This window comes from Brachybacterium subflavum (genome assembly GCF_009299795.1).
Classification (GTDB): domain Bacteria; phylum Actinomycetota; class Actinomycetes; order Actinomycetales; family Dermabacteraceae; genus Brachybacterium; species Brachybacterium subflavum.
Genome location: NZ_VIGP01000002.1, coordinates 1 through 225417 on the forward strand (window position 1 = coordinate 1; position 225417 = coordinate 225417).

At 71.6% G+C, this 225417-nt stretch carries 208 protein-coding genes, 9 tRNA genes, 1 pseudogene and 1 riboswitch (1 of these 219 only partly in view); of the genes and pseudogenes, 90 read left to right on the plus strand and 128 right to left on the minus strand.

Annotation, left to right across the window (positions count from 1 at the left end; all coding sequences use genetic code 11):
• Positions 1-52: 52 nt before the first annotated feature.
• The gene (locus FHG10_RS03800; protein ID WP_152352031.1) at positions 53-1276 is read left to right on the plus strand and encodes an HNH endonuclease signature motif containing protein; all 1224 of its coding nucleotides are present in this window, start codon (positions 53-55) and stop codon (positions 1274-1276) included.
• Between the two features lie 174 nt (positions 1277-1450).
• Here FHG10_RS03800 and FHG10_RS03805 read toward each other — a convergent pair whose 3' ends face one another.
• Both FHG10_RS03805 and FHG10_RS03810 read right to left on the minus strand, forming a co-directional pair.
• A complete protein-coding gene (locus tag FHG10_RS03805) occupies positions 1451-3115 on the minus strand; it encodes a sensor histidine kinase (RefSeq protein ID WP_152352032.1) in 1665 nt (554 codons plus the stop codon).
• On the minus strand, positions 3112-3849 hold the full coding sequence (locus FHG10_RS03810; protein ID WP_152352033.1) for a response regulator transcription factor: 738 nt from the start codon (positions 3847-3849) through the stop codon (positions 3112-3114). Before FHG10_RS03810 ends, FHG10_RS03805 begins: the two co-directional genes overlap by 4 nt.
• Positions 3850-4123: 274 nt before the next feature.
• Between FHG10_RS03810 and FHG10_RS03815 the strand changes: the two genes are divergently transcribed.
• Positions 4124-4396, plus strand: coding sequence for a 2Fe-2S iron-sulfur cluster-binding protein (locus tag FHG10_RS03815; RefSeq protein ID WP_152352034.1), 273 nt, complete (start codon positions 4124-4126; stop codon positions 4394-4396).
• An 11-nt stretch (positions 4397-4407) separates the two neighbouring features.
• Here the strand turns inward: FHG10_RS03815 and FHG10_RS03820 are convergent, their stop codons facing one another.
• From FHG10_RS03820 to FHG10_RS03830, 3 genes are all read right to left on the minus strand, one after another.
• Positions 4408-4650, minus strand: coding sequence for a hypothetical protein (locus FHG10_RS03820; protein WP_152352035.1), 243 nt, complete (start codon positions 4648-4650; stop codon positions 4408-4410).
• Positions 4651-4831: 181 nt separating this feature from the next.
• Positions 4832-6682, minus strand: a complete 1851-nt coding sequence (locus tag FHG10_RS03825; RefSeq protein WP_319803197.1) for an ABC transporter ATP-binding protein — start codon at positions 6680-6682, stop codon at positions 4832-4834.
• Between the two features lie 72 nt (positions 6683-6754).
• On the minus strand, positions 6755-7546 hold the full coding sequence (locus tag FHG10_RS03830; protein WP_152352036.1) for an SDR family oxidoreductase: 792 nt from the start codon (positions 7544-7546) through the stop codon (positions 6755-6757).
• Positions 7547-7608: 62 nt separating this feature from the next.
• On the opposite strand from FHG10_RS03830, the gene FHG10_RS03835 reads away from it, so the two are divergent.
• Positions 7609-8283, plus strand: coding sequence for an HAD-IA family hydrolase (locus FHG10_RS03835; RefSeq protein ID WP_193636189.1), 675 nt, complete (start codon positions 7609-7611; stop codon positions 8281-8283).
• Positions 8284-8301: 18 nt separating this feature from the next.
• On the opposite strand, the gene FHG10_RS03840 is transcribed toward FHG10_RS03835, so the two are convergent.
• The 3 genes from FHG10_RS03840 to FHG10_RS03850 are packed head-to-tail and all read right to left on the minus strand — an operon-like array spanning position 8302 to position 11012.
• On the minus strand, positions 8302-9255 hold the full coding sequence (locus FHG10_RS03840; RefSeq protein WP_152352038.1) for a cation diffusion facilitator family transporter: 954 nt from the start codon (positions 9253-9255) through the stop codon (positions 8302-8304).
• A complete protein-coding gene (locus tag FHG10_RS03845; RefSeq protein WP_152352039.1) occupies positions 9255-9701 on the minus strand; it encodes an ArsR/SmtB family transcription factor in 447 nt (148 codons plus the stop codon). The genes FHG10_RS03840 and FHG10_RS03845 overlap by 1 nt, the downstream gene beginning before the upstream one ends.
• Positions 9702-9761: 60 nt before the next feature.
• Positions 9762-11012 carry a dicarboxylate/amino acid:cation symporter gene (locus tag FHG10_RS03850; RefSeq protein ID WP_152352040.1) on the minus strand — a complete coding sequence of 417 codons (1251 nt, stop codon included), beginning with the start codon at positions 11010-11012 and terminating at the stop codon, positions 9762-9764.
• 107 nt (positions 11013-11119) lie between these two features.
• Between FHG10_RS03850 and FHG10_RS03855 the strand changes: the two genes are divergently transcribed.
• The 6 genes from FHG10_RS03855 (at position 11120) to valS (ending at position 19080) form a co-directional block, all read left to right on the plus strand.
• Positions 11120-11914 (plus strand): ABC transporter permease, encoded by a 795-nt coding sequence (locus tag FHG10_RS03855; RefSeq protein ID WP_152352041.1) that lies wholly within the window; start codon positions 11120-11122, stop codon positions 11912-11914.
• The gene (locus tag FHG10_RS03860; RefSeq protein ID WP_227488019.1) at positions 11907-12752 is read left to right on the plus strand and encodes an ABC transporter permease; all 846 of its coding nucleotides are present in this window, start codon (positions 11907-11909) and stop codon (positions 12750-12752) included. The genes FHG10_RS03855 and FHG10_RS03860 overlap by 8 nt, the downstream gene beginning before the upstream one ends.
• Positions 12749-13732: an ABC transporter ATP-binding protein gene (locus tag FHG10_RS03865; protein WP_406565149.1), complete on the plus strand. Its 984-nt coding sequence runs from the start codon at positions 12749-12751 to the stop codon at positions 13730-13732. The genes FHG10_RS03860 and FHG10_RS03865 overlap by 4 nt, the downstream gene beginning before the upstream one ends.
• Positions 13733-13850: 118 nt before the next feature.
• Complete coding sequence (locus tag FHG10_RS03870) at positions 13851-15119, plus strand: hypothetical protein (protein WP_152352042.1); 1269 nt, start codon at positions 13851-13853, stop codon at positions 15117-15119.
• A gap of 128 nt (positions 15120-15247) precedes the next feature.
• Positions 15248-16306, plus strand: coding sequence for a lipoyl protein ligase domain-containing protein (locus FHG10_RS03875; RefSeq protein WP_152352043.1), 1059 nt, complete (start codon positions 15248-15250; stop codon positions 16304-16306).
• 101 nt (positions 16307-16407) lie between these two features.
• A complete protein-coding gene (valS, locus tag FHG10_RS03880) occupies positions 16408-19080 on the plus strand; it encodes a valine--tRNA ligase (RefSeq protein WP_152352044.1) in 2673 nt (890 codons plus the stop codon).
• Positions 19081-19090: 10 nt separating this feature from the next.
• Here the strand turns inward: valS and selB are convergent, their stop codons facing one another.
• The 3 genes from selB to FHG10_RS03895 all read right to left on the minus strand — a co-directional run bounded on the left by selB (position 19091) and on the right by FHG10_RS03895 (position 22396).
• Complete coding sequence (gene selB, locus FHG10_RS03885; protein ID WP_152352045.1) at positions 19091-20917, minus strand: selenocysteine-specific translation elongation factor; 1827 nt, start codon at positions 20915-20917, stop codon at positions 19091-19093.
• Positions 20914-22275 carry an L-seryl-tRNA(Sec) selenium transferase gene (gene selA / locus FHG10_RS03890; RefSeq protein WP_152352046.1) on the minus strand — a complete coding sequence of 454 codons (1362 nt, stop codon included), beginning with the start codon at positions 22273-22275 and terminating at the stop codon, positions 20914-20916. Before selA ends, selB begins: the two co-directional genes overlap by 4 nt.
• Positions 22276-22301: 26 nt before the next feature.
• Positions 22302-22396 (minus strand) — tRNA-Sec (locus FHG10_RS03895).
• 107 nt (positions 22397-22503) lie between these two features.
• Here FHG10_RS03895 and selD point away from each other — a divergent pair.
• The gene (selD, locus tag FHG10_RS03900) at positions 22504-23559 is read left to right on the plus strand and encodes a selenide, water dikinase SelD (protein ID WP_152352047.1); all 1056 of its coding nucleotides are present in this window, start codon (positions 22504-22506) and stop codon (positions 23557-23559) included.
• 33 nt (positions 23560-23592) lie between these two features.
• On the opposite strand, the gene nrfD is transcribed toward selD, so the two are convergent.
• The 7 genes from nrfD to FHG10_RS03940 all read right to left on the minus strand — a co-directional run bounded on the left by nrfD (position 23593) and on the right by FHG10_RS03940 (position 32635).
• Positions 23593-24714, minus strand: coding sequence for an NrfD/PsrC family molybdoenzyme membrane anchor subunit (gene nrfD / locus FHG10_RS03905; RefSeq protein WP_152352048.1), 1122 nt, complete (start codon positions 24712-24714; stop codon positions 23593-23595).
• Positions 24711-25727 (minus strand): 4Fe-4S dicluster domain-containing protein, encoded by a 1017-nt coding sequence (locus FHG10_RS03910; RefSeq protein WP_152352049.1) that lies wholly within the window; start codon positions 25725-25727, stop codon positions 24711-24713. Before FHG10_RS03910 ends, nrfD begins: the two co-directional genes overlap by 4 nt.
• The gene (gene fdh / locus FHG10_RS03915) at positions 25727-29146 is read right to left on the minus strand and encodes a formate dehydrogenase (protein WP_193636190.1); all 3420 of its coding nucleotides are present in this window, start codon (positions 29144-29146) and stop codon (positions 25727-25729) included. The genes FHG10_RS03910 and fdh overlap by 1 nt, the downstream gene beginning before the upstream one ends.
• A 125-nt stretch (positions 29147-29271) precedes the next feature.
• A complete protein-coding gene (locus FHG10_RS03925; protein WP_152352052.1) occupies positions 29272-29649 on the minus strand; it encodes a chorismate mutase in 378 nt (125 codons plus the stop codon).
• A gap of 24 nt (positions 29650-29673) precedes the next feature.
• Positions 29674-31071: an ATP-dependent Clp protease ATP-binding subunit ClpX gene (gene clpX, locus FHG10_RS03930; protein WP_152352053.1), complete on the minus strand. Its 1398-nt coding sequence runs from the start codon at positions 31069-31071 to the stop codon at positions 29674-29676.
• Between the two features lie 192 nt (positions 31072-31263).
• Entirely contained in the window at positions 31264-31914 is a 651-nt protein-coding gene (locus FHG10_RS03935) for an ATP-dependent Clp protease proteolytic subunit (protein WP_152352586.1), read from the minus strand.
• 106 nt (positions 31915-32020) lie between these two features.
• Positions 32021-32635, minus strand: a complete 615-nt coding sequence (locus FHG10_RS03940) for an ATP-dependent Clp protease proteolytic subunit (RefSeq protein ID WP_152352054.1) — start codon at positions 32633-32635, stop codon at positions 32021-32023.
• A gap of 494 nt (positions 32636-33129) precedes the next feature.
• Between FHG10_RS03940 and FHG10_RS03945 the strand changes: the two genes are divergently transcribed.
• A complete protein-coding gene (locus tag FHG10_RS03945) occupies positions 33130-33948 on the plus strand; it encodes a C40 family peptidase (protein WP_152352055.1) in 819 nt (272 codons plus the stop codon).
• A 505-nt stretch (positions 33949-34453) separates the two neighbouring features.
• On the opposite strand, the gene tig is transcribed toward FHG10_RS03945, so the two are convergent.
• The gene (gene tig / locus FHG10_RS03950) at positions 34454-36157 is read right to left on the minus strand and encodes a trigger factor (RefSeq protein WP_152352056.1); all 1704 of its coding nucleotides are present in this window, start codon (positions 36155-36157) and stop codon (positions 34454-34456) included.
• Positions 36158-36246: 89 nt separating this feature from the next.
• Positions 36247-36320 (minus strand) — tRNA-Pro (locus tag FHG10_RS03955).
• A 240-nt stretch (positions 36321-36560) separates the two neighbouring features.
• Between FHG10_RS03955 and FHG10_RS03960 the strand changes: the two genes are divergently transcribed.
• A tRNA-Gly gene (locus FHG10_RS03960) sits at positions 36561-36634 on the plus strand.
• 185 nt (positions 36635-36819) lie between these two features.
• Here FHG10_RS03960 and FHG10_RS03965 read toward each other — a convergent pair.
• Both FHG10_RS03965 and FHG10_RS03970 read right to left on the minus strand, forming a co-directional pair.
• Positions 36820-37623, minus strand: coding sequence for a family 1 encapsulin nanocompartment shell protein (locus FHG10_RS03965; protein ID WP_152352057.1), 804 nt, complete (start codon positions 37621-37623; stop codon positions 36820-36822).
• The gene (locus FHG10_RS03970) at positions 37620-38852 is read right to left on the minus strand and encodes a Dyp-type peroxidase (RefSeq protein WP_227488020.1); all 1233 of its coding nucleotides are present in this window, start codon (positions 38850-38852) and stop codon (positions 37620-37622) included. Before FHG10_RS03970 ends, FHG10_RS03965 begins: the two co-directional genes overlap by 4 nt.
• A gap of 241 nt (positions 38853-39093) precedes the next feature.
• Between FHG10_RS03970 and FHG10_RS03975 the strand changes: the two genes are divergently transcribed.
• From FHG10_RS03975 to FHG10_RS03985, 3 genes are read left to right on the plus strand one after another with little or no spacing between them, the layout of a single operon-like run.
• On the plus strand, positions 39094-40752 hold the full coding sequence (locus FHG10_RS03975; protein WP_152352059.1) for a DNA-3-methyladenine glycosylase 2: 1659 nt from the start codon (positions 39094-39096) through the stop codon (positions 40750-40752).
• A complete protein-coding gene (locus FHG10_RS03980; protein WP_152352060.1) occupies positions 40749-41288 on the plus strand; it encodes a methylated-DNA--[protein]-cysteine S-methyltransferase in 540 nt (179 codons plus the stop codon). The genes FHG10_RS03975 and FHG10_RS03980 overlap by 4 nt, the downstream gene beginning before the upstream one ends.
• A 56-nt stretch (positions 41289-41344) precedes the next feature.
• A complete protein-coding gene (locus tag FHG10_RS03985; protein WP_227488021.1) occupies positions 41345-42559 on the plus strand; it encodes an aminotransferase-like domain-containing protein in 1215 nt (404 codons plus the stop codon).
• Here the strand turns inward: FHG10_RS03985 and FHG10_RS03990 are convergent.
• Genes FHG10_RS03990 through FHG10_RS04000 form a run of 3 tightly spaced genes read right to left on the minus strand, consistent with a single transcriptional unit; the run spans position 42540 to position 46314 of the window.
• On the minus strand, positions 42540-44186 hold the full coding sequence (locus tag FHG10_RS03990) for a hypothetical protein (RefSeq protein WP_152352061.1): 1647 nt from the start codon (positions 44184-44186) through the stop codon (positions 42540-42542). The genes FHG10_RS03985 and FHG10_RS03990 overlap by 20 nt on opposite strands.
• Entirely contained in the window at positions 44186-44944 is a 759-nt protein-coding gene (locus FHG10_RS03995; protein WP_406565150.1) for an ABC transporter ATP-binding protein, read from the minus strand. The genes FHG10_RS03990 and FHG10_RS03995 overlap by 1 nt, the downstream gene beginning before the upstream one ends.
• Positions 44945-44964: 20 nt before the next feature.
• Positions 44965-46314, minus strand: a complete 1350-nt coding sequence (locus FHG10_RS04000) for an MFS transporter (RefSeq protein ID WP_227488022.1) — start codon at positions 46312-46314, stop codon at positions 44965-44967.
• 125 nt (positions 46315-46439) lie between these two features.
• On the opposite strand from FHG10_RS04000, the gene FHG10_RS04005 reads away from it, so the two are divergent.
• Positions 46440-47183, plus strand: a complete 744-nt coding sequence (locus FHG10_RS04005; protein WP_193636191.1) for an NAD(P)-dependent oxidoreductase — start codon at positions 46440-46442, stop codon at positions 47181-47183.
• A gap of 15 nt (positions 47184-47198) precedes the next feature.
• Here the strand turns inward: FHG10_RS04005 and FHG10_RS04010 are convergent, their stop codons facing one another.
• Positions 47199-47858 (minus strand): SRPBCC domain-containing protein, encoded by a 660-nt coding sequence (locus FHG10_RS04010; RefSeq protein WP_152352064.1) that lies wholly within the window; start codon positions 47856-47858, stop codon positions 47199-47201.
• A 283-nt stretch (positions 47859-48141) separates the two neighbouring features.
• Here FHG10_RS04010 and FHG10_RS04015 point away from each other — a divergent pair, with 283 nt between their 5' ends.
• The 8 genes from FHG10_RS04015 to FHG10_RS04050 all read left to right on the plus strand — a co-directional run bounded on the left by FHG10_RS04015 (position 48142) and on the right by FHG10_RS04050 (position 56282).
• Positions 48142-48858, plus strand: coding sequence for an HAD family hydrolase (locus FHG10_RS04015; RefSeq protein WP_264674028.1), 717 nt, complete (start codon positions 48142-48144; stop codon positions 48856-48858).
• A complete protein-coding gene (locus FHG10_RS04020) occupies positions 48855-51407 on the plus strand; it encodes a glycoside hydrolase family 65 protein (protein WP_152352066.1) in 2553 nt (850 codons plus the stop codon). The genes FHG10_RS04015 and FHG10_RS04020 overlap by 4 nt, the downstream gene beginning before the upstream one ends.
• Before the next feature lie 106 nt (positions 51408-51513).
• Positions 51514-52749 carry a YihY/virulence factor BrkB family protein gene (locus FHG10_RS04025; RefSeq protein WP_227488024.1) on the plus strand — a complete coding sequence of 412 codons (1236 nt, stop codon included), beginning with the start codon at positions 51514-51516 and terminating at the stop codon, positions 52747-52749.
• Positions 52746-53312 (plus strand): peptide deformylase, encoded by a 567-nt coding sequence (gene def / locus FHG10_RS04030; protein ID WP_152352068.1) that lies wholly within the window; start codon positions 52746-52748, stop codon positions 53310-53312. Before FHG10_RS04025 ends, def begins: the two co-directional genes overlap by 4 nt.
• A 39-nt stretch (positions 53313-53351) precedes the next feature.
• Positions 53352-53789, plus strand: a complete 438-nt coding sequence (locus tag FHG10_RS04035; RefSeq protein WP_152352069.1) for a QcrA and Rieske domain-containing protein — start codon at positions 53352-53354, stop codon at positions 53787-53789.
• 5 nt (positions 53790-53794) lie between these two features.
• Entirely contained in the window at positions 53795-54649 is an 855-nt protein-coding gene (trmB, locus tag FHG10_RS04040) for a tRNA (guanosine(46)-N7)-methyltransferase TrmB (protein WP_152352070.1), read from the plus strand.
• A 123-nt stretch (positions 54650-54772) separates the two neighbouring features.
• Positions 54773-55813, plus strand: coding sequence for an LCP family protein (locus tag FHG10_RS04045; protein ID WP_152352071.1), 1041 nt, complete (start codon positions 54773-54775; stop codon positions 55811-55813).
• A gap of 103 nt (positions 55814-55916) precedes the next feature.
• Positions 55917-56282, plus strand: coding sequence for a DUF4235 domain-containing protein (locus FHG10_RS04050; RefSeq protein WP_152352072.1), 366 nt, complete (start codon positions 55917-55919; stop codon positions 56280-56282).
• Positions 56283-56414: 132 nt separating this feature from the next.
• On the opposite strand, the gene phoU is transcribed toward FHG10_RS04050, so the two are convergent.
• Positions 56415-57089, minus strand: a complete 675-nt coding sequence (phoU, locus tag FHG10_RS04055; protein WP_152352073.1) for a phosphate signaling complex protein PhoU — start codon at positions 57087-57089, stop codon at positions 56415-56417.
• Between the two features lie 226 nt (positions 57090-57315).
• Here phoU and FHG10_RS04060 point away from each other — a divergent pair, with 226 nt between their 5' ends.
• Both FHG10_RS04060 and FHG10_RS04065 read left to right on the plus strand, forming a co-directional pair.
• Positions 57316-58506, plus strand: a complete 1191-nt coding sequence (locus tag FHG10_RS04060) for a sensor histidine kinase (RefSeq protein ID WP_152352074.1) — start codon at positions 57316-57318, stop codon at positions 58504-58506.
• A 97-nt stretch (positions 58507-58603) separates the two neighbouring features.
• Entirely contained in the window at positions 58604-59296 is a 693-nt protein-coding gene (locus FHG10_RS04065; protein WP_152352075.1) for a response regulator transcription factor, read from the plus strand.
• A gap of 118 nt (positions 59297-59414) precedes the next feature.
• Here the strand turns inward: FHG10_RS04065 and FHG10_RS04070 are convergent, their stop codons facing one another.
• The gene (locus FHG10_RS04070) at positions 59415-60008 is read right to left on the minus strand and encodes a hypothetical protein (RefSeq protein ID WP_193636192.1); all 594 of its coding nucleotides are present in this window, start codon (positions 60006-60008) and stop codon (positions 59415-59417) included.
• 297 nt (positions 60009-60305) lie between these two features.
• Here FHG10_RS04070 and FHG10_RS04075 point away from each other — a divergent pair, with 297 nt between their 5' ends.
• The 3 genes from FHG10_RS04075 to FHG10_RS04085 all read left to right on the plus strand — a co-directional run bounded on the left by FHG10_RS04075 (position 60306) and on the right by FHG10_RS04085 (position 63028).
• Positions 60306-60788: a CarD family transcriptional regulator gene (locus tag FHG10_RS04075; protein ID WP_152352076.1), complete on the plus strand. Its 483-nt coding sequence runs from the start codon at positions 60306-60308 to the stop codon at positions 60786-60788.
• Positions 60789-61070: 282 nt separating this feature from the next.
• On the plus strand, positions 61071-61433 hold the full coding sequence (locus FHG10_RS04080; protein ID WP_193636193.1) for a PTS sugar transporter subunit IIB: 363 nt from the start codon (positions 61071-61073) through the stop codon (positions 61431-61433).
• 182 nt (positions 61434-61615) lie between these two features.
• Positions 61616-63028 carry a pyridoxal-phosphate dependent enzyme gene (locus FHG10_RS04085; protein WP_152352077.1) on the plus strand — a complete coding sequence of 471 codons (1413 nt, stop codon included), beginning with the start codon at positions 61616-61618 and terminating at the stop codon, positions 63026-63028.
• 136 nt (positions 63029-63164) lie between these two features.
• On the opposite strand, the gene galE is transcribed toward FHG10_RS04085, so the two are convergent.
• The 3 genes from galE to FHG10_RS04100 all read right to left on the minus strand — a co-directional run bounded on the left by galE (position 63165) and on the right by FHG10_RS04100 (position 66492).
• Positions 63165-64166, minus strand: a complete 1002-nt coding sequence (gene galE, locus FHG10_RS04090) for a UDP-glucose 4-epimerase GalE (RefSeq protein ID WP_152352078.1) — start codon at positions 64164-64166, stop codon at positions 63165-63167.
• An 85-nt stretch (positions 64167-64251) separates the two neighbouring features.
• On the minus strand, positions 64252-65712 hold the full coding sequence (locus FHG10_RS04095) for a GuaB1 family IMP dehydrogenase-related protein (protein WP_152352079.1): 1461 nt from the start codon (positions 65710-65712) through the stop codon (positions 64252-64254).
• 315 nt (positions 65713-66027) lie between these two features.
• On the minus strand, positions 66028-66492 hold the full coding sequence (locus FHG10_RS04100; protein WP_152352080.1) for a hypothetical protein: 465 nt from the start codon (positions 66490-66492) through the stop codon (positions 66028-66030).
• Between the two features lie 178 nt (positions 66493-66670).
• Between FHG10_RS04100 and FHG10_RS04105 the strand changes: the two genes are divergently transcribed.
• The gene (locus FHG10_RS04105) at positions 66671-68758 is read left to right on the plus strand and encodes an LCP family protein (RefSeq protein WP_152352081.1); all 2088 of its coding nucleotides are present in this window, start codon (positions 66671-66673) and stop codon (positions 68756-68758) included.
• A 140-nt stretch (positions 68759-68898) separates the two neighbouring features.
• On the opposite strand, the gene FHG10_RS04110 is transcribed toward FHG10_RS04105, so the two are convergent.
• The gene (locus tag FHG10_RS04110; RefSeq protein WP_152352082.1) at positions 68899-70335 is read right to left on the minus strand and encodes a mycothione reductase; all 1437 of its coding nucleotides are present in this window, start codon (positions 70333-70335) and stop codon (positions 68899-68901) included.
• Between the two features lie 77 nt (positions 70336-70412).
• Here FHG10_RS04110 and FHG10_RS04115 point away from each other — a divergent pair, with 77 nt between their 5' ends.
• Complete coding sequence (locus tag FHG10_RS04115) at positions 70413-72833, plus strand: ATP-binding cassette domain-containing protein (RefSeq protein WP_152352083.1); 2421 nt, start codon at positions 70413-70415, stop codon at positions 72831-72833.
• Positions 72834-72835: 2 nt separating this feature from the next.
• Positions 72836-73942 carry a PLP-dependent cysteine synthase family protein gene (locus FHG10_RS04120; RefSeq protein ID WP_152352084.1) on the plus strand — a complete coding sequence of 369 codons (1107 nt, stop codon included), beginning with the start codon at positions 72836-72838 and terminating at the stop codon, positions 73940-73942.
• A gap of 59 nt (positions 73943-74001) precedes the next feature.
• Here FHG10_RS04120 and FHG10_RS04125 read toward each other — a convergent pair whose 3' ends face one another.
• The gene (locus FHG10_RS04125; protein WP_152352085.1) at positions 74002-74541 is read right to left on the minus strand and encodes a MarR family winged helix-turn-helix transcriptional regulator; all 540 of its coding nucleotides are present in this window, start codon (positions 74539-74541) and stop codon (positions 74002-74004) included.
• Positions 74542-74573: 32 nt separating this feature from the next.
• Positions 74574-75665: a GNAT family N-acetyltransferase gene (locus FHG10_RS18440; RefSeq protein WP_319803198.1), complete on the minus strand. Its 1092-nt coding sequence runs from the start codon at positions 75663-75665 to the stop codon at positions 74574-74576.
• Between the two features lie 238 nt (positions 75666-75903).
• On the opposite strand from FHG10_RS18440, the gene efeU reads away from it, so the two are divergent.
• The 4 genes from efeU to FHG10_RS04155 all read left to right on the plus strand — a co-directional run bounded on the left by efeU (position 75904) and on the right by FHG10_RS04155 (position 80633).
• A complete protein-coding gene (gene efeU / locus FHG10_RS04140; protein WP_152352086.1) occupies positions 75904-76770 on the plus strand; it encodes an iron uptake transporter permease EfeU in 867 nt (288 codons plus the stop codon).
• A gap of 123 nt (positions 76771-76893) precedes the next feature.
• Positions 76894-78246: an iron uptake system protein EfeO gene (gene efeO / locus FHG10_RS04145; RefSeq protein WP_152352087.1), complete on the plus strand. Its 1353-nt coding sequence runs from the start codon at positions 76894-76896 to the stop codon at positions 78244-78246.
• A gap of 46 nt (positions 78247-78292) precedes the next feature.
• A complete protein-coding gene (locus FHG10_RS04150) occupies positions 78293-79816 on the plus strand; it encodes a Dyp-type peroxidase (RefSeq protein WP_152352088.1) in 1524 nt (507 codons plus the stop codon).
• Between the two features lie 301 nt (positions 79817-80117).
• Complete coding sequence (locus FHG10_RS04155) at positions 80118-80633, plus strand: ferritin (RefSeq protein WP_152352089.1); 516 nt, start codon at positions 80118-80120, stop codon at positions 80631-80633.
• Between the two features lie 140 nt (positions 80634-80773).
• Here FHG10_RS04155 and FHG10_RS04160 read toward each other — a convergent pair whose 3' ends face one another.
• Both FHG10_RS04160 and FHG10_RS04165 read right to left on the minus strand, forming a co-directional pair.
• Positions 80774-81223 (minus strand): hypothetical protein, encoded by a 450-nt coding sequence (locus tag FHG10_RS04160; protein WP_152352090.1) that lies wholly within the window; start codon positions 81221-81223, stop codon positions 80774-80776.
• Positions 81220-81669, minus strand: coding sequence for a cupin domain-containing protein (locus FHG10_RS04165; RefSeq protein WP_227488025.1), 450 nt, complete (start codon positions 81667-81669; stop codon positions 81220-81222). Before FHG10_RS04165 ends, FHG10_RS04160 begins: the two co-directional genes overlap by 4 nt.
• A gap of 199 nt (positions 81670-81868) precedes the next feature.
• Here FHG10_RS04165 and FHG10_RS04170 point away from each other — a divergent pair, with 199 nt between their 5' ends.
• Positions 81869-82375, plus strand: coding sequence for a hypothetical protein (locus tag FHG10_RS04170; RefSeq protein ID WP_152352091.1), 507 nt, complete (start codon positions 81869-81871; stop codon positions 82373-82375).
• Between the two features lie 39 nt (positions 82376-82414).
• Here the strand turns inward: FHG10_RS04170 and FHG10_RS04175 are convergent, their stop codons facing one another.
• On the minus strand, positions 82415-83197 hold the full coding sequence (locus FHG10_RS04175; protein ID WP_152352092.1) for a patatin-like phospholipase family protein: 783 nt from the start codon (positions 83195-83197) through the stop codon (positions 82415-82417).
• Positions 83198-83316: 119 nt separating this feature from the next.
• Here FHG10_RS04175 and FHG10_RS04180 point away from each other — a divergent pair, with 119 nt between their 5' ends.
• Positions 83317-85011 (plus strand): MFS transporter, encoded by a 1695-nt coding sequence (locus tag FHG10_RS04180; RefSeq protein ID WP_152352093.1) that lies wholly within the window; start codon positions 83317-83319, stop codon positions 85009-85011.
• A 69-nt stretch (positions 85012-85080) separates the two neighbouring features.
• Here the strand turns inward: FHG10_RS04180 and FHG10_RS04185 are convergent, their stop codons facing one another.
• The 4 genes from FHG10_RS04185 to FHG10_RS04200 form a co-directional block, all read right to left on the minus strand.
• Entirely contained in the window at positions 85081-86421 is a 1341-nt protein-coding gene (locus FHG10_RS04185) for a glycoside hydrolase family 32 protein (RefSeq protein ID WP_152352094.1), read from the minus strand.
• Between the two features lie 94 nt (positions 86422-86515).
• Positions 86516-87457 (minus strand): glycine betaine ABC transporter substrate-binding protein, encoded by a 942-nt coding sequence (locus FHG10_RS04190; RefSeq protein WP_152352095.1) that lies wholly within the window; start codon positions 87455-87457, stop codon positions 86516-86518.
• A 43-nt stretch (positions 87458-87500) separates the two neighbouring features.
• Complete coding sequence (locus tag FHG10_RS04195; RefSeq protein WP_152352096.1) at positions 87501-88496, minus strand: ABC transporter permease; 996 nt, start codon at positions 88494-88496, stop codon at positions 87501-87503.
• On the minus strand, positions 88493-89767 hold the full coding sequence (locus FHG10_RS04200; protein WP_152352097.1) for a quaternary amine ABC transporter ATP-binding protein: 1275 nt from the start codon (positions 89765-89767) through the stop codon (positions 88493-88495). Before FHG10_RS04200 ends, FHG10_RS04195 begins: the two co-directional genes overlap by 4 nt.
• 469 nt (positions 89768-90236) lie before the next feature.
• On the opposite strand from FHG10_RS04200, the gene FHG10_RS04205 reads away from it, so the two are divergent.
• On the plus strand, positions 90237-90635 hold the full coding sequence (locus FHG10_RS04205) for a VOC family protein (RefSeq protein WP_152352098.1): 399 nt from the start codon (positions 90237-90239) through the stop codon (positions 90633-90635).
• A gap of 63 nt (positions 90636-90698) precedes the next feature.
• Here FHG10_RS04205 and FHG10_RS04210 read toward each other — a convergent pair whose 3' ends face one another.
• Positions 90699-91532, minus strand: a complete 834-nt coding sequence (locus FHG10_RS04210) for a phosphosulfolactate synthase (RefSeq protein WP_152352099.1) — start codon at positions 91530-91532, stop codon at positions 90699-90701.
• Between the two features lie 94 nt (positions 91533-91626).
• The gene (locus tag FHG10_RS04215; RefSeq protein WP_152352100.1) at positions 91627-93018 is read right to left on the minus strand and encodes an MmgE/PrpD family protein; all 1392 of its coding nucleotides are present in this window, start codon (positions 93016-93018) and stop codon (positions 91627-91629) included.
• Positions 93019-93419: 401 nt separating this feature from the next.
• Here FHG10_RS04215 and FHG10_RS04220 point away from each other — a divergent pair, with 401 nt between their 5' ends.
• Positions 93420-94103 (plus strand): YceI family protein, encoded by a 684-nt coding sequence (locus tag FHG10_RS04220; protein WP_152352101.1) that lies wholly within the window; start codon positions 93420-93422, stop codon positions 94101-94103.
• Positions 94104-94198: 95 nt separating this feature from the next.
• On the opposite strand, the gene FHG10_RS04225 is transcribed toward FHG10_RS04220, so the two are convergent.
• Entirely contained in the window at positions 94199-95053 is an 855-nt protein-coding gene (locus FHG10_RS04225; RefSeq protein ID WP_152352102.1) for a DsbA family oxidoreductase, read from the minus strand.
• A gap of 168 nt (positions 95054-95221) precedes the next feature.
• Between FHG10_RS04225 and FHG10_RS04230 the strand changes: the two genes are divergently transcribed.
• The gene (locus tag FHG10_RS04230; RefSeq protein WP_193636194.1) at positions 95222-97072 is read left to right on the plus strand and encodes a cation:proton antiporter; all 1851 of its coding nucleotides are present in this window, start codon (positions 95222-95224) and stop codon (positions 97070-97072) included.
• Between the two features lie 19 nt (positions 97073-97091).
• Here the strand turns inward: FHG10_RS04230 and FHG10_RS04235 are convergent, their stop codons facing one another.
• Positions 97092-97703: a LysE/ArgO family amino acid transporter gene (locus tag FHG10_RS04235; RefSeq protein ID WP_152352104.1), complete on the minus strand. Its 612-nt coding sequence runs from the start codon at positions 97701-97703 to the stop codon at positions 97092-97094.
• A gap of 69 nt (positions 97704-97772) precedes the next feature.
• On the opposite strand from FHG10_RS04235, the gene FHG10_RS04240 reads away from it, so the two are divergent.
• A complete protein-coding gene (locus FHG10_RS04240) occupies positions 97773-98744 on the plus strand; it encodes an ArgP/LysG family DNA-binding transcriptional regulator (protein WP_152352105.1) in 972 nt (323 codons plus the stop codon).
• A gap of 39 nt (positions 98745-98783) precedes the next feature.
• The gene (locus FHG10_RS04245) at positions 98784-100130 is read left to right on the plus strand and encodes a M20/M25/M40 family metallo-hydrolase (RefSeq protein ID WP_152352106.1); all 1347 of its coding nucleotides are present in this window, start codon (positions 98784-98786) and stop codon (positions 100128-100130) included.
• A gap of 13 nt (positions 100131-100143) precedes the next feature.
• Here FHG10_RS04245 and crcB read toward each other — a convergent pair whose 3' ends face one another.
• The 4 genes from crcB to FHG10_RS04265 form a co-directional block, all read right to left on the minus strand.
• Positions 100144-100521, minus strand: coding sequence for a fluoride efflux transporter CrcB (gene crcB / locus FHG10_RS04250; protein WP_152352107.1), 378 nt, complete (start codon positions 100519-100521; stop codon positions 100144-100146).
• On the minus strand, positions 100518-101105 hold the full coding sequence (locus tag FHG10_RS04255; RefSeq protein ID WP_227488026.1) for a fluoride efflux transporter FluC: 588 nt from the start codon (positions 101103-101105) through the stop codon (positions 100518-100520). The genes crcB and FHG10_RS04255 overlap by 4 nt, the downstream gene beginning before the upstream one ends.
• Before the next feature lie 280 nt (positions 101106-101385).
• Positions 101386-102108: a TetR/AcrR family transcriptional regulator gene (locus FHG10_RS04260; RefSeq protein ID WP_152352108.1), complete on the minus strand. Its 723-nt coding sequence runs from the start codon at positions 102106-102108 to the stop codon at positions 101386-101388.
• A gap of 94 nt (positions 102109-102202) precedes the next feature.
• Positions 102203-103537, minus strand: coding sequence for an MFS transporter (locus tag FHG10_RS04265; RefSeq protein WP_193636195.1), 1335 nt, complete (start codon positions 103535-103537; stop codon positions 102203-102205).
• A gap of 305 nt (positions 103538-103842) precedes the next feature.
• Positions 103843-103938: riboswitch (TPP riboswitch) on the plus strand.
• 66 nt (positions 103939-104004) lie between these two features.
• Between FHG10_RS04265 and thiM the strand changes: the two genes are divergently transcribed.
• Entirely contained in the window at positions 104005-104958 is a 954-nt protein-coding gene (gene thiM, locus FHG10_RS04270) for a hydroxyethylthiazole kinase (RefSeq protein ID WP_152352110.1), read from the plus strand.
• Positions 104955-105623 (plus strand): thiamine phosphate synthase, encoded by a 669-nt coding sequence (gene thiE / locus FHG10_RS04275; RefSeq protein ID WP_152352111.1) that lies wholly within the window; start codon positions 104955-104957, stop codon positions 105621-105623. The genes thiM and thiE overlap by 4 nt, the downstream gene beginning before the upstream one ends.
• Here the strand turns inward: thiE and thiD are convergent.
• Both thiD and FHG10_RS04285 read right to left on the minus strand, forming a co-directional pair.
• The gene (thiD, locus tag FHG10_RS04280; protein ID WP_319803199.1) at positions 105617-106525 is read right to left on the minus strand and encodes a bifunctional hydroxymethylpyrimidine kinase/phosphomethylpyrimidine kinase; all 909 of its coding nucleotides are present in this window, start codon (positions 106523-106525) and stop codon (positions 105617-105619) included. The genes thiE and thiD overlap by 7 nt on opposite strands.
• 169 nt (positions 106526-106694) lie before the next feature.
• Positions 106695-107828, minus strand: coding sequence for an NAD(P)/FAD-dependent oxidoreductase (locus FHG10_RS04285; RefSeq protein WP_152352112.1), 1134 nt, complete (start codon positions 107826-107828; stop codon positions 106695-106697).
• Between the two features lie 94 nt (positions 107829-107922).
• Here FHG10_RS04285 and FHG10_RS04290 point away from each other — a divergent pair, with 94 nt between their 5' ends.
• On the plus strand, positions 107923-108501 hold the full coding sequence (locus FHG10_RS04290) for a helix-turn-helix transcriptional regulator (RefSeq protein WP_152352113.1): 579 nt from the start codon (positions 107923-107925) through the stop codon (positions 108499-108501).
• A gap of 138 nt (positions 108502-108639) precedes the next feature.
• Here the strand turns inward: FHG10_RS04290 and FHG10_RS04295 are convergent, their stop codons facing one another.
• From FHG10_RS04295 to FHG10_RS04320, 6 genes are all read right to left on the minus strand, one after another.
• Positions 108640-108849, minus strand: coding sequence for a CsbD family protein (locus FHG10_RS04295; protein ID WP_152352114.1), 210 nt, complete (start codon positions 108847-108849; stop codon positions 108640-108642).
• 214 nt (positions 108850-109063) lie between these two features.
• Positions 109064-109267, minus strand: coding sequence for a cold-shock protein (locus FHG10_RS04300; RefSeq protein WP_152352115.1), 204 nt, complete (start codon positions 109265-109267; stop codon positions 109064-109066).
• 669 nt (positions 109268-109936) lie between these two features.
• Positions 109937-110347 carry a hypothetical protein gene (locus FHG10_RS04305; RefSeq protein WP_152352116.1) on the minus strand — a complete coding sequence of 137 codons (411 nt, stop codon included), beginning with the start codon at positions 110345-110347 and terminating at the stop codon, positions 109937-109939.
• A 217-nt stretch (positions 110348-110564) separates the two neighbouring features.
• Positions 110565-111956, minus strand: a complete 1392-nt coding sequence (locus FHG10_RS04310; protein WP_152352117.1) for an NAD-dependent succinate-semialdehyde dehydrogenase — start codon at positions 111954-111956, stop codon at positions 110565-110567.
• A gap of 12 nt (positions 111957-111968) precedes the next feature.
• Positions 111969-113132 (minus strand): ectoine hydrolase, encoded by a 1164-nt coding sequence (gene doeA, locus FHG10_RS04315; RefSeq protein ID WP_152352118.1) that lies wholly within the window; start codon positions 113130-113132, stop codon positions 111969-111971.
• Complete coding sequence (locus FHG10_RS04320; protein WP_152352119.1) at positions 113132-114427, minus strand: aspartate aminotransferase family protein; 1296 nt, start codon at positions 114425-114427, stop codon at positions 113132-113134. Before FHG10_RS04320 ends, doeA begins: the two co-directional genes overlap by 1 nt.
• A gap of 391 nt (positions 114428-114818) precedes the next feature.
• On the opposite strand from FHG10_RS04320, the gene FHG10_RS04325 reads away from it, so the two are divergent.
• Entirely contained in the window at positions 114819-115229 is a 411-nt protein-coding gene (locus FHG10_RS04325; protein ID WP_152352120.1) for a hypothetical protein, read from the plus strand.
• A 61-nt stretch (positions 115230-115290) separates the two neighbouring features.
• Here FHG10_RS04325 and FHG10_RS04330 read toward each other — a convergent pair whose 3' ends face one another.
• From FHG10_RS04330 to FHG10_RS04380, 12 genes and pseudogenes are all read right to left on the minus strand, one after another.
• Positions 115291-115668, minus strand: coding sequence for a GNAT family N-acetyltransferase (locus FHG10_RS04330; RefSeq protein WP_227488027.1), 378 nt, complete (start codon positions 115666-115668; stop codon positions 115291-115293).
• A 168-nt stretch (positions 115669-115836) separates the two neighbouring features.
• A complete protein-coding gene (locus FHG10_RS04335) occupies positions 115837-116016 on the minus strand; it encodes a hypothetical protein (protein ID WP_152352122.1) in 180 nt (59 codons plus the stop codon).
• 131 nt (positions 116017-116147) lie between these two features.
• A complete protein-coding gene (locus tag FHG10_RS04340; RefSeq protein WP_152352123.1) occupies positions 116148-116897 on the minus strand; it encodes an MBL fold metallo-hydrolase in 750 nt (249 codons plus the stop codon).
• 86 nt (positions 116898-116983) lie between these two features.
• Positions 116984-118759: a dihydroxy-acid dehydratase gene (gene ilvD / locus FHG10_RS04345; protein ID WP_152352124.1), complete on the minus strand. Its 1776-nt coding sequence runs from the start codon at positions 118757-118759 to the stop codon at positions 116984-116986.
• Between the two features lie 64 nt (positions 118760-118823).
• The gene (locus FHG10_RS04350; protein ID WP_152352125.1) at positions 118824-119126 is read right to left on the minus strand and encodes a hypothetical protein; all 303 of its coding nucleotides are present in this window, start codon (positions 119124-119126) and stop codon (positions 118824-118826) included.
• 407 nt (positions 119127-119533) lie between these two features.
• Positions 119534-119818 (minus strand): GlsB/YeaQ/YmgE family stress response membrane protein, encoded by a 285-nt coding sequence (locus FHG10_RS04355; protein ID WP_152352126.1) that lies wholly within the window; start codon positions 119816-119818, stop codon positions 119534-119536.
• Positions 119819-120038: 220 nt separating this feature from the next.
• The gene (locus FHG10_RS04360; RefSeq protein WP_152352127.1) at positions 120039-120470 is read right to left on the minus strand and encodes an Hsp20/alpha crystallin family protein; all 432 of its coding nucleotides are present in this window, start codon (positions 120468-120470) and stop codon (positions 120039-120041) included.
• Between the two features lie 101 nt (positions 120471-120571).
• Positions 120572-120751 carry a hypothetical protein gene (locus FHG10_RS04365; RefSeq protein ID WP_152352128.1) on the minus strand — a complete coding sequence of 60 codons (180 nt, stop codon included), beginning with the start codon at positions 120749-120751 and terminating at the stop codon, positions 120572-120574.
• A 136-nt stretch (positions 120752-120887) separates the two neighbouring features.
• The gene (locus tag FHG10_RS04370) at positions 120888-122003 is read right to left on the minus strand and encodes a hypothetical protein (RefSeq protein WP_152352129.1); all 1116 of its coding nucleotides are present in this window, start codon (positions 122001-122003) and stop codon (positions 120888-120890) included.
• 40 nt (positions 122004-122043) lie between these two features.
• Entirely contained in the window at positions 122044-122214 is a 171-nt protein-coding gene (locus FHG10_RS17900; RefSeq protein WP_193636196.1) for a hypothetical protein, read from the minus strand.
• Positions 122215-122620: 406 nt separating this feature from the next.
• Positions 122621-122803: pseudogene (locus FHG10_RS04375) on the minus strand (arsenate reductase/protein-tyrosine-phosphatase family protein); the annotation flags it as partial.
• A 26-nt stretch (positions 122804-122829) separates the two neighbouring features.
• On the minus strand, positions 122830-123195 hold the full coding sequence (locus FHG10_RS04380) for an ArsR/SmtB family transcription factor (RefSeq protein ID WP_152352130.1): 366 nt from the start codon (positions 123193-123195) through the stop codon (positions 122830-122832).
• Positions 123196-123276: 81 nt separating this feature from the next.
• On the opposite strand from FHG10_RS04380, the gene arsB reads away from it, so the two are divergent.
• The gene (gene arsB / locus FHG10_RS04385; RefSeq protein ID WP_152352131.1) at positions 123277-124368 is read left to right on the plus strand and encodes an ACR3 family arsenite efflux transporter; all 1092 of its coding nucleotides are present in this window, start codon (positions 123277-123279) and stop codon (positions 124366-124368) included.
• A 23-nt stretch (positions 124369-124391) separates the two neighbouring features.
• Positions 124392-124820 (plus strand): arsenate-mycothiol transferase ArsC, encoded by a 429-nt coding sequence (locus FHG10_RS04390; RefSeq protein ID WP_152352132.1) that lies wholly within the window; start codon positions 124392-124394, stop codon positions 124818-124820.
• Positions 124821-125231: 411 nt separating this feature from the next.
• On the opposite strand, the gene FHG10_RS04395 is transcribed toward FHG10_RS04390, so the two are convergent.
• A complete protein-coding gene (locus FHG10_RS04395) occupies positions 125232-125642 on the minus strand; it encodes a four-helix bundle copper-binding protein (RefSeq protein WP_152352133.1) in 411 nt (136 codons plus the stop codon).
• A gap of 220 nt (positions 125643-125862) precedes the next feature.
• On the opposite strand from FHG10_RS04395, the gene FHG10_RS04400 reads away from it, so the two are divergent.
• From FHG10_RS04400 to FHG10_RS04415, 5 genes are all read left to right on the plus strand, one after another.
• On the plus strand, positions 125863-126447 hold the full coding sequence (locus tag FHG10_RS04400) for a YdhK family protein (RefSeq protein ID WP_122942833.1): 585 nt from the start codon (positions 125863-125865) through the stop codon (positions 126445-126447).
• A gap of 104 nt (positions 126448-126551) precedes the next feature.
• Positions 126552-127100 (plus strand): CueP family metal-binding protein, encoded by a 549-nt coding sequence (locus tag FHG10_RS04405; RefSeq protein WP_227488028.1) that lies wholly within the window; start codon positions 126552-126554, stop codon positions 127098-127100.
• 155 nt (positions 127101-127255) lie between these two features.
• The gene (locus FHG10_RS18445) at positions 127256-127513 is read left to right on the plus strand and encodes a TlpA family protein disulfide reductase (RefSeq protein ID WP_319803200.1); all 258 of its coding nucleotides are present in this window, start codon (positions 127256-127258) and stop codon (positions 127511-127513) included.
• Positions 127510-127755, plus strand: a complete 246-nt coding sequence (locus FHG10_RS18450; protein ID WP_319803201.1) for a TlpA family protein disulfide reductase — start codon at positions 127510-127512, stop codon at positions 127753-127755. The genes FHG10_RS18445 and FHG10_RS18450 overlap by 4 nt, the downstream gene beginning before the upstream one ends.
• Positions 127755-128522, plus strand: coding sequence for a cytochrome c biogenesis CcdA family protein (locus FHG10_RS04415; protein ID WP_152352134.1), 768 nt, complete (start codon positions 127755-127757; stop codon positions 128520-128522). Before FHG10_RS18450 ends, FHG10_RS04415 begins: the two co-directional genes overlap by 1 nt.
• Positions 128523-128549: 27 nt before the next feature.
• On the opposite strand, the gene FHG10_RS04420 is transcribed toward FHG10_RS04415, so the two are convergent.
• Together FHG10_RS04420 and FHG10_RS04425 are read right to left on the minus strand one after the other, a co-directional pair.
• Positions 128550-129626 (minus strand): sensor histidine kinase, encoded by a 1077-nt coding sequence (locus tag FHG10_RS04420; RefSeq protein ID WP_122942837.1) that lies wholly within the window; start codon positions 129624-129626, stop codon positions 128550-128552.
• Positions 129627-129693: 67 nt separating this feature from the next.
• Positions 129694-130407 (minus strand): response regulator transcription factor, encoded by a 714-nt coding sequence (locus FHG10_RS04425; RefSeq protein ID WP_227488029.1) that lies wholly within the window; start codon positions 130405-130407, stop codon positions 129694-129696.
• 161 nt (positions 130408-130568) lie between these two features.
• Here FHG10_RS04425 and FHG10_RS04430 point away from each other — a divergent pair, with 161 nt between their 5' ends.
• From FHG10_RS04430 to FHG10_RS04440, 3 genes are all read left to right on the plus strand, one after another.
• Complete coding sequence (locus FHG10_RS04430) at positions 130569-130805, plus strand: SHOCT domain-containing protein (RefSeq protein WP_152352135.1); 237 nt, start codon at positions 130569-130571, stop codon at positions 130803-130805.
• Between the two features lie 32 nt (positions 130806-130837).
• Positions 130838-132340, plus strand: a complete 1503-nt coding sequence (locus FHG10_RS04435) for a multicopper oxidase family protein (RefSeq protein WP_152352136.1) — start codon at positions 130838-130840, stop codon at positions 132338-132340.
• Between the two features lie 222 nt (positions 132341-132562).
• Positions 132563-134743 (plus strand): heavy metal translocating P-type ATPase, encoded by a 2181-nt coding sequence (locus FHG10_RS04440; RefSeq protein WP_228359032.1) that lies wholly within the window; start codon positions 132563-132565, stop codon positions 134741-134743.
• Between the two features lie 152 nt (positions 134744-134895).
• On the opposite strand, the gene FHG10_RS04445 is transcribed toward FHG10_RS04440, so the two are convergent.
• From FHG10_RS04445 to FHG10_RS04460, 4 genes are all read right to left on the minus strand, one after another.
• Complete coding sequence (locus tag FHG10_RS04445; protein ID WP_122943351.1) at positions 134896-135210, minus strand: hypothetical protein; 315 nt, start codon at positions 135208-135210, stop codon at positions 134896-134898.
• 240 nt (positions 135211-135450) lie between these two features.
• Positions 135451-135523 (minus strand) — tRNA-Lys (locus FHG10_RS04450).
• 123 nt (positions 135524-135646) lie between these two features.
• The gene (locus tag FHG10_RS04455; protein ID WP_152352137.1) at positions 135647-136279 is read right to left on the minus strand and encodes a hypothetical protein; all 633 of its coding nucleotides are present in this window, start codon (positions 136277-136279) and stop codon (positions 135647-135649) included.
• Between the two features lie 82 nt (positions 136280-136361).
• Complete coding sequence (locus FHG10_RS04460; protein ID WP_193636197.1) at positions 136362-136904, minus strand: universal stress protein; 543 nt, start codon at positions 136902-136904, stop codon at positions 136362-136364.
• Between the two features lie 148 nt (positions 136905-137052).
• Here FHG10_RS04460 and FHG10_RS04465 point away from each other — a divergent pair, with 148 nt between their 5' ends.
• From FHG10_RS04465 to FHG10_RS18170, 4 genes are all read left to right on the plus strand, one after another.
• Positions 137053-137802, plus strand: coding sequence for an IMPACT family protein (locus FHG10_RS04465; protein ID WP_152352139.1), 750 nt, complete (start codon positions 137053-137055; stop codon positions 137800-137802).
• 276 nt (positions 137803-138078) lie between these two features.
• Complete coding sequence (locus FHG10_RS04470) at positions 138079-139419, plus strand: inorganic phosphate transporter (RefSeq protein WP_193636198.1); 1341 nt, start codon at positions 138079-138081, stop codon at positions 139417-139419.
• 1 nt (position 139420) lies between these two features.
• On the plus strand, positions 139421-139705 hold the full coding sequence (locus tag FHG10_RS04475; RefSeq protein WP_227488030.1) for a hypothetical protein: 285 nt from the start codon (positions 139421-139423) through the stop codon (positions 139703-139705).
• Positions 139706-139735: 30 nt separating this feature from the next.
• Positions 139736-140809 carry a DUF3349 domain-containing protein gene (locus FHG10_RS18170; protein WP_227488031.1) on the plus strand — a complete coding sequence of 358 codons (1074 nt, stop codon included), beginning with the start codon at positions 139736-139738 and terminating at the stop codon, positions 140807-140809.
• Positions 140810-140998: 189 nt separating this feature from the next.
• On the opposite strand, the gene FHG10_RS04490 is transcribed toward FHG10_RS18170, so the two are convergent.
• Complete coding sequence (locus FHG10_RS04490) at positions 140999-141283, minus strand: GlsB/YeaQ/YmgE family stress response membrane protein (RefSeq protein ID WP_152352140.1); 285 nt, start codon at positions 141281-141283, stop codon at positions 140999-141001.
• A 192-nt stretch (positions 141284-141475) separates the two neighbouring features.
• Here FHG10_RS04490 and FHG10_RS04495 point away from each other — a divergent pair, with 192 nt between their 5' ends.
• Positions 141476-145345: a Pls/PosA family non-ribosomal peptide synthetase gene (locus FHG10_RS04495; RefSeq protein ID WP_227488032.1), complete on the plus strand. Its 3870-nt coding sequence runs from the start codon at positions 141476-141478 to the stop codon at positions 145343-145345.
• Entirely contained in the window at positions 145342-146673 is a 1332-nt protein-coding gene (locus FHG10_RS04500) for a M1 family metallopeptidase (RefSeq protein WP_152352142.1), read from the plus strand. Before FHG10_RS04495 ends, FHG10_RS04500 begins: the two co-directional genes overlap by 4 nt.
• Positions 146674-146728: 55 nt before the next feature.
• On the opposite strand, the gene FHG10_RS04505 is transcribed toward FHG10_RS04500, so the two are convergent.
• Complete coding sequence (locus FHG10_RS04505) at positions 146729-147253, minus strand: 4'-phosphopantetheinyl transferase family protein (protein ID WP_152352143.1); 525 nt, start codon at positions 147251-147253, stop codon at positions 146729-146731.
• 23 nt (positions 147254-147276) lie between these two features.
• The gene (locus FHG10_RS04510; protein ID WP_152352144.1) at positions 147277-147633 is read right to left on the minus strand and encodes a hypothetical protein; all 357 of its coding nucleotides are present in this window, start codon (positions 147631-147633) and stop codon (positions 147277-147279) included.
• Between the two features lie 559 nt (positions 147634-148192).
• Here FHG10_RS04510 and FHG10_RS04515 point away from each other — a divergent pair.
• From FHG10_RS04515 to FHG10_RS04525, 3 genes are read left to right on the plus strand one after another with little or no spacing between them, the layout of a single operon-like run.
• Positions 148193-149404: an MFS transporter gene (locus tag FHG10_RS04515; protein WP_152352145.1), complete on the plus strand. Its 1212-nt coding sequence runs from the start codon at positions 148193-148195 to the stop codon at positions 149402-149404.
• Complete coding sequence (locus FHG10_RS04520) at positions 149404-150111, plus strand: helix-turn-helix domain-containing protein (protein ID WP_152352146.1); 708 nt, start codon at positions 149404-149406, stop codon at positions 150109-150111. The genes FHG10_RS04515 and FHG10_RS04520 overlap by 1 nt, the downstream gene beginning before the upstream one ends.
• A gap of 2 nt (positions 150112-150113) precedes the next feature.
• The gene (locus FHG10_RS04525) at positions 150114-150728 is read left to right on the plus strand and encodes a hypothetical protein (RefSeq protein WP_152352147.1); all 615 of its coding nucleotides are present in this window, start codon (positions 150114-150116) and stop codon (positions 150726-150728) included.
• Between the two features lie 40 nt (positions 150729-150768).
• On the opposite strand, the gene FHG10_RS04530 is transcribed toward FHG10_RS04525, so the two are convergent.
• The gene (locus FHG10_RS04530; protein WP_152352148.1) at positions 150769-151689 is read right to left on the minus strand and encodes a CPBP family intramembrane glutamic endopeptidase; all 921 of its coding nucleotides are present in this window, start codon (positions 151687-151689) and stop codon (positions 150769-150771) included.
• Complete coding sequence (locus FHG10_RS04535) at positions 151673-152035, minus strand: hypothetical protein (protein WP_152352149.1); 363 nt, start codon at positions 152033-152035, stop codon at positions 151673-151675. Before FHG10_RS04535 ends, FHG10_RS04530 begins: the two co-directional genes overlap by 17 nt.
• A gap of 475 nt (positions 152036-152510) precedes the next feature.
• Between FHG10_RS04535 and FHG10_RS04540 the strand changes: the two genes are divergently transcribed.
• Positions 152511-153248, plus strand: a complete 738-nt coding sequence (locus FHG10_RS04540; RefSeq protein WP_152352150.1) for a MerR family transcriptional regulator — start codon at positions 152511-152513, stop codon at positions 153246-153248.
• A gap of 144 nt (positions 153249-153392) precedes the next feature.
• On the opposite strand, the gene nrdF is transcribed toward FHG10_RS04540, so the two are convergent.
• The gene (gene nrdF / locus FHG10_RS04545; protein ID WP_152352151.1) at positions 153393-154364 is read right to left on the minus strand and encodes a class 1b ribonucleoside-diphosphate reductase subunit beta; all 972 of its coding nucleotides are present in this window, start codon (positions 154362-154364) and stop codon (positions 153393-153395) included.
• Between the two features lie 257 nt (positions 154365-154621).
• Here nrdF and FHG10_RS04550 point away from each other — a divergent pair, with 257 nt between their 5' ends.
• Together FHG10_RS04550 and FHG10_RS04555 are read left to right on the plus strand one after the other, a co-directional pair.
• Positions 154622-155992: a sensor histidine kinase gene (locus tag FHG10_RS04550; protein ID WP_152352152.1), complete on the plus strand. Its 1371-nt coding sequence runs from the start codon at positions 154622-154624 to the stop codon at positions 155990-155992.
• Positions 155980-156621 carry a response regulator gene (locus FHG10_RS04555; RefSeq protein ID WP_152352153.1) on the plus strand — a complete coding sequence of 214 codons (642 nt, stop codon included), beginning with the start codon at positions 155980-155982 and terminating at the stop codon, positions 156619-156621. Before FHG10_RS04550 ends, FHG10_RS04555 begins: the two co-directional genes overlap by 13 nt.
• Positions 156622-156860: 239 nt before the next feature.
• Here FHG10_RS04555 and FHG10_RS04560 read toward each other — a convergent pair whose 3' ends face one another.
• The 5 genes from FHG10_RS04560 to FHG10_RS04580 all read right to left on the minus strand — a co-directional run bounded on the left by FHG10_RS04560 (position 156861) and on the right by FHG10_RS04580 (position 162524).
• Positions 156861-158447 (minus strand): solute symporter family protein, encoded by a 1587-nt coding sequence (locus FHG10_RS04560; RefSeq protein ID WP_152352154.1) that lies wholly within the window; start codon positions 158445-158447, stop codon positions 156861-156863.
• Complete coding sequence (locus FHG10_RS04565; RefSeq protein WP_152352155.1) at positions 158444-158872, minus strand: DUF485 domain-containing protein; 429 nt, start codon at positions 158870-158872, stop codon at positions 158444-158446. Before FHG10_RS04565 ends, FHG10_RS04560 begins: the two co-directional genes overlap by 4 nt.
• A gap of 153 nt (positions 158873-159025) precedes the next feature.
• Positions 159026-160429 (minus strand): MFS transporter, encoded by a 1404-nt coding sequence (locus FHG10_RS04570; protein ID WP_152352156.1) that lies wholly within the window; start codon positions 160427-160429, stop codon positions 159026-159028.
• A 124-nt stretch (positions 160430-160553) separates the two neighbouring features.
• A complete protein-coding gene (locus tag FHG10_RS04575; RefSeq protein WP_152352157.1) occupies positions 160554-161360 on the minus strand; it encodes an IclR family transcriptional regulator in 807 nt (268 codons plus the stop codon).
• Between the two features lie 81 nt (positions 161361-161441).
• Positions 161442-162524, minus strand: a complete 1083-nt coding sequence (locus tag FHG10_RS04580; protein ID WP_152352158.1) for a D-2-hydroxyacid dehydrogenase — start codon at positions 162522-162524, stop codon at positions 161442-161444.
• A gap of 99 nt (positions 162525-162623) precedes the next feature.
• Here FHG10_RS04580 and FHG10_RS04585 point away from each other — a divergent pair, with 99 nt between their 5' ends.
• A complete protein-coding gene (locus FHG10_RS04585) occupies positions 162624-163556 on the plus strand; it encodes an NAD(P)-dependent oxidoreductase (protein WP_152352159.1) in 933 nt (310 codons plus the stop codon).
• A 71-nt stretch (positions 163557-163627) separates the two neighbouring features.
• On the opposite strand, the gene FHG10_RS04590 is transcribed toward FHG10_RS04585, so the two are convergent.
• The 5 genes from FHG10_RS04590 to FHG10_RS04610 all read right to left on the minus strand — a co-directional run bounded on the left by FHG10_RS04590 (position 163628) and on the right by FHG10_RS04610 (position 169726).
• Positions 163628-164320, minus strand: coding sequence for a hypothetical protein (locus FHG10_RS04590; protein ID WP_152352160.1), 693 nt, complete (start codon positions 164318-164320; stop codon positions 163628-163630).
• A 159-nt stretch (positions 164321-164479) separates the two neighbouring features.
• On the minus strand, positions 164480-166612 hold the full coding sequence (nrdE, locus tag FHG10_RS04595) for a class 1b ribonucleoside-diphosphate reductase subunit alpha (protein WP_152352161.1): 2133 nt from the start codon (positions 166610-166612) through the stop codon (positions 164480-164482).
• A 5-nt stretch (positions 166613-166617) separates the two neighbouring features.
• Positions 166618-167016: a class Ib ribonucleoside-diphosphate reductase assembly flavoprotein NrdI gene (nrdI, locus tag FHG10_RS04600; RefSeq protein ID WP_152352162.1), complete on the minus strand. Its 399-nt coding sequence runs from the start codon at positions 167014-167016 to the stop codon at positions 166618-166620.
• Positions 167017-167045: 29 nt separating this feature from the next.
• The gene (gene nrdH / locus FHG10_RS04605) at positions 167046-167303 is read right to left on the minus strand and encodes a glutaredoxin-like protein NrdH (protein WP_152352163.1); all 258 of its coding nucleotides are present in this window, start codon (positions 167301-167303) and stop codon (positions 167046-167048) included.
• A gap of 851 nt (positions 167304-168154) precedes the next feature.
• Positions 168155-169726: a Gfo/Idh/MocA family oxidoreductase gene (locus FHG10_RS04610; RefSeq protein ID WP_152352164.1), complete on the minus strand. Its 1572-nt coding sequence runs from the start codon at positions 169724-169726 to the stop codon at positions 168155-168157.
• A 21-nt stretch (positions 169727-169747) separates the two neighbouring features.
• Here FHG10_RS04610 and FHG10_RS04615 point away from each other — a divergent pair, with 21 nt between their 5' ends.
• Both FHG10_RS04615 and FHG10_RS04620 read left to right on the plus strand, forming a co-directional pair.
• On the plus strand, positions 169748-170659 hold the full coding sequence (locus FHG10_RS04615) for a lysophospholipid acyltransferase family protein (RefSeq protein ID WP_227488033.1): 912 nt from the start codon (positions 169748-169750) through the stop codon (positions 170657-170659).
• A 33-nt stretch (positions 170660-170692) separates the two neighbouring features.
• Positions 170693-171076, plus strand: a complete 384-nt coding sequence (locus tag FHG10_RS04620; RefSeq protein ID WP_152352165.1) for a universal stress protein — start codon at positions 170693-170695, stop codon at positions 171074-171076.
• A gap of 155 nt (positions 171077-171231) precedes the next feature.
• On the opposite strand, the gene FHG10_RS04625 is transcribed toward FHG10_RS04620, so the two are convergent.
• The 3 genes from FHG10_RS04625 to FHG10_RS04635 all read right to left on the minus strand — a co-directional run bounded on the left by FHG10_RS04625 (position 171232) and on the right by FHG10_RS04635 (position 173787).
• Positions 171232-172743: a catalase gene (locus tag FHG10_RS04625; RefSeq protein WP_152352166.1), complete on the minus strand. Its 1512-nt coding sequence runs from the start codon at positions 172741-172743 to the stop codon at positions 171232-171234.
• Positions 172744-172892: 149 nt separating this feature from the next.
• Positions 172893-173357 (minus strand): Fur family transcriptional regulator, encoded by a 465-nt coding sequence (locus FHG10_RS04630; protein ID WP_152352167.1) that lies wholly within the window; start codon positions 173355-173357, stop codon positions 172893-172895.
• 163 nt (positions 173358-173520) lie between these two features.
• Complete coding sequence (locus FHG10_RS04635) at positions 173521-173787, minus strand: hypothetical protein (RefSeq protein WP_152352168.1); 267 nt, start codon at positions 173785-173787, stop codon at positions 173521-173523.
• A gap of 141 nt (positions 173788-173928) precedes the next feature.
• Here FHG10_RS04635 and FHG10_RS04640 point away from each other — a divergent pair, with 141 nt between their 5' ends.
• A complete protein-coding gene (locus FHG10_RS04640; RefSeq protein WP_193636199.1) occupies positions 173929-175167 on the plus strand; it encodes a sensor histidine kinase in 1239 nt (412 codons plus the stop codon).
• A 49-nt stretch (positions 175168-175216) separates the two neighbouring features.
• On the plus strand, positions 175217-176029 hold the full coding sequence (locus FHG10_RS18175) for a response regulator transcription factor (RefSeq protein ID WP_227488034.1): 813 nt from the start codon (positions 175217-175219) through the stop codon (positions 176027-176029).
• A 165-nt stretch (positions 176030-176194) separates the two neighbouring features.
• Here FHG10_RS18175 and FHG10_RS04655 read toward each other — a convergent pair whose 3' ends face one another.
• The 7 genes from FHG10_RS04655 to FHG10_RS04680 all read right to left on the minus strand — a co-directional run bounded on the left by FHG10_RS04655 (position 176195) and on the right by FHG10_RS04680 (position 181894).
• Positions 176195-176866, minus strand: a complete 672-nt coding sequence (locus tag FHG10_RS04655; RefSeq protein ID WP_152352170.1) for an Ltp family lipoprotein — start codon at positions 176864-176866, stop codon at positions 176195-176197.
• Between the two features lie 434 nt (positions 176867-177300).
• Complete coding sequence (locus tag FHG10_RS18180; protein ID WP_227488098.1) at positions 177301-177471, minus strand: hypothetical protein; 171 nt, start codon at positions 177469-177471, stop codon at positions 177301-177303.
• Positions 177402-177752 carry a GNAT family N-acetyltransferase gene (locus FHG10_RS04660; protein ID WP_227488035.1) on the minus strand — a complete coding sequence of 117 codons (351 nt, stop codon included), beginning with the start codon at positions 177750-177752 and terminating at the stop codon, positions 177402-177404. The genes FHG10_RS18180 and FHG10_RS04660 overlap by 70 nt, the downstream gene beginning before the upstream one ends.
• A gap of 308 nt (positions 177753-178060) precedes the next feature.
• A tRNA-Thr gene (locus tag FHG10_RS04665) sits at positions 178061-178133 on the minus strand.
• Between the two features lie 144 nt (positions 178134-178277).
• On the minus strand, positions 178278-179951 hold the full coding sequence (locus FHG10_RS04670; protein WP_152352171.1) for an alpha/beta hydrolase: 1674 nt from the start codon (positions 179949-179951) through the stop codon (positions 178278-178280).
• Between the two features lie 129 nt (positions 179952-180080).
• Positions 180081-180878 (minus strand): hypothetical protein, encoded by a 798-nt coding sequence (locus FHG10_RS04675; RefSeq protein ID WP_152352172.1) that lies wholly within the window; start codon positions 180876-180878, stop codon positions 180081-180083.
• Between the two features lie 2 nt (positions 180879-180880).
• Entirely contained in the window at positions 180881-181894 is a 1014-nt protein-coding gene (locus FHG10_RS04680; protein WP_152352173.1) for an ABC transporter ATP-binding protein, read from the minus strand.
• 177 nt (positions 181895-182071) lie between these two features.
• Between FHG10_RS04680 and FHG10_RS04685 the strand changes: the two genes are divergently transcribed.
• Both FHG10_RS04685 and FHG10_RS04690 read left to right on the plus strand, forming a co-directional pair.
• Positions 182072-183268 (plus strand): sensor histidine kinase, encoded by a 1197-nt coding sequence (locus FHG10_RS04685; RefSeq protein ID WP_152352174.1) that lies wholly within the window; start codon positions 182072-182074, stop codon positions 183266-183268.
• Positions 183247-183957, plus strand: coding sequence for a response regulator (locus FHG10_RS04690; protein ID WP_264674025.1), 711 nt, complete (start codon positions 183247-183249; stop codon positions 183955-183957). Before FHG10_RS04685 ends, FHG10_RS04690 begins: the two co-directional genes overlap by 22 nt.
• An 87-nt stretch (positions 183958-184044) precedes the next feature.
• On the opposite strand, the gene FHG10_RS04695 is transcribed toward FHG10_RS04690, so the two are convergent.
• Genes FHG10_RS04695 through FHG10_RS04705 form a run of 3 tightly spaced genes read right to left on the minus strand, consistent with a single transcriptional unit; the run spans position 184045 to position 186292 of the window.
• A complete protein-coding gene (locus tag FHG10_RS04695) occupies positions 184045-184416 on the minus strand; it encodes a metallopeptidase family protein (protein WP_152352175.1) in 372 nt (123 codons plus the stop codon).
• Positions 184413-185174: an NADPH-dependent F420 reductase gene (locus FHG10_RS04700; protein ID WP_152352176.1), complete on the minus strand. Its 762-nt coding sequence runs from the start codon at positions 185172-185174 to the stop codon at positions 184413-184415. Before FHG10_RS04700 ends, FHG10_RS04695 begins: the two co-directional genes overlap by 4 nt.
• Positions 185171-186292, minus strand: coding sequence for an LLM class flavin-dependent oxidoreductase (locus FHG10_RS04705; protein ID WP_152352177.1), 1122 nt, complete (start codon positions 186290-186292; stop codon positions 185171-185173). The genes FHG10_RS04700 and FHG10_RS04705 overlap by 4 nt, the downstream gene beginning before the upstream one ends.
• Positions 186293-186499: 207 nt before the next feature.
• Here FHG10_RS04705 and FHG10_RS04710 point away from each other — a divergent pair.
• The 4 genes from FHG10_RS04710 (at position 186500) to FHG10_RS18485 (ending at position 188239) form a co-directional block, all read left to right on the plus strand.
• A tRNA-Glu gene (locus tag FHG10_RS04710) sits at positions 186500-186572 on the plus strand.
• 154 nt (positions 186573-186726) lie between these two features.
• A tRNA-Asp gene (locus tag FHG10_RS04715) sits at positions 186727-186800 on the plus strand.
• Positions 186801-186904: 104 nt separating this feature from the next.
• A complete protein-coding gene (locus FHG10_RS04720) occupies positions 186905-187927 on the plus strand; it encodes an NADP-dependent oxidoreductase (protein WP_152352178.1) in 1023 nt (340 codons plus the stop codon).
• A gap of 12 nt (positions 187928-187939) precedes the next feature.
• Complete coding sequence (locus FHG10_RS18485) at positions 187940-188239, plus strand: hypothetical protein (protein WP_406565152.1); 300 nt, start codon at positions 187940-187942, stop codon at positions 188237-188239.
• Here FHG10_RS18485 and FHG10_RS04730 read toward each other — a convergent pair.
• Together FHG10_RS04730 and FHG10_RS04735 are read right to left on the minus strand one after the other, a co-directional pair.
• Positions 188128-189132 carry an NEW3 domain-containing protein gene (locus tag FHG10_RS04730; RefSeq protein WP_152352179.1) on the minus strand — a complete coding sequence of 335 codons (1005 nt, stop codon included), beginning with the start codon at positions 189130-189132 and terminating at the stop codon, positions 188128-188130. The genes FHG10_RS18485 and FHG10_RS04730 overlap by 112 nt on opposite strands.
• Positions 189129-190562 (minus strand): Gfo/Idh/MocA family protein, encoded by a 1434-nt coding sequence (locus FHG10_RS04735; RefSeq protein ID WP_152352180.1) that lies wholly within the window; start codon positions 190560-190562, stop codon positions 189129-189131. Before FHG10_RS04735 ends, FHG10_RS04730 begins: the two co-directional genes overlap by 4 nt.
• A gap of 321 nt (positions 190563-190883) precedes the next feature.
• Here FHG10_RS04735 and FHG10_RS04740 point away from each other — a divergent pair.
• Both FHG10_RS04740 and FHG10_RS04745 read left to right on the plus strand, forming a co-directional pair.
• Positions 190884-190959, plus strand: a tRNA-Phe gene (locus FHG10_RS04740).
• A 93-nt stretch (positions 190960-191052) separates the two neighbouring features.
• On the plus strand, positions 191053-191658 hold the full coding sequence (locus FHG10_RS04745; RefSeq protein ID WP_152352181.1) for a flavin reductase family protein: 606 nt from the start codon (positions 191053-191055) through the stop codon (positions 191656-191658).
• Between the two features lie 80 nt (positions 191659-191738).
• Here the strand turns inward: FHG10_RS04745 and mnhG are convergent, their stop codons facing one another.
• The 6 genes from mnhG to FHG10_RS04775 are packed head-to-tail and all read right to left on the minus strand — an operon-like array spanning position 191739 to position 198729.
• Complete coding sequence (mnhG, locus tag FHG10_RS04750; RefSeq protein WP_152352182.1) at positions 191739-192341, minus strand: monovalent cation/H(+) antiporter subunit G; 603 nt, start codon at positions 192339-192341, stop codon at positions 191739-191741.
• Positions 192338-193102 carry a monovalent cation/H+ antiporter complex subunit F gene (locus FHG10_RS04755; RefSeq protein WP_152352183.1) on the minus strand — a complete coding sequence of 255 codons (765 nt, stop codon included), beginning with the start codon at positions 193100-193102 and terminating at the stop codon, positions 192338-192340. The genes mnhG and FHG10_RS04755 overlap by 4 nt, the downstream gene beginning before the upstream one ends.
• Positions 193099-193635: a Na+/H+ antiporter subunit E gene (locus tag FHG10_RS04760; RefSeq protein ID WP_152352184.1), complete on the minus strand. Its 537-nt coding sequence runs from the start codon at positions 193633-193635 to the stop codon at positions 193099-193101. The genes FHG10_RS04755 and FHG10_RS04760 overlap by 4 nt, the downstream gene beginning before the upstream one ends.
• Complete coding sequence (locus FHG10_RS04765) at positions 193632-195200, minus strand: Na+/H+ antiporter subunit D (protein WP_152352185.1); 1569 nt, start codon at positions 195198-195200, stop codon at positions 193632-193634. The genes FHG10_RS04760 and FHG10_RS04765 overlap by 4 nt, the downstream gene beginning before the upstream one ends.
• Complete coding sequence (locus FHG10_RS04770; protein ID WP_152352186.1) at positions 195197-195793, minus strand: Na(+)/H(+) antiporter subunit C; 597 nt, start codon at positions 195791-195793, stop codon at positions 195197-195199. Before FHG10_RS04770 ends, FHG10_RS04765 begins: the two co-directional genes overlap by 4 nt.
• A complete protein-coding gene (locus FHG10_RS04775; RefSeq protein WP_152352187.1) occupies positions 195790-198729 on the minus strand; it encodes a Na+/H+ antiporter subunit A in 2940 nt (979 codons plus the stop codon). Before FHG10_RS04775 ends, FHG10_RS04770 begins: the two co-directional genes overlap by 4 nt.
• A 148-nt stretch (positions 198730-198877) precedes the next feature.
• Between FHG10_RS04775 and FHG10_RS04780 the strand changes: the two genes are divergently transcribed.
• Positions 198878-200338 carry an MFS transporter gene (locus FHG10_RS04780; protein ID WP_152352188.1) on the plus strand — a complete coding sequence of 487 codons (1461 nt, stop codon included), beginning with the start codon at positions 198878-198880 and terminating at the stop codon, positions 200336-200338.
• Between the two features lie 26 nt (positions 200339-200364).
• On the opposite strand, the gene FHG10_RS04785 is transcribed toward FHG10_RS04780, so the two are convergent.
• From FHG10_RS04785 to FHG10_RS04825, 9 genes are all read right to left on the minus strand, one after another.
• Complete coding sequence (locus FHG10_RS04785; protein ID WP_152352189.1) at positions 200365-201120, minus strand: GntR family transcriptional regulator; 756 nt, start codon at positions 201118-201120, stop codon at positions 200365-200367.
• 130 nt (positions 201121-201250) lie between these two features.
• Positions 201251-202864, minus strand: a complete 1614-nt coding sequence (locus FHG10_RS04790) for an MFS transporter (protein WP_152352190.1) — start codon at positions 202862-202864, stop codon at positions 201251-201253.
• 103 nt (positions 202865-202967) lie between these two features.
• Positions 202968-204014 (minus strand): Gfo/Idh/MocA family protein, encoded by a 1047-nt coding sequence (locus FHG10_RS04795; protein WP_152352191.1) that lies wholly within the window; start codon positions 204012-204014, stop codon positions 202968-202970.
• A 105-nt stretch (positions 204015-204119) separates the two neighbouring features.
• Entirely contained in the window at positions 204120-205025 is a 906-nt protein-coding gene (gene iolB, locus FHG10_RS04800) for a 5-deoxy-glucuronate isomerase (protein WP_152352192.1), read from the minus strand.
• A gap of 55 nt (positions 205026-205080) precedes the next feature.
• On the minus strand, positions 205081-205983 hold the full coding sequence (locus FHG10_RS04805) for a Cgl0159 family (beta/alpha)8-fold protein (RefSeq protein WP_152352193.1): 903 nt from the start codon (positions 205981-205983) through the stop codon (positions 205081-205083).
• Positions 205980-207005: a 5-dehydro-2-deoxygluconokinase gene (iolC, locus tag FHG10_RS04810; protein WP_152352194.1), complete on the minus strand. Its 1026-nt coding sequence runs from the start codon at positions 207003-207005 to the stop codon at positions 205980-205982. The genes FHG10_RS04805 and iolC overlap by 4 nt, the downstream gene beginning before the upstream one ends.
• Before the next feature lie 108 nt (positions 207006-207113).
• Positions 207114-207503, minus strand: coding sequence for a tautomerase family protein (locus FHG10_RS04815; RefSeq protein WP_152352195.1), 390 nt, complete (start codon positions 207501-207503; stop codon positions 207114-207116).
• A gap of 60 nt (positions 207504-207563) precedes the next feature.
• Complete coding sequence (locus FHG10_RS04820) at positions 207564-208568, minus strand: sugar phosphate isomerase/epimerase family protein (RefSeq protein WP_152352196.1); 1005 nt, start codon at positions 208566-208568, stop codon at positions 207564-207566.
• A 43-nt stretch (positions 208569-208611) separates the two neighbouring features.
• Entirely contained in the window at positions 208612-209805 is a 1194-nt protein-coding gene (locus tag FHG10_RS04825; protein ID WP_152352197.1) for a Gfo/Idh/MocA family protein, read from the minus strand.
• A gap of 422 nt (positions 209806-210227) precedes the next feature.
• Between FHG10_RS04825 and iolD the strand changes: the two genes are divergently transcribed.
• The 5 genes from iolD (at position 210228) to FHG10_RS04850 (ending at position 216908) form a co-directional block, all read left to right on the plus strand.
• Entirely contained in the window at positions 210228-212177 is a 1950-nt protein-coding gene (gene iolD, locus FHG10_RS04830; protein WP_152352198.1) for a 3D-(3,5/4)-trihydroxycyclohexane-1,2-dione acylhydrolase (decyclizing), read from the plus strand.
• Between the two features lie 93 nt (positions 212178-212270).
• Entirely contained in the window at positions 212271-213764 is a 1494-nt protein-coding gene (locus FHG10_RS04835) for a CoA-acylating methylmalonate-semialdehyde dehydrogenase (RefSeq protein ID WP_152352199.1), read from the plus strand.
• Positions 213765-213801: 37 nt separating this feature from the next.
• Complete coding sequence (locus FHG10_RS04840; protein WP_152352200.1) at positions 213802-214761, plus strand: TIM barrel protein; 960 nt, start codon at positions 213802-213804, stop codon at positions 214759-214761.
• Between the two features lie 24 nt (positions 214762-214785).
• The gene (locus tag FHG10_RS04845; RefSeq protein ID WP_152352201.1) at positions 214786-215670 is read left to right on the plus strand and encodes a sugar phosphate isomerase/epimerase family protein; all 885 of its coding nucleotides are present in this window, start codon (positions 214786-214788) and stop codon (positions 215668-215670) included.
• Positions 215671-215675: 5 nt separating this feature from the next.
• A complete protein-coding gene (locus tag FHG10_RS04850) occupies positions 215676-216908 on the plus strand; it encodes a Gfo/Idh/MocA family protein (RefSeq protein ID WP_227488036.1) in 1233 nt (410 codons plus the stop codon).
• A 64-nt stretch (positions 216909-216972) separates the two neighbouring features.
• Here the strand turns inward: FHG10_RS04850 and FHG10_RS04855 are convergent, their stop codons facing one another.
• The 3 genes from FHG10_RS04855 to dcd all read right to left on the minus strand — a co-directional run bounded on the left by FHG10_RS04855 (position 216973) and on the right by dcd (position 220952).
• A complete protein-coding gene (locus FHG10_RS04855) occupies positions 216973-219216 on the minus strand; it encodes an HNH endonuclease (protein ID WP_152352202.1) in 2244 nt (747 codons plus the stop codon).
• Positions 219217-219454: 238 nt separating this feature from the next.
• Positions 219455-220351, minus strand: a complete 897-nt coding sequence (locus FHG10_RS04860; protein ID WP_152352203.1) for a hypothetical protein — start codon at positions 220349-220351, stop codon at positions 219455-219457.
• Positions 220341-220952 (minus strand): dCTP deaminase, encoded by a 612-nt coding sequence (dcd, locus tag FHG10_RS04865; RefSeq protein WP_152352204.1) that lies wholly within the window; start codon positions 220950-220952, stop codon positions 220341-220343. Before dcd ends, FHG10_RS04860 begins: the two co-directional genes overlap by 11 nt.
• 134 nt (positions 220953-221086) lie before the next feature.
• Here dcd and FHG10_RS04870 point away from each other — a divergent pair.
• Positions 221087-221160, plus strand: a tRNA-Gly gene (locus FHG10_RS04870).
• 120 nt (positions 221161-221280) lie between these two features.
• Here FHG10_RS04870 and FHG10_RS04875 read toward each other — a convergent pair.
• Both FHG10_RS04875 and FHG10_RS04880 read right to left on the minus strand, forming a co-directional pair.
• Positions 221281-222714, minus strand: a complete 1434-nt coding sequence (locus tag FHG10_RS04875; protein WP_152352205.1) for a sugar porter family MFS transporter — start codon at positions 222712-222714, stop codon at positions 221281-221283.
• 68 nt (positions 222715-222782) lie between these two features.
• Entirely contained in the window at positions 222783-223217 is a 435-nt protein-coding gene (locus FHG10_RS04880) for a hypothetical protein (protein ID WP_152352206.1), read from the minus strand.
• A 100-nt stretch (positions 223218-223317) separates the two neighbouring features.
• On the opposite strand from FHG10_RS04880, the gene FHG10_RS04885 reads away from it, so the two are divergent.
• Positions 223318-223896 (plus strand): TetR/AcrR family transcriptional regulator, encoded by a 579-nt coding sequence (locus FHG10_RS04885; protein WP_152352207.1) that lies wholly within the window; start codon positions 223318-223320, stop codon positions 223894-223896.
• 40 nt (positions 223897-223936) lie between these two features.
• On the opposite strand, the gene FHG10_RS04890 is transcribed toward FHG10_RS04885, so the two are convergent.
• Positions 223937-225417, minus strand: partial view of a pyrophosphatase gene (locus FHG10_RS04890; RefSeq protein ID WP_152352208.1) — the 3' portion only. It continues 1219 nt past the right edge of the window; 1481 of the gene's 2700 nt are visible here — the last part of the coding sequence; its start codon lies off the right edge, out of view; its stop codon occupies positions 223937-223939.

The following is a 225417-nucleotide window of genomic DNA, read 5'->3' on the forward strand; positions in this document are numbered from 1 at the left end:
AACACCACCACTTACACAGACAGATTGACAGGCTCGCCTCGACCTGCTGATCATGAAGATTCAGCAGCGGCATCCGAAAGAACCCGAAGAGGTCTCCGCGACCCGTCGGCGCATGGTCCTGGATCCCGGAACCCTCGGCGGCGTCGCCTCGCTGCGGATCATCGGCCCGGCACCCGAGATCAAAGCATTGGCCGGGAAGTTCGACCAGGCCGCCCGGGCGATCCAGAACGCCCAGCGCCACGCCCTCATCGAGGGCACGCAGATTCCCTTGGATCCGGACCAGCAGGTCGAGAACGAGGGCATGCCCCTGTCGTTGAACCTGATCCGCTACCACCTCGCCCACGCGGCGCAGATCGACACCGGTGGCATCACCGTCCCGGAGGCGAGGTTCCGGTTGAACGTCCTCGTTCCCTTCCTGACCCTGGTCGGTGGGGACGACGCCCCCGGTGTCCTGGAGGACGGCACCCCGATTCCCGCGCAGATGGCCCGTGAGATCGCCGGGAAGAGTGAGGAATGGTTCCGGGTCCTCACGGACCCGTCCTCGGGTGAGTTTCTGCCGCGGCCGGCGGAGAAGTACCGGCCCACCGGGGCGATGCTCGAACACCTGAGACTGCGCGGCCAGTCCTGCGGCGTTCCCGGCTGCGAACGCGCAGCGTCGGTCGCCTCCGAAGCCGACCACATCGTCGAGTACAACCATGCGGACCCTGTGTGTGGTGGTCGGACGGCGGTGGAGAACCTGCACTTCCTGTGCTGGTTCCACCACGCGATGAAAACCGCCGGACGGCTCGACCCGATCCGTGTGGAAGCGGACGAGTCACCCGCGGGGATCGCGGGCACCGTGTGGGAGATGCGCGAACGTCTCCGCGTGTTCCGCGAGGACGACACCGACCTCCTCACCCCACAGGCCGTCGCCCAGCTCGACACCATCTGGGATTCGATGCAACGCAGGCAGGACGAGTTCATGCAGCGGGGCGCGGGCGAGCACGACAGCGAAACCCCCAGCAGTGGGGTGACTGGTTCCCCTGAGCCGTCAGTTCTGGACTCGCCGTGGCCGCTCCGGCCTGGTGTCCCGGACCCGTGGCCCCGAGTGGACATGGACCAGGCCGGCGCACCCGACCTCGAAGAAATCCCCGTCGAGAAACCCGTCCGCCACCGGTACCAACCACCACCGACGTTCCACTACGACGGCGACCTCCCCATCAGCGCCACCACACGCCGACCACGCACGCAGCAGGGCCCGCCACCGAGGTTCGACCCCGGACCACCACCCTTCTGACCCACCCGCCCCACCCGCCATCGCAGGCCATCGAGGTCAGAAGCCGGCCAGCAGCAACACCACCCGTAGAGAGGCACACCACCGTGCCCCTCTACACGCACGCCCGAAATCAATCCGCGCCTCCGGGAGCGGTCCCGCCCGTCGCCTGCCCGCGACACCCGACGAGAACGTCGCTCAGCGGGCGACCAGCGGCAGCCGCAGGATGAAGGCGGTCTGTCCCGGCTCCGATTCCAGGGTGATCGAGCCGCCGTGAGCCTCGGCGATCGCCTTGACGATCGGCAACCCCAGCCCCGTCGTCCCGTCCCCGCCCGAGCGGGCGGCGTCGGCGCGGGTGAAGCGCTCGAAGACTCGGCCCGCGATCTCCGGCTCGATCCCAGGACCATCGTCGATCACCTCGAGGATGCCGACTCGACCCGCTGCGCCCGAGAGAGCCGCCGATTCGGAGCCGCCCGGCCCCGACCGCAACCGCACAGTCACGGTCGTGCCCGCGGGCGTGTGCTTGCGGGCGTTCGACAGCAGGTTCACGACCACCTGCGACAGCTGACGCGCATTGCCGAGCACCGTCACCGGCTCCTCGGGGACCTCGAGCACCCAGCGGTGCTCCGACGCCGTGACCCGCGCGTCCATCGCCGCATCCAGCACGAGCTCGCCCAGGTCGGTCTCGGTGCGCTCGTCCCGCGCGCCCTCGTCGAGGCGGGCCAGCAGCAGCAGGTCCTCCACGAGCGACGTCATGCGCCGGGACTGCGCGTCCATGCGGTCCACCGACTGCTCCCCGCGCTCGCTGAGATCCTCCGTCATCCGCAGCATCTCGCTGTAGCCGCGGATCGCCGTGAGCGGGGTGCGCAGCTCATGGGACGCATCGGCGATGAAGCGTCGCATCGACTCCTCGCTGTGCTGGCGCGTCTCGAGCGCTCCCTCCACGTTGTCCAGCAGCAGGTTCAGGGCCCTCCCCACCTCGCCGGCCTCGGTCCCCGAGTGGGAGATGCGCTCATCGACCCGGTCCCCCAGGGCCACGTCGCCATGGGACAGCGGCATGTCGGCCACGCGTCCGGCGACGGCGGAGACCTCCTCGAGGGGACGCAGCGTGCGCCGCACGATCAGCGATCCCGCCACCCCGCAGAGCGCTGTCGCAAGCAGCCCCGCCGTCACCAGCGTGAGGTCGAGTCGCGCCAGCGTGCTGTGGACCTGGGTGAGCGGAAGGCCGGTGACGATCACGGCGCCCGAGGCGTCGGTCGCGGTCATCACCCGGTACTGGCCGATGGAGAGCTTCACGTCCGCGTGCTCGTCGCTGTCCAGCCCCTTCGCGACGTCGGCGACCTCGGTTCTGTCCGAGGCGCCGAGCTTCTCGACCTGACCGTCGGTGTCGCGCCACGCGGCGCTCACGACCCGGCCGTCCACGAGGATCGCGGCGAGCTCGAACTCGCCGCCGCCCGGGCCCGTGGCCTCGGCGTCCCCGCCATCGGCCTCGTCGGCCCCGGCCCCGCTCGTGCCGCTGGTGCTGCCCGTGCCGTTGGACCCGTCCTCGCCGTTCGTCGGCCCGTCGGGCGCGCCCGGACCGCCCGTGTCGCCGGCACGGTGGGCGGCACGGGTGAGCTGCGCGTCCAGCTGGCCCTCGAGCTGCCCGCGCACCGACACGTGCGTGACCGCCCCGACCAGCAGGCACAGCACCGCCACGGTGCTCACCAGCAGGATCACGAGGGTCGCGCGCAGGGAGAGGCGCCGGCGGCGTCGGGCCGAGGCGGTGCCCGCTGCGGCACCGGGACCGCTCGGCGAGGACGCGGAGGCCGACGACGGCCCGGCGATCCGCGTCGGATGGGGCGGACGGGAGGCGCGGGTCATGCGGGCTTGAGCATGTAGCCGGCGCCGCGGACCGTGCGGATCATCGGCTCGCGGCCCACGTCGATCTTCTTGCGCAGGTAGGAGACGTAGAGCTCGACGATGTTCGCCTGCCCGCCGAAGTCGTAGTTCCAGACCGCATCGAGGATCTGCGCCTTGGACAGCACGCGCTGCGGGTTCTCCATCAGGTACTGCAGCAGCTGGTACTGGGTCGCGGTCAGCGCGATCTCCTCGCCGCCGCGCGTGACCTCGTGGGTGTCCAGGTTCATCACCAGGTCGCCGACGACCAGCTCGCTGCTCTGCGGGGACGTCGCCCCTGCGCGCTGCACCAGACGGTGCAGCCGCAGCAGCACCTCCTCCATCGTGAACGGCTTGGTCACGTAGTCGTCGGCCCCGGAGGCGAGGCCCTGGACGCGATCGGCCGGGGCGTCCATCGCGGTGAGCATGAGCGAGGGGACGTCGGGCTGCAGGGCGCGGATGCGGCGCAGCACCTCGAGGCCCTCGATGCCGGGGAGCATGCGGTCCAGCACGAGCACGTCGGGCCGGATCTCGCGCGCCACCCGCACGGCCTCGAGGCCGTCGCCCACGACGGTCGCCTCCCAGCCGATCATCTGCAGCGGGAAGCGCAGGAGGTCGGCGATGGTCGGCTCGTCCTCGACGACGAGCGCGCGGATCGGGGATCCGTCCGGGTGCGCCAGCGGCGGCAGCGCGGACAGCGCGGCGGGGGTGTTGGACATGTTGGGCTCCCGTTCGAGGTGGTGGCACCGAGATTAGTCGCCGACGATCCGTCCGCACAGGCTCCGCGCCCCCGCCACAGCACACCGATCCGTCCCGCACAGCCCGCGCACAGCACCGCGCGCAGCACTGCCCCGACGGGCCACGCCCGGTGAGAGCACGCTCACCACGCCTCGTGCGCGCGGGCGTGGGATGCTGGAGGGCAGGCCGCGCGCAGCCGCCGGCCGCGCGCACCGACCACCCGATCCACCCCACTCGATCCTTGGAGGAGCACCCATGGGCACGCTGGGCGAACCGTTCATCGCGAAGTGCCGGAAGTCCGGCACGACCGTGGAGGTCGACGGCGAGCACACGCTGCTGCAGGCGCTCCTGGACGCCGGCATCGACGTCGACTACTCGTGCGAGGGCGGAGTGTGCGGCACCTGCGTGCTGCCGCTGCTGGCCGGGGACGTCATCCACGAGGACGAGTTCCTCATGGAGGACGAGCGCGAGGAGCGGATGACCGTGTGCGTCTCCCGCGGAGTCGGCGAGATCGAGCTCGACGTCTGAGCGTCGACGGGTCAGGGCCGACGCGGTCCCGCCACCAGCCAGCCGATCGCGACGAGCAGCACGGACACTCCCGCCATCGCGATCGAGGTCGCGAGAGGCATCGTCGGGCCGCCGAGCAGGACCGTCATCAGCACCGCGAGCGCGACCATCACGATCGCCGTGAACACCGCCGGACGCCCGGCTCCGCGCGAGGCCGGCGCATCGCTCGAGGACAGCGTGTGCGAAGGGATCGTGCGCATCCTGCCCTGGTCCATGACCGTCTCCTGACGAGTGGTGTGCCGCCGTGCGGGGATCGCGCCGGTGCTGCGCGAACACCCCCACCCTCCCCCGACGCCCGCCGCCCGCGCATCCTTCGGACGGATGAACCCGGGCCATACCCGGGTCGTATCCGGGATGCCCCCGAGATGCCGACGGGCCCTCCCCGGGACGACGGGATCAGAACGGCAGGCTCGCGTCGCGGCGGGCGAGCTCGGCGAAGGGACCGTCCTGCGCGAGCAGCTCCTCGAAGGTGCCGCGCTCGACGATGCGCCCCTTCTCGAGGACCACGATCTGGTCGGCGTCGCGGATCGTGGAGAGGCGGTGCGCGATCGAGATCGTGGTGCGGCCGCGGCTGAGAGCGGCGAGCGCGCCGCTCATCGCCTGCTCGGTGCGCACGTCCAGGGCGCTCGTGGCCTCGTCGAGCAGGAGCACGGGCGGGTCGCGCAGGATCGTGCGAGCGAGCGCGAGCCGCTGCTTCTCCCCGCCGGAGAACCGGTAGCCGCGCTCCCCCACCGTGGTGCCGTAGCCCTCGGGGAGGCTCGCGATGTGGTCGTGGATCTGGGCGATCCGGCATGCCCGCTCGAGCTCCGCGTCGCTCGCGCCCGGCGCGGCGAAGCGCAGGTTGTCGGCGATGGACGCGTGCAGCAGGTAGGTCTCCTGGGTGACCACGCCGATGCAGTCGGAGACCGACCGCAGCGTGATCTCGCGCAGGTCGTGGCCGTCCAGGGTGACCGCACCCAGCGTCGGGTCGTACAGGCGCGCCATGAGGTAGCCGGTGGTGGTCTTGCCCGAGCCGGTCGCGCCGACGAGCGCCGTGTGCGTGCCGGCGGGGACGATGAGGTCGATGCCGTGGAGGGTGAACGAGGGATCCTCGGGGTCGAGGGCGGTGCGGGCCGTTTCGTCAGGTCCCCTGTCCGCGTCCTCGCCCGGGTAGCGGAAGGCCACGTGCTCGAGACGGACCTCGCCGCGCACCTCGGCGGGATCCAGCGCGGTCGCGTCCTCGCGCTGGGTGATGGTCACGGGAGCATCGAGGTACTCGAAGACGCGGGTGAACAGCGCGAAGGAGGAGTTCACCTGCGTGGCCACGCGCAGCAGCGAGTTGATCTGCGGGAACAGCCCGGACTGCAGGGCGATGAAGGCGACCAGGGTGCCGATGGTGACGCCGGGGACGTGGCCGAACAGCAGGTAGCCGCCCAGCAGGTAGGTGAGCGAGGGGATCACCGACATGAGCGTCGAGTAGAGGGCCATCTGCCAGCGACCGGCCGTCGTCGAGGACAGGCCCAGCTCGGCGAGACGCCCCGAGAGGCCCGTGAAGTGGGCGGTGAGGGCGTCGGTGCGGCCCATCGTGGTGCCCAGCAGGATGCCGGAGACCGAGAGCGACTCCTGGATCGAGGCCGAGAGGTCGGCCGCGGTCTCCTGCTGGATGCGGGTGATCGCGCGGCGCCGCAGCCCCACCCTCCGGTTCATCCACACGGCCAGCGGGACGGTGATCACGGAGAACAGGGTGAGGCGCCAGTCCATCGCCAGCATCGCGACGACGGCCATGACGATCCCGGCGCTCGCCGAGACGATCTGGGTGACCACGCTCGTGACCACGGCCTGCATCGAGCCGATGTCGTTGAAGATGCGCGACTGCACCTCGCCGGTGCGGGTGCGGGTGAAGAAGCCCAGGCCCATCTGCTGCAGATGCGAGAAGACGGAGACCCGGAGGTCGTGCATGATCGCCTGGCCCACGCGCGTGGACAGCAGCGACTGCAGCACGCCCAGCACCGAGGAGACCGCGGTGACCGCGATCATCCCGGCCACGCACCAGGCCAGCAGGTCCAGCCGCTGATCGGGCAGCGCGACGTCCACGACCTCGCGCACCAGGAACGGGGAGACCACCCCCGTCGCGGCGGCGAGCGCGATGAGCACGAGCACGACCAGCAGGGTGCCGCGGTACGGGGTGAACAGGCGCAGGATCCGGCCGACGTCGGCCCGCTGCCCCGGTGCCAGGCGGCGCTCGTCGGCCCCGGGCATGGAGGCCATGCCGCGGACACCGCTGCCGGGACCGCCACGGCCGCCGGGGCCGCCCGCCATGCTCATCGGGCGCCCGCGCCCTCAGAGACCCGCATGGCGGGCCACCTTGTGCTGCGCCGCCTGGGCGAGCGGGCGGACGGTGACGAGATCGAGGTTCACGTGGTGCGGGGCGTTCAGGGCGTAGGAGATGACGTCGGCGCAGTCCTCGGCGGTGAGCGGCTGCTCGACGCCGTCGTAGACCTTCTCGGCCCGCGAGGCGTCGCCGAGGCGCACCAGGGAGAACTCCTCTGTGCGGACCATGCCGGGAGCGACCTCGATGACGCGGATCGGTGCGCCGTTCAGCTCGAGGCGCAGGGCGGAGGCGAGCATGTGCTCGCCCGCCTTGGCGGCGTTGTAGCCGGCGCCTCCCTCGTAGGCGCCCTGGGCGGCCGTCGAGGAGAGCACGAGCACGTCGCCGCGGCCGCTCGCGTGCAGGGCGGGCAGCAGCTCGCGGGTGACCCGCGCGGCGCCGAGCACGTTGACCTCGTACATCCGCTGCCAGGCGTCGAGATCCGCCTCCGCCACGGGCTCCTGCCCGAAGGCGCCGCCCGCGACGTTCACGACCGCGTTCAGGCGCCCGTCGAACAGCTCGTCGACGCGGGCCACGAGAGCGGCCACCGAGTCCTCGTCCGTGACGTCGGCGGCGAGGGTCTCGCAGCCGGACTCCTCGGCGAGGGATGCCAGCCGGTCCTCGCGGCGGGCGACGGCGAGCACCCGCCAGCCGTCGGCGGCGAGGCGCACGGCGCTCGCGCGGCCGATGCCCGAGGAGGCGCCGGTGACCACGGCGGTGAGAGGGGCGGCGGAGGATGCAGAGGAGGAAGCTGTGGAGGTCATGGCCCCGAGGATACGGGCCGGACGGATGCGCGCAGGGCCGTGTTCCGCGAGAGGATGGGGCCATGACCTCGCCCGCCCGCACCCGCTCCCCCGCGCTGCTCCGCCCCGTCGTCCTCTTCGACCTGGACGGGACGCTCGTGGACACCGTGGGCCTCATCGTCGACTCCTACGCGCACGTGTTCGAGCGCTTCGGGATCGCGGGCATCGAGGAGGCGGAGGTGCGCAGCTGGATCGGGCTCGCCCTCGAGGAGACCTTCGAGGCGCTGGATCCGCAGCGCGCGCCGGCGATGGCCGAGGCGTACCGCGAGTTCAACGTGGGCCACCACGACGAGCGGATCGCTCCGTACCCCGGGGCGGGCGCCCATGTGGATGCGCTCCTCGACGCGGGGGCCGACGTGGGCGTGGTGACCTCGAAGGGCTCCGAGCTCGCCCGGCGCGGCCTCGCCGCGACCGCGATGCCCGCGATCGATGTGGTGATCGGCAAGGAGCACACGCTCGCCCACAAGCCCGACCCCGCCCCGCTGCGGCACGCGCTCGAGGTCCTGGGCGCGCGCGCCCAGGACGCCGTCTACGTGGGCGACGCGGCGACCGATCTGCAGGCGGCGCATGCGGCGGGGATGTCGGCCGTGGGCGTCACCTGGGGCGCGGGCACGCGGCCGGCGCTCGAGGCGCAGGGCCCGTTCGCCGTCGTCGATTCCTTCGCGGAGCTCACCCGGCTGCTCGCGCCCGGGCGCTGAGGTCGGGGACCTCCGAGGTCACCAGGTGGTCTCCTGGTCGGTGCGGTGGTCCTCGGGCTCGATCTGCAGCGTGCAGTGGTCCAGGCCGTGGCGCTCGCGGAGCATCGACTCGGCCGCATCGAGCACGGCGTGGCCGTCGATCCCCTCGCGCATCCGCAGGTGCACGGTGAGCACGTCCATCCCGGAGGTGACCGTCCACAGGTGCAGATCGTGCACGTCGGTCACGCCCGGGACGGCGCGCAGGTCCTCCCCCACGGACCCCGGATCCAGGTGCCGCGGGGTCTCCTGGCCCAGCACCGAGAGGACCTCACGGCCCAGGATCAGCGCGCGCAGCGCGACGAACACGCCGATCGCGAGGGCGATGGCGGTGTCCCAGAGCGTGCTCCCGGTCGCGCCCACGAGGATCGCGGCGGCGACCACGCCGAGGGAGCCGATGGTGTCGGCGAGGACCTCGAGATAGGCGCCCTTGACGTTGAGGCTCTCCTGCGCGCCCGCCCGCAGCAGCCGCATCACCGCGAGGTTCACGACCAGTCCGAGCGCGCCCACCACGAGCATGGGCACCGAGTCGACGTGCGCGCCGTCCGCTCCCGCGCCGATCCGGCCGATCGCCTCGAGGACCACGAAGACCGAGACGCCCAGCATCACGAGCACGGCGAGCAGGGAGGCGAACACCTCGAGGCGGTAGCTGCCGAAGCTGCGCCTGCCCGTGCGGTCGGGACGGGCGGCGAGCACCGTCGCCCCGAGCGCGGCGGCGAGGGTGAGGACGTCGGCCGCCATGTGCCCCGCGTCCGAGAGCAGCGCGAGGGACCCCGTGAGCAGCGCAGTGACCAGTTCGACGACGAAGAAGCCGCCGATCAGCACGAGCGCCCACGCCAGGCGGCGCCGGTGCTTCCCGCCCGCGCTCAGCGCCTGCGCGGCCGAGGCGTGGGAATGGGCGGCCCCGTGCGACCCGCCGTGCTCGCCCGCCCCCATCAGGCTCCGCCCCCTCCGGCCCCGGTGATCTCGGGATGCGTCTGCTCGGTGTGCGCGGTGTGGGCGACCGCGAGGTCGAGGAGCATCCGCACGTGCGGATCGTCCAGCCGGTAGAACATGCGCCGCCCGTCGCGGCGGGTCGCGACCACGCGATGGGCGCGCAGCAGCTTGAGCGCGTGCGAGGTTGAGGAGTCCGACTGCCCCGTGAGCGCAGCAAGGTCGTGCACGCACAGCTCACCCTCGAGCAGGGCGAGCAGGAGGGTGAGGCGGTTGGGGTCCCCGAGCAGGGAGAACACATCGGCCGTGTCGGCCACGTCGCGGGGGCGCGGCAGGTGCTCGGCGGCGAGCGCGACGCGACCGGCGTCCACGACGTTGCTCGCGCAGCCCTCGGCGCCGTCCGCAGGCTCTGCGCTCTCCGCAGCCTGCACATGTGACGATGTGTTCATACGTTCACGGTAGGCCCGCGGCGGAGAAGCGGTCAAGGGCCCGGGTGCCTGGGGTCCCGCTCAGACCAACGTGAGCTCGACCCCGTCGTCGGCCTCCAGATCCCCCGAGACCCGCCCGCGGGCGAGGCGGGACACGAGCGCGGCGATCGCGCCGTCGCCGGTGACGTTCGTGGCGGTCCCGAAGGAGTCGATCGCGATGTAGGAGGCGATCATGAGGCCGACGGCGGCCTCGCCGAAGCCGAGCATCGAGGAGAGGATCCCGGCGGCGGCCATGATCGCTCCCCCGGGCACGCCCGGCGCGGCGATCATGACGATCCCGAGCATGAGCACGAAGCCCACGAGCTTCGCAGGGTCCAGCGGCATCCCGGTGACCACCATGATCGCGACGGCGAAGGAGGTGATCTTGAGCGTCGAGCCGGCGAGGTGGATCGTCGCGCACAGCGGGACCACGAAGTCGGCGACCGGAGCCGCCACCCCGTTGCGCTTGGTGCACTGGAGGGTCACGGGGATCGTCGCGGCCGACGAGCTGGTGCCGAGCGCCGTCGCGTAGGCGGGGAGCATCGTCCACAGCATCTTCAGGGGATGGCGGCGCATCGCCCAGCCGGCCACGCAGTACTGGGCGAGCAGCACGATCACCGTGAGGGCGAAGACCATGAGCACGACCGCGAGGAAGGTGCCGATGACGGTCCAGATCTGCCCGTTCATGGTCAGCCCCAGGAACATCCCGAAGATGAAGATCGGCAGCAGCGGGATGATGATCGCCTCGATCGTGCGCACCACGATCGTGCGCAGCTGCTCGAAGGACTCCTGCAGCGCCCCGCGGCGCACCAGCGTCAGCCCGATCCCGAGGCAGAAGGCGAGGATGAGCGCCGTCATCACCTCGAAGACGGGCGGCATCTCGATCGTGAAGTACGGGGCGATCGCCGAGTCCTCGGGATTCTCCAGCGTCCCCACGCTCGCGCCGGCGAGCATGCGCGGGAGCAGCAGCGCGGAGACGCCGAGCGCGAGGAGCCCGCACAGGATCGTCGAGACGTAGGCGATGCCCGCGGTGAGGGCGAGCATCTTCCCCGCACCGCGGCCCAGCTCGCCGATGGCCGGGGTCACGAGCCCCACGATGATCAGCGGGATGAGGAACTCCAGGAAGGCGGAGAACAGCCCGTTGAAGGTGGTGAACACGCGCGCGAGCGCCTCGGGCATCACCAGGCCCAGCAGGATGCCCAGCACGATCGCGACCACGATCCGCGGCAGCAGGCCGAAGCGGGGCCGACGGCGGGAGGGAGCGGCGGGCGGGGTGTCGGCAGCAGGAGTCATCGATCATCCGGTTCGTCGGGGGAAGAGGGATCGGCACAGGGTACCGATCCGCACCGCTTTCCCCGAACCTCTCGCGCGGGCGTCGGCCGCACCCTAGACTCGCGCGGGTGCTCGCCTTCTGGAGGATCCTCGCCGCCTCCTTCCGGCAGTACTCCACCTACCGCGTCGCCACCGTCGCCGGAGTGTTCACGAACTCCGTGTTCGGCCTGATCCGCGCCTCGATCCTGCTGGCGGCGGTCTCCACCGCCGGGGGCGAGCTGCGCGGCTACGATGCCCTGCAGGCCGCGACCTACGTGTGGCTGGGCCAGGCGCTGCTGGCCCCCGTCGAGGCCTTCGGCACCCGGGAGGTCGCCGAGCGCGTCCACCAGGGCGACGTGGCCGTCGACCTGCTGCGGCCCCTGGGGTTCCTCAGGCTCCAGTACGCGCAGAAGCTGGGCCGCTCCGGCTTCCTGCTGCTCGCCCGCGGGATCCCGCCGATGCTCGTGGGGGCGGCGCTCACGGGCATCTCCCTGCCCACGGACCCGGTGGCCTGGCTGCTGGGCGTGCTCGCGATCCTGCTCGCGATCACCGTCGCCTTCCTCGCGGACATGCTGGTGAACCTCGCGGCGTTCTGGATCGTGCAGACCCGCGGGCTCACCGTCGTCTACACGGCCGTGATGAATCTGCTCTCGGGATTCCTCATCCCGATCGCCTGGTTCCCGGACTGGCTGATCGCCCTCACCCGCGCGACCCCGTTCCCCGCCATGGTGCAGACCCCGATCGACGTGCTCTCGGCGCGGGTGAGCACCGCGGAGGCCCTGCCGGAGATCGGCGTGCAGGCGCTGTGGGCGGGCGTCCTCGCCCTCGCCGCCTGGGCGATGCTGCAGCGCGGGATCCGTTCGCTGGAGGTGCAGGGTGGCTGAGAGGACCCCGTCGGGCCGGTCCCGCGCGACCCGGCCGGTCTCCGCGCTGCGGATGGTCGCGACGCTCTACGGCTCGCGGATCCGCTCGCAGGCCGCGTTCCGCACGAGCTTCGTCATGGACCTGCTGGGCCAGGTCCTCATCGTGGGCACCGAGTTCCTCGAGCTGTGGGTGATCCTCTCCCAGGTCGACGTGCTGGGCGGGATGACGCTGCCGCAGGTCGCCGTGGTCTACGGCCTCGGTGCCCTCGCCTTCGGGATCGCCGACATGCTGTTCGGGGAGATCGACGGGCTCTCCACGGCGATCCGCTCGGGCACGCTCGAGACCCTCATGATCCGCCCGGTGCCGATGCTGCTGCAGATCTCGAGCCTGGACCTCTCCCTGCGGCGGCTGGGACGGATCGGCGTCGGCATCGCGATGACCGTGACCGCGCTCGCGATCGCGGGCTTCTCCCCCACCCCGGCGACGCTCGCACTGCTGGTGCTCGCGCCGCTCGCGGGCGCCGCGATCATGGGCGCCCTGTTCACGATGGCCGGGGCCATGCAGTTCTGGCTCGTGGACGGCCGCGAGTTCGCGAACGCGTTCACCTACGGCGGCAACTACGTGGCCACGAACCCCGGCGCGGTGTTCCCGCTGCCGCTGCGGGCGTTCTTCACCTTCGTGATCCCGACGACGCTCGTCGCCTACACCCCGACCCTGGCCCTGCTGGACCTGCCCGGTCCGCCGCTGCTGCCGCAGTGGACGGGCTGGCTGGGCCTGCCGGTCGCGGTCCTCGCCTGGATCCTCGCCGCGCTGCTGTGGCGCGCGGGGGTCCGTCGCTACACAGGAGCCGGCGGATGATGAACCATGACACGACCCAGCCCGCGATCGACCTGCGCTCCCTGCGCCGGGACTACGTGGTGCGCTCGGGGCCGATCGGCCGCCGCGCGCGCAGGGTGGTGCGCGCGGTCGACGACGTGACCCTGCAGGTGCGCGCCGGGGAGGCGGTCGGCTTCGTGGGCGCGAACGGCGCCGGGAAGTCCACGACCATCAAGATGATGACCGGCATCCTCCAGCCCACCTCCGGCGACGTGCGGGTGCTGGGTCGCCGCCCCGTCGCCGAGCGCCGGCGCCTGGCCCGGGAGATCGGCGTGGTCTTCGGCCAGCGCTCCCAGCTGTGGTGGGACCTCCCCCTGCGCGACTCCTTCCGGATCCTGGGGGCGATGCACCGCATGAGCGAGTCCGCGCGCGAGGAGCGCCTGGGCCGCCTGGTCGAGGGGCTCGACCTCGAGGGATTCCTCGACCGGCCGGTGCGCCAGCTCTCGCTCGGGCAGCGGATGCGCGGCGAGGTCGCGGCCTCGCTGCTGCACTCCCCGCGCCTGGTGATCCTCGACGAACCCACGATCGGCCTGGACATGATCTCGAAGGAGGGGCTGCGCCGCTTCCTGCGCGAGGACCGCGACGAGCGCGGCACGACGCTGTTCCTCACCACGCACGACATGGGGGACGTCGAGCGGCTGTGCGAGCGGATCGTCGTGGTCAACTCCGGCACGGTCGCCTTCGACGGCCCCCTCGCCGGCTTCCGCGAGTCCCTCGGCGCGCCCCGCGAGCTCGTCGTCGACCTCGCTGCGCCGCGGGAGGCGCTCGCCCTCCCGCGCGAGGCCGAGGTGCTCGCCGTGGAGGCCGACGGGATCCGCCATCGCATCGCCTTCCGCGGCAGCGAGATGACGGTGCCCGCGCTGCTCTCCGCGATCGGCGCGCAGGCCGAGATCGCCGATCTCTCCCTCGCCGAGCCCGCGATCGAGGACCTCGTGCGGGAGATCTACGCCCGGGGCCGGTGAGAGCGGCGGGCGTCGGGCCGCTGCCGCCACGTATCCTCGCTGCGGGCCCGCCCGTCGGCCCGGTCGCACCCCGCAGCACCGACCCGCAGCACCGCCCCGCAGCGAGCGAGGAGAGCACATGAGCCCCGCCACCCCGTCCGTCGGCCGGATGATCTCGAGCGGTCTGGACGCCGTGCCGAAGATGCTCCGCCACGATGCCCCGCGCACCCGCCACGAGGCGATGGCGCGAGGGATGCTCGACCACGTGCTGCGCGATCGTCGTGCGCGACGCCAGTTCGCGCGGCGGATCGCCGAGGTCTCCGGGTCGGTGCCCGCCTTCCGCACCACCACCCGCAGCGCGGCCGACGCCTTCGACCTGGTGGGCCAATCCCCCTCGACCGGCTCCTCCGAGATCCTCGCGGTCAAGCTGGTGATCGACGGGGACCTCTCCGCGCAGCGTCTGCGCTCCCTGCTCGGCTCCCTCGAGAGGACCCCGGGCAGCCGCCTGCTGCTCATCGTGCCGCGCTCGCGGCGCTCGGCCGTGCGCGAGGTCGACGACCCCACGGGCCGCATCCGCATGGTGACCTGGGCGCAGGTCGCCAAGAGGCTCGTGCCGCACGACCCCGAGAGCGCCGAGCTGTGGACCGCCCTCGCCGAGTTCGGCGAGAACCGGGCCGTCGAGGACGCCCAGCAGCCCGTCGCGCCGAAGGTCCTGCTCGACGAGGAGGTCACGAACGAACTGCGCGACCACCTGCGCTCGATGCTCCTGGTCAGCGACGAGCTCATCCATCGCGCGCCGCGCTTCTCCTCCTCGCGCAGCCACCCGCGGGCCTGGCTGCACGCGGGTGCGAGCGGCAACGACCTCGGCGTCGAGTTCGATGCCGTCGAGGACGGCTCCGCGATCTGGCTCGTCGGCTCCCGCCCCCAGCGGTCCTTCCCGCTGGAGATCGGGGCGCTCGGCTCCGACGAGGAGCGCGAGGCCGCGATCGCCCGCCTGCGCGCGATCGCCTCCCGCCCCGACTGGCGCTACGACGCGGACCTCACCTTCGAGCCCGACTCCTACATCGGCACCCCGGCCTCCCGGAAGCTCGAGGACGCCCGCGCCCTGCTCTGGGAGGTCCTCGACCCGGGCCGCCTCGAGGCGAGCGGCTTCCCGCTGGTCCCCCGCCAGCAGCCCGACATGACCGCCGACCGCCTGTCCGTGCGCGTGCACGCTCCGTCGATCCCCCGCTCGGGCACCTTCCTGGTCTCCATCGGCGGCTCGAGCACCTGGCGCACGCTGCTGCCGCGCGTCACCCGCGAGCACGACCACCGCACCTACGTCGTGCAGGCCAAGAAGTCCGACTCCGTCCAGGATCTCGTCACCAGCGTCCACGAGGCGCTGCACTCGCTCGCGACCAAGCCCTGAGCACCCGGCGGGCCGGATCCCTGGAACGATGCGCGGCTCACATCCCGCGGGCGCGCGGCGGCTGGGACAATGACGGCTGAGGGCGCCCTCACCGGGGCGCCGCAACCATGTCGCAGGAGGCAGCGAGGGTGAACGGCTCGTTCAAGGTCCGCGGAGGCAAGCTCGTCTCGGTCGAGGTGGAGGCCTCGGACGGGGTGATCACCTCCGCCCACGTGTTCGGCGACTTCTTCCTCGAGCCCGACGAGGCCCTCGAGGACATCGACGCCGCGATCGTCGGCCTGCCGGTGAAGGCGAGCGCCGCCACGATCACCGAGGCGATCTCCGCGCGCCTCGCCGCCCGGCACGGCGACGTCCAGATGATCGGCTTCGACGCGGACGCCGTCGCGATCGCGGTGCGCCGCGCGCTGGGCAACGCGACCAGCTGGGACGACCACGAGTTCGACGTCATCGGGCCGGTCACCATGGCGCCGATCATGCACGTCGCGCTCGACGAGGTGATCCCCCACGAGGTCGCCGCGGGACGGCGCAGGCCGCTGCTGCGGATCTGGGACTGGGACTCCCCGCTCGTGGTGATCGGCTCCTACCAGAGCGTGAAGAACGAGATCGATCCCGAGGGCGCCGCGAAGCACGGCATCGGCGTGGTGCGCCGCATCACCGGCGGCGGCGCCATGTTCATGGAGGCCGGCAACTGCCTCACCTATTCCCTCGTGGTGCCGTCCTCCCTCGTCGAGGGCCTGAGCTTCGAGCAGTCCTACGCCTACCTCGACGACTGGGTGATGGGCGCGCTCGCGGAGATCGGGGTGCGCGCCCGGTACGTGCCGCTGAACGACATCGCCTCGGACAAGGGCAAGATCGGCGGCGCCGCCCAGCGCCGCTTCGCGGGGGGCGTGGTCCTGCACCACGTCACCATGAGCTACGACATCGACGCCGACAAGATGGGCGAGGTGCTGCGCGTGGGCCGCGAGAAGCTCTCGGACAAGGGCACCCGCAGCGCGAACAAGCGCGTGGACCCGATGCGCTCGCAGACCGGCATGGCCCGGGAGGCGATCATCGACAGCTTCCTGGACTACTTCCGCGGGAAGTACGCCACCCACGAGTCGGCGTACACCGAGGCCGAGCTCGCCGCGGCGCGGGACCTCGTGGACACGAAGTTCGCCACCGAGGAGTGGACCCAGCGCGTGCCGTGAGCGGCGTGCCCGCGTCGGAGCCCGCGCCGTCGCGCCCCGTGCGCCCCTGATCACGTCCCAGGATTGCGCCCACAGGCACGATGCCTGGAACAATGGGCGCCATGACCGACACCGCCCCGCGCCCGAACGCCGCGTCCGCTCTCCCCGACAAGCCCAGCCTCGAGGGCCTCGAGGACAAGTGGGACCGCGTATGGGACGCCGCGCAGGTCTATGCCTTCGACGCCGACACCACCCGTGACCAGGTGTTCAGCGTCGACACCCCGCCGCCCACGGCCTCGGGGTCCCTGCACATCGGCCACGTGTTCGGCTACTCCCAGGCCGACATGATCGTGCGCTACCAGCGCATGCGCGGCAAGAACGTGTTCTACCCGCTGGGCTGGGACGACAACGGCCTGCCCACCGAGCGCCGCGTGCAGAACTACTTCGGGGTGCGCTGCGACCCCTCGCTGCCCTACGAGGAGGACTTCACGCCCCCGCAGGAGGGCGGCGACAACAAGTCCGCGAAGGCCGCGAACCAGAAGCCGATCTCCCGTCGGAACTTCATCGAGCTGTGCGAGCGGCTCACGAAGATCGACGAGGCGTCCTTCGAGGAGGTCTTCCGGACCCTCGGCCTCTCGGTCGACTGGAACCACAGCTACCAGACCATCGACGCGCGCTCGCGCGCGACCAGCCAGCGCGCCTTCCTCGAGAACCTCGCCGCCGGTCAGGCCTACCAGTCCGAGGCCCCCACGATGTGGGACGTCACCTACCGCACCGCGGTCGCCCAGGCCGAGCAGGAGGACCGCGAGCGGGACGGCGCCTACCACCGCATCGGCTTCACGAAGGCCGATGGGAGCGGCGAGAAGGTCTTCATCGAGACCACGCGCCCCGAGCTGCTGCCCGCGTGCGTGGCCCTCGTCGCCCACCCGGACGACGAGCGCTACCAGGGCCTGTTCGGCACCACAGTCACCTCCCCGCTGTTCGGCGTCGAGGTGCCGGTGCTGGCCCACCCGCTCGCCCAGGCCGACAAGGGCGCGGGCATCGCCATGATCTGCACCTTCGGCGATGCCAACGACGTCACCTGGTGGCGCGAGCTCGAGCTGCCCACCCGCAGCGTCGTGGGCCGAGACGGCCGCTTCCTGCCCGAGGCCCCCTGGATCACCTCGGCCGAGGGCCGCGAGCGCTTTGCCGAGCTCGCCGGGCTCACCGTGTTCAGCGCGCAGAAGCGCGTGGTCGAGATGGTCACCGAGACCGGCGACCTGGTCGGAGAACCCAAGAAGATCACCCACCCGGTGAAGTTCTACGAGAACGGCGACAAGGCCCTCGAGTACGTCACCAGCCGCCAGTGGTACCTCACCAACGGCGGCCGCGACACCAGCGAGGGCGGTCTGCGCGACGCCCTCATCGCCCGCGGCGCCGAGATCACCTGGCACCCCGCCTACATGGAATCCCGGTACCGCAACTGGGTCGAGGGCCTCGCCGGCGACTGGCTGGTCTCCCGCCAGCGCTTCTACGGCGTCCCGATCCCCGTCTGGTACGCGCTGGACGCCGTCGGCGAGATCGACTACGACACCGTGCTCACCCCCGAGCTCGAGCGCCTGCCGATCGACCCGACGACCGACGTGCCCGCCGGCTACGAGGAGTCCCAGCGCGAGCAGCCGGGCGGCTTCACCGCCGACCCCGACATCCTCGACACCTGGGCCACGAGCTCGCTGACCCCGCAGCTCGCGGGCGGCTGGGACGCGGACCCGGAGCTGTTCGCGAAGGTCTACCCGATGGACCTGCGCCCCCAGGGCCACGACATCATCCGCACCTGGCTGTTCTCCACGATCGTGCGCTCGCACCTCCAGCAGGACTCCCTGCCCTGGTACAACACGTCGATCAACGGCTGGATCCTGGATCCGGACCGCAAGAAGATGAGCAAGTCCAAGGGCAACGTCGTCACCCCGATCGGCCTGCTGCGCGACCACGGCTCGGACGGCGTGCGCTACTGGGCCGGCCGCGCCCGCCAGGGCGTGGACACCGCCTTCGACGAGGGCCAGATGAAGATCGGCCGACGCCTGGCGATCAAGATCCTCAACGCCTCGAAGTTCGCGCTCGGCTTCGGGACCGCCCCGGCCGACCCGTCGGGCCGCCTCGCCGCGGACCCGTCGGCCGTGACGGACCCGCTGGACCGGGCGATGCTCGCGCGCCTCGCGGAGGTCGTCGACGCCGCGACCACGGCCTTCGAGGAGATGGACTACGCGCGCGCCCTCGAGGTCGTCGAGCCCTTCTTCTGGACGTTCTGCGACGACTTCATCGAGCTCATCAAGGACCGCGCCCACGGCGCCTCGGCGAGCGGCGAGGAGGGTGCTGCCTCGGCCCGCGCCGCTCTCGCGATCGCGCTCGAGGTGCTGCTGCGCCTGTTCGCCCCGGTGATCGTGTTCGCGACCGAGGAGGTCTGGTCGTGGTGGCGCGAGGGCAGCGTCCACACGCAGCCCTGGCCGACCTCCGAGGCGCTGCGCGAGGCCGCGGCCGGTCAGGACGCCGCCCTGCTGGGCGTCGTCGAGCAGGCCGCGATCGTGCTGCGCCGCATCAAGTCCGACGCGAAGGTCTCCCAGAAGACCCCGATCCTGCAGGTCACCGTGACCGCCCCCGAGTCCGCGATCGCCCACCTCGAGGCGGCCCGCGGGGACCTCACGGCCCTGGGCCGGATCGAGGCGCTCACGATCACCGGCGGCGACGTTGAGGGCATCGCGACCAGCGACGTCGAGCTCGGCGACCCCCCGGTCAAGAAGCCGCGCAACCAGGGCTGAGCGCGAGCGCTCAGCGCACCACCTCACGGCTGGATCCGTCGACGCGACGGGTCCAGCCGCGCGCGTCGAGGTGCTCGAGCAGGGGGATCGCGACGCGGCGCGTGGTGCCCAGCGCCTGACGGGCCGCGCTCGTGGTGAACGGTTGCTCGAGCCCGGCGAGCTCGCGCATCGCGAGCGCCGGGGCCGTGGGCAGCAGCACCACGCCGCCCGGAAGGCGCAGCAGGCGCCCCTGCTTCTCGGCGGCGGCGAGCTCTCGCGCGCCCAGGTGCAGGGCGGCGAGGTCGTCCGCCTCCGGTGCCTGGAAGGGCTGTGCGCGCAGGCGCTCCTCGAGCGCGGCGACCTGCGTCTCCGCGGCGCCGAGGCCGGCGGTGCGCTGCGGGTCGATGATCCGGCCGTCCTGCGCGGCGAGGCCCGCGGCCGGGAGCACGAGGGCGAGCAGGGAGGCATCGGGCAGCGGCTGCGCGCCCCGCGCGAGCAGGTCGAGCGCGGCGCCGCGCGTGATCCCGGCCGAGAGCTCGTCGCGGTCGTGCTCGGCCGCGACCGCGGCCCGCAGCGCGTCGGCCCAGCCCGCGATCGCCCGCTCGGCGACGATCCACTCCCCTGCGCGCCGGAGTCCCGGCGGCAGCGGATCGGGCACCGCGATCCCCCGCCGCGCGAGCACGTCGGTGCGGACGGCGCCGCGGCGCGCGGTCTCGTGGGCGGCATCCCCGCGGGGGCTCATGGTCCCGAGCTCGGCGGCGCGCCGCCTCCCGGCGCCGCGGCGGGTGAGCGCGGGCGGGTCGACGTCGAGGATCTGCACGCCGCCCAGCACCGCGTGCTCCCCGCTGCCGCGCAGCAGCATCCGGTCGCCGACGCGCAGCGGCAGCGGCCGCTCGAGGGCGAAGCGGGCGTGCTGCGGGCCGAGGTCGCGCACGTGCGCGGGGACGGCGGCGGTGCCCGCATGGACCATGAGCTCGCGGGGCACCGCGTCGAGCGCCTCGCCCGTCGACCGGCGCACGTCGACGAGACGCACCGCCTCGAAGGCACCGGGGGTGATGAGCGCGTCGCCGCGCCCGATCTCCTCGAGGTCCGCGCCGCGCAGGTTCACGGCGGCGCGGCAGACGGGCCCCAGCTCGCGGGCCGGATCCTCCCGGCTCTGCAGCCCGCGCACGGTCACCTCGGCGCCGCCCTCCCGGGCCGCGGCCCCGCGGGCGCCGCACAGGGTGAGGCGGTCGCCCGGGCGCAGGGTCCCGCTCGCGAGGGTGCCCGTGACCACGGTGCCGGCGCCGGAGATGCTGAAGGCCCGGTCGATCCACAGCCGCACGGGGGCATCGGCGCTCGGCTCGGGGGCGCCGGCGAGCACGTCGTCGAGCACACCGCGCAGCGCGTCGACGTCCTGGCCGGTGCGCGCGGAGACGATGACCGCGGGGGCGCCGGCGAGGCCGGTGCCGGCGAGCTCGGTGCGGGCGCGGGCGAGGGCGGCGCACCCGCCGTCCTCGGCGAGGTCGGCGCGGGTGATGACGAGGACGCCGGTCGCGATGCCGAGCGCCGCGAGCGCGTCGCGGTGGTCGTCGGACTGTGCCTGCCAGCCCTCGTCGGCCGCGACGACGAAGCAGACGACGGGCGCAGGGCCGAGCCCGGCGAGCATGTTCCCCAGGAAGCGCTCGTGGCCGGGGACGTCGACGAAGGAGACCTCGCGGCCGCTCGGCAGACGGGTCCAGGCGAAGCCGAGGTCGATCGTCAGGCCCCGCCGCTTCTCCTCCGCCCAGCGGTCGGTCTCGATGCCGGTGAGCGCCCGCACCAGGGTCGACTTGCCGTGGTCGACGTGCCCGGCGGTGGCGACGACCCTCTCGATCATGCGCGCTCCGTCTCCGCCCGCGTGTCCTGAGCGGCCCGCACCGCGCGCACCAGGTCCGCATCGCGCTCGGCGGGGATGCAGCGCAGGTCCAGCAGGCAGGCGCCGTCGCGCACGGTGGCGACGATCGCCGGGTCGCCGCGGCGCAGCGGCTCGGCGAGCTCCTCGGGCAGGGCGATCGCGACGCCGGGCAGCGGCACCTCGGCGCCTCCCCCGCCGCCGACGCGCCCGTCGTGCGCGACGATGCTCCCGCCGATCTGCGCGGCCACGGCCTCGGTGCGCGTCCGCAGCCGAACCGGGTCGGTGTGGAGGGCCGAGGCGACGGGCGGCTCGGGACCGCGCAGGGTCGCCTCGAGCGCGGCGAGGGCGAGCTTGTCCGCGCGCATCGCACGGGCCATCGGGTGGCGGGCGAGGCGGGCGATGACCTCGGCCCGGCCCAGCAGGATCCCGGCCTGGGGGCCGCCGAGCAGCTTGTCGCCCGAGGCGATGACGACGTCGGCACCGTCGCGCAGGGCCGTGGAGAGCGCGGGCTCCTCGGGCAGGGCGGGGTCGGGATCGATGAGGCCGCTGCCGAGGTCGACCACGAGAGGGACCCCCGCCTCGCGGCAGATGCCGGCGAGCTCGGCGACGGGGACGGCGGAGGTGAATCCGCTGATGCGGTAGTTGCTCGCGTGGATGCGCAGCACGCAGGCGGTCGAGGGGCCGAGGGCGCCGGCGTAGTCCTCGGCGTGGGTGCGGTTGGTGGTGCCGACCTCGCGGATCGCGGTGCCGGTCGAGGCGATGAGGTCCGGCAGGCGGAAGCCGGCGCCGATCTCGATCATCTCCCCGCGCGAGAGCAAGACCTCGCGCGGGCCGACCTCCGTCGCGCCCGACGACCGACCTGCCGATGGCCCGCCGAGCGCCGTCGTCGCGAGCAGCAGCGCGGCGGCGCCGTTGTTCACGACCAGGGCGTCCTCGGCGGCGGGGCAGGCCGCGAGCAGGGCGGCGCGGGCTCCGGCTCCGCGGCGCGAGCGCTGCCCCGAGGCCAGGTCGAACTCGACGTCGGTGTACCCGGCGGCGTCCAGGAGGGCGGCGCGCGCGGCGTCGGAGAGCGGCGCGCGCCCGAGGTTCGTGTGGACGATGACGCCGGTCGCGTTGAGCACCGGGCGCAGGGAGTGGGCGCCCGCGCCGCCGAGCCCTGCGAGCAGCTCGGGCTCCACCTGCTCGGGGGCGATCTGCCCGCTGCGGGCGCGGTCCTGGACGGCGCGGACCAGCTCGCGCACGACCCGCTCCCCCATGCTCGCGCGCGCGGCCGCGACCTCCGGCAGCTCCAGCAGGCGGTCGGTTCGCGGGATGCGGCGGCGGGGATCGGACTCGGTCACGCGCGCAGCTCCTCCTGGGTGGGATGTGGCGGAGGCGGACGGGAATCGAACCCGCCAGACCGAGATGCTCGGTCTCACCAGTTTTGAAGACTGGGGCGCCCACCAGGACACGAACGCCTCCACGCGCGATCCTATCGCCGACCTGGGCTCCTCGGTCCCGACCCGTCGGCCCCGGCCAGGGTGGCAACGGTCCGCCCCCACCAGCCCGCACTGCCTACACTCGGCCCCATGAGCTCCGACGACGCCCAGGCCCCCTCCGGATCGATCCCCGCCGCCCTGCCGCCGATCTCGGTGCGGCTGACGACCATGGCCCACGGCGGCGGCTGCGCGAGCAAGATCCCGCCGGGCGAGCTCGAGGAGGCGGTCTCGGCACTGGCCGACCAGAGTGCGGGCGATGTGATCGTGGGACTCGACGACGGCGACGACGCCGCGGCCGTGCGGGTGCGCGAGGACCTCGCCGTGCTCTCGACCGCGGACTTCTTCACCCCCGTGGTCGACGACGCCTTCGACTGGGGCCGCATCGCCGCCGCGAACGCGCTCTCCGACATCTATGCGATGGGCGGCGATCCGGTCGTCGCGATCAACCTCGTGGGCTGGCCGCGCGAGACGCTGCCCTACGACCTGCTGCGCGAGGTCCTGCGCGGCGGCCTCGAGGTCGCCGCGCTGGCCGGCGTGCCCGTGATCGGCGGGCACAGCGTGGACGATCCGGAGCCGAAGTACGGCATGGCCGTCACCGGCACGGGGCACCCGGATCGCCTGCTGCGCAACGACGCCGCCGAGGCCGGTCTGCCGCTCACGCTCACCAAGCCGCTCGGCGTGGGACTGCTGAACAACCGGCACAAGGCGACGGCCGAGGTGTTCCCCGCGGCGATCGAGACGATGACGACGCTGAACCGCGACGCCTCGCGGGCGGCGCTGGCCGCGGGGGTGCGCGCGGCGACCGATGTCACCGGCTTCGGCCTGCTCGGGCATCTGTTCAAGATGCTGCGCGCCTCGGGCGTGGCCGCCCAGATCGACCGCGGCGCGGTGCCGCTGGTCGACGGGGCGGCGGAGGCGCTGCGCGACGGCTTCGTCTCCGGCGGCACCCGCAGGAACCTGGACTGGGTGCGCGAGCACGTGCAGGCCGGTTCGGGAGTCTCCGAGGACGATCTGCTGCTCCTCGCCGACGCGCAGACCTCCGGCGGTCTGCTCGTGGTCGGCGAGGTCCCCGGGTATCCGATCATCGGCCGGACGGCGCCCGCCTCGGCCGACGCTCCCGCGGGGACGATAGGCATCCGCTCCTGACCCGCGGGCCGACGGCCGATGCCGGGCGCCGGATCACCACCCGGTGGTGATCGAGTCGTCGGTGATGCCGGCGGCGCGGCGCTTCTCGAGGCGGTCCTTCTGCGGGATCATCACGCGCCGCGGGTCCTTCACCGACTCGTGGCCGGCCTTCAGCACGCCGAAGCGCGTGAGGGCGGAGGCGCCCGCGAGGGCCAGGCCGCTCGCGACGGCGACCGAGCGGCTGCGCCGCGCGAACAGGGTGCCGATGCCGCCGGCGACCGCGAGGCGCTCGGCCCAGGTGAGAAGCTTCCCGGGCGTGCCCTCCTCGAGGGGCTCGGACTCCAGCGGGTGCATCGTCGACTTCGTGAAGTGCATGCCCACGAGGTCGCCGACGACGCCCGCCGCGGCCAGCAGCCGCGCCGGGCCCGCCTTCTTCCGCGAGGTCAGCGCCATCGCCATGCCCCCGGCGGCGAGGCTCGCCGAGGAGACGAACACGAAGGGCAGGCCGTGGCGGGCCGCGTTCCAGGTCGGCACGGCGGTGTCGCCCAGCAGCACGGCGGTGTACGCGGCAAGCGGGGCGCCCATCGCGCCCTGGAGGACGGCCGACGGGCCCTCGGCCAGGCGCAGCAGCGGGCGCAGCGGACCGAGCGGCAGGCGCTCGCCCGTCATCCGGTCCACCTCGGCCGCCGCGGTCATCGCGGCGCCGCTCGCATAGGAGCTGAGGATCCAGGTGCCCAGGCTCATCGGGGAGCTCACCTTGATCACGCGCATCATGTGCAGGAAGCGCTCGGGGCGCCCCAGGTCGATGATGAGCGAAGGGGTTCCCACGCCCACCGCGGCGATCGCGACCAGGCGGGCGCTGCGGCGCAGCTCGGCGTTCCCGGTGAGCGCGGCCCCGGCCTGCAGCAGGCCCGAGGCGCCCGCGAGACCGCCCACGAACAGGTAGATCCCGATGGGGGTCTCCCACGGCGGCGCCTTGACGACGGGACGGCCGTAGTAGGACTCGAACTCGACGTCCTCGACCATCGCGATCTCGCGCGAGCCGTCGCCGCCCCCGCTCTCGGTCATGTCGCGGCGGCGCCGCCCCCCGCCGCCGGCGCCGCCCTTCCCACCTCCGCGCCGGCGTCGGCGCGGGGGCTCTGGCGGGCGGTACTCGTCGTACTCGGAATGGGTCACCGACGTCCTCCCAGGAACGCGAGAGCGGTCGCGACCAGCATGCCGCCCATGGCGACGGCCGCGGTGCGGTACATGTGCGGTAGCTCGGCCGTGGGCACCTGCGGATCCGGGGGCAGGCCGTAGACCTCGGGCTCGTCCAGCAGCAGGAACACCGAGCCGGTGCCGCCCACGCCGTCCTGCGGGTTCGCCCCGTACAGACGCGCCTCAGTCATGCCCTGGGCGTGGAGCTGGGCGACGCGCTCATGGGCCTGCTCGACCATGTCGGAGCGGTCCCCGAACTTGATCGACGTGGTGGGGCAGGTCTTCGCGCACGCGGGCTCCTCGCCCTCGACCAGCCGGTCGTAGCACAGGGTGCACTTGTTCGCGGTGCCCTTGTTCGGCACCTCCTGCTGCACGCGGCCGCGATCCTCCTTCGGGGAGACCGTGCCGTCGTCGCGGCGCTCGATGACGCCGAAGGGGCAGCCGCCCACGCAGGTGCCGCAGCCGTTGCAGATGTCGGACTGGACCACCACCGTGCCGAACTCGGTGCGGAACAGGGCCCCCGTCGGGCACACGTCCAGGCAGCCGGCGTGCGTGCAGTGCTTGCAGACGTCCGAGGACATCAGCCAGCGGAACTCCGGCGTGTCCGGGGGCGTGGTGTCCACGCCGGCGAGGTCCTCGCCGGGGCGCCCGCCGGGCGCGGTGGCGCCGCTGCGGGGCCCGATCGTGGGCATGCCGAGGGAGACGAGCTTGCGCCCCGACTCGCGCGCCTCCTCGATGCGGTCCTTCGTCTGCTCGACGAAGGCCACATGGCGCCAGGTGTTCGCGCCGAGCGAGCCGGTGTTGTCGTAGGACGAGCCCAGGATCTTCAGGTCGCCGTCCTGGGGATTGCGGTTCCACTCCTTGCACGCGACCTCGCACGCCTTGCAGCCGATGCAGATCGAGGTGTCGGTGAAGAACCCGTTGCGCGCGTGGTCGTGGCCCCATCCGGAGTCGGCGGCGGGGTTCTCCTCGGGTCCGGACAGCAGTCCCATCAGTCCTCCTCCGTTCCGGCGGTGCGGTGGTCCTCGTCGGCGCGCTCGTGGGGCGGCAGGTCGAAGGTCTCCTCGATCGACTCCCCGCTCTGCAGGTCGATGTCCTGCCTCTCGGTGCCCTCGGGGAAGTCGGGCGCCGTGAGCAGCTGGTCGCCGGTGTCGAGCTGGAGCCCGGCGCGGCGCTGGAGCTCCTCGACCAGCTCCTGGCGCGCCGCCCCTCGGGGCCGACGGCCGGGCCGGATCGCGCAGGCCGTGACCTTCGAGTTCTGGATCTGCGTGTTCGCATCCAGGTTCATCGCGATGAGGTCGTTGACGCTGTCGCCCTCGACCACCGCGTGCGTCCCCTGCGCCCAGTGGTAGGGCAGACCGATCTGGTGCACGGTGCGCCCCGAGATCGTCAGCGGCCTCATGCGCTCCGTGACCAGGGCGATCGCCTCGATCGCGGCGCGCGGGGTGATGATCGTCGCCCAGCCGTACGGCTCGATCCCGACCTCCGCGGCGAGCTCCGGGGAGATCTCGCAGAACAGCTGAGGCTGGAGCTCGGCGAGATAGGGCAGCCAGCGGCTCATGCCGCCCGCCGTGTGGTGCTCGGTGACGCGGTACGTCGAGAAGTAGTACGGGTACACGTCCTCGCGGGCGTCGCCCGTCTTCCCCGGGGCGTTGAGGTTGTCCCGGTCCTGGATGAACTCGCGCGTCGGGTTCGCCTGCTGCGGGTAGAGCGGGTTCGGGATCGAGGAGTCCACGGGCTCGTAGTGGGTCGGGAGCGGACCGTCGACCAGTCCCGTCGGCGCGAACAGCCAGCCGCGCCCGTCGGACTGCATGACGAAGGCGTCGTTCCCGGCCAGGCCCTTCGCCCCGCCCGCCTCCACGTCACCCGGATCGTGCGGAGCCTTGTCGGCGGGGAAGTCCGGGACGTCGGAGCCGGCCCACTTCTCCGCCTTCTCGTCCCACCACAGGAGCTTCTTGCGCTCGCTCCAGGGCTTGCCGTCGGGGTCGGCCGAGGCGCGGTTGTAGAGGATGCGCCGGTTCATGGGCCACGCCCATCCCCACTCGTGGGCGAACTCGTCCTGCTCGTAGCCGGGCTTCTTGCGGGCGGCCTGGTTGATGCCGTCGGCGTAGACACCGGTGTAGATCCAGCAGCCGCCGGAGGTCGAGCCGTCGTCTGCCATCTCCGTGTAGCCGCTCAGCGGACGCCCGGCCTTCGGGCCGGTCTCGTAGCGGCCGTTGATCTCGGCGATCACGGCCTCCGGGTCGACCTCGCCCTCCTCGTCCACGGGATAGTCCCAGGTGAGGTCGAGCAGCGGCCGGTCGCGGGGATCGGTCGAGCCCCGGAGCTTCTCGCGGATGCGATGGCCCAGCTCATAGAGGAACTCGAGCTCGCTCTGCGCGTCGCCGGGCGGATCCACGGCCTTCTCGCGCCACTGCACGAGGCGCTGGGTCTGGGTGAAGGAGCCGGCCTTCTCGGTGTGGTTCGCCGCGGGCAGGAAGAACATCTCGGTGCCGATGTCCTCCGTGCGCAGCTCGCCCGAGTCGATCTCCGGTCCCTCCTTCCACCAGGTCGCGGACTCGATCATGGAGAAGTCCCGCACGACCATCCACTTCAGGTGGGACATGCCCAGGCGCTGCATGCGGCCGTTCGCCGATCCCACCGCCGGGTTCTGCCCCAGCAGGAAGTAGCCGTCCACGCCGTCGTCGAGCATCCGCATCAGCGTCTGGTAGGTGCCCGCCGGGCCGTCGAGCCGCGGCAGGTAGTCGAAGGCGAAGTCGTTCTCCGCGGTGGCGTGCTCGCCCCACCATGCCTTGAGGAGGTTCACGGCGTAGGTGCGCGATTCGGCCCAGAAGCCCTTCTGCTCCTTGCGGCCGATGGAGTCGGCGTAGGTCCCGAAGTCGTCGTGCGATCCCGCCTTGGGCATGGGCAGGTAGCCCGGCAGCAGGTTGAACAGAGTCGGGATGTCCGTCGACCCCTGGATGGTGGCGTGCCCGCGCAGCGCCATGATGCCGCTGCCCGGTCGGCCGACGTTCCCCATCAGCAGCTGCAGCATCGCCGCGGTGCGGATGAACTGGGCGCCGCCCACGTGCTGGGTCCAGCCCACCGCGTAGGCGAAGCACGTGGTGCGCTCGCGGCCGGAGTTCTCCACGAGCTTGCGAGCGAGGTAGTCGAAGTCCTCGCGCGAGATGCCGCAGGCCTCGGTGACCATCTCCGGGGTGTACCGGGAGTAGTGGCGCTTGAGGATCTGCAGGACCGTGTGCGGGTCCTGCAGGGTCTCGTCCCGTGCGGGGACTCCGTGCTCGAGCGGCGGGCCGCCCGATCCGAACGCCTCGCCGGCGCCGGCGCGGCCGGCGGTCCAGTGGGAGCCCTCCCGGCCCTCGTAGGCGCTCGCGTCGGAGACCTTCCCGCCCTCGCCCGGGGCCGAGTACGCCCAGGACGCGGGATCGTAGGTGCCGGTCTCCGGGTCGTAGCCGGAGAACAGCCCCTCGAGGTCCTCGGTGTCCAGGTACTCCTCGGAGATGATCGTGGAGGCGTTGGTGTACGCCAGCACGTAATCCTTGAAGTACAGGTCGTTGCTCAGCACATGGTTGATGAGCGCGCCCAGCAGCACGACGTCACTCCCGGCGCGCGTGGGGATGTGCTTGTGCGCGTTGGCCGAGGTGCGCGTGAAGCGCGGGTCCACGTGGATGATCGTGGCTCCGCGGGACTTCGCCTCCATCACCCACTGGAAGCCCACGGGATGGGCCTCGGCCATATTCGAGCCCTGGATGATGATGCAATCCGCGTTGGCCATGTCCTGGAGGGACTGGGTGGCGCCTCCGCGTCCGAACGAGGCTCCCAGACTGGGAACCGTGGCGGAGTGTCATATGCGCGCCTGGTTCTCCATCTGGATCGCGCCCGCCGCGGTGAACAGCTTCTTGGCGAGGTAGTTCTCCTCGTTGTCGATGGTCGCGCCGCCGAGGCTCGCGATGCCCATCGTCCGCCGCAGGGCGTGGCCCTTGGCGTCCACGTCCTCCCAGTGCTTGCGGCGCGCCTCGAGGAAGCGGTCGGCGATCATGTCGATCGCGGTGTCGCGGTCGAGGTCCTCCCACTCGGTCCCGTAGGGGCGGCGGTAGCGCACCTTCGTGATGCGGCGCGGGGAGTTCACGAGCTGCTCGCTCGCCGACCCCTTCGGGCACAGGCGCCCGCGCGAGATCGGCGAGGCGGGATCGCCCTCGATCTGCGTGACCTTCCCGTCCTTCGAGTAGACGAGCTGACCGCAGCCGACCGCGCAGTACGGGCACACGCTGTGCGCGACGTGGTCGGCCTCGGCCGTGCGGGGCGTGATGCTGCGGGTGCGCTGCGAGGTCACGGAGGTTCCGCGGCCGAGCACGTCGCCGTCTCGCAGCTGGCGCACGACCGGCCACTCGAGGAAACTGAAGCGGGGCATACGCCGATGCTACTCCGGCGAAACGCCTCTTCGCGGCCGCATCGGCCGAGATTCTGACGTCGTGTCAGGCCGGGTGGCGGGGGCCTTCGGCTGACGGCGGGGTGACGAGCGGATCGGCCGACGGATCAGGAGGCGTCCTCGCCCCGGATCTGCTCGTGGTGGCGGATGACCTCGGTGACGATGAACTTCAGGAAGGACTCGGCGAACACGGGGTCCAACCCGGATTCCTGCGCGAGCGCGCGCAGGCGGGCGACCTGCTGCTCCTCACGACGGGGGTCGGCGGGCGGCAGGCCGTGCTCGGCCTTCAGCCGGCCCACGCGCTGGGTGTGGCGGAAGCGCTCGGCGAGCAGGTTCACGAGCGCCGCATCGATGTTGTCGATGCTGGAGCGCTCCTCGGCGAGCAGGGCCCGGGCGCGCTCGACGTCCTCGGGCGAGCCCTCCCCGTCGGCACGGATCTCGCTCGCCCGGACGTCGGGCGGGGTGGTGTCCTCGTGGCGCGCCATGGTCGCGTCTCCCTCGTGCGCCGCTCAGGCGCTCTGCTCGTGGCGGTCCTCGGACTCGCGCTCGACCTCGGCGGTGGTCACCATCAGCGGGGCACGGCCGTCGGTCACCACGCCCTCGGTGATGACCACGCGGGCGATGTCGCGCCGCGAGGGCACCTCGAACATGACCGCCTGCAGGGTCTCCTCGAGGATCGCGCGCAGACCGCGCGCGCCGGTGCCGCGCTCGATCGCGCGCTCGGCGATGGCCTCGAGGGCGCTGCGCTCGAAGTCGAGCTCGACGCCGTCGAGCTCGAACATCTTCTGATACTGCTTGACCAGGGCGTTCTTGGGCTCCGTGAGGATCTGGATGAGCGCCTCGCGATCCAGGTTCGCCACGCTCGTGAGCACGGGCAGGCGGCCGATGAACTCCGGGATCAGGCCGAACTTCAGGAGGTCCTCGGGCAGCAGCTTGGAGTAGATCTCCGTCTGCTCCATGGGCGCGTGCAGCTCGGCGCCGAACCCGATGCCGCGCTTGCCGATGCGCGAGCCGATGATGTCCTCCATCCCGGCGAAGGCGCCGGCCACGATGAACAGCACGTTCGTCGTGTCGATCTGGATGAACTCCTGATGGGGGTGTTTGCGTCCGCCCTGCGGCGGCACCGCCGCCACAGTGCCCTCGAGGATCTTCAGCAGCGCCTGCTGCACGCCCTCCCCGGAGACGTCCCGCGTGATCGACGGGTTCTCGGCCTTGCGGCCGATCTTGTCGACCTCGTCGATGTAGATGATGCCGCGCTCGGCCTTGGCGACGTCGTAGTCGGCGGCCTGGAGCAGCTTGAGCAGGATGTTCTCGACGTCCTCGCCCACGTAGCCGGCCTCGGTGAGCGCCGTGGCGTCGGCCATCGCGAAGGGCACGTCGAGCAGGCGCGCGAGGGTCTGGGCGAGGTAGGTCTTGCCGCATCCGGTGGGGCCGACGATCAGCACATTGGACTTGGCGACCTCGACCTCCTCCTCGGTGCTCTCCTCGGCCTCATCGGCGCCGGGGGCGCCTGCACGGGCGGGCCCCTTCGCCCCCTTGGCGGGCGTCGCATCCTTCGCCGTGCCGGCGACGGCCGGCCCCTGGGTCGCCTCGGCGGCGGCCTCCTGGGCGCGCACGCGCTTGTAATGGTTGTAGACGGCGACCGAGAGCGCCTTCTTGGCGGGGTCCTGGCCGACGACGTACTGCTGCAGGAAGTCGAAGATCTCCCGCGGGCTGGGCAGGGGTGCGGGCTCCTCGGCGGCGGGCTTGGCGGCCTGGACCTCCTCGGCGATGATCTCGTTGCACAGCTCGATGCACTCCTCGCAGATGTACACCTGCGGGCCCGAGATCAGGCGCTCCACCTGCTTCTGCGACTTGCCGCAGAAGGAGCACTTGAACACGTCGGCTCCGTCGCTCATGCGCGCCATGTCCGTCCTCTTCCCTTTCCGGTCCGGCCGTTGCGGCTCGTGCCGCCGCGGTCGCTGCCGCCCGCGGACGGCGTCCGCGTGCATCAACGGTAGCCCAGCGCGCTCCCGCGTCGTGGGAGACGCGCGGCCCCGGGGTCAGGAACTCCGGGGCCGCGCGCGGCGCCCCATGGGGCGCGGCCCGGTGCTGCCGGCTCAGCGGGAGAGCTGGCCGGGGGCGTCCTTCCGCGAGGCGAGCACCTGGTCGACCAGGCCGTACTCGAGGGCGCCCTGCGCGGTGAGGATCTTGTCGCGCTCGATGTCGCGGTTGACGTCCTCGGGCGCGCGTCCCGTGTGGTGGGCGAGCGTGGTCTCGAGCCACTCGCGCATGCGCAGGATCTCGTTGGCCTGGATCTCGATGTCCGAGGCCTGGCCGCCGCCCTGGCCGCCCATCGCGGGCTGGTGGATGAGGATGCGGGCGTTGGGCAGCGCGAGGCGCTTGCCGGGAGCGCCCGCCGCCAGCAGCACGGCCGCCGCGGAGGCCGCCTGCCCGAGGCACACCGTGGTGATGTCGGGCTTGATGTACTGCATGGTGTCGTAGATCGCGGTGAGCGCGGTGAACGAGCCGCCGGGGCTGTTGATGTACAGCGTGATGTCACGGTCAGGGTCCTGCGACTCCAGCACGAGCAGCTGGGCCATGACGTCGTCGGCCGAGGCGTCGTCGACCTGGACGCCCAGGAAGATGATGCGGTCCTCGAACAGCTTGGTGTAGGGGTCCTGGCGCTTGAAGCCGTACGCCGTGCGCTCCTCGTACTGCGGCAGGACATAGCGGGAGGACGGCATCGGCCCGGCCTGCGCGATGGGCATGCCGGCGCCTGCCTGGGGGGCGAAGCGGGGATCGAAGGTCACGTGGTGCTCCTTGGGTGGTTCGTGAAGACGGTTCGGGTGCGACGGATGCGGGCCGACGGGCGGCTCAGTCGTCGGTCCCGCCCCCGCCGCTGACGTCGTCCGCACGGGTGACGATCCCGTCGATGAAGCCGTACTCGAGGGCTTCGGGAGCGGTGAACCAGTGGTCGCGGTCGCCGTCGGCGATGATCTGCTCGACGCTCTTGCCGGTCTGCTCGGCCGTCAGCTCCGCCATCTGCTTCTTCATGGACAGGATCAGGTCCGCCTGGATCTTGATCTCGCTCGCGGTGCCGCCGAGGCCGCCGAGCGGCTGGTGCATGAGCACGCGGGTGTTCGGGGTCGCGTAGCGCTTGCCGGACGCGCCGGAGGACAGCAGGAACTGGCCCATCGACGCCGCCATGCCCATGGCGATGGTGACGACGTCGGGCTGGATGTACTGCATGGTGTCGTAGATGGCCATGCCCGCGGTGATGGAGCCGCCGGGGCTGTTGATGTAGAGGTAGATGTCCTTCTCGGGGTCCTCCGCCGCGAGCAGCAGGAGCTTGGCGCAGATGGCGTTGGAGTTGTCGTCGCGCACGTCCTCCCCGAGCCAGACGATGCGCTCGCGCAGCAGGCGCTGATAGACGTTGTCGTCCAGTCCCATGGGGGTGTCGCCCGAGGCGTTGCGGGGCTGCGAGGTCATGGATTACTCCTTAGAGGGGCCGACTTCTCGATGGGGTCGACTCTATGTCGAGCGCCCGCTCCCCCGGCATGCTGTTCGCCGCAGGCGCACACCCGTGCCCCGTTCCGAGCGGCCCCGCCGGCGGACCGGGAGCGTCCCGGCGGACCCGCCGGCGCGGGACCGATCGGCCGGGCGACGAGGGACCCGGCCGGCCCACCGACGAAGGTGCCGCCCGCGGAGCGGGTCACGTCCTGCGCCCCCGCGCGGTAAAGGAGGCTCCCTGCCTGGCCATGAAGGTTCTGCGCTTTCCCAAGGAGTGGCAAAGGAGCTGGTCGGGGTGCACCAAACCGCTGGCCCCCACTATTCCGCGGAACTAGTCTCAAAGTGCCGGACGAAGCAGAGGCCTTCCCCGCCCGCAGCGCCGAGCACCCCGCACCGTTCATCCAGCACCGGATGAGGACCCTGCACGCCGTCATCCGACCCCCTGGATGAGACCCGGAAGGACCCCGCCTCACATGGCCCAGAAGAACACGCACCGCGCCGCCGGCCGCGCCGTCACCCCGATCAGCGCCTCCTCGGCCGCGGTCCGCACCGCGAGCGGCGCCGCCGTCCTCGGCACGGTCCTGGTCGGATCGGCCTTCACCATGCAGGGCGCGACCGCGCAGACCGCCCCCGCCGCCCCGGCGCAGAACACCACGAGCGCGAGCACCGCCAAGGCCGCCGTGACCACCACGGCCTCCGCCAAGAGCACGTCGCTCAGCGCCGGCGCGACCCTGTTCTCGGGCGTCCGCGGCGAGCGGGTCTCCGCCCTCCAGGCCTCCCTCAACGATCACGGCGCCCACCTCGCCGTGGACGGCGTGTTCGGCACCAAGACCAACGCCGCCGTGCGCGACTTCCAGTCGACCAACGGCCTGCGCGTCGACGGCCGCGTCGGCCCCGAGACCCGCGGCGCGCTGAACGGCGGCTCCTCCGCGAGCGCCTCCAGCTCCTCGTCGAGCACCTCCGGCTCCTCGATCGTCTCGGCCGCGCGCTCGCAGATCGGCGTCCACTACAGCTGGGGCTCCTCGAACCCGTCGAGCGGCCTCGACTGCTCGGGCCTGACCACCTACGCCTACTCGCAGGCCGGCAAGTCCCTGCCGCGCACCTCGAGCGGCCAGGCGGCCGGCGGCACCCGCATCTCCCAGTCGCAGGCCCAGCCCGGCGACATCGTCCACTGGCCCGGTCACGTCGGCATCTACGCCGGCAACAACAAGGTCATCGACGCGTCCGGCTCCCGCCAGCAGGTCGTCGAGCGCACCATCTGGGGCAGCCCGACCTTCATCTCCTACCGCTGATCGAGCGGGCCCTCCGCGGCCCCACGATCACCACGGCAGCCCGGAACGGGGCGGCACCGCACAGGTGCCGCCCCGTTCTGCGTGTGCGCGCCCGTGGTGCGGCGGACGCGTGGGCGTGAGGCCGGGGTGGGCGTGCGGGCCGGAGCACGGGCCCGCGTGCGGGTGGCGTGAGGCAGATCCAAGGATCCTGCCTCAGCGCCCCGGGCACGACTCGTCACCCGCCGCCTCACAGCGCGAGCTCACACGCCGCGCGGCAGGGACTGGAGCCGGAACCGATGCGGGATGCCCCCGGGGAGGCGACGGTGCGCGCGGCCGTCCTCATGACCGCTCCGACCGCCCTTGCCCTCTGGAGTACGACCTACCGACCCCGGCGCACCCGGGCACACCGCAGCACAGTCCACGGCGCACAGGGAACGGGCCGCCCACCGGATCTCTCCGGCGGGCGGCCCGTTCCTGTGTCCCGGCGCGTCTCAGCGGACGCGGCCCGGGTGGTGTCCTGCGAGGATCACTTGTCCTCGGCGGACTCCTCGGACTTCTTGGCTGCCGCGGACGTGGCCGACGTCGCCTTGGAGGCGGCGGGCTTCTTGGCGGCCGTCGACTTCGACGCGGTGGTCTTGGTCGAGGCGGACTTCGACGCGGTCGTCTTGGAGGCGGCCGTCTTCGAGGTCGTGGACTTCGCGGCGGTCGTCTTCTTGGCGGCGGTCGAGGTGGTCGACTTCGCGGCGGTGCTCTTCTTGGCCGGAGCCTTCTTCGCCGGGGTCTTCTCCTCGCCCTCGGCGTCCTCCGCCGCGGCGGAGGACTTCGAGGCGGTCGCCTTGGTGGCCGGAGCCTTCTTGGCCGGCGCCTTCTTCGCGGGGGCCTTCTTGGCCGGCGCCTTCTTCGCGGGAGCCTTCTCGGCCTCCTCGCCCTCGGCGTCGGCATCCGCCTCGACGGCGTCGGCCTTGGTCAGACCCAGGTCGAGCACGTCGCCGGCGGTGTTCTTCACCGTGATGTCGGCGAGGGCCACGTCGAGGGCCTTGGAGCGCTGGGCCTCGGCGAAGACCTGCTCGAGCTGGCCGGACTGGGCCAGCATCGAGATGAGCTGGTTGGGGTCGATGCCGTACTGGGCGCCGAGCTGGCTCAGGTAGGACATGAGGTCCTCCTGCTCCACCTGGACCTCGCGGGTCTCGTTGAGCGCGTCGAGCACGAACTGCGCACGGATGCCGGAGATCGTGTCCTCGCGGATCTCCTCGGCGTGCGGGTCGCCGGGCTCCTTGCCCTCGTTCTCGAGGTGCTGGGCGATCTCGTCCTCGACGAGCTGATCCGGCACAGGCAGGTCGAGGTCCGCGACGAGCTTGTCGAGGAAGGCGTTGCGGGCCAGGGCCACACGGTTGCCCTCGGCGTCCTTCGCGGCCTGCTCCTTGAGGTCGGCCTTGAGCTCGTCGATGGTGTCGAACTCGGAGGCCATCTCGGCGAACTCGTCGTCGGCCTCGGGCAGCTCGCGCACCTTCACGCTCTGGGCGGTGACGGTGATGTCCGCGTCCTCGCCGGCGCGGTCGCCGCCGGCGAGCTTCGAGGTGAAGGTCGTGGTCTCGCCGCCCGACAGGCCGATGAGCGCCTCGTCCAGGCCGTCGAGCATGTTGCCCTCGCCGATGTGGTACGACACGCCCTCGACGGACTCGACCTCCTCGTCACCGACCTTCGCGGTCATGTCGAGGGAGACGAAGTCGCCGTCCTGCGCGGGACGGTCGACGCCCACGAGGGTGCCGAAGCGCTCGCGCAGAGCGTCCAGGCGCACCTGGACGGCGTCGTCGTCGACCGTGGGCTCCTCGATCTCGACGACCACGTCGGAGAGCTCGGGGAGGGTGAACTCGGGGCGCACGTCCTGCGCGACCGTGAAGTTCAGGTCACCGGCGTCGGTGCCGTCCAGGCCCGGGATCTCGGTGACCTCGACCTCGGGACGCCCCAGCGGGCGGATCTCCGACTCGGTCGCGGCCTTCTGGTAGAACTCCGGGAGGGCGTCGTTGACGGCCTCCTGCATGATCGCCGGGCGACCGAAGCGCTGCTCCACCAGGCGCGTGGGGACCTTGCCCTTGCGGAAGCCCGGGATCTGCACCTGCTCGGCGATCTTCTTCGTTGCCGCCTCGACGGCCGGCTTCAGCTCGTCGAACGGCACAGCGACGGTGAGCTTCACCCGGGTCGGGCTGAGCTTCTCGACTTCGGTCTTCACGTGCAGGTCTCCCTGAGGTCTATCGGTGTTCTGGACTTGTCCGGTGGCGCCGCCCCGGCGACTCGGCACGGTGGCGACCCAGCCGCGGGTCGGGGTGACAGGATTTGAACCTGCGGCATCCCGCCCCCAAAGCGGGTGCTCTACCAAGCTGAGCTACACCCCGGAGGGCAACCCACCAGATCCTACCCGGTCGCCCCTGCACGCTCCCGGCCGCGTCCGGCACCTGTGATGGGAGACATGCCATCGGGGACCGGGCCGAGGTGCGCCCGAGCCCGCACCTCTGGTCTAATAGGGGCGGCCGCACACGATGCAGCGCACGTCCGACGAGCCTCTGGGCTCCCGAGGATCCGATGTTCGACAGCACCCGAAAAGGGTGCCGGGGAACAGCATCTGCGCTGGTCACGCGGGCGTAGCTTAATGGTAAAGCCTCAGTCTTCCAAACTGATGACGCGGGTTCGATTCCCGTCGCCCGCTCCAGAGGCCCCGCCTCCGCTGCGGGACGCCGAAGAGCCCCGGACCGTTCGGTCCGGGGCTCTTCGCATGTCGTCGCCTCGACGATCATCGGCTCGCTGCGGCCGTCGGCGCTCGCGAGGCCGTCGGGAGGATCCCGTGCCGGAATCACCAGGTTTTCGGCACGGAATCGTCCCGAATGTCGCTGCCGGTCACTCCGCCGCGAGCAGCGGGACCGCGGCTTCCGGCGTGTACGAGAGGAACGTGATCGACTCCTGGAAGTAGAGCGTCACGGTGTCCGCATCGTGCGAGTCGTAGCCGATGGAGACGTCCTGGCCGATGGTCAGCTCGAAGTCTCCGCCGCGGCGCGAGAGCAGCACGCCGCCCTCGATCGCGGGGGCCCACACGATCGGCCCGTCGAGCACGCGCCGGAGGTGCTCGATGATCGGGTATCCGTGATTGGTGGTCTCGTTGACCTCGCGGTAGGCGTCCGCGCTGAGGGCGAGAGCGTACGGGCCGTCGATCGATTCCAGGCGCAGCGCCGTCATCGCCTGCGAGACGGCGTCGGGATAGTCCCGCACGTCCTCGGGCAGCGTCCGGGCGAGGGACCGAGCGCCGGGCGTGATCCCCGTGACGCGCGCGGCCTCCAGACCGTTGAACACGGCGTGGTCCTCGGCGAGCGCGATCGTGCGGGCGGCGTCGACCACGGGATCCCAGTCGGGATCCTGGGCGCCGCGGTCGACGTCGTCGATCGCCTCCCGGCTGATGGTGAAGGGGACCGTGAGCTCGGTGAGCGGCTGGGACTCGCGCAGGCTGCCGCGCACGCCCTCGAGGCCGAGGTCGACGCGGCGGCGATGGCCGGTGGTGACCGAGGCCAGGTCGAGGCCGTGGGGGCCGCTCACGTCGACCAGGCGCCGCCCGGCGACATTGCGGCGGAACGAGCGCTTCGCCTCGTCCTCGATGTCCTCCCATGCCGCGGTGGAGATCGGCGCGAGCTCGCGATGCAGGTTGTTCATGGCGTCTCCTTCGTCCCGGTGGTGCCGGGGTTGTGCGGGGCGGAATCGTGCGGGGCGGGAACTCGCAGGTCTGGATCGTGCCGGGCAGGATCGTCGGGGCCCGGATCATTCGGGGCGGCGGGCGCGAGCGAACCGATGCGCAGGGACCCCTCGGCGGGGTCCAACGGGGACGGGTCCGACAAGGCCGGGTCCGACGGGGCCGGGTCCGACGGGGACGGGTCCGACGGGCCGGTATCGGGGGCGCCGGCAGCGGGCGTGGCGTCATCGTCGTCCCCCTCCCCCGGCGCCGACGGGATGTCGTCGAGGAAGTCGAGGGTGGGGACGAAGAAGTGGGTGCCGGTGAGCGCGCTCGAGAAGTCCAGGAGCCGGTCGTGGTTCGTGCCCTCGGGGTCGCCCAGGAACATGTTGCGCAGCATCTGTTCGGTGACGTCGAGATCGCGCGAGTAGCCGATGCAATACGTACCGAACTCGTCGGCCGCGGCGCTGCCGAAGGGCATGTTGTCGCGCACGATCTTCAGCTGCGTGCCGTCGACATCCTCGATGACGGTGAGAGCGGTGTGGGAGTCGGCGGGCTTGGTGTCGTCGTCCATCTCGACGTTGTCCCACTTGTGGCGGCCGATGGCATCGGCCTGGTGCTCGACGGTGAGCTGCTCCCAGCCCTCCATGTCGTGCACGTACTTCTGGACGGTGACGTAGCTGCCGCCGGCGAAGTCGGGATCGGCCTCCTCGTCCAGGAGCACGAATCCCTGCGCCTCGCGGCCCTCGGGGTTCTCGGTGCCGTCGACGAAGCCGATGACGTCGCGGGAGTCGAAGTAGCGGAACCCGTGGACCTCGTCCTGCACGGTCGTGTGCGGCCGCAGCCGGCGCATGAGCTGGCCGGCGAGCTCGAAGCACATGTCCATGCGGTGGGCGCGAATGTGGAAGAGCAGGTCGCCGGGGGTCGACGGGGCGTCGTGGACCGTCCCGGACAGGGCGGGGAAGGTGTGCAGCCCCTGGGGGACCGGCCCGGAGAACAGGCGGGACCAGGCGCGCGCGCCGATGCCGACGACGCACCCGAGGTCCGCCGCGACGATCCGCGAGCGCACGGTGCGCAGGGTCCCGGTATAGCCGTCGAGGACCTCGCGCACGCCGTCCTCGCCGCCCTCGTCGATGGTCAGGACCAGGAAGATCGCCGACTCGGTGAGCGGTCGCAGGATCCGCTGCGGGATCGGTGCGCTCGGATCGTCCACGTGCTGCGTCCCCCTGCTCGTCGACTGCGGGTCGGGGCCGGTCCAGCGGCTCCGCGGGAGCATCCGCGCCCGGGCGACCGCGGGTCCTGCCCCCGGCCGCGGAGCGGTGCTCCCCGTCCTGCTCTCAGGCTAGACCCTCGGGCGGCAGCCGCATGCAGGTTCGTCCGACGGCTGCCGATGCCCACGCCGCGATGACCGAATCCCGCTGGCGCCGCTGGTGCGCAGGGAGTTCACTGGGGGCATGCACGAGATGACGGACGACGAGCGCTTCGCCGCGATCCGGGCGCGCGATGCCCGCTTCGACGGCACGTTCTTCACCTGCGTCCGCTCGACGGGGATCTTCTGCCGCCCCTCCTGTCCGGCGCGCACCCCGGCGCGCGCGAACGTCGAGTTCGCGCCGTCTGCCGCGGCGGCCGTCGAGGCCGGCTTCCGCGCCTGCAAGCGCTGCGGGCCGTCGGCCCCGCCCGGTTCCCCGGACGAGGACCCCGCCGGCGATCTCGCGCGCCGCGCACTGCGGCTCATCGACGGCGGTGCCCTCGACGACGGCTCGGTGCCGCGGCTCGCCGCCCGTCTCGCGGTCTCCGAGCGCACGCTGCACCGGACGCTCATCGCGCGCACCGGCGCGAGCGCCCTCGCCCACGCGCGCATGCGCCGTGCCCGGCGCGCCCACGACCTCGTCGTCCAGACAGACCTGCCGCTCGGGCGGGTCGCCTTCGCGGCGGGATTCGGCAGCGAGCGGCAGCTGCACGACACCTTCACGCGGGTGTTCGGGCACGCGCCCTCCGTGGTCCGCGAGCGCGCCGGGGCGAAGGGACGCCCGGCCCTCCCGGCCGTCGCCGGCGCCCACGGGCCCGACCGCGACGCGGCCGCTGTCGACGACGACGCCGCGCATCTGCGGGCCCGCCTCGCCGTCCGCCTCCCCTTCGACGGCGACGGGCTCGCGCGCTGGTTCGCCGCGCGCGCCGTCGCGGGCGTCGACGAGATCGTCCGGGGGGACGACGGGCCGGACGCCGTATCGCATCACGCAGATCGTGCCCCCGCTCCCGAGGACGGCGCCGCGGGCACCGCGGGCATCGGGAACGCCTCCGGCGCCCTCTGGCGACGGGCCGTGCGCCTCCCCCACGGCCCCGGCGTGCTCGAGGTCGCGCTGCCCGCGCTCACCGGGCGCGGCACGGCGCAGCTGCCGGCCACGATGCATCTGGCCGACGTGCGCGACTACGGCGCGGCCGTCGGCCTCGCGCGCCGCATGCTCGATCTGGACGCGGACCCCGTCGGCATCGACGCGTCGCTCGCCCGTGCGCTGCCCGTGCTCGCCCCGCTCGTCGCTGCGCGGCCCGGGGTGCGTCTGCCCGGACTGCCCTCGCTCGCGGAGGCGCTGATGTGGGCGATCGTCGGCCAGCAGATCACGGCCGCCCAGGCGCGCGACCAGATCGCGCGGGCCACCGATCTCGCGGGCGAGGCTCTGCCCTCCGCCCTGCACGTGGGCGGCGTGCACCGCGTGGGCCCGGTGCCCGAGGACGCCGCCGCCCGGGCCGAGGAGTGGTACCGCGGCCCCGGCGCCCGCCGCCGCGCGCTCGTCGGGGCGCTCACCGCGACGCCCGACGCCGACGCCCTCGACCCCGCCGCGCTGCACGCTGCCGTCCTCGCCCTGCCCGGCGTCGGTCCCTGGACGGCCGGGTACGCGCTGCTGCGCGGCACCCGCGGGAGCGACCTCGCTCCCCCGCGGGACGTCGCCCTGCTCGCCGCCGCCCGCGACCTCGGCATCGCCGACGACCTCGACGACCTCCCCGTGTCCCTCGCACCCGCCGCCCCCTGGCGCTCGTACGCGAGCCTGCACCTGTGGCACCACGCCGCCTCCCTGCCGCCCGCCCACCGCACCCGAAGGACACGCACCTCATGAACAGCACCGCGCAGAACAGCACGACGCAGAACGACTCCTCGCGGCACCTCGCCGTCGAGACCCCCGTCGGCCGCTATCTCATCGCGGCCCGCCGCACGGCCGACGGCGACGCCGTCACCGGCGTCTGGCGCGAGGCCCAGGCGCACTTCCCGCGCGCCGAGCGCCTCGGCACCCACGTGACCGGGAAGGATCCGCTGCTCGAGGAGGCCTCCCGCCAGCTGCTCGACTTCCTCGCGGGCACTCGCACCGTGTTCGACGTGCCGCTGCGCCTCGAGGGCACGGCCTTCCAGTGCAGCGTGTGGGAGCAGCTGCGCCGGATCCCCTTCGGCGACACCACCACGTACGGGTCGCTCGCCCGGCAGATCGGCTCGCCGCGCGCCGCGCAGGCGGTCGGCGCGGCCGTCGGCGCGAACCCGATCTCGATCCTCGTGCCCTGCCACCGGGTGGTCGCGGCCGACGGCTCCCTCACCGGCTACGCGGGAGGCATCGGCACGAAGGAGGCTCTGCTGCGCATCGAGGGCGTGCTCGGCGCCTGAGAGCCTCACATCGCGCCCTGCGCGACGGGCCGGTGCCCGCGTGCGAGCATGTCCCCATGTCCACGCAGATGAGCTCGGCCAGCACCCCAGATTTCGCCTTCCCCGTCGCCGCCCGCTACGCCGGGATGGCCAGCTCGCCGCTCAAGGACATCTTCTCCCTCGCCGCGCGGCCCGACGTGGTCTCCTTCGCCGGGGGCATCCCCGACCCCTCCCTGTTCGCCCTCGCGGACATCGCCGAGTGCTACGACTGGGTGCTGCGCGAGCGGGGGACCCGCGCCCTCCAGTACGGGGTGAGCGAGGGCGAGGCGGAGCTGCGCGAGCAGGCCGCGCGCCGGCTCTCGCGCGAGCTGCCCACCGACGCCTCCCAGATCCGCGTCACCTCGGGGTCGCAGGAGGGGCTGTTCGTCGCCGCGGAGGCGCTCATCGAGCCGGGAGACGTGGTGCTCGTCGAGTCCCCCACCTACCTCGCCGCGGTGCAGGCCTTCGCGGTGCACGGGGCGCGCATGGTGGGTGTGGCCACGGACGACGGCGGCGTGCTGCCCGATGCGCTGGACGCCGCGATCCGCGCGCACCACCCGCGCCTGGTCTACCTGATCCCCACCTTCCAGAACCCCACCGGGCGCTCGATGTCCGCCGAGCGCCGGGCACAGGTCGCGGACGTGCTGCGTCGCCACGACGTCCCGCTCATCGAGGACGACCCCTACGGGGAGCTCTCCTTCGACGGGGAGCGCTTCGCGCCGATCGCCTCCGAGCCCGGCATGTCCTCGCGCACCCTGCTCATGAAGTCGATGTCGAAGCTCATGAGCCCGGGTGTGCGCATCGGCTGGATCCGGGCCGAGGGCCCGATCCTGGACACCCTGGCCGTCGCGAAGGCAGCGATCTCCATGCAGTCCTCCGTGGTCGACCAGCTCACCGTCGCCCGCTACCTGGAGACCAAGGACCTCGACGCGCACGTCGCGAAGGTCATCGAGGTCTACCGGGAGCGACGGGACGCGATGGCCCGCGCCCTCGCGGGCCGGCTCCCCGGGGGCGCGCACGTCACGCGGCCGCAGGGCGGCATGTTCCTGTGGGCTGCTCTCGGCGAGGGCTGGGACGCGCAGGACCTGCTGGCCGACGCGGTCTCCGCAGGCGTCGCCTACCTGCCCGGCTGGTCCTTCTTCGCCGAGGACGCGGACCGCTCGACGATGCGTCTGAGCTTCGTCACCCACTCCCCCGAGGTGATCGCGGACGGCGTGGGCCGTCTGGGAGAGGTCATCGCCCGCCGCGGCTGAGCGCCTGCACGCGTCGGCGCGCATCGCTCGCGAGCAGCGCCCCGGCGACCGCCCAGAGTCCGAACGCCCACGTCCAGGACACCCCGAGGGCGAGGAACAGCAGGCCCGCGGCGAGCAGCGCGCACAGGATCGCGTCGGCCTGCCAGGCGACGAGCGGGAGGATCGAGGCATCGCCCTGCGGCGTCGGGATCGGGGTGGCGAGCGCGAGGGGCATCGGCCCCTTGGCGGCGTCGCGCGCCCGTCCGACGATCATCAGCGGCACGAGCGCCGGGGCGAGCACGACGGCGAGCGCCCCGCCGGCGCCCGGGACCGGGTCCGGGCCCGTGTCCGGGAGCACGAGCACCCCGAGGCCGGAGCCGAGCACGCTGAGCAGGCCGATCACGAGCAGGGGCGCGAGGGAGTGCAGGAGGACCTGGGCACCCACGCCCTGCGCGAGCAGGCGCGGCGCGCCGAGGGACTCGATGCCCTGGCGCAGCCCGTCGACGAACACCCCGCTCGCGCTCCACAGCAGGAGCGCACCGAGCACGAGCGCCGTGAACCCGAGCGGCCCCATCAGCACCCGGGCGGCGACCAGGAGGATGCTCGCGGCGAGGACGCCGAGCACGCCGAGGACGAGCCGCTCCGGGGTGCGCACGAGCGCTACCAGATCACGCCGCAGGTAGAGGCCGACGAGTCCCGCGCTCCGCGTGCCCGTCCGCACGGCCGGCAGGCGTCGGCCGGCCGTGGGCCGCACCCGATAGGTGCCGGCGGCCGCCGCGAGGTCACCGCTGCGCGCGCTCGTGAGCGCCGACTCCCAGCGCGCGGCCTGCTCGAGCAGCACCGTGCCGCGCACGCGGTCGAGCGCGGGAACGCACAGGATCGACACGAGCAGCCCGAGGACGAGGACGGCCAGCGCCGCTACCCACGGGACGCCCATGTCCGCTCCCCCGACGGGATACGCGAGGGCGAGCAGGCGCCGGACCACTGCGCCGCCGCGCACCGTCCCGAGCACCGCGCCGACGGCCCCGAGGCCGAGCACGAGCGCGAGGATCCGGCGTCCTGCCCCGGGCAGGACCTGCCCGGCGAGCCACGCGCCTTCGAGGAGCGCCGTCGTGCCGAGGCCCGCGATCCCCAGGGCGACCGCCCCGGCCGGGCTCGTCGACCCTCCGAGCACGAGGACCCAGCCGATCACGCCTGCCAGCACGAGCAGTCCGATCGCGAGCGCCGCGCCCGTGCGGGCGAAGGGCCGCACAAGGGCGGTGCGCCGCGGACGGTGCGAGGAGGCGAGGGTGACCACGAAGAAGGGCGGCAGCACCGCCGGTCCTCGGCTCGCCCCCAGCAGGACGAGCAGTCCCGCCGCGAGGAGCAGCCCTGCGGTCACGAGGCCGCCCGCCGCGGGCGCGGAGATCACCGGGAGCACGTCGGGCCGGGCGAGCAGGAGGCCGAGCTCGCGCAGCAGCGGCACGGCGATCACGAGGATCGTGATCACGACCAGGTACAGGAGATAGGCGAGGTCGAGGGCGCCGCGGGCATTCGCGCGTGCGGCCCAGACCCGTGCGACGGCGTCCTTCGCGGCACGGTCCTGCGCGGCGAGGTCCTGCTCGACGGCGTTCTGCACGGCGGGATCCCGCGAGGCCGGGTCGGCCATCAGCGCGCCCCGTCCGCGTCGCCGTCGTGCGCGGTCCCACCGGCGTCCGGGCCGTCGTCCTCCGTGTCCCCCGCGAGCTCCACGGTCTTCGTGGCGAGGGCCTCCGCGAGGCGGGGGCTGTGGGTCGCGACGACGATCGCGGCGCCGCCCTCCGCGCGCCGGGCGAGGGCGTCGATCACGCGCTCCAGACGGTCGGGATCCAGACGCTGCTCGGGCTCGTCGAGGGCGAGCACCCGGGAGGGACGGGCGAGGGAGAGGGCGATCGCGACGAGCTGGGACTGGCCGCTCGAGAGCTCGTGCGGATACCGGCGGGCGAGCGCGGCGATGCCGAGCTCCTCGAGCAGCGAGTCGGAGACCTCGCCGGCGGCGCGCGGCCCGCTGCCCCAGGTGGCGGCGACGAAGCGCAGGTGCTCGGCGATGGTGAGGTCGCGCGCGGTCATGGGAGGGCCGATGAGGGCGGCGAGGGCGCGGCGGAACTCCCGGTCGCGGTCATCCGGCGACCTGCCCGCGATGCGCACCCTCCCCGTGGTCGGCGCGAGCAGGCCGGCGAGCACGCGCAGCAGCGTGGTCTTGCCCGCGCCGTTGGGGCCGCGCAGGGCGAGCACGCCGCCGGCGTCGACGGACCCGGTCGCGTCGTCGAGCATGAGCACGTCGTCCTGGAGGACGGCCACGTCCTCGAAGAGCACGAGCGGGGACGGCGAGGTGCTCGGGGTGCGCGGCATGCACCGATGGAACCTCATGGGGGCCGTCCCTCGCATCCGACGATCGTCGCCCGCGCTCACCCTCGCCGCGGTTCGGGGGCGGGCGTGTGCCGCGGCAGCACCCGGGCGAGCCAGGCCCCGCCGCCGAGGCAGAGCACGCCGCTCGCGATCGACGCGGCGGCCACCGGCGCCAGCAGGGTGATCACGGTGACCAGCAGCGGGGCGGTCAGCCGGCCCACGCCGATCATGGTGTTCCACCAGGCCAGGTACCTGGTGCGTCCGTGCACCGGGGAGACGTCGATGCCGAGCGTCATCACGATGCCCGAGCCCAGGCCGTTGCCCAGCGAGATGAGCAGGCTCGGGATCAGCAGGGCGAGCACGGCGACGGAGCCGCCGGTCGTGCCCGCGCGCAGGGCGAGCACCCCCATGAGCACGAAGCCGGCGCCCATGATGAGCGAGCACGGCACGGCGACGGCGGCGCGGCCGAAGCGGTCCATGAGCACGCCGGCCGGCACCACGAGCGCGATGTCGAGGACTGCGGAGACGCCGAAGATGACGGAGATGGTGGTGGCGTCGACCCCGAGGACGGCGCCGAGCAGCGGGACGATCGTCGGCCGGTTCACGCGCGCCATCATCAGCGGGGTGATGCCCAGGCCGACCACGAGCATGCGGGCGAGCACCCCGCGGGTCAGGCGCGAGCGGGCGGCGCTGCGTCGGGGAGCATCCGCCCGGGCGGGAGCGACGCGGGCGCGGCCGTCGGCCGCGCCCGCGCGCGGTGCCCGTCGGCCCTCGCCCGGCACCATGAACACCGCGACCATGATCGTCGCCGTCCCGCTGAGCACCGCGAACAGGGCGAAGACCCAGCTCTCGTGGCCCAGCGCCGTCACGCCCGCGCCGAGCAGCGGGCCGACGACCTGCCCGATGCGCACCATGCCGCCGAACAGGGTCATGCCCCGGGCGCGGATCGCCGCGGGCAGGGCCCCTCCGAGGTAGGACTGACGCCCGAGCGCCCACACCTGGGAGCTCGTGGCCATCACCACGAGCAGCACGACGAGCATGATGCGGTGGACGAGCGTCGGCCCCTCGGCGAGCCCGCGGCCGATGACCACGAGCGCGACGATGTTCGTGACCACGAGCAGCAGGCCCGTGCCCACGAGCGCCCTCTGCGCGCCCACCCGATCCATGAGACGGCCCGAGGGGATGGGGCCGAGGACCGCGGCGATGCCGAAGACGAGGGTGATCGCGGCGGTCATCGGCACCGAGAAGCCGAGCGCGAGCGCGAGCAGCGGGATCACGGGCAGCAGCGCGTTGCTGCCGGAGGCCTCGATCAGGGTGGGTGCGTACACCGGGCCGACGAGGGAGCGGACCACGCTGCGGGCGTCTCCTCCTCCGAGCCTCTCGGGGGCGGAGGAGGAGCGCGATGTCACGTCCCTACTCTCCCATCGGACCGTTCGCCAGGGCAAAGACCGTCCATCCGTGCGGGAGGGCGGGGAGGGCCGGGAGTGTCCGGTGGCGGGACATCCGCATGTCTCCCCCGGGATACCGTGGCTCCATGAGCAGCGCGCGCCCCGACCCCACCACCGGCCACCCTCGGATCGCGGTGTTCGGGGCCGACGGGCTTCTCGGCGAGGCCGTCGCGCGCGACGCACTGCTGCGCTCCCTCGAGGTGGTGAGCGCCGCCGAGGACCCCTCGCGACTCGCACGCATCTCCCCCGCCCAGATGCTCGTGCGCATCGACCCGGGCGACCCGGTCGGCCTGCTCGACGCGCTCGAGGGCGCGGACGCCGTCATCCTCGCCCTCGATCCCGACACCGCCGCGGCGGGCGGCTCCGGGACCGCGGGCCCCGGCGCGGACGATGTCGACCTGGTCATGAGCGTGATCCGCGGGATGCGCCGACGCCACGTCCCCCGACTCGTCGCCTCGTCCTCGCTCGCCCTGCACGGCGACCCCGCGGCACCGCGGGTGGACCGCTCGCTGCGCCGAGTGCTCGGGGAGCTCGGGCGCGAGCTGCGCGGAGCCGCGGACCCGGCTGCGCGCGCCCGCGATCTGCGCCGCTGCGAGATGCTCGTGGCGGGCAGCGGCCTGGACTGGACGCTGCTGCGCGCCGGCCGGCTCACCGACCTGCTCGGCACGCGCTCGCCCCGTCTGGTGCGGGCCGACGGCGCGGCGGCCGATCCGCAGGACCCGCGTACCCGCGCGATCCCGCGCGAGGACCTCGCCCGGGCGCTCGTGGACCAGGCGCTCGTCGCGGGTGATGCGCGCGCCCGGGTGCGGGCGGTCGCCGTCGACTCCTGAGCCGGGCGCGTCTGCTCAGACGGCGGCGGGGCTCGCCCCGCCGTAGGCGGCGGTGGTCGCGATCTCTCCCTGCCGGGCCTGGTCGGGGTCGGTGCCGGCCGCGGTCGAGGCGGCGGCCCAGCGGATCGACCAGGCGCGCACGAACCCGCGCCCCTCGTCGCTCGCGAGCCACTGCGGCGTGGGCAGCGGGACGGTGCGGCCGCACATGTCCTCCCAGCCGCGGCTGAAGGCCGCGAGGCCGAGGAGGGCGAGGTCCCAGCCGACCGCGAGCGCACCGGGCCCGAACTGCGCGAAGACGCCCGGGTCCATGGCGGTGGTGTGCACGAGCTCGAGGGACGTCGAGCCGTCGTCCACGGGGTCCAGCCGCAGCAGCAGATCGTCCTGTCGGCCCTCGTACTCCCAGGTGAGGTGGAGGGCATGGGGCGCCTCGACCTCGAGCACGCGGCCGCTCGCGGCGGGCGCCCGGAAGCTGCCTCCCTCGCGGAGGTCCCCGGTGACCGGCCCGTACCACTGCACGAGCTGCGCGGGATCGGCGAGCAGGGGCCAGAGCCGCACGGGCGCCGGTGCGAGATTCGTCGAGAGGGTGGAGGTGACGCCGAACGCGTCCTCGCCGGGGACGATGTCGAGGGTCCTTCGGACCGCGTCGACGAGAGGGGCTGCCGCGGAAGCGGTCATCCGTGCTCCTTGCAGGGGAGAGGCTCGAGGGGTGGGGCGCCGCCGTGACGCACGGCGACCAGATCGTACGCCGGACGCGAGGCGACCCGCCAGGGTCCGGCGTCCGGTGTGCACGACCCGCCGCGCGCACGTCACATCCTCGACATGCGGCGGTCCATCCGCGGTCGGCGGCGCGCGTGGATCTAGCATGGAGCGCGTGCATCCGAGCCCTACGCCCCAGAGCCCGCCGCCCGCCCCGCCCCGGGGCTCCTCCCCGCAGAGCCTCCCCGTCCACCTCTTCGATCTGGACGGCGTCATCACGCCCACGGCCGAGATCCACATGGCCGCGTGGGCGGAGATGTTCTCCGAGTTCCTCGCCTCGCGCGGGGTCGCCGAGCCGTACACCGACGCCGACTACTTCGCGCACGTCGACGGCCGCCCCCGCTACGACGGGGTGCGCGAGATGCTCGCCTCGCGGGGCATCACCCTGCCCGAGGGCGCGGCCGACGACCCCTCCGACCAGGCCGAGGGCGAGGAGACCATCCGGGGCCTGGGCAACCGCAAGAACGACCGGGTGCTCGAGCTGATCCGACGCGACGGCGTCGCCCCCTATGCCGGCACGGTCGCCTATCTCGACGCGCTGTCCCCTGCCGCGCGCCTCGCGGTGGTCTCGAGCTCGCGCAACGCCGAGGAGGTGCTCGTCGGCGCCGGCCTGCGCGAGCGCTTCGAGGTCGTCGTCGACGGGAACGTCGCCGAGCACGAGGGGCTGCCGGGCAAGCCCGCCCCCGACACCTTCGTCCACGCCGCGCGCCGCCTCGGGTTCGAGCCGACCGACGCGGTGGTCTACGAGGACGCCGTCTCGGGCGTGCGCGCGGGCGCTGCGGGCGGCTTCGGCGCGGTCGTGGGCGTGGACCGCGGCGCCGGCCGCGAGGCACTCGCCTCCGCCGGGGCCGACCTCGTGGTCGAGGACCTCGACCAGCTCATCCCGAACCCGCCCGTCCCCAGCGAGGAGCGCGCATGAACCCCCGCGACGTGATCACCGGCGACCCCGTGGACCGCCAGCACCTGCCCGTGGACGAGTGGCGGCTGGTGGAGTCCCGGCCCGGCGGAGACCTCGGCCAGCTCGAGACCCTGTTCACGGTCGCCAACGGATACCTGGGCATGCGCGGCACCTCCGAGGAGGGCCGGCCGGTCCACGCCCACGGCACCTTCATCAACGGCTTCCACGAGACCTGGCAGATCAACCACGCCGAGTCCGCCTTCGGCTTCGCCCGCACCGGCCAGACCATCGTCAACGTGCCGGACTCGACGGTCATGAAGCTCTACGTCGACGACGAGCCCCTGCTCGTGGACACCGCGGAGCTCGAGACCTACGAGCGCGCGATCGACTTCCGCGACGGCACCCTGCGCCGCGACCTGATCTGGCGCACGCCCGCGGGCAAGCGCATCCGCGTGCGCACGAGCCGGATGATCTCGTTCACCCACCGCCATCTCGCGCAGATGACGATGGAGCTCGAGATGCTCGACGGCAGCGCCCCGGTCGCCGTCTCCTCGCAGATCATCAACCGCCAGGACGGCAGCGACGACTTCGGGGTCCACGGCAAGGCCGCGCAGAAGGACGACCCGCGCCGCACCACGACGTTCGACCACCGCGTGCTGATCCCCCACCAGGACTGGCACAGCGAGCGCCGGATGCTGCTGGGCTACCGCACCGCGGACTCCGACATGTCGCTCGCGATCGGCGCGGACCACAGCGTGCACTCGGACCTCGAGGTCGAGCAGCTGGTCTCCACCGAGCCGGACCAGGGCAAGCACGTCTTCCGCACCCAGATGGTGCCGGGCTCCACCCTGCGCATCACCAAGGCCGTGTCCTACCACTCCTCGGCGTTCCTGCCGGTGCGCGAGCTCTTCGACCGCTGCCGCCGCACCCTGGACCGGGTCCGGCAGGACGGCCTCGCCCACTTCGAGGCCGAGCAGCGCTCGTTCCTCCAGGACTTCTGGGACCGCACCGACGTGCGCATCCCCGGCCATCCCGTCGAGCAGCAGGCCGTGCGCTGGTGCCTGTTCCAGCTCGCCCAGGCCACGGCCCGGGCCGACGGGCTGGGCGTGGGCGCGAAGGGCGTCACCGGGTCCGGCTACGAGGGCCACTACTTCTGGGACACCGACGTGTACGTCGTGCCGTTCCTGACCTTCACCTCGCCGCGATGGGCGCGCAACGCGCTGCGCTTCCGCGTGGACCTGCTGGACAAGGCCCGCGAGCGGGCGCGCGAGCTCAACCAGCGCGGCGCCCTCTTCCCCTGGCGCACGATCAACGGCGACGAGGCCTCCGCGTACTATGCGGCGGGCACCGCCCAGTACCACATCGACGCGGACGTCGCCCACTCCCTCGCCCAGTACGCGGACGTCACCGGGGACCTCGAGTTCTACGACCGCGAGGGCATCGAGGTGCTCGCCGAGACCGCGCGGATGTGGGCGGACCTGGGTTTCTGGCGCAGCCACGGCGACGACCGCCACGAGTTCCACATCCACGGGGTGACCGGCCCGGACGAGTACACGACCGTGGTGAACAACAACATGTTCACCAACGTGATGGCGCGCTTCAACCTGCGCCGTGCGGCCGAGGCCGTGCACTCGCTGCGCGAGCGCAACCCGGTCGAGTACGAGCACCTGGTCGCGAAGATCGATCTCGACGAGGCCGAGCCCGCGCAGTGGGAGGCGTGCGCGGAGGGCATGCACGTCGGCCGTGACGAGGCCTTCGGCATCCATCCGCAGGACGACTCCTTCCTCGACAAGGAGGTGTGGGACCTCCCGGCCACCCCGCCGGAGGCGCTGCCGCTGCTGCTGCACTTCCATCCGCTGGTGATCTACCGCTTCCAGGTGCTCAAGCAGGCCGACGTGGTGCTCGCGCTGTTCCTGCGCGGCAGCGAGTTCACGCTCGAGGAGAAGCGCGCGGACTTCGAGTACTACGACCCGATCACCACCGGCGACTCGAGCCTGTCCTCGGTCGTGCAGTCGATCGTCGCCTCGGAGGTGGGCCACCACCGCGCGGCCCTCGACTACTTCCACGCGGGACTGTTCGCGGATCTCGCGAACCTGCACGGCAACACGGCGGACGGCGTGCACATCGCCTCCGCGGGCGGGGTCTGGAACGCGCTCGTGCACGGCTTCGGGGGCATGCGCCAGGACGACGGCGCCATCAGCTTCGACCCGCGCCTGCCCGCCTCCTGGCCCGAGCTCGTCTTCCCGCTCACCGTGCGCGGATCGCGCGTCACCGCGCGCGTGACCCAGGAGCGCATCGAGTTCACCCTCGAGGACGGCCCCGAGATCGAGGTCTCCGTGCACGGGCAGGGCGTGCGGATCACGGCCGAGGGCGCGGGCGTCGACCTCGAGGACCAGGGGCCGCGGCTCGACGACACCGATCTCAGCGAGCCCGTGGGCCTCGGGGACCGCCGGGCCGACGGCTCGATCCTCACCTCCTCGGTCCCGGCGGACCCGGACTCCCCCTGGGAGTTCCCCGTGGTCACCGAGGATCCGGACGGCCGGCACGAGGAGCAGGAGGCGTCGGCATGAGCTCTGCCGCGCGGGCCCGGGGCGCGCGCCCCGTCGGCCCGCGGCGGTGAGGGGCAGGGCGCGCCGGGAGGTCACGGTCGACCGGCCGCGGCTGAGCATCTGGCACGTGCTCGACCGCGTGCGGATCCGCCTGATCGACATCCAGGTGTGGGACGTCGCCGGGACCATGACCTTCTACATGCTGCTCTCGGTGCTGCCGGCGGCGATCGCCATGATCTCGATGGTCTCCATGCTGGGCTTCCAGGAGCGCACCGTCGACACCCTCGGCGACCTGCTCACCGAGGTGTTCCCGAGCGTCGACCCCGATCCCTACGAGCGCGCTCTGCTGGCGCTGTCCACGACCCGCGGCGGCGTGGTGGGGCTGACGCTGGGCACCCTGGGCGCGCTGCTCTCGGCATCCAACGGGATGGCCGCCTTCCACCGCGCCCTGCACCACGTCTACGACACCCGCGAGGGCCGGCCGTTCCTGTGGTTCCGCACGATCGTGTTCGGCGAGACGGTGCTGGCCGTGGTGATGGTGCTGATGATCGCCGGCGTGGTGACCGTGGGCGGCGAGGCCACGCAGCGCGTCGGCGAGCTCGTGGGGATCCCGCGGATCGCCTTCGACGTGTGGAACGTCGTGAAGTGGCCGATCCTGCTGGCGATCCTCATCGTCCTGATCTCCCTGGCCTACTACCTGTTCCCCAACGTGAAGCTCCCGCGGTACCGGGTGATGACGGTCGGCTCGACCCTCTCGGTGCTGCTGCTGTTCGGCGCCGCCCAGCTGCTGGGCCGCCTGACCGGGGAGCTCACGCGGATCTCCGACCTGCTGCCCGCGCTGAACGGCGCGATCGGGATCCTGCTGCTGCTGTGGCTGGCGAACATCGTGATCGTCGCCGGCGCCGCCCTGGACGCCGAGCTGCTGCGCGCCCGCCAGATCGCCTCCGGGCTGCCGGCCTGGCACCACCTGGCCCTGGAGACCCACGCCTCCCACTCCCTCGAGTTCCTCGCCGGGGTCGCCGACCACAACGAGCAGGTGGGACGGCAGGTCAGCGAGGCCGCGAACAGCGGGGAGCCGCTGCGCGCGCCCCGCAGCGCCGCGATCGTGGACGCGCGCAGCCCCTTCGCGATCAACCCTCCCCGCCGCAGCGCCGTGCACACGGGGCCCGAGCAGCCCGTGCCCGTGATCGCGCGCCCGGCGGCACTCGCCCCGACGCCCGCCGAGCACACCCCGACGCGCCCGAGCGCGCCCTCCGCCTCAGGGGCCGCCTCAGGGTCCGCATCCGAGACTGCGCCCGCGGACGCATCCCAGCCCCCGTCCCCCGCCGATACCCCCGCAGACCCTTCAGGAGACCGTCCGTGACCGTCCGCCCCATCACGATCCTCGGCCATCGCGCCCTCGAACGACCCACCCGACGGGTCCGCGAGGTCACCGAGGACATCCGCACCCTGGTCGCCGACATGTTCGAGACCAACGACGCGGCCGACGGCGCGGGCCTCGCCGCGACCCAGGTCGGGGCGCGCTGGCGGATCTTCGTCTACGCGTGCGAGGACGCCGCGGGCGTCGAGCGCCGCGGCGTGGTCATCAATCCGCGCCTCGAGCGCTTCGGGAAGCTGGTGCTGGACGAGGAGTCGATCGAGGGCTGCCTGTCCGTGCCCGGACTGGGCTGGCCGACGGCCCGCTTCACGGGCGCCCGCGTCACCGGCATCGACCTGGAGGGGGAGCCTGTCGAGGTGAGCGACGAGGGCGGCGTCCTCGCGCGCTGCCTCCAGCACGAGACCGATCACCTCGAGGGCACGCTCTACCTCGACCGCCTCTCCCCCACTGCCCGCCGTGAGGCGCTCGACGCCGTCACCGCGCGCGGCTGGCGTGCCCGCGGCCTGCTGACGTGGGATCCGCGACAGCTCTCGGCCGACGAGGTCTGATCCCCGCCCCACACCGGCCCGCTGAGTATCCTGGCGGGCATGGATCGCCGCCCCTGCCTCTCCCGCCGCCGCGCCCTGGGCGCGCTCGCCCTCGGCTCCTCCGCCACGGCCGGCCTCGCCGCGTGCGGGCCGGATGACGAGGGCTTCGGCAATGCGGACCCCGTGCAGGCCTCCGACGATGCGGTCGCGCTCTCCGAGATCCCCGAGAACGCGACCACGCTCGTGAACTTCGGGGGCCAGGAGCCCTACGTCGCGATCGTGCGCGGCTCGGGCGGCGACGTCACGGCCCTGTCCGGCTACTGCACCCACCAGGGCTGCGCGCTGGCCGTCGGCCACGACGGCGCCGAGCTCGACTGCCCCTGCCACGGGTCGCGCTTCGACGCCTCCTCCGGCGACGTGCTGCGCGGACCCGCCGCCGATCCGCTGCCGGAGGTCACCGTGGAGGTCGACGGCGACAACCTCAAGCGCGTCCGCTGAGCGCGATGGTGCCCGAGACCGCCCCGTCCCACCGTCCCCGCCGCGACGTCGTCTCCTTCGTGCGCCGCGGGACGCGGCTCTCCCGCAGCCGCCAGGAGGCCTGGGACCGCCTCGCCGACGACTACGTCCTGGACATCGCCCGCGGCGAGCGCGACACGGTCCCCGCTCCCGGTGCGCGCCTCGACCCCCGCGGGGTCTTCGGCCGCGACCGGGCCGGGGCCGTCCCGCTCGTCGTCGAGATCGGCAGCGGCCAGGGCGAGAACATCGCCGCGGCGGCCGCCGCGCATCCCGAGCGCGACCATCTGGCCTTCGAGGTCTATCTTCCCGGCATCGCGCAGTCCCTGGACCGCATCGAGCGCGCGGGCTCGCCGGGCAACGTGCGCCTCGTCCCGCTGGACGCGCTGCACTCCCTGCCCACGCTGCTGCCCGCGGGTTCGATCCGGGAGCTCTGGATCTTCTTCCCCGATCCCTGGCACAAGTCCCGCCACCACAAGCGGCGCCTGGTGAACCCGCCCCTGCTGGACGCCGTGCTGCCCCTGATGTCCGAGGGCGGCGTGCTGCGCCTGGCGACGGACTGGGCCGAGTACGCCGTGCACATGCGCACGGTCCTGGACGCGGACCCGCGCCTGCGATCCCTGCACCCGGGCGGTCCGCGGCCCGCCGGGGAGCCCAGCGACACCGTGCCCGAGGAGACTCCGGAGCAGGGCTGGGCGCCCCGGTTCGAGGGCCGCGTGCTCACGAGCTTCGAGCGCAAGGCGCTCGACGCGGGCCGCCTGGTCTGGGATCTCGCGTACGAGATCCGCGGATCGCGCCCGGAGCCGGGCTACCCTGACCCGGAAGCGCCCGCGCCGGGCGCCTGATCCCGTCCCGCGGACGCACGACCGACCCCGTCGGCCCCTCCTCGCACCCTCGCCCCGCGCACGCAGCGCGGGCCCGATCCCGCTCCCCCGCCGCCCGTCGGCCCGACCCCGGAGGACCTCCCCATGAGCGAGCCCGACATCGACCTGCCCGGCGACTGGGAGCAGGACGGCGACACGCACCCGCCCCGCCGCCGCAGGCGACGCGCGCTGCTGATCATCCTGCTGATCCTGGTGGTGCTGATCGCCGTGGTCGGCATCATCGCCGGCCGCTACCTCGCCTCGCTCAACGGCTCCTACGAGAAGCGCACCACGGTGAGCATCGACCGCGGTGCCTCCGACGGCGACCGGCCCGAGGACGCCGGCGGGGAGAACATCCTGCTGCTGGGCTCCGACAAGCGCAATGCGGAGGACGCCGCCGCCGAGCACGTCTCGGGGCAGCGCTCGGACGTGATGATGCTCGTGCACATCCCCGAGGACCACAGCGGCGCCTACGTCATGTCGTTCCCGCGCGACCTGTACGTGGACATCCCCGGCCACGGCAAGGACCGCATCAACGCGGCGCTCGCCTTCGGCGGGGTGCCGCTCGCGGTGAGCACCGTCGAGGACTTCACGGGCACCCGCATCGACCATGCCGCCCTCATCGACTTCGAGGGCATCCAGGGTCTCGTCGATGCGCTCGGCGGCGTCGACGTGCAGGTCAGCCAGGACTTCGAGGCCGACGGCACCACCTTCACGAAGGGCTCGATGCACATGGACGGCGAGACCGCCCTGACCTTCGTGCGACAGCGCAAGGCGTTCTCCGACGGCGACTTCCAGCGCAACCGCAACCAGCAGGCGCTGCTGCAGGGGATCGTCTCCGAGCTGCTGAGCCGGGACACGCTGTCGAGCCCCTCGAAGATCTCCGAGACCGTCGACGTGATCTCCCCGTACCTCACCACGGACGACGACCTCACCGGCAGCGCCCTGGTGAGCCTGGGGCTCTCCATGCGCGGCATCCGGGGCGACGACATCCACTACCTGGGCGTGCCCCACGGCGATCCCTACACCACCTCGGGCGGCGCGAGCGTCGTGGCCACCGAGGACGAGGACACCAAGGCCCTGCGCACCGCCCTGAAGGACGACACCATGGACGAGTACTTCGCCGACCACGAGGGCGAGTACTAGGACCGGCGCGGGCGCTCGGGCGGGTGCCGGGGCGAGCACCGAGGTCGCGCAGGTACCATCGGACCGTCCCCGACATCGACCCCACACCGAGCAGGAGGCTCACGTGCCCAACCCATTGGTGAAGATCGCGATGACCGGTGCCTCGATCGCCGCCGGCATCGTCGGCCAGAAGGTGATCACCGCGGTGTGGAACGCCGTCGTCGACGACGACGCCCCCACGAACAAGAACATCAAGCGCTCCGCCAAGGAGACGAAGGCCGCCCGCAAGGAGGCCAAGAAGTCCGGCGCCTCCAAGCAGGAGGTCAAGGCGATCACGGACCCCGAGAACGAGCGTCCCGCCTGGCAGATCATCGTGTGGACCCTGCTCACGGGGGTGGTCCTGCAGGCGATCCGTCAGGCCGCCCGCAACGGCACCGAGGTGGGGGCGCGCAAGATCACCGAGCGCCGCCCGCGCGCGAACCGCGGCTGAGCGGGCGCGCGGCTGAGCGCCTCCGCGGCGCCTGCCACCGCGACCCGAGCCCCCGCGACATGCAGAACGGGGCCCCGACCAGTTCGGTCGGGGCCCCGTTCTGCATGCTGTGCGCCGCGTCGGCGCGCTCACTCACTCCTCGTCGGGATCCCCCAGCGCGCCGCGCGAGTCGAGGGTGTCGCCGGTGACCAGGAAGCCCACGCGGCGCACGAGCGAGACGGCATGGTCCCCGATGCGCTCGTAGTAGCGGGCGAGCAGGGTCAGGTTCATGACCTCGGCGCTCGAGTAGTCGTCGTTGCGGGCGATCGAGCGGTAGATCTCGGACTGCAGGGAGTCGAGCTCGTCGTCGTCCTTCTCGACCTGCGCGGCCAGCGCCAGATCGTTGTCGCTGATGACCTTCGCGCTCGAGGTCACGGCACCGAGGGCGAGCTCGCCCAGGCGCTGGAACTCCTCACGATGGCGCTCGGGCACGCCCAGCTGCGGGTGGCTGCGGCGGGCGACGATCGCGATGTGCGCGGAGAGATCGCCCATCCGCTCGATGGTCGAGCTCATCCGGAGTCCGGCGACCAGCAGGCGCAGGTCGCTCGCGACGGGCCCCTGCCGTGCGAGCAGCTCGATCATCTTCTCGTCGATCTGCATCTGATCGTCGTCGATGTGCGAATCGGCGGCGATCACCCTCTCCGCCAGGGCGAGATCCCCCTCGAGCAGCGCCGTCGAGGCGTCCGCGAGCCCCGACCGGACGAGCTCGAGCATCTCGACCAGATCCTCGACCAGGTGTCGCAGGTCGCTCCTGTAGGCCTCGCGCATGTGCCCCTCTTCTCCTCATGGCCGTGGTGGCCGTATGCCCGTCGTGGCCGTCCGGCCGTCGCGGCCGTCCCGGCGGTCGTGCCGACGGGACGCGTGCGTGCTGACGTCCGATGGTCGCAACCCTATGTGAACGCGAGGGCACGGCTTCGTGAACTCCTGCCCACCCACCCGCCCCGACTCCGCCGACGGTGATTCGACGCCGTTCACCTGCCTCTACGATGGGGACGTGCCTGCGTCCGTCCTCCTCGTCCTCGCCGGGGCCATCGGCCTCGTGATCGGCTGTGCGGCGACGCTGTCGCTCGTGCGCCAGGACCGGCCCTCGCAGACCCCCTCGCCCGCGGGGACGGCCGTCGTCCCCCAGTCCGCCTCCGAGGTCCTCGCGATCCTCTCCACGGCCTACGTGGTGCTCGATGCGGGCGGCGACGTGCTGCGGGTCTCGCCGCTGGCCTACTCGTACGGGATCGTGCGCGCGAGCAGCGGCGACTACCCGCGCCTGGCGAACCAGGAGCTCGTCGAGCTCGCGGCCGACGTGGCCCGCAACGGCGGCTACCGCGACGAGCGCCTGACCATCCGCCGCCAGGGCCCGGAGGACTCCGAGTCCGTGATCGACGTGCGGCTGGGGACCCTGGGCTCGCACGGCGTGCTGCTGCTCGCCGAGGACCGCACCCGCGCGGTGCGCGTCGAGGAGACGCGCCGCGATTTCGTCGCCAACGTCTCCCACGAGCTGAAGACGCCGGTGGGGGCTATCACGCTGCTGGCGGAGACGATGGAGGACGCGGCCGACGACCCCGAGGCCGTGCGCCGCTTCGCCCAGCGCATGCAGTCGGAGTCCCAGCGCCTCTCCCACCTCGTCCAGGAGATCATCGAGCTCTCGCGCGTCCAGGGCGCCTCCGCGCTGCCCGACGCGAGCGCCGTGGACGTGGACGACGTGGTCGCGGAGGCGCTCAGCGCCAACCGCAACCTCGCGCTGGGATCGGACATCACCCTGGCCGGTGGCTCGCCGACGGGCCTGCAGGTGTACGGCTCCTCGTCGATGCTGACCACGGCGCTGTCGAACCTGATCTCCAACGCGATCGCCTACTCGCCCGAGGGCACCCGCGTGGGAGTCTCGGTGCGCCGCGACAGCGGCATGGTCGAGATCGCCGTGAAGGACCAGGGCATCGGCATCTCCAAGGAGGACCTCGAGAGGGTCTTCGAGCGCTTCTTCCGCGTGGACCGCGCCCGCTCCCGCTCCACGGGCGGCACGGGCCTGGGCCTCGCGATCGTCAAGCACATCGCCACCGACCACGGGGGCGAGGTCACCGCCTGGTCGATGGAGGGCCAGGGGTCCACGTTCGTGCTGCGCATCCCCGAGATGGGGCGCATCGACGCGGTCACGGTGGGCCAGGGCGGAAGACCTGCGGCGGAGGAGTCCTGATCCTCCACGCCGCTCCGGACGCCGTTGGCCCCGCCGACGCGTCAGCCTCTGTATCATCCACCCAGCGCGGCGCCGCCGCACGAGAGAGAGGACGCCGATGACGCGGATCCTGATCGTCGAGGACGAGGAGTCGTTCTCCGACCCCCTCGCCTACTCCCTGCGCAAGGAGGGGTACGAGGTCGCCGTCGCCGGCACCGGCAACGAGGCGCTGCGGATCTTCTCGACCCACGGCGCGGACCTCGTCCTGCTGGACCTCATGCTCCCCGGCATCGGCGGCACCGAGGTGTGCCGCGAGATCCGCCGCACCTCGAGCGTCCCGGTCATCATGCTCACCGCCAAGGACGACGAGTTCGACAAGGTGCTCGGGCTCGAGCTCGGGGCCGACGACTACGTCACCAAGCCCTACTCCTCGCGCGAGCTGCTGGCCCGCATCAAGGCCGTGCTGCGCCGCGGCCAGGACACCGGCGAGGACGAGGAGGACGTGGCCCTGCGCGCGGGCGGCATCGAGATGGATGTCGAGCGCCATGTGGTGACGGTGCGCGGCGAGGACGTCTCGCTGCCCCTCAAGGAGTTCGAGCTGCTCGAGCTGCTGCTGCGCAACGTGGATCGTGTGCTCACCCGCGGGCAGCTCATCGACCGGGTGTGGGGCGCGAACTACGTGGGCGACACGAAGACCCTCGACGTCCACGTCAAGCGCCTGCGCGCGAAGATCGAACCCGACCCGAAGAACCCCGTGCACCTGGTGACGGTGCGGGGCCTGGGCTACAAGTTCGAGGCCCTCGAGCGCTGAGCCCCGGAGCGCTCGGCCCGGCTCTCCCCGCACATGGATCGGGGCGCCCACCAGGAGGTGGGCGCCCCGATTCCGTCTGTCGGCTCGGATGCGCGGGCGGCGCGGTGAGCGGGCCGGGTCAGCCCTCGCCGGAGCCCGAGCCGCCGTCGGACGAACCCCCGTCGGAGGCGCCGCCGTCGGACGCGGAGCTGCCGGAGCTCTTGTAGTACGCGAGGCTCGTGTCGGTGACCGGCATCGTCTCGGTGCGCTTCTGGCCGTCGACGCTCATCGTCAGCTCCATGGTCTTGCCCGCGGCGACGGGGAAGTCGTCCACGCCCACCTCTGCGGGCGAGGGCTCCTCGGGGTCCTGATCCTTCTGGAGGCTCTTGGGCTCGATCTGGACCGTGGTGCTCGCGGGGACCTTCACGCGCTGCGAGAAGACGACCGCGCCCTCGTAGGTGCCCTCGAGCGTCACGGTCGCGTCCTCGTCGGTGTAGTTGACGACCGAGGCGAGGAGCTCGCCGCGCTGGGAGTCGTCCACGATGACGATCGCGTTGCGCACGCCGAAGGTGAAGTTCTTCGAGGAGTCCTGGAGGCTGACGTTGGTGCCGTCGGCCGCCTGGTAGAAGTCGTGCGTCTGCACCGGGTTCATGTAGCTGCAGCCGGTCGCGCCGACGGACAGCGCCACGGCGGCGACGGTGAGGGCGAGGCGGGTGCGACGCAGGGACTTCACGGGGACTCCTGTTCATGTCCGTCCGGAGGGGCGACCGGACGGGAAAAGGGATCGGGGACGCCGCGCCGGAGGGCGACGCCGTACCGGTCCAGGGTAGCGCACCTCGGGCCTGTCACCGGGCACGACGAACCCCGGGGGCGCGTGATCCCGGGCATGCGGGAGGGCCCCGGCCCGTGTGCTCGGCCGACGCGTCGGCCTGCCTCCCGGACGCGCTCCGACCTGCGCTTCCACCGAGCGGCGGCGGATTGTATCAGACGCTCCCGTGATAGACTCATAGGCAGGAAAGGGGCCATACACATGAACTTTGCCGTCGGCGAGACCGTCGTCTACCCGCACCACGGAGCAGCGCTGATCGAGGAGGTCAAGAGCCGCACCATCAAGGGCGAGGAGCGCACCTATCTCAAGCTGAAGGTGGCCCAGGGGGATCTCACCATCGAGGTGCCGGCCGACAACGTCGACCTGGTCGGCGTCCGCGACGTGGTGGACAAGGAGGGGCTCGAGGAGGTCTTCGACGTGCTGCGCCAGCCGTACACGGAGGAGCCCACCAACTGGTCCCGCCGCTACAAGGCGAACGTCGAGAAGCTCGCCTCGGGGGATGTCAAGAAGGTCGCCGAGGTCGTGCGCGACCTCTGGCGCCGTGATCAGGACCGCGGCCTCTCGGCCGGGGAGAAGCGGATGCTCGCCAAGGCGCGGCAGATCCTGGTCTCCGAGCTCGCGCTCGCGGAGAAGACCGACGAGACCAAGGCCGAGTCGATCCTCGACGAGGTCCTCGCCTCCTGATCGATCGTCGACCGACTGTCCCGCCCCGCGGGGCGAGAGGTCATCGCCGCGGCCCCGGACGGATCACGTCCGGGGCCGCGGCGCGTCCTGCGCCCGCGAGGTCCGGGGCCGGCCCCGACCCGGGCCCGTTTCGCGACGGGGACGCGGGACCACGCGCGGGTCCACCCCTCGGACCCTCTGGTCGTCGAGCCTCACGCGTGCCAGGATGGTGACCTGCGCCACACGGCGCGGGGTCCGGTCTCGCCCGGACCGCGGCCCCGGGTCCGAAGGAAGGGAGCGTCCGTGCGCACCATCGCAGTCGTCAGCGGTTCCGGCGTCACCGCCTCCGCACATCTGGCCCGCCAGGTCCGCGAGCACCTCGCGCACCGGGGCATCCAGGCGCACGTCCTGCCCACCACGGTGATGGACATGCTCTCCCAGGACTTCCACGCCGACCTCATCATCGCGACCGTCGAGATCCCGCAGAGCCTGCGCGTCCCCGTGGTCTCCGGGATGCCGCTGCTGCTGGAGACGGACCCCCAGGTGGTCTTCGACGACGTCGAGCGCCTGCTCGCGCGCCCCTCCCCTGTGCGTCCGGCCCGCCATCGGCCGCCGGGACGGCCTGCGCCCGGCCGCCCCGGAGCCCCTGAGCGACGCACCCCGTGACCGCCTGACGACCGGGAGTGCACCCTCGCGCAGATCTGCGTACTGTCCGTGCAGGGGGCAAGGATCCTCGGCGTTCCGAGCCCGCCCCGCGGGCGCGCCGCACCCTGCGCGCCCCGTGCGGGCGGCGGCGCGACGACCCGGCCCCTCCCGCCCGTCCGTCGTCGACCCCTTCCGGAGACTCCATGTCCGCCACTGACACGCCCCAGCCCGTCCTCGCCGCCGAGGACGTCGAGTCCGCCGCCGCGCGCCTGGACGGCATCGTGCGCCGCACCCCCGTGCACCTGAGCGAGCGGCTGAGCGCGATCGCGGGCGTACCGGTCTGGCTCAAGCGGGAGGACCTCCAGGTGGTGCGCTCCTACAAGCTGCGCGGCGCCTTTCTGTTCATGGACTCCCTGGACGGCCCGTCCCGCACCGCGGGCGTGGTCGCCGCGAGCGCCGGCAACCACGCCCAGGGCGTCGCCTACGCGTGCCGGGCCCTCGGCATCGACGGCCGCATCTACGTCCCCGGCACCACGCCCCGTCAGAAGCGAGACCGCATCACGACGCTCGGAGGCGACCGGGTCGAGCTGATCCTCATCGGCGACACCTTCGACGACGCCGCCGAGGCCGCGGCCGACGACGCCCGGCGCACGGGCGCCACCATGGTCCCGCCCTTCGACCACCCCCAGATCATGGCGGGCCAGGGCACCGTCGCCCTCGAGGCGCTCACCGACATCCGCGAGGACCACGGCCAGGACATCTCCACGGTCGTGCTGCCCGTGGGCGGCGGCGGGCTGCTGGGCGGATGCGGCACCTGGCTGCGGGAGCGCGAGCCCTCGGTGCGCGTGGTCGCGGTCGAGCCCGCGGGCGCGGTCTCGATGGCCGCGGCCATGCGCCACGGCAGCCCCGTGACCCTCCACGATCTGGACCGCTTCGTCGACGGTGCGGCCGTGCGCCGCGTGGGCGCGGACACCCTGCGCGCGGCCCAGGCCATCGGGCCGGACCTCGTCGCGGTGGACGAGGGAGCCGTGTGCACCGAGATGCTCGCGCTCTACCAGACCGACGGGATCATCGCCGAGCCCGCGGGCGCCCTGGCCGCGGCGGCCGTGGCGACGGGACTCGTGCGGCCCGACGGCGCCGACGAGGCCGAGGCGATCGGCACCGAGGCGCAGCGGTCCGACACGCAGCGGTCCGACCTGCAGAGGACCGACGCGCACCGGAACGCTTCAGCGGCGCACGACGCCCCGAGCGCGCAGGGCGACTCGGGCGACGGCATCCTGGTCGTCGTCTCCGGAGGGAACAACGACGTCTCGCGCTACAACGAGGTCGTCGAGCGCTCCCTCGTCCACGAGGGCCTCAAGCACTACTTCCTGGTCACCTTCGCGCAGGAGCCGGGAGCGCTGCGGCGCTTCCTGGACCAGGTGCTCGGGCAGGACGACGACATCGTCCTGTTCGACTACATCAAGCGCAACAACCGGGAGGAGGGGCCCGCGCTCGTCGGGATCGAGCTCGGCGCGAAGGAGAACTTCGAGCCCCTGCTCTCGCGGATGGCCGCCTCGAACATGCAGATCGAGCGCATCGACCCCGACGACCCGATCTACCGCTATCTCACCTGAGACGCGGCGCCTCAGGCGCGGCACCTGAGGCGCGACCGGCCGCGCACGACGGAGGCCGCATCCCCGGAGCGGGGATGCGGCCTCGTTCGTCCGCGTGAGCGCCGACTCGGGCCTCCCGGGCCCAGCGCTCCCGGGCTCAGCCCTCCGAGGAGGACCCGGCGGCGTCCGAGCCGTTCGCGGCGTCGCGCGCCTCGACGGCCGAGCGCACGATGTCCTCGAGCGACTTCTCGCTCTTCCAGCTGAGCGTCTCGCGGATGCGGTCGGTCGAGCAGATGAGCCGCGCGGGATCGCCGGGGCGGCGTTCGCCGATGCGCGGCTCGATCTCGATGCCCTTGACCTTCGCGATCGCGTCGATCACCTCCAGGACGCTCGAGCCCGTGCCGGTGCCGACGTTGAACACGTGGTGCGGACGGTCGTCGCCGCGGAGGTAGTCGAGCGCGGCGACGTGCGCCTCGGCGAGGTCCAGGACGTGCACGTAGTCGCGGATGCAGGTGCCGTCGGGGGTGTCGTAGTCGTCGCCGAAGACCGTCGGCACGTCCCCGCGGTCCAGTGCGTCCAGGATGATCGGCACCAGGTTCATCACCAGGGTGTCGGCGAGCTCGGGCCAGCCGGCGCCCGCGACGTTGAAGTAGCGCAGGGCGACGGTGCGCATGTCGTGGGCGCGCTCGGCGTCGGCCAGCATCCACTCCCCCACGTACTTCGTGGCGCCGTAGGGATTGATGGGCCGCGGCTCGAGGTCCTCGGTCACGGAGTACACGTCGGGCATGCCGTAGACGGCCGCGGAGGAGGAGAACACGACGTCGCGCACCTTGGCCTTCGCGCAGGCGGCGAGCACGTTGGCGAGCCCGCCCACGTTGTCGTGCCAGTACATCTCCGGGTTCGCGACGGACTCGCCGACCTGCTTGTGGGCGGCGAAGTGGATCACGGAGTCCGCGCCGGAGCTGGTGAGGTGGAAGGCGAGGCGGTCCACGGCGTCCTTGCTCGTCACGTCGAGCTCGACGAGGTCGGCGCCCTCCGTGCGCGAGCGGAAGCCCGTGGAGAGGTCGTCGACCACGACCACCTGCTCGCCCTTCCCCAGCAGGAGTCGCACCACGTGCGACCCGATGTACCCGGCACCACCGATCACGAGAGTCGTCATGGCACGAGCGTAACCGGTGGTCCCGCGCCCGGACGACGACGGCGCGCGGCGCACCGCCGTCCGGGGCGGAGCACCGCCGCCCTGGTCAGCTCCAGGACTGGGCGAGCGGCTTGCCCTCGGCGTAGCCGCTCGCGCTCTGCAGGCCGACGACGGCCCGCTCGCGGAACGCCTCGAGGTCGCCCGCGCCCGCGTAGGTGCACGACGAGCGCACGCCCGCGGTGATCTCGTCGAGCAGGTCCTCGACGCTGCCCGCACCGTCGGCGAGATACATCCGGGAGGACGAGATGCCCTCCTCGAACAGCGACTTGCGCGCGCGGGCGAAGGCGTCCTCGGCCGCCGTGCGCGAGCTGACGGCTCGCTTGGAGGCCATGCCGAAGCTCTCCTTGTACGCGCGTCCGCGCTCGTCGACATGGAGATCGCCGGGCGATTCGAAGGTGCCGGCGAACCACGATCCGACCATCACGTTGGACGCGCCCGCGGCGAGCGCGAGGGCGACATCGCGGGGGTGGCGCACCCCGCCGTCGGCCCAGATCCGCGCTCCGAGCTCACGGGCCGCCGCGGCGCACTCGAGGACCGCGGAGAACTGCGGGCGTCCGACGCCCGTCATCATCCGGGTCGTGCACATGGCGCCCGGTCCGACGCCCACCTTGACGATGTCGGCGCCGGCCTCGATCAGGTCCCGCGTGGCCTCCGCGGTGACGACGTTGCCGGCGACGATGCGCACGCTCGTCGACTCGCGCGGGCCGACGGCCTCGCGGGCGGCGCGCAGCGCCTCGAGCATGCGGTCCTGGTGGCCGTGCGCCGTGTCCAGGACGAGCACGTCGGCCCCGGCGTCGACGAGCGCGCGGGCGCGGACGGCGACATCGGCGTTGATGCCGATCGCGACGGCGATGCGCAGGCGCCCCTCGGCGTCGAGGGCGGGCGTGTAGATGGTCGAGCGCAGTACGCCTCGCGCGGTGAGCACGCCGCGCAGGGAGCCGTCGTCCTCGAGCACGAGGGCGGCCTCGTGGTGGGTCGCGGCGATGCGCGCATGCAGGACTGCGGGCTCGCCCGCGGCCTCCTGGGCGCTCAGGCGCAGCACGTCGGTGCTCACCACGTCGCCCACGGCGGTGAAGGCGTCGCGGCCGGAGAGCTCCTCGGCGGACACGACGCCGAGCGGGAGGCCGTCGGCGCCCACGACCACGACGATGCCGTGGGCGCGCTTGGGCATGAGGGCGCGCGCCTGGCCGATGGTGCCGTGCGCCTCGAGGGTGAGCGCGTGGTCGACGAGGGGATCGCGGCGCTTCACGCTGCGCACGATGTCCTCCACGCGCTCGGCGGGCAGATCCTGCGGGAGCACGGCGAGCCCGCCGCGACGCGCCATCGTCTCGGCCATGCGACGCCCCGAGACGGCGGTCATGTTCGCAGCGACCAGAGGGATGGTCGTGCCCGTGCCGTCGTCCGAGCCCAGATCGACCTCGAACCGCGAACCGATCGACGAGAGGGAGGGCAGGAAGAAGCAGTCGTCGTAGGTGAGATCGGTCTGCGGGGTGTGGATGAGGCGCATGGGGCCAGGATACTGACAGTGCGCACGGCGGAGCGGCCGGCGGGGTGAGACCCGCCACGCCGACGCGCGCGCCCGCAGGCCCTCCCGGCGGGGGCGCACGAGGCCACTCGGACACCCCGAGCCGGCACCTCCGCACGGGTGTTTGGTCCGATTCCTCCCGCTTCACGGCGCGCTCGCGGGGGTCTCGAGGCCCCGCCGCAGCACCTGCGCCCTTTCTTCACACGCCCGGCACGGCCCGAGGGACATGCCCGGAGGGGACATCCGTAGGATGTGCGCCATGACGGACCAGACACCTGGTCGCCGTTCGCGTCGCCCTCATGTGGGTCGGCGCGCTGACGAGCAGACCGACAGCGGCCCCGCCCAGACCTCGGGCGCGGGCAGGGATCGTGAGCGCTCCGGCGGCTTCGACGCGAGCACAGCGCGCCGCTGGATCGGCCCCTCCTCCGCCGGATCGGCCGCCTCGGCGGGATCCGCGGGATCTGCTGCCTCTGCGGGATCCGCCGCACCTGCGGCGTCAGCGGCCTCGGCGAACACCGGCCCTGCCCCTGAGCCCTCCCCGTCGCGTGCATCCTCGCCCTCGACCCCTGCCCCGCCGCCCGGGGCCGCGCCCACCCCGGTCAGCGCCGCCTCGGCCGACGAGTCCGCGCCCCGTCCCCGCGGTCGCCGCGCCGGTCCCCCGCGGGACGAGAGCACCGAGATGGCGGCCGCCTCCTCCGCGCCGGTCGACGCCTCCACGCGTCCTCGCGCGCGCCGCGCCCGGCGCGAGTCGGACGAGGACATGGATGCATGGTCGGCGGCGGACAGCCATGTGGTCTCGCGCCGCGAGCATCCCGCGGTACCCGCGGAGTCGGCTCAGTCCCGAGATCGTTCGCGCGGAGGCTCCGAGGAGCCACCCACCACCGTCCTCGAGCCCATGGAGCCGCCGCGCACCTCGGTGCGACTGGGAGCGAGTTCGTCGGTGACCGCGCTCGGACCGCGTGACGCCGAGGAGGAGTCGGCCGCGCCGGTCCCCGCAGACCGCGCCGAGCACGCGGACGACGCCGGCTCCGTGTCTAGTCCTGCCGGCTCCGCGTCGAGTCCTGGTGCCCGGCAGAGCCCGGCCCGGCAGAGCCCGGCCCGGCGGAGCCCGGCTCCGCAGAGCCCCGTCAGCGCCTCCTCCGCGGACTCCCCGAGCGCCGCCGGCCAGGACGCGGACGACGACGCGCGCGGCGGCGCCCCCGCCGCCTCCACTGCCGCTGTCGGCACCGCAGCCGCGACGGGCTCCGCCGCGGCGCGCACCCGCGGGGACGACGGCTCCCGCGTGCCCTCGAGCGACTCCGCGCACGGGAGCGCCGGTGCCGGCGGAGGTCCGGGGGTCGGCGGAGGCTCCGGTCCCGGCAACCCGCCGTCGGACGGCCCCGATCTGCCCGGCGACGACGGCCGCGACAGCGGCTCCGGCGACGGGCAGGGCCCGCGCGCCCGGGATCGCCGCACCGGCTCGCTCCCCCGCGCGGCAGGCTGGACCGTGCTCACCTCGTTCATCCCCGGCACCGGACTGCTCGCGACCCCGCTGCGCAGACTGGGCTGGGTGCTGCTGGGGATCGTCGTCCTCGTGGCGGTCGTCGCGGGCGTCTGGTACGCGACCGGTGATCCGCTGCTCACCCTGCTCAAGCTGCTGAGCAGCCGCAAGGTGCTCATCGGCCTGATGATCGCGATCGGCGTCGTCGCACTGGTGTGGATCCTCCAGGTGGTCCTCTCGAACCTCGCGCACAACACCCGAGAGCGCCTGCATGGTCGCCGCCGCGCGGTCTCCCTGATCGTGGCCCTCGTCATGGTCATCGGCGTCGCGATCCCCTTCGCCCGCGCTGAGCAGTACGTGTACGCCGCGCAGGGTCTGCTGGGCAACCAGAGCGTGTTCCGCTCGGGAGGGGGCTCGGGCAAGCTCAGCTCGAGCGACCCCTGGAAGAACACCGAGCGCGTGAACATCATGCTGCTCGGCCAGGACGCCGGGGCCGACCGCACCGGCACCCGCCCGGACACGATCATGGTCGCCTCGATCGACACCAAGACCGGCCGCACGGCGCTCTTCTCGATCCCCCGCAACCTGCAGTACGTGCGCTTCCCCGAGGGGACCGTGGCGCAGAAGAAGTTCCCCGAGGGCTTCGACGCCTTCGGCAAGGGCCAGAACCTCATCAACGCGGTCTGGACCTGGGCCGACGACAACAAGGACCTGTTCCCGAACGACGACGACCCGGGCCTCACCGCGACCGAGTGGGCCGTGCAGGAGACGCTGGGTCTGGACATCGACTACTACGCGATGGTCAACCTCCAGGGCTTCTCCGACCTCGTCGATGCCATCGGCGGCGTGGACCTGAACGTCGAGCGGAAGATCCCGATCGGCGGCGGCACCAACCAGGCCACCGGTGGCAAGTACCCGATCACCGGGTACATCGACCCGGGCCAGCAGAAGCTCGACGGCGACAAGGCGCTGTGGTACGCGAGGTCCCGCGAGGGCTCGACGGACTTCAACCGCGTCTGCCGCCAGCAGCGCATGGTCCGCGCCGTGTCCGAGCAGGCGAACCCCACCAAGCTCGCCCTGAACTTCACGAAGCTCGTGGGCGTCGCCGGCTCGAACATCGAGACCGACGTCCCCAGCGACGACCTCGATGCCTTCGTGGACCTCGGCTGGAGGGTCAAGGACTCCGGGTTCTCCTCGTACCCGATCGTGCCCGGCGTGGACCTGCCGGACCGGCGCCACGACAGCTACTTCGAGGGCGGACACCCCGATTGGGACTACCTCCACAAGTGGGTGAAGGAGTCGATCGAGGACTCGATGGCGTCGGAGACCACGTCCGTCTCCGGCGGGGACAAGGACTCCTCGAAGGACGAGGACTCGAAGAAGTCCACGGCGCCCGAGACGACGACCGAGGCGCCGACCACCGAGGCAGAGTCCTCGGAGGCGTCCTCGGGCGACGCCTCGGAGGAGGCCGAGAAGCAGGCGGACGCCGACCCGTTGGCCGCCTGCATGCCCGGCACCCAGGACCCCGACGCCCAGGCCGGCGACTGAGCCGCTCCCGCAGCGTCCATCGCATGACGACGGCGCCGTCCCCGTCAGGGGGCGGCGCCGTCGTCATGCGGCGGGCCGACGCGGAGCGGGGCGCCGTGCGCGGCGGCGGGCACCGCCCGCCGCCCCACCGCACGGTGCGCTCAGTCGGTCAGCTGCAGCAGCGTGTTCTCGATGAGCTCGGGCATCGCGGGGTGGATCCAGTACTGGGTGCGGGCGAGCTCGGAGACCGTCTGCCCGGTGCTCATCGCCTGGATGATCAGCTGGATCAGGATCGTCGACTCGGGGCCGATGATGTGCGCGCCGAGGATCCTGCCCGTGCCGGCCTCCGCGAGGATCTTCGCGAAGCCGGTCGTGTCCTCGAGCGCCCAGCCGTAGGCGATCGAGGAGTAGTCCTGCACGGCGACGCGCACGTCGATCCCCTGCGCGCGGGCCTCCCGCTCGGTGAGGCCCACCATCGCGATCTGCGGATGCGTGAACACTCCCGCCGGGACCGGCATCGTGTCCGAGCGCTCGAGATCCTCCGGGTGCAGGACGTTGTGGCGCACCACGCGCAGCTGATGGTTCGCCACGTGCTTGAGCTGCACGGGATCGGAGAGGTCGCCGAAGGCCCAGACGCCCTCGAGCACCTGTCCGTCCTCGCCGAGGGCGCGCTGGAAGGGGTCCACGCGCACGCAGCCGTCGTCGGCCGCGGCGATGCCGCCCTCGGCGACATCGAGCAGATCGGAGTTCGGGCGGCGCCCGACGGCCACGAGGATCTCGTCGGCCCTGATCTCGACCTCCTCCCCGCCGCCGTCCCCCGTCGCCGTCCCCTGCAGGACCACGCTGCCGTCGCCCTCACGGCGGACCGAGGTGGTGGTGACGTCCGTGTGCACGTCCCACTGCTCGCGGGCGAGCTCGGTGATGCGGGCGGAGACGTCGTCGTCCGCCGCGCGCAGCAGGCGGCCCGAGCGCGCGACGAGGCTGACGCGCACCCCGAGCCCGGAGAAGATGTGCGCCATCTCGAGCGCGATCACGCCCGAACCGAGGATCACGAGCGACGCGGGCAGCGCGTCGCTCCGCATGATGGTGTCGGAGGTCTGCGGGCGCGCGTCCGCCAGGCCCTCGATCGGGGGGATCGTGGGGCGCGAGCCGGCGCCCAGCACGATCGTGTCCGCGGTGATCTCCTCGCTGCCGCCGTCGCGCAGGTCCACGTGCAGGGCCTTGGGTCCGGTGAAGCGGGCGGTGCCGCGCAGCAGGGTGAGGTTCGCGTTGTCCTCGTGGTCGCGCCGGTAGGCCTCGCCGCCCTCGACGATGGGGTCGATGCGGCCGAAGATGCGGTCGCGGATCGCGGGCCAGTCCACGCCGTCCAGGGTCTCGGAGACGCCGAAGCGGCCGGCGTCGGCCGGGGTCGCGGCGAGGTCGGCGGTGTGCACGAACATCTTGGTGGGGATGCAGCCGACGTTGAGGCACGTGCCGCCGAAGACCAGGTCGGGGCCGACGCCCTTGTCGATGTAGACGATGGAGCGTCCGGCGAACTCGGGGCCCGGGAAGGAGTTGCCGGAGCCTGAGCCGATGAGTGCGATGTCGTAATGGGTCACCGACGCAGACTACGCGGGCGCGCCCGGGCCCGAGGCGCGGGATACTCGGTCCAGCCCGCGCCGACGAAGGAGCACCGATGACCCCGTCCCCTCATCCCGCCGACACCCACGACCGCATCCGCATCGTCGGCGCGCGGGAGAACAACCTGCGCGACGTCGAGGTGGCCCTGCCCAAGCGCCGGCTCACGGTGTTCACAGGGGTCTCCGGATCGGGCAAGAGCTCGCTCGTCTTCGGCACCCTCGCCGCCGAGTCCCGGCGCATGATCGACGAGACCTACAGCGCCTTCGTGCAGGGGTTCATGCCCCAGACCTCCCGGCCCGACGTCGACGTGCTGGACGGGCTGACCTCGGCGATCACCGTGGGCCAGGAGCGCCTCGGCGGCGGGCCGCGTTCGACCGTCGGCACCATCACCGACGCCGCGGCGCACCTGCGCACCCTCTTCTCCCAGCGCGCCCAGCCGCACGCGGGCGGTCCCGGCGCCTACTCCTTCAACGTGCCCAGCGTGAGCGCAGCCGGCGCGATGACCGTCCAGAAGGGCGGGAGGACCCTCGCGGAGAAGACCAGGTTCTCCCGCGTGGGCGGCATGTGCCCGCGCTGCGAGGGGATGGGGTCGATCAGCGACCTCGACCTCACCGAGCTCTTCGACGCGACGAAGTCCCTCGCGGAGGATCCCTTCACGATCCCCGGGTACACGGGCGACGGCTGGACCGTGCGCGTGATCCGAGGCTCCGGGTTCTTCCCCGATGACGTCCCCATCCAGGACTTCACGAAGCGCCAGCGGGAGGACTTCCTGTTCAAGGACCCGGTGAAGGTGAAGATCGAGGGCGTCAACCTCACCTACGAGGGCCTGATCCCGAAGATCCGCAAGTCCATGCTCTCCAAGGACCGCGAGCAGATGCAGCCGCACATCCGCGCCTTCGTGGATCGCGCGGTCACCTTCATCACCTGCCCCGACTGCCACGGCAGCCGGCTCGCGGAGCACGCCCGCACCTCCCTCATCGACGGCCGCTCGATCGGCGACGTGAGCGCCCTGCCCGTCACCGAGCTGCGCGACTGGGTCGCCGGCCTGGACCCGCGGGGCATCGAGCCCCTGCTGGAGTCGCTCCAGGCCCTGCTGGACGCCTTCGTGGGCATCGGCCTGGGATACCTCTCCCTCGACCGCCCCTCGGGCACGCTCTCCGGCGGCGAGGCGCAGCGCACCAAGCTCGTCCAGCACATCGGCTCCTCCCTCACCGACATCACCTACGTGTTCGACGAGCCGACGATCGGCCTGCACCCCCACGACATCTCCCGCATGAACGACCTGCTGCGCACCCTGCGGGACAAGGGCAACACCGTGCTGGTCGTCGAGCACAAGCCCGAGACCATCGCGATCGCCGACCATGTGGTCGACCTGGGTCCGGGCGCGGGCCGCGACGGCGGCACCATCACCTATGAGGGCGACGTCGAGGGACTGCGCACCTCCGGCACCCTCACCGGCAGGCACCTGTCCGCCCGCACGCCGCTGAAGGGGGACGAGCGCGAGGCCTCGGGCGCGCTCGAGATCCGCGGGGCGAGCACCCACAACCTGCGCGACGTGGACGTCGACATCCCGCTCGGAGTGCTCACCGTGGTCACGGGCGTCGCGGGCTCGGGGAAGAGCTCCCTCATCCACGACTCCCTCCCCCGCGGCACCGAGGCGATCGTGGTGGACCAGCAGGCGATCCGCGGCTCGCGGCGCTCGAACCCCGCGACCTACACCGGCCTGCTCGAGCCGATCCGCAGGGCCTTCGCGAAGCAGAACGGCGTGAAGCCCGCCCTGTTCTCCGCGAACTCCGAGGGCGCCTGCCCCGTGTGCTCGGGCGCCGGCGTGGTCTTCACCGAGCTCGGCTTCTTCGAGACCGTCGAATCGGTGTGCGAGGAGTGCGAGGGCCGGCGCTTCCAGGCCTCGGTGCTCGAGCACCGCCTGGGCGGGAGGTCCATCGCCGACGTCCTCGAGATGAGCGTGGACGAGGCGCTCGAGCTGTTCACCGGCGCGGAGGCGAAGGTGCCCGCGGCCGCGAAGATCCTGCGGCACCTGCAGGAGGTGGGGCTCGGGTACCTCACGATCGGGCAGAACCTCACCACCCTCTCCGGCGGCGAGCGCCAGCGCCTCAAGCTCGCCACCCGCATGGGCGAGAAGGGCGGGATCCTGATCCTCGACGAGCCGACCACGGGCCTGCACATGGCGGACGTCGCCCAGATGCTCGAGCTGCTCGACCGCCTCGTGGACTCCGGGAAGTCCGTGATCGTCATCGAGCACCACCAGGCGGTGATGGCCCGCGCCGACTGGATCATCGACCTCGGGCCCGGCGCCGGCCAGGACGGCGGACGCATCGTCTTCGAGGGCACTCCCGCGCAGCTCGTCGCCGACGCCTCGACCCTCACCGGCCAGGACCTCGCGGCGTACGTGTCCGGGGCCGACGCGGCCGGCGCGGATGCAGGCGGGGCGGATGCGATGGAGAAGGGGACGATGTGACCATGGACGACCTGCTGGGCACGCTCGAGGACGTCGACCGCTCCGACCCGGCACTGCGCGACTGGGTCGCCGAGCGGGTGCGGCGCCTGGAGGCCGACGACCGCCGCAGCGCCGACACCCACCTGCTCAAGCCCGACCTTCCCTCCGACTGGGGCATCGACCTCTATCTCAAGGACGAGAGCACCCATCCCACGGGCAGTCTCAAGCACCGCCTGGCACGTTCCCTGTTCATGTACGCGCTGGTCAACGGGTGGCTGCGTCCGGGCATGACCGTCATCGAGGCCTCCTCCGGGTCGACCGCCGTGAGCGAGGCGCACGTGGCGCGGATGCTCGGCGTGCCCTTCGTCGCGGTGATCCCCAGGGCGACGAGCACCCGCAAGATCGCCCTCATCGAGGCGGAGGGCGCGCGCTGCCACATGGTCGAGCGGCCGGGCGAGATGGACGGCGCCGCCCGCGCCCTCGCTGCCGAGTGCGGGGGCCTGTTCATGGACCAGTTCACGTTCGCCGAGCGGGCGACGGACTGGCGCGGGCACAACTCGATCGCCCGCTCGATCTTCGAGCAGCTCGCCGAGGAGCCGCACCCGGTGCCGCGCTGGCTCGTGGTGGGCGCGGGCACCGGCGGGACGAGCGCGACCCTGGGCCGGTACGTGCGCTACCACCGCCTGCCCACCTCCCTCGCCGTCGCCGATGTGGAGGGCTCGGCCTTCTTCCCGGGATGGGAGAGCGGGGACCCGGCGAGCGCGCAGGGCGGCGGCTCGCGCATCGAGGGCATCGGCCGCCCGCGGATGGAGCCGAGCTTCGTGCCCGGGGTGGTCGACCGCATGATCCGCGTGCCCGACGCCGCCTCGGTCGCCGCGACCCGCTTCGCCTCCGAGCGGCTGGGCCGGCGCATCGGCCCCTCGACCGGCACCAACCTCGTGGCCGCGTCGCGGATCATCGCCGGGATGCGCGAGCGCGGCGAGAGCGGAAGCGTGGTGACGCTGCTGTGCGACGGCGGGGAGCGCTACGCGCACACCTACTTCGACGATGCGTGGGTCGGCGCGCAGGGCTGGGACCTCGACCCGTGGCTGCAGGAGCTCTCGCGCACCCTGCCGCTCGGCGAGCACTGAGGGGCGGGTCGCGATCCGGGACGGTCCGCTCAGCGCGGGCCGATCCGGGATGGTCCAGCTCAGCGCGGCCCGATCCCCTCCCAGGAGGTGAGCAGGTCGACGGAGCGCTCGAGCGCCGCCCTGTCCTCGTCGTCGAGCGCGGGCAGACGCTCGCGCAGGACCTCGGCCCAGTGCAGGCGGATGCGGCGGCTGTCCTGCTCCGCGGCCTCCGTGAGGCGCAGGTGCACGAGGCGCGAATCCTCCGGGTCGCCCTCGCGCAGCACCAGCCCCTTGCTCGCCAGGCCGCGCAGCGCCGCACTCATGTTGCTGCGGTGCAGGCCCGTCGCCCGCGCGGTCTCACCGGAGGTGGTGCCGGGGTGGCGATGCACCCAGCGCATCACCGCGATCTCGGTGCCCGTCAGGGCGACGACTCCCGCGGACTGCACATCGGCGACCTGGAGCAGGCGAGCCAGCCCCACCACGGCGTCGGCGAGGTCGAACAGGAGCGCGTCCTCGCCGTCCAGGCGCAGCGGCTCACCGGCACTGCTCCCCGCGGCGCCGTCGACCGGGACGGAGGCGGCAGCGCCGACATCCTCGGGATCAGCGGGTGCCGGGCTCACACGGGGATCCTAGTCCCCGCTCGCGAGGGCGCTCAGGGACGCAGACGCACGAAGGCCCGCAGCGGCGGGTCCGCATCGTGCGCCTCGGTCAGCCCCAGGGACTCGTAGAAGGCCCGCTGGCCCGGCTCGGCGTCGGTGAGCAGCACGTGCTGGCGCAGCGCCGCGAAGGGGGCGAGGGCGGCCCGCACGAGCTCGCGGCCGATGCCCTCGCGCCGGCTGGCCGGGTCCACGAGGACGTCCTGCAGGTAGGCGATGCTCGCGCCGTCACTGAGGACCCGCGCGAGACCGATCAGGCGCCCGTCGACGCGGGCCGTGACCACGCGCGTGCTGCCCGCGAGCGCGCGCCCCAGGATCGCGGGCTCGTCGGTGTAGGCGCTCCAGCCCACGGCGTCGTACAGCGTGAGCGCTTCGCCGAGTCCGGGCACACCGGCCTCGATGCGCATACCCGAGGCCGCGGCGCCGGGCGCATCCTCGGGGCCGTCGGCCCCAGCGCGCTCGTCGGTGCGGGGATCGATGAGCTGGAACAAGCGGCAGTCCGCCCAGCCCTCGCCCGCGATGCCCAGGCGCAGCATCCGCGGGGCGAAGCCGATCTCCTCGAAGCCGCACGCCCGCAGCACCGCGACGGAGGCGTCGTTGCCGACGGCGACCCCGGCCTCGAGCCGGTGCAGTCCCAGGCCCTCGAAGGCGACGTCCACCATCTGGCGCAGGGCGTGGGTGACGATGCCCCGGCCGGTCTCGGCCTCGTCGATCCAGTAGCCGACGCTCGCCCACTGCGCCGGTCCCCGCACGATCTGCTGCAGGGTGATGCGGCCGACGAGCCGTCCCGGCGATCCGCCGCCGTCGTCGTCGAGAAGGATCACCATCGGCACGCAGGTGCCGGCGTCGTACTGCGCCAGCAGCTGGGCGATCGAGGCGCGCTGGCCGGGCGGCGTCGCCCAGTCCTCCCCGCGCGCCGGGGCGCCCTGGAGCAGGTGGCGGCGGTTGCGGGCCTCGAGGCGGGCGAGGTCCTCGGCGTCCTCCAGCCGCAGCGCGCGCAGGCGCACCCGTGAGGACGGGATGCGGGAGGCGGGAGGACGCTTCCGCTCCCGCTCGCGCGGAGCGGTCCCGCTGCTCGAATCCGTCATGGCCCCGTCTCCCCTCGTCCGGCCCTCGGCCGCGATGCTCCCCATTGTGCCCGCGCCCCGGGGCCGCCGCCGGAGCGTGACCCACGCCCCATCCCTCGCAGTGGACGCACATGAAGGCAAGGCTTACCTTGAGGGAACAGATGTCCGTCCTCTCCTCATGATCGTCTCCCACGCCCCGCCCCACTCGGCCGCCTCGGCCACGAGGCGGCCGGACGCGGCCGACGGGCCCGGAGGCCCCATGCTCCTGCCGAACCTGCTGATCTCGCTGCGCGAGGGCCTCGAGGCCTCGCTGGTCGTCGGCATCCTCGTCGCCTACCTCGTGAAGTCCGGGCGCCGCGACGTACTCCCCAAGCTGTGGGGCGGCGTCGTCATCGCGGCCCTGATCCCCCTGGCCGTCGGCGCCGTGCTCACCTGGGGCCCCAAGACCCTCACCTTCCAGGCCCAGGAGATCCTCGGAGGATCCCTCAGCCTGGTCGCGGTCGCGCTGACCACCGGGATGATCTTCTGGATGTCCAAGAACGCCCGCTCGATGAAGCGCAACCTGGAGAGCGAGATGGAGCGCGCCCTGCGCCGCGGCGGCTGGGGCGTGGTCGTGATCGCGGCGCTCGCCGTGGGCCGCGAGGGCGTCGAGACTGCGCTGATCCTCTGGGCGACCGTGAAGTCCTCGCTCGAGAACTCGGTGTACGCGACGACGATCGGCATCGTGCTCGGCTTCGCGATCGCGATCGCGCTGGGCGTGCTCATCTACCGCGGCGCCGTGCACCTGGACCTCGGGAAGTTCTTCACCTGGACCGGCGGCTTCCTCATCCTGGTCGCCGCGGGCATCACCGCCTACGGCATCGGCGACCTGCAGGAGGCCGGCGTGCTGCCCGGCATCACCGTGCGCGCCTGGAACCTCTCGTCCCTGCTGCCCGACCCCGCCTCGCCGCTGTACTGGCTCTACGTGGTGCTCAACGCCATGTTCCAGGTCAACCTGAACCCCACGGTCCTGCAGGTCATCGCCTGGGTCGTGTACATCGTCCCGGTCGCGGTGCTGTTCGTGGTCCGCACCGCCTCCCCGCGTCGGACCCGCGCGGCCGCGGAGCTGCACGACGTCCACGCCTGACCCGTCGTCGCCCCGGCCGCGGCCCGCCTGCGGCCCTCCGCGCCCCTCCCGGGTCCGCCCCGCCCCACCCCGATCGTTCGCCCCGCACCACCCCTCCCCACCCTCCACCGATCAGGAGCCGCCATGACCGCCACCGCCACGCGCACCGGAGCCCGCCCGCTGCACCGCCGCACCCTGCTGGGGCTCGCGCCGCTGGGCGCCCTCGGCCTCGGCCTCGTCGCCTGCACCGACAACCCCGCGAGCTCGAGCGGGGCGAGCGACCGCGGCGACGCGCGCACCATCACGGTGACGATCACCGACGATGCCTGCACGCTCTCGGCCGCCACCATCCCCTCGGGCCAGGTCACCTTCGCCGTCACCAACACCGGCAGCGTGCCCAACGAGTTCGAGATCCTCGCCCAGGACAAGCTGCGCATCGTCTCGGAGAAGGAGAACATCGGCCCCGGCACGAGCGTCGAGCTCACCACGGCCCTCAAGGAGGGCACGTACTTCACGGCGAGCAAGCCGAACATGGTGGGCGACCTCGTGGGCACGGCCGAGTTCACCGTCACCGAGGGCGAGGACGTCGAGGTCGACGAGGACACGAAGAAGCTCGAGGAGAAGGCCGTCACCGACTACACGGCCTACATCAAGGACCAGGTCGGCTCCCTCGTGGCCAACGCGAAGCTCTTCACCGACGCATACACCTCCGGCGACACCGAGCAGGCCAAGGCGCTGTTCCCGCAGGGCCGTCGCCCCTACGAGCGCATCGAGCCCACCGCGGAGGCCTTCGGCATCAAGGAGGCGGGTGACCTCGACGTCGCCATGGACGTGCGCGTCCAGGACCTCGCGGCCGACGCCGGCAAGAAGGTCACCGACCCCTCCGTGCTGAAGTCCTGGACCGGCTGGCACCGCATCGAGGCCGATCTGTTCACGGAGGAGGGCTCGCCCTTCTCCTTCGCCTCCGACGCCGAGCGCAAGCAGGCCGCCGACGACCTCACCGCCAACATCCAGACCCTCTACGACCTGGTGTACGGCAAGGAGAAGGGACTGGGAGGCGCGACCTTCGCCGTCACCCTCGAGGACGTCGTCCAGGGTGCGCAGGGCCTCATGGAGGAGGTCGCGACCAGCAAGATCGTCGGCGAGGAGGACACCTTCTCCCACACCGACCTCGACGACTTCCAGGCGAACCTGGACGGGGCGAAGGTCGCCTACGGGAACGTCCAGGAGCTCGTGAAGGCCAAGGACGCGGACCTGGACACCTCGCTCGGCGAGAAGTTCGACGCCGTCCAGAAGGAGCTCGACAAGCACGTCGACGGGAAGACCCCCGACGGCGCGCCCAAGTACGTGGACTACTCGAGCATCGCCGCCGTCCAGGAGGACGCCGGCGAGGCCCCTGGAGACAACGACTACACCGAGGAGCAGCGCGCGATCTCCGACGTCATCAACGCCCTCGCCGAGGAGCTCTCGAAGGTCGCCGGTACGATCCTCCACTGATCCGCACCGGCCCGCCCCGCCACTCCCGCACCCCTCGAAGAGGCTCATGACCAGCCACGACGACCCAGCCCCCGATGTTCCCGCGACCGCAGGTTCCGCGCCGACCGATCCTGCATCGGCCGATCCTGCGTCGGCTGATCCTGCCTCGAGCGATCCTGCGTCGAGCGATCCGGAGGGGGCTGGATCCACCGCCTCCGCCGCCGACGGGACCGGCCGCGGGGGCGTCGGTCGGCGGGGCCTGTTCGGGGCGGCCGGGGCGGGACTGGTCGCGGGCGGTCTGCTGGGCTACTCGGGCGGGCGGGCCGCGACTCCCCCGACCGCGTCGACGCCCGACCCGCTGGAGACCTCCCACCCGTTCCGCGGGGAGCACCAGCAGGGCATCCTCACGCCCGCACAGGACTACCTGTTCGCCGCCGCCTACGACGTCACCGCGACGAGCCTGGCCGATCTGCGCGAGCTCATGCGCACCTGGTGCACGGCGAGCGAGCAGATGTGCGCGGGCGAGCTCGTGGGCGGACAGCCGCTCGCGAACCGCCAGGCCGCCCCGCGGGACACCGGCGAGGCCTGGGGATATCCGCCCAGCTCACTCACGATCACCGTGGGCGTGGGCCCCTCGCTGTTCCGCGACGAGGACGGCAGGGACCGCATCGGACTCGCCTCGCACGCGACCGAGGTGCTCACCCAGGGCGTGCCGCGCTTCGCCAACGAGACCCTGCGCGAGGCCCAGTCGGACGGGGACCTCGTGGTCCAGGCCTGCGCGGACGACGCCCAGGTCGCGATGCACGCGATCCGCAACCTCACCCGTCTGGCCTTCGGATCGGCCGCGCTGCGCTGGACCCAGATCGGCTACGGCCGCACCTCCTCGACCTCGACCGCGCAGGAGACCCCTCGCAATCTCTTCGGCTTCAAGGACGGCACCTCCAACATGAAGGCGGAGGACAGCGCGGAGGCACTGGCCGAGCACCTCTGGGTGGGGGCGGACGACGACGGCGCGGACTGGCTGCGCGGCGGCACGTATCTGATGATCCGCAAGATCCGCATGGAGCTCGAGGTCTGGGATCGTCTGCGCCTGCTCGAGCAGGAGGAGATCATCGGCCGCGACAAGCGTTTCGGGGCGCCGCTGTCGGTCCCCGACCCGACGTCGGCCTCGCAGGAGTTCACGGCGCCGGACCTCACGGCCGGAGGCTCCGCCTCACCGCTGATCCCGACCGACGCCCACATCCGCATGGTCTCCCCCGAGCAGAACGACGGGGCGCGCATGCTGCGCCGCGGCTTCAACTACACGGAGGGCAGCGACTCGCTGGGCCGCATCAACGCGGGGCTGTTCTTCGAGGCGTTCGTGCGCGATCCCCGCACGGGCTTCTACCCGGTCCTGGAACGGATGACCGAGCACGACGCCCTCACCGAGTACCTCCAGCACGTCGCGAGCGGATTGTTCGCGATCCTTCCGGGGGTCGCCGAGGGCGAGACCATGTTCGGCCAGGCCCTGTTCGGCGGTGACGGCGACATGTCCGCCGGTGGTGCGTCCGGCGGCGGCGAGGTGTCCGACGGCGGTCCGTCCGGCGGCTGAGGGCCGGCGTCCGGAGCCGTCGACGGCTTCCGGCGGTCGACGGCCAGGGAGCGCGCGGACCGCGAGTACCCCTGGTCACACCCGTCCCGGCTCTCGGGGGCCCGCGCGCGGCCCGATCCCCGGCCCCGAGACGCCGTCACCGCCCAACGACCCCCAGGATCTCTCCCCCACCTGCACCGATATGTCTCCGGACGACTCCGGCAAGGGGCGCTGGAGCGCCCGCCCAAGGCATACTGCTCGGCGACGAAGCCGAGCCTTCTCATGGCTGACAACGACGGATCGGGCGGCTAGTGTCAGCTCCATGAAGATGAGCACTGATCTCGAGAAGAAGTTCCAGGCCCAGATCACCCTGGAGCTCGCCGCATTCGCCACCTACCGTCAGCTCGCCGTCGAGGCGGACGAGCAGGACCTCCCCGGCATCGCCGCCTGGCTCCAGGCCCAGGCCGAGGAGGAGCTGGTCCACGCCAACAAGTTCATCGCCCACGTCTCCGACCGCGGCAACCACGCCCAGATCGGCACCATCGCCGCCCCCGAGGTCGCTCCGGGCCTCTCGGTGCTCGCGATCTTCGAGGCCGCCCTCGCCCACGAGGAGAAGGTCTCCGAGTCGATCCGCGAGCTCTACCGCTCGGCCGACAAGGAGGGCGACCTCGACTCGGTCCCGCTTCTGCAGTGGTTCATCGACGAGCAGATCGAGGAGGAGTCGACCGTCTCCGAGATCATCGGCCGCGTGAAGCGCGTGGGCGACGACGGCTCGGGCATCCTGCGCCTGGACGCCGAGCTCGGCGCGCGCACCCCGGCGGTCTCCGACGAGGAGTGATCGCCTCGCGATCGACGCCTGATCCCCTCGCTGCCTGAGCGGCCGCGACCGCAGATGCGGACGGCCCGGACACCTTCTGGTGTCCGGGCCGTCCGTGCGTCAGAGCACGCTCGGATCCTCGCGCGGGCCGGTCGATCGCCTCAGGAGGCGAGCGCGACCAGCTGCGCGAGCAGGGCGATGCCGCCGACGAGGAGCCCCACGAGCTTCAGCAGCTCGAGGGCGACGTAGGCATGGTGGGCGCGTGATCGCGGGGCGTCCTCGCCCGCGAGCACGGCGTTCGAGCGACGGGTCAGACGAGGCTGGACCAGGGCCAGCTGGGCGACGAGCATGAGGATCGCGAGCACGAGTCCCGCCACGGCGGGCACCGGGATGCCGGTGCCGGCCCCGAGCGCCAGGCAGACCGCGACGACCACGACGATCGCGATCTGCACGGCGTGCAGGACCCGGAAGACGAGCCGGCCGATCCCCAGGCCCAGGGCGAGGGTGATCCCAGGCGCCTGGAACTTCACGGGCGCCTCGATGAAGGAGAGTCCGATGATCAGCCCGATCCACACGAAGGTCAGGGCGAGGACCACGGCGAGCGCGCTCATGCCCGCTGCTCCTGCGCGGCCTCGGCGTGACGGGCGATCGTCAGGATCACCACGGCGTCCTCGAGGGCCACGAGATCGTGGCGCTCCTGCGGGATCACCAGCAGCTCCCCGGCCGAGAGGTCGAACGTGCGCTCGCCCGCCCGCATCCGCACCCGTCCCCGGAGGGTCTGCAGCGTCGCCTCCCCGGGGTTCTCGTGATCCGAGAGCCGCGACCCTTCGGTGAGGGCGAGGACGATCTGCGTGAGCACGCCCGGGCGTCCGGCTCCGTGCGCCGGCCCGCCATCGGCCCGCGCATCCATCCCGTGGAAGGGGCGGCCGGCGCGGCCGCTGTGCGCCGAGGCCGCGGCGTCGAGCAGCTCGTCCGCGAGGAGTTCGAGGAAGGCGACGGGAGAGGAGCCGGAGGCGGGATCGGAGGCGGGATCGAAGGCGGGATCGGAGGTGTTCACGGCTCGACGCTACCGCGCGGGGCCCACCCGCGACCGGGACCGACGTCCCGTCATCACGAACACGTGTCCATTTCCGCAAGTCAGGCTTTGCGAAATTGCGGGAGACCTGGCTACGGTGGCGTCACCGCAGGGCGCACGCCCTGCCCACCAGCCCGGCAGGCCGTCATCGGCGCCGGGGAGCACGAGCGCAAGGACTGACGTGGAGCACCTGCCGGACCGCTGCCTGATCCTCGGCGACGAGCATGACCTGGGACTGATCTTCACGATGTGCCGGCATCTGGGCGGCGACGTCGGCGGCGCGGTGGTCCTCGAACTCGCGCGAGCCCGGCGCCCTCCGCTCGACCTGCCCGGTCGCATGATGCTCACGGTGCTGCCGCGCCTCGTTCCCTTCTCGGCCGAGTCGCTGTGGGGCGCACGCGGCGCGCACCCCTCGGCCGCCCGCTCCCTGGGCCTTCCCGAGGCATCGCAGCCCCGACCCGGCCCAGCCCTGCCGCGCGGCGAGCGCGCGGCCGCGGCGCTGAGCGCCTTCGCCGACGAATGGCTCCTGCCGGAGGACCCCGCCGTCGGGGACCGTGCTCTCTGGGTGGGAATGGTCGGCGTTCCCGCCGTCGACGCCGTGTGCGAGCGCCTGTGCCGGACGGTGCCCCGCCTCCACCTGCATCGGCCGACCGTGGTGGCGGTCCCGGACAGCGGCCGCCGCTCCTGAGCACGACCCGGTCCTCGGCGCCGCCGGGGCCGCAGGCCTTCAGAGCCCGAGCGCGGGCAGCTGCTCGCGGGCGATCAGATGACCGCGCGCGGCGATCCGTCCCGCCCGATGGAACGACAGCGCCGAGGCACCGTCCCCCGCGGGCAGCTGCAGCAGCGCCGCCTCGGGATGGGCGGCGAGCACCGCGAGCTCGATGCCGTGCTGGGCGATGCTCAGGGAGTCCATGACGTACCGGGCCGCGCGCCGCCGCGGCACGCCGGCCTCCCACGGGTGCGTCGACGGCGGGCCGAGCACGCTCACGGCGAGCAGCATCTGCGCCTCGGGGTCGGGCTGGTCGGGGATCGGCAGCGGCTGGACGAGCGTGCCGTCGGCGAGCACGCGGCCGTCGATCTCGATGGGCGGCAGCAGGGCGGGCACGCCGATCGAGGCCCGCACCGCCGCGCGCAGCTCCCCGCTCTCGAAGGCGACCGGCAGCCAGGTGGTCACGTCGGTCGCGACCACGCGCAGGGGCAGGTCGAGGTCCTCGATGCGGCGGTCGTCGTAGAGCTCGTCGAGCAGCCGCTCTATCCGTCGTCCGCCCACGAGGCCTGCGCCGCGAGCAGGCGGATCGACCAGCCGCAGGGCGTCCAGCGGGCCGGCCCGATCCGCGAGCCGTTCGAGCGTGCGCATGCTCCCGGCCGCGACCGCACCCGCGACGAGCGCCCCCATCGAGCAGCCGTGCAGGCGCACGATCTCGTGACCGCGCTCGCGCAGCGCCCGCAGCACGCCCAGATGCGCGAGCCCGTAGGCCGATCCGGCCCCGAGCACGAGTTCGATCCTCATGCTCGCGAGGCTACCGGGCGCGGCACGGAGCGCACGGCGCTCCACCTTTCGATGGATTGTTCTGACGACACGTCACCTCGCTCTTGAACCGAGCCCGCGACCCGACTACCGTCATTGTTATGACACAGCGTCAGATTCATCCCTCCGGTTCCTCCTCCCCGACCCCCTCGCCCGATCCGCGCCGCTGGAGAGCCCTGGGCGTGCTGGCGCTCGCACTCGCCCTGATCGTCCTGGACGGGTCGATCGTCACGATCGCCCTGCCCGCGATCATCGGGGACCTGGGACTCGACATCAGCGACGCGCAGTGGGTGAACTCGCTGTACTCCGTGGTGTTCGCCGCGCTCCTGCTGCCCTCGGGCCGCCTCGGGGACCGGGTCGGCCGGCGCACGATGCTGGTCGTCGGCGTCGTCGTGTTCGCGCTCGCCTCGACCATCGCCGGGCTGGCCGGCAGCGGCGCCGCCCTGATCGCCGCTCGCTTCGTCCAAGGCATCGGCGGCGCGATGATCATGCCCTCGACGCTCTCGACCGTGAACGCGACGTTCCGCGGCAGGGAGCGCGCGGCGGCGTTCGGCGTGTGGGGCGCGGTCATGTCCGGCGCGGCGGCGCTCGGCCCGCTGCTGGGCGGATGGCTGTCCTCCTCGGCGAGCTGGCGCTGGGTCTTCTTCGTGAACCTCCCGCTGGGCGCCCTCGTGCTGATCGGCGCCGGCCTGTGGGTCGCGAACACGCGCGCCTCCTCCCCCGTGCCCGCGTCGCCCGCCTCCGCGTCGTCGCCCGCCTCCGCGCCGGCGACCCCGCCCGCGACCACCTCCGCCCCGCGCCGCGCGGGCGTGCCCGACCTGTCCGGGGCACTGCTGAGCGGCCTCGCCCTGGGGCTCCTCGTCTTCGGCATCATCGAAGGGCCGGACCTCGGCTGGCTGATGCAGGAGAAGCCCCTGATGGTGCTCGGCGCGAGGATCGACGGCCCCGCGGGGCTCTCGGTGGTGGCGCCCGTGCTGCTGGTCGGCGCCGTGCTTCTCGGCGCCTTCCTGCTGCGCGAGCGCCGCCTGCTGCGCCGGGGACGCGACGTCCTGCTGGACCTCGGTCTGTTCCGCCTCCCCACCTTCGCCTGGGGGTCGCTCACGGCCGCCGCGGTCGCCGTGGGCGAGTTCGCGCTGCTGTTCACGCTGCCGCTGTACCTCGTGGACGTGCGGGGGCTCGACACGATGGGCGCCGGGCTGGTCATGGCGGCGCTCGCCGTCGGCGCCTTCCTCTCGGGGGCCATGGCCCGGCACGTCGCGGCACGGTTCGGGGCGCCCCGCACGGTGACCATCGGGCTGACGCTCGAGGTGATCGGCGTCCTCGCGCTGGTCCTCCTGCTCACCCCGCAGCTGCCCCTCGCGCTGATGACGGCGATCCTCGTCGTCTACGGGATCGGCCTCGGGCTCGCCTCCGCGCAGCTCACCAGCACCGTGCTGGCCGACGTCCCCGTCGACGAGTCCGGCCAGGGATCCGCCACCCAGTCCACCGTCCGCCAGCTGGGCACCGCGCTCGGGTCCTCGGTCGCCGGCGCCCTGCTCGCCTCGGGTCTCACCCGATCCTCCCAGGACATGACGGGGCCGACGGCCCGGGCCGCGCAGGCCCTCGCGGAGTCCGCGGGCGGATCGCTGCAGGGGCTGCGGGCGCAGGGCGCGCCCGGCGATCTCATCGCCTCGATGGAGGACCTGTTCACCGATGGCTCGCGCGGCGCAATGATCGGCGCGGGAGTGTTCCTCGTGCTCGGTCTGCTGGGCGCACTGCAGGTGGCGCGCGCCGCCGGACGCTCCGGCACGGACTGACCTGCGGCACCGGCCACCCCGCGTCGCCGGACCGAAGGGCCGACGCCCGCCGCCGAGAGCCGACGACGCCTACGCGGCGGGCTCGGAGTCGGGGATGCGCAGACTCCAGGCCTGCAGCTCCTGGCCGCTGATCCTCAGCTGCTCGCCGTCGGCGAGGTGCACGCGGCGCGTGTGCGGCAGAGTGCGCTCCCCGATCGCCTCGAGGAGGCTGCCGTCGACGAAGATCCGCAGGGCGCCGTCGAGCGCGGCGATCCCGCGGACGGCGCCGTCCGCCTCGAGGACCTCCACGCGCGCCCCGTGCGGTGCGCGCACCTCGAGGCGCGGCGGCGCCCCGACCTGGACGGCGTTGCCGATCACGAGCTCCTCGCGGTCTCGCAGCGCGTCGATCTCCCCCGGGACCCGCGCGAGCAGACGGTCGTTCTCGAGCACGAGCTCGCGGGGGAAGGTGAGGCATCCGGCCCAGCCCTGGGCGTCGACCTGCTCCTGGGTGCGCCCCTCCCCCTCCCAGGACCAGCCCCACATCAGCACACGATCGTTCTCGCGGTCCTGCACAGCCTGCGGCGCGTAGAGATCGGGACCGGAGTCGATCGGGCCGCCGGCGCGGGCGGTGAACCGCGGATGGCCCCGCTCGTCCTGCTCGAGGGCGCCGACGAGGTGCACGGTGCGGGGGCTCCGGCCCTCCGCATGGCCCCGGCGATCCCACAGGGAGAGCAGCAGCACCCAGTCCCCATCCACCTGCACCAGCTGCGGACACTCCCAGATCTCCGCGGGCGCGATCTCGTCGGCGACCGGGTCCTCCCCGGTCAGCAGGGTGCCCAGCAGCTCCCAGCTCTCCAGGTCGTCGCAGCCGTACAGCAGCAGCGCGGGCGTCGCGGAGGCGGCGTCGTCGTCTCCCACCGCGTCGGCGGCGTCGAGGATCCCGGCCCCCTGGATCGCATAGCGATGACCGACGGCCTCGAACACGAAGGGGTCGCGCACGCCCAGCAGGCGCAGGTCCCCGGGGACGTCCGCGACCACGTGACCCTGCTCGAGGATCTCGGTCATGTCCGCGCTGGTGCGCGCGAGCATCACCCGCGCCCGCTCGTCGTCGACGCCGTCGACGCCCGAGTAGACGAGGGTGGCCGCACCCTCGCGGGCGGGGTCGAGGAGCGCGACGCCGCTCCAGCAGCCGCCCGCGTCGGCCTCTCCGGGCCGCGGGACGATGCTGTCGGGCTCGGCGCGCCAGCTCACCAGATCGGAGGAGGACATGTGCCCCCAGCAGATGTCCTCGTGCCGGGGTGCGGCCGGGTTGTGCTGGAAGTGCACGTGCCAGCGGTCGTCCGTGCGCACGATCCCGTTGGGATCGTTGATCCAGCCGGTCGGGTGCACGCGGTGCAGGGCGGGGAAGGAGGGGTCAGGGGCGTGGGTCATGGGGCACCTCGTGCTCGGTGGTGGGGCGGTTCGGACGGCGCAGGGCCCGCCGCCTCTCGCGAGAGGCGGCGGGCCCTGCGGGGGCACCCTGCGGTCAGCCCTTCTTCACCTCGGGCAGGACGTCGGGGTTGTCCTCGAGCCACTTCTTGACGGCGTCGGCCTCCTTGCCCTTGCCGTACTCGTTGACCACGAGGTCCTCGAGGCTGTTGTACTGCTCGTCGTCGAGCTTGATGCCGCCGATGAACTCGGCGGCGTCCGCGAAGTCGTCGGCGAAGTCCTTCTTCCCCAGGAAGTGCAGGCCCTCCTTCTTGCCCATGGCGCCCTCGGGGTCCTTGAGGTCCTTCACGGGGAAGGCGGTGTTGGCCCAGAAGGGGCGCCACAGGGTGACGACGATGTCCTTCTCCGCCTCGGTCGCCTTCTTCAGCTCGCTGAGCATGGCGGTCGTCGAGGAGGTGACGAGCTCGTACTCCTTGTCGAGGCCGTACGTGGGCATCGCATCGTCCTTGACCACGCCGGTGAGGCCGGCGCCGGGCTCGATGCCGATGATCTTCCCGTCGAACATGTCGGCGTTGCCCTTGAGGTCGGAGATCGACTCGATCTTCGTGTACTTGGGGACGGCGATGGTGAGCACCGCGTTGCCGTAGTACGTGTCGAGGTCGTCGATGTCGTCGCCGTACTTGTCCATGTACTTCTTGTGGGTGACCTCGGGCCATGCCGACGGGTAGATGTCGATATCGCCCTTGGCGAGTCCCGCGTACAGCGCAGCGGGCTCCTCGATCTCCTGGTGCTTGACGGAGTAGCCCATCTCGGTAAGGCGGTTGTCCAGGAGGTAGGCGGTGCTCAGGCCGTCGGTCCAGGAGGGGACGTAGCCCATGGTGATCTCCTTGCCGCCGCTGTCGCCGGAGCCGCCGCCCGACCCGCCGGTGGTGGCGTTGCCGGAGCAGGCCGCGAGGCCGAGTCCCACGAGGCCCGCGCCGCCGATCAGGGCGCTGCGGCGGGCGAGGGGGCGGGTGCTGAGGACGTGTCGGTCGTTCATCTCTGCTTCTCTCCTTCGGTCGGGATGTGGGGTCCGGCGGGGGTCAGGCGTTCGAGTCGGCCGATGCGGATGCGACCGCCGACCCGCTCGAGGCGCTCGGGGCGCTGGCCGAGGACGACGCCGCGGCGGCCGACGCGGACTTCTTCGCGCGGTTGCCGCGCGCCTTGCGCGCGAGCGCGATCAGGGAGCTGCCGTACTGGCTCGGCGTCCCCAGGGCGGCGGTGAGGCGATCGAGGAACACGGCGAGGAAGACGACGGACAGGCCGGCCTCCACACCGAGGGGAAGGTCGAGGCTCGAGATCGCCTGGACGACCTGCTTGCCGAGCCCGGGAGCGCCGATCATGCCGGCGATGACGCCCATCGACAGGGCGAGCATGATGACCTGGTTGACGCCGGCCATGATCGTGGGCACGGCGAGCGGCAGCTGGATGCCGCGGAGGATCTGCCAGGGGGTCGCGCCGAAGGCCTCGCCGGCCTCCACGGTCTCGCCGTCGACCTGGCGGATGCCGAGCTCGGTCATGCGCACCCCGGGCGGCAGGGCGAAGATGATCGTCGCGACCATGCCGGGCACCACGCCGATCGAGAACATGGTGACCGCGGGGATCAGGTAGACGAAGGCGGGCATCGTCTGCATGAAGTCCAGGATCGGTCGGACGATCGCGCTGACCACCCGGTTGCGGGCTGCGAGCACGCCCACCGGGATCGCGATCACCACGGCGATCACGGTCGCCACCAGCACCAGTGCGGTGGTCTCCATCATGTGCACCCACTGCCCCATGGACAGCACGAGCGCGAACATGACGACGGTTCCGATCGCGAACTTCCAGGAGCGCAGGGCCCATGCGAGCAGCGCGCAGATGATGATCAGCGCGAGCGGCGCGATCGAGGTGAGGCCGAGGGTGAGGTTCTCGACCAGGAACGTGAAGATCAGCTTGATGGCGTCGAACAGCCAGCCGACGTTGTCCGTCAGCCATTCGATGGCCGACTCGACCCAGTCGCCGATCGGGATGGCGGGGATGATGCTCTCGTCGGGGTTCATCGGGCCTCCCCTCCCTGCTGCTCGGAGCTCGTCGCGGTCGTCGGTTCCTCATCCGGCGGTGACGGGGGCTCCGAGGGCGATCCGCGGTGCTCGTCGTTCGCGACGCCCGCGGCGGTCAGCAGGGTGACGCGCGGGACGACTCCCGTGAACCTCCCTGCCTCATCGACCACCACGAGGGGGCTGAGGTGCTGGGCCGACGGCGCGAAGAGCTCGGCGATCGGGGTGTCCTCGCGGACGACGGGCATCTCGTGGAGGGCGGACCAGGGCAGGTCCTCGCGTCCGTCGCCCACGGCGTCGGCGACGTCGTCCTCCCAGAGCACGCCGGCCGGCGTGTGGTCGCGGTTGAGCACCACGAGCCACGGGTTCTGGGTCTCTCGCATGAGCTTGTGGGCGGTGCGCGGGCCCTGGGCGGCGCCGAGCACCTCCGCGGGCTTCTCGAGGATCGCGCCGGCGGTCAGCACGCGGCTGCGGTCGACGTCCTGGATGAACTTCGCGACGTAGTCGTTCGCGGGCTCGTTGAGGATCTCCTCGCTCGTGCCCACCTGGACGATGCGGCCGTCGCGCATCATCGCGATCCGGTCGCCGATGCGCATGGCCTCGTTGAGATCGTGGGTGATGAACAGGATCGTCTTCTCGAGGCGCTGCTGGAGGTCGACGAGCTGGTCCTGCATGTCGCGACGGATCAGCGGGTCGAGAGCGCTGAAGGCCTCGTCCATGAGCAGGATGTCGGTGCCTGCGGCGAGGGCGCGGGCGAGGCCCACGCGCTGCTGCATGCCGCCGGAGAGCGCGGAGGGGCTGTAACCGCCCCAGCCCTCGAGGCCCACCATCTCCAGCGCTCGCGCCGCCTTGCTCTCCCGCTCGGCACGGTTCACGCCGCTCACCTCGAGCCCGTACGCGGCGTTCTCGCCGACGGTCCGGTGGGGCAGCAGCGCGAAGTGCTGGAAGACCATGGAGATCCGCCGGCGCCGCACCTCGCGCTCCTGCTTCGCGGACATCGTGAACAGGTTCTCGCCGCCGATCTCGAGACTTCCGGCGGTCGCGGGCAGGAGCCCGTTGACCATGCGGATGAGCGTCGACTTGCCCGAGCCGGACAGGCCCATGACCACGAAGATCTCACCGGGCTCGACCTCGAAGGAGGCGTCGATGACGGCGGCCGTGAGGCCGTCCTCGCGCAGCTCGTCGCGGGTGCTCCCGCGGCGCAGCGCGTCGACGCCCCGCTGCGGGCGGCGCCCGAAGACTTTGAAGAGGCCGTCGGCTGAGATGACGGGCACTATCGACTCCCTCGTGTAGACGTCCAGCTGGCGGTCACGGGTCGGCAGAGCACTCCGGAACCGCAGTTCTGCGAGCGCCCGGGGCGGAACTCCCGCCTGCTCGAGCGCGCGAACGACGATTCTTCGACGCCTCAGCCGACTCTGACCCGACGTCCCATACTGGTCGCCTGACCTGGGGTTCTCAACCTCGCTCTACCCAGGAACGCACGTCGCGCCCGTTTTCCGGCGGATCCGGGTGCTGTGTCCGCAGATTTCGGACCGTGAATCCGACCCCCTCCCGGAATGCGTCCTGACCAGCACCGGCGCTGCTTCTCCGCACATTCTGGGAGGGCGCTCTGCGAGGCCACTCATCACATTTGTGTCACGATCTCCATCCCGCCCCTGCGGTTGCGCCCCGCGCGAGAGTCCCGGACGCTGGAGACCGGGATCCCGACCCGTCGGATCCCCTCATGTCGGGAGGCATCGCAGCATGCGCATCACGAAGAGCTTCATGGTCCTGGACGCCGCGGACACCGAGGTCGAGGCCGCCTTCTGGGCGGCGGTCCTGGGCGGGGAGGTCGAGGCCGGTCCCGACGAGGGCCCGTTCGCGCACTGGCGGGACGTCGTCGTCGACGGCCGCACCGCGCTCGCGGTGCAGCACGCCCCCGACCACGTGGCGCCCCAGTGGCCGGGCCGGAGCCCCGAGCGCCGGCGGATCCAGATCCATCCGGACCTCTACGTCGCCCACGAGGACGCCCCGGCCGCACTGCAGGAGGTCCTGGACCTCGGCGCCCGGATGCTCCAGCCGGCGGCGACGCCGCAGCAGGCGGGGGGCTTCCACGTCCTGGCCGACCCTGCGGGGCACCCGTTCTGCATCTGCTGGGAGTGAGCCCCGCACCGGGCGGTCGTATCCGTCCTCGCCCTCACGCGCGTCCCGGGGGCCTGCTCCGTCTCAGGCGGGATTGATGACCCGCCCCCACGTGGACTTGTTGCCCCAGATGTTCTGGCGCAGACCCTCGAGCTGCAGGATCTGGGAGTGGTCGACGAAGAGGTTGACCTCGTTGCCGTAGTTCTTGACGTACCACTCGAAGACGGGCCCGTCGGCCGCCTCGAACATGACGTTCTCCATGCCCAGCCCGTTCATGATCGACGCGGCGGCCCCGGTGTTCCACTCGCGGACGTTCTCGGTGATGCCCTCGGACTCGATCATGATGATCTCGGCGCCGGCGTCGAGGGCCCGCGTGCCGCGGTCCACGAGGTCGCCGATGTCCTTGGCGCCCTCGGCGGCCAGCTCGGCCTCGCCGGAGTCGCCTCCCGATCCGATCTGGATGCCGAGCTCGGGCTTGGCCTTCAGCCCCGCCTTCACGACCTTCTCGACCAGGCGCTCGAGCCCCGAGGTGGGCAGCATGATGAAGCCCGTCGAGATCTCGATGACGTCGAAGCCGACCTCCTTGGCCTCCTCGAGGTAGCGGTCGACCGCGTCGTCGCCGTAGCGCAGCACGGTCTCGAGCCAGCCGCCCGAGGAGACGTAGGCGTCGTTCTCGTGGGCGATGTCGGAGAAGGCGCGCACCTGCTCCGGCGGGACCAGGGCGAAGGATCCGCCGGCCCACTTGATGCCGTCGACCCACTGCCCGGCCACGTCGAAGACGTCGCGCAGATGGCGGGTGCCGAAGGTCGAGTAGTAGGGGGCGCGGATCTCGGTGAGGCCGACGGAGCGCGGCTTCTCGGGGCGCTTCGCGCGGGGCACGACGTTGAACGAGACGTCGAAGGGGATCTGGTGGCTCATGGTTCCTCCTGGAGGACGAGCGGGTGCGGGTGTCTTCGTGGTGCGGTCGCGACGCGGGCCCGACGGGTCGGACCCCGGGGCGCGGCCGACGGGGTCAGGCGCGCGGGCTGCGCACCTGCGCGAGCGCGTCCATGAGGTCGGCGACCTCGTGGTGCTCGAGGTCCTCGACGATGCCGGCGATGCGATCGCGCAGCTCGGCCGAGGCGAAGGGGGCGGCGAGCGCGTCGAACTTCTCGCGTGCTCCGCCCCAGCTCAGGGGGTCGGTGTGGAAACCCTCGTAGGAGTCCGCTGCGGAGCGGAAGACGGTGCCGTCGGCCAGCGTCACCTCGAGATCCGCGGGCATCGCCTGCGGGAAGCGGGCCGAGAGCTCGTCGTCCGGGACGATCTCGACGAGCCGCATGAGGTCCTGCACGTCGTCGGCGAGGACCCGCTCGTGGTGGTACTGCGCGGGCGTGAGCTCCCCGTCCAGGAGCACCGCGGCGAGCATCCACGGCAGGGAGTGGTCGGCCTCCTCCTTGGTGCGCACGGTGCGCTTGTCGCCCTCCTCCCCGCCGCCGATGATCGAATGGGCGACGTCGAAGGTGCGCAGGCGCACGCTCGTGATCGCGGCGGCGGAGAACCCGTCCTGGGCGCGCACGTCCTGGGCCGCGTCGAGCGCGGACTGCGAGTGGATCTCCGCGTTGTGCTTCTTGGTGATCGTGCGCAGCACGGACTCGAGGTCCTCGGCCTCCCAGTCGATGGAGAAGGGCCCGGCGATCGAGTCCTCGAAGCCCTTGTTGCCCTCGAAGACCTCCTCGGGGCCGGTGATCCCGCGCGAGGCGAGCAGGGCGGCGAAGGCCCCCTCCTTGGCGACCTGCGGGTAGGCGAGGCCCTTCCAGTGGCTGAGGTTCCCGGTGCGGGTGACGCGCAGGGCGTTGTTCGCGGTGCCGGAGATCGCGATCGCGTGGGCGATCTGCGCGGCGGGCAGGCGCAGGGCCTTGGCGGCGCCCGCGGCCGCCGCATAGGCGCCCTGGACGGTGTGGTCGAAGCCCTGGGCGCGCACGGGCGCCTCGTCGGAGAGCCGGGTGTGGACCTGGTAGGCGACGGCGAGCGCGGCGAGCAGCTCCTTCCCGCTCGCGCCGACGGAGTCGGCGCAGGCCAGGACGGCGCCGAGGTTGTCGCTGGGATGGCAGGTCTCCCCCGGTGCGAGGTAGGAGTCCATGAAGTCGATGTAACGGGAGAGCCCGCTGGTGACGAAGGCGGCGCGATCGGGTGCGGTGCGTCCGCCGCCGATGAGGCCGGCGTGCGGCGCGCCGCCGAGGTCGTCGACGAGCTCACGGATCGCGATCATCGGCTCGGCGTCGAGGGCACCGATGGCGACGCCGAGGGTGTCGAGGACGCGGATGCGCAGCTGCTCCGCGGCGGCGGCGCCGAGGTCCTCGTAGTGGGCGCGATCGACGAAGGCGGCGAGCTCCTGGACACGGGTGGATGCGGCGTCGGCGGTCATGGGTGGCGCCTCCTTTCCGAGGTGGACGGGCCGGTGCACCGGAGGCGCTGCCGGCCATGAGCTGCGAGAAAGTAAGGTTTGCCTTGCCTTCCTGCTGCTCGTCATCACACCACGGAATTATCTTGACGTCAAGAGAGTCCCGAGGGCGACTGCGTCCGATCGGAGAGCCGCGTCGACGCCGCGCGCGTCACCCGTCTATCCTGGGCCGACGTCAGGGCGTCCGATTTGTCCCTCCCGGGGCGTCGGAGGTCCGCCCGCCCGAGCGTCCGCATCCCGGCGCCCGGGACCGGCACCCATTCCAAGGAGCACCCCATGCCCCACCCGAACACCACCTCCTCGGCGTGCGCGACGGAGTCGTCGCGCCCGATCCCGATGGCACCCGAGGGGACGGTGGTCCGCTGATGCCCTCCCAGCTCACAGGCACCTGGACCGTCGACCCCGACCACTCTCGGATCGGCTTCTCCTCCCGCCACGCGATGGTCACGAAGGTGCGCGGCGCGTTCAACGACGTCGCCGGCACGATCGTCTTCGACGAGGACGACCACGACCGCTCGCACGTCGAGATCACCGTGCAGATGGCGAGCATCGACACCCGCAGCGCGGCGCGCGACGAGCACCTGCGCAGCGCCGACTTCTTCGACGTCGAGACCCACCCGGAGATGGTGTTCCGCTCGAACCGCGTCGAGGAGGTCGACGAGGGCGGCTACATCATCAGCGGCGACCTCACGATCCGCGGGGTCACGCGGCCGATGAGCATCCCGATGCACTTCGCGGGCGTGGACACCGATCCCTTCGGCAACCTGCGCGCGGGCTTCGAGGGCACGCGCCGCATCGACCGCCGCGACTGGGGCGTCACCTGGAACACCCCGCTGGACTCCGGCGGCCTGCTGGTCTCCGATCGCATCAGCCTCGAGTTCGAGATGTCGCTGATCAAGCAGTCCGACGAGGTCGCCCCGGCTCCCGAGGTCGACTCCGCGCACGCCGCTGACGCCGCCGATGCCGTCGATGCCGTCGATGCCGTCGAGGCCGACCCCGCCGACGATGCCGCCGAGCTCGCCGAGGGCGCCGGGCCCGCCGACAGGTGATCTCCCGACCCTGAGCCCCGACGGGCCCGATCCGCACGCAGCGGATCGGGCCCGTCGTCTCTCAGCGGAGCCCGGCTCCGCAGTCCGCGTCGACCTCAGCAGTCCCCGTCGATCCCGCAGGCCTCGCCGCCGACGACCCCGGTCTGCTCGTCGGACGCACGCGACGCGCCGTCCTCGCCGAGCAGACCGCGCGCCCTGCCGAGCTCCTCGAGGGCGCCGCGCAGAGCCTCGACCGGGAGTGCGCCCGGAGCGGCGTAGGCGTCGCCGAGGACCATGAACGGGACGCCGCGCGCACCCATCTCGACCGCGGCGCGCACCTCCTCGTCGACCTCGGCGTCGTGGGCGTCCGTGGCCAGGACCTCGCGCGCCGCGGCATCGTCGAGCCCCGCGGCGACGGCGTGCTCCACGAGCACCTCGTCCTCGAAGGGGTCGAGCTCGCCGCGGAAGTAGCCGCGCTGCAGGGAGAGGAAGAAGTCCTTCGCGGCCTCCTCCCCCGCCGCGGCCCGCACCGCCTGCAGTAGTCGGTGCGCGGCCCGGGTGCTCGCGACCGGCCGCTCGAGCGCATAGTCGCGCCCGAGCTCGTGGGCGAGCTGCGCGATCTGCTCCTCCATGCCGCGCACCTCATCCGCGCCGCGGCCGGTCTTCTGCATGAGGTGGTCGACGTTCGTGGGCGCCGACCCGGCGGCGCGCTCCTCGGCGCGCGTGGGGGCCGACGGGTCCAGCTCGAATGAATGGGTGCGCACCTGCACCTTCCCCGCGAGCCCCGCCTCCTGGATCGCCTGCTCGAGGCGGCCCTCGCCCACGTAGCACCAGGGGCAGACGACGTCGGTCCAGACATCGACGACGAGCGGCTGCCGGGAGCCGAGCGGGATCAGACCGGGGGCGGCGGCGGGTCCGGCGGCAGGGGCGGCAGCACGTGCGGCGTCGGGGGTGGATCCTGCAGGGCTCATGACGGCTCATCTCCGAGAAGGGCGGTGTGGGAGCGCGGGACGGCTCGATGCGCTCACGCTACGCTCGTGCCCGCACGCGCAGCGCCTGCAGTCGAGTGCCCTCCCGCACCTCCGGACGCGCCCGCCCGCTGCGAGATGAACTGCACGCCCGTCCGGACGGAGCCCGCCGTGACCCTCCCCATCGCCCTCGCGGTCGCCGCGATCATCGTGATCTGCGCGACCGACGTGATCGCGCCGCGCGTGCGGACCGCGGCACCCCTGATCCTCGTGGGCATCGGGATCCTCGTCTCCGTCATCCCCGGGGTGCCGGCCGTCGAGATCGAGCCCGAGCTGATCCTCGAGGTGATCCTGCCGCCGCTGCTGTACGCCTCCGCGGTGCGGATGCCCGCGATCAGCTTCCGCCGCGACATCTACCCGATCAGCGCTCTCTCGATCATCCTCGTGATCACCTCCTCGCTGGCGCTCGGGGGCCTCTTCGCCTGGCTGATCCCGGGCGTCTCCTACGTGTGGGGCGTGGCGCTGGGCGCCGTGCTGAGCCCGACGGACGCGGTCGCGACCTCGATCATCCGCGGTGGGCGCGTGCCCGGTCGAGTGGTGACGATCCTCGAGGGCGAGAGCCTGCTGAACGACGCGACCGCCCTGGTCATCCTGCGCACGGCCATCGTCGCGACGGCCTCCGGGTTCTCGCTCGCGGGCGCGCTGGGCTCCTTCGCCTGGTCGCTCGTGGTGGCGATCATCATCGGCGCCCTGGTGGCGGCCGTGAGCTTCGCGGTGCGCAAGCACATCGAGAGCGCGACCGTGAACACCGCGCTCACCTTCACGCTGCCGTTCATCGCCTCGGTGCCCACGGAGATGCTGGGCAGCTCGGGTCTGGTCGCGGCGGTGGTCGCGGGACTCATCACGGGCACCCTCGATCCGCGGGTGCTGCCGCCGCGCCACCGCATGTCCAGCGCGGAGAACTGGGCGAGCATCCAGCTGCTGCTCGAGGGCTTCGTGTTCCTCACCATGGGCCTGCAGATCACCACCGTGCTCGAGTCCCTGCACGCGGACAGCTTCGGGATCCTCGCGGGCCTCGGCCTCACCGCGCTCGCGCTCGTGGTCACCCTCGCCGTGCGCTCGCTGCTGGTGCGCACCCTCCTCAAGCGCCTGCGGCGCTCGCGCGTGCGCGGCGAGGCGATGAACGAGCGCATCGAGGCGATGCAGCGCATGATCGACGCGGGCGAGGAGATCCGCATGCCCCGGCGCGGAGGCCCGCGCCGGGGCGAGTCGGTGACCGTGAAGAACACCGAGCTCTTCGCGACGAGGCTGCGCCGCGCCCGCGCGGACTCCGGCTACTACTCCCGCCAGGACCTCGGACGCAGCGAGGGCATGATGCTGGTGTGGGGCGGGATGCGCGGCGCCGTCACCGTGGCCGCCGCCCAGACCCTTCCCGCCTCGGTCCCCCACCGCCCGCTGCTGGTGTTCGTCGCCTTCGCCGTCGCCACCCTCTCCCTGCTGATCCAGGGCGGGACCGTCGGCAGGCTCGCGAACCGCCTCTTCCCGGCCGGAGAGGCCGACGCCGAGGCCGAGGAGTTCGATCGTCGCCAGCGCGAGGCGATCTTCGACCTCCTCGCCGGCGCCGCGGCCGCAGCCGGAGGCAGCAGCACGATCGGCACGGCGGACGGCGAGCGCGGGATCGACGGCGAGGGAGTCGACGAGAGCGGGCCGGACGAGCGCGGGCCGGACCAGCGCGGGGCCGACGAGAACGGGTCGAGCCGGCCCGGGGACGGCGAGGTCCCGGCCGGGCACGACGGCGGGGACGAGCGGAACGGGCGATCGGGCGCCGCTCCCGACCGCGACGGCTCTCCCGGTCACCGCCCCGACAAGGCGGAGATGCTGCGGATCCTGAGGGCCCAGCGCAAGGCCCTCCTGGACGCGCGCGATGACGGGCTGTTCGACGCGGAGATGATCGAGCACGTGCTCGCGACGATCGATGCCGAGCAGATCTCCGTGGAGATGCGCGGCGCCCCCGTCGACTGATCTTGTCCGCGCGACGGGCTCAGCCGCCCGCCACCAGCATCGCCGCGACCACGAGCATCGTTCCGGCGACCAGGGCGTCCAGCACGCGCCAGGCGCGCGGGCTCGCGAGCGGGCCGCTGAGCGCCCGGGCGCCGAACCCGAGCGCCGAGAACCACAGCGCGCTGCCGGCGACGGCCCCCAGGGCGAACTGCCAGCGCTCGGCCCCGTGCGTCGCCGCGACCGAACCCAGCAGGAGCACGGTGTCGAGGTACACGTGCGGGTTCAGCCAGGTGAGCGCGAGCGCGGTGAGCACGACGGCGATCCTCCCGCCGCGTCGGTCCGACGGCCCCTCCGCCTCGAGCGCCTCGCCCGTCGGCCGCAGTGCCCGACGCGCGGCGAGGAGCGCATAGCCGACGAGGAACGCGGCGCCCGCCCACCGCGCCACCTGCACCAGCTGCGGCGCACCCGCGACCAGCAGTCCGAGACCGCCCGCGCCGGCGCTGATCAGCGCGACGTCCGAGAGCGTGCAGACCACGACCACGGCGAGCACGTGCTCGCGGCGCAGGCCCTGGCGCAGCACGAACACGTTCTGCGAGCCGATGGCGACGATGAGCGCGAGGCCCGTGAGCAGGCCGTGGAGGGAAGCAGGCATCCTTCGACGCTACGAGCTGCACATCTGAAGCACCAGCGAGGATTGCTGATGCAGATGTAGCGTCGCTTCATGAGCTCCGATCCCCTCAGCGTCGAACCCGTCAGCGACGATCCTGTGCACGCCGCTCCTGCCCGCGTCGACACCGTCCGCATCGATCCCGTCCTCGCGCAGACCCTGGCCGTGGTGGTGGACGAGGGGTCGCTCGAGGCGGCGTCCCGGCACCTGCATCTCACGCCGTCCGCGGTGAGCCAGCGCGTGCGCCTGCTCGAGCAGCAGCTGGGGCGCCGTCTGCTCGTGCGCTCCCGGCCGGTCGGCGCCACCGCGGCCGGGCAGGCGGTGATCCGCTACGCGCGCCGCCACGCGCTCATCGAGCACGAGGCGCAGGAGGCCCTCGGCCTCGAGGGAGAGGCCCAGGCGCCCCGGGTCTCGGTCGCGGTGAACTCCGACTCCTCGGCCACCTGGTTCATCGAACCGCTGGCGGCGTTCGTCGCCGCGCACAGCGTCCAGGTCGAGGTGCTGAGGGAGGACCAGGACGCGACCGCGCGGCTGCTCGAGAGCGGCGCCGCGATGGCCGCCGTGACCTCCTCCGCGCAGCCCTCCCCCGGCTGCTCGGTGACGGAGCTGGGCAGCCTCGTCTACGAGGCGGTCGCCGCACCGCGGTGGTGCGAGCGCTGGGGCGCGGGCTCCGACGGGGCGTCGGCCGATGTCCTCGCCCGCGCCCCGCGCATCGACTTCGACCGCACCGACCAGCTGCAGGCGCAGTGGCTCCGCGCGCACGGCGTCGACCCGGCGGCGGCTCCGCGCCACCTGATGCCCTCGACGCACGATCTCGCGAGCGCGGTCGTGGAGGGGATCGGCTGGGCGATGATGCCGCTGCAGCAGTCCGTGCCGCTGCGCGAGGCGGGCGCTGTGGTCGCCCTGGGCGGCCCCGAGGTCGCGACGCCGCTGTTCTGGCAGGCCTGGCGCACACCGCCCGTGCTGCTGCGGGACCTGGGCGAGCACGTCGAGGCCGCCGCCCGCCGCGAGCTGCGCTCGGCATAGGCTGGTCCGCGACCCCGCCGCGCCAGGAAGGACCCCTCCATGCCCCTCTCCGCCCCGACCGCCGATGAGCTCGAGCTGCTGCAGGACGAGGCCGTGCGGATCACCCGCGACCTGATCCGCATCGACACCAGCAACTTCGGCGGGAACAGGGGTCCGGGAGAGCGCGAGGCCGCCGAGTACGTGGTCCGCGAGCTGCAGGAGGTCGGGTACGAGCCCGAGATCATGGAGTCCGAGCCCGGGCGCGCGAGCGTGGTGCTGCGCATCCCCGGCGAGGACCGCGAGCGCGGCGGCCTGGTGATCCACGGTCACCTCGACGTCGTGCCCGCGAACGCCGAGGACTGGAGCGTCGACCCCTTCGCCGCCGAGGTGCGCGACGGCGTCCTCTACGGCCGCGGCGCCGTGGACATGAAGGACATGGACGGGATGATCCTCGCGCTCGTGCGGCACCTCGCCCGCACCGGGCAGAAGCCGCCGCGGGACCTGGTCATCGTCATGTTCGCCGACGAGGAGGCCGGCGGCGTGCTCGGCTCCCGCTGGATCGTCGAGCACCGTCCCGACGTGTTCGAGGGCTGCACCGAGGCGATCAGCGAGGTGGGCGGCTACTCGATCACCGTCCCCGAGAAGGGCACAGGCCGCGACGTGCGCGCCTACCTGCTGCAGACCGCCGAGAAGGGCTACGCGTGGATGCGTCTGCGGGCGCACGGCCGGGCGGGCCACGGCTCGGTCCCCAACGACGAGAACGCGATCGTGCGGCTGTCCCGGGCGATCGCCGCGATCGACGCGCACGAGTTCCCCTTCGAGTACATCGCGAGCGTGCGCACGCTCTTCGACCAGGTGGGCGAGATCAGCGGGCGCGCGTGGGACGAGGCTGATCCCGGGGCGTTCCTGCCGCTGCTGGGCGGTGCGCGCCAGTTCGTCTCCGGCACCCTCTCGGACACCGCGAACGCGACCACGCTGCGCGCCGGGTACAAGGGCAACGTGATCCCACAGACCGCCGAGGCAGAGCTCGACTGCCGCTTCCTCCCCGGCCACCAGGACGAGCTGCTGGCCCTCATCGACGAGCTCTCGGGACCCGACGTCGAGATGATCGTGGACACCCTGGGCATCTCGCTCGACGCGCCCGACGACACCCCGTTCGTCGACGCCATGCACCGCGCGATCCTCGCCGAGGACCCGGGGGCCGAGCTCCTCCCCTACTGCCTGAGCGGCGGCACGGACAACAAGCAGCTCGCCGGGCTCGGCATCACCGGCTACGGCTTCGCACCCCTGCAGCTGCCCGCGGACCTCGACTTCGCGCCCCTGTTCCACGGCATCGACGAGCGCGTGCCGGTGGACGCGATCCGCTTCGGCGCCCGCGTGCTGCTGCGGCTCGTCTCGGACTGCTGACGGGGCGGTCGGCTCAGAGCGCCGCGCCGAGGACCATGCCCGCCGCGGCGGCCGCCGAGCCGACGACGAGCGAGCCCAGCAGGTTCCCGAGCGCGTAGAGCACGCGGCGCTCCTGGAGGAGCCGCGCGGTCTCGACGCTCGCGGTCGAGAAGGTCGTGTAGCCGCCGAGGAACCCCGCGCCCAGCACGACCTGCAGCTCGGGGCTCAGCAGCTGGGCGCCGAGCATCCCGGTGACGAGGCCCAGCAGCAGCGAGCCGCTGACGTTGATGAGCACCGTCCCCCAGGGCATGGCGCCGGAGATGCGGGAGCGGATCAGTCCGTCGGCCACGAAGCGCGCGACCGCGCCGACGCCGCCGGCGAGGCTGAGGAGGACGAAGACCGCCGGGCTCATCGGACGGCCCCCTCGGTGGGCTGAGGCGTGCGGCGGGAGGCGACGAGGATGCCGGCGGCCGCGCAGAGCACGCCGAGCACCACGCTGACCAGTCCGAAGGCGATCCCCATGAGGACCTGACCGCCCGCCATGAGCTGATCCGCGGCAAGGGCGAGCGAGCTGTACGAGGTGAAGCCTCCCATCACCCCGGTGCCGATGCCCAGGCGCAGCGCGCGGCGCACGCCCTGGTCGGGCCCGCTGCGGGCGAGGGCCTCCAGCAGGACGCCGAGCAGGAAGGCTCCCACGAGGTTGATCGCGAACAGGGCGATCGGCACTCCCCCCAGCTCGGGGACGGCGAGGGTCAGAGCCTCCCGGGCGGCCGTGCCGGCGGCGCCGCCGACGAGGACCAGCGCGATCGAGCCGGGCCGCAGGTGCAGGGGCCGGATGCGGGCGCGTGGGAGGAGATCGGGAGCGAGGGTCGCCTCGCCCGGGATCGGGTCGCGGGAAGGGCCGGGAGGGTTGGGGCTCTCGGCGTCGGGATCGAGCGGGATCTCGGGGTGCGGGTCCTCGGGCCGAGAGCCGGACCGGGCGTCGGGTCGGGTCACGGGTCACTCCTGTTCAGAGACGGGCGGACGCGTGCGGCCGCCGGAACCCGGGCGCGCGAGCGCGGCGCTCCGGGAGCGAACAGGGACCGTTGTCGATCGTCGAGGTTGGGTACGGCGGGCCCCACCGCCGTGCCGACGGACCCGAGGGCCGCCGACGCGCTCCATTGAACGCCGCGCACGGCGGGCTGGGCAAGTCGCGCGCGCTGGACGCAGCACGTCGCGGCCGGCGGGCGGGGCGCCTCGCGGCCGCTGCGCGCGGCACCTCGCGGCAGCCCCGTCGTCAGTTCCGACCCGTCCCCCAGGCCTCCTTGAGCCGGGCGACGTGGTCGCCGAGGATCTCGGCCATGTCCACCGAGGAGTCGATAAGCCATTGCAGCTGCAGTCCGTCCATGAGCGCCACCGTCTCGCGGGCGATCCGCTCCACCGGGGCGTCCTCGCGCACGTCGCCCTTCTCCTGGTCCAGGCGCAGGCAGCGCGTCAGCGACTCCATGACGGCCTCGAAATGGCCGAGCATCCACTCGTGCGCGGGGTGGTCGGGCGTGGTCGCCTCGCCCGTGACCGTGGCGTAGAGCAGCACGATCTGGCGCCGCTGCATGTTCAGGCCGGCCACGCGGACCAGGTGGTCGAAGGCGGACCAGGGCGTCGACCCCTCGGGCGGCATGGGGTCGCTGTCCACGGCGTCACGATGGGCGAGCACCGCCCCCAGCAGCGCCTTCTTCGAGGGGAAATGATGGGCGAGACCGGACGGGGAGATCCCCGCGGCCTCGGCGACCTGCGCCATAGAGGTCGCACCGAAGCCCTGACGGGCGATGAGGTCCACGGCCGTGCGCAGCGCCTGCTCGCGGACGACCGCGGAGTCCTGGCCTCTCGGCCTGCCCGGGCGCCGACGGACCGGGCGCTGCACGGCGCCCTTCCCCTCCGCGGTGCCGAGCTCGTGGGCGGCGTCGTCTCCCGCCGCAGCGGTCGTCGGCCCCGCGGTGCGCGTGGTGTGGTCGGTGTTCATGGGCTCCCCTTCGGCGCGGATCTCCATCGACCCGGGACGAGAGCGGGCCGGTGCGATCGTGCCGCACCGGCCCGTCCTCAATGGTTCACGCCTACTATTTCACGCCGCGGATGAACATCGTGAGCACGGCGCCGATCACGCCGGAGATCGCGGCGGCCACGAACAGGACCGTGAAGTCGGTGCCGCCGCCGATCCGCGCGAGGAGCACGCCGCCCAGGGCGGGAGCGATCGACTGGGGCAGGGCGTTGGCCATGTTGAACACGCCCAGGTCCTTGCCCGATGTCCTGCGGTCCGGCAGCACCTCGAAGACGAGCGCGAGGTCGACGGCGAGGTAGGTCCCGTAGGCGAGGCCCATGATCGCCTCGCACAGGAAGAACCCGCCGACCGAATCGACGTGGGCGAGCATGTAGGTGCCGAGGCCGAAGACGAGGATCGATCCCGCCACGAGCACCTTGCGCCGTCCGATCCGATCGGAGATCCAGCCTGCGGCGAGCCCGGCGACCATGGACAGGACCGTGTAGATGGTGACGCCGGTGGCGACCGCGGTCGCGGCCGCTTTGTCCTCGAGCCCCAGGTGGTTGGTCATGAACAGCACGCGGAAGCTGATGAAGAGGTAGGAGGCCAGGATGATCATGAACCGGCCCCACCAGGCCAGCCCGAAGTCCGGGAACCTCAGGGGGTTCGTCCAGAACGAGGTCACCAGCTCGCGCAGGTTGAACGGGTAGCGGTTCTGCTTGAGCACCGGATCAGGGATCATCAGCGCGTAGACGGTCACCAGCAGGAAGCCGAGAACCGCCGGGATCATGAACAGACCCACCATGGTTCCGCCGAAGAACGAGGCGAGCCAGGTCGCGGCCATGATGGCGGAGTTCTGGGCGATGCCCACGATGCCGGAGACCTTGCCGTACTGCTCGTCGGGCAGCTGATCGGCGAGCGAGGCCGTGTACGCCGCGTATGCCATGTTCGCGCAGGCCTGCGCGATGAACCAGCCTGCGGCCAGCACCACGACGTTCGGCGCGAGCGCCATGATGAGGATCGCCGCGCACATCGCGAGGGCTCCGCCGATGATCCACGGCCGGCGCCGCCCCAGACCGGAGCGCGTGCGGTCCGAGAGCCGCCCGCCGAGGGCGTTGAAGATGAGGGCGGCGATCGCACCGGGGGCGAGGGCGGCGGCCGCGATGGAGGCCTGCTCCGCCGGGAGATCCGAGAGCGTGCGGGCCTTCATCTGGACCGACACGGTCGCGGGCCCCATCAGGGCGACGAACAGTCCGAACTGGCCCAGGAAGATCCCGAGGACGTACCAGACCGGTTTCTTCTGTTCGGGCCTGATGCCCATGGCGGGCACGCGCAGCCGCGGACCGAGGATATTGGGGCTGCCCTTCGGATCGACGGTCGGATCGACCTCGAGATCGGGTGCGGCTGTGGACACGGGAGACTCCTTCGTCATGTCCGTCGGGCGATGCTCACGACGGGGTGCGTGCGGTCCGTGCGACCGCCCCGAAAGTATTAGTTGGTATGCACTATTTTGTCGACCCGCATCCTGCCGCGCGGATGGCGCGTCATCCGGGCCGGCGCTCTGAGCTGGGGCTCCGGTCAACCTCCGTGCCGCACGTCACAGCGACGCACAGTCACGGCGAGGGCCCCACGGGCTCCGTGCGCAGGACGAGCCGATCCCTCCCCGGTCGCGCAGCGGCTCGACCACCCACGCCCGCCCTCACCGCGCTAGGCTCGTCGGCGCGTGACACGGGGTGCCGCCGACGGCGGCTGAGAGCAGACCCGTCGAACCTGATCCAGTCAACGCTGGCGTAGGGAATGTCCGAGGCTGCGGCCGGGCTGTCGAGGATCCTCGACGACCGCGCGGCGCGATCGGCTCCCCGCCCCGACGAGAGGAGCCCGATGGCCCCCGCATCCCCCGTCTCCCCCGCAGACGGCGCCCACGACGCCGCCGATCCGGACGTCGACCCAGTGGTCGGCCAATCCGCCGGCCGCGCCGCGGCACCCGTCGACGCCGCCCGTCTCGCCCGGCGCTCCGGAGATCTGCTCGGTGCCGTGCGCGATCGCGGTCCGCTGGTCCATGCGATCACGAACTCCGTGGTCACGAACGTGACGGCGAACGCGGTGCTCGCGATCGGCGCCGCCCCCGCGATGGTCGACATCGTGGGCGAGGCCGGCGACTTCGCCGCGATCGCCGACGGCCTGCTCGTCAACCTCGGCACTCCCGCACCCCAGCAGTGCGAGGCCATGCGCGAGGCCGTCGGCGGCGCCCGCAGCTCGGGCACGCCGTGGGTCCTGGACCCGGTGGCGATCGGATCGCTGCGCGTGCGCACGCCTCTCGCCGCCGAGCTGGTGACCCAGGGACCGACCGCCGTGCGCGGCAACGCCTCGGAGATCCTCGCCCTCGCCGGCGAGGGCAGCGGCGGCCGCGGCGTCGACTCCTCCGACCCGATCGACGCCGCGCTGGCGGCGGCGACCGGGTTGGCGCGGACCCACGGCACGGTGGTCGCGATCTCCGGCGAGCGCGACCTCATCACGGACGGGAGCACCCTCGTGGAGGTGTCCGGCGGCAGCGCGCTGCTGACGCGGATGACCGGAGGGGGCTGCGCCCTCGGCGCCGTGATCGCGGCCTTCCTGGGCGCACGGGACGACGGGGACTCCGCGCTCGAGGCGGTCGTCGCCGCGCACGCGGCATACTCCCTCGCCGCCGAGCGCGCGGCCTCCGGGGCCGACGGCCCGGGCACCTTCGCGCCCCGGCTCCTCGACGCCCTCGCCGCGATCGTGCCGGACGACCTCGCCGCGCCGGAACGATTCCTCGTCCGCCCCGAGGACCAGGTCGGCGGCGAGGCCGCATGAGGCCCTCGAGCGAGGACCTCGGCCTGTACCTCGTCACCGATCCCGCGCAGTACGGCGCTCGCGGGATCGTGCGCACGGTCGAGCTCGCCGTCGAGGGCGGCGCGAGGATCGTGCAGCTGCGCGAGAAGCACGCTGACCTCGCCGAGCACGTGCGCCTCCTGGAGCGCCTCGCGCGGGTGATCGACGGGCGCGCGCTGCTGGTGGTGAACGATCGCGTCGATGCCGCCCTGGCGGCGCGCGAGCGCGGCATCCGGGTGGACGGCGTGCACCTGGGGCAGGGCGACGAGGACGTGCGACGTGCGCGCGACCTGCTCGGGCCCGACGCGATCATCGGGCTCAGCGCGAACACCTCGGAGCATCTCGAGGCCGTGGTCGCGCTGCCGGACGGCACCGTCGACCACGTGGGCATCGGGGCGATCCGCGCGACCGCCACGAAGGCGGATCATCCGTCGCCCCTCGGCATCGGGGGCTTCGCGCTCCTCGCGGCCGCCTCGCCGGTGCCCAGCGTCGCCATCGGCGGGATCACCGCGGCCGATATCCCGGACCTGCGGCGCGCGGGCGCCTCGGGCTGCGCGGTGGTCTCGGCGCTCTGCGCGGCCGACGACCCCCTGCGGGCGGCACGGGCGCTCAGCGCGGCCTGGGACGGGGCCGCATCAGCTCACTGATCCTTCGGCGTCCTGCCCTCCCACAGGGCATGGAAGTGGTGGAGCGGTCCGTGGCCCCGCCCCACGTCGAGCTGGTCGCTCGCGGCGAGCGCACCGTGCAGGTACGCCTTGGCACCCCGCACGGCGTCGTCCACGGGCAGGCGCGGCAGCAGCGCGGCGATCGCCGCCGAGAGCGTGCATCCGGTGCCGTGGTCGTTGCTGGTCCCGATCCGCGGGGCGGGCAGCTCGAGGATCCCCTCACTCCCGCACAGCAGATCGGTGCTGGTGGGCGAGCCCTCGAGATGACCGCCCTTGAGCAGAACGCGGCGCGGGCCGAGGGCGAGCAGGTCGTGCGCCCGCCGACGCATCTCGGCCTCGCTCCAGTCCGGCTCCTCCCCCAGCAGCACCGCGGCCTCGGGCAGGTTCGGGGTGAGCACGTCGGCCAGCGGCACGAGCTGCTCGCGGACGGCGTCGACGGCGTCCTCGTCCAGGAGGCGGTCGCCGCTCTTGGCGACCATCACGGGGTCCAGCACGATCCTGCGCGCCCCGTGGCCGCGCAGGCGCTCGGCGATGACCTGCGTGATGCCGACGTCGGCGACCATCCCGATCTTCACGGCGTCCACCCGCACGTCCTCGAAGACGGCATCGATCTGCTCGCCGACGAACTCCGGGTCGAGCGCGGCGACCCCGCGCACTCCCTGGGTGTTCTGGGCGACGACGGCGGTGACCACGGCCATCCCGTAGGCCTCCTGGGCGGCGAAGGCCTTGAGGTCGGCGTGGATGCCGGCGCCTCCCGTCGGATCGGTCCCGGCGATCGAGAGCACGTTGGGGACGCGGTCGACGGGGAGCGCGTCGGCCGCGGTGACGCGGGGGCTGGTGACGCTGGGGACGGGCGCGCTGGGGATGGGGTCGCTGGAGCTCACGGTGCCTCTTCCACGAGGCCGGCGGGGAGGGCGCGCAGAGGTCCCGTCCCTGCGCCGGCATGATCCGGATCAGGTGCTCAGGGTCTCCACGCCGTCCTCGCCCAGCGCTCGGGCGCCTCGCGTGACCAGTGGATTCTCAGCCCCTTGCCGGGACTCCCCTCGGTGCCGCTCACGCTAGCAGGGAGGGGCCGACGACGGGGCGGGCGACCGCGCTGCGCGCGCGCAGCGCGGCCTCGGTGTCGGCCGCGGCGAGATCGGCGTTGATGTGGGCGCCGGCGAGAGCGCCCGCCGCGGCCGCGGCGCCCACCTGGGCGGTCGGGTCGGAGAGGTTCCCCGCGACCCAGACGCCGGGCACGTCGCTCGCCCCGGCCGCACCGGAGGGCACCTTCGCGCCCATGCCGGGGATCTCCTCGGCGCGCAGGCCGAGCCCCTCGAGGCCGTCGAGGCGCGGGGTCATGGTGGTGGCGACGGCGAGCACGCGGCGCGGGACCACCTCGCCGTCGGCCAGGCGCACACCGGTGATGCCCGTCGGCCCCTCCCCGATGACCTCGGTGACGTCCTCGTCGACCACGCGGATGCCCCGCGCGGACATCCTGGCGCGGGTCCGCGCGTCCAGGGCGGTGCCGCGCGCGAAGTAGACGATGTCGTCGCTGAGCTGTCGGAACAGCCAGGCCTGATGGGCGGACATCGGGCCCGAGGCGAGGATCCCGATCGGCTCGTCGCGCACCTCCCAGCCGTGGCAGTAGGGGCAGTGGACGACGCCGCTCCCCCAGTGCTCGGCGAGGCCCGGGATCGCCGGGAGCTCGTCGCGCACGCCGGTCGCGACCAGGAGGCGCCGGGCACGCAGCGCGCGGCCGTCCTCGAGGACGACGTCGAATCCTCCCTCGACGCCGTCGACCGGCCAGTCCGGCCGCACCGAGGCGACCCGTCCCCGCACGACGGTGCCGCCGTACCCCTCGACCTCCTCGCGACCTCGGGCCAGGAGCTCGCCGGGCGGAATCCCCTCCCGGCCCAGCAGGCCGTGGACGCCCTCGGCCGGGGCGTTGCGCGGGTCCCCCGCGTCGATCACCAGCACGCGGCGGCGGGACCGGGCGAGCATGAGCGCACCGTTCAGGCCGGCCGCGCCGCCGCCGATGACGATGACGTCCGCCGTGGGATCTGCGGCGCGATCCGCCGTGGGATCTGCGGTGCGATCCGCCGTGGGATCCGCGGTGCGATCCGCCGTGGGATCCGCCGCGCGGTCAGCAGTCCGCGCCACCGTGGGGCCGGTGGCCTGGTCCGCCGTGCTGAGATGGGTGTCCATGGGTCCTCCTGGTGGCCCGCTCGGGTGCGGGCCGATCGATGTGCTCGACATCGACACTAGGCACGGTTTGCCCTTTCGGCATACGCTCTTGCTCATGACGCAAGAAGATGGGGCGATCGAGACCCTCGTGCGCAAACGGATCCGTGCTCTGCGCCTCTCGCGCGGGTGGTCGCTGGACGATCTGGCGCAGCGGGCCCGGATGAGCCCGTCGACGCTCAGCCGGATCGAGGGCGGCACGCGACGCCTCGCCCTCGATCAGCTGATCACACTGGCCCGCGCCCTGGACACGACCCTGGACGAGCTCGTGGACTCCGGCACCGAGGATGTGATCTCCAGCCCCGCCCTGGACGGCCCCGGAGGATCGATGCGCTGGTCGATCCGCGGCCAACCGGATCTCTCCGTGATCCGGCAGCGGCTCACGGAGCCGCCCACCGCGCCCTCCGCCATGCGGGCGCACACGGGACGGGAATGGTTCGTGGTGCTCTCGGGCACGGCGACGCTGCTGCTGGGAGACCGTCGGCTCCGGGTCGAGAAGAACCAGGCGGCAGAGTTCCCCACCATGCTTCCGCACGCGATCGGCGCCGAGGGCGGCAGGCCCTGCGAGGTGCTGGGCGTCTTCGACCGGGAGGCGCGGCGCGAGCACGGCGGGTCCCCGTCGGCCCCGGCGGGCTGAGCGTCCCGATCGCCGGAGACGCGAAGACCCCCGCCCGTCGCCGCAGAAGCGAGGAGCCCCGCCCGGCATGCGCCGGACGGGGGCTCGAGACGGAGCGCGAGGCTCCTGGCGGAGCGCTGGGCCCCGGGGCGGCGGTTCTTACTCGCCGTCCTTCTTGCCGGTGAGGCCGTTCAGGGCACCCTTCACGGAGTCCTTGACGTCCTGGACCTTGTCCTCGAGGCCGGCACGCGTCTGCTGCGCCTTGCCCTCGGACTCGGCCTCCTTGTCGCCGGTGACCTTCCCCAGGCCCTCCTTGGCCTTGCCGCCGAGCTTGTCGGCCGTGTTCTCGAACTTCTCATCCGCACTCATCGGTGCCTCCCTCGCTGTCGGATGTCCTGCTCGTACCCTTCCGAGTATAGGGACGCAGACCGGACGGCGGGCGGGTTCCGCCTGGCCAGCGCCTGAACGCGGTCGCGCCCCGCCTCCCGCCGGCGAGGGCGGGGGACGGGGCGCGGTGCACGCGCTGCGTGCGACTCCCGGAACGAGGCGGCGGGCGGACCCGCCCCTCAGCTCAGGAGGAGGTTCAGGCCGGCTGGATGTTGGTCGCGGTCAGGCCGCGATCCGTGCGCTCGGTGTCGAAGGAGACCTTCTGGTCCTCCTCGAGGTTGCGGTAGCCGGAGCCGGCGATGTTGCTGAAGTGGGCGAAGACGTCGGCCGAGCCGTCGTCGGGGGCGATGAAGCCGTACCCCTTCTCGGAGTTGAACCACTTCACGGTGCCTGTAGTCATGCAGTCTTTCCTTCGGTGTGCAGAGAGCAGATGCCCTCTGTGCGGTCACGACGAGATCTCCGCCGTGCGCCCCCACGGCGGACCGGACCCGAGGGTTGCGGTTCGTCATGGGGAGAACGTGGGGATGGGGCGAGTCGCCTCATCCGGATGAGCTGCCGAGTGCGCTGCGGAGGTCCTCCATGGACCTGCGACGCCACGGTCGGTTGCAGGGGGTGATGGTGCTGCGGGTGAAGATGTCCTGACGGTCGGCCGTGCGCTCGATCGGCGCTGTTGTTTCGAGCGTACCCGATGGATCCGGATCGCACGAGGGGTTTGCCGCGTGGATCATGCCGAAGATTCCCCGCGGCGTCCGCACCTGCCCCATCTCGCTCGCCCTCATGAGCGCGCACCGCCCCGTCCAGGCCCGATGGGTCCGGGACATCGACACCGCCGCCGGCCCCACAGCGGGACGTCAGATCAGCGCACGGGAGATCTGCATCGCAATGGGGGCGATCAGGTGACCGCCGACCTCGATGACGAGCCACGAGAGGCTGGTGCTCACGCCGATGATCGCCGCCGCCCGCCGCCGCCCGCGCAGCAGCCCCGCGACTCCCCGTCACGGACCCGGTCACGGTCACGGTCACGGTCACGGTCACGGTCACGGTCACGGTCACGGTCACGGGCTGAGCGTCACATGCCCGCTGCCGCCACCGCGGTGACGATCGCGCTGAGGATCTGGCCGCCCACCAGTGTGAACAGCCATGATGCGCTGACGGAGACGCCGACGATCGCTGCCGTGCGGCGGCGCCCGCGCTGGAAGAGCGCGACGGCCCCCAGCACCACGGACACCAGCGCGACGAGACCGAGCATGATCGTCGGCACCCAGATCAGGAGGGTGAAGCTCGTGCCGAACTTCTGCGCGAGGAAGGGGATCAGCACGTTCATCCCGGTGCGCAGGGTCGAGAGGGCGATGAGGAGGATCGCGACGATCAGCGACGCCATGCCCAGCGGGTTCGACGCCTTCGCCGCGGTCGGCGCGGACGAGATCGGAGCGGACGGGGACGGTGCGGCAACGGAGCACGGGTATTCAGGCTGGGCCATGGAGCGAGTATGCCCGACGCTCCGCGCAGGTGACCACGGCAGATGCCGTCACCGCTGCATCACCGCGCCGGCGGCCGGGCAGGCCTTGGGGACGTTCTGCGCGGGTTTGCGGACCTTTCACGGTCGCGAAAGGTCCGCAAACCCGCCCGTACGGCGACACCGACGGTGACGGCACGGCGACACCGACGGTGACGGCGCGGCGATGCCGACGGCGGGGTCAGCCGACGGCGGGACCCACCCAGACCTGCTGGGCATTGACGAACTCGCGGATGCCGTGGGGGCCCAGCTCCCGGCCGTAGCCGGAGCGCTTGATGCCGCCCGAGGGCAGGCGCGGGTCGGTCTTCACGATCCCGTTGACGCTGACCTGCCCGGCCTCGATGCGGCGGGCGAGGGCCTCCCCGCGCGCGGTCTCGGTCCAGATCGAGGAGCCGAGCCCGTAGGGGGTGTCGTTCGCGATCGCGATCGCATCGTCCGCGTCGTCGGCCGCGACGACCACGGCGACCGGCCCGAAGGTCTCCTCGGTGCACGCGGTCATGCCCTGCTGCACGCCGGTGAGCAGCGTGACCGGATAGAAGAACCCGGGCCCGTCGGGCATCTCTCCCCCGAGCACGAGCTGTGCACCTGCCTCGACGGACGAGGCGACCTGTCGATGCAGGTTCTCGCGCAGCTCCTCCCGGGCGATGGGCCCCACCTGGGTGGTGTCCTCGCGGGGGTCGCCCACGGTGAGCGCTTCGAGCTGCGCGCGCAGCAGCTCCACGAACTCGTCGTGCACCGAGCGCTCGACGATCACGCGCTTGGCGGCGATGCAGGACTGGCCGGCGTTGATGATCCGCGAGAGCGCGGAGACCTTGGCGGCCTCCTCGAGGTCGGCGTCGGCCAGGACGATGCAGGGATCGGAGCCGCCGAGCTCGAGGACCGCCGGCTTGATCTCGCTGGCGGCGATCGACGCGACCTTGGCGCCGGCCCGGTCGGAGCCGGTGAACGAGACCGCGGCGATGCGCGGATCGCGGATCGCCTGCTCGACGTCCTCGGTGCGCGCCTGGAGGACCTGGAAGATCCCCTCCGGTGCGCCGGCAGCCCGGAAGACCTCACCGATCGCGGCCGCGCAGCCGGGCACGTGCGGGTCGTGCTTCATCACGCACGTGTTGCCTGCCATCAGCGCGGGGGCGGCGAAGCGGAACGCGATCCAGAAGGGTGCGTTCCAGGGCAGCACGCCCAGCACCGGCCCGAGCGGCAGATGCTGGATGTAGGAGGAGGTGGCGTCGGAGGCGATGTGCTCGTCGGCCAGGTACTCCTCGGCGTGGTCGGCGTAGTGCTCGGCGGCCCAGGCGGCCTTGTTGACCTCTCCCCTGGCCTCGCCGATGGGCTTGCCCATCTCCTGGGTCATCAGCGGGGCGAGCTCCTCGACGTGCTCGCGCATGTGCGCGGCGACGGCGCGGAGCACGGCGGAGCGCTCGGCGAAGGTGGTCTCCTTCCAGGTCGTGAAGGCGTCGTGGGCGCGGCCGACGATCCCGCTGATCTGCGAGGGCGTCGCGGCGGGCACCTCGCGCACGACGTCGCCGGTGGTGGGGTCGATGGCTGTCAGCACGCTGGCGGTCTGTTCGCTCATGGTGTGCTCCTCTCAGGCGGAGTGGACGGTGAAGTCCTCGGGGACGTGGAAGAGGGATTCGCAGCCGTCGGCCGTGATGCGGACGGTGTCGGAGATCCCGCAGGTCTTGTCGCCGTCCACGCCCCACATCCAGGGGATGAGGTGGAAGGTCATGCCCTCCTCGAGCTCGCGCCGGTCCCCGCTCATGAGGGAAAGGATGTAGCCCTCGTCCCAGCTGGGCGGGAAGGCGATGCCGATCGAGTAGCCCGCGCGGGTGATCAGGTGCGCGCCCACGGAGTTGTCCTCGATGACGGCGCGGGTGAGCTCGTCGACCTCGGAGACGGTGACGCCGGGCTTCATGAGTCCGCGCAGCTCCGCCAGCGCCCGCTTCATCGTCTCCTGCGCCTCGTGCATGGAGTCGGTGAGGCCGCCGTTGACCACGGTGCGCATGATCGCCGCGTGGTAGCGGCGGTAGCAGCCGCCGATCTCGAGGAAGACGTGCTCACCGGGCTGGATGATGCGGCCCTCCCAGGTGGCGTGCCCGATCATCGAGCGCGGCCCCGAGGTCACGTAGGGCATGACCGCGGGGAACTCGCCGCCCGCCCGGAACATCGCGGAGGCGATCGCCGCGGCGACGTCGTTCTCCGTATTCCCGGGGACGGCGACCTCGACGCCCGCCGCCCAGCCGGCCTCGGCGGCCCGCGCCGCGCGGCCCATCACCTCGATCTCCGCCGGAGACTTGCGCAGGCGCCCCTCCTCGACGATTCCGAAGCAGTCCACGAGCCCGTGCCCGAAGGCCTCGTGCATGCGGTCCTGCTGGTAGGCCGGGAAGTAGTAGCTGTTGCGCTCGAAGCCCACCGTGGCGTCGCCGAGCCCCAGATCCTTCAGCAGGCCCACGAGGGTGGCGATGGCGTCGCCGTCGTCGGGGAAGGGCCGGGTGCGGTCCACCCAGGTGCGGTGGATGACGTTGGACTCCTCCATGCCGCGGGTGACGAACACGGAATCGTCCGTCAGCGGCACCACGAGCGCCTGGAAGAAGGAGTACCCGGTCGTCTGGTAGTCCGTGAGGTACATGAGGTTCTCAGGGTCCGAGATCACGACCGCGTCCAGTCCGCGCTCGGCCATGCGGCTGCGCAGGCCGTCCAGGCGGCGCTCGTACTCCTCGGGCGCGAAGGTCATGTCCTCGCGCCGGCGCATCAGCGGGCGCCTTCCAGGCCGGCGTCCTTCGCGGCGGGGATCGCCGCCGCGGCGGCGTCGATCGCCTCGGCGAGGATGTCGAGGCCTGCGGCGAGGTCGTCCTCGGGGATCGTCAGCGGCGGGATGAGCTTCACGACCCGGCCGTCCTGGCCGCAGGGACCGATGAGCAGCCCGCGCGCGAAGCACTCGTCCTGGACCTTCTTGGCGAAGGCGCCTTCGAGGGTGTCCACGGCCTGCATCATGCCCTTGCCGCGCACCTCCCAGCCCCGCTCGGGGTGGGCCGCGGCGATCTGCTCGAGCCGGTCGCGCATCACCTGCCCCTTGGCGGTCACCTCCTTCCCGAAGGCGTCGTCCGTGAAGTAGTCCAGGGCCACGGTGCCCGCGACGAAGGACATGCCCTGGCCGCGGAAGGTCCCGGTGTGCGCGCCGGGCGACCAGTGCCGGTCGACCTCGGGCTTGTTGAGGTTCATGGCGATCGGGGTGCCGAACCCGCCCAGGCCCTTGGCGAGCGTGATGATGTCGGGGTCCAGGTCCATCCCGTCGAAGGAGAAGAAGCTGCCGGTGCGGCCGATGCCCGCCTGGATGTCGTCGAAGATCACGAGCGCGCCGACCTCGCGGGCGAGGTCCTGGACGGAGCGGAGCCAGGCGGCGCTGGCCACGTTGACGCCGCCCTCGGCCTGGATCGGCTCGAGGAGGAACGCGGCAGGTGCGGTGAGCCCGCTCGAGGTGTCCAGCAGGGCCTCCCGGTACTCGGCGATCGCGGTGTCCCCGCCCGGCGCGGTCTCGAACGGCAGGCGCACGATGTTGTCCAGCGGCACGCCCGCCCACTGCCGGAAGGCGTGGTTGGCTGTCGCGGCGAGGGAGCCGAGGGTCATGCCGTGGAAGCCGTGGCTGAACGCGACGATCTCGCGGCGGCCGGTGGCGCGGCGGGCGAGCTTCATGGCGGCCTCGACGGCGTTGGAGCCGGTGGGGCCCATGAACTGCATGCGATGGTCCATGCCGCGCGGGGCGAGGATGACGTCCTGGAACTTCTGCACGAAGTCCCGCTTGGTGGTGGTGTATGTGTCGAGGCTGTGGGCGACGCCGTCGTTGCTGATGAAGTCGATCAGCGCCTCCTTCATCCTCGGGTTGTTGTGCCCGAAGTTCAGGACGCCGGCGCCGGCGAAGAAGTCGATGTAGCTGGTGCCGTCCTCGTCGACCTGGCGCGCGTTGGACGCGGAGGCGAAGACGGTCGGGTAGTTGCGGCAGTAGCCGCGGATCTCGGATTCGTGCTGCTCGAAGGCTGCAGTGTCCATGGCATATGCCTCGCTTTCGGCGACGTGCGAGAGGACGTCGATCCGGACCACTGTGTCCGGGATCGACGAAGGCGGCCCCGAATCGAGAACCGCCTTATGACGCACCCTCGACCCCCGATGCCGCCCCCGTCAAGCAGGGTCTGTCCCCCGGTGCCGAGGGGTCGGGCGGTTCCGCGCTCCCACCTGCGCGGGGTCCTTCTCGATACATCCGGGGATCGGGGCCCCGGCGTGTCCGCCCGGCGCGGGCCGGCGTGCGCCCGAGCGGTGCGGGTCGGCGTGCGCCGCGGCGGCGCGCCGTGGGTGCACATGGCTCGCGCCCCGACCTTCCCGAGGCATGCGAGCGCACGTAGGGTGGCAGCCATCACACGTCGCGACGGAGGAGGCGACCACGATGGCGCAGACAGGACCCCACCTGGCCGAGATCGCGCTGCGGGTCGCGCGCGGCGAGCTGGCCCTCGTGCCCGGCAGCCCGCGCAGCGGCCCGAACTCGCGGGCGGAGGCGCAGGCGCTGCTGTTCGATGCGCTCGGCGCCCTCCCGGAGGGTGCGCAGCACCGCCTGTTCGGGGAGCCCTCCCAGCGCGTGATGTTCCTGTACTACGAGGAGGGCCCGGCGACCGTGGGCGTGGTCCTCGAACCGGCGACCGCCGTGCACGGCCCCACCCTCGCCGCGGTGGAACGGCACGTGCGCGAGGTCGTCGCCGCAGAGCGCGGAGTCGTGCACGAGGACGTGCGCGTGTTCGGCACCCGCGTGGACCGCGATGCGGTGCTCACTGCGCTGCAGGACGTCGTGCCCCGGAGGTGAGGGCGGGCGGCCGCCGTCCCTAGGCAGGTCGCGGGGACGCCGCCGCGTCGGAGTCTCCGCGTCAGAGAGCCCGAGGGAGCTCCTTCTCGAGTCTCTGCGAGGTCTCCGTGGCGCTGCGGCGCACGCCTTCGTCGTCGACGTACTCGTAGGTGCAGGTCTCCGACTCGCCGGTCGCCGCGAAACCGAGCCGCTCGTACAGGCGTCGCGCATCGGGATTGTCGATACCGACGGCGAGACCGATCCGGCCCAGCGGTCGTGCGGCATCCTCGGCCGCCGCGATCAGCGCGGAGCCGACGCCTCTGCTGCGGAAACCCGCCTCGACGTGCAGGTTCCGCAGCTCCGGCACCTGCTTCCACACCAGCTCCCCCGAGCCGACGGGGACCTCACCGATCCACGCGACCAGGAAGAGGCACAGCCCCTGCTGCTGGGCGGCGAACACGGGGGACGCATAGTCCTTCCCCACGGGCTCACGGGCGGTGAGCGCACGCGCATCGTCCTCCCCGCAGGGGTGGATGCGCAGTCCTGCGGCGGGGTCCGGTGCGTCCAGGCGCGCACCCTACCGACCCCGGCGAGCGCGTGAGGGCGTGAGGGCGTGAGGCGAGCCTGTTCAGCGGCGGTCGAGGTAGCCGCGTGCCGACCGGTGGGCCCGGTCGATCTTCTGGGCATGCGCGGGGGCGCGCTTCCGGGCGGCGCCCGCGACGGCGTCCGCAGCGCTCCCTGCGGCTTGCCGCCCCTTCTGGGTCCGCAGGGCATGGCGGGCGGCGTGGACGAGGTGGGAGAGTCTCATGGTCCGGTACTCGATCAGGGCGCTCTGCGGTCTCCCTGAATCCCACCGTGGCGGAGGCTGAACACCGCCCTTCGGCGACCGGTGCCGCCCGCGCCTCATCGAGCGCTTGTGCAGCCCGTCGTTCTCGCGGCTCAGCGGAACGTCTGCGATGCGCTCCGCACCCTGGCGCGTTCCACGGCCTCGCGCACCTTCCCCTGCCACGGGTTCCCGTGCCCGGGGAGGATCAGGCCGACGGGCAGGTCGGCGAACACATCGAGCCCGTCGAGCGCCGCCTGCGGATCCCGCGCGAAGAACTCGGGGAGCATCTGGGGGCCGTCGACCACGGAGAGCCGATGCCCCGTGATCAGCGCGTCGCCGCTGAGGAGGATCCCGGCGTCCCGCAGCAGGAATGCCGCGTGCCCGAGGCTGTGGCCGGGCGAGGCCACGGGCTCGGGATGCCCGGGGAGGTCGAGGGGCCCACCCAGAGGCAGCGGCGAGGCCGACGGCACGGCCACGTGGGAGAGCCCGCCCGCACGCAGGACCGTGAGGATCCACCGCGCCATGTGCGGGGCGGAGAGGTTGGCGAGCACGTCGCGCGCGCCCGCCTGGTCGTGGACCTCGCCGTGCAGGGCGGGGATCTCGTCGGGATGCGCGAGCACGGGCACGTCCCAGTGGCTCAGCAGGCCGGGCACGGTGCCGATGTGGTCGACGTGCGCATGGGTGACCAGCACGGCGCGGACCTTCGAGGGGCTGCCGACGAGTCGGCGCACGTCGTCCGCGACCTGCGGAGCATCCCCGGGGTAGCCGGCGTCCACGAGGGTGAGCTCGTCGTCCTCGCGCAGCAGGATCCAGTTGGATCCGCATCCGGAGGAGAAGAACACTCCGTCGGCGACTTCACGCATGGCAGGGGTCCTCCGGTTCTCGGACGGGGCGCGCAGCACGGACAGGCACCGCGACGCGCTGGTAGGCGGCGCGCCGGTCGGCGATGTCAGTCACCCAGGATCGCACCGCGCGACGCGGACTTCACGAGCTTCTGATACTTGGCCAGGACACCCTTCGTGAACTTCGGTGGCAGCGGCGCCCATCCCTCCTTGCGGGACTCGAGTTCCTCGGGGTCCACCAGCACGTCCAGCTTCCCCGTCGCGACCTCGAGGCGGATCCGGTCGCCGTCGCGCACGAAGGCGATCGGCCCGCCGTCCACGGCCTCCGGCGCGATGTGGCCGACGCACAGGCCTGTGGTGCCGCCGGAGAAGCGTCCGTCGGTCATGAGCAGCACGTCCTTCCCCAGGCCGGCGCCCTTGATCGCCGCGGTGATCGCGAGCATCTCGCGCATCCCGGGGCCGCCCTTGGGGCCCTCGTAGCGGATGACGACCACGTCGCCGTGGGTGATGGTGCCGTCGCGCAGGGCCTGCAGGGCGGGCTTCTCGCGATCGAAGACGCGCGCGGTCCCCTCGAAGACGTCGCCCTCGAAGCCGGCGGACTTCACGACCGCGCCCTCGGGGGCGAGGGAGCCGTGGAGGATCGTGATGCCGCCGGTCGGCGCGATCGGGTCCGACACCGGTCGCAGGATCTTCCCGTCGGGCTCGGGCGGGTCGAGGACCTCGAGGTTCTCGGCGATCGTCCGGCCGGTGACGGTGAGGCAGTCGCCGTCGAGCAGGCCCGCCTCGAGGAGGGAGCGCATGACGACCTGGATACCGCCGACGCGGTCCACGTCGTTCATGACGTACTGGCCGTAGGGCTTGAGGTTCGCCAGGTGAGGGACCTTCGCACCGATGCGGGCGAAGTCCTCGAGCGTCAGGTCGACGTCGACCTCGTGGGCGATCGCCATGAGGTGCAGCACGGCGTTGGTGGAGCCGCCGAAGGCCTGGACGACGGCGATGGCGTTCTCGAAGGCGGGCTTGGTCATGATGTCGCGGGTGGTGATGCCCTGGCGCAGCATCTCCACGACGGCCTCGCCGGCGCGTCGCGCGTCCGCGTCGCGGCGCCGGTCGGCCGACGGCGGCGTCGCCGAGCCGGGGATCGACATCCCGATCGCCTCGGCGACGGTGGACATGGTGTTGGCGGTGTAGAAGCCTCCGCAGGCGCCCTCGCCGGGGCAGATGCGGCGTTCGATCTGGTCGGCGTCGGCCTGGCTCATGCGGCCGCGGGCCAGTGCCCCGGCGGCCTCGAAGCCGTCGATGATGGTGACGTCCTTCGAGGTGCCGTCGGACAGGTCCACGTGGCCGGGCATGATGCTCCCGGCGTAGACGAACACGCTGGCCAGGTCCAGCCGTGCGGCGGCCATGAGCATGCCCGGCAGGGACTTGTCGCAGCCGGCGAGCAGGACGGAGCCGTCGAGCCTCTCGGCGCTCATCACGGTCTCGACGGAGTCGGCGATCAGGTCGCGCGAGACCAGGGAGAAGTGCATGCCCTCGTGGCCCATCGAGATGCCGTCGGATACGGAGATGGTGCCGAACTGCAGGGGGTAGCCGCCCGCGGCGTGCACGCCGTCCTTCGCGGCGCCCGCCAGCCGGTCCAGGGAGAGATTGCACGGGGTGATCTCGTTCCAGGAGCTGGCGACGCCGATCTGCGGCTTGTCCCAGTCCTCGTCCCCCATGCCCACGGCGCGGAGCATCCCGCGCGAGACGATCGCGTCGGGCCCGTCGGTGACCTGGTGACTGCGGGGCTTCAGTCGCGAGGCGCCGGTGCCGGTGGCAACGGGATCGGCGGCGGTGGGATCGGCGGCGGTGGGGTCGGAATCGGCGGTGTTCCCGGGGGCGGTCATGCCCTCGACTCTAGGACGTGAGCGCGATCATGTCAGGGGGCACGGGAGCGGAGGATCCCCCGCCCTACGCGACCTCAGGCGGCCATGGGGCGCTCGGTCGCGCCGATCCGGAGCGCCGACAGCACGGCTGCCAGGACGACGGCAGGACGATCCCTGCCTCCACCGCGCGCCGAGCCCCGACGCAGTCCGAGAGGTTCCCGGCGCACAACAGCAGTGACGCGAACACCAGCGCGTACCCGTCGACCATCCACAGCAGCGCGGAGATCCCGCCGCCCGGCTCCCGTCCGGTCGAGCTGAAGGCGGTGTTCACGATGAGGATGTCGAGCGTGGCGAGGACGAACGCGCCCGCCAGCGCAGCCGCAGACATAGCCTGACCGCAGGCGGCTAGTACCCGGGCAGGCGCTGGCCGCCCAGAGCGGGGGCGTCGCCCCCGCCCGGGTGCCCCCACCCCCTTCCACGGGGCGCGGGCGCTTCCTGTGAAGTGTCGGACTTGCCCCCACGAATGTCCCGCGCGCCGTGGAGTGGCCTTCGGTGGCTCTCTTGATTGAAGCCCGGGAGATCCGCCTCTGGAGTGGCGCACTTCGAAAACGTCCCCCGTTCTCGGTAGCTGGGAGGCGGGGGCATTCTTCGTGCCTGGCCTTCGTGGAAGGTGGCTTCTTCTATGGACCGTCGGGGAGGCCTCCACGTCGCGGGAGCAGCCACTCCCGCCATTCGAAGCGCCCCCATCCTGACCTCACGATCGGGGTGGGGGCGCCCCGTCGCCTCCTGAGTAGCTCAGCGGCGCCGACCTGCGGCCAGACCGTAGACGACCATGACGATCAATGCGCCGATGACGGAGAGCACGATCGTCCACACGCTCCACGGATCCGCGAAGACACCGCTGACGCCCTTGGATCCGAAAAGCCCGCCGATGAAGCCGCCGACGAGCGCGCCCACGACACCGAGAACGATGGTCGTGCCAATGCCCATGGCCTGCTTGCCGGGCATGACCGCGCGAGCGATCAGACCGATGATCGCGCCGATGACCAGCCACCAGATGAGAGCTCCGATGAAGCCCATGATGCACACTCCAATGCACTAGGGACAGGGACGGGCCGACAATGCGACCCCTACGGGGACGCACCAGCGCGCACTTCCGTCACACCCCGAGTGATCGAAAGCACACATAGAAGGCCCCTTTGAATCGGAGGCAACCGCCCGCTCCGCGCGCGCAAGCCGGAAACGAGGGCGGGCCCTGTCGCCGAAGCGACAGGGCCCGCCCATGAGTGAGACCGGTCAGTCAGGTGGTGGTGGATTCGATCTGCTGAGGTGTGTTCTCGGTCGAGATCTCGATCTTGCGAGGCTTGGCCTTCTCGCTGATCGGGATCATCACGCTGAGAACGCCGTTGTTGTAGGTCGCAGAGATCTTCTCCGTATCCAGTCCCTGTCCCAGGCTGAGCTGACGCAAGAAGCTCCCGCTGGTGCGCTCTCTGGTGATCCACTGCGCATCCTCGTCCGTGGTGAGGGTGCGCTCGGCGCGGATCGTCAGCAGCTGCCCGTCGATGTCGACGTCGACGGATCCGGGATCGATGCCAGGCAGATCTGCCGAGAGGATGTAGTGATCACCCTTGCGGTACAGATCCATCGGCATCTGCCGCGGGCCGCGGCGGCCGGACTCGAGGACGGTGGAGGCAAAGCGCTCCAGGTCTCGGAGCGGATCATAGGTGGCCATGTCAGTCTCCTTCCTGTCGGAGGCCGCTCCCATAGCGGCCTGCGCGTCTTGAGCGTCCCCCGCTCAAGTGCGGCCAGATTAGCACTCTCCTCCCGAGAGTGCTAGACCTCTTCCTCATCGATCGGAACCTCTTCGCGTTGCTCGAGGACGTCGACCGGGTCGGCGTCGTGGGAACCGACCGGCCCCTGCAAAGTTTGGTCCTCGTCCAGCGCAGACACCGCCTGTTCCTGCGCATCCTCGAGAGGCACATCAAGGCGGGTTTCACGCGGTTCGCCGTTCATATCGCTCCCTCCTTCCCTACATCCAACTGCGGCCGGATGACGAGGGTAGAGCGAAACACGGGCATCGGGAAAGCATGCGACCGAACCAATCCGGTGGTCGCTGGTGGAGCGATACCGCACCGGCGGGCGAGGCCGCTCAGGTGGACGGGCGATCGTGGCTGCCCGAGCTCTCGACAGAGCGCGAGTCGCGCTCTTTCTCCTCGGTATATCGGCGCTGGCGCTCGCGCTGCCCGTGCGTGAGGGTGCGGAGGTTGGTCTCATGGTCGAAGCTCGAGCCGAGTGCACCAGCGACGACCCCCATTGCCGCACTGAGCCACGCGATGTCCAGATAGTTCCCGAACGTAGGTGACTCCCGGATGATCGTGGCCATGTAATCCGGCGAGATGGCGATCAGCCCGCCAGCCAGGATCAGGAGGACGAGAGCCAGGTAGAGCGCTACCACGCAGAGCAGCAGCGTCCCGACCGTGGAGAGGTTGTACAGCAGGACAACCCGAGCCAAACCGCTTCGTCTCGGCGAATCCCACAAGCCATTGCTGACGATCAACCACAGCACCATCGCACCTATTGCCAAGGCTCCGATGCCGACCAGGCGCGGCATCGAGAGATACGTAGACATGGCCCAGATCGAGCTGTAGAAGATCCCGAACGCCCCGGTCGCTGAGGCCGCTGCCAGCGCACTCGAGAGCCGTGGAGCGGTCTTCCGTGGCTCATTGCCGGCGACCATCCCCAGAACGGTCCGCACCCCACCGACCGCCGGGCTGGCATGGAGAGTCGAGTGGGCCCCCGCTTCTCCAGCGTCACTCCAGTGAAGCCAGGATCGGCCGAACTGCGACGTTCCGCTCCCCTCGTTCACGGGCTTCATCTTCAGAATGCAGTCCATGAGGGTGTCCAGAATGCGCTGCCGGCTGGCGAACGCTCCGAGGGTCGGGCACGAGATCACCGCCACCTGCTCGTCGGGGAAGATCTCCGCGATCAGGGGCCTCCCGTCAGTGAGGCGAGGAATCTCCGTCAACAGCAGTACCACGTCCGGGCGCTCGTACTCCTCCGCAAGCTGCACTGCATCGCTGAGGTCGAGAGAGTTATCCGGCCGTAGGCGAAGCATCGACGTGCGCGTATGCAACTCCACCGGCGGACTGAACACCTCATTCAAATGCTCCTGAAGCTCATCCTCGATGGACCGTGCGCGCCGAGTCGGAAGCCCCGGATCCGACACCAAAAGCACTCGCACACCACGGGTCAAGCCGTCTGTCATCGTGTACCTCCAACTCCCTCAAACGGTCGCCCCCAGTCTCTCAGCTACTACGTCGCCCCCAACCGCCCAGATCCTGCGACTCCTCGCCACGCTGCGCCCACTCGTCGTCGGCCGTCGGGACGGGCGGCTCGACGAACGGGTGCACCCGCTGCTCGATCCTGACCCGCACCTCGTGCGCCCACTCCGCGTCCCGCTCACGCATGCTCGTCATGGGTAAAGTCTGGCCCCGGGGTGGGACACGCGGAGTCTGTTCTGCGCGAAACAGCAGAATGCCGATGTGTGACCCCTGGGCTACACCTGAGCTAGGACTGGACCAAGCTCGGGTGTTCTGGCTACACCATCGGCTACACCATCGCCACATGTGTAGCACTACATACCGGGGCTGAACTGGTGGGCCCGGAGGGGATCGAACCCTCGACCCGCGGATTAAAGGTCCGCCAGAGCATCAGCCGCAGAGCGTGTACAAGCAGGTCAGAGGGCTCCTACTGCTACCCGAAGCGCGACGGACACCATCGCGTTGCTGTCAAGAGGTGTTCGAGAGGAGTCGGCATCTGTTCCTTGGGGATGGTGTCTCCAGAAGCCCTAGCCACACGTGCTCTCGGCTTTCCTCAACCTTGGACTGGAATGTCGACCTCCGCCATGGCCTCCACCGCTGCGGGGTTGATCGAGTCGGCGGGCGCAGACCCGGCGGAGCGGACCTCGATGCGGTCCCCGGCGAGCTCCCTCAGCCACCCGGCTGCCATCTGGGATCGACCGGCGTTGTGGACACAGACGAACAAGACGCTGGGGCGAGCGGTCATGGGAGCCTCCCGACCGGGGGTGAGGTTCAGGCGATGTCGAGGAACGCGCGGAGTTCGGCAAAGGCTGACGGGACGACGGAGTAGTGCGCCCAACGACCCTTCTGCTCGCGTGTGAGCAGGCCGGCGTCGACGAGCTTCTTCATGTGGTGGCTGACGGTGGGCTGACTGATGCCCAGCGGCTCGGTGAGATCGCACGCGCAGACCGACTCGCAGCCCTGGGCGGCGACGTGGGAGAGAAGCCGGAGGCGCGTGGGGTCGGACAGCGCCTTGAGCAGGGACGCGATCCGCTCGGCGTCGACGGTCTCGACCGGACCTGCGGACAGCGAGCAGCACTCCTCAGAGCCGGTCCTCGCCGCGAATCCGGTGGCTGTGGCGTCGGTCGTCGTGGTCATGCCCTCACCTTACATTGACAGTCATCGATGCGGAACATAGCGTACTCATCGATAACCGTCGATGGAAGGTGCCGAGGTCTGATGAGTACGACCACCAAGGATGTAGAGCAGCCGCGCGTGATGAAGGGAATGTCCTTCCTCGATCGTTGGCTCCCGGTATGGATCCTGGCCGCCATGGCCGTGGGGCTCCTGCTGGGGCGGTTCGTCTTCGGCCTGAACACCGCGCTGGAGGCGGTGAAGATCGGGTCTGTGTCCCTGCCCATCGCGATCGGGCTGTTGGTGATGATGTATCCGGTCCTGGCGAAGGTCCGCTACGACGAGACCCGGAGAATCGGAGCTGACCGACGCCTGCTGGTGACTTCGTTGGTGCTGAACTGGCTCGTCGGACCGGCACTCATGTTCGGCCTCGCGTGGATCTTCCTTGCCGACCTGCCGGAGTACCGGACCGGCCTGATCATCGTGGGCCTCGCGCGCTGCATCGCGATGGTGCTCATCTGGAACGATCTCGCCTGCGGTGACCGAGAGGCGGCCGCCGTGCTGGTCGCGATCAACTCCGTCTTCCAGGTGATCGCCTTCGGAGCCCTGGGCTGGTTCTACCTCCAGGCGCTGCCGTCGTGGCTGGGGCTGCCGACCACGTCGGCCGAATTCTCGATCGGCGCGATCGTCCTCAGCGTGCTGATCTTCCTCGGGATCCCTCTGGTCGCCGGGTTCCTGACCCGCGTCCTCGGGGAGAAGGCGAAGGGTCGGGCCTGGTACGAGGAGCGGTTCCTCCCGAGGATCGGCCCGTGGGCGCTGTACGGGCTGCTGTTCACCATCGTGCTGCTGTTCGCTCTCCAGGGCGACGCGATCCTCTCCGCCCCGGGCGACGTGGCCCGCATCGCCCTGCCGCTGCTGGTCTACTTCGTGGTCATGTTCCTGGGATCCTTCCTGCTCGGACGGGCGATCGGCCTGAATTACGCCAAGTCCACGACCGTCGCGTTCACCGCCTCGGGCAACAACTTCGAGCTCGCCATCGCCGTCGCCATCGGCACATTCGGCGTCACCTCCGGCCAGGCCCTCGCCGGTGTCGTCGGCCCCCTGATCGAGGTCCCGGTCCTCGTCGCCCTCGTCTACGTCGCTCTCGCCATGGGCCGCCGGCTCTTCCCCGGCGACGAGACCGTTCCCACCCGATGAACCAGCAGAGAGATCGAGCCACCATGACCGCGAAACGCCCCGCAGTCCTGTTCGTGTGCGTGAAGAACGGCGGCAAGTCCCAGATGGCGGCCGCCCTCATGCGCCACCGCGCCGGAGATGCCGTCGAGGTGCACTCCGCCGGCACCCGCCCCGGCACCGCCATCAATGCCCAGTCCGCGGAGGCGATCGCCGAGGTCGGCGCGGACATGTCCTCCGCCGTCCCGCAGCCGGTCACCCCCGAGCTGCTGCGCAGCGTCGACCACGTGATCGTCATCGGCGGCGAAGCCGTCATCGAACCCGTTGAGGGAATGACCGCGCCGGTCACCACCTGGCACACCGATGAGCCCTCCCAGCGGGGCATCGAAGGGATGGAGCGCATGCGCCTGGTGCGCGACGACATCGACGCCCGCGTCCGTGCACTCCTGAACGACCTCACCCCTACCGCGAACTGAGCGCACCCGCAGCGACACCGCCCGACCTCGTCACCGCATCGAACTCGCCTCCCTGGTCGTCATCGACCCTGGTCCCATCGGCCCGGCCGCTGCCGCCCACCTCTGAGAACGCGGCTCTCGGCTCCTTGCCCCGGATGCCGGACCCGTCAATAGAGCGCGCCTACCAGCGCCTCGGCGCTCGCGCAGGCGAGACCGCGCTTCGACACCGATCGGTCGCCGACATGGTTCTCGCACCGTGTACACCCTGCTCGTCCCGCGGACGCAGCAGGCAGGCACTCCCCGCCATACGGGCCGGGTGTGCGTGGGGTTCGCCGACCTTCGTCACCTTCCGCTGACCGCACGCCACAACGCCAGCGCAGCGGGAGCCTCGACCACCGGTCGGGGCTCCCTCTGCGTGCAGAGGCAGCGTCGTCAGCTGATCGAGGCCAGCAGCTCGGTGCAGGTCTGCTCGCAGCGACGGCAAGCCTGGGCGCAGATCTTGCAGTGTTCGTGCATTTCGGCGTGCTTCTCGCACTCCTCGGCGCAGGACTGGCACGCCGCCTGACACGCCTCGAGCAGTGCACGGTTGAGGGCGACGTTCTTACCCGTCTGACGGGAGAGGACCCGGCCGGTCGTCTCGCAGACGTCGGCGCAGTCCTGGTTCCGTCGGACGCACTGGGTCAACTCCGCCACCATTTCCTCGGCCAAGCAGGCGTCCGCGCAGGCGGTGCAGGTCTGGGCGCACTCGAAGCAGGCCTCGATGCATGCGGCGAGCTTCTGCTGGTCGATGGTGCCGAGGCCCTTCGGGTAGGTCTGAAGCATTGAGGCGACGTGATGGTTCATGGTCGTGCTCCTTCTCGTTCCGAACAGACCGCGGATACCGGCCCGCTCTGACGACGGTAGCCGGGGCGTCACCAATGACGGAAGCGAGCAGACCGTTCGTTCGCAGGCAGTGCGGGCCGACTGGTCAGCGCTGTGCTCAAGAAGTCCAAACCTGACCTTGAGGAGACCTTGATCTGAGGGTCGTAGGCTGGCGCAAAATGTCCTCTGACTAGGAGTAATAATGCGTTCTCGTCGCTCTTTCGGCCGTCTCGCGGCCGTCGTCTTCACCGGTGCGATTGTGTTTGCCGGATGCACCGACAACGGGTCTGACGACGGTCAGACGTCCGGTGGGTCCGAAGCATCGGAGGCGTCCGATGGTGGTGGCCACGGGGGCATGGAGCACCCGATGGATGGCGGCCCTGCGCCTGAGGGGATGGTGCCTGCGGAGGATCCCGAGTTCCCAGTCGGCACAGAGGTGACGCTCACGGCGGACCACATGGAGGACATGGAGGGAGCGACAGCGACGATCTCCGGTGCCTTCGACACCACGACCTACTCGGTCAGCTTCACCCCGACCGACGGCGGCGAGCCGGTCACTGACCACAAGTGGGTCGTCCACGAGGAGCTCGAGAACCCGGGCAAGGCACCGCTGGCAGAGGGCACCGAGGTGGTCATCACCGCTGATCACATGGCGGGTATGGAGGGTGCTGAAGCCACCATCGACAGTGCCACCGAGGAGACTGTGTACATGGTCGACTACGAGGCCGACGGGATGATGATGACGAACCACAAGTGGGTCGTCGAGAGCGAGATCGAGCCTGCGTGATGACCACCCCGTCGAGCCCTCGAAGTGCATTCGCCTCCTCCGGGGATGGGCCGCGTCGTCGCACTGTGCGGCTGCCCCGGCGATCGGTCTTGATCGGTGCTGGCTTGTTCCCGCTCGTGGTCGCCGGTTGCGGGACCGGCGGGTCCGAGCCCGCATCCGTCACGAGTGATCAGGAGTTGCTCCAGGAACATGGCTTCGCCGACGCGGACGCGCACGAGATCATCGACAGGCTCGAAGCGCTCCCGGTGGCTGAACGACCGCAGGACCTGATCGCCAGCGTCACCGCGACGTCTCTTCAGCTCCAAGACGATGCAGGGCGAGAGGCCGAGCTGCCCCTTCCCGAGGACCAGTTCTACTTGTCGGTGGCCCCGTTCGTGGAGACCACCCACGAGTGCGCCTTCCACAGCCTGACCACCTGCCGCGGGGAACTGCGCAGCCGCGAGCTCACTGTGAGCGTGGTCGACAGCGGCTCGGGCGACGTCCTTGCGGAGGGCCCTCGCACCACGCATGACAACGGGTTCCTCGGTCTTTGGCTGCCGCGCGGGATCACCGCGGAGCTCACGTGCACCCTCGAGGACTACACAGGGACCGCGTCCATCTCGACCCAGGCGGAGGATGATCTGACCTGTCTGACCAGTCTCCAACTGACGTGAGCAGGCGAAACACCCGGTCCGCCTTCTGGCACTCGGTGGTCGGCCCAGCTGGGCGGAGCGTCACACCAGGCCTGAGTCGTCGGACCACGCTCCGACTGGGCGGGAGCCTGCTCGTCCTCGCCCCCGTCCTTGCGGCGTGCAGCAATTCCTCAGATGTGGCGAGTGAGGCGAACGCCGGGTACGTCTCCGGCGATGGCGTCGTCGTCGAGATCCCCCCAGAGGGACGCGCCGATCCTCTGGCGATCCAGGGAACCACCTACGACGGCGACGACTTCGACTCCACGGCGCTGCGCGGCGCACCCTTGGTGCTCAACATCTGGTACGCCTCGTGTCCACCATGCCGGCTCGAAGCCCCCGCGCTGAAGGCCGTGCATAGCGAATACAACGCCCGGGAGTGGCATTCATGGGCGTGAACACCCGCGACCAAGCGGGGCCGGCCGCCGCGTTCGAAACGACCTTCGGCATCACCTACCCCTCGATCCCCGATCCCGACGGAGTCGTCATCTCTTCCATGGACGGCAGCGTCTCGCCCAACGCCGTCCCCACGACTTTGATCCTGGATGCTGAAGGACGAGTAGCCGCCCGGATCACGGGCGCGGCCAACCAGAGCACCCTCGAGAGCCTCCTGGATACCGTGCTGGCGGAGGCCGCCTGATGGGTGAACTGTTCGCCACCACCGTGCTGAGCGGACCCCTGGCCGCAGCCCTGCTGCTGTCGATCGTGGCTGGTCTGGTCGCGTTTCTGTCTCCGTGCGTGCTTCCTGTGGTCCCCGGCTACCTCGGATACATCACCGGGCTCACAGGACAGAACGCCGGGCCGTGCCGTACCGGCGATCCTGGGGAACGGCCATGGCGCCTGGTCACCGGAGCGGTGCTGTTCGTCGCGGGCTTCACTACGGTGTTCCTGGTCATCGGCGGCTTCGTCGGTGCACTCGGGTCATTGATGATTCAGTACACAACAGCGATCAATCGGATCTCCGGGGTGCTGGTGATCCTCATGGGCCTGGTGTTTGTGGGAATCTTCCCCCGCCTCTCCGGTGAGAAACGGATCCGGAAGCGCCCCGATGCCGGACTCGCCGGCGCCCCGTTGCTCGGGATCACGTTCGGCTTCTCGTGGACCCCGTGCATCGGGCCGACGTTCGCCGCAGTCGCGGCGCTCAGCCTCGGGGAGGCCTCCGCCAGTCGCGGCGCTCTCCTGGCTTTCGGCTATGCGATCGGGCTCGGGATCCCGTTCATCCTCTTCGCTCTCGTGTTTCGGCGTGCCCTGGGCATCTCCCGAGCGTTGTCCCGGCATCGCCGGACGCTCCAGATCGTCGGTGGCTCCGTGCTCATCGCCATCGGACTCCTGCTGGTCACCGGCGTGTGGGAGCAGTGGATGGCATTGCTGCAGGTGCGGATCGGCACCTTCACCACGATCGTCTGAGAGCTGAGCCCGCCGTACGCGGCCGGCTCAGCGATCAGTGATCGCTCGCGGCAACCGTATGGTGAAGGTGGCGCCCCGTCCTGGGCCCTCACTGGCCGCGGCCACGGTCCCGCCGTGCGCATCGACCAGGGCTCGACTGATCGTCAGGCCGATGCCTGAGCCGGAGTTGTCACGGGTGCGTGAGCTGTCGGCGCGGAAGAACCGTTCGAACAGGCGTGACCGGTCCTCATTGGTGAAGCCTTCGCCGTCGTCCGCTACCGTGATCTCCACCGTGCTGCCGTGGGTGGCTGCCGAGACCGTGACGGTGCCTCCGGGGGAAGTGTGCCGTAGAGCGTTGCTCAGCAGGTTTCCGAGGACTTGGGCGAGGCGGTCCGGGTCCGCGTGGATCGTCACGGAGTGGGGCAGGGCCGTTTCTCGTCGTAGTGCCACGCCCGCTGTCTCGAACCGTTCATCCCATGCCGGGAGTATCGACTCCAGCAGGTCGTCGACGGTGAGGGGGTGCAGCTGTACCGGGAGCTGGCCCTCCTCGGCCCGGGACACTTCACTGATGTCGTCAGCCAGCCGCGAAAGTCGCATGGTCTGGCTGGCGAGGATGGGCATGGCTGCCTCCGGCTCGATGACGCCATCGGCCATGGCCTCGTGATGTGCCGAGAGGGTGGCGATGGGGGTGCGCAGCTCATGGGCGAGGTCGGAGAGCAGTTGGCGTCGGGTCTCCTCGACGGCGTCCAGGCGCGCTGCCATGTCGTTGAGCGTGGCGGCCAGGGAGTCGAGTTCGGTCCCGGCTCCGACGGAGGGCACGCGCGTGGAGTAGTGGCCGCGGGACAGTTCATCGACAGCCGAGGTGAGGCCGTGAAGCGTCTGGCGGAGTCGTCGTGCCAGGTTCCAGGTGACCAGGCCGGCGGCCAGGAGGGAGACCACCAGTCCGACCCCGAGGGCAAGTGCGAGCGCGTCACGGTAGGCGCGTTCGATGTGGACGAGCTCGTCGCTGCCCACCGGGAGATCGGTCTGGAGCAGGTGGTAGTGGAAGACGGCGGGCCCGATGATCACCGTCAGCACCGTGATGGTGAGCGCGCCGGCGAGCAGCACGATGAGCTGGCCGATCATCAGGCGCGAGGCCAAGCTGGTGCTAGGGCGAACCGTTCGCACAGATGTATTCGGTGCGGTCACGAGCTCACCCCTTCCCCATCCGGTATCCGATACCGCGCACCGTGGTGACGAACCGTGCAGATTCAGCCGTCTCGTCGAGTTTTCGTCGGAGGTTGGCGATGTGCACATCGACGAGATGGTCGTCTCCGATCCAGCTGTCGCCCCAGACGGCCTCCATCAGCTTTCTGCGACTGAAGGCCTGGCCAGGACTGAGCGCCAGGGTCATCAAGAGTCCCCTCTCGGTGGGGGTCAGCGGAAGTGGCCGGCTGGCGAGCCGCACCTCCTGGGCAGCTGTGTCGATCTCGAGCTCTCCAAAAGTGCGCACTGTGTCCGAAGACGCCGTCCCGGAATCGGCGCGGGGCCTGCGCAATACGGCCTGGACCCGAGCGACGAGCTCACGCACGCTGAACGGCTTGGTGAGGTAGTCATCCGCCCCCACCGACAGCCCCACCAGGCGGTCCACCTCCTCTGACCGTGCCGTCGTGATCAGCACGTAGCAGTCGGAGAAGGCGCGGATCCTGCGCATCACCTCCAGACCGTCGAGCCCGGGCAGGCCGAGATCGAGGACGATCACGTCCGGTGACAGAGTGCGGGCTGCCTCCACCGCCTCCGGACCGCTCCGCGCGCTCGCAGTCGCGTAGCCGGCCTTCGCGAGATACGCCTGGACCACGTCCGACAGCGCGACCTCGTCCTCGACGACGAGAACCATCGCCGCTGCTCGATCCGCTTCGCTCCTCATGGCTCCAGTCTGGTCTCCGTTCCTGGACACCGCGCGTCTACGGAGGCGCAGACGGACTATCTGGACCAGATCTTGAGGAACTCTCGACGAGAACTTCGCCCGCCCCGGGGGAATCTGATGTGGACCGTGCCGCGTACGTACTCGACCAAGGGAGACCCTCGATGATGCCGACCGATGCGATGTCGTGGCTGATGTGGGCGATGGTCGCCGGTCTCCTCGTTCTCCTCTGGGCCTCGGCACTGCTGCTGGCACGCACCGTGCTGCCCGGGCGCCCCCGACGCGCTCGGGACGAGAACGAGGCGATCGGGGAACTCTCCCTGCGCCTGGCTCGAGGAGAGATCACGGCCGACGAGTTCGAGCAACGGCAACGACTGGTCTTGAACGCATTTCGGCCATGACACCACCCCCTCACTCCAGAAGGACTACACCTGTGAAGACCTTTTCCCGCCGCACCGTGTTCACCGGAGGCCTCGGCGCGGCAGCGCTGACACTCGCGGCATGCGGTAACCGCACCACCCCGACTGAGGCGGGGACCTTCGCACCGCCTCCTGCCCTTACGCCGAAAGCCGGTCAGAACGTCGTCACCCAGACCCTCACCGCGACACCGACGACGGTGGACCTCGGAGGGAAAACGGTCTCGACCTGGGCATACGGCGAGAGCCTCCCCGGGCCGCTGATCCGCGCCACGGCCGGCGACCTGCTGCACATCACGCTCGAGAACCGCCTTCCCGAGACCTCCACGATCCACTGGCACGGCATCCGACTGCACAACGCAGCCGACGGGGTGCCGGGGATGACGCAGGACGCCGTCGAGCCGGAAGCGTCTTTCACCTACGAGTTCGTCGCCCCCGACCCCGGCACCTACTTCCTCCACTCCCATGTCGGCTTGCAGCTCGACCGCGGGCTCTACGCACCACTGATCATCGATGATCCCGACGAACCCGGTGACTACGACGCGGAATGGATCGTGACCCTCGATGACTGGATCGATGGCACCGGGCAGACCCCAGACGAGGTCCTGGCCGCGCTCACCGGCGCCGGGCCCTCAGATGCCGGCGGCATAGACCACGGCGACATGCCCATGGGCGACGACGGACCCGGCAGCATGGACCACGGCGGCATGCCGATGGGGGGCGAGCCCTGGGGCGACGCGGGTGACGTGGCCTACCCCCACTTCCGCGTCAACGGCCAGGTTCCCGAAGCGCCGGAGATCTTCGAGGCGAAGCCTGGCCAGCGCCTGCGCGTCCGCCTGATCAACGCCTCCGCCGACACCATCTTCGCCCTCGCGCTTGGCGACCACGACCTCTCCGTCACCCACTCGGACGGATTCGCCGTCGAACCCGTCACCGCCAAGGCGCTCTATCTCGGCATGGGTGAACGGTACGACGTGGTGGTCACCGTGAAGGACGGCATGTTCCCTCTGGTGGCCCGTCCTGTCGGGAAGACCAGCGGCGGCCAGGGGCTCGCGGTGCTGAGGACCGGCTCCGGTTCCGTTCCCGCTCCGAACGTCCAGGTCAGAGAGCTCGACGGGGAGGTTCTCATCGGGTCCACCCTGGAACCGGCCGAGACCGCGCGGCTCGAGGACCGCGCCGTCGACACCGAACTGGAGCTTGCGTTCCAAGGCTCGATGCAGCCCTACCGCTGGGCAATCAACGGAAGACCCTACGGGCAGAACACTCCGCTCGGCATCCGCGAAGGACAGCGGGTGCGGATCATCGCGTCCAACCAGACGATGATGACCCATCCCCTGCACATCCACGGCCACACCTTCGCCCTGCCCTCCGGTCTCCGCAAGGACACCGTGCTGCTGGCACCCATGGAATCGGTCGCCCTCGACTTCGATGCGGACAATCCGGGTCGATGGGCGGCACACTGCCACAACGCTTACCACCAGGAAGCCGGCATGATGACAGGGATCGATTACGCATCCTGACGCCGTGCGTTCCGGCCCCCGGCGCCGAAGAAGGCTGACATTGGTGTCGCTCTCCTGGGCCTCGCTCAAGGGTGAGCGGGCCAGCAGGTCGGAGTCAGCGGCTTGGACTCTGGCGCCGACGTGATATCTCGAGTGCCACACCTCCGCACCTGGATCACGCCGATGCTCACAGCGGACTCCAACCCCTCGATACATACCCCCCAGGGGTATATGGTCAGGCGTATGAACGCTGGCAACCCCACACACCGTCACGCCCACGGAGAACCCGACATGCAGCACCCTCATCCCTCCCACACATCTCCCGGCACCGGCATTGCTGAGCGCGACGCATCCGACGCGAATAGCGACGATGGATCTCACGGCGACCATGAGGACCACTCAGGCCACGAGGGTCACTCAGGACATGGTGGCCATTCCGGTCATGGAGACCACGTCGGGCAGTTCCGGCGGTTGTTCTGGATCAACCTGATCATCGCGGTCCCAGTTGTCGCATTCTCGCCGATGTTCGCGATGCTGCTCGGCTACAGCGTTCCCGATCTTCCCGGCGCGATGTGGATCGCCCCGCTCCTCGGCACCGTCATGTACATCTGGGGCGGCCGCCCGTTCCTCACCGGCGCAGTCTCCGAGATCCGCTCCCGTCAACCCGGAATGATGCTCCTGATCGGGCTCGCGATCACGGTTGCGTTCATCGCCTCCTGGGGAGCCACCCTTGGCCTCCTCGACCACCAGCTGGAATTCTGGTGGGAGCTCGCCCTGCTGATCGTCATCATGCTGCTGGGGCACTGGGTCGAGATGCGATCCCTCGCCCAGACGACCTCCGCGCTCGACTCCCTGGCCGCACTGCTTCCCGACATGGCAGAACGCATCGACGGTGACGAGATCGTGAATGTCTCACCGACTGAGCTGCAACACGGGGATCTGGTCCTGGTGCGCCCGGGGGCGAGCGTCCCGGCCGACGGCACGATCCGCGAAGGCCGCGCCGACGTGGACGAGTCCATGGTCACCGGCGAGTCCCGTCCCGTGACGCGCTCCACCGGAGACTCCGTCGTGGCGGGGACCGTCGCCACGGATTCCAGCCTCCGCATTGAGGTCACCGCCACCGGTGACGACACCGCCCTCGCCGGCATCCAGCGCCTGGTGACCGAGGCGCAGAACTCCACCTCCCGGGCACAGCGCATCGCAGACAAGGCATCGGCCTGGCTGTTCTGGTTCGCTCTCGGCGCTGCCGTGATCACGGCAATCGCCTGGTCACTGCTCGGAATGCCCGATGAGGCAGTGGTCCGCACGGTGACCGTCCTGGTCATCGCCTGCCCCCACGCCCTGGGGCTCGCGATCCCGCTGGTGGTCTCGATCGCGACAGAGCGGGCTGCCCGCGGCGGCGTCCTGGTGAAGGACCGCCTGGCGCTGGAGGCGATGCGCACCGTCGACGCCGTCCTGTTCGACAAGACCGGCACTCTCACCAAGGGCGAGCCCGTCCTCGCTGAGATCATCACCCGCGGCGCGGAGGAGACCGACGTGCTGGCCCTGGCAGCTGCCGCCGAAGCCGAGAGCGAGCATCCGCTCGCCCGCGCCATCATCGCCAAGGCGCAGGCCGAGGGAGTCCGGATCCCGACGGGCTCCGACATCAGCTCTACCCCTGCCTTGGGAGTGAGCGCCCAAGTAGATGGAGACGAGATCCGCGTAGGCGGCCCCCGCCTGCTCGAGGAAACCGGAGCACGCGAGATCGAAGACGCTGAGGCCTGGCGCCAGGAGGGCGCGATCATCCTCCACGTCCTCCGGGACGGCGAGGTGATCGGCGGTCTCAAGCTCCACGACGAAGTGCGCCCCGAATCTCGCGAAGCCATCGATGCCCTGCACAGCCTGGGGGTCGAGGTCGTCATGATCACCGGCGACGCCGAGGCGGTCGCGAACAGCGTCGGCCGTGAGCTCGGCATCGACCGTATCTTCGCCGGGGTACGTCCCGAGGACAAGTCCTCGAAGGTCGCCCAGCTCCAGAAGGAGGGCAAGAAGGTCGCGATGATCGGCGACGGCGTCAACGACGCCCCCGCCCTCGCCCAGGCCGATGTCGGCATCGCCATCGGGGCCGGCACCGACGTCGCGATCGCCTCGGCCGGTGTGGTGCTTGCCAGCTCCGATCCTCGCTCGGTGCTCTCAGTGATCGAGCTCTCCCGCGCCGCCTACCGGAAGATGAAGCAGAACCTCTGGTGGGCAGCCGGCTACAACCTTATCTCCGTGCCGCTCGCCGCCGGAATCCTCGCCCCTATCGGATTCGTGCTGCCCATGTCCGTCGGCGCGATCCTCATGTCCCTGTCCACCGTCGTCGTCGCGATGAACGCCCAGCTCCTGCGACGCCTCGACCTGCACCCGGAAGCAACTGTCGCGGCCCTGCGCGACCGACGCTGATCCCGCTCACAGAACGGAACCTCTCATGATCGTCGTCAACGCAGTACTCCACGATCAAGGCCCACCATGAGCGTCGAGACGACACCGAGAATCGGAGCCGGCCATTAATCCCGCAACTCGCGCGATGACGAAAGGGGGATGCCCCGATGGCTTTAGAGGTCGAGGATCGGATCCATTGAGCTGATGCTCTTGCACCTCTTTCTCGCGTACGCAATTTCACGCCGCGTTGCCGATCCGAGGTATCCGCTTTCGCTCACCACTCGCACCTCGTCCGACACGTCGATACGGCGTAGATGCAGCTCCCCCAGAGCCTCACGTCGGGCTGGTGTCAGGTCTTCATCGATCGCCTCGGGGGCGAGCACGATCATCCCGAGCGCAGTAAGACGACGCCGCTCCGACTCGAACAGGCTCTGGAAGCGCAGCGAACCGCAGAGGCAGACAACTCTGGGCCGTTCGGCGGCACTCATGCACATACCTCCGTGACTGAGGAGCTGATGTTCGGAATGCTCGCCCGCCCTCCACCAGGACGTGGAGCACTGTGGCCGAGGCATTCTGAATCTGTCCCGACGGCGCTCGCGGAGTGGCGAAGGATCGGTTGCTGTCACCCCTCGTCCCGCACAGCACACACAGCCGCGTTGCTGTCAGCGTTGCTGTCATTGCCCATTTTGGGGCGAGGCCCGCAACCACGAACATAGTCCTGACCAGGGTGGGCCCGGAGGGGATCGAACCCTCGACCCGCGGATTAAAAGTCCGATGCTCTGCCAACTGAGCTACAGGCCCGTGCCCGCCTGGCGGGCCCGTCCATCCTATCCGCGCACGCCCGCGGGACGCACGTCGGCCCTCCGTCCCACCTGGTCGAACAGGCAGGGCCGGAGGGCCGGCGGGCGGACTCGTGCGGAGGGATCAGAAGGCGGGGTTCTGCGCCTTCTTGGCCTTGCTCCGGCCGACGAAGAACAGGATCACGCCGACCACGAGGAGGAGGAAGCCGAAGCCTCCGACCCCGATGCTGCCGACGATGCCGACGACGCCACCCACGAAGCCCCCGCCCAGCGGCGGGGCGACCATCACCTGGCCGGAGCCGTCGCAGTCGATCTTGTACTGCTGGGTCTTCGTGGCGGTGAAGGATCCGAAGGACTTCCAGCTCTCGCCCTTGGCGCTCACGGAGCTGTTCGTGTCGACGGTGCCGGTCTTGGGAGGAGTGCCGTCCTCACCGATGACGCTGCACGTGGGCGCGGTGCCATCGGCCGGGGCGTAGGCCTGCATGTCCTTGCCGGCCTCGAGCTGAAGAGTCGTCGACCCCGAGAAGACAGTGCTCCCGTCGGCCACGTCGGACATGCCGCCAGCGACCTTCACGATCGAGACGACCAGGGCGACCACTCCGATGAGCAGGAACACGATGCCGACGATCAGCATGATCAGTCCGGCCCGCTTCATCCCCTTACCGGGGACCTTACCGTTCGGGGCGGGGTAGGAAGCGGGAGCCCCGGGAGCGCCCTGCGGGCTGCCGGGGTACTGGGGCTGGGCGGGCATGCTCACGGGAGTCTCCTTCATCGACATGGTGCGATTCACACGATATCGGAAAGGACCAGCTCACACCCCGTGCTGGACCAGGTTCTGGTCAGGACTGCCCGTCGCCCATCCACGGCAGGTCGTCGTCGTGCCCGACCACGCACAGCGGGACCACCACGATGGGCCGCACCTGCTTGTGTGAGAGCTGGGTGGCGACGGATCCGTTGATGAACTCGCGCATGGAGTCCCGCAGGCCCGGCTTGCGGGTGCCCAGGACGAACATGAGGGCGTCGACGTCCTCGGCGACCTCGTGCAGCTCGACCGTCGGGGTGCCGCGGCGCGGCACGGCCTTCCAGCTCACGCCGGTCGTGCCCACTCCCTCCTCGATGACCTTCGTGAGGTCGTCGGGGAAGAAGGGCTCGTCGATCTCCGCGGCGAGGCCCGCCGCGTACAGGGAGCCCTGCGGGGTCTCGCCGAGGGCGAGCATCGTCGATTCGACGTACACGCAGGTGAGGGTCGCATGGAAGGCTTTCGCATACTGCGCGGCGGTCTGGATCACCGTCCGCGATCTCTCGTCGACCACCCCGACGACGATCTGTCGGGCTTCGCCGCTGCGGGGCGCGTCTCCGGACTGCTCGGGGGCTGCGTTCACGACGGACCACTTCCTTCCGGCGCCTGCGGGGCGACCCCGCAGGATCTGACGGTCGACACCGGCGACGTCGCCGGTGACCCCATTGTGCTCCTCGCCGGGCATGGATGGGGGAGGTCGAAGGTCCCGACCTTCTCCGTAGACTGCCGGGATGAGTCGCGAGGAGAGAGCACCCGGCACCGCTCCCCTGCCCGACCCCGCGCCGTCGGCCGCCGCTGCATCCCGTGCGCGCACACCGACCCCGGTGCGCACGCTCGCCCGCGCGAGCGCCGAGGAGCTCGTCGAGAAGAAGTCCCGCTTCCTCGCCGAGCTTCATCCCGTGACCTCGACCGAGCAGGCCGACGCGCTGCTGCGCGCCGCCCGCGCCGCGCACCCCGGCGCGCGCCACCACTGCTCCGCGCTCGTGATCTCGGAGGCCGCCACCGGCGCGGGCCCCGTGCAGCGCTCGAGCGACGACGGGGAGCCCGCCGGCACCGCGGGCATGCCGATGCTGCAGTCCCTCCTGCACGCGGACCTCACCGACACCCTCGCGATCGTGGTGCGCTACTTCGGCGGCGTGAAGCTGGGCGCCGGCGGACTCGTGCGCGCCTACACGGCCGCCGTCGAGCAGGCCCTCGCGCACGCCGAGCTGCTCGAGCGCACCGAGCGCAGCGAGATCCGGCTCGAGGTGCCCTTCACGGACGTCGGCCTCGCCGAGAACGCCGTGCGCCACTGGGCGGATCTCCACAGCGCGCGCAGCGCCCTCGTCGAGCCCACGGAGTACGGCGAGGGCGGCGCGCAGCTGCACCTCCTCATCGACCCCGCTCTGGCAGAGGACCTCGCCCAGGACGTCGCCGCGTGGTCGCAGGGCCGCTTCGTCCCGCAGGAGGCGGGGCGGCGCACGCTCGACGTGCCGCTCTGACTCCCACTCCGCGCTCGCTCCGGGTCCGCCCGGACACGGGGATCCCGCCCGAGACAGGGTGTACACATGCTGAACCCCGGGCGTACAGGGCCGGTGAGCGCCGGATCCGGGTGAACAGAAGGTGACATCGGGCCGTGCTGGCCACGCCTTAGACATGTGCCCCTGCTGTGACATCTCGTACAGGCACGCACGAATGCCCAGGAACCGGGTGAACGGAAGGTGAACGGGCCCCGGGGGAACTGGCACCCCGCATAATCCCCGGCGCACACTGGCGTCATGACAGGTGACATCGTCATCCTCGCCCTGCTGATCATCACGGCAGTGGCCTTCGACTTCACGAACGGCTTCCACGACACCGGCAATGCGATGGCGACGTCCATCGCCACCGGTGCGCTCAAGCCGAAGACCGCCGTCACGCTCTCAGCGATCCTGAACGTGATCGGCGGTTTCCTTTCCGTGGAGGTGGCGGTCACCGTCACCACCTCGGTGCTGAAGATCCAGGACACCGACACCGGAGCGCTGATCACGGGCCTCGACGCAGAGACGGCGATGTTCATCATCTTCGCGGGCCTCGTCGGCGGCATCCTGTGGAACCTCGCGACCTGGCTGTTCGGCATCCCCTCGAGCTCCTCCCACGCCCTGTTCGGCGGTCTCATCGGCGCCGGCCTCGCGGCCCTGGGCACGGTGGGCATCAACTGGGAGGGGCTGATGATCAAGGTCATCATCCCCGCACTGCTCTCCCCCTTCATCGCCGGCGCGATCGCCGCGACCGCCGCCTGGCTGGTCTTCCGCGTCACCGCGAACGTGCGCGAGGAACGCCGCGAGAAGGGCTTCCGCTACGGCCAGATCGCGACCGCCTCACTGGTCTCCCTCGCCCACGGCACGGGCGACGCGCAGAAGACCATGGGCGTCATCGCCCTGGGCCTCATCGCCCACGGCACCCTCTCCGATCAGGAGATCATCGACAACGGCCTGCCGCCGTGGATCATCATCGTCTGCGCGGGCGCGATCGCCCTGGGCACCTACATGGGCGGCTGGCGCGTCATCCGCACGCTCGGCAAGGGCCTCGTCGAGCTCGACTCCCCGCAGGGCATGGCCGCCGAGGCGTCCTCCGCGGCGATCATCCTGACCTCGAGCCACCTGGGCATGGCGCTGTCCACCACCCATGTGGCCACCGGCTCGATCGTCGGCTCCGGCGTCGGCCGTCCCGGCGCCCAGGTCCGCTGGGGCGTCGCCGGGCGCATGGCCGTCGGCTGGCTGCTGACGCTGCCCGCGGCGGCCGTCGTCGGCGCGATCACCTACTTCATCGGCCACCTCGTGGGCGGGGTCGGCGGCGCCTTCCTCGTCTTCGCGATCCTGCTGGCCGTCGGCGGATACATCTACTATCGCTCGCAGCTGCAGAAGGTCGACGCCGGCAACGTCAACGACGAGTGGGACGAGGGCGCCGAGGCTCCCTCCGCACTCACCCCCGAGGACGGCTACGTGCTCGAGACGCCGGCCGAGGAGGTCCGCACCCCGTCCTCCGCGGCGTCCGCATCCGCAGTGACTCCCGCGCCCGCGGCGACGCCCGCGACAACGAAGGTCCCCGTGTCCACGCCGAGCAGGAAGGACTCCTGAGATGTCCGCAGAATTCATCGAGATCATCACCGGCACGCTCAAGGTGCTCGGCGTCGGCCTGCTGCTCGGCGCGGGACTGCCCCTGCTCTTCTCGATCGGGATGAAGCTGCAGGACCGCGGCCAGGGCGGCGAGGAGCGCGACGGCACCGTGATCGCCGCGAACCCCGTGGCGCGAGTGGGCGCCTGGGCCATCTTCGCCGTGGTCGCGCTCGTCATCCTCTATGGTCTGCTGTTCATCACGAAGGGCAGCCTCGACCACTACCTTGGTATCCAGCTGCCCCTCTGAGGGCTTGCGAGATCGAGGGGCACAGGACTGATGAACAACCCGCTGAGCATGATCCTGAACTGGCTGCGCGTCGGCTATCCCGACGGCGTGCCGCCGAAGGACTTCTACCCGCTGCTCGCCCTCCTCACGCACAACCTGAGCGAGGAGGAGCTGGAGCGGATCATCCATGATCTCCAGCGCGAGAACCCCGAGGGCGACGTCACCCAGGAGGACGTCCGCGGGGCGATCGGCCGCGTGACGTCGGCGCCGGTCACGGAGGACCACACCCGTGAGGTCGCCGAGCGCCTGGCCGACGCCGGCTGGCCCGTCGACGAGGAGTCCGCCGAGGTCGCGCGGGCCGTCGCGGCCGACGGCGGCGTCGAGCGCGTGGACCACAGCCGTCGCGGCGCTCAGGCGGCCGCCGCCCAGTCCGACGCCGCTGAAGGCGCCCGCGAGGCCGATGCGGCCGACGGCGAGAGCGCTGCGCGCTGGACCGCCGAGCCGACCGACGGCTCCGCGACGATCGCACCCCGGACGAGCGCACCGCAGGCTGCCGACGCCTCGGCATCCACGACGCAGGGCCCGACCGCACCGGAGGACGCGACAGAGCCTGAGGACGCGGCGGCTCCTGCCGACGCGGCAGCGCCCGCCGATTCGGCAGCGCCCGCTGACACGCGAGCACCCGCTGACACGCGAGCACCCGCCGACGCGTCTGCACCTGCTGACGCGGCAGCACCGGCAGATGCCGACACCGCTTCGAACGCCTCGTCGGCCCCCGCGCCGTCGGTCCCCGGGTCGTCGGCCCCTGGCTCCGACCTGCCGCCCGCGCCGTCCTCGAGCACGGTCCAGAGGATCCTCGACTGGCTCTCCGCCGGCTACCCGGCGGGCATCCCGGCGACCGACCGCCTGCCGCTGCTCGCGCTGCTGCGCCGCCAGCTCACGGACGACGAAGCGAGGGAGATCGCCTCGCACCTCGTGGACGAGGCGGGGCACCGCATCGTCGACCCGACGGACGCGGGCGTCGCGATCACGCGCTACACCAACGATCTGCCCACCGAGCAGGAGATGCGCCGCGTCGCCGAGCACCTCGCCGTGCAGGGCTGGCCGCTGGGCGAGAGGCGCTGACCGCGCCGCACGCACTCCCCCGCACGCCGCGCAGCACCCCGGTTGCCCCGCGAACCCCGCGAGCCCCGCGGTGAGCGTCCGGCTCCCCTGACATGCACGAGCGCCCGATGCCTTGCGGCATCGGGCGCTCGTCGTTCCGGTGCGGGGTCGGGATGCTCCGCCGGGTCCCGTCATCGGGACCGGACGGGGTCAGGAGCGGTTCTTGGTGACCAGCCCGTAGATCACCATCACGATGATCGCTCCCACCACGGAGAGCAGGATCGTGCCGATGCTCCAGGGGTTGTTCATGATGCCGCTGATGCCGTCGCCGCCGAAGAGGCTGCCGATGAACCCGCCGACGATGGCTCCGATGACACCGAGGATGATCGTCATCCCGATGCCCATCGCCTGCTTGCCGGGCAGGATCGCCCGGGCGATGAGCCCAATGATGGCACCGATGATGATCCAGGAGATGATGAGACCGATGAGACCCATGGGGAAGCTCCTTTCCTCTCGGCCCGCGGATGCGGACCCTGTGAGCACCCACGATCCCACATCGTCGCCCCGGACCCCTAGGACATGTCCCGTCCGCGCGACGGCGAACATCTGTTCACCTGCTGGTCACACGGGCTCCTGATCCCTCACGTCGGTGCCGGGATCGGCGCGTCGATACCCGACAATCATGCTGTGACAGCCCCTGTGCCCGCGCTCCTCGCCGGAGACCGCGCCCCCGCGCCCCGCACCCTCGTCGACCTCTTCCGCGCGACCGTCGCCGCCCACGGCGACGCCCTCGCGATCGACACGGGGCTCGAGCCCCTCACCTACTCCCAGCTGCACGCCGCCGCCTCCGAGGTCGCGGGCCGTCTCGCCGTGATCGGCGTGGGCCCGGGCTCGCGGGTGGGCGTGCGCATCACCTCGGGCACGCCCGACCTGTACGTCGCGATCCTCGGCACGCTGCTCGCGGGCGCTGCCTACGTCCCCGTGGACGCCGAGGATCCGGACGAGCGCGCCCGCGTGGTCTTCGAGGAGTCCGGGGTGGCAGCAGTGCTCGGCGACGATCTCGCGCTCGCCCCGACAGGGGTGCATGCCGAGGAGCCCTCGGCATCCGGTGAGGTCGTCGCTCCCTCTCCCGAGGACGACGCCTGGATCATCTTCACCTCGGGATCGACCGGCAAGCCCAAGGGCGTGGCCGTCTCCCACCGCAGCGCCGCCGCCTTCGTCGACGCCGAGTCGCGGCTCTTCCTGCAGGACGCGCCGCTGGGCCCGGGCGACCGCGTGATGGCGGGCCTCTCGGTCGCCTTCGACGCGAGCTGCGAGGAGATGTGGCTGGCCTGGGGCCACGGCGCCTGCCTCGTCCCGGCGCCGCGCTCGCTGGTCCGCTCGGGGGTCGACGTCGGCCCGTGGCTGCTCGCGAACTCCATCACCATCGTCTCGACCGTCCCCACGCTGGTCTCGCTGTGGCCGGACTCCTCGCTCGAGGCCGTGCGGCTGCTCATCATGGGCGGCGAGGCCTGCCCGCCCGAGCTGGCCGCGCGACTCCAGGCCCCCGGCAGGGAGGTCTGGAACACCTACGGGCCGACGGAGGCGACGGTCGTCGCCTGCGCGGCGCAGCTCGACGGCACCGATCCGGTGCGCATCGGTCTCCCCCTGGCCGGCTGGGATCTCGCCGTCGTCGACGCGCAGGGCGAGCCGGTCGCGGCGGGAGCCACCGGCGAGCTCATCATCGGCGGTGTGGGGCTCGCCCGCTACCTCGACCCCGCGAAGGATGCCGAGAAGTACGCGCCCATGCCCGCCCTCGGCTGGGACCGGGCCTACCGCTCCGGGGACCGCGTGGTCAACGACTCGGACGGGCTGCTGTTCGCGGGGCGGGCCGACGACCAGATCAAGCTCGGCGGGCGCCGCATCGAGCTCGGCGAGATCGACGACCAGCTGCTGCGCCTGCCCGGCGTGGTCTCCGCCGCGGCGGCCGTGCGCTCCACGAAGACCGGCAACACGCTCCTGGTCGGGTACCTGACGGCCGAAGCCACCTTCGACGCGGACGCCGCCCGCGCCCTCCTGCGCGAGCGCATGCCCGCCGCGCTCGTGCCGCGCCTGGCCGTGGTCGAGGACATGCCCACGCGCACCTCCGGGAAGGTCGACCGCGACGCCCTGCCCTGGCCCCTGCCGTCGGCCCCGGGCTCGGCCCGCGACCTCGAGGGCACCGCCGCCTGGATCGCCGAGATCTGGTCCGACGTCCTCGGTGCCCGCGCCACCTCGGTGCGCGACGACTTCTTCGACCTGGGCGGCGGCTCGCTCACGGCCGCGCAGGTCGTCGGCCGGCTGCGGGAGATGCACCCGGAGGTCGCCGTCGCCGACGTCTACGCGCACTCCACGATCGCCTCCCTCGCCGCCGCGCTCGACGGGATGGGCACCTCGAGCGCCCGCAACGAGGACGAGGCGCCTCCCCTGCGCCGCGGCTTCCAGGCCGCCCAGCTGGTCCTGCTGCTGCCGCTGCGCGCCATCGGAGCGCTGCGCTGGCTCACCTGGCTGATGCTCGCCTCGACCCTCGCCTCCGGGCTGCTCGGCGTCGCCTGGGCGCCGACTGCTCCTCTCGCCGTGCTCGTCCCGGCGGCGCTCGTGCTCCTCGTCCCTCCCGTGCGGATGACCCTCGCCGCGCTGCTCGCGCGGCTGCTGCTCGCCGGGATCCGGCGGCCCGGCACCCACCGCCGCGGAGGCCTCGCGCACCTGCGCCTGTGGTGCGCCGAGCGCCTCCAGGAGGAGCTCGGCGCACACGGCCTCGCGGGCGCCCCCTGGGTCCCGTACTACGCGCGCCTGCTCGGGGCGAGGATCGGACGCGACGCGGATCTGCACGCGCTGCCTCCGGTCACCGGCCTGCTGCGCATCGGCGCCGGCGCCTCCGTCGAGCCGGAGGTCGACCTCACCGGCACCTGGATCGACGGCGACACCCTGCACATCGGCGCGGTGCGCATCGGCAAGCGCGCCCGCATCGGCGCCCGCAGCACCCTGGGCCCCTGCGCGCACGTGGGCAGGGACGCGGAGATCGCCCCGGGATCGGCCGTGCTCGGCGACGTCCCTGCGGGCGAGTTCTGGTCCGGCTCCCCTGCCCGTCGGAAGGCCCGCGCCCGCGGCCCCTGGTCCAGCGAGCACCCGCACCGCGGAGCGCTCTGGCAGGGCGTGTACGCGCTCGTCGCCCTGGTCATCGCGGCGCTCCCGGCCGTGGCCGTCGTCGCGGGCGGTGCGGTGGCTGTTCCCGCGATCGCCTCCGCGCCGACCCTGGGCGGGGCGGTCCTCGCGGCGCTGCCCTGGCTGCCGCTGTCCGCCCTCGTCGGCTACCTCGTGCTGATCCTGCTGGTGCTGGGCCTGACCCGGCTGTTCGCCCTCGGCATCCGCCCCGGCCATCATCCGGTGCGCTCCCTGCCGGGCGTGCAGATCTGGGGGACGCTGCGCCTGCTCGACGAGGCCCGCAGCTGGCTGTTCCCCCTCTACTCGGGTGCGCTCACCCCGCTCTGGCTGCGTGCCCTCGGCGCGCGCGTGGGCAAGGGCGTCGAGGCCTCGACGGTGCTGCTCATCCCGAGCCTCGTGCAGGTCAGCGACGACGCCTTCCTGGCCGACGACACTATGGTGGGCCCCTACGAGCTCGGCGGCGGGTGGATCCGCGTGGAGCGGGTGAAGGTCGGCAAGCGCGCCTTCGTGGGCAACTCCGGCATGCTCGCCCCCGGACGCAAGGTCCCCAAGAAGTCCCTGGTCGCGGTCCTGTCGGCGGCGCCCCGTCGGACCTCGGCGAAGGCCGGCGGCTCCTGGATGGGCAGCCCGCCGCGGCGGCTGCGCCGCGCCGGCAGCGAGGCCGACGCGTCCCGCACCTATGCGCCCGCGCGCCGGCTGCGGGTGTTCCGCGGGATCGTCGAGACCTGCCGGATCCTGCCGATGCTGCTGGCAGTGGTGCTGTGGGCGGCGGTCGGCGCGACCCTGCTCGTCCTCGTGGCCCGTTACGGGCTCGGCGCCGCGGTGCTGCTGGGCGGTCCGGTGCTGCTGGCCGGGTCGGTCGCCGCCGCTGTGGTCTCCGTGGCCGCGAAGTGGCTGATCGTCGGCCGGCACCGGGTGGGCGAGCACGGGCTGTGGACGTCGTTCGTGTGGCGCAATGAGCTTGCCGACACCTTCACCGAGGTGCTGGCCGCCCCGTGGTTCGCACGCGCCACGACCGGTACGCTCGCTCTGAACTGGTGGCTGCGCGCGCTCGGCGCCCGCATCGGCCGCGGCGTCTGGTGCGAGTCGTACTGGCTGCCCGAGACCGATCTGGTCGAGCTCGGCGACGGCGCGACCGTGAACCGCGGCTGCGTGGTGCAGACCCACCTGTTCCACGACCGCGTGCTCAGCATGGACGCGGTCGTGCTGGCCGAGGGCGCGACCCTCGGCCCGGGCAGCGTGATCCTCCCTGCGGCGCGGATCGACCGGCATGCGACCGTGGGACCGGTGTCCCTGGTGATGCGCGGCGAGAGCGTCCCGGCGGGGACGCGATGGCAGGGCAATCCGATCGGACCGTGGGAGGACGACGCATGAGGGGACACGGCGCGCACGCGCGCGGGACGGACGGCGCGGACCCCTACGTCCCCGGCCACGGTGACCGCTCCTTCGGGGTCGAGCACTACGACCTCGACCTCGTCTACAAGGTCGACACCAACCGGCTCGAGGGCGACGCGACGCTGCACTGCCGCGCCCTCGAGGACGCGGACTCGATCCGTCTGGACCTGTACGGTCTGAGCGCCCAGAAGGTGCAGGTCGACGGCCGCGCCGTGAAGACCAGACACCGCTCCGGCACGCTCACCGTGCGCACTCCGATCGCCGCGGACCAGGAGTTCACGGTGCGGGTGAAGTACTCCGGCAAGCCCCGCCCGGTGCCCTCGCGCGTGCTCGGCGCGACCGGCTGGGAGGAGCTGACCGACGGCGTCATCGTCTCCGCGCAGCCCCACGGCGCCCCCTCCTGGTTCCCGTGCAACGACCGGCCCGACGACAAGGCGACGTACACGCTGCACCTCGGCGCCCCGCCGGACTACTGGGTCGCCGCCGCCGGCGAGCTCGAGGGCACGCGCCGCCGCAGCGCGGTGACCACGTGGACCTACCGGCAGAACGTGCCGATGGCGACGTACCTGGCCACCGTGCAGATCGGCCGCTACTCCCCTGTCGAGATCTCCGGCGCCGGCGTGCCCGTGCGCACGCTCGTCCCGCAGGGCACGACGCCCGACGACCTGCTGGGATCCTTCGCCCGGCAGGGCGAGATGCTCGCCTTCTTCGCCGAGCTCTTCGGGCCCTACCCGTTCCCCTCGTACACGGCGGTGATCACCGAGGACGACCTCGAGATCCCGCTGGAGTCCCAGGGGCTCTCCACCTTCGGCGCAAACCTCGTGGACACCGGTTGGGAGTCCGTGCGCCTGATCGCCCATGAGCTCTCCCACCAGTGGTTCGGCAACGCCGTCACCCTCTCCGCGTGGAAGGACATCTGGCTGCACGAGGGCTTCGCCTGCTACTGCGAGTGGCTGTGGGCCGAGCGCTCCGGGGTCTCGACCGTGCAGGCGGAGGCCGAGAAGCACCACGCGCTGCTCGCCGAGCTCCCCCAGGATCTGCTGCTCGCCGATCCCGGGCCCGAGCTCATGTTCGACGACCGGGTCTACAAGCGCGGCGCCCTCACCGTGCACGCCCTGCGGATGCGCGTGGGCGACGACGCGTTCTTCGCGCTCCTGCGCTCCTACCTCGCCGAGCACGTCGGCGGGAACGTCACCACTGCGATGCTGCTCGAGCACGCGGAGCGCGAGAGCGGGCAGGAGCTCGGGGACCTCGCGGAGGCATGGCTCGAGTCGCTGCCGCTGCCGGAGTGCCCGCGTCCGGCCTGATCCCACGCGGACGTGCGCCGGGCCGACGAGGCGCGTCGGGCGGCGGGCCGCGGCCTCACAGCCGCGCGCAGGCGATCACGTGACCCGGCGGGGCCGGAAGGTCCTCGACGTCGAAGTCGGCGAGCGCGATCGTCGGCATCGCGCGGGCGAGCCCGACGCCGAGCGCCTTGAGGACCGCCTCCTTGCCCGCCCACAGGCGCGCGCGATCCTCCGGCGTCCGCTCGAGCCCGCGCTCGCTCGGATGCAGCACGAGGTCGGGCGACCACAGCCGGTCGACGGCGGCGACTGACTCGATGTCCACGCCCACCGGCCCCCCGCGTCGCACGGCCGTGACCAGGTGCGCGCCGCAGCGGGCAATGCTCACGGGGATGTCGGACGCGGCACCGATGCGGGCCCAGGGCCGGCCGTGCGCCGAGGAGCCGCATCGCGGGCAGTGCCGCCCCGTGCGCACCGCCGCCTCCTCCGCGCCGCAGGTCTCGGCGATGCGCACGCGCAGGATCGCATCGGCGTCGTCCTCGGCGCGATGCAGGGTGACGAGCGGGGACTCGTGACGGTGCTGGTGGGCGGCGGGAGCGGTCATGGCCGCCCCAGGATACGGGCCGCTCAGATGTCGTCCTCGCCCGCGGGGCCGCCCTCGTTCTCCCAGTTCTCCAGGCGGACGACGGTGCGCGGATTGAACTTCTGGCGCACGCCGTAGCCCACGCCGGCGTGCTCGTCCACGGGCAGCAGCTCGACGCCGAACTCCGCGAAGGCGCGGTGCAGCAGGTCGCTCTCCTCCGCCGTGGCGAGGATCCGCCCCTGCTCGACGGCGCGCAGCCTCTCGAGGTCGATGTCGGTGTGCTCGGCGAGATCGGCGAGCGAGACCTGGGCGAGAGCCCGAGCCGCACGGGCCAGATCCGCAGTGATCAGGGCCTCTTGCGTGTTCGTGGCACCACTGGGGACCTCCCGCGCGCAAAGCACCAGTGCCCCGATGCCCCGACACCCCGACACTGCTCCGCCGGACCGCAGTCTCCGAGCCGGACCAGCCGACACACTCCTGGTGGACCATCCGCTGAACATCATGCTCCGACGTCACGCTCGGCAATCGGGGAACGACGGTCCCGCGTCAGCGCGCAGCTGGACGTGGACCTTCTTCGCTCGGCAGACGCCGAGATTCGCCGCATGGCCACGGTGGATCTCGACCCGCATGTCCTCATCGCGCACTGATCGCTTCGAGAGTGGCCGGCCTGGCCCCGACGAGAGAGAAGCAGAGGGCCGCCTCGGGATCGAGTTCGTCCGGTGCAGCTCGGGGACGGATCCAGAGCTGATCGCCCACGCGCCGGAACCGCGCGCTCCGCTTCCACGCCCTCACGGAGATCAGCCCGGACTGGGAATGATGAGTCCGGCTTCGGCTCATCGCCACGGCGAGTCTCGCCGAGGTGACGCCCGCGAGGCCATGGCCTGCGAGGACTCGGCGTCGTCCACGATCTCCTCCGCACGGGCTTGACCCTGACGCGACGTCATCGTTTGGGCTTGTCCCATGACACGGATCGTCTTCTTCTACCTGGCCTCGTTCGGCACATCGCTGCTGGGCAACTCGATCACTGCGATAGCGCTCCCGCTGCTGGTCCTGTTCACCACGGGCAGTCCGCTGGGGGCTGGGGCCGTTGCCATCGCGGCAGCGTTGCCCGCCGCCGTCGCCGGACTGCTGATGGGCTCGCTCATCGACCGGATCAACCGCCGCACCGCCGCGATCCTCTCCGATGTGATCTCGGCCCTGGCCCTGATCATCCTGCCCGTCATCGACCTCACCGTCGGGCTGAACCTGGGATGGTTCATCGCCGTGGCAATCCTGAATTCCTTCGGCGACGTTCCCGGCATCACCGCGCGGGAGGCGATGCTCCCCGCCATCGCTCATGCCGGCGGGATGGATCCTTCGCGGCTGATCGGCCTGCGGGAATCCCTCGCAGGAGTCTCGCTCCTGGTCGGTCCCGCCATCGCCGGCATCCTCGTCGCCTCCCTGGAACCGGTGACGGTCATGTGGGCGACCTCCGGCATCGCCGCACTGGCGGCCCTGCTGACCCTCGTCATCCCCTCCCGAGCCTCGGGGCTGCCCCGTGAGCGGCAAGGAGATCCTCAGCACGAGTCGCCCGGCTCCGTCTTCCACGGCCTGGCGGTCATCTTCCGCACACCGCTCCTGCGCGTCGTCGTCCTGTTGGGTCTCGCGCTGGCAGTCGTGCTCGCCGCCACGCAGGGCATGGTGATCCCGGTGCACTTCGCATTCCAGAACGAGGCCGGTCTCGTCGGGTTCGTCCTCAGCGCACTGGCCGCAGGCCTCCTCATCGGCGGTGGCCTCTTCGCCGTATTCGGAACCAGGATCCCGCGCCGGGGGTGGTTCACCACCGGGGTCATCGTCGTCGCCGTGGGATTCGTCGTCATCGGCATACTCGGACCTGTGTGGTCGATCTTCACCGGAGCGGCGATCGTCGGACTGGGCGGTGGCTGCATGAACGCCGTCGTCGGACTGACTTTCGTCGAGAACGTCGCAGATGCCGAACGCGGGAAGGTGCTGGGCGCCCAGAACGCCATCATGACTGTTGTCCCGGCAGCCGGCATCGGCGTGGCCGCTCTGCTCATCGAGATCGGCACCCTGCACCTGGCCACCACAGCTCTCGCCCTTCTGTGGATCGGCGCGGCCGCCCTGGCCCTGCTCAGTCCCAGCATCCGCCGATCAGGACAGGTGTCCGCCTGATGCGCATCTCAGAACTGGCAGAACTCGCCGGGGTGACGGTCCGGACCGTCCGCTACTACCACCAGGCAGGCGCGCTGCCCGAGCCGCCGCGTCGACCCAACGGGTACCGGGACTACACCGCGGATCATCTGGTGTCCCTGCTGAGGATCAGTCAGCTGACCGACTCCGGTCTGTCGCTGGCGCAGGCAGGAGCCGTGGCCGCAGACTCCGACTCTCCCTCCACCGAAGAGGCGCTGGATGAGGTGGACCGGGCCCTGGAAGCGAAGATCACGGATCTGACCGCACAACGCGAACGCTTGGCCCGGGCGCGCGCCGGACGCCACGTCGGACTCTCCAGGGCAGCAGCTGCGCTGAGCCTGTCACCGGCCGATATCCCGGTCGCCATCGCCCTCGCCCACCTCTACCGGGACCATCCGCAGATCGACGCTTTCGCCGATGCACTCGATGACCCGCAGATGCGGTCGGCCCTGGTGCGCTTGCAGGAGCGTTTCGACGCCATCGATGAGAACACCGGTGACGGCGAGCTCGAGGAGCTCATGGAGCAGGCGCAGTCGCTGATCGACGAGGCCGCCGGTGGACTGCCCTCGCTGACCGAAGAGCAGGTGCAGGTGATCCTCGACCTGGCAGAACGCGAGCTGAACGACCGGCAGAAGGACTTCATGCGCATCGAGTCGGGGCCGCAGTCCCACCCCGGAGAGGAATCCTGACCATGCGAATCTTCGACAGCTTCCGAACAGTCCTGCGCGCCAGCTGGTACCCGTACCTCGTGTCCAATCTCGTCGTCTACGGCACGTTGCTGATGGCGATGATCGCGTCCGTCTACATCCCTGGTCTGCACGAGATCGGCCACCGGAACACCGAGGCCTTCCTCAGCTCGCCCGGGTCGTCCTTGGTCGTCGAGGCCTACAGCAGCGGCAGCATCGTCGAACCCGCACTGCTGACTCTCCTCGCCAACCTCCTGTTCGCAGCACTGGGAACCACGACGCTGCCCACGCTGATCGTTCCCTTCTTCGGTGTGGTCGCGACGATCGCACGGGCAATCTTCATCGGCATGCCGTACGCGCCGACAACGCTCGAGGAGCTGATCACGGTGATCACCGTCTCGCCCGTGCTGCTGATCGAGTTCCAGGCCTATGTCCTGGCGATGCTGGGATCGATCATCCTCTGGCGATCGACCTTCGGCTACCGCCGACGCAATCTCTCATCGGCCTGGGAGGGGTACCTTGCCGGCATCAAGGACAACCTGCGCCTCTATCCGATGATCATCATCCTGCTTCTGGTCATTGCGCTGGTCGAGGCCGTCACAGCCCTGTTCCTGCACTGAACCTCGATGCGCCATCAGGGCTCTCCCGCGTGCAGGGCCTTCAGCGCTGATGTCGGGTGCGGTGCTTCTCGAGCTGCCAGACAGTGATGATGGCGATGGCTTCCGCGAGGAGGAACACCAGCATGTACGGTCCGCCGGCGCCACCGCTGCGGTCCTGGGCGATGCCGCCGCCGTCGGCGAACAGGGCGCCGATGCCGTAGGCGAAGACATTGTTCATGACGTGGAAGGCGATCGAGGCTTCGAGACCCCGGCTCAGCAGAGACATGACCGCGGTGCTCGCCCCGAGGCCCAGGTAATTCAGGATCATCCATGGATCCAGGCTGGTGTGGACGATGGCGAAGAGGACGCTCGAACCGATGATGCCCACGATCAGCGCGGGGCGGGAAGCGCGGATCCACGACGCGTAGGAGGCGGTGAGGACACCGCGGAAAGCGACTTCCTCCGCCGCGGCCTGCAACGGCGTGGTCAGCACCAGCACCACCAGCAGCGCGATGGTCGTGCCGGAGACGGCGAACAAGGACAGCGGCGAGGGGTTGATCAGCTGGACCGCGATGTTGGCGAGGACCATCAGCACCGCGAAGAGGCCGACGTACATCGTCAGCCGACGCCACCGGAAAGCCCGCCCGGCGCTCAGTGCGGATCGCCAGGGCACCCGCCCGACCTTGGCGAGCAGGAGGAGCGCGAGCGGGGCGATCAGGATGATCGCGAGATTCGTCGCGAGGAAGGACAAGGGGGTCAGCGAGGCGCCATCGGGATCCTCGCCCAGCAGGGCGACCTCGACGATGGCGGCGGCACCGCCCAGCAGCAGTTGGAGGCCGTAGACCGCCGCGACGACGACGATCGTCAGCACCAGCGGGACCCACCACCGCATCGACAGGTGCGCGCCGAAAGGACGATTCCCATCGACGGAAGCGGGCGCGCTCGAGGTGTTGGTGAGGGACGGGTCAGGAGTCGTGGTCATGATGGTCCTTCGGGGAGTGTGAGCTGGACGGAGCGGAGCCGTCATCCGTGGTGGTGGCGAAGCGTCGCCAGATGGTGCCGAACAACAGCCCGATCGAGCCGCTCAGCGCCGCGACGACGATCGCGTTGGTGAGGGCGGTGACGGGCACCGCGCCGACGAGAACGAACATCGAGATGAAGAACGCGATGAGGCACAGCACGGCGATGGCTCGGTCTTGGAACCGCGTCAGAGCCCTTCCGAGTCGGCTGCGCAGTTCGGGGGTGTTCGCGCGGTTGTCGAGAAACAGCGCGATGAGCAGGAGGGGGACGACCTGCATCGCGCCCTCGTAGATGAGCGAGTCATCCATCGTGGCTCCGTGTCCGGTCCGGGCCGTGAGGGAGCAGCGGCTCATCGGACAGCTGGGCCTCCTCGGCGAAGAATCGCACCGGAGCGTGGTGGGCCGAGGCGCGGGGTCCGGTGGCCGGCCCCGGCAGCAGCACGCTGGCCGCGGTCTGATGCTGAGTGCCGAGCCGGACGAGGGCGGTCCGGTTCTCACTGCGCGCCCAGTCGTCGCACCGGCCGTGAGCGGGCACGAAGTATGCCGGTCGGGTCCCGCCGGGCGAGTCAGCCGGGCGCGCGAAGGCGGGATCGCGCGAGACCTCCTGGACCTCGAGCCGATCGGAGATCCGTCCAGTGCCGGTCATGTGGGGGCTCCTACGCGAAGGCGGGTATGTGCACCACCATCGGAAACCGTGCCCTGGGGGCACGGTCAAGGAAGTGCTTCCGATTCCCTCGCTCATCCACGAGGATGGAGATATGTCTGCTCCCCCTGGTGACCGCTGATGGAGTGGAGCACGCGCCGACTCGCGGACCTCGCGGGCACGACCGTGAAGGCCATTCGGCACTACCACGCGACCGGTGTGCTCGAAGAGCCCGCACGGGCGGCTAACGGCTACAAGCAGTACCGCACGGCCCACCTGGTGCGCCTGCTGCAGATCAGACAGCTCCGGGACCTGGGGATGTCAACGGCGGAGATCCGGTCGACGATCGATTCGGACGACCTGTTCTTCGACACCGTGCGCTCGCTCGACGCACGGCTCTCCGCCTCCATCGAACGTCAGCAGAAGATCCGGGCCGACCTCGCCGAGCTGCTCGCTCACCGCACCGGACCGGACGTCCCCGTAGGGTTCGAATCCATCGCGGACAGTCTCACCGAGCCAGATCGGGCGGTGATCGCCATCAGCGCACTGCTCTACGACGAACGGGGCATGCGAGACCTGCGCGAGATCGCCGAAGACCACCAGGACGCCGACATCGGGTTCAACGAGCTTCCGGCCGATGCCGACGCCGAGGCCATCCGTGCCGTCGCCGTTCGGCTGGCGATGGTGCTGCGCGGGATCCACGAGGACTACCCGGGCACTCGCACTCCGCCTCGGCCGACGAATGTGCGCGAACGCGAGGCGCTGCACGCCCTCTACCAGTCGCTACCCGACCTCTACAATCCCGCGCAGATCGAAGTCCTCGGACAGGCGTTCCGCCTCTCGCAGGAGGATGGTTCCTCGGACGAGGCCGGCAGCTGAGGAGAGCTGTCACGTCCGGCGCCGAGCCGCTGGGGCTGGCTCTGACGGAGCACACGCGAGGCCCGGACCCGCAGAAGTCTGCAGGTCCGGGCCTCGCGTGCGCGCCGTCGGCGGGGATCCCCGACGACGTGCGCGGTCAGCGGATCAGAAGTCCCAGTCGTCGTCCTCGGTGTCGACGGCCTTGCCCATGACGTAGCTCGAGCCGGAGCCCGAGAAGAAGTCGTGGTTCTCGTCGGCGTTCGGGGAGAGGGACGCGAGGATCGCGGGGTTGACCTCGGTCTGGTCCTGCGGGAACAGCGGGTCGTAGCCGAGGTTCATGAGCGCCTTGTTCGCGTTGTAGCGCAGGAACATCTTGACGTCCTCGGTCCAGCCGACCGGGTCGTACAGATCCTCGGTGTATTCCTCCTCGTTGTCGTACAGGTCCATGAGGAGGGAGAACGTGTAGTCCTTGAGCTCCTCCTGGCGCTGGGAGGAGGCCTTCTCCATCGCCTTCTGGAACTTGTAGCCGATGTAGTAGCCGTGCACGGCCTCATCGCGGATGATCAGGCGGATGACGTCGGCCGTGTTGGTCAGCTCGCCGTGGCTGGACCAGTACATCGGCAGGTAGAAGCCGGAGTAGAAGAGGAAGGACTCGAGCAGGGTCGAGGCGACCTTCCGCTTCTCCGCGTCGTCGCCCTGGTAGTAGCCCATGACGATCCGGGCCTTCTTCTGCAGCGCCTCGTTGTGCTCGCTCCAGCGGAAGGCCTCGTCGATCTGCTTGGTGTGCGAGAGGGTCGAGAAGATCTGCGAGTACGACTTCGCGTGCACGGACTCCATGAACGCGATGTTCGTGTAGACCGCTTCCTCGTGAGGGGTCACCGCATCGGGGATCAGCGAGACCGCGCCGACGGTGCCCTGCACCGTGTCCAGCAGCGTCAGGCCGGTGAAGACGCGCATGGTGAGGGTCTGCTCGCCCTCGCTCAGGCGGCCCCAGGACTGGATGTCATTGCTGATCGGGACCTTCTCGGGAAGCCAGAAGTTCCCGGTCAGACGGTCCCAGACCTCGCTGTCCTTCGGGTCGGGGATGCGGTTCCAGTTGATGGCCTGGACCGACGTCTTCAGGTGATCGGAGTTCACCGCTGCCTCACGTTCGCTCGGGGTGTTCTCGGCGTTCTCGGGTGCCGTTGGTCCCCCAGTCTAGGTGCCGCGAACGGGCTCCCGGGCGGAGGCCCAGGCCGCCCAGCGCGTCTGTGGCGGAGTCGACCGTCGGGCCCTCCGAAGGACCGGCGACGCGGCCGATCGCGCGGCCGACGGGTGCCTGTCGGGCCAGCCCGACCCTGCGCTCGCCAGGTGACAGGATGGGCACCTGGCCCTCCGACGAGAAGACTCGAGCCATGACCCCATCCAGCGCCCCCGCCGCCTCCTCGACCCCCGCGTCGACCATCCCGGACGAGCCGGCCCCGTCCCGATCCGCGGCGGCCTCGCCCGCCCCGCGCCGCCGCGCACGCTGGGCCGGGCCGATCGGCCGCGCCCTCGTCTACGGGATCCCCTCGCTGGTCCTGGGCACTCTGGCCTTCTCGCTGACTCTCGCGCTTCTCGCCCTGGGCGCGGGAACGGTGATCATCTGGATCGGTCTGCCGATCCTGGTCGCCGCGGTGATGGTCGCGCGGGGCTTCGCGAACGCCGAGCGCGGCATGCAGGGCTTCCTGCTGGGCAGACCGCTCCCCCGGCCGGCGCGGCGCCGAGCGCGCGAGGGCGCGGGACGGGTGCGGCGCATGCTCACGCCGCTCGCGGACCCGCAGTCCTGGCTCGAGTGCCTGTGGACCCTCGTGCATCTCGTGCTCATCGCGATCACGACGCCGCTGCTGCTGGCCTGGGCCCTCGGGGCGGTCGCCACCATCGGCGCGCCCGTCGCCACGCTGATCCTGCACAGCGTCCTGCCGGACGCCGACATGAACGGGCTGGGCGAGCTGGTCTTCGGCTTCCACGGCGACCTCGCCCTCGTCACCGACGTCGCCCTGCAGTGCGCGATGGGGCTCGTGTTCCTGCTGACGCTGAACCCCGTGGCCCGCGGGCTCATCGCCCTGCACCACGCGGTCGGCTACGGACTGCTCAGCTCCCGCTTCGAGGAGCAGCAGCGCCTGGCGCGCACCGAGGAGTCACGGGCTGCCGGCCGGGCGGCCGAGTCCGAGTCCCTGCGCCGCCTCGAGCGGGACCTGCACGACGGACCCCAGCAGGGCATCGTCCGCGCCACGATGGATCTCGCGCGCGCCGAGCGTCTCGCCGCGTCGGACCCCGAGCGCGCCCAGCACATCCTCGCCCAGACCCGCGAGATGCTGGGCACCACCCTCGAGGACCTGCGGCGCCTCTCGCGGGGGATCGCCCCGCCGATCCTCGTGGACCGGGGCCTCGCCGCGGCCCTCGCCGAGCGCGCCGCCCTGTGCCCCGTCCCCACCGCGGTGGACTGCCAGGACATGGACCTCCCCGAGCACGTGGAGATCGGCATCTACTACGTGGTCTCCGAGGCCCTCGCCAACGCCGCCAAGCACTCCGGGGCGAGCGCGGTGCAGGTGCGCGTCACCCGCGAGGCGGGCAGCGCGCGCACCGTCATCGTCGACGACGGCCGCGGCGGGGCGAGCATCGCCGCCGGTCACGGCCTCGCGGGTCTCGCCGGACGCGTCGCCTCGCTCGAGGGGACGCTGCAGGTGGACTCGCCCGAGGGACAGGGCACCCGGATCGAGGCGGTGATCCCGTGCGCCTCGTGATCGCCGACGACTCCGCCCTGCTGCGCGAGGGCCTGCGCCTGCTGCTCGAGGATGCGGGCCACGAGGTCGTGGCCTCGGCGGCCGACGGCGCGGAGCTCGTGGCCCGCGCGCTCGAGCACCGGCCCGACCTCGTGATCGCCGACATCCGGATGCCCCCGAGCCACAGCGACGAGGGCCTGCGCGCGGCCCACGAGATCCGCCGCTCCTGGCCCGAGGCGCCGATCATGCTGCTCAGCCAGTACGTGGTCGTCGCCTATGCGGCCGAGCTGATCGGCGCGGGCACGCCCGCCACCGGTTACCTGCTCAAGGACCGGGTGAGCGACATCGGCCGCTTCCTCGAGTCCGTCGAGCGCGTGGCGGGCGGCGGCGTGGTCATGGACCCCGACGTCATCGCGCAGGTCCTCGCCTCCCAGCGCCGCTCGCCCCTGGACGAGCTCACCCCTCGCGAGCGCGAGGTCCTCGAGCTCATGGGCGAGGGGCTCACGAACGCCGGGATCGCCGAGCGCCTCGTGGTCACCGAGGGCGCCGTCGAGAAGCACACCCAGCGCCTGTTCGCGAAGCTCGGCCTGAGCCCCGACGCGAGCGTCCACCGCCGGGTGAAGGCGGTGCTGACGCTGCTGGGCGGGTGACGGACGGAGGCAGCTGGGGGTGAGGGGCTGGGCGGACGCGGGCGAGGTGCCCGCCGTCGGGAGCCCGCCCGTCGGAATCGGCTACAACGACGTTGAGTGCTGCGCAGTGGTCGTTATGAGCGCTCATAACGACCGTTGCGCAGCACTCAATGTCCGGGGGCGGGGCGGGGTCGGGGGCGTGGCGGACCGCACACGCCCCGCCGCAGCGCGCGTGCGTCCCGCCCCAGCGCGCGGCCCCGTCAGTGCTCGGACGCCCCCTCCGCCCCGGCGCCGGTGAAGGCGCGGACCTCCATCTCGGCGGCCTTCACGTCGTGGTCGGGCGCGGGCTTGGTGACGAGGGTGCCGACGATCCCGAGCAGGAAGCCCAGCGGGATCGAGACGATGCCGGGGTTGGAGAGCGGGAACAGGTCGAAGTCGGCGCCGGGGAACATCGCCTTCTCGTTGCCGGAGACGGCCGGGGAGAGCACGATCAGGATGAGGCAGGCAGCGAGCCCGCCGATCATCGAGAACAGTGCGCCGCCGGTGTTGAACCGTCGCCAGAACAGGGAGAAGAGGATCGTGGGCAGGTTGGCGCTCGCGGCGACCGCGAAGGCGAGCGCCACCAGGAAGGCGACGTTCTGCCCGAGGGCCACCACGCCGCCCACGATCGCGAGTATCCCGATCGCGACGACCGTCCAGCGGGCGATCTTCACCTCGTCGTCCGCTGGGACCTCGCCGCCGCGGATGACGGAGGCGTAGATGTCGTGCGCGAAGCTCGTGGCCGCCGTGATCGCGAGGCCCGCGACCACCGCGAGGATCGTCGCGAAGGCGATCGCGGAGACCACGGCCATCAGGACGGGCCCGCCGAGGGCGAGGGCGAGCAGCGGGGCCGCCGCGTTCTCCCCGCCGGGCGTCGCGGGGTCCCCGAGGACCTCGGGGCCGACGAGGGCCGCGGCGCCGTAGCCGAGGATCAGGGTGAGCACGTAGAAGATGCCGATGATCCAGATCGCCCAGACCACCGAGCGCCGCGCCTCCTTGCCGCTGGGCACGGTGTAGAAGCGCATGAGCACGTGCGGGAGACCCGCGGTGCCCAGGACCAGCGCGAGCCCGAGCGACAGGAAGTCCACGGGGTTGGGGTACTTCAGACCCGGCGTGAGGATCGCCTCGCCGTCGGGCGACATCGCGATCGCTTGATCCAGCACGGCGGAGAAGTTGAAGCCATAGCGGCCCATGACCATGATCGCGAGGATCGCGACGCCGACGACGAGCAGCACCGCCTTGATGATCTGCACCCAGGTGGTGCCCTTCATACCGCCCACGATCACGTAGACGATCATCAGGACGCCCACGACCACCACGGTCAGGGCCGTCGGCAGCTTGCCCTCGAGCCCCAGCAGCAGGGCGACGAGCCCGCCCGCGCCCGCCATCTGGGCGATGAGGTAGAAGAAGCAGACGGCGAGGGTGGTGAGCGAGGCCGCCAGGCGCACGGGGCGCTGGTTCAGGCGGAAGGAGAGGACGTCTGCCATCGTGAACTTGCCGGTGTTGCGCAGCAGCTCGGCGACCAGCAGGAGCGCGACGAGCCAGGCGACGAGGAAGCCGATCGAGTAGAGGAAGCCGTCGTAGCCGGCCATGGCGATCGCCCCGCAGATGCCCAGGAAGCTCGCGGCGCTGAGGTAGTCGCCGGAGATCGCGATGCCATTCTGCGGTCCGGAGAACGAGCGGTTGCCGGCGTAGAACTCGGCGGCGCTCGCCTTCTGGCGGGAGACGCGGAAGACGATGAACAGCGTGAACGCGACGAACAGCGCGAACACGATCATGTTGATGACAGGGTTGATCTCGTGGCTCATCGCAGCTCGCCCTCCTGCCCGTCGGCCGGGCGGGCGGAGTCCTCGAGGATCTCCCCGCTCTCCATCTCGGCGCGGATCGCCTCGGCATGGGGGTCGTAGCGCTTGTCGGCCCACCACCGGTAGAGCATGGTGATCACGAAGGTGGTGATGACCTGGCCGAAGCCGAACAGCAGGCCCACGGTGATGTTGCCGGCGACCTTGATCGCGAAGAACTCGTGGGTCCAGTCCGCGAGGATCACGTACAGCAGGTACCAGACCAGGAACAGCACCGTGATCGGCACGATGAAGGTGAGGAACGAGCGGCGCAGCCGCTGGAAGTCCTCGGACTGCTGGACGGCGAGGCTGCGGGCGCCGACGGAGGAGGGATCTCCGAGCGGGTCGCGGCCCGAGGATCTGGGATCGGGCAGGGATGCGGACTCTGACATGCCGGGCTCCTTCGCTCGGACGTGCACAGGGGGATCGCGGGAGGAGACCGCGATGCGCCCAATGTATCGTGCATCACATGTCCGGCGCCGGAGGTGCCACGGGTGTCGCCGCCCGTCCCGCGGTCGCGGTCCGCGCCGCGGCGGCGCTCCGCGTCAGCGCGCCGCGGCGGCCATGCGGTGGTCGTGCTCCTCCTCGGAGAGGCGCAGGGCGTCGGTCTCCTTCAGCAGGTCCCGACCTCGGGTCTCGGGCACCAGGAAGGTCGCGCCGGTGGTGATCGCGGCGAGGGTCGCCATGTAGACGGCGAGCACGATCCAGTTGCTGTCGGTCCAGGCGAGCAGCGCCGCGCCGAGCACGCCCGCCAGTCCGCCCGCGAGGACGGCGGAGATCTCGCGGGCCATCGCCACACCCAGGTATCGGTGCCGGGCGCCGAACATCTCGGGGAGCAGGGAGCACTGCGGGCCGAGCATCGAGTTCACGGCGACGCCGATGCCGATCGCGATCACGGCGATCGCCACCGCCTCGGTCCCCACGGACAGCAGGTACCAGGCGGGGAACGTGTACAGGAGCATGAACACGGCGCCGAAGCGGTAGACGGGCACGCGCCCGAAGCGATCGGAGAGGTGGCCGGTGAGGGGCACCGAGAAGATGCCGATGAGGCTGCCCAGCGTCACGCCCCAGGCGACGGCGCCCTTGTCCAGTCCGATCGCCGCGGAGGTCACGAAGGCCAGGGCGAGCGACTGGAACATGTAGCTGCCGCCGTTCTCGGCCATCCGCAGGCCGATGCCGACGACCACGCCCGGGCGCCCGGTCGTGAAGATCTCGCGGATCGGGTGGTCGGCGATCTGCTCGTGCTTCTCGAGCTGGACGAACGTGGGGGTCTCGCGCAGCCGCGCTCGGATGAACAGGGCGATGAGGATCAGCACGAAGGAGGCGAGGAACGGCAGCCGCCAGCCGTAGGAGAGGAAGGCGTCCTCGGGCATCAGCAGGGTCAGCAGGGAGAAGGCGAGTCCGGCGAGGAGCGTGCCCGCCTGGATGCCGATGAACGGCAGGGCGGAGAAGAAGCCGCGCCGACGCACCGAGGCGTACTCGGCCATCAGCACGGTCGCGCCGGCCTGCTCGGCGCCGGCGCCGAACCCCTGCAGCAGGCGGAGGATCACCAGCAGGATCGGGGCGGCGTATCCGGCGGAGTGGAAGGTGGGCAGCACGCCGATCAGGGTGGAGGCGCCGCCCATCAGCAGCACCGTGATCACGAGGATGGTCTTGCGGCCCATCTTGTCGCCGAGGGCACCGAAGAAGAGGCCACCGAAGGGGCGGGCAACGAAGCCGACGCCATAGATCCCGAAGGCGGCGACCGTGTTCATCGCGGCGTTGCCCTCGGGGAAGAAGAGGGTGTTGAACACCAGCGCGGTCATCAGGCCGTACATCGCGAAGTCGAAGTACTCCATCGCGCTGCCGATGGAGGAGGACAGCGTCGCGCGGCGCAGGTTCGCGGCGTACTCGGCCTCGGGCATGTCCTGGGCGCCTTCGGGGCGGGCGGAGCGTGGCGTCGTGCTCATGGCATCTCCTTCGATGCGGGCGGGGCGGCCCGAGCGGGCCGGACCGTGCGAGGCCGACGGGGCCGGCCGATGGCCCTACTGTACTCATTCGCGAACGCAGTGCAACCCGTTGAACGCCCTGATCTCAGGGGCGGCGCGAGAGGGGGTTGGTGAGCGCGTCGGCGAGCGTCAGCAGCGCGGCGCCGAGCTCGTCGACCACGGTGTCGCCAGCCTCGGAGGCGGCGAGCGCGACGCCCACGGCCATGCGCGGATCCCCGGGCTGCCAGGGCTCGAGCGGGACGGCGACGCCGTGGATGCCGGGGAAGGACTCGCCGCGGTCGATCGCGTATCCGCGCTCACGGCCGACGTTGATCTTCTCGCGCACCGCCTCGGGGCTGGTCACCGATTCCTCGGTGGTGGGCGCGAAGTCGGCTGCACCGAGCACCGCCCCCACCTCGGCGTCGTCCATGGCGAGCAGCATGGCGTTGCCCACCGCACAGTGGATCAGCGGCAGGCGGGAGCCGAGCGGCGTGCCCAGGCGCTGGCGGCGCCCTTCGTGCCGGGCGAGATAGAGGGCGTCGGGGGCGTCCAGCATCGCGATCTGGACGACGTGCCCCCGCAGCACGGGATCGCCTTCCACCGCGGCGAAGAACTCGCGCACCTGGTTGAACTGGGAGGCGAAGGCGCCGCCCAGTTCGGCGGTGCGGATCCCGAGCCGGTATCCGCTCTCGACACGATCGATCATGCCCTCGTTCTCGAGCGCCTGGCAGATGTTCGAGGCCGAGGACTTCGCCATGCCGACCTCGCGCGCGAGTTCGGAGAGGGTGAGCGGTCCGCGCGCCCGCTCCAGCGCCCCGAGGATCCGCAGGGAGCGGGTCACGGCGGGCGAGGGATCGCGGGGCTCGGCCGACGGGCGCTCGTGACGGGTGGTCTTCGTGCTCTGGGGCGCCACGGCGCTCCCCTTCCCTGCGCGGTCGGCGCGCCGGGCGCCGCGCGGGGCGCTCGTCCCCGTCGGCCCGTCGCGCCGCCGCACTCAGTAGAACTCGACGGTGTCCACGGCGTTGCGCAGCGGTCGCCCGTCGAGGTGGCGGGCGAGATTGTCCACGAACAGCCGCACGATCCTCTCCTCCTCGCGCGTGTCGAGGGCGGCGGTGTGCGGGCTGACCAGGACATGGGGATGATCCCACAGAGGGCTCGCCGCAGGCAGCGGCTCGGTCGCGAAGACGTCGAGAGCGGCGAAGCCGATGCGGCCGTCCTCGAGGGCGCGCAGCAGGGCGGGCTCGTCGACGACGGTGCCGCGTCCCACGTTCACGAGGATCGTCCCTGGGCGCGCCTTCGCGAGCACGTCCTCGCCGACGAGGCCCTCGGTCGCGTCGGTGCCGGGGAGGGTGAGGACGACGGCGTCGGCGCGGGCGACGGCGGCGGCGAGGTCGTCGATCGGCACGAGCTCGTCGACGCCCTCGACCGCTTCGCCGCTGCGGGTCGTGCCGAGCACGTGGGCGCCGAGCGCACTGAAGCGCGCCGCGCAGGCCTTCCCGATGCCGCCGAGGCCCACGACGAGCACGGTCATCTCGTCGAGGTGCCGCATCTCCCAGCGCTCGCTCCACTCGTGCTCGCGCTGCTGGGCGAGCAGGCGCGGGAGCGACTTCGCGCCGGCGAGCACCCCGAGCACGGCGAACTCGGCGAGCGGGGCGCCGTGGACACCGGCGGTGGTCGTGAAGGCGATGCGCTCGAGGTCCTCGGAGGCGAGTCCGGCGGCGCGCACCTGGGAGCCGCCGCCGGCGGCCATCGTCTGCACCCAGCGCAGGCGCGGGTTCGCGCGGACGGTGCGGGCGAGGGCCGCGGGGTCGACGTCGGGCAGCGAGAAGAGCACGTCGGCCGAGTCGACCATCTCCTCGAAGGCGGCCTGCTGCGCGGGCGTGCGCACATGCTCCGGGTCGCCCGACCAGTCGGCGGGTCCGCGGCGCGGGCGGTAGAGCGCGTGGTCGCGGATCACCTCGGCGCGCGGCTCGCTGCGCTCGATGAGCGTGCAGAGGTCCTCGGGGAGGTCGACGGCGACCACGACGCGCGTGCGTCCGTCGGGGGTCTCGCGGTCAGCGGGAGGGGGCTGGCTCATGGGAGCTCCTTCGCTCGGGTGGGAGGCAGGACCACCCTAACGCGTGTTCAATATGTTGGACACCGTTCCCTGTGTTGCGCGACGGGCTAGAGTCGGACCATGAGCACTGACGACGATGTCCACCCCGCTCCCGATCGCGTTCGCCCGGTCGCGCCCGGGTCCGACTCCCCGCGCGTAGGCGTGCTGGGGCTCGGGTCCATGGGGCTGCCGATGGCCGAGCACCTGCTGCGCGCCCACGGCTCCCTCACCGTCCACTCCCGCACCCCGAAGCCGCAGCTCACCGCGCAGGGCGCCGGGTGGGCGGCGACCCCGCGCGAGCTCGGCGAGGCTGTGGACGCGGTCCTCGTGATGCTCCCCGACCTGCCGGATCTCGAACCGCTGCTGAGCGGCGAGGACGGCCTGCTCGCACCCGGTGGCGAGCTGCTGCTGATGATCGGGTCGACCTCGTCGTCCGTGCAGGTGCGTGAGCTCGGCGAGCGCCTGGCCACGGAGAGCGACGGCCGTGTGCGCGTGGTCGACTGCCCGGTCTCCGGCGGCGAGGACGGCGCGCAGGCGGGCACGCTCGCGATCATGCTGGGCGGCGCCGAGGACGACGCCGCCGAGGCCGCCCGACTGCTCGCGCCCTGCGGGAACCCGGTGCGCCTGGGGCCGCTCGGGGCGGGCGAGGTCGCGAAGTCCTGCAACCAGATGATCGTCAGCGCCACCGCTCTCGCCCTCGGTGAGGTGACGGTGCTCGCCGAGCGCAGCGGGCTCGACCTGGACACGCTCTTCGAGCTGCTGCAGGGCGGCTACGCGGGCTCGAACCTCATGGCCTCACGGCGCGAGAAGTTCGTGACCGGCGACGACTCCCCCTCGGGCGTGGCGAAGTACATGGTCAAGGACCTGCGCTTCGCCGGCGAGATCGCCGAGGCGACAGGCACCCACGGCGCCCTCCTGCCCGCCCTGCGCGCGGCGTTCGACGAGCTCGTCGAGGCGGGCCTGGGGGACCGCGACCTCGCGACGACGCGGCGCTTCACCGAACAGCGGGACTGAACGGCCTCTCGCCACCGCACAGCGGAGATGGACGGGGTTGAGCCGCGCCCATCTGTCGCGCTCCGCGCTCGTCACCCGTCGGCCCCACCCTCCCCGTCGATCTTCTCGAGCAGCAGCCGCGACTGCCGTCGGGACTCGTCCTGCCCCGCGTCCAGGTACGGGCGGACCCGGTCCGCGATGTCGGCCGGCAGCACATCCGGAGGGAGCCTGCGCAGGCGCCGCATGATGTGCGCAGCGACGGCGGGATCCTCGAGCTCGCCGATGGCGAGGTCCCGCAGCTCCGGATGACGGCGCGAGACCTTCCGCGCGATCAGCCATTCGAGGATCGGCGCACGCCCCTCCCCCAGCTCCCGGTCACCGGCCAGGCGCGCCATGTCGGCCCGATCGTCCGGGTCCGACGGGGACGCGTGGTGCGACGCCAGGAGCGTGGAGCCCTGGAGGTCGGCCTGGTGGGTGGGCGGATGGGAGTCCACGTAGCGCACGGCCAGTCGGAACGTCTCCGCGTGCGGTGCGTCCGGGGTGACCAGCGAGCGGGCGATCGCGTCCAGCAGCTGGGCCCGGTCGCGCGGCTGTGCGAGCCGGGTCTTCGCGTCGACGTCCTCGTACCAGTCCAGCAGCGTGGAGATCAGCTCGGGATAGCGCACGTTCTCGTTCGAGGTCCGCGAGATCGTGAGGACCGGCGCCCCGCTGCGGCGCGCGGCGCGGCGGAGATCCTTGTTGAGAGCGGCGAACGCTCGATCGCGCGCGGATCCGCCGAAGGGCACCGCATGACCTCCCCGTCGTCGGGGCGCCCCGGACGGCGCCGGTCACGATGGTGGCACATCACGTGCACCGACGGGCGGGCCTCCCGCAGGAGACCCGCCCGTCCTGGCCCGTCGGCCGTCGTCCGGAGACGGCGCCAGGGGCTCAGAGCTCGCAGAGCGTCACAGCATGCAGCTGACGCAGCCCTCGACCTCGGTGCCCTCGATGGCCATCTGCCGCAGGCGGATGTAGTAGAGGGTCTTGATGCCCTTGCGCCATGCGTAGATCTGCGCCTTGTTGACGTCGCGCGTGGTAGCGGTGTCGGGGAAGAAGAGCGTGAGGCTCAGGCCCTGATCCACGTGCTTGGTGGCCTCGGCGTAGGTGTCCACGATCTTCTCGTAGCCGATCTCGTACGCGTCCTGGTAGTACTCCAGGTTGTCGTTCGTCATGAACGGCGCCGGGTAGTAGACGCGGCCGATCTTGCCTTCCTTGCGGATCTCGATCTTGGAGACGATCGGGTGGATCGAGCTCGTCGAGTGGTTGATGTAGGAGATCGACCCGGTCGGCGGGACCGCCTGCAGGTACGCGTTGTACATGCCGTGCTTCTGCACGTCCGCGCGCAGCTGCTTCCAGTCGTCCTGGCTGGGCAGGTGCACGTTCGAGTCGGCGAACAGCTCGCGGACCTTCGCGGTGCGCGGCTCCCACACCTGGTCGGTGTACTTGTCGAAGTACTCGCCGGTGCCGTACTTCGAGTTCTCGAAGTCGTAGAAGGTCTCGCCGACCTCCTTGGCGATCCCCATGGAGGCCTTGATGGCCTGATAGGTGACCGCGTAGAAGTACATGTTCGTGAAGTCCAGGCCCTCGTCGGACCCGTAGAAGATGCCTTCTCGCGCCAGGTAGCCGTGGAGGTTCATCTGCCCCAGGCCGATCGCGTGGGACTTGCGGTTGCCCTCCGCGATCGTGGGCACGGACTCGATGTCCGAGGTGTCCGAGACCGCCGTCAGCGCGCGGATCGCGGTGCTGATCGTGCGCTCGAAGTCCGGGGAGTCCATCGCCTTGGCGATGTTCAGCGACCCCAGGTTGCAGGAGATGTCGCGACCCATCTCGTCGTAGGTGAGGTCGTTGTTCATGTGCGACGGCGTCGCGACCTGGAGGATCTCCGAGCACAGGTTCGAGTGGGTGACCTTGCCGGCGATCGGGTTGGCCCGGTTCACCGTGTCCTCGAACATGATGTACGGGTAGCCGGACTCGAACTGGATCTCCGCGAGGGTCTGGAAGAAGTCGCGGGCCTTGATCTTCTTCTTCGCGATCCGCGGGTTGTCGACCATGTCGCGGTAGTTCTCGGAGATCGACACGTCCGCGTACGGCTTGCCGTACTCGCGCTCCACGTCGTACGGGGAGAACAGGTACATCGGCTCGTTGTTCTTCGCGAGCTCGAAGGTGATGTCGGGGATCACGACGCCGAGCGAGAGGGTCTTGATGCGGATCTTCTCGTCCGCGTTCTCGCGCTTGGTGTCCAGGAACCGCATGATGTCCGGGTGGTGCGCGTGGAGGTACACCGCGCCCGCGCCCTGACGCGCGCCGAGCTGGTTCGCGTAGGAGAAGGAGTCCTCGAGCAGCTTCATCACGGGGATGACGCCGCTGGACTGGTTCTCGATGTGCTTGATCGGCGCACCGTACTCGCGCAGGTTCGAGAGCAGCAGGGCGACGCCGCCGCCGCGCTTGGACAGCTGCAGCGCGGAGTTGATGCCGCGCCCGATGGACTCCATGTTGTCCTCCATGCGCAGCAGGAAGCACGAGACGAGCTCGCCGCGCTGTGCCTTGCCGGCATTGAGGAACGTGGGGGTCGCGGGCTGGAAGCGCCCGTCGAGCACCTCGTCGACGATCCGGCGCGCCAGCTCCTCGTCGCCGCGGGCGAGGGTCAGGGCCACCATGACCACACGGTCCTCGAAGCGCTCGAGGTACCGCTTGCCGTCGAAGGTCTTGAGCGTGTACGAGGTGTAGTACTTGAACGCGCCCAGGAAGGTCGGGAAGCGGAACTTCTTCGCGAAGGCCTGCTCCGACAGCTCCTCGACGAAGTCGAAGGAGTACTGGTCCAGCACCTCGGACTCGTAGTACTCGTTCTCGACGAGGTAGTCGATCTTCTCCCGCAGCGAGTGGAAGAAGACCGTATTGGGGTTCACGTGCTGCAGGAAGTACTCACGGGCCGCGAGGCGATCCTTGTCGAACTGGATCTTCCCGTCGGCCCCGTAGAGGTTCAGCATCGCGTTCAGCGCGTGATAGTCGAGGGACTTGTGATGCTCCACCGAAGGCATCTCGGTCAGTGTCGCCAAAACTCTTCCAATCCGTCGTGGACCTGCTGCACGTCTCGCGGCGTGCCCAACAGCTCGAACCTGTACATGTGCGGGACCCGGCACTTCGCCGAGATGATCTCGCCGGCCAGCCCGTAGGCCTCGCCGAAATTCGTGTTCCCCGCGGTGATGACGCCCCGGATCAGATCCCGGTTGCGCTGATCGTTGAGGAACTTGATGACCTGCTTCGGGACTGCTCCGCGTCCGTTGCCGCCGCCATAGGTCGGCACCATCAGCACGTACTCCTCGTCCATGACGAGGGGATCCTCCGTGCGATGGAGAGGGATCCTGCTGGCCGGCATGTCCAGCTTCTGCACGAAGCGATGGGTGTTGCCGGACACGGAGGAGAAGTAGACGAGGGTTCCCATCCTCCTCACCTCCGCATGATCGGGAGCGCTCAGATGGCTGCGGCGCGGGCGCCCTCGGCGCCGGCGGCCGCCACGGCCTTGATCTTGTCGGGGCGGAAGCCCGACCAGTGGTCCTCACCGGCGACCACGACGGGCGCCTGCACGTAGCCCATCGACTTCACGTGGGCGAGCGCCTCGGCGTCCTCGGTGATGTCGACGACGGCGTAGTCGACGCCCGACTTGGTGAGGGCGCGCTTGGTCGCGTCGCACTGGACGCACATGGGCTTCGAGTACACGGTGATGGCCATCGGGCGATGCCTTTCTCGGTGGGGATCGTGTCGCCGGCGCCCGCGCTGCGGGAACCGGTGTGCGAAGGAGTGTGTGGGGCGGGGATCGAAGGGTGTCCGACGAGGTCGTCGAGGGGTTCTCGCGGCCTGCCGAGCGGTGCCCTGCGGGATCCGCGCCGACCTCTCCAACACTACACCTAGTGGTGCCCCGACGTCTGCACCACAAGATGTACTGAACTACAAGACTGTTATCCACAATCCGATGGTGACGGGCTGTGGATGGACGTGGGTCAGCTGGGGACGAACGCGCATCGTCTGCACGGATGCTGTGGACAGCGCTGTGGAACGTCCCTGTGCACCCCGTCCGACGGTGGACGACGGCTCCCCCGGCAACCCGGCGAACAGTGGCGCGCGCCCCGAAAATCGGTGTCGGATCGGCGTGTCGTCGGCGTGTCGTCCGAACGTCGCCGCCTGTCCCGCCGGAAGGCCCCGCGACGGCCCGTCGTCCACAGCCGGACGATCCCTCGGCGTGTCGTCAGATCCCCGTCGGGAGCGCGGCCGAGCAGATGGACGCGGGCGCCGGCGCCGGCGCCGGATGCGAGCGGGACCCCGGTGCATCTGACGAACGGGTGGGAATGGGGCTCGAATTCCCACCCGTTCGTCAGATCGACCGCCCGCACCGCGGCGGCCGTCCCGCGATCGCGCAGCGGAGCGGGTCACCGACCGGCACGGCCCGGCCCGGCACGGGAGCAGGACCGGCAGAGAGCGCGACAGGGCCGGGTCGGGTCGGGTCGCGACGGCTCGGGGCGGGGCGCCTCGGACCCTCCGGTGAACGGCGCGGGACGCGCCCCGTAGACGAGCGCGCATGCGGCTCAGGAGCGCGGGCGCTCCTCGGCTTCGTCTGCGCCATCCTTCGCCGCATCGTCCGCAGCGGTCGCCCAGGCGTCGCCGTCCGCGGACTCGGCTCCGGTGCTTCCGGTCTCGATCGCATCGCCGACGGACACGGCCGATCCGGAGGTCGCGGTGCCGGACGCCTCAGCGCTGGGGACTGTCGCCCGCGCGGGAGGCGTCACCTCGAGCTGATCGGCGACCGACGAGAGGTCCTCGGTCGGTGCCGCAGGCGGGATCTCACCGGTATCGGCCGACGGTGCCAGCGGACCGATCCTGACGGAGGTCCCCTCGGCCGGCGACGCGGCATCCGTCACCGCGGCCGACTCCCCCTCGGCGTCCGACTCGACGTCCGTCTCAGCATCCCCCTCGGCATCCGTCTCGGCCTCCGTCTCGGCGTCCGTCCCGGCGTCCGTCTCCGGATCCGCCTCGAGGGATCGGCCGTCGGCCTCGACGAGGGTCTCCAGGACCTCGCGCAGGATCTCGACCTGGGCGAGGGCCTCGGCGGCGCCGGCGTGGGGCTCCTTGCCCTTCTCGACGAACTCGTGGAACGCCTCCCACATGGACTCGGCCGCACCGAGGTCGGAGGAGCGGGAGGTGACGACCACGCGGCCGTGCTCCTTCTCGCGCAGGGAGCTGCGGGAGCGCGAGTCCACGAACGACGGCGGCTCGAGAGCGAGGTCGATCCGCTTGCGGGCCGAGAGCACCTCGTAGGTCTCCGAGTACTCGGGGGCGAAGGGGAGGTAGTGCCAGACCAGGCGCACGGGAGCGCCGCCCTCGAGCTCCCCCAGCAGCTCGAGCGAGCCGGGGATGACGCCCTTGGGCCAATGGCGCACGGCGGTGAGCTCGGTGAGCGGACCGTAGATGCGCTCGGTGATCGCGAGCTGGTGGGCGATGCCCGTGAGCAGCCCCTTCACATAGAGGTCGCGATCGCGCTGGGTCGCGCCCTCCCCCGCACCGGCGACGACGGCCTCCTGCAGGGTCTTGCGGCGCTCCTGGCGCTTCTCCGACGGCAGGTCGTAGGCCGAGGCGGTCACGTGCGCGCGTCCGAACAGGGGGCCGGAGGCGGGCATCAGCACCTCGTGGTCGATCATGCGCACGTCGCGCGCGCGGATGTTCTCGACCACCTCCCCGAGCACCTCGTCGTACTGCTGCGGGTAGGCCATCATCACCAGACGTCGGCCCACGAGGCGCTCGAAGTCGCTGATCCTGGCGACCTCCTGGGCCGAGTACCCCAGCGGGGGCTCGACGAGCACGGGGATCCCGCGCCGCAGCAGCAGCAGGAGATCCTCGACGTGCAGGCCGTCGGTCGCGAGGACCGCCGCATCGAGGGCGACGTCCTTCGCGCGCACGGCGGCGATGAGGTCGGCGACGGTCTCGAAGCGATGCTCCTCCTCGACGCCCCAGACGTTGGCCGATTCGCGCCGACGCCGCGGCGAGTGGTCCACGAGAGCGGTCACCGCGAAGCGGTCCCAGCGACGGCGCAGCACGGGCAGATGCACGGCCTGCGCCATCGTTCCGGCACCGATGACGGCGATGTTCAGGATCCTCGGCATGCGGGCGGTTCTCCTCGCGGGATGAGCGGGACGGGCAGGTCAGGGGTGGAGCGGGCCGATCAGGAGCCGGAGCGTGCACGGGCGCGCGCGGGCATGCGCGAGGTGCTCGGGCGCCGCATCCGCGGCCGTCGGCACGTGCCGCTGTTCTACCACAGCGCGCTGATCCGGACCCTCGCGCGGCCCGGGCGGCGAGGGCGCCGACACAGGGTGTGGGAGGCACGACCGAGCGCCGCTATCGTGGTGCCCGTGCCGTTCCTCTACACGCTCACCCGCCCGTTCCTGGGACCCATGTTCACCGCCTATTGGCGCCCCCGCATCACCGGACTCGAGAACATCCCGCGCACCGGCGCGTTCCTGCTGGCCTCCAACCACCTGGCCAACGTGGACAGCTTCCTCATCCCCGTGGTGTCCCCGCGCATGGTCCGGTTCGTCTCCAAGGACGTGTTCTGGAAGACCGGCGGCCTCAAGGGCCGCATCCAGAAGTGGTTCATGAACTCGGTGGGCACGGTGCCGCTGGACCGCGAGGCTCTGAGCTCCGGCCGGGGCGCGCTCGACGCCGCCCTGGACGTGCTGAAGGCCGGCGAGGGCTTCGGCATCTACCCCGAGGGCTCCCGCAGCCGGGACGGACTGCTGCACAAGGGCCAGCCGGGCGCGGCCTGGCTCGCCCTCGAGTCCGGCGCCCCCGTCATCCCGCTGGGGCTCGCCGGCACGCAGAACCTGTTCCTGAAGGGCCGGAAGATGCCCACCCGGTACCGTCCCGACATGCGCTTCGGAGCGCCGATCGATCTCTCGGACCTGCCGACGGACCTGAGCGCGGGCGCCCGCCGGCGCCTGGCCACCGATCGGATCATGACCGAGATCCAGCGTCTCTCCGGCCAGGAGTGGGCGCCCGGTGCCCAGCCCCGCGGCGCGGGGACCGGCGCGAGCGCATAGGATCGTTCTCCCCGCCCGACACAGGAGGTCAACGTGGCAGTGGTGGTCGGCTTCATCCCCACCCCGGTGGGATTCGACGCGCTGGACACGGCGCGCACCGCGGCCGAGGAGCGCGGCGGCCCGCTGATCGTGGTCAACGTGGTCAGGCAGGGCGACGAGCAGGATCCCCGCCACGCCAGCGAGGGTGACCTCGACGCGGCGGCAGACCGCCTGCGCGGCTCGGCCGTGCGGGTCGACATCCGTCAGGAGAGCAGCGAGGACGACATCGCCGACGTCCTGCTGGACACCGTCGAGCGGGAGAAGGCCGAGCTGCTGGTGATCGGTCTGCGTCGCGAGCGCGACGTCGCCCGGCATCTCCTGGGCGTGACCCCGCAGAAGCTGCTGCTCTCCGCCCCCTGCGACGTGCTCGTCGTCTGAGAGCTTCCCCCTCGTCCGGGGGCTTTCCCCTCGTCCGAGGGCGCTCCGCGCGGCCGCGCGCCCACCGGACACAGCGAGGCCCGGACCCGATCGCTCGGGTCCGGGCCTCGCCCGTGCGGCGGCGCCTCAGGGCGCCGCCGGGATGATCGCGGTGATCACTCGGAGCGCGGGTCCGCGCCGGGGACCTGGTCGCCGCCGTTCTCGCGCACGGCCTTCTCGATCCGCTCGCCGACCTCCTGGTCGATGTTCTTCCAGTACTGGAAGGCGTTCGAGAGGACCGGCTCGATCACGGTGGCGAGAGCGCCGGAGACCGTCTCGATGAGACGCTCGCGCTCGCCCTCGTCCATGACCTCGCGGACCAGGGTGTGGGCCTGGCCGAAGTCGTCGTCATCGGAGCGCAGGGTGTAGGCCTGGCGCACCAGGGTGCCGTCGGACTCCCAGCCGTTGTCGACCGGGCCCTGCGCGTCCTGGTACGAGCGTCCGAACGAGTTCGGGGAGTACACCGGGGCGTTGCCGCTGTGGAAGAACTCCATGGAGCCCTCCTTGTCGTAGGAGTTGGTCTCCACGACAGGGCGGTTCACGGGCAGCTGGTTGAAGTTGGTGCCCAGGCGGTTGCGCTGCGCGTCCGGGTAGGAGAACACGCGGCCCAGCAGCATCTTGTCGGGCGAGACGCCGGTGCCGGGCACGAGGTTCGAGGGGCTGAAGGCGGCCTGCTCGACCTGCGCGAAGTGGTTGACCGGGTTCTGGTTCAGGGTGAAGCGGCCGACGGGGATGCGCGGGTAGTCCTTCTTCGACCAGGTCTTCGTGAGGTCGAAGGGGTTGAAGCGGTAGGTCTTCGCATCCTCGTAGGGCATGACCTGCACCTCGAGCTTCCAGGACGGGAAGTCGCCGCTGTCGATCGACTCGAAGAGGTCGCGGCGGTGGTAGTCGCCGTCCAGGCCGGCGAGCTCGTCGGCCTCGTCGTTGGTGAGGTACTCCAGGCCCTGCTCGGTGAGGAAGTGGTACTTGACCCAGAACTTCTCGCCGGCCTCGTTGACCCACAGGTAGGTGTGGGAGGAGTAGCCGTTCATGTGGCGCCAGCTCTTGGGCAGGCCGCGGTCGCCCATGAGGTAGGAGACCTGGTGGGCGCTCTCCGGGGAGAGGGTCCAGAAGTCCCACTGCATCGTGTTGTCGCGCAGGCCGGAGTCCGGGGTGCGCTTCTGGGAGTGGATGAAGTCGGGGAACTTCATGGGATCGCGGACGAAGAACACCGGGGTGTTGTTCCCGACGATGTCGAAGTTGCCCTCCTGGGTGTAGAACTTCAGCGCGAAGCCGCGCACGTCACGCCAGGTGTCGGGAGAGCCGAGCTCGCCGGCCACGGTGGAGAACCGCGCGAGCATCGGGGTCTTGGCGCCCTTCTGGAAGAGGCCGGCCTTCGTGTACTGCGAGACGTCCTCGGTGATCTCGAGCTCGCCGAAGGCGCCGGAGCCCTTGGCGTGCGGGCTGCGCTCCGGGATGCGCTCGCGGTCGAAGCGCGCGAGCTTCTCGACGAGGGCGACGTCGTGGAGCATCAGAGGACCGTCGGGGCCGACGGAGAGGGAGTTCGCATCGCTCTCGCGCGGGGCGCCGTTCTCGGTGGACGAGGGGATGGTCGGCGTGGTGTCGCCGGTGGGGTCGAACGTGGTCACGATCTCTCCTTCTCGGGGCGAGCCCCGGCAGCGTTCGCCGGGACGTTGGGGGTCCCGCACCGCTCGGGCGAGAGCGGTGCGGGGGTTCGCAGTTCTTCGCAGTGTTCGACGGATGTCGCTGGGATCGACGGAACTCAGATCAGCAGATCTCAGCCGGCCGCGGCGCCGCTCGGGACCGCGGTCCCGGGAGACGCCGACGCCGTGCGGCATGCGGAGCACACGCCGCGGAACAGCACCTCCGCGACCTCGATCTCGAAACCGTGGTCGTGGGAGGGCGTCAGGCACGGCGCCTCGCCGACCGTGCAGGGCACGTCCTCGAGGCGACCGCACACCCGGCACACCATGTGGTGGTGGTTGTCGTGCCGGTGGATCTCGTAGCGGGCGGCGCTGCGGGCGCCGGTGGCGACGCGGCGCAGCAGGCCCGCATCGGTGAGCGCGTGCAGCACGTCGTAGACGGCCTGGCGCGACACCGTGCCGAGTCGTTCGCGCACCGCGGCGGCGATGTCATCCGCCTCGGCATGCTGACACTCGGCGACGACCGCGAGCGTCGCCAGCCGCGGTGCGGTGACGCGCAGACCCGCGGAACGCAGGTCGCCTGCCATGTCGGTCGTCATGGCACCAGGCTACTACGTTTTCTGGACCAGATCCAGAAGATGACCGCGTCAAGCTTGTGTCACGCACGACCATCAATGGTTTTCTGACACACCGCGACCCGATCGCCATATGCGATCGGGTCGCGGCAGGCGATGCCTTCGTGTCAATCAGGCACCGGCACGATCACCTCGGCTGCTTGCAGAGCCAGGGGAACGTCGGCGCCACCCAGCAGAGGAAGGCAGGCTGGACCAACGGCGAGTTGGCGGAGACTCCCCCTTCGACGGCGCGCTCCTGGGGACTGGCGGTCGTGCTCTCGGCACCGGCATTGATGACGGCGGGACTCTCGGCGGCGAGCGCGGCGCTCGGCAGGGCGAAGGTGCCCGCACAGAGTGCAGCCGCAGCGAGAAGGGTGGTCGCGGGACGAGTGAAGGAACGAAGCGAACGAGACATGACGGAACTCCTCGGGTGTATCTCCAGGTGAACGGGCAGTGAATGGCCCGACGACCAGGTGCGGACCCGCGCTCCACACACCGCAGTCGGATCTGGAGTCAGGAAGGGCCGCGGTCGTGCTCGCACACTACGCTGGGCACGATGGCTTCCCACGCGCACGACGCGACCGACGATGTCGTCACGGCGAGCCCCCGCGGCCGACGCGACGGCGCTGCTCGTCGCGCCCACGCAGGTCCCATGAAGTCGTCGGGGAGCCTCCTCGGCTCCCCGCGGCTCACCCTCAGCGCTGCCATCGCTCTCGCGTTCTTCCTCGCCGTGATCATCATTCCCACGACTTTTCCTTCGGGCGCCGCCTCCGTCCTCATGGGAATCGGGCTGAGCATCGGGGGAGGTCTGTCCATCACTAGGCCTGTCGCCGGCGGCGTCCTCATCGGCCTCGTCCTGACCGTTGCCATCCTGGATCCGGCGTCCTCACCCGGGCTCGGAGTGCTGGTGCCGCCGATCGCTCTCGCCGCCTGCGCGGGTGAGGGACGACTGCTCCCGGGAATCGCCATAGGTCTCTGGCACACCACGGTGATCACCGTGGCCGCCGAGCGCACGATGAACACGACCGCGGACCTGGTCACCAACGCCCTCGTCTGGATCTTCATGCTCACGGTCGCCTACCTTCTGGGCGCCCTGTGGCGTTCGATGATCCTGCGGCTCGCAGCCGAGCGCGCCCGCCACGCCTTCGACCTCGCCGAGCAGCGCCGCGCCATCGCGCGCGACCTGCACGACACGGGGGTCCGGGCGATCACCGAGGTCATCCTGCTCGCGGAGACCGCGCAGCACGCCGACGGCGTCTCCCCCGCGGAGGCCGAGGCGTTCGCGAGGATCTCGCGCACCGCCCGCCTCTCGACCGACGAGCTGCGCAGCCTCATGGACTCGCTGCGCACGGACGTGCCTGTCGACAGGGCCACGGGTCCGACGACCTACGGCGCCACGGTCCACGCGGCGAGCTGGGACGATGCGCTCCAGGCCGCGCGCGATCGGCTGCAGGCCGCGGACTTCACCGTGAACCTCAGCTCGGAGTCCGATGCGCCGGTGCCGCCGTCGGCCACCCCCGTGCTCTCGCGCTGCCTGTGGGAGATCGTGGCCAACGTGATCCGCCACGCCGACGGCGAGTACCCGGTCGCGATCATGTCCGCGTCCATGTCGGATGGTGTGGAACTGCTGGTCCGCAATACGATCGACCACGACCCCGTCGTCCGCGTGGACGGCGGCGACGGTCTTCGGGGCCTCGGCGAACAGCTCGAGGCCGCCGGCGGATCCATCGAGACCCAGCGCGACGGGGACACCTTCCTCACTCGCATCCAGCTTCCCACCGATACCGACCGGTAACGGCCCGACCGACGCTCGCGCCCCATCGCCCCGAGAGGACGACGCCCCTATGATCACCGTGCTGATCTGCGACGACGACCCCATCGTCCGCACAGCTCTCGAGGGCTACCTCGCCCGGGAGGACGACGTGCGCGTGGAGCGGTCGGTCGACAGCGCGGAGGCTGCTCTCGAGGTCCTGGATGCGGCGGCGCCCGACGTGGTGCTCATGGACCTGGTGCTGCCGGGCATGGACGGCATCGCCGCGACGCGTCGGATCAGTGCCCGTCCCGGATCGCCCGCCGTCATGGTGCTCACGACCTTCGGCACCGAGGAGCAGGTCGCGGCGGCGATCAGCGCGGGCGCTGTGGGCTTCCTGCTGAAGTCGACCACCGCTGCGGCCCTTGCCGCGGCCGTGCGCGCGGCGGCGGTGCGCGCGGGGACCGTGATCACCCCGGAGCTCGCTGCGCATCTCGCGCAGACCGCGTCGAAGGAGAGCGGCGACGGCTCGCTCGCCCCGCAGGCCAGCGCCGAGCGATCTCCCTCCCCATCCACGCACCCGCAGGACGGCACCTCGCCGGACGCCGCCGGCGGCTCGATGCCGCTCCCCGTGGCATCCCCGACCTCGGACGACGCCGACGGGCCCCGGGAGGCCGACGCCGCCGCGGCGCGCTTCGCCCTCACCGACCGCGAGCGGGATGTCCTCGAGCTCGTCTGCGAGGCGGAGTCCAACGCGCGCATCGCCGAGCGCCTGAGCCTCTCGGAGTCCACGGTGAAGTCGCACGTCGGCTCCCTGATGACGAAGCTCGACTGCTCCTCGCGCCTGCAGGTCGCGGTGCGCGCCTTCGAGCTGGGGCTCGTGTCCGCTCCCCATCGCAGGCAGTGAACGAACCACCCAAGGGCGAGGACGGGAAGTAGGCGAACGGGAGCGGGCGGACGGCGTTCCCGATCCGCAGAGGACGCACACGAGCACGACGATCACGCAGCACGCAGCACGCACAAAGGGCAACGCCCCCGGCCTTCTCAGGTCAGGGGCGTTGCGTGATGCTCCTCAGTCGTCCAGGTGGTCGATGGCGTAATCCGCCTCTTCCTGGGTGAACTGCTCGCCGTACTCCGAGGTGAGCTGGTCGCGAATCTCCTCGTTGGACATGGACATCGTCTCCCGGTAGCTCTTCGCGGACTTCACAGCGTTGGCCTTCCAATCAGCATCGACGTTGTCCACGGCGTACTGCGCGGCGTCATCGGGGAACTGGCCGCCGGCATCCGCCGTCAGCTGGTCGAAGAGTCCCTTCTTCGACATGGGGAAGGTCTCCAGGTAGCTCTCGGCCTGGTTCAGCGCCGCCTCGTACTCAGCGGGGACATCACCCGACTTGTCGTCCGCCTTCTCGTCCTCGGACTTCTCGTCCTGAGTCGCCTCGTCCTCAGTCGTCTTTTCGGCTTTCTCCTCGGAGGCGCTCTCGTCGCCATCCGTTGTCTGCTCCTGGCTGGTGGCCGCGCTCGACTCCACCGACGACTCGTCATCGGAGCCTCCCCCGCTCATGGCGGTGGCAATGACCGCGATGATCACGATCACGAGCACGAGCACAGCGCAACCGCCGCAGCCGAGCCCGATCCATTTCCCCTTTCCGGACTTCTTGGCCGGTGCCGGCTGCTGAGAGCCGGTCTGCCCATCGGGCTGAGGCCCGAACTGCGGTGCCGGCGGGGGTGTCGAATTCTCTGTCATGGCGGTTCCTTCGAGGAGGTGGGGGCGATGCTCGCTCAGTATCTGGTTACCAACTGGTCGTTTCGGGCGAAGTTACGCATTTGAGACCCACCGTGACCTAACTGAGACGCAGGTCAGCGCCGAGTTCGTCGATAACTGCGAACACCGCGCCGCGGAGTACCGAGAAAGAGAGGAGGAGTCCGGCAGTCGTGCTCGAAGAGCCCCACCGCGCTTCTCACACCGGCGATGCGTGATGCGTGTCTGCATTCGCTCGGTCGGAGCGCCATGACGAATCGCGGACGGGGCATGGGACGGGGAACGGAAGCAGACGGCCTGAACAGCCGATCAGCTCCGCGGCCGCCACGATCGGCGGCCCGGGTGCCTCCGTGTACTGCGCCGCCGCGAGTGGTGAACATCGGGGGCGCTCGTGGCGGGAGCTGCCCGGTCGCGGCTCGTCAGATGCCGAAGGGCTCCGTGTAGCCGACGACCCCATCCGGCAGGGGCCCGGCGTCGTCGAGAACCTTCACCATCAACGCGTCCGCGGGCACGTCGATGCTCAGCCGGATGCCCTGGGGGATCGCCGGCTCGAAACCGAACCGCGGGTAGTAGCCAGGATGACCGAGCACCACGACGAACGCTCGCCCTGAGCCCCCGCAGCATCGAGGAGCGCGCGGATCACGGCGGTTCCCGCACCACGGCCCTGGGCTTCAGGAAGCACCGCGCAGGGGGCGAGGCACAGGGCCGGGACGTTCCCTATGCGGCATCTCGTCAGCAGGGCGTGGGCAACGACCTGTGAGTCCTGCGCGCACGCGACGTACGACAGTCCTGGGATCCATGCCGGATCCGTGCGAAGCCTGTCGACGAGATCGGCCTCGTCCGACGTCTCGAATGCGGACCGGTTCACCATCCGCACGGCCTCTACGTCTCCCGGCGCCTCCGGGCGGACCACCCATTCGCACTCACTTATCACCCGGCGACCCTACCCGTCGGACAGCTCACAGCAGTGAGCTCCCGCAGGAGCCCGGCTCGCTCTCACCCCTGGGCGGCCCCGGTCCCCGCGGAACCCCGGTGAGCGCATGGAAGCGCACGGGCCACAGCACTCCGACGCCGCCCGGACGCATCGATGCACGCCATGTATGCACCCTCAGGTCGGTCCCACGCCGCACGGAAACGGCCCCTCCCCAGCAACGTGGCGGGTAAGGGGCCGTTCTCGTGAGCCGCCTGCCGGAATCGAACCGGCGACCTATTCATTACGAGTGAATCGCTCTACCGACTGAGCTAAGGCGGCGTGTCTGCAGCGCACTGCGGACCCGGCTACTCTACGAGAACTCCACCGGGAGGTGCAAAGCGGAGCGGTGAGCGACGCACCACACTGCCGTCTCGCGCTCGTCCACCGTCAGCATGTCAGACCTCGTCAGCAGATCAAGCCTCGTCAGCAGGTCAGCCCCTTCTCCGGCGAGGTGCCGTCCACGAGGTAGGCGTCCACGGCGTCCTCGACGCAGCCGCCGCTGCGGCCGTAGGCGGTGTGGCCGTCGCCGTCGAAGGTGATGAGCGTCGAGTTGTCTAGCTGGGAGTCGAGGCTCTTCGCCCACGCGTACGGGGTCGCCGGGTCGCGGGTCGTGCCGATCACGACGATCTGGTCGCTCCCCTTCGCGTGGACCTCGGCGGGCTCGCGCAGCGGCTTGACGGGCCAGGTGTCGCACATGGCCTGCGAGTAGTCGGTCATCCCCGCGGCCGGGTACTCCTTCAGCAGCCGGGCGCTCTCCTGCTTCTGCCAGTCCAGGGAGGCGACGCCGGGGTGGTCCAGGCAGTTCACGGCGTTGATCGCGTACAGGTCGTTGCCCTTGTAGCTGCCGTCGTCCTGGCGGCCGGCGGAGAGGTCGGCGAGCGCGAGCAGTGTGGAGCCGTCGCCGTCGGACGCGTCGCTGAGCGCCTGCACGCCCAGGCTCCAGTATTCGTCGCTGTACATCATCATCTGCACGCCGGCGGTCGCGAGCGCACCGGTGAGCGGACGGTCGGGGTCCTTGGTGCTGATCGGGTCGTCGGAGATGGAGTCGAGGAGGGCGGTGAGCTCCTTCGTGGCCTCCTCGGGCGTGGAGCCCGTGAGCGGGCAGTCCTCGCGCTCGATGCAGAACTTCGCGAACTGCTCGGTGGCCTGCTGGAAGCCTTTCGCCTGGCCCTCGACGATCTGGTCGCCGGTGAGGCTCGGATCCATGACGCCGTCGAGCACGAAGCGGCCCACGCGGTCCGGGTAGAGGTCGGCGTAGGTCGCGCCGAGGTACGTGCCGTAGGAGAAGCCCAGGTAGTTCAGGGAGTCGTCGCCCACCGCCGAGCGCAGCACGTCCATGTCCCGCGCGGCGGAGTACGTGTCGAGATAGGGCAGCAGGTCGCCGGAGCTCTTCTCGCAGGCGTCGGAGATCTTCTGCATCCAGTCCAGGGACTTCGTCAGCCCCTCCGGGGTGCCGCCGTCGTAGGTGTCCGCCCGGTACTCGTCGGTCTGCGAGTCGTCGAGGCATTCGATGCCCTCGGAGCGGGACACGCCCCGGGGGTCGAAGCTGATGAGGTCGAAGTTCTCCCGGACCTTCTGGCTGAACAGGTAGTCGCCGCTCTGGGCGAGGAAGTCGACGCCGGACCCTCCGGGGCCGCCCGGGTTCGTCAGCAGCGACCCCTTCGCCTCGCCGGTCGCCGGCAGGCGCACGAGCGAGATCTCGACGTCGCCCGCGCTCGGGTCGTCCCAGGCCTTGGGGACCTTCACGGTGGTGCACTGCAGGCCCTGCACGGCGGCCTCGTCGAGCACGTCCTGCCCGCAGCCCTCCCAGACGGCGTCCTGGTCGTAGAAGTCCGCGTAGGCGGAATCCTGCGCGGGGTCCGACGGCAGGTCCTGCGCGTGAGAGGTGCCGAGCTCGGCGAGCGCCGTGGTCGAGCCGTCGTCGCCGCCCGTCCCCGAGCCGCCGTCGCTCGCGGACTCCGCGTCGGAGCCGCCGGAGCGCCCGTCGGCGCCGTCCGCTCCCCCGTCCAGCAGGCTGCACCCGGAGACCAGGAGGGCGGTCGCGGCGGCGCCGGCGAGGACGCGCAGGGCGCCTCGGCGCGATCGGGTGCGCTGCATGGGGAAGCTCCTGGGGTGGGGTGCGGGGTGCCCGCCCATCCTAGGGGCGGGCGCTCTCGGCGGCCCGCTCAGGCGGGGCCGTCGGCCGGTCCTTCGGCAGGTGCGTCGCAAGGTCCGACGGCCGGTCCGTCAGCCGATCTCCCGACGCGCCCAGCGCACGGCCCCGGCGACCAGCGGGATGAGGATGAGCAGCACGATCGCGCCGATCGCCGAGACCCGCACGTCGCCGGCGGCGAGGGAGTCCGCGGCGCTCGTGAGGTCGACGTAGCGCATCACGTCCGCGACGGTCTCGGAGCCGAGGGCCCCGACCATCGTGGTGGCGACGTTGACGACGAAGGGCAGCACGACGGCGATGACCATCGCCAGCGCGGTGCCCTGCAGCAGCGCGGCGCAGGCGACGGCGAACAGGGTGCCCAGCAGCAGCTCGAGGCCGGTGCTGCGCAGGATCTCGCCGACGTTCTCGTAGGAGGCCCCGGCGCCCGAGATCGCGCCGACGAGGGCCGCGAGTCCGATGGCGACCCCGAAGGACACCGCCGTCACCACGAGGGCGATGATGAGCGCCGCAGCGATCTTGGACGCCAGCACGCCGGTGCGGCGCGGGCGCAGCAGGAAGGTCTGCTGGATCGCGCCGGGCCTCTCCCCCACCAGCGTGAGCACGGTGAGCACGGGCAGGACGACGGCCAGGACCAGGGCGACGGCGATGATCGCGCCGTAGACGATCACCGGGGAGTCCTCGAGGATCAGCGGCTGCAGTGCGGTCGAGAGCACGGCCATGCCGAGCAGGGCGACGGCGCTGACGGCGAGCAGGATGCGCATCGCGAGGGTGTCGAGCACCTGTCGCAGGTCGAGCAGCGGGCGGAAGGTGCCGGGGCCGGAGGCGCCGGCGGAGGTGCCGGCGGCGGCGAGCGCAGGGGATGCGGTGGTCATGATCAGGCCTCCTGGGAGGTGGTCGGTGCGGCGGCTGCGGCCGTCGTCGGAGCGGGGCGCGGCGCCTGGCCGTCCTCGGTGAGGGAGAAGAAGACGTCCTCGAGGGAGCCGTCGCTCAGGCGCTGCAGCTCGGTGAGGACGAGGCTGTGCTCGAGGGCCAGATGGCCGACGTCGGCCGGCTCGAGGGCGAGGGTGAAGGAGCCGTCGCTGCCGCGGGTCGCGCCGACGCCGCTGGCCTCGACCGCGCGGCGCAGGGCCTCGGGGTCGAGGGCCGCGACACGGGTGCCGCCCTGGGCGGTGACGTCCTCGAGGCTGCCCTCGGCGACGAGCCGGCCGTGGGCGATCATGGCGACGCGGTCCACGGTGGCCTGCACCTCGGCGAGCTGGTGGCTCGAGAGCAGCACGGTGCCGCCGGCGTCGGCGAAGGAGCGCAGGAGCCGGCGCATCCAGCGGATGCCCTCGGGGTCCAGGCCGTTCGCGGGCTCATCGAGGATGAGCGCGGCGGGGTCGCCGATGAGGGCGACGCCGATGCCGAGCCGCTGCCGCATGCCGTAGGAGTACCCGCGCACGCGCTTGCGACCGGCCCCGGCCAGGCCCACCATCTCCAGGACCTCGTCGGCGCGGGAGGCGGGCATGCCGCAGGTGCGGGCCGCCAGGCGCAGGGTCTCCAGGCCCGTACGGCCGGGATGCAGGGTGCGGGCATCGAGCATGACGCCGATGACGCGGCCGGGCTGCGGGATCGTGCGGAAGGGCATGCCGCCCACGAGCGCCGTGCCCGCGTCGGCCTCGGCGAGACCGGTGAGGATCCGCAGGGTCGTGGACTTCCCGGCGCCGTTGGGGCCGAGGAAGCCGGTCACCGTGCCGGGTTCGCACAGCAGGTCGAGCCCGTCGACGGCCGTCTGCTCTCCGTAGGTCTTGCGCAGGGACTCGATGCGCAGGTCGACGCTCGCGTCGCTCCGACGGGTCCCTGCGGACTCGGTGCCGCGAGCCTCGGTGGGGGTGCTGGTGGTGGTCATGGCTCCACCCTGTCGGGCGGCGGAAGGGGGCGGATCCTCCCGCGGGTCCGCCGGTGCCCGACTTTGGTCGTCTCGCACTGCCGTGCGGAGTAGGCCGAAGGTACGGCGGGCGGCGACGGGCGGCCGAGGCGTCGACGCCGTCCTCGCTGGCTACAGTGGCCCGATGGAGGAGTGCTGATGACGCGGCGGAGAGCGCACGAGCTTCGCGCCGCGCGCGAGGGACGGGCCGAGGGACGCGATCCCGCCGGCGCCGGGTGGGTGGAACGCGCCTGGGTCGATGTCGCGCTCGTCGTCGCCGTGCTCGCCGAGGGGGTCGCGCGCCCCGTCTGGCACGTGCCCTTCAGCCACGGCGACGACCCGGTCGCGATCGGGGTCGGCGTCCTCGCGGGGCTCACGCTGCTGGCGCGGCGCCGCACCTGGCGCTGGCTGCTGCCGCTCGTGCTCGTGGTCAACGTGCTGGGCGCCTCGCAGGTGGTGCTCGCGATCGCCTCCTTCGCGCTCGCCGGGCGCCTGCGGGGACGCTGGCAGCCGCTCGGGGCGATGGCCCTCGCGGTCCTCACGGGAGTGCTCCCGCACCTCGCGATCCCGCTGCGGCCCTCGGTGGCAGGCGCGCTGGTGAGCGGCCTGGTCGCGGCTATCGCGGCGGTCGCCGGGATGTACATGCGGGCCCGCGCCGACCTGCTCGCGGAGCTCACGGCCCGAGCGGAGGAGGCCGAGCATCGCAGGTCGACGGCCGAGCAGGACGCACGGCGGGCCGAGCGCACGCGCATCGCCCGGGAGATGCACGACATCGTCGCCCACAAGATCTCGCTGGTCGCGCTGCAGGCCGGCGCGCTCGAGGTGAACCAGAACCTCGAGCGCGAGGAGGTCTCGCGCTCGGCCGGGCTGATCCGCCAGACTGCGGCCGACGCCCTCTCCGAACTGCGCGAGGTGCTCGGCGTGCTGCGCGGCGAGGAGGAGGCGGCGCCTCTGAACCCCCAGCCCACCTGGGAGGACGTGCGGCGCCTGGTGACCTCGACGAAGGAGGCCGGGGTGCAGGTCGAGCTGTTCGACTTCATCGACGACCCGGTCCCCGACGCCCTCGCGCGCACCGCCTACCGGGTGGTGCAGGAGGGGCTGACGAACATCCACAAGCACGCCCGGCACACGCGGGCGAGGATCGCGCTGATCGGCGAGCCGGGCGACGACCTGCTGATCGAGATCAGTAATGTGCTCCCGAAGGGGTTCACGACGGATCTGCCCGGGGCGCGGATGGGTCTCTCGGGCATCGAGACGCGGGTGACGCATGCCGGCGGCACGATCACGTCGGGCCCCACGGACGACGGACGTTTCGAGGTGAAGGCGGTGATCCCGTGGCCGATTCCGCAGGGGTGAACGAGAGCCCGGCGAGCACCGGGGTGAAGAGGATCGCCCTGGTCGACGACGACTCGCTGGTGCGGGCCGGGCTCGCGATGATCCTGGGCGCGGATCCGGGCATCGAGGTCGTCGGCGAGGGGTCCGACGGCACTCAGGCGGTGACGCTCGTGCAGAAGCACCGCCCCGACGTGCTGCTGATGGACGTGAGGATGCCCGGGATGGACGGCATCGCGGCGACCCGCGCGGTGTGCGCGCAGTCGGAGCCGCCGAAGATCATCATGCTCACGACCTTCGACATGGACGAGTACGTCTTCGAGGCCCTCGAGGCCGGGGCCAGCGGGTTCCTGCTCAAGGACACTCCCCCGCAGGACCTGATCCGCGCCGTGCACGTGGTCGCCCAGGGGGACGCGATGCTCGCTCCCACCGTCACCCGGCGCATGCTCTCGCACTTCTCGCAGTCCAACCCCGGGTCGCGCAGCGCCGACCATGCGGGCCTGGATCAGCTCACCGAGCGCGAGACGGAGGTGCTGGGGTCCGTCGGCGCCGGACTGTCCAACGCGCAGATCGGCGAGCGCCTGTTCATGAGCGAGGCCACCGTGAAGGCCCACGTCTCGAAGATCTTCGCGAAGCTCGACTGCTCGAACCGCGTGCAGATCGCGATCATCGCCCACGAGGCCGGGCTGAGCGACGGGCTCGACGCCGACTGAGAGCGGCCGGCCGGGCACGGCCGGCCGAGCGCGGCCGCCTGGGCACGGCCGACCGAGCGCGGCCGGCGGGCCGGCGGCCTTGGCCGCTCAGCCCCAGCCGAGCTCGTGCAGGCGCGACTCGGAGAGACCGAAGAGGTGGCCGAGCTCGTGGAGCACGGTCACCCGGATCTCGGCGACGAGCGCCTCGCGGCTCGCGCTCACCCGCTGCAGGGGCCCGCGGAAGATGAGGATCCGGTCGGGCTCGATGTAGCTGTCGAAGACGCTGCGCTGGTCCAGCGGGATGCCGTGGTAGATGCCCAGCAGCTCGGTCGCCTGGTGGCCGTCGCGCGCGGGATCGGGCTCCTCCTCGATGAGGATCACGACGTTCGACTCGGCGATCAGGCGCGCGGTCTCGTCGGGGAGCGAGTCCAGGGCATCGTCGACGGCCTCCTCGAAGTCCTCGCGGGTGATGGCGATCATGCGCTCATCGAACCACGGGCGCCTGCATCCGCCCCGTCGGTCCCCTCGTCGTCGGTCCCCGTGCCGCCCTGCTCCGCGAGCGCGGCGAGGACCTCCCGCCCGCGCTCGGTGCGGGGGAACTCCTCGACGATGCGCGCGAGCTCCTCCCGGTCGACGGCCGCGCCGAAGGCGCCGGCGAAGGGCTGCAGGCGCACGCCGCTGCGCAGGTCGCCGATCACGAGCGGGTCGAAGCCGAGGGCGTCGACGATCCGGGCCGCGCGCCCGGCGTCGGCCGGAGCCCCGGCGATCGCGACCGCGAGGCGCTCGGGATCGCCGGCGGGCCGCGCCCGCTCGTCGAGGTCGTGGTAGCCCATGTGGTTCAGGGCCTTCACCACGTGCGCGGCCGCCAGGTGCTCCTGGACGAGCTCGCTCGTGGAGGCGGCCGGCCCGCCGAGCTCCTCGCTGCGGCCGTCGGTCTCCCACCAGTGGTTCATCGCATCGATCACGAGCTTCCCCGCGAGCGCCTCGACGGGCAGCTCCCGGAAGCGTCCGAGCGGCAGCGCGAGGATCACCGCGTCGGCGTCCCGGGACGCCTCGAGCGCGCTCACGGCGCGGGCGCCCCGCGCGAGCACCGAGATGATCAGCTCGATGGCCGACGGGTCGGCGCTGCCGGCGATGAGCACGCGGTACCCGGCCGCGAGCGCCCTCCGCGCGAGCACGGTGCCGACCTTGCCCGCGCCGAGGATGCCGATCGTGCGGATCTCGGCCTCGGTGCTCACGCCGCGTCCCCGCTGGACCCGTCGTCCCCGTGGGTGCCGCGGGCCCCGTCGTCCCCGCTGGACCCGTCGTCCCCGCTCTCGCCGAGCATCTCGCGGACCAGGGGCACGACCTGCGTGCCGTAGAGCTCGACGGCCTGACGGCGCAGGGAGGCGAGGTTCGGGCCGGCGGTGTAGATGAAGTCGAAGCGCTGCACGTCCAGGGCGCGGATGTTCCGCACCATCTTCTCCGCGACGGTGCGCGGCGACCCGACGTACAGCGCGCCGTGCTCGACCTCCTGCAGGAAGTGCTCCTCGGTCATGGGCGGCCACCCGCGCTCGGCGCCGAGGCGGCGCATGTGGGCGGCGTAGGCCGGGAAGTACTCCTCGAGCGCCTGCTCGTCGGTCGCGGCGATGTGCCCGTGGGAGTGCATGCCGACCTGCTGGCGGGGCACGCCGAGCTGATCGGCCGCGCGGTGGAACAGATCCACGTACGGCGCGAAGCGCTGGGGCTCCCCGCCGATGATCGCGAGCATCAGCGGCAGGCCGTGCGCGGCCGCGCGCACCACCGACTGCGGGGAGCCGCCCACGCCGATCCAGGTGGGGATGCCTCCCTCGTGCGCGGTGCGCGGGTAGACCTGCGCGTCCTCCAGCCCGGGGCGGGTGGTGCCCGACCAGGTGACGGGCTGCTCCTTCATGAGCTCGGTCCACAGGCCCAGCTTCTCCTCGAAGAGCACGTCGTAGTCCTCGAGGGAGAAGCCGAACAGCGGGAAGGACTCGGTGAAGGAGCCGCGTCCCAGGATCACCTCGGCGCGACCGCCGGAGAGCGCGTCGACGGTCGCGAAGCGCTGGTAGGCGCGCACCGGGTCGTCGGAGCTGAGCACCGTGACGGCGCTCGAGAGACGGATGCGCTCGGTGCGGGTGGCGATCCCGGCGAGCAGGGTCTCCGGGGTGGAGATCGCATAGTCGTCGCGGTGGTGCTCGCCGACGGCGAAGATGTCGATCCCCGCCTGATCCGCGATCACGCCCTCCTCGAACACGCTGCGCAGCGCCTCGGCGTCGCTCACGCGCGCGCCCTTCCCGTCGACCATGACGTCGCCGAAGGTGTCGACCCCGAGCGTGATCCGATCCGTGCTGTCCATCTGCGGCTCTCCCTGTTCCGCGGCCTGCGCGCGGATCTGGCGCGCACGCCGCTCGTGCGTGATGGGGCCACTCTCCCGCCGACTTGTTGATTCGTCAACTATTCATCGCTGCAGGCGGAACCTCCCCGACGCCCCGATGTCACGTGCGCCGCATCGCACGCGAACCCGCTCGCGGGGCTGCCGCGGGGATCGGTATGCTTCCCCCGGGCCCCCATCGTCTAGCGGCCCAGGACACTGGCCTTTCACGCCGGCGACACGGGTTCGAATCCCGTTGGGGGTACGACTGGATGACTCCGGATCCGGGGTCGGGACCGCCGCCGCGAGCACCGGGAACGGGCACTGCGAGGTGTTTCACAGGCCGAGTGGTCGAGGGGCCCGAAAAGGTCCGGTAGAGTTATCCAGGTCGGAAACGCGAGAGCGCGGACGACGAGAATGGCCCTGTAGCTCAGTTGGTTAGAGTGCCGCCCTGTCACGGCGGAGGTCGCCGGTTCAAGCCCGGTCAGGGTCGCCCCGCACGAGAGGCCCCGGAGCAGATGCTCCGGGGCCTCTCGCATGTCCGGTGCATGCGGCGCGACTCAGCCGGCATCGACCCGCGCGTCCTACGCTCGGAGGATGAGCACGCGACCGACCAACCATCGCATCCACCTCGCCGCTCGCCCGCACGGCGAGCCCACCGCCGCCGACTACGAGCACGACGTCGTCGAGGTCCCCTCCCCCGCCGATGGCCAGGTGCTGCTGCGCACCCGATTCCTCTCCCTCGACCCGTACGTCCGCGGACGGATGAGCGACGCCGAGTCCTACGCCGCCCCGATGGAGATCGGGGACGTGATCGTGGGCGCGACCGTGTCTGAGGTCGTCGAGTCCGCCGCCGGGGGCTTCGCCGCCGGCGACGTGGTGCTCTCCTACGGCGGCTGGCAGGAATACAGCATCGAGGCCGCGGAGGGCCTGCGGCGCCTCGACCCCGACGCCGCCCCCGTCACCACCGCGCTCGGCGTGCTGGGAATGCCCGGCTTCACCGCCTACGCCGGGCTGCTCGCGATCGGCCGGCCGCAGCCCGGGGAGACCGTGGCCGTGGCCGCCGCCACGGGTCCCGTGGGCTCCGCCGTCGGCCAGATCGCACGGGTCCTCGGGGCGCGCGCGGTGGGCATCGCCGGCGGCGAGCGCAAGGTCGAGCGCATGCGCGAGCTCGGATTCGACGCCGCGCTGGACCACCGCGCTCCGGACCTCGGCGCCCGCCTCGACGACGTCGCGCCCGACGGCATCGACGTGTACTTCGAGAACGTCGGCGGTCCCGTCTGGGACGCCGTGCTCCCCCGACTCAACGAGTTCGCCCGCGTGCCCGTGTGCGGCCTCGCCTCCGGCTACAACGCGACGTCCCTGCCCGAGGGCCCCGACCGCACCGGCCAGCTGATGGGTGCCGTGCTGCGCAAGAGCCTGACGCTGCGCGGCTTCATCCAGCGCGAGTTCGCGCCCACGATGTTCGAGGACTTCCTGCGGGACATGACCGGATGGATCGGCAGCGGGCAGGTCCGCTACCTCGAGGACATCCACGAAGGACTGGACAGCGCCCCCGACGCCTTCCTGGGCATGCTGCGCGGCGACAACCTCGGCAAGACCATCGTGCAGGTCTCCTGAGGCGACCGCCCGCTGCCCGTCCGGCTCGGCCCGCCGGCCCGAACGGGACCGCCCGTCGGCCCGAACGGGACCGCCCTCGGCCCGAACGGGACCGCCCTCGGCCCGAGCGCGACCGCCCTCGGCCCGAGCGCGACCGCCCTCGGCCCGAGCGCGACCGCGCGCCGGGCCGACGGCGAGGGATCATTCCGATCCTGTGCGCATCACGCCACGACCTGGACGTCGAAGACGTGGATGGTCGCGTTCGACGGCAGCTGCACGGCCTCGACGGTGCGCCCCGCCTCGAGCGGCACGCTCACGGCGTACAGGCTGTAGGTGCCGTTCTCGTTGCCGAAGCCCGCGGGGGTGTTGCGGCCCTTCGAGGCGACGACCTGCTCGGCGGTGTCCTCGCCGGCGCCGACGCCCGTCCAGTTCGGCACGCCGATGTGGCCGGTGCTCGTGGTGCCGTCGGCGTAGTAGACGGTCACCGTGCCCGCGGCGTTCAGACCCGATCCGGACGCCAGCAGGGCGAGCGAGGAGCCGCTGCCGTCGAGCCGGAAGGCCTGCCCCTGCGCGGCGACGTTGTCCTTCTTCGCAGGTCCCAGGTCCGGCCAGGTGAAGGTCGCGCCCGCGCCCCGGATCTCGGAGCCGCGGACCACGCCCGCCTTCTTCAGGGCGGCGTCGGAGAACGAGTCGCCCTCGCCGTCGAACTCGCCCCGGTCCTTCTGGGCGAGATTCGTGGTGCCCACGTTGTTGCGGGCCGCCGCGAAGCTCGCGATCGGTTCGCCGGAGGTCTGCACGCGCTCACCACGGATGCTCCCGTGGCCGTCGCCGCCCCGGTAGGCGATGTAGGCGGTGAAGGCGTAGGAGTGGAAGCCGTCGCGCAGGGTCGGCACGCGCACGTCGAAGGACTTCGTCATCCGGGCTCCGGGCGCGATCTTCTCGGCGATCGTGATGGTCTCGGGGCTCGTGGTCCAGCCCTCGGGCCCGTGCAGGGTGATCGTGGTGTCGGTCATCGCCTCGCGCGAGGAGTTGGTGATGGTCACCGAGAGGGTCTGGATGGAGTCCTGGTCGGCGAGGTCGACCATGGAGACCTGGGCGTCGATCTGCCGGGGCGCCTGGCTCGCGGCGAGCGCGGGCACGGCCGCGGCGAGCACCAGGGCGATCGCGAGGAGCAGCGCCTGCGGGAGGCGCTTCAGGGCGGGGGTCGGGGGTGCGGTGGTGTTCACTTCGGCATCTCCTTCTTCTTCGAGTCGATCCCCTGGCGCAGCTCGGACCAGCGCCCGCGGGTGAAGTCCGGGTAGTCGAGGGTCGCCCCTCCCTGGTCGATCGACATCTCGCTCATGGGGACGGCGGCGCACCAGGTGGCCGAGTCGTAGACATCGATGTCGGGCACCAGGCCCAGGCGGATGCACTGGATGGTGCGCCACTGCAGGAGGTAGTCGATGCCGCCGTGGCCGCCGTTGGACTCGGCGTCGTCCCCGACCTCCTTCCACAGCCAGTGGTCGAACTCCTCCTGGAAGGAGTCGAAGGAGTGCCAGGCGTCGTCCCCGTGATCGGGCTCGACATAGATCCGGCCGCCGGAGTCCCCCGTGCCCACGTAGTCCTCGAAGAGGCCGCGGGCTCCCTGGATGGAGTTGATGCGGCTGTAGGGACGGGCGGTGGTGGTGTTGAGCTCGGTGCGGATCGAGCGCCCCTTCTCGGTCTCGTGCATGCAGGTCACGAGGTCGCCGGTGACGTATGTGTCCTTCCACGAGGGGTGCTCCGGCGGCATGAAGCGCTTGCGGTAGTCGGCCAGGCCCCGCGCGGCGCTCGCCTGCGCGCGGATGGTCGTGATGCGGTCCCCGCGGTTGATGTCCATCGCGTTGGCGACCGGCCCCAGGCCGTGCATCGCGTAGAAGGAGCGGTTGTGCTTCGTGTGCCAGGTGCGGCGCCAGTGATCGGTGTAGTAGTCCTCATCGAACAGCAGCGCACGCAGGTCGTGGCAGTAGCCGCCCGCGCCGTCGCTGAGATCGCCGAAGACGCCCGCGTGGGCAGCGCGCATCATCGCCAGCTCGTTGCGGCCGTAGCAGCAGTTCTCGGCGAGGAAGAGGTGGTTCTTCGTCTTCTCGACGGTGCCCACGAGGTCCCAGATCTCGTCGAGCTCGGTGGCGATGGGCAGCTCGACGGCCACGTTCGCCCCCGCCAGCAGCGCGGCCTTCCCCTGGGCGTAGTGGAACTCCCAGGGAGAGGCGATGTAGACGAGGTCCAGCTCGACCTCGTCGAGCATCTCCTGGAAGGAGTCCTCGGAGCCGCCGAACTCGCGGGGGCGGTCCTTGCCGGCATCCTCGAGCGCGTCGGCGATCTTCGTCGCGCGGTCGGCACGGATGTCGCAGACGGCGTCGATCGAGGTGCCCGGCACGGCGGCCCAGCCCTCGTACATCGTGCCGCCACGGTTGCCCAGGCCGATGAGGCCGACGCGCACGGTGTCGCGCTGGGCGAAGGGGACGCCGAGCATGGTGGCCCTGCCCTTCAGCGGCGAGTCGCCCGTGGACCCGCCCTTCCCTCCCTTCGCCTTCTCGGCGGGGGCGGCCGTCGCGGGCAGGGAGGTCGCGGCGGTGGCGAGGCCGGCGGCGCCTGCGGCGCCGGCCCCGGAGAGGAGCGCTCGACGGGATGGCATGCGGGATGAGTTCACGCTGTTTCACCTTGTGAGTGGGGGATGGGAGGCCGACGCAGGAGCGCCCGGTCGCGCGCGGACGCGCGGCCGACGGTGCGTGCGCGGGCGTTCGGAGGGCACATCGTCGTGCGGACCGCGGTGCTCCGAGACGCCCCGGCTCGTTCCGGGGCTGTGTCGAAGGTCTCATCCCTGGCGCTCGATGTCAAACGATTGACATCGCGCGGCCCCGGCCCCGCCGTGGTGGCATCGCTCACCTCGCCCCCTCCCCGTTGGGAGCGCCCCGGAACCCCTGGTAGCCTTGACTCCGGCTCGCCCGCGAGCCGCGGCTCTGTAGCTCAGTTGGTAGAGCGTTCGACTGAAAATCGAAAGGTCACCGGATCGACGCCGGTCGGAGCCACCACCGGAGGCCCTCACGCACACGCGTGAGGGCCTCTTCTCATGCGCTCCCCCATCACCGCAGCTCGACGCCTCCCGCGCGTGCTGGAATGGCCGGGTGACCCATTTCTACCGCCCGTCCGAGGGGCACCGGCTCCCCCATGACCCGTTCAACGCCATCGTGGCGCCGCGGCCCATCGGGTGGATCGCCACCGTCGACGCGCACGGCGCGAGGAACCTCGCCCCGTACTCGTTCTTCAACGCCCTCAACTACACGCCCCCGCTGATCGGCTTCTCCAGCAACGGCTGGAAGGACACCGTGGCCAACTGCGAGGCGACCGGGGAGTTCACCTGGAACCTGGTCTCGCGCGCGCAGGCCGAGCAGATGAACTCCTCCTCGACCACGGCCGAGGTCGACGAGTTCGACGCCGCTGGCATCGTCGCCGCCCCCTCGATCGAGGTCGGTCCCCCACGGGTGGCCGCCTCACCGGTGAGCTTCGAGTGCAGGGTCACGCAGATCATCGACCTGCGGACCTCGGTCGGAGGCTCCACCGGCTCGTGGTTCACCGTGGGCGAGGTCGTGGGCGTGCACCTGGAGGAGTCCGTCCTGGTGGACGGCGTCTTCGACACGGTAGCGGCCGACCCGGTGCTGCGCGGCGGCGGTCCCACGGCGTACTTCAGCATCGATCGAGCGCAGCGGTTCGACATGCGCCGGCCCGACTGAGCGAGCGCCGGGAGTCCGACGGGCCGATGGGCCGATGGGCCGATCGGCCCTGGAGGCCGACGACAAGGCGAACCCTGCCCTCAGATGCCGTCCTCGTCGCGGCCCCGCCGCTCGACGACGTCCTCGAGCTCCTTCTCGGTCTCGTCCTCGAGGTCGATATCGAGGTCCAGCGACGTGGGACCGCTCTCGTCCTCGGGCTCGTCCCAGTTCGAGAGGTTCGAGAGATCCGCGTGCTCGTGGGCGCCGCCCACCACGTTCTCGGGGAAGCGCTCGGGGGGCTCCTCCTCCCCCAGGTGCGGGCCCTGGGTCTCGTCGACGAAGCCGTCCTCGTCGTCGTCCTCGTCGAACGTCGCCGCGAGCCGCGGGGTGAGCTCGTCGATCGTGTAGGCGCTGCCGGAGACGAAGCCGCGGCGGAACGCGGCCCGTCCCACCATCGTGCTCGAGACGGTCACGGTGGCCATCTGCGCGAGCATCACCAGCAGCATCGAACCGGCGATCGCCCAGCTCCCGGCGATCAGCGCCGTCCCGGCGAGGACGAGCAGCAGGCCGACGGTCTGGGGCTTGGAGACGGCGTGCATGCGCCGCAGCACGTCGCTGAAGCGCTCGAGACCGATCGAGGCGACCAGGGCGAACAGCGCGCCGAGCGCGATGAGCACCAGTCCGATCACGTCCATCGCGCTCATCGCTCCTCACCCCCGGACTCGCCGCCGCGGCCGTCGGAACCCCGGGCGCTCGGTCCGGCATCCTCGGCGCCTCCATCGGCCTCATGGACGTCGAGGCCGGAGGCGAGGGACCCGGCGGCCGGTCCCGGCAGGCGCGGCGCCGCACCTCCCGCGACGGCATGGGGGCCGACGGGATGCGAGGGAGAGCGCGGACCCGGGCCGTCGTCGGTGAAGGGTGCACGGGCCACCGGGACCTCGTCGGCCTCCTCGCCGCCCGCGGCCGCACCGGGCCCCGCCCCGGACTGCGCACCGGACGCCGTCGCGACGCGCTCCACGGCATCCGGCCCTGCGCCGGCGCCCGCGGCGTCGACCGCCTCCTCGACGGCGCCTGCGGCGTCCGTGCCCTCCGCGTCCGCGGCCTCCGCGCCGGGCGGGTCCGAGGCGAGCGTGTCCGACTGCAGGGCGTCGGGATCCTCCGGCAGTCGGGCAGCGCCCGACCTCACCCGATCGCGGGAGACGAAGCGGGCAACCGCGAGCGTGCCGACGAAGGCGAGCGCGGTGAGCCCGAGCATGGGCGCCACCCCGTAGCTCGTCCCCGTCGCCGCCGTGTACAGCGCCATCCCCGCGACCACCAGGACGATGAGCATGTCCGAGGCGACGGCTCGATCCAGGATGGTCGGGCCGACGATCATCCGATGCACGGCGGGCAGCGCCGCGAGCGCGAGGATCCCCGCGATCACCATCAGCGCCACGTCGAGCGCATCCGCGTTCCCCATGATCATCGCAGCCCCGCCCCCTCGAGCACCTCGCCCCGGGCGAGCGCCCGCAGCAGACGCAGCTCCTGCTGCCGGGCCCGCTCGCGCGCCTGCTCGGCGCCGACCTCGTCGCCCACCCCGATGACATGCAGGAACAGGGTTCCGGTGGCGCGCTGCGCCTCGACGACGACGGAGCCGGGGATCAGCGTGGACAGCGCGGCGGTGAAGGTGAGGAACAGGTCGGAGCGCGAGACCAGCTCGACGGCGATCACCGCCGTGGGCGGCTCCGGCCCGGGCCGCACCGCCCACCAGGCGATCTGCACCGCCGAGACGGTCATGTCCCACAGGAACCGCGCCACCAGCCACACGAAGGCGAACGGCCGCAGCGTCACCTCGCGCGCCATGGACGGCAGCGGGAAGAGCACGTAGACGAGCACGGCGACGACCAGGCCGCCCAGCACGTCGGACGCCGAGAACCCGCCCCACAGCAGGCACCAGAACACGGTCGCGACCAGCAGGCCCAGCCAGCGGCTCGGCAGCTCGCGCAGCATCCCCCTCATCGCTCCTCCACCCGGGTGCCGTCGTCGCCGATGCGCCAGGCGAGCTGGTCGGCGGCGTCGTCGCCGAGGACCGCGCTCACGTAGGGACTGCGGTCCAGGACGGAGCGGGCCGCCTCGTCGGCGAAGTGCATGAGCGGCCCCGCGAGCACGGTCAGCAGCAGCGAGACCACGACGAGCGCCCCCGTCGCGCCGTACATGAGGGCCGGCACCCGCTCACCGTCCCGCTCGATGTCCGTCCCCTGCGGCGCCTTCTGCCAGAACGCGCGGTTCCAGATCTTCGCGATCGCATACAGCGTGAGCAGGCTCGTCACCACGCTGATCACGACCAGGATCCACGAGGCCGTGTTGCCGCGCGCGATGCCGGCCTCCACGAGGCCCACCTTGCCCAGGAAGCCGGAGAAGGGCGGGATGCCCGAGAGGTTCATCGCCGGCACGAAGAAGATGATCGCGAGCAGAGGGGCGGCCTTCGCGAGACCTCCCAGGCGCCCCAGGTTCGTGGTGCCCGCACGGTGCTCGATGAGCCCGGCCGCCAGGAACAGCGTGGACTGCACGGTGATGTGGTGGGCGACGTAGTAGATGGTCGAGGCGATCGCCAGACGGGTGGTGACGCCGATGCCGAAGAGCATGAAGCCCATGTGCGAGACCAGGGTGAAGGACAGCACGCGCTTGAGATCGGTCTGCGCGACCGCGCCCAGGATCCCGATCACCAGGCTGGCCCCGGCGGCCGCCAGCAGCAGGGTCTCCAGCTGGGAGGCCGGGAACAGCAGGGTCTCCAGGCGGATGATCGCGTAGATGCCGACCTTCGTGAGCAGGCCCGCGAACACGGCCGTGACCGGCGCGGGCGCCGTCGGGTACGAGTCGGGCAGCCACGCGCTGAGCGGGAAGATCGCGGCCTTGATGGCGAAGGCGACCAGCAGCATCAGCTCGAGCCCCATGCGCGTGGAGTCCGGCAGCTGGTCCAGGCGCACGGCCAGCTCGGCCAGGTTCACCGTGCCCACCGCTGCGTACACCGCGGCGATGCCGGCCAGGAAGATCACCGAGCTCAGCAGCGAGACGATCACGTACGTGGTCGCAGCGCGGATGCGGCTCGCGGACCCGCCCAGGGTGAGCAGCACGTAGCTCGCGGCCAGCAGGATCTCGAAGCTCACGTAGAGGTTGAACAGGTCCCCCGCGAGGAACGCGTTGGAGACGCCGGCGACCAGCACCAGGTAGGTCGGGTGGTAGATCGCGACGGGGGTGCGCTCGGTGTTCTCGCTGACGGACTGCGTGCTCGAGTACACGAGCACGGCGAGGGTGACGATGCTCGAGACCACGAGCATGAGAGCCGTCAGCCGGTCGGCGACCAGCACGATCCCCAGGCGCGGCGTCCAGCTCGCGATCTGCAGCACGAGCGTGCCGTCGACCGTGACGCGATAGCCGACGGCGAGGGCGACCGCGAGGATCGCGACCAGGGTCGTCGTGGAGACCGCGCGCTGCAGCACGGCGTGGTGGCGCAGGATCAGGGTGAAGGCGGCGCCGCCGAGCGGCAGCACCACGGGCAGGGCGAGGAGCAGTGCGACGCTCATGCGCGGTCCTCCTGGTCCTCGGCCGGTGCTCCGGACTGCTCGTCGGGCTGGTCCTCGGCCTCGTCGGCCTCCGTGTAGTCCTGGGGCACGTCCTGATCGCCCGTGAGGTCCTCTCCCAGCGGGTTCTCCTCCTCCTCGGGGGCGCGCAGCCCCTGTGACGCCTTCAGTGCGCCGCGCCGGGCGTCCTCGTCGAGGGCGTCGGCCCAGCCCACCTCGATGCCCTGACCGGTGCGGGCGCGGGAGCGGCGCAGCACGCGGCGGTCCTCGACGTCGTCGGGCACCTCGTCGTGGCCGAACAGCTGCCAGGCCCGGTAGGCCAGCGCCATCACGAACGCGGTCACCCCCAGGGTGATGACGATCGCGGTGAGCACCATCGCGAAGGGCAGGGGGTCGGTCATGTTCTCCGGGTCGTCGGAGCCCTCGAACGGAGGCGAGCCCCACGGCCCCGCGGCGAGGATGAACAGGAGGTTCACCCCGTTGCCCAGCAGCACGAAGCCCAGGATGATCCGGGTGAGGGTGCGCTCGAGCACGAGATAGACGCCGCAGGCGATGAGGACGCCGGCGGTCAGCACGAGGGCGAGGCTCACGGTCATCCGTCCTCAGCCTCCTGGTGCAGGTCGATCTGGGAGCCCAGGCTGCGCAGGATGTCGAGGACGACACCGATCACCACGAGGTACACCCCCACGTCGAACAGCAGCGCCGTGGGCAGGTGCACCTCACCGAGGACGGGCACGTGGAGCACAGGGGTCGCGGTCGAGAAGACGCTGCCCCCGAAGGCGACGGGCACCACTCCGGCGAGCACGGCCGTGGCCATGCCGACGCCCAGCACCAGGCCCGCCTGCACGGGCGCGGCCTCGGACAGCTCGTAGCGGCCGCCCGCGATGTAGCGCAGGGTCAGCGCGATGCCCGCGACCAGCCCGCCCGCGAAGCCGCCGCCGGGATGGTTGTGCCCGGCCATCAGCAGGTACACCGAGAACATCATCATCAGCGGGAACGACAGCCGGGTGATGACCTCGAGGACCACCATGCGCCGCTGCGGGGCGAGGGTGCGCCCTGCCGAGAGCCACGTGCGCCAGCGGTTGCCCGCCACGTCCTCGGGCCGGGTGTCGAACTCCAGGAGGTTGCGCGGCAGCTCGCCGTCGATCCGCCGGTTCCAGATGGTGCGGCCGGACCGCAGGCTGCTGACGCGCGAGATCGCCTGCTCGCGACGGGTCACGAAGATCAGGGAGGCGACGCCCGTGGCGACCACGAGCAGCACGGAGATCTCGCCGAAGGTGTCCCAGACGCGCGCGTCCACGAGGGTCACGTTGACGACGTTGTGGCCGCCCCCGATCGTGTACGCGGCCTCGATGAGGTCCTTGCCCAGCGGCGCCTGGGTGCGTGCGGCGGCGGCGTAGACGGCGACGCCGCACATGGCCGCGGCGGTGCCGATCGCGATCGCCCAGCGCACCCAGCGGTCCAGATCCAGCGGGCGGCGGGAGAAGTAGATCGGCAGGCGGCGCAGCGCGAGCACGAGCACGACCGTCATCATCGTCTCGACGAGCACCTGCGTCATGGCGACGTCCGGGGCGCCGGCGAGCAGGAAGTACAGCGCCACGACGTATCCGGTGACGGTGATGAGGAAGACCGCGCGCAGGCGCCGACGGGCCCGCGCGGCGCCGATCGCCGCGACGGCCGCGACCACGAGCAGCAGGATCTCGACCGGCGTCACGAAGGGCACGAGGTTGTCCGGCAACGGGTTCTGCCAGAACAGGATCGGCGCGGCGAGCGCGATGGTCACCACGAGCATCGTGCCCAGGGTGAACGGGAGCGATCCCCTCTGGTAGAGCGGGGTGACGAGGATGGCGAGGCCGTCGACCGCGCGCATGATCGCGCGGAAGCCGCGCTCGGCGTCGAGCAGCACCCCGATCCGGCCGTCGGTCCAGCGCTGCGGGGAGACCGCGCGCTGGAAGCGCTCGAGCGGGCGGGCGAGGACGGCGAGCACGGCGCCCAGCCCGAGGGCGAGTCCGCTGAGCGCGAGCGGCACGCCCAGGTGCGGGAGCATCGTGAGGTGCACGGCCCCGTGCTCCACGTGCTCCCCCAGCGCGGGGACCGTCTCGGAGAAGCCGCGCAGGACCTCCTCGAAGGGGTGGCTCGCGAACGGCAGGGCGAGGCTCGCGGCGACGATGACCGCCGGCGGCGCCCAGAACCCCCAGGGGATCCGCACGGCCCGCACGGGCGGCGCGCCGCCGGCGCGGCCGAAAGCGCCGACGACGAAGCGCCACGAGTAGGCGACGGTGAGGATCGACCCGACGACCAGGGCGATCAGCAGCACGCGCTGTCCCGTCCCGCCCTCCCAGAGCGCGGTGAAGATGGCCTCCTTGGCGACGAAGCCCAGCAGCGGCGGGACCGCCGCCATGGAGGCGGCGGAGAGCACGCCGATGGCCGCGACCACGGGCGCGACCCGCCACACCCCCGAGAGCATGCGGAGGTCGCGGGTGCCGAACTTCTTGTCGATGATGCCGACGACCATGAACAGCGGGGCCTTGAAGGCGGCATGGGCGATGAGCATCGCGGTCGCGGCGAGGGCAGCATCGGGGGTGGCGATGCCGGCGACGGCCATCAGGAAGCCGAGCTGGGAGACGGTCCCGTAGGCCAGCAGCAGCTTGATGTCGGTCTGGCGCAGGGCGCGCCATCCGCCCAGCAGCATCGTCGCCGCGCCGAGCACCGCGATCACCGTCCCCACGGAGGAGACGTGCGCGATCGCGGGGTCCAGCCGCAGCACCATGTAGACGCCCGCCTTCACCATCGCCGCCGCGTGCAGATAGGCGGAGACGGGCGTGGGGGCCGCCATCGCCCCCGGCAGCCAGAAGTGCGTGGGGAGCAGCGCGGACTTGCTCGCGGCGCCCGCGACGATCAGCAGCAGGGCGGTGACCAGGAAGGCGTCGGGCGCGCGCCACATGGGGTCCTCGACGATCCCGGCGAGGCTCAGGGTGCCCGCGCGCTCGCCGAGCATGAGCAGGCCGACGAACATCGCGAGCCCGCCGGCGGTCGTCGAGATCAGCGCGTTGATCGCGGCGCGGCGCGAGGCCTGCTTCTCGGCGTAGTGGCCGATGAGCAGGTAGGAGAAGATCGTGGTGAGCTCCCAGAAGACGAACATCACCATGACGTCGTCGGCCAGGACCAGCCCCACCATCGCCCCGGCGAAGGCGGTGAGCACGCCCGCGAAGCGCCCCAGCCCCGGCTCGGTGTCCTTGAAGTAGCGGGCGCAGTAGAGCAGCACGAGGGTGCCGACCCCGGTGGCCAGCAGCGCCATCACCCAGCTCAGGGTGTCCAGGCGGAACGTCAGGGAGATCCCGAGCTGCGGGATCCAGGGGACCGACTCGACGCGGGGCTCCTCGGCGAGCTGCGCCGGGGACATGCTCGCGAGCCAGACCGCGCTGAGCGCGGGGACCACGGCGAGCGGATAGAACGCGTTGCGCCCGATCGCGCGCACCGCAACCGGGCCCAGGAGGGCGGCTGCGAGGTGGGCGACGAGCACAAGGAGCACACGCTCTCCGTCCGTGGTGGGGGCGGGGGATCATGAATATTTTATCTGTTCGCCCTGGGGCGCCGCTGGGCCTTGGGATGTCGGGCATCCCGCACCGATCCGCAGACGGATCGGGAATACGGCGCGGCGCGCCCCCTAGAGTGCTCCCATGGCCTCCCCCACCGCTGGGTCCGTCGCTCCCGGCCCGTCCGGGCCCGCCTCCTCCTCCGCCCACTCGTCCCCCGCGCGCGGGGGACGCAGGGCGAAGGTCTCCTTCGCCCTCTGGGACGGGGGCATGTCCGCCTTCAGCTCCGTGATCCTCACCTTCGTGTTCGCGACCTACGTGACGAACGCGGTCGCGACCCAGGGCGCCGTGGGCGAGGAGGCCCTCAAGGTCGCCCAGGACCACGGCTCCCAGGTCCTCACCTCCTGGCAGGCGGCCGGCGCGGTCGCCATCGCCCTGCTCGCCCCGCTGCTGGGGAACCTCGCCGACTCCGGCGGGGCGCGCAACACCCTGCTGCGCGTCACGACGCTCGCGACCGTGGTGACCGTGGCGCTGATGCCGCTGATCGCCAGGGACCCCGCCTTCCTCACCCTGGGCGCGGCGCTGATAGCGCTGGGCGTGGTCTTCTCCGAGCTCGCCGGCGTGTTCGTGAACTCCGTGCTGCCGGAGATCTCGACGCCCGCCGACCGCGGCCGCGTCTCCGGCACCGCGTGGGCGGTCGGCTACTGGGGATCGATCGTGTGCTTGGGCCTGGTCCTCGTGCTGTTCGTGATGCCGGGGACGGGGGTCCTCGGCATCACGGGGGACGACGGCTGGAACCTGCGGGCGATCCCGCTGTTCGTCGCCGTCTGGATCCTGCTGGGCACCCTCCCCCTCATGCTGTGGGCGCCGAGGCATCGCGGCAGGGCCGGGCTCGAGGGCCGGATCCCGGGCGACGGGACCCCTGGCGCCGGCGTCGCCCGCGTCCGATGGACGCCGTGGCAGGGGTACGCGACCATCGTGCGCCGGGTGATCCGGGCCTTCCGCGAGGAGCCCGTGACCCTCGCCTACCTCGTCGCCTCCGCGATCTACCGCGACGGCCTCGGCGCGGTGTTCTCCGTGGCCGGGGTGCTCGCGGCCAACGCCTACGGCTTCTCCACCGTCGAGGTGATCGTGTTCGGGATCGCCGCGAACCTGGTCGCCGGGATCGGCGTGTTCGTCGGCGGGCGCATCGACGACCGCGTGGGCTCGCGGGCCGTGATCATCGCGGGCTGCGCGGCGATCGTGGTGCTGGGCCTGGTGGTCTTCGCGATCGACGCGCAGATCGTGTTCTGGGTCGCGGGGCTCGCGATCTGCCTGTTCGTCGGGCCCGTGCAGTCCTCCTCGCGGAACCTGCTCACGCGGCTCTCGGAGCCCGGGCACGAGACGGAGAACTTCGGCCTCTACGCCACCACGGGACGCGCGCTCGGCTTCCTCGGCACCGCGGCGTTCTCGCTCACCGTGTGGCTGTTCCACGACACGCGCATGGGCATCCTGGGGATCATCGTCGTGATCGCGCTGGGGCTGCTCGCCTTCGTGCCCATCCGCCTCGGCGCCGCCGGCCGCGCCGGGGACCTGGAGCCGAGCGACCTGCGGCAGGGTGCCTAGCCGCCCGGGCTTCAGCCTCCGGGCGCTCAGCCGTCGACGAGCGTGACCTCGAAGGAGTAGCGCGAGGCGCGGTAGACGTGGTGGCCGTACTCGATGACGCCGCCGTCGTTCGCGAAGGACTTGCGGTCCATCGTCAGCAGCGCCGCGCCCACGGTCTCCCCCAGCAGCGCCGCGTTCTCCTCGTCGGCCGTGATCGCGCCGATCCTCTGATGGCCGACGGCCGTGGCGATCCCGCGCTCCCGCAGCGCCGCGTACAGGCCCTTCTCGAGCAGGTCCTCGCGGCTGGGGGCGATGCGCTCGGGCAGGGTGTTGCGCATGACCGCGAGCGGCTCGTCGTCCGCGAAGCGCACGCGCATGAGATCCAGGACGAGCTCCCCGGTCTCCAGCAGCAGGCGTCCCGCCGCCTCGGCCGTCGGCCGTCCGATCCGGTACTCCAGCACCTCGGTGCGCGGATGCTTGCCCTCGCGCGCGAGGTCGTCGTAGAGGGAGGTCAGCGCCACCGGACGGTTCACCTGGGACTCGACGACCTGGGTGCCCACCCCGCGCTTGCGCACGAGCAGCCCCTTGTCCACCAGCTCCTGGATGCCCTGGCGGACCGTGGGGCGCGAGAGGCCGAGCCGGCTGGCGAGCTGCAGCTCGTTCTCGATGCGCGAACCGGGCACCAGCGTGCCCTCGCGGATCGCGCCCTCGATGGACGCTGCGAGCTGGAGGTAGAGCGGGGTGGACGAGCCGCGCTCGATGGGGATGCTCAGCTCGGTGGGGCGCGCGGGGTCCGCGGTCATGGGCGTCTCCTCCTCGGGCGCGGCTGCGGCGCCGCGTGTCCGGACAAATGTACACAGGCAGTGCGGCGCCGCGGCGGAGCCGGGGTCGTCCGGGTCCCGGTCCCCGCCGCGGCCTCCGCGCGCCCGCGGGTCATTCCCCGTGGGCGGCCTGGTAGCGCTCCTCGAACTCCTCGAGGGAGACCCCGCGGGTCTCGGGGACGACGCGCCAGTAGAACAGGAAGGCGATCACGTTGATGATCGCGAAGACCAGGTACGTCTTCGCGCCGCCGAGGCCGGCCATCATCGAGGGGAACACCGCCGCGACGATGCCGTTGAACAGCCACAGCGTGCCCACGGAGATGCCCTGCGCGCCGCCGCGGATCTTCGCGGGGAAGATCTCCGCGAGCAGCACCCAGGTGACGGTGCCGGCCTGCTTGGCGAAGACGAACAGGGAGACCACCACGAGGATCAGCCACGGCACGAGCGTCGGGATGGTCTCCGCGATCGACCCGTCGGCGCGCATGTGGGGCTCGACGCCGAAGTGGAAGAGCGCCGCGAGGACGAACAGGGCGATCGCGACGCCGAGCTCCTGGGCCATGCCCACGTGCCGGCGGGCGAAGCGGTAGACGACGTACAGCCCGACCGCCGAGCCGACGGCGGAGACGGCGCCGGTGACGACGTTCAGGGTGATCGCGTCGGCCGTGGAGAAGCCGGCCGCACCGAGGATCGTGGGCATGTACCACATGGCCGTGTTGATGCCCGTGAGCTGGTCGAAGATCCCCAGCATGATGCCGATGAGGATGAGGCGCCGCGCCCAGCGGCGCCGGAAGCCCTGCCGCAGCGTCCACTCGACCTGCTGCGACTGCTTCTCCTCGAGCTCGACCATCTCGACGACCTCGTCGGAGACGTCGTCCTTGGCGGGATCGCGCAGGGTCTTGAGGGTCTCGATGACCTCGTAGTAGCGCTTGTTCGCGGCGAACCAGCGCGGGGACTCGGGCATCACGCGCATGCCCACCCAGAGCACGATCGCGGGGATCGTGGCGAGCACGAGCATCCAGCGCCAGGCCTCGCCGTTGCCGTCGGAGACGACGATCCCCTGGATGTGCTGGAGCACGTCCCAGGACACGGTCTCCCCCGCCTGGTACCTGCCCGAGGGGTCGTCCTCGACGACGGCCTGCGGGGCCGAGTGCATATGGGCGATGACGGCGTTCAGCGAGTAGGCGACGAACTGGCCGAAGACGATCATGAACTGGTCGACCGCGACCAGCGGCCCGCGGATCCGCTTGGGCGCGGCCTCCGCGAGGTACAGCGGGACGGTCGAGGAGGCGCCGCCGACGGCCATGCCGAGGATGAAGCGGAAGGGCGCGATCACGGCGACGTTCGGGGCGAGGGTGCAGCCCAGCGTGCCGACGATGAACAGGATCGCCAGCAGCATGATCGCGCGGCGCCGGCCGATGCGGTCGTTGAGCTGGCCGCCGAGCAGGGCGCCCGCGGCCGCGCCGAAGGCGAGCAGCGAGGTGACCAGGCCCTCCTCCGCGGCGCTCAGGCCCAGGCCGCCGGCGGCGCTGGGCAGGTGCATGTAGGGCAGGGCGCCCGCGATGACGCCGGTGTCGTAGCCGAACAGCAGGGAGCCCATGGTCGCGATGGCGGCGATCACGAGCGGGCCGCGGTGCTTGCCGGAGGCTGAGATCCGCGAGACCAGGGTCGGGATCTCGCCGGTTCTCGGGACGTGCCCGTCGGGCAGCTCGGAGCGGGGTGAAGACATCGTCGTCCTCCTGGGGACAGGGTCGGATCGGGGCGGGCCCGGCGGGCCGCGCACGGGAGCGGGGCCGACGCGCCGCGCGGGGCGGCGCGTCGGCCCCGGGGTCTCAGGGACGCTCGCGCGTCGCGACCGGGACGAAGCCGTCCGCGGTCAGAGCCTTCTCGGCGGCCTCGCACGCGGCGGCGGCGAGATAGCCGTCCCACGCGCGGGCCGAGCGCTCGGCGACGTTGGTGCCGTCGGCGACGGCCGCGATCCAGGCCTGGACCTCGGCGTCGTAGGCGTCGATGAAGCGGGGGCGGAAGTCCCCGGGGATCTCGCCGCCCCAGCGGGAGCCCTCGAGGTGGGTGGTGATGCGGCCGGACTCCTGGCCGATGGTGGCGATGCCCTTCGAGCCCAGCACCTCGGTGCGCACCTCGTAGCCCGAGGCGGTGTTGACGTAGAGCTCGTCGGTGACGATGCGGCCCGAGGCGGTGCGGAACAGCAGCAGCATCGGGTCGTGCTGGCCCTCGTCGGCCCGCGGGCCGGGGACGGGCAGCACGGCCTGCACGCCGGTGATCGGCTCGTCGAGGAAGTAGTGGATGGCGTCGACCTCGTGGACGGCCGAGTCGTACACCATCATCGAGTCGACGAAGCCGGGCAGCGTGGTCGCGTTGCGGTGCTTGCAGTTGACGATGCTGATCTCGCCGAGCTCGCCCGAGGAGATTGCGTCGTGCAGCTCGGCGTAGCCGCGGTCGAAGCGGCGCATGAAGCCCAGCGACAGGTACTGGCCGCCCGAGGCCTTCTCGGCCTCGACGACCTGGTAGGCGTCCTCCGGATTCATCGCGAGCGGCTTCTCGCAGAGCACGGGCTTGCCGGCATCGATGCAGGCGATGGCCTGGTCGCGGTGGAACGTCCCGGGGCTCGCGATGAGCACGGCGTCGACGTCGTCGGCGGCGATGAGCTCCTCGGGGGTGTCCACGACGCGCGCGCCGGGGACGGTGTCGGCGATCTCCTGGGCCTTGTCGCGGAAGAAGTCGGTCACGACGCTCACGCGGGCGCCCTTGATGCGCTCGCGGATGCGCACGACATGGTCGGCGCCCATCTGGCCGACGCCGATGACGCCGACGCGGACGTCGGCGGGGAGGGAGGCGGAGGTGCTCGGGGTGGTGCTCATGGGGTCTCTCCTTCGAGGCGGGTGGATGCGGGAGGCGCGGGACGGGTGGCGGGCGCGAGTGACGGCGGCGCGCGCCCCGCGCAGGCGGGAGGCGCGGACGGGGCGTCAGGCCCCGTCGGCCCCCTCGACCAGGCGCGGGTCGGGCCCGAGCTCGTCCCAGGTGCCGCGCACCCAGGTCTGGTCGGGGCGGTCGGTGATGTTCCAGGCGCGCTCGGCGCCGGGGCCGGCCATCACGTTGAGGTAGTACATGGCGTGGCCGGGAGCCGCGGCGCAGGGGCCGTGCCAGCCGTGGGGCACGAGCACGACGTCGCCGCTGCGGACCTCGGCGAGCACGTCGATCGGGCGCTCCGGGTCGGTGGAGGTGGTCTGGTGGTACCCGAAGCCGGGACCGCCGTCGGGGGCGTCCTGGATCTCGTAGTAGTAGATCTCCTCGAGCTCGGACTCCGGGTGCTCGGGGTCCTCGATCGTCTCGTCGTGCTTGTGGGCGGGGTAGCTCGACCAGTTGCCGCCAGGGGTGATGACCTCGCAGGCGATGATCGAGTCGCAGTCGTCGAAGGAGCCGACGGTGCCGAAGTTGCGCACCTGGCGCGTCATGTTCCCGCCGCCGCGGACCTCGACGGGCACGTCCTCGGCGGCCACGCGCGCGGCCGGGTGGAAGGACGTCGCGACCGCGATCGCGAGGGCGAAGCGGCCGCCCTGCTCGCTGCGCACGACGAGGGTGGACTCGATGCCCGCGTAGGCCACGTCGGACGCCGAGGAGAAGACGTCGCTGCGCCCGGCGAGGTCGAAGTCGTGGTCGCCGTCGCGGTCGGAGACCTGCACGGAGCAGGCCCCGCTGAGGGGCACGACCATGATCTCGGTGCGGCCGGTGCCCAGGCGCGCGGAGCCTCCCGGCTCGAGCGCGAGGACGCGCAGGCCGGTGTGGACCCAGTCCTCGCGCTCTCCGGGGTCGATGACGGTGTCGTAGGGGGCCTGCGCCGAGGTCCCCGCGGGGATGTGCAGCTCGCTCATGCTCTCGCCCTTTCGTCGGGGGTGGTGTGGTGTCGGTGCCGCGGACGGCGGGACGTCAGCGGATCATGCTCGCGGCGGTGCTCACTGCCCCGCGCACGTCGTCGTCGGCCGGGTAGAGCAGGCTGCGGCCGACGACGAGGCCGCGCACGTTGGGCCGGGCGAGCGCCTCGCGCCAGGTCGCGTAGACGGCCTCCGGGTCGGTCGCGCCGGGGTCGCCGCCGAGGATCAGGGTGGGCAGCGTGGTCGCGTCCATGACGCGGGCCATGTCCGGGACCGCGGGCAGCTTGAGCCACGTGTAGGCGCTGGTGGCGCCGAGGCCCTGGGCGACGTGGATGGAGCGGATGACGGCCTCCGGGCTGAGGTCGTTGACGACCCTGCCGCCCTGCCGCGAGGACCAGAAGGGCTCGATCATGGCGATGAGCTCGCGCGCGGCGAGCGCGTCGATCGCCTCGGCGCTCCACTTCAGGGTCTTCGAGGTGCGGTCGTCGCCGAGGTCGATGCGGGTGAGCATCTTGCCGCCCGCGAAGCCGGAGCGCGCGATGGACTCGGCGTCGTAGGAGGTGAAGCGGTCCTCGATCTCCCAGGAGCCGCCCTGCAGGCCGCCGCGGTTCATGGAGGCGAACACGACCTTGTCCTCGAGCGCCCCCATCAGCAGGAGGTCCTCGAGCACGTCGGCCGTCCCGAGCACGCCGTCCACGCCGGGCACGGCGAGCGCGGTGCGCATGCGGTCGAGCATGCCCGTGCGGCTGGCCATCGCCTCGGAGCGATCGCCCACGCCGAGGGCCCCGCGGGCGGGGTGGTCGGCGGCGACGATGAGCATCGAGCCGTCGGTGTCGGCGACGGTGCGCCGCCCGCGGCGCGCGAGCAGCCGGCCGATCCGTCCCGGGTCCTCGATGCGGACGCGGGTGACGTCCTCGTAGGTGTCGACGAAGGCGTCGCCGGTTCTTAGTGCGCTCATCGCTGCGCGTCCTCCCCGAGGCCGCGGGAGCGGATCCCCGCGAGCATCTGGTCGATGGTCTGGCCGTGGTTGGGATCCCCGCCGTCCAGCAGCAGGTCGATCTCCTCGTTCGTCGGCATGGCGGTCGAGCACTCGAGGCGGCTGGTGACGATCGCGCCTGCCGCGTTGCAGCGGGTGAGGGTCTCGGTGAGCGACTGGCCGCTGAGCAGGCCGTGGCACAGGGACCCGCCGAAGCTGTCGCCGGCGCCGAGGCCGTTGATCACCTGGATGAGGTTCGGGGCGACCTCGACGCGCTCGTCGCGGGTCTTGCCGAGCACGCCCTTGGGTCCCTGCTTGACGATGGCGATCTCGACGCCCGCCTCGAGGAGGGCGTCGGCCGCGCGCTCGGGCTCGGTCTCGCCGACGGCGACCTCGCACTCCTCGCGGTTGCCCACGGCGACCGTCGCGTGCTGGAGGGCGCGACGGTACTCCTCGCGGGCCTCCTCGACCGAGGACCAGAACATCGGCCGGTAGTCGAGGTCGAAGACCGTGTGGCGGGTGCGGCCGCGGGCCTCGAGGGCCGCATGGTGCGCGGAGCGGCTGGGCTCCTCGGAGAGGCCGGTGCCGGAGAACCAGAACAGCGGGACCTCGCGGATCGCCCCGAGGTCGAGGTCCTCCGGACGGACCTGCAGGTCCGGCGCGCTGGGCCTGCGGTAGAAGTAGAGCGGGAAGTCATCGGGCGGGTAGATCTCGCAGAAGGTGATGGGGGTGTTGAGGTCGTCGGCGGTGATGACGAAGCCGTCGTCCACCCCGAGGCGCACGAGCTCCTGCTTCACGTACCCGCCGAAGGGGTCGTCCCCCACGCCCGTGATCACCGCGGGCCGGTGGCCCAGGCGGGCCGCGGCGACGGCGACGTTCGCGGGGCTGCCGCCCAGGAACTTGCCGAAGCTGTACACGTCCTCGAGCCCGGTGCCGACAGCGAGCGGGTACAGGTCGACCCCGCTGCGGCCGAAGGTGATGATGTCGAGATCTGCTGCTGCCATGGAACTGATGCCTCTCTGCGATCGTGCGACGCTGCGCGTGCCAACATGTTCCCACGATTCCTGCTCTATGTCCATACAAATGGATCAAGGGTGGGACCGTCCTGGTGCTCAGAGCTCCCCGGTGAGGAACTGCGCGCGGCCGTGGCCGAAGGACCAGTCCTCGCGGCCGTTCTCGGCGACCGAGACGATGAGGTCCTCGGGCTGCACGAGGCCCTCCTCCCCCAGCCGTCGGGCCAGCTCGGCGAAGATCGCCTGCTTCTGCTCCTGGGAGCGTCCCTGCTGGAGGATCTGGATGATCGTGACGCCCTCGCTGCGCGCGATGCCCAGCCCCGTGTCCTCGGCGATGATGCTGCCCACGGGCAGCTCCTCGAGGATCTGGTAGCGGTCCCCGGGCGGGGCCGAGAAGTGCTCGAGCATGACGTCCTGGACGATGTCGGCCAGACGCCGCTTCTGCTGGGGCGTGCGCCCCTCCTGCATGGTCATCCGCACGAGCGGCATGGGAGTCTCCTCGGTCTCGGTGGTCGTCTCGGGTCGACGGTGTCGTCGGGGGCGGTCGCCTCAGGCGCCGGAGGCCCCGGCGGCGGCGAGCAGGGTGCGGGCCCCTCGCTCGATGCCCTCGATGCGGCCGAAGGCGGCGTCCTCGTGCTCGATGTTGATGCTGAGGTCCGCGTCGACGGCCGCGAGGGCCTGCAGGAAACGGGTCCAGTAGGCGACGTCGTGGCCCTCGCCGAGCGCGACGAAGCGCCAGGCGGGGTCCTCGGGCCAGGTCGAGCACCAGTGGCCGATGCCGGTGGGGGTGCGCGCGGCGGGGTCCTCGGGGACCGGGCCGAAGTCGGTGTCGAGCACGCCGCGGGTGGCGGCGCCGGGGAGCACGGCCGTGTCCTTCGCATGGACGTGGAGGATGTGCGAGCCCAGGCGCTCGATGCAGTCGATCGGCTCCATCTGCTGCCAGAACAGATGGGAGGGGTCGAGGTTCACGCCGATGTGGGTGGGCTCGACCCGCTCGACGAACTCCTCGAAGCTGGGCGGGCTGAAGGCGATGTTGCGCGGGTGCAGCTCGAGGGCGACCTTCACGTCGCGCTCGCGGGCCAGGGCGTCGATCTGCTTCCAGAAGGGCACCGCGACCGACCACTGGTACTCGAGGATCTCGAGGTCGATGCCGTTCCAGGGATTCACGATCCACGCCGGATAGCGGGCGCCGGGGTCGGTGCCGGGCGTGCCGGACATGGCGACGACCTCGGGGACCTCGAGGGCGCCGGCGAGCTCGATCGTGCGCCGCAGGTCCTCGGCATGCCCGATGCCCTCGCTGGGCAGCGGCGAGAGCGGGTTGCCGGAGACCGTGAGCCCGGTCAGGGCCATGCCCCGGTCGGCGAAGACCGCGCGGTACTCGCGCCGGGCCCGCTCGCTCGCGAGCAGCAGGTCGACAGGGGCGTGCGGGGAGGGGATGAACCCTCCGGTGTTGACCTCCGCGCCGGTGAGCCCGAGGCCCGCGAGCACGTCGAGGGCCTCCTCAAGCGTGCGGTCCTGGAGGCAGGCGGTGTAGGCGCCGTAGGTGAATGCCATGGGGTGTCCTCTCGTGCGTGGGTGGCTGCGGCTGTGCAGGGGGTCAGGCGATCTCGACGCTCATGCCGCCGGACGCGGCGGAGCGGGCCACGGCGTCCAGGATCCGCATCTCGCGGTAGCCGTCGGCGAAGCTCGCGCACGGCGGCAGGGCCCCGTCGTCGATCCCGGCGGCCTGCTGGAGGAAGGCGTGGGCCTGGTAGGTGAACTGCTCTATCTGGTTGAGCCCGACGCCCGCGAAGGCCATCGAGGAGCCGTTCCCGAAGTAGGGGAAGCCGGGGTTCGCGAGCACCTGGCGGAACCCGCCGAGGCCCGCGGGGCTCGAGCCGTCGGCCACGCGGATCTCGCCGGTGCGGGCGAGGTCCCAGCTCGCCGAGCCGTGGCTGCCGGAGACGTCGATCATCATCTGGTTGGGGCGGCCGAAGGCCACGCGGGAGCAGGAGAAGGTGCCGGCGGCGCCGCTCGCGAAGTGCGCGGTGAACGTCGCGACGTCGTCGTTCTCGACGCTCTCGGTCGGGTCGTCGGCGTTCGCGGTGACGCCGCGGCCGCCCGCGACCGCGCCGCCGGCGACGGGGCGCTCGGTGATCGAGGTGGTGAGCACCGCGCCCGAGACCGAGGCGATGGGGCCTCCGATGAGCTCGGCCGTGTCCACGAGGTGGCTGCCGATGTCGCCGAGGGCGCCGGTCCCCATCGGGCCCTTGTAGCGCCAGGCGATCGGGACCAGCGGGTCCGCGCCGTAGTCGCACCAGTAGCGGGCGTCGAGATGGTTCACGGTGCCGAGCGCGCCGTCGGCCACGAGCTGCGCGAGCTGGGCGACCGCGGGGTTGCGGCGGAAGGTGAAGCCGGTGGCGAGCACCAGGTCGGGGTGGGCGGCCTCGAGCTCGGCCATGGCGGCGGCGTCCTCGAGAGTGCCCGCGAGCGGCTTCTCGCACAGCACGTGCTTGCCCGCGGCGACCATGGCCTCGGCGATCTCGCGGTGCAGGGCGTTGCCGACGACGATCGAGACGACGTCGATCGAGGGGTCGTCGGCGACCTCGCGCCAGTCGCCCACGGCCTTCTCATAGCCGTAGTGGGCGGCGGCGTCCTCGGCGAAGGGCAGGTGGGCGTCGGCGATCGTCGCGAGGCGCACGGGCGGCAGGCCCAGGTCGAACACGGTGCCGGCCTGGCGCCAGGCGTTGGCGTGGGTGCGGCCGGCCATGCCGGCTCCGATCACGGCGACGGAGAGGGGTGCAGTGGTCATGGGTGGTCCTTCCGGTGGGTGCGGAGGGTTCGGCGTCGGCGGCCGGCCAGCGGGGTGCAGGAGGACCGAGCGGCGGGCCGGCGGGAATCGTGGTGCCACGGTGCGCGGATCCACTCTGCCGCGTCATCCTTGTCCGGTCAAAGTGGCCACTGCAGCCGATAGCCGAGGACCGTAGCACGCCGCCACCAACCAGGGAAGGCCTGTTCGCGAGGACTCCCGAGCCGGAGCAACCCATGACCCGCAGGTGCGCGAGCACTTCAGGCACCCGCCACGCAGTCCCGCTTGTCAATACAAAAGATTGACAGGCGGGTCCGGTTGTCGGCATGCTGTTCCCACGACCCACCGCCGAGTCGTCACGTCCCGGCGGTCGCACGATTCCCGGACCGCCCAGAGCGGCCGGCCGTCCCGTCCACGGAGGCAGCATGAGTGAGCACAGCGGCAGCGCGAGCGGCGCCCCGGCGGGCGCGTCGGCGCCGGCGACCATCCGTCTGACCGTCGGCCAGGCCCTCGTGAGGTTCCTCGCCGCCCAGTACACGGAGCGCGACGGCCAGCGGCAGCGCCTGATCGCGGGCACCTTCGGCATCTTCGGCCACGGCAACGTCGCGGGTGTGGGCCAGGCACTCCTGCAGAACGCGGTCGACCCCGCCGAGGGCGAGGCCGAGATGCCCTACTACCAGGCCCGCAACGAGCAGAACATGGTCCACGCGGCCGTCGCCTATGCGCGCACGAAGAACCGCCTCCAGACCCTCGCCTGCACGGCCTCCATCGGCCCGGGCTCGACGAACATGGTCACCGGCGCCGCGCTCGCGACGATCGACCGCATCCCCGTGCTGATCCTGCCCAGCGACGTCTTCGCCGACCGCGCCGTGGACCCCGTGCTCCAGCAGCTCGAGGACGAGCGCGCCATGGACGTCACCGTCAACGACGCCTTCCGCCCCGTCTCCCGCTTCTTCGACCGCATCTGGCGCCCCGAGCAGCTCATCCCGAGCGCCCTGGCGGCGATGCGCGTGCTCACCGACCCGGCCGAGACCGGCGCCGTCACCCTCGCGCTCCCCCAGGACGTCCAGGCCGAGGCCCACGACTGGCCGCTCGAGTTCTTCCGCGAGCGCACCTGGCACGTCGGCCGGCCTGTCCCCGAGCCCGCGGCTCTCGATCGCGCCCTCGAGGTCATCCGCTCGGCGCGGCGCCCGCTCGTGGTCGCCGGCGGCGGCGCGGTCTACTCCGAGGCGAGCGCGGCCCTGACCGCCTTCGCCGACGCCACCGGCATCCCCGTGGCCGACACCCAGGCGGGCAAGGGCGCGATCAGCGCCGACCACCCCGCGAGCGTGGGCGGCGTCGGAGCGACCGGCAACGACGCGGCCAACACGCTCGCCGCCGAGGCCGACGTCGTGATCGGCGTGGGCACCCGGTACACCGACTTCACCACCGCCTCCCACACCGCCTTCCGCGACCCCGACGTGCGTTTTGTGAACCTCAACGTGAAGGCCTTCGACGCCGCCAAGCACTCCGCCGAGATGCTCGTGGCCGACGCCCGCACGGGCCTCGAGGCGCTCACCGCGGCTCTCGCAGAGGACACCGGCGCCTACCGCGCCCCGCAGGAGCACCAGGACCGGGCCCGCGAGCTCGTCGCAGCCTGGGAGGAGCGCAGCGCCCCCTGCTTCGCCCCGCACGACCAGAAGCTGCCCGCGCAGACCGAGATCTTCGGCGCGCTCAACGAGCTCATGGGCGAGGACGACATCGTCATCAACGCCGCGGGCTCCATGCCCGGCGACCTGCAGGCGCTGTGGCGCGCGCGCACTCCCCTGCAGTACCACCTCGAGTACGGCTACTCGTGCATGGGCTACGAGCTGCCCGCCTCGCTCGGCGCGAAGATGGCGGCCCCGGACAGCGAGGTCGTCGCGATCATCGGCGACGGCACCTTCCAGATGGCGCCGCAGGAGATCGCGACCATCGTCGCCGAGGACGTGAAGGTCATCCTCGTGATCCTGCAGAACCACGGCTGGTCCTCGATCGGCGCGCTCTCGGAGTCCCACGGCTCGCAGCGCTTCGGCACCAAGTACCGCATGCGCAACGAGAAGACCGGGCTGCTGGACGGCGGGAAGCTGCCGATGGACATCGCCGCGAACATCCGCTCGTACGGCATCGAGGTGCAGGAGGTCTCCTCGACGGACGACTTCCGCTCCGCCTACCGCCGCGCCGAGGACTCCGAGCACGCCACCGCGATCGTCGTGAACACCGACCTGTACGGGCCCCACCCGCCCGGCATCGGCTGGTGGGACGTGCCCGTCTCCCAGGTCTCGCGCCTGGCCTCCACCCAGGAGGCCTCGGCGCGCTACGAGGAGGAGAAGGCGCCGCAGCGCCACTACCTGTGAGCGCGGCTCCCCCGGAGCACCGCTCGCCGTGAGCGCCGCTCCGCCATCCGACACCGTCACCCGACTCATCCCCGACATCACCACGGAGGAACCATGACCGACGTCAAGCACTGGATCGACGGCCGCGAGGCCGAGGGCACGGGCTCCACCCAGCCCATCCTGAACCCCGCCACGAACGAGGAGATCGCGACCCTGCACCTGGGCGACGCGGGCACCGTCGACCAGGCCGTGCAGGTCGCCGTCGCCGCCCAGCGCGAGTGGGCGAAGGTCTCGCTCGCCAAGCGCACCCAGATCATGTACCGGATGCGCCAGCTGCTGATCGACGCGACGGACGAGATCGCGGAGGTCATCTCCCGCGAGCACGGCAAGACCGTCGCCGACGCCCGCGGCGAGATCGCCCGCGGCCAGGAGACCCTCGAGTTCGCCACGTCCATCACCCAGGACCTCAAGGGCGGGTTCTCCGAGAACGTCTCGACCGGGGTGGACGGGTTCACGTTCCGCCAGCCGCTCGGCGTCGTCGCCGGCATCACGCCCTTCAACTTCCCGGCGATGGTGCCCTTCTGGATGCACCCGATCGCGATCGCGACCGGCAACGCCTTCATCCTCAAGCCCTCGGAGCGCGACCCCTCCGCCTCGAACATCGTGGCGCGCCTCTACCAGGAGGCCGGGCTGCCCGACGGGGTCTTCCAGGTCGTCCACGGCGGCAAGGACACGGTCGACGCGCTGTGCACCCACGAGCAGATCGCCGCGGTCTCCTTCGTCGGCTCCACCCCGATCGCCAAGCACGTGCACGCCACGGCGTCGGCCGCGGGCAAGCGCGTGCAGGCCCTCGGCGGGGCGAACAACCATGCCGTGGTGATGCCGGATGCGAACGTCGAGTTCGCCGCCGCGCAGGTCGCCTCGGGTGCCTTCGGCTCCGCGGGCGAGCGCTGCATGGCCGTCCCGGTCGCCGTGACCGTGGGCGACGCCCACGAGCCCTTCCTCGAGGCGATCGCCGCCGAGGCCGCGAAGCTGACCGTCGGCCCCGGCTCCGATCCGTCGACCGACATGCCGCCGGTGATCACGAAGGACGCCCGCGAGCGCGTCATCCGGATGGCCGACGAGGCCGAGCAGGCCGGCGGCCGCATCGTCGTCGACGGCCGCGGCCTCGTCGTCGAGGGCTTCGAGAACGGCAACTTCGTGGGGCCGACGGTGGTCACCGACCTGGCGGCCGACCATCCCACGTACACCGAGGAGGTCTTCGGACCGCTGCTGGTGGTCATGCACGTGAACAACTTCGACGAGGCCATCGACCTGGTGAACTCCTCGCGCTTCGGCAACGGCACCGCGATCTTCACCGGCTCCGGCCACTACGCGCGCCGCTACCAGGAAGAGGTCCAGGTGGGCATGGTCGGCATCAACGTGCCGATCCCGACCCCGGTGGGCTACTACTCCTTCGGCGGCTGGAAGGACTCGCTGTTCGGCGAGCACCACGCGCACGGCCCCGAGGGCCTCGAGTTCTACACGAAGCAGAAGGCGGTCACCTCGCGCTGGCCCCGCCAGGACGAGCACCTCGAGGCGTCCATGAGCTTCCCGACGCACGACTGAGACCTGCTCCCACCGCCCCATCGAAGGAGATGACCCCGTGACCTCTGCGTTCACCAGTGCGCGCACCGACCTCTCGCGCAATCCCGAGGCGCCGTTCGACCGCCTCACGATCGGCGTGTGCCCGGACCAGTGGGGCGTGTGGTTCCCCCAGGACGAGAAGCAGATCCCCTGGCGCACGGCGCTCGCGGAGATGGCCGAGGCCGGCTTCTCCGTCATGGAGACGGGCCCCTGGGGCTACTTCCCCCAGGACGCCACCGACCTCAGGCACGTCATGGACGAGAACGGCTTCCGCGTGGTCGCCGGCACCGGCTGGGGCATCCTGCACAAGGAGGAGGCCTGGCCGGAGACCGAGCGCACTTTCCGGGCGATCGCCGAGACCCATGCGGCCGTCGGCGCGGAGTACATGGTGCACCTGCCGCCGCTGTACCGCGACGACAAGACCTGGGAGTTCACCGACGACCGCCAGCTGACCGGTGAGGCGTGGAAGCGCTACGTCACCCACGCCAACGAGCTGGGCCGGATCCTCACGGAGGACTACGGGCTGACGATGGTGCTGCATCCGCACGGCGACAGCCACATCGAGACCCCCGAGGAGATCGCGCGGGTCTTCGAGGCCACCGACCCGGAGCTCGTCTCGTTCTGCCTGGACACGGGCCACGTGGTCTACGGCGGCGGCGACCCGATCTCGATGATCGACGAGTACCCCGACCGCATCGGCTATGTCCACATCAAGGCCTTCGACGGGGACATCACGCGCGAGGCGCACGAGAAGGACTGGCCCTTCGGGCAGGCCGTGGCGAAGGGCGCCTCGGTGCGTCCGCCGGCCGGGCTGCCCGACATGAAGGACCTGGTGGCGAAGCTCGCGACGCTCGACAAGGACCTCTACGTGATCTGCGAGCAGGATCTCTACCCGTGCGATCCCTCGCTGCCGCTGCCCAATGCCGTGAAGACCCGCGAGTTCCTGGCCGAGTGCGGCCTGGGGCTGAAGAGCGCCTGAGTCCTGGAACGAGGGAGAGACACCATGGTGAAGGTCCTGCTGGATCCGAGCATGTACCACCCGCACCTGTCCGTCGCGAAGGAGGTGCACAAGGCGGCCGAGCTCGGCTTCCGATACATCGAGCTGTCCCCGCGCGCCGACTTCCACGAGTGGCACCACTACCCCAAGGTGGACCGCCACCAGATCGCCGACGTCAAGCAGGCGATGAAGGACACCGGCGTGCGGATCTGGACGTTCAACCCCGTCTTCGACTGGTCCAGCCCCGACGAGCAGGAGCGTCAGGCGCAGGTGCGCAACTGGCGGCGGCTGCTGGAGATCGCCGACGCCCTCGAGGTGCCCATGATCGCGACCGAGCTCTCCGGGGATCCGAACCAGCCGCGGCGCAGCGAGTCCCAGTTCTACCGCTCGATCGAGGAGCTCATTCCCGACTTCGAGCGCTTCGGCATCGAGTGCACGGTCGAGGCCCACCCCTACGACTTCGCCGAGACGAACGAGCGCGCGGTGCAGATCGTGCGCGGCGTGGACCGGGACTGGTTCAACTACGAGTTCTGCTTCCCGCATGCCTTCCACCTGGGCGGCGGAGCACCGGGCGCGCCGGGCGCGAGCGTGCGCGACATGCTCGACTACGCAGGTGACCGCCTGCGCCACCTGCACGTCGCCGACGTCTTCGACCACACGGCGAACGTGGGCAACCGCTACATCGTGAACCCTCCCGGCGTCGACGCCCGCGTGCACCAGCACAACGAGATCGGCAACGGCGAGATCGACTGGGACGACGCCTTCTCCGCCCTGCGCGAGCGCGAGTACGACGGGCCGGTGTCCGTGTGCGTGTTCGGCTGGGAGGAGGACGCCGACGCCATCAACCGCCGCATGCGCGAGCGGATCCTCGCGGAGCTCGGCGGGGAGTGATCGCGGTGGCGGCGACGAACGCTGAGAACAGCCCGCGCTCCCTCGGTGTCGGCGTCGTCGGCCTGGGCTGGATGGGCCGACTGCACGCGAACTCGTACCGCAACCTCGCGGCGCGCTACCCGGAGCTGGGCCTCGCCCTGCGGCTCGTGTGCGCGGCGGACTCGCTGCCCGCGAACCAGCGGGCCGCGCGCGAGCAGTTCGGCTTCGAGCGCGCGGTGGCCGACGTCGCGCGGATGCTCGAGGACCCCGAGGTCGACGTCGTCTCGATCGCCACGCCGAACTTCCTGCACCGGGACGTCGCCCTCGCGGCGGCGCGTGCGGGCAAGCCGTTCTGGATCGAGAAGCCGATGGGCGTGAACGCGGCGCAGAGCCGCGAGATCCACGAGGCGGCGCGCGCCGCCGGCGTCGCGACCGCCGTGGGCTTCAACTACCGGCATGCGCCGGCGGTCGAGCACCTGCGCGCCCTCGTCGCGAGCGGGAGGCTGGGACGGATCACGAACGTGCGCTGCTGGCTCTACGCCGACTACGCCTCCTCCCCCGACGGTCCGCTGACCTGGCGCTACGACCGCTCCCGGGCGGGAGCCGGGGTGATCGGCGATCTGCTGAGCCACGGCGCGGACCTCGTCCAGTACGTGACCGGCCACGGCATCGCCGAGGTGAGCGCCGCGACGGACGTGTTCCTGCGCGAGCGCCCGATCCCGACGTCGGCCGGGGTGGGCCATGGCGCCGTCGAGGTCGGGTCGGAGCGCGGCGCGGTCGGCAACGAGGACTGGGTGGCGGCGCTCGCGACCCTGGCGGACGGCACGCGGGCGACCCTCGAATCGTCTCGGGTCGCGCACGGGCACCGCAGCGACTATGCGCTCGAGGTCTACGGGACCGAGGGCTCCGCCCGCTGGTCCTTCACCCGGATGAACGAGTTCGAGGTGATGATCGGCGACGGCGGCCTCGAGCACGGGTTCACGACGGTCCTCGCGGGCGCGGGACACGGCGACTACCAGCGCTTCCAGCCGGGTCCCGGCATCCCGATGAGCTTCGACGACCTCAAGGCGATCGAGTGCGCGCAGTTCCTGACCGACGTGGTCGGCGGGGCCGGTGGGGCCGGCATCGGCTCCGGTGCCGCCCCGAACACGGCCGACGGGCTCTCCGCGGCGGAGGTCACCGAGGCGATCGTGCGCTCGGCGGACTCGCGCAGCTGGGTCGAGGTGCCGCAGGTCGAGGGGACCACCTGGGACGCGTGATCTCGCAGACCCGCGCACGCACCCAGGTGATGGGTGAGGTGGCGGCGGCGTTCCGGGATCGGATTCAGGCGGAGTCCCTCAGGGCGCCGAGGTCATCGTCGGGCCGGCCGAGCGCGTCGAGCCGGTCGAGCTCCTCGAGGATCTCGCACTCGTCGAGGATGCGTCGTCCTACGGGTCCGCGCTCCTCGACGTCCTCGTCGTCCTCGTCGTCGGGCCCGAAGCTCGCGAAGGCGGCGGCGGTCATCCGGCCCTCGTCCTCTGGGGAGAGATCCGCGTAGGGATCGCGCGCGGGCAGGTCCTCCCCTTCGACGAGCATCCGCAGGTGTCGCCGGCTGCGCACGGGGTTCGCGGCATCAGCCCGGGCCGTCGGAGCGTCGGCACCGGCCGCTCCCCCGCCGGCCTCGGCCCTCGCTGGACCAGGGATCTTCGCGGGATCGTGGGCCAGGCCGGTGAGCGAGGGCGGGGTGACGGTCGCGGTGGCGCCGAGGCGACTGGTCCAGGTCACGTGGTGGCTGCCATCGGCCGACGGCGTGTGCTCGACGCGGCCGAGCGCCTCCTTCGTGAGGTTGCAGTGCGCGCACAGGCCCTGAACGTTCGCGGCGCTCGTCGGCCCGCCCTCGGCGACCGGCCGGATGTGGTCGGCGTGGCGGATCGGCGCGCCGCAGTACGGGCCCACGCAGCTCACGTCGCGCAGCCGCATGTACAGCTTGAGGCCCTCCGGGAAAGCGCGCGAGCGGGAGTCCATCGCGATCAGCTCGCCGGTGGTCGGGTGCGTGAAGACGCGGCGCAGGGAATCGCCCATCTGCTGCTCGAAACGCGCGAGGCCGTGCTCGATCTGTTCGCGCGAGGGCTTGTTCTCGGACCCCGGAGGCGGATCGGCTGACGAGACGCCAGTCCGCTCCGGCAGCCGCTCCGCCGCAGGGCCGGGAGGTCTCTCGGGCGGCGGGTCGCTCGCGGTGATCTCACCGGTGGGGAGCGGTGGCGCACCCCGGTCGCGGCGCATGAGATCGATGATGTCGAGGGCTCGGCTGCGCAGGGTCGTCGCCGGGCTGTGCCTCTCGTGATCAGCACCGAAGTCCTCGGCTCCTTCGACTGCCTCGGCTCCGTGCACGTGCCCGGCTCCGGAGACGGCAGCCTGCGCGTGGACGGAGCCCGCGAGGGGGCGGCCCGACGCCGTGCGCCGATCGGGGAAGCGCGGGTCGAGCACATGGTCGCGCACCTGCGTGGCCTCGACGAGGCCGTATCCCTCGACGACGGCGGGTTCACCGTGCGTGGGCGTGAACGGGGAGCGCTCGGAGATCACCACGTTGATCGCGAAGTGCACGGGGTCCATCGTCTCGTCGCGGCCCAGCAGGGTGTCGGCGAAGAGATCTGCCATGAGCTGGCCGTGCGTGCGCTCGTCACCCTCGACCTGCAGGGATTCGGCGGCGAGGGCGAGCTTGCGGCGGATCGCGGCGCAGTCGGGGCCGGGAAGCACCGCGGTGACGGTGCCCATGCCGTGTGCGCCGGGGGCGACGGTGACGCCGCGCTGCGTCGCGGCGCGCTTGTGGCGCTCCGGTCCGCCCCGCGGGTCGAGCTTCTGGGCGAGCGCACCGACCTCCTGCGACCAGCGCGCGGGAGTCGAGCCGTCGAGATCGGGCAGATGCTCGGCGAGGACATCGTCGACGTGGCCGCGCAGATCGGGCTCGACGGGCCCGACGGAGCGGCCGACGGCGTATCCGGCGTCCGCCTGCATCGTTCCGCGCGCGAGAGCCTCGAACATGCGGGGCATCTCGCGGGTCATCCGCTGCCCGGCCCGCAGTCTCCTCGAGGCCGTGGCCGGGGAGATGCGCGAAGCCATCTGGATCTCGCCGGTGGTGCGCCGGCCCTGGCCCCTCACGGGCAGTCCCTCGCGCACGTCCTGCGCGCGGATCGCATCATCGAGCTCCGACATGGTGCGCATCTCGAGCGCGGCGAGGGCCGACCGCATCTCGTCGATGCCCACGAGCACGCGCGAGAGATCGGCGGCTTCGAGGGTCGCCGCCGGGCCGATGAGCGCCGCGTCGGCGATCGCCGAGGTCGTCTCGCGCAGGTCGATGGTGCGTGCGTCGATGCTGCCCGCGTCGACCGCGCGTGCGTCGATCGTGCGTGCGTCGATCGTGCGGCCGACCGACACGGAACGGAGCAGCACTGCCCCGTCAGCCGAAAGACTGATCGGGGACGACGCATCCGACGTTCCCGGTCGCGCGGGCATCGCGCCGGGGCGGGCGGCGATGCCGTCCGTCCCAGGTGCGGTCGCGCCGTGCGCGCCGAGGTCTTCGTCGTCCATGGCACCCATGCTCCTCGGGGGGACCGACACACGAAGGGCCCCTGGGGACTCTCAGCTATGTGACCTGCATCACCCGTGGGGATGCTGGTGCCATGGGGGCAGATCGCAGAGAGCGGCGGGCGCAGGCAGCGGGCCGGAGAAGCCGCGCGAGAGGGGAACCGGCACGTCGGCGACAGCGACACTCGCGACCGGCGCCCAGAGCCCGGCGCCCGGCGCCCTTCAGAAGCCCGCTTGCGCGTCAGACCAGGTCGGCCGGATCGACGAGGAAGCCCTCGAGGTCCACGATGTACCCGCCGACGGTCTCGACGATCAGGCCCGCGAGCACGCCGATCCTGCGATAGATCCCGGTCCAGCGGGCGGCGGTCGCCTCGTCGGGCACGTCGATCTCGGCATCGCGCTCGTCGAGCACCTCGTGCACGATCTCGTAGTCCACGGCGCCCTCGAGCCAGGGCAGCGCCTCGAGCGCCGTCGGCCGGGACGTCGGGCCCACACGCAGGAGGATCTCGTCCTGCGGATCGTCGGCCGACGGGGCGAGGAGCACCGCGCCGGCGCCCGACGTGCCGATCCCCGGAGCATCGCCCACCTCGCCGATCGGGATGCGCAGCATGTACCCGGTGGTGTCGGCCTCGGGCGGAGGGGTGACGAGCTCCGCGCCCGGCTCCACCGTCTGCACGAGCGCGAGAAGGTCCGCCGCCAGCAGCGCGTTCGGGCTGGTCACGAAGAGATCCCGCACATGGCAGGGGTGCGGCTCGAGCCGCGTGTGCGAATCGGTGACCACGGCGCCGTCGAGCCGGCGGGCGAGCGACCAGGCGAGATCGAGCGCCTCGCGCTCGTCGCCGAAGGGCATGCCGTCCGCGAAGGCGCGGCCGTAGCCGTGCGAGTCGGGGAGGTCCTCGGCGGGCTCGCTGTCGCGCACGCGCGGGGTGCGCAGCGTCCAGCGGCTCGGTCGACGCGCGTCCTCGACGAGGATCGCGCCGCCGCCGATGTCGATGCCCCCGTCCTCGAGCTGGGCATCCGGCAGGACGTTGCGGATCATCGTCAGCACGGTCTCGGCGGGCGTGCCATGGGGCAGCTGGAGCCGGTGCGAGGTCGACTGCCGGGCGCCGACCGCTCGCCCGTCGGCCTCAGCGGCCATCGCCGGGCTCCTCTGCGGGATCCACAGGGATCAGCGTGCGATGGAAGTTCATGTGCGAGCGGGAGGCCGTGGGCCCGCGCTGCCCGCTGTAGCGGTTGAGGTTGCCCTCGCTGCCGTAGGGGTTCTGCGAGGCCGACGAGAGCCGGAAGAAGCACAGCTGCCCGATCTTCATGCCCGGCCACAGCGCCACCGGCAGCGTCGCCATGTTCGACAGCTCGAGGGTGATGTGCCCGGTGAAGCCCGGGTCGATGAAGCCCGCCGTCGAATGGGTGAGCAGCCCCAGGCGCCCCAGGGAGCTCTTGCCCTCGAGGCGCGCGGCGATGTCGTCCGGCAGCGTGACCTGCTCGTACGTCGAGGCGAGGACGAACTCCCCCGGGTGCAGCACGTAGGGCTCCTCGGGGTCGACGGCGACCTCGCGGGTGAGCGCCGGCTGCTCGACCGACGGGTCGATCATCGGGTACTTGTGGTTGTCGAAGAGACGGAAGAAGCGGTCGATGCGCACGTCCACGGACGCGGGCTGGACCATCGAGGCGTCGAACGGGTCCAGTCGCACCCGACCGCCGTCGATCTGGGCGCGGATGTCGTTGTCGCTGAGCAGCACGGGGCAAGCCTATCGGGCGAGCGTGACGTGCACGGCAGCGTCTGCGGACGGTTTCGCGCCGGCGCCGATCGCACGCTATGCTGGATCCCGTTCGACTCGCCGACGGGCATGTTCCCGCAGGTCGAGGAGGATGCGCGGGTGTAGTTCAATGGTAGAACTTCAGCTTCCCAAGCTGACAGCGCGGGTTCGATTCCCGTCACCCGCTCCACGCGATGAGAAGGCCCCGGTGAGTGATCACCGGGGCCTTCGTCGTGGTGGTCGTCAGCCGCTCCGGCCGAGGCACCCGCCGCAGGAGGGGGCACCGCACGGGCGATCCCGCGGCCGCGCGTCAGGACGCCGTCGCCGACTCGCGGTGCTCCTCGTACCTCCGCCGGAAGTCCTGCTCGATGTCCTCGAGCGTGCGGTCCTTGGTCTCGGGGGCCACCCGCCACACCCAGATGAACGCGACCACCTGCAGGGCGACGAAGATCAGCACGGTGGCACCGGCGCCGATCGCGTCGGCGAGCACCGGGAAGGTGAGGCCCACCAGGAACGTGAACATCCACAGCACCCAGGTGCACAGGCCCATCCCGGCGCCGCGCACGCGCAGCGGGAAGATCTCCGAGAGGTAGAGCCAGGTGACCGTGCCGATGCAGCACTGCATGAAGCCCACGAAGACCACGATGCACGCGAGGATCGCGACGGGGCGCGCGGGACTGCCCTCGGGGATCAGCTGGAAGGCGAGGGCGAAGCATGTGAGGGAGCAGATCGTGCCGCCGAGCCCGGTCAGGAGCATCCGCTTGCGGCGCGCGGTGCGCAGGAGCACCATCGCGAGCCCCACCGCGCCGACGCCCACCAGACCGGGGATGATGTTCGCGTAGAAGGCGCCGTTGCCGCCGAAACCGGCGCTCTCGAGGACGCTGACCCCGTAGTACTGGATCGCGTTGATGCCGGAGATCTGGTTGATCACCGCCATCCCGAGGCCGATGCCCAGGATCCTGCGCATCCACGGACTGACGAGGATGTCGCGCAGCGTCCCCGAGGCGGCCTGGTAGTCCTCCCTCGCGAGCTCGCGCACCTCGCTCAGCTCGTCGGAGCTAAAGGCGTCCCCGCGGATGTCCCTCAGGACCTCCTGGACGCGGCCGTAGAGCCCCGCGCGCGCGAGCCACCGGGGCGACTCCGGCACCGCATGCATGCCGATCCACAGCGCGATGGCCGGGAAGGTCGCGAGCGCCAGCATGTAGCGCCAGACGTGCCCGGTCTCCGGCAAGAGCGTCGCCAGCAGGGCGTTCATCATGAAGGCGAGGGCCTGCCCCGTGACGATCATGAACTCGTTCTGCGCGACGACGCGCCCCCGCAGATGGGTCGGCGCCATCTCTGCCAGGAAGACGGGGACGATGGCCGACGCGCCGCCGACAGCGAGGCCGAGGACGAAGCGGAAGAGCGCGAGGACGGCCACGCTCGGCGCGAGGGAGCACCCGATGGTCGCGAGCGCGAAGACCACGGCGAGGCCGACGATCGAGGGGCGTCTGCCGAAGCGGTCCGCGATCCGGCCGCCGAACACCGCTCCCCACGCGGCGCCGAAGGGCAGGATCGAGGCCACGACCCCCTCGGTGAGGCTGGTCAGCTGCAGGTCGCTGCGGATCGACGGCAGGGCACCGTTGATGACACCGGTGTCGTACCCGAAGAGCAGGCCGCCGAACGTCGCGATGGTCGCGATCGTCCGCATGCGACCGGGGAGCTTGCCCGAGGTGAGGTCGCTCCGGGATTCATGACCCGACATGTTCCGTCCTTCCGACAACGCCGTCGTCCTTCGAGACGGATCGACAGTACCTCAGAAGGAAGCTTTTGTCAGGACATGCCGTGGGCGCGCTCCTCGAGCTGGACGAGCAGGGCACCCGCGTAGGCGTCCTCGACCTTCTGGGCGCGGATCTCGCGCGTCTCCTCCGGTCCGGACAGCGTCACCACGTGCACCACGGCGCCGGAGGCGGAGCGCTCGCAGCGCAGCTGGGCGAAGTGGTCGCCGAGCGCCTCGCGCAGCTGGTCCTCGCGCGGGATCCAGACCGCCTCGTCCTCCTCGATGGAGTCGAGGGCCCACTCGGTGGTGCCGTTGAAGGTGAAGAGGGGCTCGCCCCGTCGGCCCCGACCGGGCTCGACGACCATCGAGGAGAGCATGAAGGTCTGCTCGCGCAGGTCGGGTACGTCGATGGTGAAGCGGTCGCCCTCGGCAGGCTCCCAGGGGAGGCCGAGGTCCCGCAGTCGTCGGGCGATGTCCACGTCGATCACGCCGCGAGTCTAGTGGCGCGGGCCGCGAGATGGCTGGGTCGATCGACACCCGATGGCGGATCGCCCGGGGATCGAGCTGACACGGTGCAAGAATATGTCCATGCCCAAGATCATCGGAGGCTCCCTGGAGGAGCATCGCGAGCGGACGCGCGAGAAGATCTTCTCCGCGCTCGGCGAGCTCATGGAGACCGAGCCCTTCGAGGACATCACGTTCTCGCGCATCGCGACCGTCGCCGGTGTCGGGCGCACCGCGATGTACAACCACTTCCCCGACAAGGACACGCTCCTGGTCGAGTACACGATGCACGAGACCAGCGACTACCTCGACCAGCTCCGCGAGGGCATCGAGGGCGCATCCACCCCCATCGAGGCGATCGAGCTGTACGTGCGCACGCAGCTGGGCCTGAGCACGTCCTTCCACGTCCCGAGCACGCGCGGGCGCGTGAACCTCGACCCGGACATCGCGCAGAAGATGCGCGAGCACGTCGTGCTGATCGAGAAGGTCCTCCACTCGATCCTGGACGACGGCGTCGCCACCGGCGACTTCAGCGGCGACCTCGACGTGGACGCGAGCCTGCGCATCATCAACGCGATGCTCATCGGCCGCACCCTGCCGCCGGGGACCGACGAGACCGCGCTCGTCCGCTTCATCCAGAGGGCGCTCGGCGCGAGCGTCTGAGACGGGCTCGGGCCGCGTCACCGCGGGCAGGGCACCGAGCTCAGCGCTTCTTCTTCGCGCCGCGTCCCTTCTTCTTCCGACGGGAGGAGCCCGAGGCCGCCGCGGCGCCCGCTCGCGCGGCCCCCTCGGACGCATCGGGCCCGTCGGACGCGTCGGTCTCCTCGTCCTCGTCCGCCCAGTCCATGAGCAGGGGGTTCGTCGAGCCTGCGGCCTCGTCCTCCTCGTCGGCCCGGGAGAAGAGCGGCTTGGAGGCCTCCCCGAAGTCGTCCTCGAGGTCCGTCTGCGGGGCGGTGATCTCGTAGAGCCAGCAGGCGCCGAGCGCGAGCAGCGCCACGAGCGCCACGCCCCAGCGCAGGAACTCGTTCGTGCCGTCGATCATCGCGTTGATCATCGAGGCCACCGAGAGCACGCCGATCAGGGAGCCGACGAGCGCCGCCATCGAGATGAAGGTGCCCAGGGCGTTGCGCAGGCCGCCCATGAGCACCGTGGTGCCGAGCGCGCCCGAGTGGCCCCACGAGCCCGGCCCGCCGTAGCGGCCGCTCTCGATGACGCGCACCGAGGAGGTTCCCAGGCCCGCGGCGAGCGTCGAGGCCACGGCGGTCGCGAGCGCCGCGAGCACCAGGGTCCCGACGAAGGCCGGGAGGGCCGACGGGCCCAGGCCGAAGCCCGCGACCACCGGCATCAGCGCGGCGATCGCGACCGGCGCGAGGGCGGCGCGGCGCGAGGTGAGCGGGAGGTCGTCGAAGTCCATGGTGTCGCGGCCGTCGAGGATGGCGGCACGGGTCTCGACGACGGCGACGACGCCCAGGCGCCGCAGACCGTGCAGCAGCGACGAGGCGATCAGGGCGATCGTCACCACGCCCAGGGCGATCCCGCCGAGCACCGCGACCGAGTCCGGGGTCATCGCGTGCAGGGCGCGGTCCTCCCAGACGCTCTTCGCGCGCGAGGAGCCGGCGACCGCGGCGACGATCGTGGCGAGGAAGGGCAGCGCCGCGAGGGCCGCGACCAGCTGGACGCCGACGGCGGTCTCGGCGCCGCCGGTGCGGCTCGCATCGCGCCACGGCTCGGCCGTGCCGGGACGGTCCGCGAAGGCGCCGGAGGTGTGCAGGGCGGCGCTCGCGGCGATCACCACGAGTCCGCCCAGGCCCGCGAAGGCCACGAGCGAGAGCGCCAGGGCCGGGACCCCTTCGGCGAGCACCACGAGCACGGCCAGCACGAGCGCGCCGAGCGCGAGGACGCCCGCGGCCGCAAGGGCCGCGGTGCCCAGCACGGTGATCGCGCCGAGGGCCCCGCCGGTGCGGCTGCTGCGGGCGGCGCGCAGCGAGGCCGCCTCGTGCGGGTTCAGCACGCGCGCGGCGAGTAGCTGGGCGAGCAGCGTGATCACGGCGCCGAGGGCCAGGCCCAGCGCGGCGAGCGCGTTGGGGTGGGTGCCGTAGAGGGTGAGGGTGTCCAGGAACGTGTTCGCGTAGTGCGATTCGTCGGTCGCGGTGATCCACTGCGACATGTCGGAGATCGCCGAGG

Excerpts from the sequence above, each read along its gene's own strand:
- FHG10_RS04300 (WP_152352115.1), bottom strand. The coding sequence starts at position 109,267 with ATGACTACAGGCACCGTGAAGTGGTTCAACTCCGAGAAGGGGTACGGC.
- FHG10_RS03805 (WP_152352032.1), bottom strand. The coding sequence starts at position 3,115 with ATGACCCGCGCCTCCCGTCCGCCCCATCCGACGCGGATCGCCGGGCCG.
- FHG10_RS04425 (WP_227488029.1), bottom strand. The coding sequence starts at position 130,407 with ATGAGGAGCGAAGCGGATCGAGCAGCGGCGATGGTTCTCGTCGTCGAG.
- FHG10_RS04765 (WP_152352185.1), bottom strand. The coding sequence starts at position 195,200 with ATGAGCGTCGCACTGCTCCTCGCCCTGCCCGTGGTGCTGCCGCTCGGC.
- efeO (WP_152352087.1), top strand. The coding sequence starts at position 76,894 with ATGACCGCCACCGCCACGCGCACCGGAGCCCGCCCGCTGCACCGCCGC.
- FHG10_RS04635 (WP_152352168.1), bottom strand. The coding sequence starts at position 173,787 with ATGTCTCGTTCGCTTCGTTCCTTCACTCGTCCCGCGACCACCCTTCTC.
- FHG10_RS04010 (WP_152352064.1), bottom strand. The coding sequence starts at position 47,858 with ATGACCGCTTCCGCGGCAGCCCCTCTCGTCGACGCGGTCCGAAGGACC.
- FHG10_RS04445 (WP_122943351.1), bottom strand. The coding sequence starts at position 135,210 with ATGAGTGCCGCCGAACGGCCCAGAGTTGTCTGCCTCTGCGGTTCGCTG.
- FHG10_RS04225 (WP_152352102.1), bottom strand. The coding sequence starts at position 95,053 with ATGAGCCCTGCAGGATCCACCCCCGACGCCGCACGTGCTGCCGCCCCT.
- FHG10_RS04395 (WP_152352133.1), bottom strand. The coding sequence starts at position 125,642 with ATGAACCATCACGTCGCCTCAATGCTTCAGACCTACCCGAAGGGCCTC.
- thiE (WP_152352111.1), top strand. The coding sequence starts at position 104,955 with ATGAGGCCCTCGAGCGAGGACCTCGGCCTGTACCTCGTCACCGATCCC.
- FHG10_RS03810 (WP_152352033.1), bottom strand. The coding sequence starts at position 3,849 with ATGTCCAACACCCCCGCCGCGCTGTCCGCGCTGCCGCCGCTGGCGCAC.
- FHG10_RS04550 (WP_152352152.1), top strand. The coding sequence starts at position 154,622 with ATGACCCCATCCAGCGCCCCCGCCGCCTCCTCGACCCCCGCGTCGACC.
- FHG10_RS04875 (WP_152352205.1), bottom strand. The coding sequence starts at position 222,714 with ATGTCGGGTCATGAATCCCGGAGCGACCTCACCTCGGGCAAGCTCCCC.
- FHG10_RS18170 (WP_227488031.1), top strand. The coding sequence starts at position 139,736 with ATGAACAACCCGCTGAGCATGATCCTGAACTGGCTGCGCGTCGGCTAT.
- FHG10_RS04615 (WP_227488033.1), top strand. The coding sequence starts at position 169,748 with ATGAGCGGGACGGGCAGGTCAGGGGTGGAGCGGGCCGATCAGGAGCCG.
- efeU (WP_152352086.1), top strand. The coding sequence starts at position 75,904 with ATGCTCCTGCCGAACCTGCTGATCTCGCTGCGCGAGGGCCTCGAGGCC.
- FHG10_RS04675 (WP_152352172.1), bottom strand. The coding sequence starts at position 180,878 with ATGACCACCGCATCCCCTGCGCTCGCCGCCGCCGGCACCTCCGCCGGC.
- FHG10_RS04570 (WP_152352156.1), bottom strand. The coding sequence starts at position 160,429 with ATGAGCACGACGCCACGCTCCGCCCGCCCCGAAGGCGCCCAGGACATG.
- FHG10_RS04390 (WP_152352132.1), top strand. The coding sequence starts at position 124,392 with ATGACCGCGAAACGCCCCGCAGTCCTGTTCGTGTGCGTGAAGAACGGC.
- FHG10_RS03835 (WP_193636189.1), top strand. The coding sequence starts at position 7,609 with ATGACCTCGCCCGCCCGCACCCGCTCCCCCGCGCTGCTCCGCCCCGTC.
- FHG10_RS04220 (WP_152352101.1), top strand. The coding sequence starts at position 93,420 with ATGCCCTCCCAGCTCACAGGCACCTGGACCGTCGACCCCGACCACTCT.
- clpX (WP_152352053.1), bottom strand. The coding sequence starts at position 31,071 with ATGGCGCGCATGAGCGACGGAGCCGACGTGTTCAAGTGCTCCTTCTGC.
- FHG10_RS04660 (WP_227488035.1), bottom strand. The coding sequence starts at position 177,752 with ATGGTGAACCGGTCCGCATTCGAGACGTCGGACGAGGCCGATCTCGTC.
- arsB (WP_152352131.1), top strand. The coding sequence starts at position 123,277 with ATGAGTACGACCACCAAGGATGTAGAGCAGCCGCGCGTGATGAAGGGA.
- FHG10_RS03830 (WP_152352036.1), bottom strand. The coding sequence starts at position 7,546 with ATGACCTCCACAGCTTCCTCCTCTGCATCCTCCGCCGCCCCTCTCACC.
- FHG10_RS04825 (WP_152352197.1), bottom strand. The coding sequence starts at position 209,805 with ATGACCACTGCACCCCTCTCCGTCGCCGTGATCGGAGCCGGCATGGCC.
- FHG10_RS04370 (WP_152352129.1), bottom strand. The coding sequence starts at position 122,003 with ATGACAGACGGCTTGACCCGTGGTGTGCGAGTGCTTTTGGTGTCGGAT.
- FHG10_RS03985 (WP_227488021.1), top strand. The coding sequence starts at position 41,345 with ATGTCCACGCAGATGAGCTCGGCCAGCACCCCAGATTTCGCCTTCCCC.
- FHG10_RS04290 (WP_152352113.1), top strand. The coding sequence starts at position 107,923 with ATGACGCAAGAAGATGGGGCGATCGAGACCCTCGTGCGCAAACGGATC.
- FHG10_RS04185 (WP_152352094.1), bottom strand. The coding sequence starts at position 86,421 with ATGACCCACGCCCCTGACCCCTCCTTCCCCGCCCTGCACCGCGTGCAC.
- FHG10_RS04820 (WP_152352196.1), bottom strand. The coding sequence starts at position 208,568 with ATGGCATTCACCTACGGCGCCTACACCGCCTGCCTCCAGGACCGCACG.
- FHG10_RS04260 (WP_152352108.1), bottom strand. The coding sequence starts at position 102,108 with ATGAACACCGACCACACCACGCGCACCGCGGGGCCGACGACCGCTGCG.
- iolD (WP_152352198.1), top strand. The coding sequence starts at position 210,228 with ATGAGTGAGCACAGCGGCAGCGCGAGCGGCGCCCCGGCGGGCGCGTCG.
- FHG10_RS04560 (WP_152352154.1), bottom strand. The coding sequence starts at position 158,447 with ATGAGCCACGAGATCAACCCTGTCATCAACATGATCGTGTTCGCGCTG.
- FHG10_RS04515 (WP_152352145.1), top strand. The coding sequence starts at position 148,193 with ATGACACGGATCGTCTTCTTCTACCTGGCCTCGTTCGGCACATCGCTG.
- FHG10_RS04530 (WP_152352148.1), bottom strand. The coding sequence starts at position 151,689 with ATGACCACGACTCCTGACCCGTCCCTCACCAACACCTCGAGCGCGCCC.
- doeA (WP_152352118.1), bottom strand. The coding sequence starts at position 113,132 with ATGCGCCGGCGCGAGGACATGACCTTCGCGCCCGAGGAGTACGAGCGC.
- FHG10_RS04780 (WP_152352188.1), top strand. The coding sequence starts at position 198,878 with ATGGCCTCCCCCACCGCTGGGTCCGTCGCTCCCGGCCCGTCCGGGCCC.
- FHG10_RS04005 (WP_193636191.1), top strand. The coding sequence starts at position 46,440 with ATGAGCAGCGCGCGCCCCGACCCCACCACCGGCCACCCTCGGATCGCG.
- FHG10_RS04845 (WP_152352201.1), top strand. The coding sequence starts at position 214,786 with ATGGTGAAGGTCCTGCTGGATCCGAGCATGTACCACCCGCACCTGTCC.
- FHG10_RS04045 (WP_152352071.1), top strand. The coding sequence starts at position 54,773 with ATGAGCGAGCCCGACATCGACCTGCCCGGCGACTGGGAGCAGGACGGC.
- FHG10_RS04325 (WP_152352120.1), top strand. The coding sequence starts at position 114,819 with ATGGCGCAGACAGGACCCCACCTGGCCGAGATCGCGCTGCGGGTCGCG.
- FHG10_RS04430 (WP_152352135.1), top strand. The coding sequence starts at position 130,569 with ATGATGCCGACCGATGCGATGTCGTGGCTGATGTGGGCGATGGTCGCC.
- FHG10_RS04785 (WP_152352189.1), bottom strand. The coding sequence starts at position 201,120 with ATGACCGCGGACCCCGCGCGCCCCACCGAGCTGAGCATCCCCATCGAG.
- FHG10_RS04320 (WP_152352119.1), bottom strand. The coding sequence starts at position 114,427 with ATGGACACTGCAGCCTTCGAGCAGCACGAATCCGAGATCCGCGGCTAC.
- FHG10_RS04695 (WP_152352175.1), bottom strand. The coding sequence starts at position 184,416 with ATGATCGCCATCACCCGCGAGGACTTCGAGGAGGCCGTCGACGATGCC.
- FHG10_RS04580 (WP_152352158.1), bottom strand. The coding sequence starts at position 162,524 with ATGAGCCAGCCCCCTCCCGCTGACCGCGAGACCCCCGACGGACGCACG.
- FHG10_RS03820 (WP_152352035.1), bottom strand. The coding sequence starts at position 4,650 with ATGGACCAGGGCAGGATGCGCACGATCCCTTCGCACACGCTGTCCTCG.
- FHG10_RS04205 (WP_152352098.1), top strand. The coding sequence starts at position 90,237 with ATGCGCATCACGAAGAGCTTCATGGTCCTGGACGCCGCGGACACCGAG.
- FHG10_RS04100 (WP_152352080.1), bottom strand. The coding sequence starts at position 66,492 with ATGTCCTCGTCCGACTCGCGCCGGGCGCGGCGCGCGCGAGGACGCGTG.
- FHG10_RS03990 (WP_152352061.1), bottom strand. The coding sequence starts at position 44,186 with ATGGCCGACCCGGCCTCGCGGGATCCCGCCGTGCAGAACGCCGTCGAG.
- FHG10_RS04490 (WP_152352140.1), bottom strand. The coding sequence starts at position 141,283 with ATGGGTCTCATCGGTCTCATCATCTCCTGGATCATCATCGGTGCCATC.
- FHG10_RS04805 (WP_152352193.1), bottom strand. The coding sequence starts at position 205,983 with ATGAGCGCACTAAGAACCGGCGACGCCTTCGTCGACACCTACGAGGAC.
- FHG10_RS04175 (WP_152352092.1), bottom strand. The coding sequence starts at position 83,197 with ATGAGGATCGAACTCGTGCTCGGGGCCGGATCGGCCTACGGGCTCGCG.
- FHG10_RS04245 (WP_152352106.1), top strand. The coding sequence starts at position 98,784 with ATGCCCCTCTCCGCCCCGACCGCCGATGAGCTCGAGCTGCTGCAGGAC.
- selD (WP_152352047.1), top strand. The coding sequence starts at position 22,504 with ATGAGCTCCGACGACGCCCAGGCCCCCTCCGGATCGATCCCCGCCGCC.
- FHG10_RS04790 (WP_152352190.1), bottom strand. The coding sequence starts at position 202,864 with ATGTCTTCACCCCGCTCCGAGCTGCCCGACGGGCACGTCCCGAGAACC.
- FHG10_RS04120 (WP_152352084.1), top strand. The coding sequence starts at position 72,836 with ATGGACGACCTGCTGGGCACGCTCGAGGACGTCGACCGCTCCGACCCG.
- FHG10_RS04640 (WP_193636199.1), top strand. The coding sequence starts at position 173,929 with ATGGCTTCCCACGCGCACGACGCGACCGACGATGTCGTCACGGCGAGC.
- FHG10_RS04465 (WP_152352139.1), top strand. The coding sequence starts at position 137,053 with ATGAGTCGCGAGGAGAGAGCACCCGGCACCGCTCCCCTGCCCGACCCC.
- thiM (WP_152352110.1), top strand. The coding sequence starts at position 104,005 with ATGGCCCCCGCATCCCCCGTCTCCCCCGCAGACGGCGCCCACGACGCC.
- FHG10_RS03845 (WP_152352039.1), bottom strand. The coding sequence starts at position 9,701 with ATGAACACATCGTCACATGTGCAGGCTGCGGAGAGCGCAGAGCCTGCG.
- FHG10_RS04305 (WP_152352116.1), bottom strand. The coding sequence starts at position 110,347 with ATGGCCCAGCCTGAATACCCGTGCTCCGTTGCCGCACCGTCCCCGTCC.
- FHG10_RS04295 (WP_152352114.1), bottom strand. The coding sequence starts at position 108,849 with ATGAGTGCGGATGAGAAGTTCGAGAACACGGCCGACAAGCTCGGCGGC.
- FHG10_RS04365 (WP_152352128.1), bottom strand. The coding sequence starts at position 120,751 with ATGAACGGCGAACCGCGTGAAACCCGCCTTGATGTGCCTCTCGAGGAT.
- FHG10_RS18440 (WP_319803198.1), bottom strand. The coding sequence starts at position 75,665 with ATGACGGATTCGAGCAGCGGGACCGCTCCGCGCGAGCGGGAGCGGAAG.
- FHG10_RS04420 (WP_122942837.1), bottom strand. The coding sequence starts at position 129,626 with ATGATCGGCCAGCTCATCGTGCTGCTCGCCGGCGCGCTCACCATCACG.
- FHG10_RS03980 (WP_152352060.1), top strand. The coding sequence starts at position 40,749 with ATGAACAGCACCGCGCAGAACAGCACGACGCAGAACGACTCCTCGCGG.
- FHG10_RS04670 (WP_152352171.1), bottom strand. The coding sequence starts at position 179,951 with ATGCAGCGCACCCGATCGCGCCGAGGCGCCCTGCGCGTCCTCGCCGGC.
- FHG10_RS04685 (WP_152352174.1), top strand. The coding sequence starts at position 182,072 with ATGACGCGGCGGAGAGCGCACGAGCTTCGCGCCGCGCGCGAGGGACGG.
- ilvD (WP_152352124.1), bottom strand. The coding sequence starts at position 118,759 with ATGACCGCCCCCGGGAACACCGCCGATTCCGACCCCACCGCCGCCGAT.
- FHG10_RS04190 (WP_152352095.1), bottom strand. The coding sequence starts at position 87,457 with ATGAACGACCGACACGTCCTCAGCACCCGCCCCCTCGCCCGCCGCAGC.
- FHG10_RS04075 (WP_152352076.1), top strand. The coding sequence starts at position 60,306 with ATGAACTTTGCCGTCGGCGAGACCGTCGTCTACCCGCACCACGGAGCA.
- FHG10_RS04860 (WP_152352203.1), bottom strand. The coding sequence starts at position 220,351 with ATGGCCGCTGAGGCCGACGGGCGAGCGGTCGGCGCCCGGCAGTCGACC.
- FHG10_RS03910 (WP_152352049.1), bottom strand. The coding sequence starts at position 25,727 with ATGGGACTGCTGTCCGGACCCGAGGAGAACCCCGCCGCCGACTCCGGA.
- FHG10_RS03865 (WP_406565149.1), top strand. The coding sequence starts at position 12,749 with ATGATGAACCATGACACGACCCAGCCCGCGATCGACCTGCGCTCCCTG.
- FHG10_RS04360 (WP_152352127.1), bottom strand. The coding sequence starts at position 120,470 with ATGGCCACCTATGATCCGCTCCGAGACCTGGAGCGCTTTGCCTCCACC.
- FHG10_RS04160 (WP_152352090.1), bottom strand. The coding sequence starts at position 81,223 with ATGAGCGCGCTCGCCGTGGTCCTCGCCCTGACCTTCGTGTGGATCGGG.
- FHG10_RS04630 (WP_152352167.1), bottom strand. The coding sequence starts at position 173,357 with ATGACGACCGACATGGCAGGCGACCTGCGTTCCGCGGGTCTGCGCGTC.
- FHG10_RS03945 (WP_152352055.1), top strand. The coding sequence starts at position 33,130 with ATGGCCCAGAAGAACACGCACCGCGCCGCCGGCCGCGCCGTCACCCCG.
- mnhG (WP_152352182.1), bottom strand. The coding sequence starts at position 192,341 with ATGAGCGCGATGGACGTGATCGGACTGGTGCTCATCGCGCTCGGCGCG.
- nrdE (WP_152352161.1), bottom strand. The coding sequence starts at position 166,612 with ATGCCTTCGGTGGAGCATCACAAGTCCCTCGACTATCACGCGCTGAAC.
- FHG10_RS04735 (WP_152352180.1), bottom strand. The coding sequence starts at position 190,562 with ATGCCATCCCGTCGAGCGCTCCTCTCCGGGGCCGGCGCCGCAGGCGCC.
- FHG10_RS04540 (WP_152352150.1), top strand. The coding sequence starts at position 152,511 with ATGGAGTGGAGCACGCGCCGACTCGCGGACCTCGCGGGCACGACCGTG.
- FHG10_RS04655 (WP_152352170.1), bottom strand. The coding sequence starts at position 176,866 with ATGACAGAGAATTCGACACCCCCGCCGGCACCGCAGTTCGGGCCTCAG.
- FHG10_RS04680 (WP_152352173.1), bottom strand. The coding sequence starts at position 181,894 with ATGACCACCACCAGCACCCCCACCGAGGCTCGCGGCACCGAGTCCGCA.
- FHG10_RS04760 (WP_152352184.1), bottom strand. The coding sequence starts at position 193,635 with ATGAGGGGGATGCTGCGCGAGCTGCCGAGCCGCTGGCTGGGCCTGCTG.
- nrdI (WP_152352162.1), bottom strand. The coding sequence starts at position 167,016 with ATGGGAACCCTCGTCTACTTCTCCTCCGTGTCCGGCAACACCCATCGC.
- FHG10_RS04210 (WP_152352099.1), bottom strand. The coding sequence starts at position 91,532 with ATGAGCCACCAGATCCCCTTCGACGTCTCGTTCAACGTCGTGCCCCGC.
- FHG10_RS03995 (WP_406565150.1), bottom strand. The coding sequence starts at position 44,944 with ATGCGAGGGACGGCCCCCATGAGGTTCCATCGGTGCATGCCGCGCACC.
- iolB (WP_152352192.1), bottom strand. The coding sequence starts at position 205,025 with ATGAGCGAGCTGCACATCCCCGCGGGGACCTCGGCGCAGGCCCCCTAC.
- FHG10_RS17900 (WP_193636196.1), bottom strand. The coding sequence starts at position 122,214 with ATGACGAGCATGCGTGAGCGGGACGCGGAGTGGGCGCACGAGGTGCGG.
- iolC (WP_152352194.1), bottom strand. The coding sequence starts at position 207,005 with ATGGCAGCAGCAGATCTCGACATCATCACCTTCGGCCGCAGCGGGGTC.
- FHG10_RS03840 (WP_152352038.1), bottom strand. The coding sequence starts at position 9,255 with ATGGGGGCGGGCGAGCACGGCGGGTCGCACGGGGCCGCCCATTCCCAC.
- valS (WP_152352044.1), top strand. The coding sequence starts at position 16,408 with ATGACCGACACCGCCCCGCGCCCGAACGCCGCGTCCGCTCTCCCCGAC.
- FHG10_RS04755 (WP_152352183.1), bottom strand. The coding sequence starts at position 193,102 with ATGATCATGGGGAACGCGGATGCGCTCGACGTGGCGCTGATGGTGATC.
- phoU (WP_152352073.1), bottom strand. The coding sequence starts at position 57,089 with ATGCGCGAGGCCTACAGGAGCGACCTGCGACACCTGGTCGAGGATCTG.
- FHG10_RS04355 (WP_152352126.1), bottom strand. The coding sequence starts at position 119,818 with ATGGGCTTCATCGGAGCTCTCATCTGGTGGCTGGTCATCGGCGCGATC.
- FHG10_RS04585 (WP_152352159.1), top strand. The coding sequence starts at position 162,624 with ATGAGCACTGACGACGATGTCCACCCCGCTCCCGATCGCGTTCGCCCG.
- FHG10_RS04380 (WP_152352130.1), bottom strand. The coding sequence starts at position 123,195 with ATGACCACGACGACCGACGCCACAGCCACCGGATTCGCGGCGAGGACC.
- FHG10_RS04815 (WP_152352195.1), bottom strand. The coding sequence starts at position 207,503 with ATGCCGCTCGTGCGGATGACCATGCAGGAGGGGCGCACGCCCCAGCAG.
- FHG10_RS04020 (WP_152352066.1), top strand. The coding sequence starts at position 48,855 with ATGAACCCCCGCGACGTGATCACCGGCGACCCCGTGGACCGCCAGCAC.
- FHG10_RS04195 (WP_152352096.1), bottom strand. The coding sequence starts at position 88,496 with ATGAACCCCGACGAGAGCATCATCCCCGCCATCCCGATCGGCGACTGG.
- FHG10_RS04240 (WP_152352105.1), top strand. The coding sequence starts at position 97,773 with ATGAGCTCCGATCCCCTCAGCGTCGAACCCGTCAGCGACGATCCTGTG.
- FHG10_RS04770 (WP_152352186.1), bottom strand. The coding sequence starts at position 195,793 with ATGACCGTGAGCCTCGCCCTCGTGCTGACCGCCGGCGTCCTCATCGCC.
- FHG10_RS04795 (WP_152352191.1), bottom strand. The coding sequence starts at position 204,014 with ATGAGCACCACCCCGAGCACCTCCGCCTCCCTCCCCGCCGACGTCCGC.
- FHG10_RS04505 (WP_152352143.1), bottom strand. The coding sequence starts at position 147,253 with ATGACCGCTCCCGCCGCCCACCAGCACCGTCACGAGTCCCCGCTCGTC.
- FHG10_RS03800 (WP_152352031.1), top strand. The coding sequence starts at position 53 with ATGAAGATTCAGCAGCGGCATCCGAAAGAACCCGAAGAGGTCTCCGCG.
- FHG10_RS04310 (WP_152352117.1), bottom strand. The coding sequence starts at position 111,956 with ATGAGCGAACAGACCGCCAGCGTGCTGACAGCCATCGACCCCACCACC.
- FHG10_RS03965 (WP_152352057.1), bottom strand. The coding sequence starts at position 37,623 with ATGAACAACCTGCATCGCGAGCTCGCGCCGATCTCCACCGCGGCATGG.
- selB (WP_152352045.1), bottom strand. The coding sequence starts at position 20,917 with ATGATCGAGAGGGTCGTCGCCACCGCCGGGCACGTCGACCACGGCAAG.
- FHG10_RS03870 (WP_152352042.1), top strand. The coding sequence starts at position 13,851 with ATGAGCCCCGCCACCCCGTCCGTCGGCCGGATGATCTCGAGCGGTCTG.
- FHG10_RS04565 (WP_152352155.1), bottom strand. The coding sequence starts at position 158,872 with ATGTCAGAGTCCGCATCCCTGCCCGATCCCAGATCCTCGGGCCGCGAC.
- FHG10_RS04285 (WP_152352112.1), bottom strand. The coding sequence starts at position 107,828 with ATGGACACCCATCTCAGCACGGCGGACCAGGCCACCGGCCCCACGGTG.
- FHG10_RS04400 (WP_122942833.1), top strand. The coding sequence starts at position 125,863 with ATGCGTTCTCGTCGCTCTTTCGGCCGTCTCGCGGCCGTCGTCTTCACC.
- FHG10_RS04525 (WP_152352147.1), top strand. The coding sequence starts at position 150,114 with ATGCGAATCTTCGACAGCTTCCGAACAGTCCTGCGCGCCAGCTGGTAC.
- FHG10_RS04335 (WP_152352122.1), bottom strand. The coding sequence starts at position 116,016 with ATGAGACTCTCCCACCTCGTCCACGCCGCCCGCCATGCCCTGCGGACC.
- FHG10_RS03935 (WP_152352586.1), bottom strand. The coding sequence starts at position 31,914 with ATGCCCATCGCGCAGGCCGGGCCGATGCCGTCCTCCCGCTATGTCCTG.
- FHG10_RS04500 (WP_152352142.1), top strand. The coding sequence starts at position 145,342 with ATGAGGGGACACGGCGCGCACGCGCGCGGGACGGACGGCGCGGACCCC.
- FHG10_RS04720 (WP_152352178.1), top strand. The coding sequence starts at position 186,905 with ATGAGCACGCGACCGACCAACCATCGCATCCACCTCGCCGCTCGCCCG.
- FHG10_RS04150 (WP_152352088.1), top strand. The coding sequence starts at position 78,293 with ATGACCAGCCACGACGACCCAGCCCCCGATGTTCCCGCGACCGCAGGT.
- FHG10_RS04035 (WP_152352069.1), top strand. The coding sequence starts at position 53,352 with ATGGATCGCCGCCCCTGCCTCTCCCGCCGCCGCGCCCTGGGCGCGCTC.
- FHG10_RS03975 (WP_152352059.1), top strand. The coding sequence starts at position 39,094 with ATGCACGAGATGACGGACGACGAGCGCTTCGCCGCGATCCGGGCGCGC.
- FHG10_RS04415 (WP_152352134.1), top strand. The coding sequence starts at position 127,755 with ATGGGTGAACTGTTCGCCACCACCGTGCTGAGCGGACCCCTGGCCGCA.
- nrdH (WP_152352163.1), bottom strand. The coding sequence starts at position 167,303 with ATGGCCATCACCGTGTACTCGAAGCCCATGTGCGTCCAGTGCGACGCG.
- FHG10_RS04535 (WP_152352149.1), bottom strand. The coding sequence starts at position 152,035 with ATGGATGACTCGCTCATCTACGAGGGCGCGATGCAGGTCGTCCCCCTC.
- trmB (WP_152352070.1), top strand. The coding sequence starts at position 53,795 with ATGGTGCCCGAGACCGCCCCGTCCCACCGTCCCCGCCGCGACGTCGTC.
- FHG10_RS04520 (WP_152352146.1), top strand. The coding sequence starts at position 149,404 with ATGCGCATCTCAGAACTGGCAGAACTCGCCGGGGTGACGGTCCGGACC.
- FHG10_RS04065 (WP_152352075.1), top strand. The coding sequence starts at position 58,604 with ATGACGCGGATCCTGATCGTCGAGGACGAGGAGTCGTTCTCCGACCCC.
- FHG10_RS04085 (WP_152352077.1), top strand. The coding sequence starts at position 61,616 with ATGTCCGCCACTGACACGCCCCAGCCCGTCCTCGCCGCCGAGGACGTC.
- FHG10_RS04705 (WP_152352177.1), bottom strand. The coding sequence starts at position 186,292 with ATGGACAGCACGGATCGGATCACGCTCGGGGTCGACACCTTCGGCGAC.
- galE (WP_152352078.1), bottom strand. The coding sequence starts at position 64,166 with ATGACGACTCTCGTGATCGGTGGTGCCGGGTACATCGGGTCGCACGTG.
- FHG10_RS04470 (WP_193636198.1), top strand. The coding sequence starts at position 138,079 with ATGACAGGTGACATCGTCATCCTCGCCCTGCTGATCATCACGGCAGTG.
- FHG10_RS03815 (WP_152352034.1), top strand. The coding sequence starts at position 4,124 with ATGGGCACGCTGGGCGAACCGTTCATCGCGAAGTGCCGGAAGTCCGGC.
- FHG10_RS03940 (WP_152352054.1), bottom strand. The coding sequence starts at position 32,635 with ATGACCTCGCAGCCCCGCAACGCCTCGGGCGACACCCCCATGGGACTG.
- FHG10_RS03850 (WP_152352040.1), bottom strand. The coding sequence starts at position 11,012 with ATGACTCCTGCTGCCGACACCCCGCCCGCCGCTCCCTCCCGCCGTCGG.
- FHG10_RS03925 (WP_152352052.1), bottom strand. The coding sequence starts at position 29,649 with ATGGCGCGCCACGAGGACACCACCCCGCCCGACGTCCGGGCGAGCGAG.
- FHG10_RS04095 (WP_152352079.1), bottom strand. The coding sequence starts at position 65,712 with ATGCGCCTCATCCACACCCCGCAGACCGATCTCACCTACGACGACTGC.
- FHG10_RS03825 (WP_319803197.1), bottom strand. The coding sequence starts at position 6,682 with ATGGCCTCCATGCCCGGGGCCGACGAGCGCCGCCTGGCACCGGGGCAG.
- FHG10_RS18175 (WP_227488034.1), top strand. The coding sequence starts at position 175,217 with ATGATCACCGTGCTGATCTGCGACGACGACCCCATCGTCCGCACAGCT.
- FHG10_RS04340 (WP_152352123.1), bottom strand. The coding sequence starts at position 116,897 with ATGCGTGAAGTCGCCGACGGAGTGTTCTTCTCCTCCGGATGCGGATCC.
- FHG10_RS04475 (WP_227488030.1), top strand. The coding sequence starts at position 139,421 with ATGTCCGCAGAATTCATCGAGATCATCACCGGCACGCTCAAGGTGCTC.
- crcB (WP_152352107.1), bottom strand. The coding sequence starts at position 100,521 with ATGAGCCCGGCGGTCTTCGTCCTCCTCAGCCTCGCCGGCGGCGTCGGC.
- FHG10_RS04155 (WP_152352089.1), top strand. The coding sequence starts at position 80,118 with ATGAAGATGAGCACTGATCTCGAGAAGAAGTTCCAGGCCCAGATCACC.
- FHG10_RS04885 (WP_152352207.1), top strand. The coding sequence starts at position 223,318 with ATGCCCAAGATCATCGGAGGCTCCCTGGAGGAGCATCGCGAGCGGACG.
- FHG10_RS04440 (WP_228359032.1), top strand. The coding sequence starts at position 132,563 with ATGAACGCTGGCAACCCCACACACCGTCACGCCCACGGAGAACCCGAC.
- FHG10_RS04835 (WP_152352199.1), top strand. The coding sequence starts at position 212,271 with ATGACCGACGTCAAGCACTGGATCGACGGCCGCGAGGCCGAGGGCACG.
- FHG10_RS04115 (WP_152352083.1), top strand. The coding sequence starts at position 70,413 with ATGACCCCGTCCCCTCATCCCGCCGACACCCACGACCGCATCCGCATC.
- FHG10_RS04235 (WP_152352104.1), bottom strand. The coding sequence starts at position 97,703 with ATGCCTGCTTCCCTCCACGGCCTGCTCACGGGCCTCGCGCTCATCGTC.
- FHG10_RS04610 (WP_152352164.1), bottom strand. The coding sequence starts at position 169,726 with ATGCCGAGGATCCTGAACATCGCCGTCATCGGTGCCGGAACGATGGCG.
- FHG10_RS04180 (WP_152352093.1), top strand. The coding sequence starts at position 83,317 with ATGACACAGCGTCAGATTCATCCCTCCGGTTCCTCCTCCCCGACCCCC.
- FHG10_RS04855 (WP_152352202.1), bottom strand. The coding sequence starts at position 219,216 with ATGGACGACGAAGACCTCGGCGCGCACGGCGCGACCGCACCTGGGACG.
- FHG10_RS04215 (WP_152352100.1), bottom strand. The coding sequence starts at position 93,018 with ATGACCGCCGACGCCGCATCCACCCGTGTCCAGGAGCTCGCCGCCTTC.
- FHG10_RS04350 (WP_152352125.1), bottom strand. The coding sequence starts at position 119,126 with ATGTCTGCGGCTGCGCTGGCGGGCGCGTTCGTCCTCGCCACGCTCGAC.